At 57.2% G+C, this 230,686-nt stretch carries 196 protein-coding genes, 2 tRNA genes, 1 other RNA gene and 2 pseudogenes (2 of these 201 cut by a window edge); 73 read left to right on the top strand and 128 right to left on the bottom strand.

The genetic code is table 11. The features are described from left to right. The 15 genes from rpoC to coaD all read right to left on the bottom strand — a co-directional run. Nucleotides 1-928, bottom strand: the start of a protein-coding gene (gene rpoC, locus DWY76_RS01815; RefSeq protein WP_120079523.1) for a DNA-directed RNA polymerase subunit beta'. Its footprint begins 2,645 nt before the window's first position; 928 of the gene's 3,573 nt are visible here — the first part of the coding sequence; it begins with the start codon at nucleotides 926-928; its stop codon lies off the left edge, out of view. A gap of 128 nt (nucleotides 929-1,056) precedes the next feature. Next, entirely contained in the window at nucleotides 1,057-4,899 is a 3,843-nt protein-coding gene (locus tag DWY76_RS01810) for a DNA-directed RNA polymerase subunit beta (RefSeq protein WP_120079521.1), read from the bottom strand. A gap of 51 nt (nucleotides 4,900-4,950) precedes the next feature. Beyond that, nucleotides 4,951-5,169 carry a hypothetical protein gene (locus tag DWY76_RS13905; RefSeq protein ID WP_165852548.1) on the bottom strand — a complete coding sequence of 73 codons (219 nt, stop codon included), beginning with the start codon at nucleotides 5,167-5,169 and terminating at the stop codon, nucleotides 4,951-4,953. A 275-nt stretch (nucleotides 5,170-5,444) separates the two neighbouring features. After that, complete coding sequence (rpoD, locus tag DWY76_RS01805) at nucleotides 5,445-6,524, bottom strand: RNA polymerase sigma factor RpoD (protein ID WP_120079519.1); 1,080 nt, start codon at nucleotides 6,522-6,524, stop codon at nucleotides 5,445-5,447. Nucleotides 6,525-6,574: 50 nt separating this feature from the next. Continuing rightward, nucleotides 6,575-8,350 (bottom strand): DNA primase, encoded by a 1,776-nt coding sequence (dnaG, locus tag DWY76_RS01800; protein WP_005940187.1) that lies wholly within the window; start codon nucleotides 8,348-8,350, stop codon nucleotides 6,575-6,577. A gap of 25 nt (nucleotides 8,351-8,375) precedes the next feature. Then, nucleotides 8,376-9,374 (bottom strand): deoxyguanosinetriphosphate triphosphohydrolase, encoded by a 999-nt coding sequence (locus DWY76_RS01795; protein ID WP_097778128.1) that lies wholly within the window; start codon nucleotides 9,372-9,374, stop codon nucleotides 8,376-8,378. Nucleotides 9,375-9,542: 168 nt separating this feature from the next. Beyond that, nucleotides 9,543-10,163: a YigZ family protein gene (locus tag DWY76_RS01790; RefSeq protein WP_120019711.1), complete on the bottom strand. Its 621-nt coding sequence runs from the start codon at nucleotides 10,161-10,163 to the stop codon at nucleotides 9,543-9,545. 201 nt (nucleotides 10,164-10,364) lie between these two features. Beyond that, nucleotides 10,365-11,303 (bottom strand): CAP domain-containing protein, encoded by a 939-nt coding sequence (locus DWY76_RS01785; RefSeq protein ID WP_120079517.1) that lies wholly within the window; start codon nucleotides 11,301-11,303, stop codon nucleotides 10,365-10,367. 616 nt (nucleotides 11,304-11,919) lie between these two features. Next, a complete protein-coding gene (acrA, locus tag DWY76_RS01780; RefSeq protein ID WP_097774831.1) occupies nucleotides 11,920-13,014 on the bottom strand; it encodes an acryloyl-CoA reductase electron transfer subunit beta in 1,095 nt (364 codons plus the stop codon). Between the two features lie 21 nt (nucleotides 13,015-13,035). Beyond that, nucleotides 13,036-13,830 (bottom strand): acryloyl-CoA reductase electron transfer subunit gamma, encoded by a 795-nt coding sequence (gene acrB / locus DWY76_RS01775; protein ID WP_005940175.1) that lies wholly within the window; start codon nucleotides 13,828-13,830, stop codon nucleotides 13,036-13,038. 17 nt (nucleotides 13,831-13,847) lie between these two features. After that, nucleotides 13,848-15,023 (bottom strand): acyl-CoA dehydrogenase family protein, encoded by a 1,176-nt coding sequence (locus tag DWY76_RS01770; protein ID WP_005940174.1) that lies wholly within the window; start codon nucleotides 15,021-15,023, stop codon nucleotides 13,848-13,850. A 104-nt stretch (nucleotides 15,024-15,127) separates the two neighbouring features. Continuing rightward, nucleotides 15,128-16,000, bottom strand: a complete 873-nt coding sequence (locus tag DWY76_RS01765) for a 3-hydroxyacyl-CoA dehydrogenase NAD-binding domain-containing protein (protein WP_005940172.1) — start codon at nucleotides 15,998-16,000, stop codon at nucleotides 15,128-15,130. A 42-nt stretch (nucleotides 16,001-16,042) separates the two neighbouring features. Further along, nucleotides 16,043-16,828 carry an enoyl-CoA hydratase-related protein gene (locus DWY76_RS01760; RefSeq protein WP_097774828.1) on the bottom strand — a complete coding sequence of 262 codons (786 nt, stop codon included), beginning with the start codon at nucleotides 16,826-16,828 and terminating at the stop codon, nucleotides 16,043-16,045. A gap of 122 nt (nucleotides 16,829-16,950) precedes the next feature. Next, a complete protein-coding gene (locus DWY76_RS01755; protein ID WP_097774827.1) occupies nucleotides 16,951-18,168 on the bottom strand; it encodes an acetyl-CoA C-acetyltransferase in 1,218 nt (405 codons plus the stop codon). 79 nt (nucleotides 18,169-18,247) lie between these two features. After that, nucleotides 18,248-18,754 carry a pantetheine-phosphate adenylyltransferase gene (coaD, locus tag DWY76_RS01750; protein ID WP_044953444.1) on the bottom strand — a complete coding sequence of 169 codons (507 nt, stop codon included), beginning with the start codon at nucleotides 18,752-18,754 and terminating at the stop codon, nucleotides 18,248-18,250. Between the two features lie 513 nt (nucleotides 18,755-19,267). On the opposite strand from coaD, the gene DWY76_RS01745 reads away from it, so the two are divergent. Both DWY76_RS01745 and DWY76_RS01740 read left to right on the top strand, forming a co-directional pair. Continuing rightward, a complete protein-coding gene (locus DWY76_RS01745) occupies nucleotides 19,268-20,614 on the top strand; it encodes a butyryl-CoA:acetate CoA-transferase (RefSeq protein ID WP_097774826.1) in 1,347 nt (448 codons plus the stop codon). A gap of 48 nt (nucleotides 20,615-20,662) precedes the next feature. Next, the gene (locus tag DWY76_RS01740) at nucleotides 20,663-21,928 is read left to right on the top strand and encodes an AI-2E family transporter (protein ID WP_165852547.1); all 1,266 of its coding nucleotides are present in this window, start codon (nucleotides 20,663-20,665) and stop codon (nucleotides 21,926-21,928) included. Nucleotides 21,929-22,296: 368 nt separating this feature from the next. On the opposite strand, the gene glmS is transcribed toward DWY76_RS01740, so the two are convergent. The 25 genes from glmS to DWY76_RS01615 form a co-directional block, all read right to left on the bottom strand. Beyond that, nucleotides 22,297-24,117 (bottom strand): glutamine--fructose-6-phosphate transaminase (isomerizing), encoded by a 1,821-nt coding sequence (gene glmS, locus DWY76_RS01735; RefSeq protein ID WP_044953441.1) that lies wholly within the window; start codon nucleotides 24,115-24,117, stop codon nucleotides 22,297-22,299. A gap of 301 nt (nucleotides 24,118-24,418) precedes the next feature. Continuing rightward, nucleotides 24,419-24,976 (bottom strand): hypothetical protein, encoded by a 558-nt coding sequence (locus DWY76_RS01730; RefSeq protein WP_005940152.1) that lies wholly within the window; start codon nucleotides 24,974-24,976, stop codon nucleotides 24,419-24,421. Then, a complete protein-coding gene (locus tag DWY76_RS01725) occupies nucleotides 24,973-25,842 on the bottom strand; it encodes a DUF5685 family protein (RefSeq protein ID WP_044953440.1) in 870 nt (289 codons plus the stop codon). The genes DWY76_RS01730 and DWY76_RS01725 overlap by 4 nt, the downstream gene beginning before the upstream one ends. A gap of 270 nt (nucleotides 25,843-26,112) precedes the next feature. Next, on the bottom strand, nucleotides 26,113-27,318 hold the full coding sequence (locus tag DWY76_RS01720) for a class I SAM-dependent RNA methyltransferase (protein ID WP_005940143.1): 1,206 nt from the start codon (nucleotides 27,316-27,318) through the stop codon (nucleotides 26,113-26,115). A 105-nt stretch (nucleotides 27,319-27,423) separates the two neighbouring features. Beyond that, nucleotides 27,424-27,993 (bottom strand): S1 RNA-binding domain-containing protein, encoded by a 570-nt coding sequence (locus tag DWY76_RS01715; RefSeq protein ID WP_005940140.1) that lies wholly within the window; start codon nucleotides 27,991-27,993, stop codon nucleotides 27,424-27,426. A gap of 39 nt (nucleotides 27,994-28,032) precedes the next feature. Then, nucleotides 28,033-28,338: a septum formation initiator family protein gene (locus DWY76_RS01710; protein WP_005940137.1), complete on the bottom strand. Its 306-nt coding sequence runs from the start codon at nucleotides 28,336-28,338 to the stop codon at nucleotides 28,033-28,035. 30 nt (nucleotides 28,339-28,368) lie between these two features. Further along, nucleotides 28,369-28,809, bottom strand: coding sequence for a hypothetical protein (locus DWY76_RS01705; protein WP_120079515.1), 441 nt, complete (start codon nucleotides 28,807-28,809; stop codon nucleotides 28,369-28,371). Further along, nucleotides 28,806-29,090: a YabP/YqfC family sporulation protein gene (locus tag DWY76_RS01700; protein ID WP_005940132.1), complete on the bottom strand. Its 285-nt coding sequence runs from the start codon at nucleotides 29,088-29,090 to the stop codon at nucleotides 28,806-28,808. Before DWY76_RS01700 ends, DWY76_RS01705 begins: the two co-directional genes overlap by 4 nt. Nucleotides 29,091-29,138: 48 nt before the next feature. Continuing rightward, nucleotides 29,139-29,396, bottom strand: coding sequence for an RNA-binding S4 domain-containing protein (locus tag DWY76_RS01695; RefSeq protein WP_005940129.1), 258 nt, complete (start codon nucleotides 29,394-29,396; stop codon nucleotides 29,139-29,141). A gap of 70 nt (nucleotides 29,397-29,466) precedes the next feature. Then, nucleotides 29,467-29,736 (bottom strand): HU family DNA-binding protein, encoded by a 270-nt coding sequence (locus DWY76_RS01690; protein ID WP_005940126.1) that lies wholly within the window; start codon nucleotides 29,734-29,736, stop codon nucleotides 29,467-29,469. 54 nt (nucleotides 29,737-29,790) lie between these two features. Next, nucleotides 29,791-30,501: a MazG family protein gene (locus DWY76_RS01685; RefSeq protein WP_044953479.1), complete on the bottom strand. Its 711-nt coding sequence runs from the start codon at nucleotides 30,499-30,501 to the stop codon at nucleotides 29,791-29,793. Between the two features lie 161 nt (nucleotides 30,502-30,662). Beyond that, the gene (locus DWY76_RS01680; protein WP_005940120.1) at nucleotides 30,663-31,070 is read right to left on the bottom strand and encodes a zinc ribbon domain-containing protein; all 408 of its coding nucleotides are present in this window, start codon (nucleotides 31,068-31,070) and stop codon (nucleotides 30,663-30,665) included. Between the two features lie 169 nt (nucleotides 31,071-31,239). Beyond that, nucleotides 31,240-32,202 (bottom strand): nucleoside kinase, encoded by a 963-nt coding sequence (locus tag DWY76_RS01675; protein ID WP_097774819.1) that lies wholly within the window; start codon nucleotides 32,200-32,202, stop codon nucleotides 31,240-31,242. Beyond that, entirely contained in the window at nucleotides 32,168-33,637 is a 1,470-nt protein-coding gene (hemZ, locus tag DWY76_RS01670; protein WP_120079512.1) for a coproporphyrinogen dehydrogenase HemZ, read from the bottom strand. The genes DWY76_RS01675 and hemZ overlap by 35 nt, the downstream gene beginning before the upstream one ends. 12 nt (nucleotides 33,638-33,649) lie before the next feature. Then, the gene (locus tag DWY76_RS01665; protein WP_097774817.1) at nucleotides 33,650-34,267 is read right to left on the bottom strand and encodes an MBL fold metallo-hydrolase; all 618 of its coding nucleotides are present in this window, start codon (nucleotides 34,265-34,267) and stop codon (nucleotides 33,650-33,652) included. A 5-nt stretch (nucleotides 34,268-34,272) separates the two neighbouring features. Continuing rightward, entirely contained in the window at nucleotides 34,273-34,734 is a 462-nt protein-coding gene (gene dtd, locus DWY76_RS01660; protein ID WP_005940113.1) for a D-aminoacyl-tRNA deacylase, read from the bottom strand. Between the two features lie 3 nt (nucleotides 34,735-34,737). Continuing rightward, nucleotides 34,738-37,077: a bifunctional (p)ppGpp synthetase/guanosine-3',5'-bis(diphosphate) 3'-pyrophosphohydrolase gene (locus DWY76_RS01655; protein WP_120079510.1), complete on the bottom strand. Its 2,340-nt coding sequence runs from the start codon at nucleotides 37,075-37,077 to the stop codon at nucleotides 34,738-34,740. Nucleotide 37,078: 1 nt separating this feature from the next. Further along, nucleotides 37,079-39,211: a single-stranded-DNA-specific exonuclease RecJ gene (gene recJ / locus DWY76_RS01650; RefSeq protein ID WP_120079508.1), complete on the bottom strand. Its 2,133-nt coding sequence runs from the start codon at nucleotides 39,209-39,211 to the stop codon at nucleotides 37,079-37,081. Further along, nucleotides 39,208-40,536 (bottom strand): 5-bromo-4-chloroindolyl phosphate hydrolysis family protein, encoded by a 1,329-nt coding sequence (locus tag DWY76_RS01645; protein ID WP_243111885.1) that lies wholly within the window; start codon nucleotides 40,534-40,536, stop codon nucleotides 39,208-39,210. The genes recJ and DWY76_RS01645 overlap by 4 nt, the downstream gene beginning before the upstream one ends. A gap of 34 nt (nucleotides 40,537-40,570) precedes the next feature. Then, entirely contained in the window at nucleotides 40,571-42,166 is a 1,596-nt protein-coding gene (locus tag DWY76_RS01640) for an FAD-dependent oxidoreductase (protein WP_120079504.1), read from the bottom strand. A gap of 23 nt (nucleotides 42,167-42,189) precedes the next feature. After that, a complete protein-coding gene (locus tag DWY76_RS01635; RefSeq protein WP_120079502.1) occupies nucleotides 42,190-43,494 on the bottom strand; it encodes a CdaR family protein in 1,305 nt (434 codons plus the stop codon). After that, the gene (cdaA, locus tag DWY76_RS01630) at nucleotides 43,491-44,390 is read right to left on the bottom strand and encodes a diadenylate cyclase CdaA (RefSeq protein WP_005940107.1); all 900 of its coding nucleotides are present in this window, start codon (nucleotides 44,388-44,390) and stop codon (nucleotides 43,491-43,493) included. The genes DWY76_RS01635 and cdaA overlap by 4 nt, the downstream gene beginning before the upstream one ends. Nucleotides 44,391-44,406: 16 nt before the next feature. Continuing rightward, nucleotides 44,407-45,573: a 2-C-methyl-D-erythritol 2,4-cyclodiphosphate synthase gene (gene ispF, locus DWY76_RS01625; RefSeq protein WP_120079658.1), complete on the bottom strand. Its 1,167-nt coding sequence runs from the start codon at nucleotides 45,571-45,573 to the stop codon at nucleotides 44,407-44,409. 136 nt (nucleotides 45,574-45,709) lie between these two features. Further along, nucleotides 45,710-47,392: a phospho-sugar mutase gene (locus DWY76_RS01620; protein WP_005940102.1), complete on the bottom strand. Its 1,683-nt coding sequence runs from the start codon at nucleotides 47,390-47,392 to the stop codon at nucleotides 45,710-45,712. A gap of 122 nt (nucleotides 47,393-47,514) precedes the next feature. After that, nucleotides 47,515-47,871, bottom strand: coding sequence for a hypothetical protein (locus DWY76_RS01615; RefSeq protein ID WP_179860458.1), 357 nt, complete (start codon nucleotides 47,869-47,871; stop codon nucleotides 47,515-47,517). A gap of 160 nt (nucleotides 47,872-48,031) precedes the next feature. On the opposite strand from DWY76_RS01615, the gene DWY76_RS01610 reads away from it, so the two are divergent. Beyond that, nucleotides 48,032-49,570 carry a YifB family Mg chelatase-like AAA ATPase gene (locus tag DWY76_RS01610; RefSeq protein ID WP_120079500.1) on the top strand — a complete coding sequence of 513 codons (1,539 nt, stop codon included), beginning with the start codon at nucleotides 48,032-48,034 and terminating at the stop codon, nucleotides 49,568-49,570. Between the two features lie 148 nt (nucleotides 49,571-49,718). Here the strand turns inward: DWY76_RS01610 and DWY76_RS01605 are convergent, their stop codons facing one another. The 11 genes from DWY76_RS01605 to DWY76_RS01555 form a co-directional block, all read right to left on the bottom strand. Then, nucleotides 49,719-51,158: a TrkH family potassium uptake protein gene (locus tag DWY76_RS01605; RefSeq protein WP_120079498.1), complete on the bottom strand. Its 1,440-nt coding sequence runs from the start codon at nucleotides 51,156-51,158 to the stop codon at nucleotides 49,719-49,721. Nucleotides 51,159-51,170: 12 nt separating this feature from the next. After that, nucleotides 51,171-52,541 carry a Trk system potassium transporter TrkA gene (gene trkA, locus DWY76_RS01600; protein ID WP_005940088.1) on the bottom strand — a complete coding sequence of 457 codons (1,371 nt, stop codon included), beginning with the start codon at nucleotides 52,539-52,541 and terminating at the stop codon, nucleotides 51,171-51,173. Between the two features lie 168 nt (nucleotides 52,542-52,709). Further along, a complete protein-coding gene (locus DWY76_RS01595) occupies nucleotides 52,710-54,029 on the bottom strand; it encodes a thymidine phosphorylase (RefSeq protein WP_005940085.1) in 1,320 nt (439 codons plus the stop codon). Nucleotides 54,030-54,200: 171 nt separating this feature from the next. Continuing rightward, nucleotides 54,201-55,118, bottom strand: coding sequence for an ABC transporter permease (locus DWY76_RS01590; RefSeq protein WP_120079496.1), 918 nt, complete (start codon nucleotides 55,116-55,118; stop codon nucleotides 54,201-54,203). Between the two features lies 1 nt (nucleotide 55,119). After that, nucleotides 55,120-56,289, bottom strand: a complete 1,170-nt coding sequence (locus DWY76_RS01585) for an ABC transporter permease (RefSeq protein WP_005940077.1) — start codon at nucleotides 56,287-56,289, stop codon at nucleotides 55,120-55,122. A gap of 3 nt (nucleotides 56,290-56,292) precedes the next feature. Beyond that, nucleotides 56,293-57,807 carry an ABC transporter ATP-binding protein gene (locus DWY76_RS01580; RefSeq protein WP_097782087.1) on the bottom strand — a complete coding sequence of 505 codons (1,515 nt, stop codon included), beginning with the start codon at nucleotides 57,805-57,807 and terminating at the stop codon, nucleotides 56,293-56,295. A gap of 295 nt (nucleotides 57,808-58,102) precedes the next feature. Then, nucleotides 58,103-59,278 (bottom strand): BMP family ABC transporter substrate-binding protein, encoded by a 1,176-nt coding sequence (locus tag DWY76_RS01575; RefSeq protein ID WP_005940071.1) that lies wholly within the window; start codon nucleotides 59,276-59,278, stop codon nucleotides 58,103-58,105. Between the two features lie 284 nt (nucleotides 59,279-59,562). Continuing rightward, on the bottom strand, nucleotides 59,563-60,009 hold the full coding sequence (locus tag DWY76_RS01570; protein ID WP_005940064.1) for a cytidine deaminase: 447 nt from the start codon (nucleotides 60,007-60,009) through the stop codon (nucleotides 59,563-59,565). A gap of 91 nt (nucleotides 60,010-60,100) precedes the next feature. Then, a complete protein-coding gene (gene deoD, locus DWY76_RS01565) occupies nucleotides 60,101-60,820 on the bottom strand; it encodes a purine-nucleoside phosphorylase (protein ID WP_005940061.1) in 720 nt (239 codons plus the stop codon). Nucleotides 60,821-60,898: 78 nt separating this feature from the next. Continuing rightward, a complete protein-coding gene (locus DWY76_RS01560) occupies nucleotides 60,899-62,782 on the bottom strand; it encodes a M23 family metallopeptidase (RefSeq protein WP_243111883.1) in 1,884 nt (627 codons plus the stop codon). A gap of 174 nt (nucleotides 62,783-62,956) precedes the next feature. Continuing rightward, the gene (locus DWY76_RS01555) at nucleotides 62,957-63,883 is read right to left on the bottom strand and encodes an RluA family pseudouridine synthase (RefSeq protein ID WP_120079492.1); all 927 of its coding nucleotides are present in this window, start codon (nucleotides 63,881-63,883) and stop codon (nucleotides 62,957-62,959) included. Between the two features lie 109 nt (nucleotides 63,884-63,992). Here DWY76_RS01555 and rnpB point away from each other — a divergent pair. The 4 genes from rnpB (at nucleotide 63,993) to DWY76_RS01535 (ending at nucleotide 68,555) form a co-directional block, all read left to right on the top strand. Next, nucleotides 63,993-64,330, top strand: an RNA gene (rnpB, locus tag DWY76_RS01550) — RNase P RNA component class A. 216 nt (nucleotides 64,331-64,546) lie between these two features. After that, on the top strand, nucleotides 64,547-66,472 hold the full coding sequence (locus DWY76_RS01545; RefSeq protein WP_120079491.1) for an NAD(+) synthase: 1,926 nt from the start codon (nucleotides 64,547-64,549) through the stop codon (nucleotides 66,470-66,472). A gap of 3 nt (nucleotides 66,473-66,475) precedes the next feature. After that, a complete protein-coding gene (locus tag DWY76_RS01540) occupies nucleotides 66,476-66,829 on the top strand; it encodes a NusG domain II-containing protein (protein WP_005940047.1) in 354 nt (117 codons plus the stop codon). Between the two features lie 19 nt (nucleotides 66,830-66,848). After that, complete coding sequence (locus tag DWY76_RS01535) at nucleotides 66,849-68,555, top strand: LCP family protein (protein ID WP_120079489.1); 1,707 nt, start codon at nucleotides 66,849-66,851, stop codon at nucleotides 68,553-68,555. A 186-nt stretch (nucleotides 68,556-68,741) separates the two neighbouring features. On the opposite strand, the gene DWY76_RS01530 is transcribed toward DWY76_RS01535, so the two are convergent. Both DWY76_RS01530 and DWY76_RS13795 read right to left on the bottom strand, forming a co-directional pair. Then, nucleotides 68,742-69,920: a phosphopentomutase gene (locus DWY76_RS01530; RefSeq protein ID WP_097774800.1), complete on the bottom strand. Its 1,179-nt coding sequence runs from the start codon at nucleotides 69,918-69,920 to the stop codon at nucleotides 68,742-68,744. Nucleotides 69,921-69,974: 54 nt separating this feature from the next. Next, entirely contained in the window at nucleotides 69,975-70,379 is a 405-nt protein-coding gene (locus tag DWY76_RS13795) for a hypothetical protein (RefSeq protein WP_207665811.1), read from the bottom strand. On the opposite strand from DWY76_RS13795, the gene pyk reads away from it, so the two are divergent. Next, complete coding sequence (gene pyk / locus DWY76_RS01525) at nucleotides 70,360-72,114, top strand: pyruvate kinase (RefSeq protein ID WP_120079487.1); 1,755 nt, start codon at nucleotides 70,360-70,362, stop codon at nucleotides 72,112-72,114. The two genes, DWY76_RS13795 and pyk, sit on opposite strands and share 20 nt — an antisense overlap. Nucleotides 72,115-72,132: 18 nt before the next feature. After that, nucleotides 72,133-72,585 (top strand): S-ribosylhomocysteine lyase, encoded by a 453-nt coding sequence (locus DWY76_RS01520; protein WP_005940027.1) that lies wholly within the window; start codon nucleotides 72,133-72,135, stop codon nucleotides 72,583-72,585. A gap of 77 nt (nucleotides 72,586-72,662) precedes the next feature. On the opposite strand, the gene DWY76_RS01515 is transcribed toward DWY76_RS01520, so the two are convergent. From DWY76_RS01515 to DWY76_RS01455, 13 genes are all read right to left on the bottom strand, one after another. After that, a complete protein-coding gene (locus tag DWY76_RS01515; RefSeq protein ID WP_120079485.1) occupies nucleotides 72,663-73,439 on the bottom strand; it encodes a copper homeostasis protein CutC in 777 nt (258 codons plus the stop codon). Between the two features lie 138 nt (nucleotides 73,440-73,577). Continuing rightward, nucleotides 73,578-74,444 (bottom strand): HAD family hydrolase, encoded by an 867-nt coding sequence (locus DWY76_RS01510; RefSeq protein WP_223387859.1) that lies wholly within the window; start codon nucleotides 74,442-74,444, stop codon nucleotides 73,578-73,580. Further along, a complete protein-coding gene (locus tag DWY76_RS01505) occupies nucleotides 74,444-75,433 on the bottom strand; it encodes a LacI family DNA-binding transcriptional regulator (RefSeq protein WP_120079481.1) in 990 nt (329 codons plus the stop codon). The genes DWY76_RS01510 and DWY76_RS01505 overlap by 1 nt, the downstream gene beginning before the upstream one ends. A 182-nt stretch (nucleotides 75,434-75,615) precedes the next feature. Then, complete coding sequence (locus DWY76_RS01500) at nucleotides 75,616-76,416, bottom strand: hypothetical protein (protein ID WP_165852546.1); 801 nt, start codon at nucleotides 76,414-76,416, stop codon at nucleotides 75,616-75,618. 70 nt (nucleotides 76,417-76,486) lie between these two features. Then, nucleotides 76,487-77,521 (bottom strand): hypothetical protein, encoded by a 1,035-nt coding sequence (locus DWY76_RS01495; protein WP_120079477.1) that lies wholly within the window; start codon nucleotides 77,519-77,521, stop codon nucleotides 76,487-76,489. Between the two features lie 29 nt (nucleotides 77,522-77,550). Continuing rightward, nucleotides 77,551-79,722 (bottom strand): ATP-dependent zinc metalloprotease FtsH, encoded by a 2,172-nt coding sequence (ftsH, locus tag DWY76_RS01490; protein WP_120079475.1) that lies wholly within the window; start codon nucleotides 79,720-79,722, stop codon nucleotides 77,551-77,553. Between the two features lie 33 nt (nucleotides 79,723-79,755). Continuing rightward, nucleotides 79,756-80,304 (bottom strand): hypoxanthine phosphoribosyltransferase, encoded by a 549-nt coding sequence (gene hpt, locus DWY76_RS01485; protein WP_005940003.1) that lies wholly within the window; start codon nucleotides 80,302-80,304, stop codon nucleotides 79,756-79,758. Further along, nucleotides 80,301-81,758, bottom strand: coding sequence for a tRNA lysidine(34) synthetase TilS (gene tilS, locus DWY76_RS01480; RefSeq protein ID WP_120079473.1), 1,458 nt, complete (start codon nucleotides 81,756-81,758; stop codon nucleotides 80,301-80,303). Before tilS ends, hpt begins: the two co-directional genes overlap by 4 nt. After that, nucleotides 81,758-83,158, bottom strand: a complete 1,401-nt coding sequence (gene dnaB / locus DWY76_RS01475) for a replicative DNA helicase (protein WP_005939997.1) — start codon at nucleotides 83,156-83,158, stop codon at nucleotides 81,758-81,760. The genes tilS and dnaB overlap by 1 nt, the downstream gene beginning before the upstream one ends. An 80-nt stretch (nucleotides 83,159-83,238) precedes the next feature. Then, the gene (gene rplI, locus DWY76_RS01470; RefSeq protein ID WP_005939994.1) at nucleotides 83,239-83,694 is read right to left on the bottom strand and encodes a 50S ribosomal protein L9; all 456 of its coding nucleotides are present in this window, start codon (nucleotides 83,692-83,694) and stop codon (nucleotides 83,239-83,241) included. Between the two features lie 296 nt (nucleotides 83,695-83,990). Then, on the bottom strand, nucleotides 83,991-85,094 hold the full coding sequence (gene glf, locus DWY76_RS01465; protein WP_120079471.1) for a UDP-galactopyranose mutase: 1,104 nt from the start codon (nucleotides 85,092-85,094) through the stop codon (nucleotides 83,991-83,993). Nucleotides 85,095-85,117: 23 nt separating this feature from the next. Continuing rightward, entirely contained in the window at nucleotides 85,118-87,097 is a 1,980-nt protein-coding gene (locus tag DWY76_RS01460) for a DHH family phosphoesterase (RefSeq protein ID WP_243111881.1), read from the bottom strand. A gap of 46 nt (nucleotides 87,098-87,143) precedes the next feature. Then, nucleotides 87,144-88,970: a ribonuclease J gene (locus tag DWY76_RS01455; protein ID WP_120079469.1), complete on the bottom strand. Its 1,827-nt coding sequence runs from the start codon at nucleotides 88,968-88,970 to the stop codon at nucleotides 87,144-87,146. A 399-nt stretch (nucleotides 88,971-89,369) separates the two neighbouring features. On the opposite strand from DWY76_RS01455, the gene rnhA reads away from it, so the two are divergent. Both rnhA and DWY76_RS01445 read left to right on the top strand, forming a co-directional pair. After that, nucleotides 89,370-89,834, top strand: a complete 465-nt coding sequence (rnhA, locus tag DWY76_RS01450; protein WP_005939979.1) for a ribonuclease HI — start codon at nucleotides 89,370-89,372, stop codon at nucleotides 89,832-89,834. Continuing rightward, entirely contained in the window at nucleotides 89,831-90,361 is a 531-nt protein-coding gene (locus DWY76_RS01445; protein WP_097778181.1) for a hypothetical protein, read from the top strand. The genes rnhA and DWY76_RS01445 overlap by 4 nt, the downstream gene beginning before the upstream one ends. A 319-nt stretch (nucleotides 90,362-90,680) precedes the next feature. Here the strand turns inward: DWY76_RS01445 and mgsA are convergent, their stop codons facing one another. The 9 genes from mgsA to DWY76_RS01400 all read right to left on the bottom strand — a co-directional run bounded on the left by mgsA (nucleotide 90,681) and on the right by DWY76_RS01400 (nucleotide 99,953). Further along, nucleotides 90,681-91,085 carry a methylglyoxal synthase gene (gene mgsA, locus DWY76_RS01440; RefSeq protein WP_005939970.1) on the bottom strand — a complete coding sequence of 135 codons (405 nt, stop codon included), beginning with the start codon at nucleotides 91,083-91,085 and terminating at the stop codon, nucleotides 90,681-90,683. Between the two features lie 194 nt (nucleotides 91,086-91,279). After that, nucleotides 91,280-93,583: a penicillin-binding transpeptidase domain-containing protein gene (locus DWY76_RS01435; protein ID WP_120079467.1), complete on the bottom strand. Its 2,304-nt coding sequence runs from the start codon at nucleotides 93,581-93,583 to the stop codon at nucleotides 91,280-91,282. A gap of 19 nt (nucleotides 93,584-93,602) precedes the next feature. Then, nucleotides 93,603-94,136 (bottom strand): rod shape-determining protein MreD, encoded by a 534-nt coding sequence (mreD, locus tag DWY76_RS01430; protein WP_044953428.1) that lies wholly within the window; start codon nucleotides 94,134-94,136, stop codon nucleotides 93,603-93,605. Nucleotides 94,137-94,150: 14 nt separating this feature from the next. Next, a complete protein-coding gene (gene mreC / locus DWY76_RS01425) occupies nucleotides 94,151-94,981 on the bottom strand; it encodes a rod shape-determining protein MreC (RefSeq protein WP_101956484.1) in 831 nt (276 codons plus the stop codon). A gap of 144 nt (nucleotides 94,982-95,125) precedes the next feature. Next, entirely contained in the window at nucleotides 95,126-96,148 is a 1,023-nt protein-coding gene (locus tag DWY76_RS01420; RefSeq protein ID WP_005939954.1) for a rod shape-determining protein, read from the bottom strand. 160 nt (nucleotides 96,149-96,308) lie between these two features. Beyond that, nucleotides 96,309-96,863 carry a Maf family protein gene (locus tag DWY76_RS01415; RefSeq protein ID WP_243111880.1) on the bottom strand — a complete coding sequence of 185 codons (555 nt, stop codon included), beginning with the start codon at nucleotides 96,861-96,863 and terminating at the stop codon, nucleotides 96,309-96,311. 9 nt (nucleotides 96,864-96,872) lie between these two features. Beyond that, nucleotides 96,873-97,319, bottom strand: a complete 447-nt coding sequence (dut, locus tag DWY76_RS01410) for a dUTP diphosphatase (protein ID WP_005939948.1) — start codon at nucleotides 97,317-97,319, stop codon at nucleotides 96,873-96,875. Nucleotides 97,320-97,420: 101 nt separating this feature from the next. Continuing rightward, nucleotides 97,421-99,496 carry a U32 family peptidase gene (locus DWY76_RS01405; RefSeq protein ID WP_120079463.1) on the bottom strand — a complete coding sequence of 692 codons (2,076 nt, stop codon included), beginning with the start codon at nucleotides 99,494-99,496 and terminating at the stop codon, nucleotides 97,421-97,423. 25 nt (nucleotides 99,497-99,521) lie between these two features. Next, complete coding sequence (locus DWY76_RS01400) at nucleotides 99,522-99,953, bottom strand: cell division protein ZapA (RefSeq protein ID WP_120079461.1); 432 nt, start codon at nucleotides 99,951-99,953, stop codon at nucleotides 99,522-99,524. Between the two features lie 426 nt (nucleotides 99,954-100,379). On the opposite strand from DWY76_RS01400, the gene DWY76_RS01395 reads away from it, so the two are divergent. From DWY76_RS01395 to DWY76_RS01370, 6 genes are all read left to right on the top strand, one after another. Further along, a complete protein-coding gene (locus DWY76_RS01395) occupies nucleotides 100,380-102,785 on the top strand; it encodes a glycogen/starch/alpha-glucan phosphorylase (RefSeq protein WP_120079459.1) in 2,406 nt (801 codons plus the stop codon). Between the two features lie 75 nt (nucleotides 102,786-102,860). Next, the gene (locus DWY76_RS01390; protein WP_120079457.1) at nucleotides 102,861-104,717 is read left to right on the top strand and encodes a glycoside hydrolase family 13 protein; all 1,857 of its coding nucleotides are present in this window, start codon (nucleotides 102,861-102,863) and stop codon (nucleotides 104,715-104,717) included. A gap of 257 nt (nucleotides 104,718-104,974) precedes the next feature. Further along, nucleotides 104,975-105,424, top strand: a complete 450-nt coding sequence (locus DWY76_RS01385) for an NfeD family protein (protein WP_120079455.1) — start codon at nucleotides 104,975-104,977, stop codon at nucleotides 105,422-105,424. A 50-nt stretch (nucleotides 105,425-105,474) separates the two neighbouring features. Continuing rightward, a complete protein-coding gene (locus tag DWY76_RS01380; RefSeq protein WP_005939926.1) occupies nucleotides 105,475-106,380 on the top strand; it encodes an SPFH domain-containing protein in 906 nt (301 codons plus the stop codon). A gap of 76 nt (nucleotides 106,381-106,456) precedes the next feature. After that, a complete protein-coding gene (locus tag DWY76_RS01375; RefSeq protein ID WP_120079453.1) occupies nucleotides 106,457-106,936 on the top strand; it encodes a YhcH/YjgK/YiaL family protein in 480 nt (159 codons plus the stop codon). 19 nt (nucleotides 106,937-106,955) lie between these two features. Then, complete coding sequence (locus tag DWY76_RS01370; RefSeq protein WP_120079451.1) at nucleotides 106,956-107,195, top strand: hypothetical protein; 240 nt, start codon at nucleotides 106,956-106,958, stop codon at nucleotides 107,193-107,195. Nucleotides 107,196-107,254: 59 nt separating this feature from the next. Here DWY76_RS01370 and DWY76_RS13900 read toward each other — a convergent pair whose 3' ends face one another. The 6 genes from DWY76_RS13900 to dapF all read right to left on the bottom strand — a co-directional run bounded on the left by DWY76_RS13900 (nucleotide 107,255) and on the right by dapF (nucleotide 111,769). Next, nucleotides 107,255-107,413, bottom strand: a complete 159-nt coding sequence (locus tag DWY76_RS13900) for a hypothetical protein (protein WP_165852545.1) — start codon at nucleotides 107,411-107,413, stop codon at nucleotides 107,255-107,257. Nucleotide 107,414: 1 nt separating this feature from the next. Next, nucleotides 107,415-108,059 (bottom strand): ABC-2 transporter permease, encoded by a 645-nt coding sequence (locus DWY76_RS01365; protein WP_120079449.1) that lies wholly within the window; start codon nucleotides 108,057-108,059, stop codon nucleotides 107,415-107,417. Further along, complete coding sequence (locus DWY76_RS01360) at nucleotides 108,056-108,901, bottom strand: ABC transporter ATP-binding protein (RefSeq protein WP_120079447.1); 846 nt, start codon at nucleotides 108,899-108,901, stop codon at nucleotides 108,056-108,058. The genes DWY76_RS01365 and DWY76_RS01360 overlap by 4 nt, the downstream gene beginning before the upstream one ends. A 2-nt stretch (nucleotides 108,902-108,903) precedes the next feature. Next, nucleotides 108,904-109,275, bottom strand: a complete 372-nt coding sequence (locus DWY76_RS01355; RefSeq protein ID WP_005939906.1) for a GntR family transcriptional regulator — start codon at nucleotides 109,273-109,275, stop codon at nucleotides 108,904-108,906. Between the two features lie 284 nt (nucleotides 109,276-109,559). Continuing rightward, the gene (locus DWY76_RS01350) at nucleotides 109,560-110,747 is read right to left on the bottom strand and encodes an LL-diaminopimelate aminotransferase (RefSeq protein ID WP_120079445.1); all 1,188 of its coding nucleotides are present in this window, start codon (nucleotides 110,745-110,747) and stop codon (nucleotides 109,560-109,562) included. A gap of 182 nt (nucleotides 110,748-110,929) precedes the next feature. Then, nucleotides 110,930-111,769, bottom strand: coding sequence for a diaminopimelate epimerase (dapF, locus tag DWY76_RS01345; RefSeq protein WP_005939901.1), 840 nt, complete (start codon nucleotides 111,767-111,769; stop codon nucleotides 110,930-110,932). Nucleotides 111,770-112,068: 299 nt separating this feature from the next. Here dapF and acpP point away from each other — a divergent pair, with 299 nt between their 5' ends. From acpP to DWY76_RS13895, 3 genes are all read left to right on the top strand, one after another. Beyond that, nucleotides 112,069-112,305 (top strand): acyl carrier protein, encoded by a 237-nt coding sequence (gene acpP / locus DWY76_RS01340; protein WP_044953468.1) that lies wholly within the window; start codon nucleotides 112,069-112,071, stop codon nucleotides 112,303-112,305. 122 nt (nucleotides 112,306-112,427) lie between these two features. Then, the gene (proS, locus tag DWY76_RS01335; protein WP_120079443.1) at nucleotides 112,428-113,867 is read left to right on the top strand and encodes a proline--tRNA ligase; all 1,440 of its coding nucleotides are present in this window, start codon (nucleotides 112,428-112,430) and stop codon (nucleotides 113,865-113,867) included. A gap of 58 nt (nucleotides 113,868-113,925) precedes the next feature. Then, nucleotides 113,926-114,135 (top strand): hypothetical protein, encoded by a 210-nt coding sequence (locus tag DWY76_RS13895; RefSeq protein WP_165852544.1) that lies wholly within the window; start codon nucleotides 113,926-113,928, stop codon nucleotides 114,133-114,135. Nucleotides 114,136-114,245: 110 nt separating this feature from the next. On the opposite strand, the gene DWY76_RS01330 is transcribed toward DWY76_RS13895, so the two are convergent. The 3 genes from DWY76_RS01330 to DWY76_RS01320 form a co-directional block, all read right to left on the bottom strand. Continuing rightward, the gene (locus tag DWY76_RS01330; protein ID WP_097774777.1) at nucleotides 114,246-115,127 is read right to left on the bottom strand and encodes an aldose 1-epimerase family protein; all 882 of its coding nucleotides are present in this window, start codon (nucleotides 115,125-115,127) and stop codon (nucleotides 114,246-114,248) included. Between the two features lie 90 nt (nucleotides 115,128-115,217). Then, entirely contained in the window at nucleotides 115,218-116,366 is a 1,149-nt protein-coding gene (locus DWY76_RS01325) for a HAMP domain-containing sensor histidine kinase (RefSeq protein ID WP_005939889.1), read from the bottom strand. Continuing rightward, entirely contained in the window at nucleotides 116,363-117,040 is a 678-nt protein-coding gene (locus tag DWY76_RS01320; protein ID WP_044953424.1) for a response regulator transcription factor, read from the bottom strand. The genes DWY76_RS01325 and DWY76_RS01320 overlap by 4 nt, the downstream gene beginning before the upstream one ends. Nucleotides 117,041-117,191: 151 nt before the next feature. On the opposite strand from DWY76_RS01320, the gene DWY76_RS01315 reads away from it, so the two are divergent. The 4 genes from DWY76_RS01315 to DWY76_RS01300 all read left to right on the top strand — a co-directional run bounded on the left by DWY76_RS01315 (nucleotide 117,192) and on the right by DWY76_RS01300 (nucleotide 119,788). Then, complete coding sequence (locus tag DWY76_RS01315; protein WP_337678835.1) at nucleotides 117,192-117,335, top strand: CD1871A family CXXC motif-containing protein; 144 nt, start codon at nucleotides 117,192-117,194, stop codon at nucleotides 117,333-117,335. Then, on the top strand, nucleotides 117,328-118,218 hold the full coding sequence (locus DWY76_RS01310) for a 4Fe-4S binding protein (protein WP_005939881.1): 891 nt from the start codon (nucleotides 117,328-117,330) through the stop codon (nucleotides 118,216-118,218). Before DWY76_RS01315 ends, DWY76_RS01310 begins: the two co-directional genes overlap by 8 nt. A gap of 4 nt (nucleotides 118,219-118,222) precedes the next feature. Beyond that, nucleotides 118,223-119,104: a TlpA disulfide reductase family protein gene (locus DWY76_RS01305; RefSeq protein WP_005939879.1), complete on the top strand. Its 882-nt coding sequence runs from the start codon at nucleotides 118,223-118,225 to the stop codon at nucleotides 119,102-119,104. Between the two features lie 126 nt (nucleotides 119,105-119,230). After that, entirely contained in the window at nucleotides 119,231-119,788 is a 558-nt protein-coding gene (locus DWY76_RS01300; RefSeq protein ID WP_243111878.1) for a hypothetical protein, read from the top strand. A gap of 44 nt (nucleotides 119,789-119,832) precedes the next feature. Here the strand turns inward: DWY76_RS01300 and DWY76_RS01295 are convergent, their stop codons facing one another. The 5 genes from DWY76_RS01295 to DWY76_RS01275 form a co-directional block, all read right to left on the bottom strand. Then, complete coding sequence (locus DWY76_RS01295; RefSeq protein WP_120079441.1) at nucleotides 119,833-121,398, bottom strand: recombinase family protein; 1,566 nt, start codon at nucleotides 121,396-121,398, stop codon at nucleotides 119,833-119,835. 647 nt (nucleotides 121,399-122,045) lie between these two features. Further along, nucleotides 122,046-124,145 (bottom strand): PTS transporter subunit IIABC, encoded by a 2,100-nt coding sequence (locus DWY76_RS01290; RefSeq protein WP_120079439.1) that lies wholly within the window; start codon nucleotides 124,143-124,145, stop codon nucleotides 122,046-122,048. Nucleotides 124,146-124,233: 88 nt separating this feature from the next. Continuing rightward, nucleotides 124,234-125,082, bottom strand: coding sequence for a PRD domain-containing protein (locus DWY76_RS01285; protein WP_120079437.1), 849 nt, complete (start codon nucleotides 125,080-125,082; stop codon nucleotides 124,234-124,236). Between the two features lie 661 nt (nucleotides 125,083-125,743). Next, nucleotides 125,744-127,795: an FAD-binding protein gene (locus DWY76_RS01280; RefSeq protein ID WP_120079435.1), complete on the bottom strand. Its 2,052-nt coding sequence runs from the start codon at nucleotides 127,793-127,795 to the stop codon at nucleotides 125,744-125,746. A gap of 181 nt (nucleotides 127,796-127,976) precedes the next feature. Continuing rightward, nucleotides 127,977-128,795 carry a MerR family transcriptional regulator gene (locus DWY76_RS01275; protein WP_120079433.1) on the bottom strand — a complete coding sequence of 273 codons (819 nt, stop codon included), beginning with the start codon at nucleotides 128,793-128,795 and terminating at the stop codon, nucleotides 127,977-127,979. Between the two features lie 282 nt (nucleotides 128,796-129,077). Between DWY76_RS01275 and DWY76_RS01270 the strand changes: the two genes are divergently transcribed. The 3 genes from DWY76_RS01270 to DWY76_RS01260 all read left to right on the top strand — a co-directional run bounded on the left by DWY76_RS01270 (nucleotide 129,078) and on the right by DWY76_RS01260 (nucleotide 133,347). Next, complete coding sequence (locus DWY76_RS01270; protein ID WP_243111876.1) at nucleotides 129,078-131,198, top strand: peptidoglycan-binding protein; 2,121 nt, start codon at nucleotides 129,078-129,080, stop codon at nucleotides 131,196-131,198. Nucleotides 131,199-131,201: 3 nt separating this feature from the next. After that, the gene (locus DWY76_RS01265; RefSeq protein WP_097781966.1) at nucleotides 131,202-131,894 is read left to right on the top strand and encodes a peptidoglycan-binding domain-containing protein; all 693 of its coding nucleotides are present in this window, start codon (nucleotides 131,202-131,204) and stop codon (nucleotides 131,892-131,894) included. A gap of 289 nt (nucleotides 131,895-132,183) precedes the next feature. After that, the gene (locus DWY76_RS01260; protein WP_120079431.1) at nucleotides 132,184-133,347 is read left to right on the top strand and encodes an aminotransferase class I/II-fold pyridoxal phosphate-dependent enzyme; all 1,164 of its coding nucleotides are present in this window, start codon (nucleotides 132,184-132,186) and stop codon (nucleotides 133,345-133,347) included. Nucleotides 133,348-133,384: 37 nt separating this feature from the next. Here DWY76_RS01260 and DWY76_RS01255 read toward each other — a convergent pair whose 3' ends face one another. From DWY76_RS01255 to DWY76_RS01245, 3 genes are all read right to left on the bottom strand, one after another. Then, entirely contained in the window at nucleotides 133,385-134,347 is a 963-nt protein-coding gene (locus DWY76_RS01255; protein WP_120079429.1) for a D-2-hydroxyacid dehydrogenase, read from the bottom strand. 21 nt (nucleotides 134,348-134,368) lie between these two features. After that, on the bottom strand, nucleotides 134,369-135,007 hold the full coding sequence (locus tag DWY76_RS01250; protein ID WP_120079427.1) for a hypothetical protein: 639 nt from the start codon (nucleotides 135,005-135,007) through the stop codon (nucleotides 134,369-134,371). 87 nt (nucleotides 135,008-135,094) lie between these two features. Further along, entirely contained in the window at nucleotides 135,095-135,820 is a 726-nt protein-coding gene (locus tag DWY76_RS01245; protein WP_097781970.1) for an NAD-dependent protein deacylase, read from the bottom strand. 87 nt (nucleotides 135,821-135,907) lie between these two features. Here DWY76_RS01245 and DWY76_RS01240 point away from each other — a divergent pair, with 87 nt between their 5' ends. After that, nucleotides 135,908-136,381 (top strand): methylated-DNA--[protein]-cysteine S-methyltransferase, encoded by a 474-nt coding sequence (locus tag DWY76_RS01240; protein WP_097781971.1) that lies wholly within the window; start codon nucleotides 135,908-135,910, stop codon nucleotides 136,379-136,381. A gap of 198 nt (nucleotides 136,382-136,579) precedes the next feature. Here DWY76_RS01240 and DWY76_RS01235 read toward each other — a convergent pair whose 3' ends face one another. Beyond that, nucleotides 136,580-137,587, bottom strand: a complete 1,008-nt coding sequence (locus DWY76_RS01235; protein ID WP_120079425.1) for a GDSL-type esterase/lipase family protein — start codon at nucleotides 137,585-137,587, stop codon at nucleotides 136,580-136,582. A 345-nt stretch (nucleotides 137,588-137,932) separates the two neighbouring features. Here DWY76_RS01235 and DWY76_RS01230 point away from each other — a divergent pair, with 345 nt between their 5' ends. Together DWY76_RS01230 and DWY76_RS01225 are read left to right on the top strand one after the other, a co-directional pair. Then, the gene (locus tag DWY76_RS01230; protein WP_120079423.1) at nucleotides 137,933-139,156 is read left to right on the top strand and encodes a 6-phosphofructokinase; all 1,224 of its coding nucleotides are present in this window, start codon (nucleotides 137,933-137,935) and stop codon (nucleotides 139,154-139,156) included. Between the two features lie 83 nt (nucleotides 139,157-139,239). Next, nucleotides 139,240-140,472 (top strand): 6-phosphofructokinase, encoded by a 1,233-nt coding sequence (locus tag DWY76_RS01225; protein WP_044953421.1) that lies wholly within the window; start codon nucleotides 139,240-139,242, stop codon nucleotides 140,470-140,472. 99 nt (nucleotides 140,473-140,571) lie between these two features. Here DWY76_RS01225 and DWY76_RS14475 read toward each other — a convergent pair whose 3' ends face one another. The 6 genes from DWY76_RS14475 to DWY76_RS13790 all read right to left on the bottom strand — a co-directional run bounded on the left by DWY76_RS14475 (nucleotide 140,572) and on the right by DWY76_RS13790 (nucleotide 147,437). Further along, a complete protein-coding gene (locus DWY76_RS14475) occupies nucleotides 140,572-141,888 on the bottom strand; it encodes a 2-hydroxyacyl-CoA dehydratase (RefSeq protein WP_118528096.1) in 1,317 nt (438 codons plus the stop codon). A 50-nt stretch (nucleotides 141,889-141,938) separates the two neighbouring features. Continuing rightward, nucleotides 141,939-144,878, bottom strand: coding sequence for an acyl-CoA dehydratase activase (locus tag DWY76_RS01215; RefSeq protein ID WP_165852543.1), 2,940 nt, complete (start codon nucleotides 144,876-144,878; stop codon nucleotides 141,939-141,941). Nucleotides 144,879-145,230: 352 nt separating this feature from the next. After that, on the bottom strand, nucleotides 145,231-146,076 hold the full coding sequence (locus DWY76_RS01210; protein WP_097774765.1) for a HAMP domain-containing sensor histidine kinase: 846 nt from the start codon (nucleotides 146,074-146,076) through the stop codon (nucleotides 145,231-145,233). Between the two features lie 26 nt (nucleotides 146,077-146,102). After that, the gene (locus DWY76_RS01205; RefSeq protein ID WP_005939839.1) at nucleotides 146,103-146,840 is read right to left on the bottom strand and encodes a response regulator; all 738 of its coding nucleotides are present in this window, start codon (nucleotides 146,838-146,840) and stop codon (nucleotides 146,103-146,105) included. Next, a complete protein-coding gene (locus tag DWY76_RS01200; protein ID WP_101956483.1) occupies nucleotides 146,830-147,135 on the bottom strand; it encodes a hypothetical protein in 306 nt (101 codons plus the stop codon). The genes DWY76_RS01205 and DWY76_RS01200 overlap by 11 nt, the downstream gene beginning before the upstream one ends. Nucleotides 147,136-147,203: 68 nt before the next feature. Then, nucleotides 147,204-147,437, bottom strand: coding sequence for a hypothetical protein (locus tag DWY76_RS13790; protein WP_165852542.1), 234 nt, complete (start codon nucleotides 147,435-147,437; stop codon nucleotides 147,204-147,206). A gap of 217 nt (nucleotides 147,438-147,654) precedes the next feature. On the opposite strand from DWY76_RS13790, the gene DWY76_RS01195 reads away from it, so the two are divergent. Further along, the gene (locus tag DWY76_RS01195) at nucleotides 147,655-150,957 is read left to right on the top strand and encodes an ABC transporter ATP-binding protein/permease (RefSeq protein WP_097781976.1); all 3,303 of its coding nucleotides are present in this window, start codon (nucleotides 147,655-147,657) and stop codon (nucleotides 150,955-150,957) included. A gap of 68 nt (nucleotides 150,958-151,025) precedes the next feature. Here the strand turns inward: DWY76_RS01195 and DWY76_RS01190 are convergent, their stop codons facing one another. Beyond that, nucleotides 151,026-151,826: a YoaK family protein gene (locus tag DWY76_RS01190; RefSeq protein ID WP_120079419.1), complete on the bottom strand. Its 801-nt coding sequence runs from the start codon at nucleotides 151,824-151,826 to the stop codon at nucleotides 151,026-151,028. Nucleotides 151,827-152,012: 186 nt separating this feature from the next. On the opposite strand from DWY76_RS01190, the gene DWY76_RS01185 reads away from it, so the two are divergent. Next, nucleotides 152,013-152,840: an RNA methyltransferase gene (locus tag DWY76_RS01185; protein ID WP_120079417.1), complete on the top strand. Its 828-nt coding sequence runs from the start codon at nucleotides 152,013-152,015 to the stop codon at nucleotides 152,838-152,840. A gap of 399 nt (nucleotides 152,841-153,239) precedes the next feature. Beyond that, a tRNA-Ala gene (locus tag DWY76_RS01180) sits at nucleotides 153,240-153,312 on the top strand. A gap of 64 nt (nucleotides 153,313-153,376) precedes the next feature. Here DWY76_RS01180 and DWY76_RS01175 read toward each other — a convergent pair. From DWY76_RS01175 to fucO, 6 genes are all read right to left on the bottom strand, one after another. Beyond that, on the bottom strand, nucleotides 153,377-153,871 hold the full coding sequence (locus tag DWY76_RS01175; protein ID WP_243111874.1) for a helix-turn-helix domain containing protein: 495 nt from the start codon (nucleotides 153,869-153,871) through the stop codon (nucleotides 153,377-153,379). Between the two features lie 296 nt (nucleotides 153,872-154,167). Beyond that, nucleotides 154,168-154,485 (bottom strand): L-rhamnose mutarotase, encoded by a 318-nt coding sequence (locus DWY76_RS01170; protein WP_120079414.1) that lies wholly within the window; start codon nucleotides 154,483-154,485, stop codon nucleotides 154,168-154,170. 10 nt (nucleotides 154,486-154,495) lie between these two features. Then, nucleotides 154,496-155,323 carry a rhamnulose-1-phosphate aldolase gene (rhaD, locus tag DWY76_RS01165; protein ID WP_120079412.1) on the bottom strand — a complete coding sequence of 276 codons (828 nt, stop codon included), beginning with the start codon at nucleotides 155,321-155,323 and terminating at the stop codon, nucleotides 154,496-154,498. Nucleotides 155,324-155,359: 36 nt separating this feature from the next. Then, nucleotides 155,360-156,778, bottom strand: a complete 1,419-nt coding sequence (locus DWY76_RS01160; protein ID WP_120079410.1) for an arabinose isomerase — start codon at nucleotides 156,776-156,778, stop codon at nucleotides 155,360-155,362. A gap of 12 nt (nucleotides 156,779-156,790) precedes the next feature. Continuing rightward, nucleotides 156,791-158,098, bottom strand: coding sequence for a rhamnulokinase family protein (locus DWY76_RS01155; RefSeq protein ID WP_120079408.1), 1,308 nt, complete (start codon nucleotides 158,096-158,098; stop codon nucleotides 156,791-156,793). Between the two features lie 231 nt (nucleotides 158,099-158,329). Continuing rightward, the gene (gene fucO / locus DWY76_RS01150) at nucleotides 158,330-159,478 is read right to left on the bottom strand and encodes a lactaldehyde reductase (protein ID WP_120079406.1); all 1,149 of its coding nucleotides are present in this window, start codon (nucleotides 159,476-159,478) and stop codon (nucleotides 158,330-158,332) included. Between the two features lie 203 nt (nucleotides 159,479-159,681). Here fucO and DWY76_RS01145 point away from each other — a divergent pair, with 203 nt between their 5' ends. Beyond that, complete coding sequence (locus tag DWY76_RS01145) at nucleotides 159,682-160,563, top strand: AraC family transcriptional regulator (RefSeq protein WP_120079404.1); 882 nt, start codon at nucleotides 159,682-159,684, stop codon at nucleotides 160,561-160,563. On the opposite strand, the gene DWY76_RS01140 is transcribed toward DWY76_RS01145, so the two are convergent. The 7 genes from DWY76_RS01140 to DWY76_RS01110 form a co-directional block, all read right to left on the bottom strand. Then, the gene (locus DWY76_RS01140; RefSeq protein ID WP_165852541.1) at nucleotides 160,560-161,960 is read right to left on the bottom strand and encodes a rhamnogalacturonan acetylesterase; all 1,401 of its coding nucleotides are present in this window, start codon (nucleotides 161,958-161,960) and stop codon (nucleotides 160,560-160,562) included. The two genes, DWY76_RS01145 and DWY76_RS01140, sit on opposite strands and share 4 nt — an antisense overlap. A 23-nt stretch (nucleotides 161,961-161,983) precedes the next feature. After that, nucleotides 161,984-163,303: a glycosyl hydrolase family 28 protein gene (locus DWY76_RS01135; protein WP_120079400.1), complete on the bottom strand. Its 1,320-nt coding sequence runs from the start codon at nucleotides 163,301-163,303 to the stop codon at nucleotides 161,984-161,986. Nucleotides 163,304-163,369: 66 nt separating this feature from the next. Beyond that, nucleotides 163,370-165,451: a hypothetical protein gene (locus tag DWY76_RS01130; RefSeq protein ID WP_120079398.1), complete on the bottom strand. Its 2,082-nt coding sequence runs from the start codon at nucleotides 165,449-165,451 to the stop codon at nucleotides 163,370-163,372. Nucleotides 165,452-165,460: 9 nt separating this feature from the next. Then, nucleotides 165,461-166,831: an MATE family efflux transporter gene (locus DWY76_RS01125; RefSeq protein WP_120079396.1), complete on the bottom strand. Its 1,371-nt coding sequence runs from the start codon at nucleotides 166,829-166,831 to the stop codon at nucleotides 165,461-165,463. A gap of 126 nt (nucleotides 166,832-166,957) precedes the next feature. Further along, complete coding sequence (locus DWY76_RS01120; RefSeq protein WP_120079652.1) at nucleotides 166,958-168,679, bottom strand: substrate-binding domain-containing protein; 1,722 nt, start codon at nucleotides 168,677-168,679, stop codon at nucleotides 166,958-166,960. A 63-nt stretch (nucleotides 168,680-168,742) separates the two neighbouring features. Beyond that, the gene (locus DWY76_RS01115; RefSeq protein ID WP_120079394.1) at nucleotides 168,743-169,660 is read right to left on the bottom strand and encodes a carbohydrate ABC transporter permease; all 918 of its coding nucleotides are present in this window, start codon (nucleotides 169,658-169,660) and stop codon (nucleotides 168,743-168,745) included. A gap of 21 nt (nucleotides 169,661-169,681) precedes the next feature. Then, the gene (locus DWY76_RS01110; RefSeq protein WP_120079392.1) at nucleotides 169,682-170,635 is read right to left on the bottom strand and encodes an ABC transporter permease subunit; all 954 of its coding nucleotides are present in this window, start codon (nucleotides 170,633-170,635) and stop codon (nucleotides 169,682-169,684) included. A gap of 286 nt (nucleotides 170,636-170,921) precedes the next feature. Between DWY76_RS01110 and DWY76_RS01105 the strand changes: the two genes are divergently transcribed. After that, the gene (locus DWY76_RS01105) at nucleotides 170,922-172,037 is read left to right on the top strand and encodes a glycoside hydrolase family 88 protein (RefSeq protein WP_120079650.1); all 1,116 of its coding nucleotides are present in this window, start codon (nucleotides 170,922-170,924) and stop codon (nucleotides 172,035-172,037) included. A gap of 90 nt (nucleotides 172,038-172,127) precedes the next feature. Here the strand turns inward: DWY76_RS01105 and DWY76_RS01100 are convergent, their stop codons facing one another. Then, a complete protein-coding gene (locus DWY76_RS01100; protein WP_120079390.1) occupies nucleotides 172,128-173,903 on the bottom strand; it encodes a histidine kinase in 1,776 nt (591 codons plus the stop codon). 6 nt (nucleotides 173,904-173,909) lie between these two features. After that, nucleotides 173,910-175,424 (bottom strand): response regulator, encoded by a 1,515-nt coding sequence (locus DWY76_RS01095; protein ID WP_120079388.1) that lies wholly within the window; start codon nucleotides 175,422-175,424, stop codon nucleotides 173,910-173,912. A 180-nt stretch (nucleotides 175,425-175,604) separates the two neighbouring features. On the opposite strand from DWY76_RS01095, the gene DWY76_RS01090 reads away from it, so the two are divergent. Further along, nucleotides 175,605-177,134 carry a glycoside hydrolase family 28 protein gene (locus DWY76_RS01090; protein ID WP_120079386.1) on the top strand — a complete coding sequence of 510 codons (1,530 nt, stop codon included), beginning with the start codon at nucleotides 175,605-175,607 and terminating at the stop codon, nucleotides 177,132-177,134. Nucleotides 177,135-177,152: 18 nt separating this feature from the next. Beyond that, nucleotides 177,153-177,932, top strand: coding sequence for a hypothetical protein (locus DWY76_RS01085; protein ID WP_120079384.1), 780 nt, complete (start codon nucleotides 177,153-177,155; stop codon nucleotides 177,930-177,932). A gap of 158 nt (nucleotides 177,933-178,090) precedes the next feature. On the opposite strand, the pseudogene DWY76_RS01080 reads toward DWY76_RS01085, so the two are convergent. The 3 genes and pseudogenes from DWY76_RS01080 to DWY76_RS01070 all read right to left on the bottom strand — a co-directional run. Then, a pseudogene (locus DWY76_RS01080) lies at nucleotides 178,091-178,447 on the bottom strand (transposase); the annotation flags it as partial. Beyond that, on the bottom strand, nucleotides 178,419-178,946 hold the full coding sequence (locus DWY76_RS01075) for a hypothetical protein (RefSeq protein WP_133300773.1): 528 nt from the start codon (nucleotides 178,944-178,946) through the stop codon (nucleotides 178,419-178,421). The pseudogene DWY76_RS01080 and the gene DWY76_RS01075, both read right to left, overlap by 29 nt. Nucleotides 178,947-179,057: 111 nt before the next feature. Further along, a complete protein-coding gene (locus DWY76_RS01070; RefSeq protein ID WP_120079378.1) occupies nucleotides 179,058-179,486 on the bottom strand; it encodes a helix-turn-helix transcriptional regulator in 429 nt (142 codons plus the stop codon). A 136-nt stretch (nucleotides 179,487-179,622) separates the two neighbouring features. Here DWY76_RS01070 and DWY76_RS14295 point away from each other — a divergent pair, with 136 nt between their 5' ends. After that, nucleotides 179,623-179,817 (top strand): DUF3873 family protein, encoded by a 195-nt coding sequence (locus tag DWY76_RS14295; protein ID WP_044959886.1) that lies wholly within the window; start codon nucleotides 179,623-179,625, stop codon nucleotides 179,815-179,817. Between the two features lie 52 nt (nucleotides 179,818-179,869). On the opposite strand, the pseudogene DWY76_RS01060 reads toward DWY76_RS14295, so the two are convergent. The 7 genes and pseudogenes from DWY76_RS01060 to DWY76_RS01030 all read right to left on the bottom strand — a co-directional run. Continuing rightward, nucleotides 179,870-180,738 (bottom strand): annotated as a pseudogene (locus DWY76_RS01060) (relaxase); the annotation flags it as partial. 38 nt (nucleotides 180,739-180,776) lie between these two features. Further along, nucleotides 180,777-181,106 carry a hypothetical protein gene (locus DWY76_RS01055; RefSeq protein ID WP_097778305.1) on the bottom strand — a complete coding sequence of 110 codons (330 nt, stop codon included), beginning with the start codon at nucleotides 181,104-181,106 and terminating at the stop codon, nucleotides 180,777-180,779. 61 nt (nucleotides 181,107-181,167) lie between these two features. After that, on the bottom strand, nucleotides 181,168-182,103 hold the full coding sequence (locus DWY76_RS01050; RefSeq protein WP_120079376.1) for a hypothetical protein: 936 nt from the start codon (nucleotides 182,101-182,103) through the stop codon (nucleotides 181,168-181,170). Between the two features lie 21 nt (nucleotides 182,104-182,124). Beyond that, nucleotides 182,125-182,847, bottom strand: a complete 723-nt coding sequence (locus DWY76_RS01045; RefSeq protein ID WP_005921747.1) for an AAA family ATPase — start codon at nucleotides 182,845-182,847, stop codon at nucleotides 182,125-182,127. 33 nt (nucleotides 182,848-182,880) lie between these two features. Continuing rightward, a complete protein-coding gene (locus DWY76_RS01040) occupies nucleotides 182,881-183,240 on the bottom strand; it encodes a DUF2500 domain-containing protein (RefSeq protein ID WP_112144625.1) in 360 nt (119 codons plus the stop codon). Between the two features lies 1 nt (nucleotide 183,241). After that, nucleotides 183,242-183,589 carry a DUF6054 family protein gene (locus DWY76_RS01035; protein WP_097793435.1) on the bottom strand — a complete coding sequence of 116 codons (348 nt, stop codon included), beginning with the start codon at nucleotides 183,587-183,589 and terminating at the stop codon, nucleotides 183,242-183,244. A 173-nt stretch (nucleotides 183,590-183,762) separates the two neighbouring features. Beyond that, nucleotides 183,763-183,933, bottom strand: coding sequence for a transposon-transfer assisting family protein (locus tag DWY76_RS01030; protein WP_120079374.1), 171 nt, complete (start codon nucleotides 183,931-183,933; stop codon nucleotides 183,763-183,765). A gap of 465 nt (nucleotides 183,934-184,398) precedes the next feature. Between DWY76_RS01030 and DWY76_RS01020 the strand changes: the two genes are divergently transcribed. The 6 genes from DWY76_RS01020 to DWY76_RS00995 all read left to right on the top strand — a co-directional run bounded on the left by DWY76_RS01020 (nucleotide 184,399) and on the right by DWY76_RS00995 (nucleotide 197,405). Further along, entirely contained in the window at nucleotides 184,399-186,186 is a 1,788-nt protein-coding gene (locus DWY76_RS01020) for an extracellular solute-binding protein (protein WP_120079370.1), read from the top strand. Nucleotides 186,187-186,223: 37 nt separating this feature from the next. Further along, nucleotides 186,224-188,530, top strand: coding sequence for an ATP-binding protein (locus tag DWY76_RS01015; RefSeq protein WP_243111873.1), 2,307 nt, complete (start codon nucleotides 186,224-186,226; stop codon nucleotides 188,528-188,530). A 210-nt stretch (nucleotides 188,531-188,740) separates the two neighbouring features. Continuing rightward, a complete protein-coding gene (locus DWY76_RS01010; RefSeq protein ID WP_120079366.1) occupies nucleotides 188,741-189,568 on the top strand; it encodes a transporter substrate-binding domain-containing protein in 828 nt (275 codons plus the stop codon). Next, nucleotides 189,558-192,134 (top strand): response regulator, encoded by a 2,577-nt coding sequence (locus DWY76_RS01005; RefSeq protein ID WP_120079364.1) that lies wholly within the window; start codon nucleotides 189,558-189,560, stop codon nucleotides 192,132-192,134. The genes DWY76_RS01010 and DWY76_RS01005 overlap by 11 nt, the downstream gene beginning before the upstream one ends. 454 nt (nucleotides 192,135-192,588) lie before the next feature. Further along, nucleotides 192,589-194,451, top strand: a complete 1,863-nt coding sequence (locus DWY76_RS01000) for an ABC transporter substrate-binding protein (protein ID WP_120079362.1) — start codon at nucleotides 192,589-192,591, stop codon at nucleotides 194,449-194,451. 5 nt (nucleotides 194,452-194,456) lie between these two features. Then, nucleotides 194,457-197,405: a PAS domain-containing hybrid sensor histidine kinase/response regulator gene (locus DWY76_RS00995; RefSeq protein ID WP_120079360.1), complete on the top strand. Its 2,949-nt coding sequence runs from the start codon at nucleotides 194,457-194,459 to the stop codon at nucleotides 197,403-197,405. 209 nt (nucleotides 197,406-197,614) lie between these two features. Here DWY76_RS00995 and DWY76_RS00990 read toward each other — a convergent pair. The 3 genes from DWY76_RS00990 to nth form a co-directional block, all read right to left on the bottom strand. Next, nucleotides 197,615-197,690, bottom strand: a tRNA-Thr gene (locus DWY76_RS00990). 166 nt (nucleotides 197,691-197,856) lie between these two features. Continuing rightward, entirely contained in the window at nucleotides 197,857-198,096 is a 240-nt protein-coding gene (locus DWY76_RS00985) for a GlsB/YeaQ/YmgE family stress response membrane protein (RefSeq protein ID WP_005941717.1), read from the bottom strand. A gap of 20 nt (nucleotides 198,097-198,116) precedes the next feature. Then, entirely contained in the window at nucleotides 198,117-198,806 is a 690-nt protein-coding gene (gene nth / locus DWY76_RS00980; protein WP_044953658.1) for an endonuclease III, read from the bottom strand. Between the two features lie 183 nt (nucleotides 198,807-198,989). Here nth and DWY76_RS00975 point away from each other — a divergent pair, with 183 nt between their 5' ends. From DWY76_RS00975 to tig, 29 genes are all read left to right on the top strand, one after another. Beyond that, complete coding sequence (locus DWY76_RS00975) at nucleotides 198,990-200,264, top strand: replication-associated recombination protein A (protein ID WP_120079358.1); 1,275 nt, start codon at nucleotides 198,990-198,992, stop codon at nucleotides 200,262-200,264. Nucleotides 200,265-200,312: 48 nt separating this feature from the next. Beyond that, nucleotides 200,313-200,705 (top strand): transcriptional repressor, encoded by a 393-nt coding sequence (locus tag DWY76_RS00970; RefSeq protein ID WP_120079356.1) that lies wholly within the window; start codon nucleotides 200,313-200,315, stop codon nucleotides 200,703-200,705. Between the two features lie 134 nt (nucleotides 200,706-200,839). Beyond that, the gene (gene miaB / locus DWY76_RS00965) at nucleotides 200,840-202,219 is read left to right on the top strand and encodes a tRNA (N6-isopentenyl adenosine(37)-C2)-methylthiotransferase MiaB (RefSeq protein WP_120079354.1); all 1,380 of its coding nucleotides are present in this window, start codon (nucleotides 200,840-200,842) and stop codon (nucleotides 202,217-202,219) included. Between the two features lie 53 nt (nucleotides 202,220-202,272). Then, nucleotides 202,273-202,680: a YlbF family regulator gene (locus tag DWY76_RS00960; RefSeq protein ID WP_097775655.1), complete on the top strand. Its 408-nt coding sequence runs from the start codon at nucleotides 202,273-202,275 to the stop codon at nucleotides 202,678-202,680. A 112-nt stretch (nucleotides 202,681-202,792) separates the two neighbouring features. Further along, nucleotides 202,793-205,408, top strand: a complete 2,616-nt coding sequence (gene mutS, locus DWY76_RS00955; protein WP_120079352.1) for a DNA mismatch repair protein MutS — start codon at nucleotides 202,793-202,795, stop codon at nucleotides 205,406-205,408. A 43-nt stretch (nucleotides 205,409-205,451) separates the two neighbouring features. Then, nucleotides 205,452-207,593 carry a DNA mismatch repair endonuclease MutL gene (mutL, locus tag DWY76_RS00950; protein ID WP_120079350.1) on the top strand — a complete coding sequence of 714 codons (2,142 nt, stop codon included), beginning with the start codon at nucleotides 205,452-205,454 and terminating at the stop codon, nucleotides 207,591-207,593. Next, complete coding sequence (miaA, locus tag DWY76_RS00945) at nucleotides 207,577-208,521, top strand: tRNA (adenosine(37)-N6)-dimethylallyltransferase MiaA (protein ID WP_223387553.1); 945 nt, start codon at nucleotides 207,577-207,579, stop codon at nucleotides 208,519-208,521. Before mutL ends, miaA begins: the two co-directional genes overlap by 17 nt. Next, nucleotides 208,518-209,840: an HlyD family efflux transporter periplasmic adaptor subunit gene (locus tag DWY76_RS00940; RefSeq protein ID WP_120079348.1), complete on the top strand. Its 1,323-nt coding sequence runs from the start codon at nucleotides 208,518-208,520 to the stop codon at nucleotides 209,838-209,840. The genes miaA and DWY76_RS00940 overlap by 4 nt, the downstream gene beginning before the upstream one ends. 110 nt (nucleotides 209,841-209,950) lie before the next feature. Continuing rightward, on the top strand, nucleotides 209,951-210,415 hold the full coding sequence (locus tag DWY76_RS00935; RefSeq protein WP_044953672.1) for a cell division protein SepF: 465 nt from the start codon (nucleotides 209,951-209,953) through the stop codon (nucleotides 210,413-210,415). After that, entirely contained in the window at nucleotides 210,399-211,217 is an 819-nt protein-coding gene (locus DWY76_RS00930) for a S4 domain-containing protein (protein ID WP_120079346.1), read from the top strand. The genes DWY76_RS00935 and DWY76_RS00930 overlap by 17 nt, the downstream gene beginning before the upstream one ends. A 21-nt stretch (nucleotides 211,218-211,238) precedes the next feature. Then, nucleotides 211,239-212,072 (top strand): DivIVA domain-containing protein, encoded by an 834-nt coding sequence (locus DWY76_RS00925; RefSeq protein ID WP_223387554.1) that lies wholly within the window; start codon nucleotides 211,239-211,241, stop codon nucleotides 212,070-212,072. 39 nt (nucleotides 212,073-212,111) lie between these two features. Then, nucleotides 212,112-214,907, top strand: a complete 2,796-nt coding sequence (gene ileS, locus DWY76_RS00920; RefSeq protein ID WP_097777733.1) for an isoleucine--tRNA ligase — start codon at nucleotides 212,112-212,114, stop codon at nucleotides 214,905-214,907. Between the two features lie 90 nt (nucleotides 214,908-214,997). Next, nucleotides 214,998-215,483 carry a signal peptidase II gene (lspA, locus tag DWY76_RS00915; protein ID WP_097775649.1) on the top strand — a complete coding sequence of 162 codons (486 nt, stop codon included), beginning with the start codon at nucleotides 214,998-215,000 and terminating at the stop codon, nucleotides 215,481-215,483. Nucleotides 215,484-215,486: 3 nt separating this feature from the next. Beyond that, entirely contained in the window at nucleotides 215,487-216,419 is a 933-nt protein-coding gene (locus tag DWY76_RS00910; RefSeq protein ID WP_120079344.1) for an RluA family pseudouridine synthase, read from the top strand. Then, nucleotides 216,416-217,246: an HAD hydrolase family protein gene (locus DWY76_RS00905; protein ID WP_120079342.1), complete on the top strand. Its 831-nt coding sequence runs from the start codon at nucleotides 216,416-216,418 to the stop codon at nucleotides 217,244-217,246. Before DWY76_RS00910 ends, DWY76_RS00905 begins: the two co-directional genes overlap by 4 nt. A 66-nt stretch (nucleotides 217,247-217,312) precedes the next feature. After that, on the top strand, nucleotides 217,313-217,672 hold the full coding sequence (locus DWY76_RS00900; RefSeq protein ID WP_120079340.1) for a helix-hairpin-helix domain-containing protein: 360 nt from the start codon (nucleotides 217,313-217,315) through the stop codon (nucleotides 217,670-217,672). Between the two features lie 41 nt (nucleotides 217,673-217,713). Further along, on the top strand, nucleotides 217,714-220,101 hold the full coding sequence (gene ppk1, locus DWY76_RS00895) for a polyphosphate kinase 1 (RefSeq protein WP_243111872.1): 2,388 nt from the start codon (nucleotides 217,714-217,716) through the stop codon (nucleotides 220,099-220,101). 94 nt (nucleotides 220,102-220,195) lie between these two features. Further along, nucleotides 220,196-220,726 (top strand): M23 family metallopeptidase, encoded by a 531-nt coding sequence (locus DWY76_RS00890; RefSeq protein WP_120079336.1) that lies wholly within the window; start codon nucleotides 220,196-220,198, stop codon nucleotides 220,724-220,726. Continuing rightward, complete coding sequence (locus DWY76_RS00885) at nucleotides 220,723-221,208, top strand: peptidase (RefSeq protein ID WP_120079334.1); 486 nt, start codon at nucleotides 220,723-220,725, stop codon at nucleotides 221,206-221,208. Before DWY76_RS00890 ends, DWY76_RS00885 begins: the two co-directional genes overlap by 4 nt. Nucleotides 221,209-221,273: 65 nt before the next feature. Beyond that, entirely contained in the window at nucleotides 221,274-223,136 is a 1,863-nt protein-coding gene (locus DWY76_RS00880) for a TIGR03960 family B12-binding radical SAM protein (protein ID WP_120079332.1), read from the top strand. After that, nucleotides 223,111-223,755, top strand: coding sequence for a TIGR03936 family radical SAM-associated protein (locus DWY76_RS00875; protein WP_120079330.1), 645 nt, complete (start codon nucleotides 223,111-223,113; stop codon nucleotides 223,753-223,755). The genes DWY76_RS00880 and DWY76_RS00875 overlap by 26 nt, the downstream gene beginning before the upstream one ends. A 215-nt stretch (nucleotides 223,756-223,970) precedes the next feature. Then, nucleotides 223,971-224,312, top strand: coding sequence for a 50S ribosomal protein L19 (gene rplS / locus DWY76_RS00870; RefSeq protein ID WP_022257134.1), 342 nt, complete (start codon nucleotides 223,971-223,973; stop codon nucleotides 224,310-224,312). 170 nt (nucleotides 224,313-224,482) lie between these two features. Next, entirely contained in the window at nucleotides 224,483-225,031 is a 549-nt protein-coding gene (lepB, locus tag DWY76_RS00865; protein WP_120079328.1) for a signal peptidase I, read from the top strand. Beyond that, nucleotides 225,028-225,951, top strand: a complete 924-nt coding sequence (ylqF, locus tag DWY76_RS00860) for a ribosome biogenesis GTPase YlqF (protein ID WP_005941918.1) — start codon at nucleotides 225,028-225,030, stop codon at nucleotides 225,949-225,951. Before lepB ends, ylqF begins: the two co-directional genes overlap by 4 nt. After that, entirely contained in the window at nucleotides 225,948-226,595 is a 648-nt protein-coding gene (locus DWY76_RS00855) for a ribonuclease HII (protein ID WP_097777741.1), read from the top strand. The genes ylqF and DWY76_RS00855 overlap by 4 nt, the downstream gene beginning before the upstream one ends. Continuing rightward, nucleotides 226,592-226,954, top strand: coding sequence for a YraN family protein (locus DWY76_RS00850; RefSeq protein WP_120079326.1), 363 nt, complete (start codon nucleotides 226,592-226,594; stop codon nucleotides 226,952-226,954). Before DWY76_RS00855 ends, DWY76_RS00850 begins: the two co-directional genes overlap by 4 nt. Before the next feature lie 99 nt (nucleotides 226,955-227,053). Further along, entirely contained in the window at nucleotides 227,054-228,514 is a 1,461-nt protein-coding gene (thrC, locus tag DWY76_RS00845) for a threonine synthase (protein ID WP_120079324.1), read from the top strand. A 34-nt stretch (nucleotides 228,515-228,548) separates the two neighbouring features. Continuing rightward, nucleotides 228,549-229,232, top strand: coding sequence for a metallophosphoesterase (locus tag DWY76_RS00840; protein ID WP_005941928.1), 684 nt, complete (start codon nucleotides 228,549-228,551; stop codon nucleotides 229,230-229,232). A gap of 209 nt (nucleotides 229,233-229,441) precedes the next feature. Next, a protein-coding gene (gene tig / locus DWY76_RS00835) for a trigger factor (protein WP_118527348.1) crosses the window boundary here: on the top strand, nucleotides 229,442-230,686 show its 5' portion. It continues 72 nt past the right edge of the window; the window shows 1,245 of its 1,317 coding nt (coding positions 1-1,245); its start codon is at nucleotides 229,442-229,444; the stop codon falls past the right edge of the window.

Genomic DNA, 230,686 nt, shown 5'->3' with positions numbered 1-230,686 from the left:
GGTTGTTGGGGCCGGTGACCGGACGGCCGCGGCGGCCGTTGTCGATCAGGCTGTCCACTGCTTCCTGCAGCATACGCTTCTCGTTGCGCACGATGATGTCGGGAGCGCCCAGCTCCAGCAGACGGCGCAGACGGTTATTGCGGTTGATCACGCGGCGGTACAGGTCGTTCAGGTCGGAGGTGGCAAAACGGCCGCCGTCCAGCTGGACCATGGGGCGCAGGTCAGGCGGCAGAACAGGCAGCACATCCATGACCATCCATTCAGGACGGTTGCCGGAAATGCGGAATGCCTCAACTACTTCCAGACGCTTGAGGATGCGCACGCGCTTCTGGCCGGAGGACTTTTCCACCTCGGCAGTCAGCTCTTCACTCAGCTGATCCAGATCGATCTCCTTCAGCAGATCCTGAATGGCCTCAGCGCCCATAGCAGCCTCGAACTCATCACCGTAGTGGTCGCGCATCTCACGATACTCGCTCTCGGTGAGCAGCTGCTTCTTTTCCAGACGGGTAGCGCCCGGATCAGTGACGATATAGCTTGCAAAGTACAGCACCTTCTCCAGCAGGCGGGGGCTGATGTCCAGCATCAGGCCGATGCGGCTGGGGATGCCCTTGAAGTACCAGATGTGGCTGACGGGAGCGGCCAGCTCAATGTGGCCCATGCGCTCACGGCGGACCTTAGCCTTGGTCACTTCAACGCCGCAGCGGTCGCAGATCTTGCCCTTGTAGCGGATGCGCTTATACTTACCGCAGTGGCACTCCCAGTCCTTGGTAGGTCCAAAAATGCGCTCACAGTACAAGCCGTCGCGCTCCGGCTTCAGGGTACGGTAGTTGATGGTCTCAGGCTTTTTGACCTCGCCGTAGCTCCAGTTGCGGATCTGCTCCGGGGAGGCAAGGCCGATCTTGATGGAATCGAAAACGTTGTTTTCCATGAAACGAACCCTTTCTTAATCTCTAGTTGTCTCGATGATACAGGCGGCTTTCTTGTTCAGGCCACAGGCCCCTCTCCCCTGCCGCAGCACGCGGAACAGGGGGCTTGAGGCTTGTGTTCTTTGTCTGATCAGAAATCTACTTCGTCAGAAGAAGCGGGAGCTTCGGCACCGGAGTTATTGTCCTCCAGCACAGAAGGATCATCGAAACCGGCATCGGCATCCTTAATATTATAATCGTTGAGCAGTTCGCTCTCCTGCACGACGTTCTCAGTGCCGGCAACATCGCGCATATCAAAGCCGGTCTCTTCGTCGTCGAAGTTCTGACGCATGTCGATCTCGTTGCCGTCCTTGTCCTGAACAACAACGTCCAGACCCAGAGACTGCAGTTCCTTCAGCATAACGCGGAAGGACTCGGGGATGCCGGGCTGCGGGATCGGCTCACCCTTAACGATGGCCTCGTAGGTCTTCACACGGCCCTCCACGTCGTCGGACTTGACGGTCAGGATCTCCTGCAGAGTGTAAGCAGCGCCGTAAGCTTCCAGTGCCCAGACTTCCATTTCGCCAAAGCGCTGGCCGCCGAACTGGGCCTTGCCGCCCAGAGGCTGCTGAGTGACCAGAGAGTAGGGGCCGGTAGAACGTGCATGGATCTTATCATCGACCAGGTGATGCAGCTTCAGGTAGTACATATAACCGACGGTAACGCGGTTATCGAACTTTTCGCCGGTGCGGCCATCGTAAACGGTGGTCTTGCCATCGCGGTCCAGCTCGATCTTGGAGAAGTCGATGATGTGTCCCTTCTCACCCATGATCTTGGGGAGCTTCGTGGGATATGCAGGAGCATTCTCGCCATGCCACATCTCGCGGGCGGTATCAAAGGTATCGCCGATGTCGTTCTCACGAGCAGAGTCGAAGACGGGAGTCATGACCTTGATGCCGCATGCCTTAGCAGCGTAGCCCAGGTTGACTTCCAGCACCTGACCGATGTTCATACGGGAAGGCACGCCCAGAGGGTTCAGCACGATGTCCAGCGGGGTGCCGTCGGGCAGGTAGGGCATGTCCTCCTGCGGCAGAATGCGGGAAACGACACCCTTGTTGCCGTGACGGCCTGCCATCTTATCGCCAACGCTGATCTTGCGCTTCTGGGCAATATAGCAGCGGACGACCTCGCGCACGCCGGGCTGCAGTTCGTCGCTGTTCTCCGGGGTGAACACCTTGACATCCACAATGATGCCGTATGCACCATGGGGCACGCGCAGAGAAGTATCACGCACTTCGCGTGCCTTCTCGCCGAAGATGGCGCGCAGCAGGCGCTCTTCAGCGGTCAGCTCGGTCTCGCCCTTCGGGGTGACCTTACCGACCAGAATGTCGCCGCTCTTGACCTCGGCACCGATGCGGATGATGCCGCGCTCGTCCAGATCCTTCAGTGCATCCTCAGAAACGTTGGGGATATCACGGGTGATCTCTTCGGGTCCCAGCTTGGTGTCGCGGCTCTCGGTCTCGTACTCTTCAATATGAATGGAGGTGTACACGTCCTCGCGCACGATCTTCTCGTTCAGCAGAACGGCATCCTCGTAGTTGTAGCCTTCCCAGGTCATGAAGCCGATCAGAGCGTTCTTACCCAGAGAAATTTCGCCGTTGCGCATTGCAGGGCCGTCGGCCAGCACCTGACCGGCCTTGACGCTCTCGCCGACCTCCACGATGGGACGCTGGTTGATGCAGGTGCCTGCGTTGGAGCGTGCGAACTTGACCAGAGGATAATCCTCCAGCTCGCCCTTGTTGTTGCGCACAACAACATGGTCGGCATCCATCTTCTCAACGATACCGTCATTCTTTGCCAGAACAGCGGTGCCGGAGTCGGTAGCAGCCTTGTACTCCATACCGGTAGCAACGATGGGCTGCTGGGTGACCATCAGAGGCACTGCCTGACGCTGCATGTTGGAACCCATCAGAGCACGGTTACAGTCATCGTTCTCCAGGAAGGGGATGCAGGCGGTAGCAACAGAGACCATCATTCGCGGAGAAACGTCCATGTAATCGACTTTCTCTGCATCAATTTCAAGGATCTCGTCGCGGCGGCGGGCAGAAACGCGGGGACGGATGAAGTGCTTGCCCTCATCCAGCGGCTCGTTGGCCTGTGCCACAACGTACTCGTCCTCGACATCAGCGGTCATATACTCGACCTCGTCGGTGACGACCTGTTCCTTCAGGTTGCCGTTCTCGTCATAGATCTTCTTGACCTTGCGGTACGGAGCTTCCACGAAGCCGTACTCGTTGATCTTGGCGTAAGATGCCAGATAGGAGATCAGACCGATGTTGGGGCCTTCAGGAGTCTCGATGGGGCACATACGGCCGTAGTGGCTGTAGTGAACGTCGCGGACCTCGAAACCTGCGCGGTCACGGCTCAGACCGCCGGGGCCCAGAGCAGACAGACGGCGCTTGTGGGTCAGCTCAGCCAGCGGGTTGTTCTGATCCATGAACTGGGACAGCGGAGAAGAACCGAAGAACTCCTTGATGGCTGCCACCACCGGACGGATGTTGATGAGGGCCTGCGGGGTGATGACGCTCTGATCCTGGCTCTGCAGGGTCATGCGCTCACGGATGACGCGCTCCATGCGGGAGAAGCCGATGCGGAACTGGTTCTGCAGCAGCTCGCCCACGCTGCGGATGCGGCGGTTGCCCAGATGGTCGATATCATCGGTGGTGCCAATATTGTGGCCCAGACCGTTCAGGTAGTTGATGGAAGCCAGAATATCGGCGACCGTAACGGTGCGGCCGATCAGCTGGTCGTGGTTGCGGCGCAGCATCTCCTTCTGTTCTTCCACATCAGAGGTGGTGTCGAGGATCTTCTTGATCTCATCAAAGGAGCAGCGCTCGTTGATGCCGCACTCCTTCACGTCGAAGGAGAAGAAGCCCTGTGCATCCACACAGCCGTTGGTGATGACCTTGACCTTCCGGCTCTCTTCCTTCATGGGATCGTCGAGCTTCAGCACGACCAGATTCACACCGGCATTGTCAGCCTTCTCAGCCAGCTCGCGGGTGATCTTGGCACCAGCCTCGATCAGGATCTCGCCGGTCAGCGGAGCGACCACATTCTCAGCAGCCACCTGACCGGTGATGCGGCGTGCCAGAGACAGCTTCTTGTTCATCTTATAACGGCCGAAACGAGACAGATCGTAACGGCGCGGGTCGAAGAACAGCATGTTGATCTGGCTGGTAGCAGACTCCACCGTGGGAGGCTCGCCGGGGCGCAGCTTGCGGTAGACTTCCAGCAGGCCCTCTTCCTGATTCTTGGTGGTATCCTTTTCCAGAGTAGCGAGGATGCGCTCATCGTCGCCAAAGAAGTTCAGGATGTCCTCGTTGGTGGACAGGCCCAGTGCACGGCACAGCACGGTGACAGGCAGCTTGCGGTTCTTATCGATACGGACATAGAACACATCGGAAGCATCAGTCTCGTACTCCAGCCATGCACCGCGGTTGGGGTTCATGGTGGCGCTGTACAGGTCGTTGCCCACCTTATCCTTGGCATCGCCGTAGAACACGCCGGGAGAACGCACCAGCTGGCTGACGATAGCACGCTCTGCACCGTTGATCACAAAGGTGCCGGCATCGGTCATCAGCGGGAAATCGCCCATGAAGATCTCCTGATCCTTCACTTCGCCGGTCTCCTTGTTCAGCAGACGGGCGGTGACGCGCAGGGGTGCTGCATAGGTCACGTCGCGCTCCTTGCACTCCTTGATGCTGTACTTCGGCTCCTTATCCAGGCGGAAGTCCACAAAGCTCAGTGCCAGATTGCCGGTGTAGTCCTCAATGGTGCCGATATCGTGGAAGACCTCTTTCAGGCCCTCGTCCAGGAACCACTGATAAGAGTTCTTCTGGACCTCGATCAGGTTCGGCATACTGATGACTTCGTCGATGTGGGAGAAGCTCATGCGCTCGGTTTTGCCGAGCTTTACGGGCTTGACTTTCATCATAAAATCAACCACTCCTTACTTTTATACTCTACGGGATGTCGTATACACGGGTCAAATTTGAGCAGACACACATAATTCGACCCGCGTCGAAGGGAACCTTTCGGCGTTTTTCACAAACTTTTCGGTTTGACCCGTCCAGCCGCCGCCTGCGTATTCCCCTTTTTGGCGCACTAGTCCATTATGTGATACTAATGCAGTATACACCCTAAAAGCCTTGCTGTCAAGCCATTTTTCAGATTTTTGCCAAAACAAATTTATTTTTTCTTTCATTTTCGTACGCCCGGCAGCGTGTTGTATTTTGCTGTTTTAGGGCTTGATTTTTTTATTTTGCACGTTCCTGTTCATAATCCCCTTGTGCAATTTGTCTATCTTTGCCCTTGTGTTTTGTCGTATTACTTTTACAGTCGGATATGCCCGTTTTCCCTTGCGGCCCTTTTTTGTGAAAAAGCAGCTCAGAAAAGCTCGCAGGCTTTTCTGAGCTGCAAATATAAAAATAATGTTTCCTCTAATATTGCCAGAGCGCAAGCGGCGGCAATTATAATCGTTCACTCATCCAGATAATCCCGCAGACGCTTTGCACGGCTGGGATGCCGCAGCTTGCGCAGGGCCTTGGCTTCGATCTGCCGCACCCGCTCCCGGGTTACATTAAACTCTTTACCCAGCTCTTCCAGCGTGTGTGCCCGGCCATCCTCCAGCCCGAAGCGCAGTGCGATCACCCGCTCTTCCCTCGGTGTCAGGCTTTTGAGCACGCTGAACAGTTCCCGCCGCAGCAGCTGCCGCCCGGCTTCATCCACCGGGACACCTGCATCCTCGTCCTGAATAAAATCTTCAAGGTGGGCATCCTCTTCCTCGCCCACCGGCGTTTCCAAGCTGATGGGGTCCTGCGCCAGCTGCAGCAATTCCCGCACACGGTCCGGCTCCATGTCCAGCTGAACAGCGATCTCTTCCGCGGTAGGCTCCCGGCCATTTTTCCGCAGCAGGTCACCCGTCGTCTTTTTGACCCGGTTGATGCTCTCCACAAGGTGCACCGGGATGCGGATGGTCCTCCCCTGATCCGCAATGGCGCGGGTGATGGACTGACGGATCCACCACGTGGCATAGGTGGAAAATTTGAAGCCGCGCTCCGGTTCAAACTTTTCCGCCGCCTTCATCAGACCGAGATTGCCTTCCTGAATAAGATCCAGAAACGGCAGGCCCCGCCCTGCATAGCGCTTTGCCACCGACACCACCAGCCGCAGGTTCGCTTCGCTGAGCTTCCGCCGGGCATCCTCGTCCCCGGCCTGCGCGGCACGGGCAAGCTCCGTTTCCTGTTCTGCTGTCAGCAGCGGCACCCGGCCGATCTCCTTCAAATAGGCCTTTACCGGGTCGTCCAGCGCCACCCCCTCTGCCGAAAGCTCATGTTCCAGCCTGCCGATCTGCGTTTCATCCAACGCAGGCAGGTCCGCTTCCTCTTCGGTCAGGTGCACGCCGCGGTCCTCCAGTGCCGTATACAGCTCATCCAGCTGCGCCACATCGTAATCCTGTTCGTCCATGGCACGGCTGATCTGCTCCGGTGTCAGGGCATGGTGGCGTGCCCGCGCGGCCAGTGTTCTGGCCAATTCCTCCGTTTGCGACAATTTCTGCATGGTTCCTGCTCCTTTCCTCTCCTGCTCCAGCCGGAGGGGAAAGCGGGGGATCATTCTTCTACAGGCACATTTCCCTGCTTCTTTTCGCGCATCGACTGGAGGTAATCACTCAGTTCCTCATTGGACATATGCGCCGCCTTGCCTGCCATGGGCATCCCCCGGGCAATGCGGTCCAGATACAGCCGGATATCATCCGGCGTACAATTCACATCGCTGTATTGTGCCGCAAGATGGCTCAGTTCATTCAGCGCTTCTTCGCTTACAAAAGCGCGCAGCGTGGTCAGGCTGATCTCAATGCCCTCCTGTCGGCAGCGCAGCATGGCTTCAAACAGCTCCTTCTGCTGCGGCAACACGAACTGTTCTGCGGTCAGCTGCCCCTGCACCAGATCGATATAGTGCGGCTCCCGCAGCATGGCCGCCAGCAGCCGCTGCTGTGCGCTGGCAATGCCCAGCGCCTGACTGCCGCCCGCACTGTACGGCACGTTGATCTGATTCATCTCACCGGACTTGAGCGCCTGCTGCTTTTTCTCCCAGCGGTGCTTGCTGCCCGCCCTCTTCACGGCGGTCTCCAGCTGGGTCATGATAGCTGTTTTGGAGATGTTGGTCTCCTCAGCCAGACGCCCCGCATACACTTCCTGCTCGGTAGGGTTGGAGCGCTCTGCCAGCATATTCACAGCTTCCTTCACGTATTCCAGCCGCTGGGCATCCTGTGCCAGATCGTACTGGCTGCGCAGACGGCCCAGCCGGAAGTCCAGTGCATTGCCCACACCATCCAGCAGAGCCTTGAACCGCTCTGCGCCATACTTTTTGATGTACTCGTCCGGGTCCTTTGCACCGGGGATCTGCAGCACACCCACCTTTACCGGGCTGTTGCGGAACAGTTCCAGCGAGCGCAGCGTGGCCTTCTGGCCTGCTTCGTCCGAATCGTAGCTCAGGATCACCTCGTCAGCATACTCGCTGATGAGCCGCACCTGCTCCGGGGTCAGGGCCGTGCCGCAGGCGCACACTGCTGTGTCGATGCCTGCCTGATGCATACTGATCACGTCCATGTAGCCCTCGCACAGCACGAACCGGCGCACCGCGCTGCGCTTTGCGATCTGCAGCGCAAACACCGTCTCTGATTTGTGGTACACCAGCGTTTCCGGGCTGTTGACATATTTCGGTTTGGAATCGTCCAGCACGCGCCCACCAAACGCAATGATGTTGCCGCGCAGGTCAAAGATGGGGGTCATCACCCGCTTCCAGAACAGGCAGTAGATGCGGCCGGACGCACTGCGCTTGAACAGGCCGCTGGCATCCAGCTCCTGCTGATTGTAGCCCTTATCGCGCAGGAACTGATACAGCGCCTGTCCGTCGTTGGGCGCATAGCCCAGCCCGAACCGGACGATAGTCTTGTCGTCCAGACCGCGCCGCCGCCAGTAGGCACGGGCCTGCCGGGCTTCCTCCACGGTGGAGTTCAGGCAGGCGTGGAAAAACCGTGCCGCCTCCTTGTTCATGGAGAGGATGCGGCTGCGCATCCGGCCTGTTTTGTCGTCCTCCTGCGGCTCCGGCATACCGGCCCGCGCTGCCAGCAGCTTAACGGCCTCCGGGTAATCGATGCTGTTGATCTTTTTCGTAAAGGTAATGGCATCGCCGCCTGCGCCGCAGCCAAAGCAGTAAAAGCTCTGGGTGTCCGGGTAGACGTAGAATGAGGGCGTTTTTTCGCTGTGGAAGGGGCACAGGCCGCCATACAAACGTCCCTTGCGCTTGAGCTGCACATAGCTGCCCACCAGCTCCACAATGTCGGTGCGGCGGGTCAGTTCTTCAATGTATTCGTGTGGGATCATGGATCTTTCAAACGACCTTTCGGATTTATAGGACATGCCACTTCCGGGGCACAAACAATTCCTCAAAAGTGCGGATGGCAAATTCATCGCTCATGCCACTGATGTAATCAGTCACTGCACGTTCTCTGCCCTCCTGATAAGCCAGCTGGATGTAAAAATTGGACATCCGGTCCACATGGTTCAGGTAATAATCGTACAGTTCCCCGATCACCTTGTCCACCTTCTGCTCTTCCCGCTTGGCGGTCTTGTCCACGTACACGGTGGCGTACATGAAATCCCGCAGCGCAAGGAAGGCTTCGTTTTCCTCTGCGCCCACCTTCACATCCCCATCGCTGTTGGCAAGAATACTGTTGATCATGGTGGTGATGCGGGCAGATTTTGTCTGGCCCAGCACGGCGGTGCATTCTTTCGGCAGGGTGGCTGGGTCCAGCACACCGGCGCGCACCGCGTCCTCAATGTCATGGTTCACATAGGCGATCTGATCCGCCATGCGCACGATGCGCCCTTCCGGCGTTGCCGCCCAGGTGCCCTTTGTGTGGGTCACGATGCCGTTGCGCACCTCCCACGTCAGGTTCAGGCCCCGGCCGTCCTTTTCCAGCTTGTCCACCACACGCAGGCTCTGCATGTAGTGCTTGAAGCCGTCCGGGCACAGCTCATTCAGCGCGCGCTCCCCGGCATGGCCAAACGGCGTGTGGCCCAGATCATGGGCAAGGCTGATCGCTTCGGTCAGATCTTCGTTCAGCCGCAGGGCGCGGGCAATGGTCCGCGCGATCTGCGAGACCTCCAGCGTGTGGGTCAGTCGGGTGCGGTACAGGTCTCCCTCCGGCGAGAGGAACACCTGCGTCTTTTGTTTGAGCCGTCGGAACGCCTTGCAGTGCAGCACCCGGTCACGGTCACGCTGGAACACCGGCCGGATCGGGTCCTGCTCTTCCGGCAGCATGCGGCCGCGGCTCTGGTCGCTGAAGGTAGCCCACGGCGCGAAGGTCATATGTTCGATCTCTTCTGTGCGCTGACGTACATCCATACAAAGTCGCCCTCCCTTTTTGTCGCCATTCCCCCCTCTCTGTTTCGGCACAGCCGATCCCAATTGCTGCGTCTGCGGCAATTGTAGCACACCCGCTTTGTCGAAGGGGGAAAAAGCCTGTCGGTTCGCAAAATAATGCTTGCTTTTTTATTTTTGCCGCTGCTGGGTTCAGAACGGTGCGTAGAACGGGTCGGATACCGTCACCTGTGCGCTGCCGCGCGTCAGCTCCCGCAGCTGTTCCAGCAGCGGGCCTTCGGTGTGTTCCGGCATCTGCCAGCACAGGGTCACGCGATCCGTGAACTGCGGCGCGGCCTGTTTTGCTCCCGCCGCATCGATCAGCAGCGATGCACGCTCATAAAGGGAGTAATCCACCGTCACGCTCAGCTCCACCACGCTGCGCACCGTGACCACCTCGGCATTTTCCAGTGCACGGGCCGTAGCCGTGGTGTATGCACGCACCAAGCCGCCGGTGCCCAGCAGCACACCGCCAAAGTAACGGGTCACCACCACGATCAGATCCGTCAGGCCGCTGTGTTGCAGCACCTCCAGTGCTGGTGTGCCCGCCGTCTTGGCCGGTTCACCATCATCTGAATAGCGTTCCCGGTTGCCTTCCCGCAGGCGGTAGGCATACACATTGTGACGGGCGGTGCGGTTGGCCGCACGCACCTGTTCCAGAAATGCAACGGCAGCTTCCTCGCTGTCCGCAAATGACAGCGCCGCAATGAAGCGGCTCTTCTTTTCTTCGTATTCTCCTGTGGCCGTGCCATGGATGGTGCGGTAATCCTCCACTGTGGTTCCTCCTGCATGTTATTCAAATCAAGTATAACATAAATCGTCCGTTGTGCAACCACTGCCGCATACGTTTTTGTGTCAAGGCCAGCTCCCGGTACCGCTGCCCGCATGTTCTCTGCCAGAAAAAAGCGCAGCAAAAAATCGGCTGAGCCCTGCGGCCCAGCCGATTTTTCTGAAGAAAGCATATGATTACGATGATTACTTGGTAAAGAGCTGGATCCACTGATGGCCCCAAGTGCTGGAGCTGTTGTAGTAGTAGCCAACACCCATTGCACGAGCTTCGGGATCCAGAATGTTTGCGCGATGGCCTTCGGAGTTCATCCAGGCATTCACAACTTCTTCAGGAGAAACACTGCCCCATGCGGCATTCTCGCCAGCAGCGGCATCCGTCACGCCGTACTCGCTGAGAACAGTGTACCACTTGGTACCATTGGGACGAACGTGAGAATTGACGGTTGCGATCTCTTCGGCGCGCTGCTGAGCAGCTGCGGTGAGCTTTGCATCGCCCATGACCAGGGGCTGCAGGCCGTACTTTGCACGCTCGGCATTGACCAGATTCAGAACTTCCTGACGGTAGTTGCTGGCGTAAGAGTTTTCGGGGCAAGAGAAGATCAGCACCCAGTAGTTGTTGTAAACACCGCCTTCATAGTGGCCCACGCTCATGGTGGTCGCGTCTGCGTTCAGGATGCGCTCACGGGTAAAATCAATGTTCATCCACTGATCTACCGCTGCATCGGGGGTGGAAACGCCCGCCATGTAGTCCTCGCCAATCGACACATCTTCGATGCCATTCTCTGCGAAGATGGTAAAATCGCGCTGGCCATTGGGACGAACGTAGGAATAAGAAGAGGCCAGTTCCTTAGCGCGCTCCTGAGCGGCACTATTGTGGTTGCTGTCGCCCAGCTGAACGGGCTTCAGGCCAGCCTTTGCGCGCTCGTTGTTTACGCGGCGCAGGAACTCGTTCTGATAAGCTTCGTCCTGAAAGCTGATGTAGGAATTTTCTTCTTCGATGGAGGCAGAAACCGAAGCCTCAGCTGCGTTTGCAGTAACGGGCTTGAGAGATGCAGCACCAAAAACCACAGCCAGAGTCATAGCTGCTGCTGCGATATTCTTCAGGGTGCGCATCTCGAGTTTCATAAGACATCCTCCGCAAGCTTTTGTATATAAAAGCTTTTTTGCATTCATGTGAATGCGTATTGCAACACATTTGCAACTCTTCCGTTTCAATTGCGTTGCTATTGTGCAACAAGAGTATCACAATAGCATCTCATCGTCAAGGGGTTTCTGTCGATTTTTTGAGAGAAAATGCAAAAAAATCAAAATTTCCCGTTCCGAAAACGTTTCACAAGCGCAACAGGTTCATCCAAGATACCGTAAATTTGTTACGTCTGTGTTGCGCTTCACCGTTTTCAGGATTGTTTCGTCACACTTAACGTGTTGCATTTTATTTTTCTACACCTTTTCTGCAGCGCTTTTCATGCATTTTTCCGTATGTTTATTCGCTTATATGCATATTTCAAAGTGTAACAGACTTTTGTGTGCGCTTTTCCGTTCCACTCTCCTCCCATCCCGCAGCCCTTTTCTGGGCTGCAGCCGGCCTTTGGCTGTACTTTCTGCAACAAAAAACAGCACAGGCAGCCTTTTCAGGGCCATCTGTGCTGTGCCGTATTCCTTACATAAAAAGAAGAGCGGCTCCGAAGAGCCGCCCTCCCACAATTCAGGCTATGCTATAAAAAGATCTCGCGTCAGTCGATCACTGAGCAGCCTTTGCTGCCTCGATCTGCTTGATCAGCTCGGGCACGACCTTGAACAGATCGCCCACGATGCCGTAGTCAGCCACGCCGAAGATGGGAGCACCCTCGTTCTTGTTGACAGCGATGATGCACTCGGAGTCCTGCATACCAGCAGTGTGCTGGATAGCGCCGGAAATGCCCAGAGCAACATAGATCTTGGGGTGCACGGTCTTGCCGGTCTGGCCAACCTGATGGTCAGCAGTCATCCAGCCTGCATCGGTGACGGCACGGGAAGCACCCACAACGCCGCCGCCCAGAGCAGCTGCCAGCTGCTCAGCCAGCTCAATGCCCTTCTGGACATCCTTGCTGATGCCGCGGCCGACAGAGACGATCACGTCTGCGCCGATCAGATCGACCAGCTTCTCAGCGGCCTTCTCAACGCTCAGGACCTCGGTCTTGATGTCCTCAGCAGCCAGAGCGAATGCGGGCTTCACGATCTGGCAGGCATCAGCCTTGGCCTGATCGAAGGGAGCCTTCTTCATAACGCCGGGGCGGACGGTGGACATCTGCGGACGGAAGCGGGGGCAGATGATGGTAGCCATCAGATGGCCGCCGAATGCAGGACGGGTCATCTTCAGGTTGCGGTCTTCCATATCGAACTTCTGCTTGGACAGGTCGATGGTGGAGCTCTCCTTCAGGAAATCGATGTACTTTGCAGTGTCGATGTCCAGATGGGTAGCATCAGCGGTCAGGCCGGTGTGCAGACGAGCTGCGCAGCGGGGGCCCAGATCGCGGCCGATGTTGGTTGCACCGATCAGCAGGACTTCGGGCTTGTACTCGTTGACCATGTCGCACACGACCTTAGCGTATGCATCGGTGGTGTAATCCTTCAGCAGGGGGCTGTCGCAGACCATGACCTTATCGGCACCATAGCCGCCCAGCTCCTTGGCAATGCCTTCCACGTTGTCGCCCAGCAGCAGACCGGTGACCTCGCAGCCCAGCTCATCAGCCAGCTTGCGGGCCTCGCTCACCAGCTCGAAATCAGTGGGCATCAATGCGCCCTGGCGCTGCTCGCAGAAGACCCATACGCCCTTGTATTCGTTAAAATCAGCCATTGTAATCCTATGCTCCTTTCATCAGATCAGGTGCTTCTTGGCCAGGATACCAGCCAGCTGTGCGGCAGTATCGTCGCCCTTCAGCATGGTGCCTGCGCCCTTCTGCGGAGGAGTGAAGGACTTAAAGACGTTCGTCGGAGAACCCTTCAGACCGATGGTATCAACCTCGATCAGCGGATCGTCCTTCAGTGCGTTGTAATCAAACACTTCCATCGGCTTGTCGTAGCAGGTGAAGATGCCGTTCACGCTCATGTAACGGGGCTGGTTCAGCTCCTTGATGCAGGTCAGCAGGCAGGGAGTCTGCACCTTGACCATCATGTAGCCGTCTTCCAGCATACGCTTCACGGTCAGAGTGTTGCCATCCTTCTGGATGTCTGCCACGTAGGTGACCTGAGGCAGATGCAGCTTTTCAGCGATCTGCGGGCCGACCTGTGCGGTATCGCCATCGATTGCCTGACGGCCGCAGAACACAACGTCCTCGGGGCCAACGCCGATCTTGTTGACAGCAGCAGCCAGGATCTGGCTGGTTGCAAAGGTATCGGAGCCGCCGAACTCACGGCCGGAGACCAGAACAGCCTTATCAGCGCCGCGGGCCAGCAGCTCACGCAGCATGCCTTCTGCCGGCGGGGGACCCATGGTAACAACAACGACTTCGCAGCCGGTAGCGTCCTTGAGCTTCAGAGCAGCCTCCAGAGCGTTCAGGTCATCAGGGTTGGTGATGGTAGCCATCGAAGCACGGTCCAGAGTGCCATCGGGCTTGACGGACACCTTGCCGGAGGTATCAGGAACCTGCTTTACACAAACAATTGCTTTCATTGTAACTCTTGCCTCCCTTACTTCAGCAGCGCGCCGGAAATGACCATCATCTGCACTTCGCTGGTGCCCTCGTAGATCTCAGTGATCTTGGCATCACGCATCATGCGCTCGATGGGATAGTCACGGGTGTAGCCGTAACCGCCGAACAGCTGCAGGCAGCGGCGGGTCACATCGCTTGCGGTGCGGGCTGCGATCAGCTTTGCCTGAGCAGCCTCGACGCTGTAACGAACCTTCTTGCCGTCCATTGCTTCCTGCTTCTTCAGAGCAGCAGCGTAGACCAGATACTTTGCAGCCTCAACGCGTGCCTTCATCTCAGCCAGCTCGAACTGGGTGTTCTGGAATGCGGAAATGCTGCGGCCGAACTGCTTGCGCTCCTTGACGTAAGCAACGGTCTCTTCCAGAGCGCCCTCGGCAATGCCCAGAGCCTGAGATGCGATACCGATACGGCCGCCGTCCAGAGTAGCCATAGCCAGCTGGAAGCCGCGGCCACGCACACCCAGCATACGGTCAGCAGGGATGCGGCAGTCCTCAAAGATCAGCTCGCAGGTGGAAGAACCGCGGATGCCCATCTTGTCCTCAGCCTTACCGACGGAGAAGCCCGGGTCGGTGCGCTCCACGATAAAGGCGGAGCACTGCTTGGTGGGACGGCCCTTCTTGTCGGGCACGATATCGGTGACAGCAATAACGATAAAGACGTTTGCGTAGCCGGCGTTGGTGATGAAGATCTTGGAACCGTTCAGAATCCAATCACCGGTCTCGGGGTCCTGCTTTGCAAAGGTCTGCTGACCCTGTGCATCGGTGCCGGCACCCGGCTCAGTCAGGCCGAAAGCACCCAGCCACTCACCGCTGCACAGCTTGGGCAGATACTTTGCCTTCTGCTCGGGAGTACCATTTTCATAAATAGGAGCAGCACACAGGCTGGTGTGAGCAGAGACGATGACACCGGTGGTGCCGCAGACCTTGCTCAGCTCTTCCACTGCCATGACGTAGGACAGCACATCGCCGCCTGCACCGCCGACCTCAGTCGGGAAATAAATGCCCATCATGCCGAGCTTGCCCATCTTTTCGACGGTCTCTTTGGGGAAGTACTCTTCCGCATCAACCTTCTTTGCCAGGGGCTTGACTTCGTTCTCAGCAAACTCGCGGTACATTTTCTGTACCATCTGCTGCTGCTTGGACAGAGTAAAATCCATCGCTATATCCTCCTAACGGGTCTTTTTCATTTACCGGAATTGCCCGGTGCAAACAAATTCCTCCCGGCCGCGTTTCCACGGTCGGGAGAAACGTTTATCAGAATTTACAGCTGGTCAACAGGGGTCTTGGTGCGGTCTGCGTTGTAAACGTAGAAGCCCTTGCCGCTCTTGCAGCCCAGGTTGCCGCCACGGACCATCTTACGGATCAGCGGGCAGGCACGATACTTGCTGTCGCCGGTCTCCTTGTACAGCACATCCATGATGGCCAGGCAGATATCCAGGCCGATGAAGTCGCCCAGCTCCAGGGGACCCATGGGGTGGTTGGCACCCAGCTTCATAGCGGTGTCGATGCCGGCGATATCGGAAACGCCTTCCATCTTGATGAAAGCAGCTTCGTTGATCATGGGGATCAGGATGCGGTTGACGACGAAGCCTGCAGCCTCATTGACCTGAACCGGCTGCTTGCCGATGGCAACAGAGATCTCCTTGATCTTCTCAACGGTCTCAGCGGGAGTGTTGCAGCCTGCGATGACCTCGATCAGCTTCATGCGGTCTGCGGGGTTAAAGAAGTGCATGCCGACCAGCGGACGGCTAACGCCCTTGCCAATCTCGGTGATGGACAGAGAAGAAGTGTTGGAAGCGAAGATGCACTCGGGCTTGCAGATCTTATCCAGTTCGCCGAAGGTGGTCTGCTTGACCTTCATATCCTCAAAAGCAGCCTCAACGACCAGATCGCAGTCAGCGCACAGGTCTTCCTTCAGGCCCGGGGTGATGGCAGCAACGATAGCGTCTGCCTTTTCCTGCGTCATCTTTCCCTTGGCAACCAGCTTCTCGTAGCCCTTCTTGATCTTTGCCAGACCATTCTCGGCCCACTCCTGCTTGATGTCGCACAGAGCAACGGTGTTGCCCTCAACCTGTGCAAATGCCTTTGCGATGCCCTGGCCCATGGTGCCAGCGCCGATAACACCGATCTTCATAGGAAACCTCTCCTTTAATATCAAAAATTATGTAGTAATGGATTAGTTGTTGGTGAACACTGCCTTGGGCTTCGGCTTCTCACGGCTCAGGAAGCAGGCCATGCCTTCCTTCTGGTCGTGGGTCTCGAAGCAGCTGCCGAACAGCTTTTCCTCGACCTCAACAGCCTTCTCGATGGGCAGGCTGATGCCGCCGTTGATTGCCTTCTTGCAGTTGCGTACAGCGATGGGTGCATTCTTTGCGATCTTGCCGGCCAGCTTCAGCACGTTCTCCATCAGTTCAGCCTGAGGATACACAGCGTTCACCAGACCAATGCGCAGAGCCTCGTCCGCCTTGATGTTCAGTGCAGAGTAGACCAGCTGCTTTGCCATACCCATGCCGACCAGACGTGCCAGACGCTGGGTGCCGCCGAAGCCCGGGGTGATGCCCAGACCCACTTCCGGCTGGCCGAACACAGCGTTGTCAGAGCAGATGCGGATGTCGCAGCTCATAGCCAGCTCGTTGCCGCCGCCCAGTGCAAAGCCGTTCACGGCTGCAATAACGGGGATGGGGAAGCTCTCGATCATCAGGAACACATCATTGCCCAGCTTGCCGAAGGCCTCGCCCTCTGCCTTGGTCATGGTGCTCATGGAACCGATATCTGCACCTGCCACGAAGCTCTTGTCGCCTTCGCCGGTCAGAACGATGCAGCGGACAGTCTCCTGATCCACAGCCTCAAAAGCTGCCTTCAGGTCTGCCAGAACTTCGGGATTCAGGGCATTCAGTGCCTTGGGGCGGTCGATGGTAATGATCTCAACTGCACCCTGCACCTCGGTTTTTACAAATGCCATTGTGAAAACCTCCTATTCAAATCTTATCAATTATCACAAACAGCCCCCGGACGGAGGAAAGGCTCTCCGGTTCCCTTCCCCGTCCGGGTCTGTCATTCAGTCAGGATTCCAAGAGGTGGAACTTAGTCCATCTCAACGATGGTAGCGCAGCCCATGCCGCCGCCGATGCACAGGGTAGCCAGACCCTTGTGAGCACCGCGATGCTTCATAGCATACAGCAGGGTGACCAGGATACGAGCGCCGGAAGCGCCGACCGGGTGGCCCAGAGCAATTGCGCCGCCGTTGACGTTCACCTTGCTCATATCAAAGTTCAGAGCCTGGCTGACAGCCACAGACTGAGCAGCAAATGCCTCGTTGGCCTCGATCAGATCCATGTCAGCAACGCTCATGCCGGTCTTAGCCATGACCTTCTTGGTAGCAGCGATGGGGCCCAGACCCATGACTTCCGGCTCAACGCCAGCCAAAGCACCTGCGACCCAGGTAGCCAGAGGCTTCACGCCCAGCTCCTTAGCCTTCTCCTCGCTCATGATGACCAGAGCAGCAGCGCCGTCATTGATGGCGGAAGAGTTGCCGGCGGTCACGATGCCGTCCTTGGTGAAAGCGGGCTTCAGCTTTGCCAGCACTTCAGGAGCGCTCAGACGGGGGCCTTCATCAGTATCGAACACGGTGTCGCCCTTCTTGCCCTTGATCACAACGGGAACGATCTCGTCCTTGAAAGCGCCGTCCTTGATGGCCTTGTCAGCCTTCAGCTGGCTGTTGTATGAGAACTCGTCCAGCATCTCACGGGTGATGGGGCTGTAGCCGTACTTCTTCTGATAGGTCTCGTTGGTGCAGACGTTCTCAGCGGTCATGCCCATGTGCTTGTTGAAGCCGCAGGCATCCCACAGAGCATCGTTGACCATGGTATCCACGATCTCGCTCTTGCCCATAGGAGCGCCCATGCGGTAGCCGTAACGAGCCTTCTGCAGTGCGAAGGGAGCCATGTCCATGTTCTCCATGCCGCCTGCGACCACGATATCAGCATCGCCAGCCTCGATCATCTGAGCAGCCATATTGACGCAGTTCAGACCGGAGCCGCACACCACGTTGACAGTGACAGCCGGGGTCTCGATGGGCAGGCCAGCCTTCAGAGCAGCCTGACGAGCGACGTTCTGGCCCAGACCGGCCTGAATGACGCAGCCCATGTAGACATGATCGACCTGCTCGGGAGCGACGTTTGCACGGTTCAGAGCTTCCTTGATGACGATGGAGCCCAGCTCAACTGCGGGAACGTTTGCCAGAGTGCCGCCGAACTTGCCAATAGCGGTACGGCATGCAGATGCGATAACGATCTTTTTCATGTGAATAGCCTCCTGAATTGTGTATGTGTTACTTTTCGTAAGCCATTTTTATCAAAACGCCCGTAAGCGCTTTTACAAATTAGGTCTCGGGGTCTTTTTTCTGCCGGATCAGCGCATACTTTTCGTTGACCGCCTTTTCCACATTGGGTGTGACGAACTTACCGATGTCGCTGCCGTAGTAAGCTGCCTCTTTTACAATGGTGGAAGAAAGGTAGCTCCACTTGATGCTCGTTGCCAGAAACATGGTCTCGATGCCGGGCATCAGTGCGTGATTGGTCTGCGCAAGCTGGATCTCGTTTTCAAAATCCGTCACCGCCCGCAGGCCCCGCACCATCACCGAAGCGTGCCGTTTCTTGGCGAACTCCACGGTCAGGCCGTCGAAGCTCTCCACCGAAACATTCTGGATGCCTTTGCAGCACTCCTTTAGAAGCTCCACGCGTTCCTCCACGGTGAACAGCGGATTCTTTGCGCTGTTGTTGAGCACCGCCACGATCAGATGATCGTTAATCTTTGCTGCGCGCTTGATGATATCGAGATGCCCTTTTGTGACCGGATCGAACGAACCGGGATAAACTGCTGTTGCCATCGTCTGGTGTCCTCCTTGAGCGCTGTGAAAAGCGCGTTTTGGTTCTGCCATGATAGCACTTTCCAGTCTTGGGTGCAAGATTTTTGTGCAAGCTGTACGTTTTATCGTTAAAATTTAAACAATCAATGTCATGCTGCATCGCAGCTGCTTGCTACGCTATAAGTAAACCATATCGTCAAAATTTTATCAAGTCCTTTTGCAAAGATTTTGGTTTTTCAGCACCAAACAATCGTCCAAAAACTCCGCGAATTTTGTCCATATTGCCAGTCGGTCAAAATTTTCTCGATAAACTATTGATTCTACACATTGTTAATGTTATAACTAAGTTGTGCAGATCTGCTGCCCTGTCCGACAGCTGCCTTCTGCTGGTTATCAGGATATCATCCGCCTGTGTCAGAGCTGTGTTCAAATTGCCAACAGGTGGTAAACATCCTGCAAAGATTTGTCCGTGCAGGAAGAGTAAATGATAAATTTACAATTCCTTTATGTTATTATAGGAGAGGATGGTTTATAATGGATTTTACGGAACTGTATGCTCAGAAGAAAATGACCGCCGCTCAGGCTGCCGCACTGGTCAAAAGCGGTGACTGGGTGGATTACGGCTGGGCTGTGAACACCCCTGTGGCGGTGGATGCCGAGATTGCAAAGCGTCTGCCTGAGCTGGAAGGTGTCAACTTCCGCGGCGGCATCCTGATGTGGGTGCCCGCGATCTTCCAGATCGACGATCCCGCTGCACACATGACATGGAACAGCTGGCATATGGGCGGCATTGAGCGCAAGGCCATTGCACAGGGCTTCTCCTTCTACTCCCCCATCCGTTATTCCGAGCTGCCCCGCTACTACCGCGAAAGCCCGGATCCGCTGGATGTGGCGGTGTTCCAGGTGACCCCCATGGACGAGCACGGCTACTTCAACTTCGGCCCCAGTGCATCTCATCTGGGTGCTGTGTGCGAAAAAGCCAAGAAGATCATCGTTGAGGTCAACAAGAACATGCCCCGCTGCCTTGGCGGCATGGAGAACTGCATCCACATTTCTCAGGTCACCGGCATCGTGGAAGGCGAGAACCCGCCCATCGGCCAGATGGCCGCTCCCGGTGCTGCTACCGAAGTGGATCTGAAGGTTGCCAACCTGATCGTTCCGCAGATCCCCAACGGTGCCTGCCTGCAGCTGGGCATCGGCGGTATGCCCAATGCCATCGGCAGCCTGATCGCACAGAGCGATTTGAAGGATCTGGGCGTGCACACCGAAATGTATGTGGATGCCTTTGTGGATATCGCCAAGGCCGGCAAGATCACCGGTGCATGCAAGCAGCTGGACAAGGGCCGTCAGGTCTACGCCTTCGGTGCCGGCACCCAGAAAATGTACGATTACCTGAACGATAATCCGGAGTGCATGTCTGCACCCGTGGACTACACCAACGATATCCGCAGCATCTCCGCACTGGATAACTTTATTTCCATCAACAACGCTGTGGACATCGACCTGTTCGGTCAGGTGAACGCCGAGACTGCAGGCCTCAAGCACATCTCCGGTGCCGGCGGTCAGCTGGACTTCGTTCTGGGCGCATACCTTTCCAAGGGCGGCAAGAGCTTTATCTGCCTGTCCTCTACCTTCTTTAATAAGAAGACCGGCCAGCTGGAGAGCCGCATCCGTCCCACTCTGGAAAACGGCAGCATCGTCACCGATACCCGTGCCAACATCCACTACCTGTGCACCGAGTACGGCTGCGTGAACCTGAAGGGCCTGACCACCTGGGAAAAGGCTGAAGCTCTGATCAGCGTAGCACATCCCGACTTCCGTGAAGACCTGATCAAGGAAGCCGAAAAAATGCACATCTGGCGCAGGAGCAACAAAATCTGATAAGTGCCGCGGGGATTCCTGCTGTCCGCGGCTGAAATGGAGTCTATCATGATGGACAAAAAGCCGCACATCAAGCCCTATCTCTACGGGATGTTGGCAGGATTTGGAGCGATCTCCCTGAGCATCATCTTCTTTTTCCTGATCTACCGCTTCGATGGTTTTGGTGATGCCATCTCCACGCTGACCGGCATTCTGATGCCATTCATCTACGGTGCCGTCATCGCCTACCTGCTCAAACCTGTATGCAACACCATCGAGAGCTTTCTGCGCCGGTTCATCCCGGAAAAGATGCATGGTCTGGTCAATGTGCTGTCCGTTACGCTGACCATCCTGTTCGGCCTGCTCCTCATCTACGCTTTGTGCATGATGATCATTCCGCAGCTCATTACCAGCGTGACCACCCTGTACTACACTGCGCAGCGCAACCTTGCAAAGTTCGTGCAGTGGGCGAATCATGTGGAGTTCATTGAGAACAACCAGCAGATCATGGACATGCTCAACTCTGCTTATGCCACTATCAGCACCAATATCGACGATCTGATCAAGACCCGGCTCCTGCCCTCCATGCAGAACATCGTCAGCGGTGCCGCAGTGGGTGTGCTGAACGTAGTGACCATGGCCAAGAACCTGATCATCGGCATCATCGTGGCCGTGTATATGCTGGCCAGCCGCAAGCGCTTTGTACAGCAGGCCAAGCTGGTGCTCTACAGCATCTTCAAGCCCCGCTGGGCAGAGCTGATCAAGGAAGAAGTGAAGTACGCCGATAAGATGTTCGGCGGCTTCATCAACGGCAAGATCATGGATTCCGCCATCATCGGCGTGCTGTGCTATATCGGCTGCCTGATCTTCAAGTTCCCCAGTGCCCTTCTGGTTTCCGTGATCATCGGCGTGACCAATGTGATCCCCTTCTTCGGCCCGTTCATCGGTGCCGTGCCCGCCACCCTGCTGATCCTCATTCAGAACCCCATCAAGGCGCTGTGGTTCGTCCTGTTCGTTCTGGTGCTGCAGCAGCTGGACGGAAACGTGATCGGCCCCAAGATCCTGGGCAACACCACCGGTCTTTCCAGTTTCTGGGTACTGTTCGCCATCCTGCTGTTCGGCGGTCTGTGGGGTTTTGTGGGCATGATCGTGGGTGTGCCGCTGTTTGCAGTCATCTATGATGTGATCAAAAAGCTGGTCATCCACGGCCTGAAGCACAACAAGGAGATCGACCTGCTGCAGACTTACCACGACAGCTTCGGTGACCCGGAGGACGATGTTCCGGTAGAAACGTCTGCATCGGAAGCACCTCCTGCCGAAACAAATAATCTATAAATCACAATGCCCCGGCATTCCATGTGATACGCTACCCCTAGAGTAAACAGAGACAAAAACTCTGCGTACTCTGGGGGTATTTTCATGTCAAGAAAGAGCGCTCACTCTTCACGATTGACTGCTGCAACAGCCGCCGTTGCCAGCACCGTCTGTTCATCCAGATTCCGATGCAGGCTCATGTCGGTGCCATGAACCGAGCTGCCTGATACCGATTTTGCACAAAAAATTCGCCGTCTCCTTGTGGAAACGGCGAACAAAAACCTTATATTATTTTTTTCTACTTGACAGAATGCACTTCAGTGATTCAGCGCAGGTCCTGTTTTTTTATTTCTGTTTCGTGCAGGGCTTTCTGGCTGCGTTTTATGCCATCACTCCACGGTCACGCTCTTGGCCAGATTACGCGGCTTATCCACGTCACAGCCGCGCAGAACAGCCATATAATAGGCAAACAGCTGCAGCGGCACAATGAGCTGCAGCGGCATCAGAATGTCCTCATACTCATCCAGCCGGATCACGGCATCTGCCACGCCTTCCGGCACCACAGCATCCTTTGTGGTAAACAGCAGCACCCTTGCTCCGCGGCTGCGGGTCTCCTTGGCATTGGAAATGGTCTTTTCGTACACCTGTTTCTGGGTGGCCAGTGCGATCACCGGCACGCCATCGGTGATCAGGCTGATGGTACCATGTTTCAGTTCACCGGCTGCATAGGCATCCGAGTGCACATAGCTGATCTCCTTGAGTTTCAGGCTGCCCTCCAGCGAGAGCGCATAGTCGAACCCGCGTCCAATGAAGAAGCAGCTCTGGGTGTTCACATAGCGGCTGGCAAGGTACTTGATCTGCTCACAATCTGCAAGGCGCGGCTTGATGACCTCCGGTGCGCGCAGCAGCTGGGCCGTAAAGCGGCGGGTCTCTGCCTCGCTCAGCCGTCCGCGCGCGTAGGCCAGCCGCAGTGCAAACAGATACAGCACGCACATCTGCACCATATACGCCTTGGTGGATGCTACCGCGATCTCCGGCCCGGCGTAGGTGTACATTACATAATCTGCGGCACGTGCAATGGAGCTGCCAACCACATTCACGATGGCCAGCACCGGCACGCCGCGGCTCTTGGCCAGCTTGAGCGCTGCCAACGTGTCGCTGGTCTCGCCGGACTGGCTGATGATGATGACCAGATCGTTCTTTTCCAGAATGGGGTCCCGGTAACGGAACTCGCTGGCAATGTCCACCTCGGCGGGCACACGGGCCAACGTTTCGATGGCAGATTTGCCCACCATACCGGCATGCATAGCCGTACCGCAGCCCACCAGATGCACCCGGCCAATACCGCGCAGCACTTCATCGGTCAGCTCCGGGATGCGCAGCACCGGCAGTCCGTCCTCTACACGGGGGCTGACCGTGGCCATAATGGCCGCAGGCTGCTCGTTGATCTCCTTGAGCATAAAGTGGGGATAGCCGCCCTTTTCGGCAGCTTCCATATCCCAGTCCACCGTCAGCTGCTGGCGCTCCACCGGCTCACCAAATTCGTTGTAGAAGCGGATGCCCTCTGTGGTGCAGACGGCCATATCCCCTTCTTCCAGCACGCTGTATTTCCGGGTATACTTGAGCAGTGCCGGAATATCCGAAGCCACAAAGTTTTCGCCCTCGCCCCAGCCGACGATCAGCGGGCTTTCCCGCTTGACTGCAAAAATGGTGTCCGGGTAATCCCGGAACAGCACGGCCAGCGCATAGCTGCCGCGCACCTTGGCAAGCGCCTGCTGCAATGCACGCAGCGGGTCACCGGTATAGCAGCTGTCGATCAACTTTACCAGCACTTCGGTGTCCGTCTCACTCTGGAAGGTATAGCCTTTTGCGGCCAAGCGCTCCTTGAGCAGGCCGTAATTTTCAATGATGCCATTGTGCACAATGCTCACACGCGGGGTCGAATGCGGGTGGCTGTTCACATCGCTGGGCTCGCCATGGGTGGCCCAGCGGGTGTGGCCGATGCCGCAGAAGCTTTGTGCCAGCTGCTGCGCCGCCAGCTTTTCCCGCAGGGCGGTGAGCCGTCCTTTGCTTTTTACCACGCGGATGCCGCCGTCCAGCGCAAGCGCCACACCGGCGGAGTCGTACCCGCGATACTCCAGCTTTTCCAGACCATCCAGCAGCACGTCCTGCGCACTGCGCTTACCGACATAACCAACAATGCCACACATACAAAATACCTCCATACCGACCGTTCCCGCGCAAAAAGGCGCAGTGATATCCAGTCAGCTTCCTAGTACAGTTTATGTTCTTGTATGGCTTTCTTTGAAGGGATCTGTTGCGGTATTGCTGCCGTTTTTTGCCCTTCTCTGCGGCTGGTCTAGCCCTCAGCCGGAGAAACATCCGCCGAATCTTTCGATGATTCCTCTCCTCGTCACCCTCGCGGCTGTCACCCGCGTGGCCCGGCGCTTTGCGTTACCTGTGTGCTGCGCTCTCCCCTTTCTGATGCCCCATTATAGCACAAAGGCTGGCTCAGCGCCAGCCCAAAGTTTTATGAAGTTTCGGCCGCCAGACCAGCCGGTACATCATGAGCATGTTATGCAATGCCCGGTCGTACAGCACAAAGGCAACATTGCCCATGACCAGCGTTGCCAGCGAGACAGCCAGCGCGGTGGTGCGCAGCTCCTGCGAAATGCTGCCCGCCGGCACCAGCAGAAATACCAGCCCGTACATGGCCAGCACTGTGCCGTTGCACAGCAGCAGCTTGCAGACAATGCGCAGAACCGCAGGGCGGATGCGCTCAAACTTCGGCTTTGCCAGCGGGTAATACCCCAGCAAAAATACAAAGATCAGCGCTACTTCCTTATCCGGCACGAACAGCAGTGCCAGCAGGCTGACTGCCGCATAGGCCGTCAAAGCCAGCTGCATCCCGCACTCCACGCAGACTGTTGCAACAAGAAAGCCCGCCACTGCAGGCGCAATGAACATGGCAATGGGGATCACAGCTCCCAGCAGCATCAGTGCGACGCACAGCGCCGCCACAATGCCGCAGTAAGCCATGGCCCAGCTTTTTTGATGGTTTTGTTTCATGGGATCTCCCAGTTTTCGCGCTCAGCACCGGCTTCCAGCGGTTCCACCGCATGGTGCAGACCAAGCAGCATGATGTTATCCAGCAGGCCGCGGTTCAATTTGATGTCCAGCATACTGTATACGCGGATCAGATCGTTGGCGGCAGCCAGTGCCTGACGGCGGGCATTCTCCACCGCCGCAGCCTGTCCCCGCAGGTCGTTGACTACGAACACGTTGTAGCGGCCGCTGCTCTTGTCCATCTCAAAGCGCTCAGCCTTATCCAGCAGGTAAAAAATGCGGCCGATGCTGCTGCCGATGTAGCGCATGCTCTTGCGCTGGCTGGGGTCGTCGGTGGCAAGGGTGGAATACAGTGCACCGTAAATGTTGCTCATGGGTTCAGCGGCAAGAGAGTAGTTCTTGGCGCTCAGATTCATCTGCACCACGGCCTGATCCCGCTCCTGCACGAACAGCCGTTCCAGCGCCGGGTTCTCCTGCACGGCACGCTCATAGGCGCGGCGCAGCAGCAGACGGTCCACCGCACGGCGCAGGCGCTTGAGCGGCCGCAGCTCGCTGTATTTGCGGTCCTGCAGGTTGTGCCAGCCCAGCAGCACCTCCACCTGTGCGGCCAGCCGGATGCCCTGGGTCTGGCACATGAGCCTGCGCCAGGCCAGTGTGCCCGGGACCCGCTTGCGCTGGCAAGTGGCCTGCCGCCCGGCCAGACTGTCCGAAAGGATGGCAAACAGCACGCCGTTGCTCCGCAGCAGATGGCAGGAATATAATCCGTACGCCTCGTACAGCTGACGTCGCACCCCGCGCAGATAGCGCAGGTAGATATTGTAATCCCGGATGGTGAGCTCCGGCAGATATGGCCGCATCCTACCCTTCATACGCACCTTTTCCTCCTCGGAAGAACCGCAGAATAATAAGGTAAGTATAATCCATTTTCAGCCCGGGTTCAACCATCCTTTGTAAAAAGAGCATGAATTTGTCTCATCTTTGCCGCACATGGCACGGAACACAGCGTAAAACTTCCTGTATTTGCGTTCATTTCCATCTCCTGCCAATTCAGGTCCCGCTTTGTTTTTTTCCGGTAATTACCGGCTGCAATGTAAAAAGCCGCACTGGACAGCTCCGGTGCGGCAGGTAACATTTTTCAATTACTTCTTGTTAAAGCGGTTCGGTGCAGTGCGCTTGCCGTCAAAGCCGGACTTCGGCATCGGCTTTGCAGTGTGCTCAAACTTGGGCGCGCTGTAGTACATATACAGCTGGCAGGGGATCATGCCGTTGTACATCTTGCGGCGCTTGTTGGCACGCTTGCCGTAGTGGGTCTCAAAATCCATATCGGCAGTGATCGCATACACGCCTGCACAGGGGTGTGCTTCCATCTGCCGGCCCAGCGTGCGGGCCAGCTTTGCAGCACCTTCAATGGTGCTCATGCGCTCGCCATACGGGGGATTCGTCAGCACGATGGCCTCCTGCTTCGCGGCAAAGTCGGCCACATCAGCCACTTCAAAGTGGCAGCGCTTTTCCACACCGGCCAGCTTTGCATTGGCGTTGGCCAGAGCCACAGCGGCAGGGTCGATATCATAGCCAAAGGCTTCAAAGCCCACATCCAGCTTGGCCTCGGCCAGTGCCTTCTGACGCTGCTCTGCCCAGATGGCTGCCGGCACAAAGCCATAGCGCTCGGCGGCAAAGCGGCGCTTCAGGCCGGGGGCAATGTTCATAGCTTTCTGAGCAGCTTCGATCAGCAGCGTGCCGCTGCCGCAGAAGGGGTCCTCCACCAGACTGTCGCGGCGCACACGGCCAAGGTCTGCAATGGTAGCCGCCAAAGTCTCGCGGATGGGTGCCTCCATGGCGTTGCGGCGGTAGCCGCGCTTGTGCAGGCCATCGCCGGTGGTGTCCAGCATGATCTCACACTGATCCTTGCGCAGCATGAAGCGGATCTTGTACTCCGCGCCGGTCTCCGGCAGCACAGAGGTGTGGTGCTTTGCCATCAGGCGCTTGACCACAGCTTTTTTGATGATGCTCTGGCAGGCAGGCACACTGGACAGCTGGCTGTTCAGCGAAGAGCCGGTGACTGGAAAGGCTGCGTCTGCGGGCAGCAGCTCCTCCCACGGGATATCGTACACGCCGTCGAACAGGTCATCAAAGGTGGCGGCCCTGTAGCGGGCCAGCAGCAGCATCACGCGCTCCACCGTGCGCAGATTGAGGTTTGCAGCAGCGATCATCTCTGCGCCGCCGGCAAAGCTCAGACGGCCATCGTCCACGCGGATATTCTCTGCGCCGATGCGGGTCAGCTCAAATTTTGCAGTGGATTCACACCCAAAAAAGCAGGGCGCGATCAGTTCAAATTTTGCAGGCATTGTGGTTCCTTTCTTTTATTACGGAAAAAACAGACCTGCCCGATCAAATGAGACAGGTCTGTTTCCGTTATTTTGATCAGGCTTGAAAAGCGCAGGCCTTTCCGCTCAGCGGCGGCCACCGCGGCCGCGAGGCGCATAACCACCGCCGCGGCGGTTATTGGTCTCGTGATCAAGATCGGCCATCTTCTCTTCGCTCTGGCTCTTGAAGCGGCTCATCATGTCCTCAAAACTCATGTTATCGGAACGGACGGGAGCCTTGGGCTGCCATACACGGGGTGCGCTGTCGCGGGCAGGGCCTCTGCCGCCCTCACGCGGGGGGCGGCCAGCGCCGCCGCGGCCTGCACCAAAATGACCACCCTCGCGGGGGCCGCCCGGACGGGGACCACCAGAGCGCGGACCGCCTGCAGGGCCTCTGCCCTCACGCGCCGGGCGCGGAGGCGGCGGCAGCAGGCGCTTGATGGACAGCGCGATCTTGCCATCCGGTGCAATGTTGATCACCTGCACCTTGACGATATCACCATCGTGCAGAACAGCTGCAATGTCCTGCACGAACTCGTTGGACACCTCGGAAATATGGACCATGCCTACACGGCCCTCCGGCAGTGCGACAAAAGCGCCAAACGGCTTTACACCGGTGACGCGGCCCTCGAATACGTTCCCTACCTCAATTGCCAAAACTCAATACTCCTTGTTTTCCATAGAATGGGCAGCAATTCAGCTGCCGGTCACATCCACAAAGATGCGCTCGTTGGGTGCAGCGTAATTGTAAGAATCCCGCGCGACCCACTCGGTGATCTGGTCTGCATCGCCGCTGAGAATGCGCTGCATCTCCTCGTTTTCAGTCTTTTGCTGGGCGATCTGCTCGTTCAGCGTGTCCAGCTCCGCACGTTTGGAGCTGATGGTGACCTGATTGGAAATGTATGCTGCCAGCATACTCAGCAGCAGCAGGACAAAAAACACCCGTACAAGCGTTTTAACGACCACTTTCTTCTTGCGTTTTCTGCGGTCCGGTGCTGCCATGATCTCTTCTGCCCCCGTTGCATTTGACTCTTACTTTAACACATATGAATTATACATCATGCGGCGCTGGTTTGGCAAGTTCTTTTTGCGCTTTTTTGCAGTTCTTTTTGCGCTGCGGCGTAGTTTGCGCACCTTTCTCCGCCGGGCGCGCCGCCGCTCTGCCGGCCGGAGCACCCGGCGCTGTAAAACGCCTCCCGCTGCACGCAGCGGTGCACCCAGCACAAAGGCTGCTGCACCGGCACCGGCAAAGGCTGCCGCAGCCATGTACCAGCGCAGAACACCGGCACTGCTCTGCCCTGCTGCGTAGCTCTGCACAGCAGCCAGCACAGCACCCATCCACACCAGATCCGGCACAAAAGCTGCACGCCCTCTGGCCGGGAATACAGCCCGCAGTGCGCCGATACTGGCTCCCAGCACCGTGCAGGCAGCGATCTCCTGCCCAAGGGCTGCAGGCGGCAGTACCGGGATCATCGCAGCAGGCGGCGCAGGAAACCGCCCGCCGGTGCGCTGGCCGTATATTCCAGCGTGTCGATGCGGCCGGTGAACTTCGCCTCCCCGGTCTCCAGATCCAGCGCCGCCATGTTCAGCTGCGCCCCGGTCAGGTGCAGCGTGCCCTTGCCCGTTTCCATGGCAGCGCTGTCGGCATTGCAGTGCAGTACCTTCTGCACACCGGTCACCGTCAGGCGGGCGCGGCTTTCCAAGATCAGATCGTGCGGCGCGGGCTGCGGATCTCTGGGTGTTTTTTCCGGCATGGTTCGTCTCCCCTTTTCTGGTGCATCCTATGCACCGGACCGGGGCTTTTATGCCTGCTCGCCCTCTGCAATGATCTCGTACATCTCGCGGGCCACATCCTTGGTGCGCGGCTCCACATCCGAGAGCACCTTTACCTTGATGGGCCGGTTGCCGAAGGTCACCTCGATGATGTCGCCCGCCTTGACGGCCTGACTGGCCTTGGCGATCTTGCCGTTGATGAGGATGCGGCCTGCATCGGCCACCTCGTTTGCCACGGTGCGGCGCTTGATCAGACGCGAAACTTTCAAATATTTATCCAGACGCATGGTTCTTCCTCCTGTCACAAAAAAAGCCGCCGCACCCTCTTGCAGGCAGCGGCGGCAAAGCAGATACAGCTTACAGGGTGTCCTTCAGGGACTTGCCGGGCTTGAACACGATGCTGCGGGAAGCGGCAATGGTGATCGGCTCACGGGTGCGGGGGTTGATGCCCTGACGCTCGGCGCGCTCACGCATCTCAAAGGTGCCAAAACCGGAAATGGTGATCTTTTCGCCCTCAGACATGGCCTTGCTCAGTGCTTCAAACACAGCATTGACAGCCTGCTCAGCGCTCTTCTTGCTCATCTCAGTGTTCGCAGCAACCTGTGCGATCAGATCGGTCTTCGTCATAAAAATACCCTCCAGATTTGTTACTTGGTGTTCTTTTTTCTCTATCGGAGCAGGTCACTCGACCTGAGTACCGCTTTGTTCTTTCTGCGCCAGCAGTTCTGCACAATAGCGCTTGGATGCAAAGGTCAGCGCTTCCTCCGCGTCCACACCAGCCAGCCGCATGGCATTGGCCGCAGCAAACAGCAGTTCTCCCGCCGCCTGTGCGTCCTGTTCCCGGTTCCAGCCGTCCAGCGCTGCCTGCAAAGCCTGCCGTGCCGTTTCCGGCGCAGACTGCTCTGCCCCGCAGCGGTCGGCACGCTTCTGCAGCTTCTGGGCACGCATCAAAGCAGGCAGCGTAACCGGCACTGTGCCCAGCTCATCAGCCAGAGTGGTGCGGCCCTTTTCCTTATTTTTGAGCGCATCCCAGCCGTTTATACCCGCATTTTGTGCCGCCGAGGACGCAAAGATGTTCGGATGCCGGAACACCAGCTTCTCGCACACCTCACGGCAGACATCCTCAAAAGTAAAGCGCCCGCGCTCTTCTTCGATCACCGCGTGGAACGCCACCTGCATCAGCACATCGCCCAGCTCTTCCTGCATCAACTGCGGATCGTCAGCATCAATGGCCTCCAGCGCTTCGCAGGTCTCTTCCAGAAAGTTCTTCCGGATGGAAGCATGGGTCTGTACCTTATCCCACGGACAGCCGTTCTCCGGGTCCCGCAGGATACGCAGAATTTCCAGCAGCTGCTCTGCCGTATAGGGTGCCTTTGGCTGCCAGTCCAGCACAGCGCTCACCTGCCTTGTAAAAGATACTGTATATTGTATCGCATCTCATGCAGTTTTGCAAGACAAAGTGCGCAAATTTCCCGCATTTCGCCTGCATTTTCCGCTCGCAAAAACAGGACGGTGCCCTGTGGGGAGCGCCGCCCTGTTGCTGAACCGTTTTATTACAGCTGTGCACCGCACTTGTTGCAGAACAGTGCATCGTCCGAGACGGGAGCACCGCACTGCGGGCAGGCTTTGTGCTCTTCCGGTTGGTCAGCAGGAACTTCCTCGTGCACCACATATTCCACCTCGGCAGCTTCCGCCGGGGTCAGGGATGCTTTCAGACGGGCGATCTCCTGCTCGATGTTATCGATCATCTCGATATACTTATCCACCAGCGGCTGGTTTTCTTCCTTGCCCTTGGCCAGACTGTACACCAGTGCGCCCAACTGGCGCTGTGCCTTGAGCAGCTTGCCCTGCTCATTTACGATCAAAGCCTGAGTCTTGCCCTTTTCGGCCAGGTCCAGCGCAGCGTTCTTGCCTTTTTCGGCATATTCCAGACCCATTTCCTTGATCTTGTTGAAATCCATAAAAGACACCTCTCTTACTATCGGCCTGTTTATCGTTGGCCATGTGCGGATGTTATCTCCATTATAGCGCACAGGCCGCTCGTTTGCAATGAACGGACCGCATTTTTTACAGTTTGGTGCCGGTTTGGAAACAATTTTTTCGCATTCGGCCTAAATTCACACGATAATTTCACACATCGGCATTCTGTGCCCTGCGGTCGGCTGCGCCGCCATAGAATTCCCGCAGCATGCTGTCCTCCGGCAGCAGCTCCAGCTCCAGCGGTGCCACATGCTCAAAGCGGCGGGCTGTCTCGTCCCACAGCTCGGCATTGTGGCCTTCCAGCGTGAACTGACGGCGCACCACGCCCAGCAGCTTGGAGATCAGGCCCAGCTCGTAGGTAAAGGAGGTATCCAGCAAAAAGTCTGCCGTGGTTTTGAAGCCCTTGATATACCGCGTCTCACCGTCCAGCACGCGGTCCCACATGGCAAGGGTCTTTTCCGGGCTGCGGCCGCGCGCTGCAGCGTCCCGCAGGGTGCGGCGGCACAGGCGGATATCCTGCGTGTTGATGACGCGGCGGCCATCGATGCAGTATTCCTCCCGCAGGCCTGCATAGATGCGGTAGATGTCGTCGCCCTTTACAAGGCCGGTCAGCTCCGGGTTCAGCGCATGGATGCCCTCCACGATGCATACACCGCCCTGCAGGTCGATGGGCTCCACCTCTGCCGAGCGCTTTTCGGCAGAGAAATCGTAGATGGGCAGCACGGTCTTGCCCGTCTCGCTCAGCTCCCGCAGGCACTGCTTGATGAGCGGCAGATCCAGCGTATCGGGGTTCTCGTAGTCCAGCGTGCCGTCCGGCAGGCGCGGATAGAACTCTGCGCCTTTGAAGAAATTATCCAGACTGACCACCTGCGCCGGGGTCCCGCGCTTTTGCAGAGCCTTTGCAACGCAGTGGGCGCTGGTGGTCTTGCCGCTGGCCGACGGGCCGGTGAGCATGACGATCTTTGCGCCGGAAAGCTGCACTTTCTGGGCGGCGTAATCTATCCTTTGGGCATAGCTCTGCTCACTCAGGTCGGCAAGTGCCTGCGGGCTGCGGGCTGCCACATTGTACAGATCGATCTCAACCAGACGTTTGGGTACCCAAATCGTGATCATAAAAATCAGCCACTCCTTTTTTGCGTTCCAGCACCTCCGCAAAACGCTGGATATATTCGTTCGGATACTTAAAATTGAAAATGCGCTGCATCCGTTTTCCGCCGTCGGCCACCAGCTTGGTGCTGCCGCCTGCACCGGCGGAGAGGATGGTCTGGACTTCCTCCATGATATAGATGTTGTAATATCCCTCGTGGCCCGGCTTGCACCAGCCCACGTTTTCCAGGTTCTGCAGAGTATTCTTCTGGCGGTAGAGGTAGTAGGGCCGGTAACCCGCCTCGGCCAGCAGATTGCACTTTTCCAGCATGGCGGCGACGTCGGCGTAGTCGTTCTCCTTCTGGTCCTCAATGACGATGCGGGAAGCGCGCTTGAGGGTGAGGGTGTGCACGGTGATGTTCTCCGGGTCCAGCGCGATGGCCTGCCGCAGGCTGCGCTCAAAACTTTCCACCGTGTCGCCGGGCAGGCCGGCGATCAGGTCCATGTTGATATCATCATGACCGGCCTTGCGCGCTTCGGCATAGCAGTCCAGAATGTCCTGCGCCGAGTGCTTGCGCCCAATGCCCGCCAGCACCTCGTCCGAGAAGGTCTGCGGGTTGATGGAGATGCGGGTAGCGCCGTATTCCTTGATGACCGCCAGCTTTTCGGCATCCGTGCAGTCCGGACGGCCTGCCTCCACCGTATATTCCACGACCTTCGAGAGGTCAAAATTCGCCCGGACCGTGCCCATCAGCTGCCGCAGCTGGTCGGCAGACAGGCTGGTGGGCGTGCCGCCGCCAATGTAGATGCTGCAAAGGGTAAGCCCCGCCTTGTCAGCCTGAATGCGGATCTCTTCCACCTCTCGGCACAGACAGTCCACATAAGGCTGCACCATCTTGCGGTCGCGATCCAGATTGCAGCTGACAAAGCTGCAGTAGCTGCACCGGGACGGGCAGAACGGGATGCCGATGTACAGGCTGTAGGTCCCGGGTTCATTGCCCACTTTCAAAATCGGCTCCTGCAGGTCGGCAATGGCCTTGGCCATCTGGTATTTCTGCTGGGAGCAGTCGAACCGGTCAAGGAAGAAGCGGTCGATCTCCGCTTCCGTCCAGCCTGCGGCGCGCTTGTCGTGGATGAGCCGCACCGGGCGCACACCGGTCATTTTACCCCATGGCGGGCGGATGCCGGTCCAATCCCGCAGCAGATCATAGGTCAGGCTGGCAAGGCTGAATTCCGGGGTCTCGCCGCCCTGTTCCACAGGCGCGGGCAGCGGTGCGTGTCGTTCAGCACTTCTGCCGTCCTGACGCACCAGTGCATGCAGGCCGTCCGGCGTTTTTTCTGCCCAGACGCAGTCCTCGGCGTTCTCCGGCGGGGTGAGGGTGAGCGGTGCCATGGGGTAAAACAAACGCACCAGATGCTCCACTTCGTAGCCGGAAGGCAGGCCGGTAATATAAATCTTCATGTTGTTCACTCTTTAAAATAAATCATTGTTGCCGCGCACAGCGCTGCGGATGAAATAATTGTTGTCCAGTTCGTCGCCAAAGGTGGAGAACTCGCCATGGCCGGGCAGCACCTGCGTGCCGCGCGGGATGGGCAGCTTTGCCAGCTTACGCAGACTCTCGGCCATCTGTGCACTGCTGCCGCCCTCCAGATCGGTACGGCCGATGCTGCCTGCAAACAGGGTATCGCCGCAGAAGAGATACTCGCCGCACAGCAGCACCACGCCGCCGGGCGTATGGCCGGGCGTGTGCCAGACCGTGAACTGCAGCTCGTCTACCGAGACAGTCTCCCCTTCTGCGTAGCCGCAGTCCGCTGCGCTCAGCGGATACATGCGGTCGCCTGCAAGGTCGGCAGCCTCACAGTAGAGCTTTGCGTTCCACTCGGTACGCAAGGCTTCGGCGCTGCCCACATGGTCGTAGTGGCCGTGGGTGCACAGGATGGTGGTGAGCTGCGCATTGTTTTCCTTTAAAATTTTATCGTAGGTCTGCGCATCTGCCGCCGGATCAATGACCACGGCATGGCCTGCGTCGGAAATGAGCAGGAAGGTATTGGTATACAGCGGCGCAGCGCCCGGAATATGAAAAGCCTGCATGGCGGTCACTCCTTTTTCTTCCACTCGTCGGTATCGATGATAATGGTGCAGGGTCCTTCGTTCACAAGAGCCACCTGCATGTCCGCGCCAAACTCGCCGTGCTGAACATCCTTCAGGCCCTGTTTGTTCATCTCTGCAAGGAACAGCTCGTAAGCATCCACGGAGAGCGGCGGCTTTGCGGCCTTGATAAAGCTGGGCCGGTAGCCTTTTTTCGTGTCGCCGTAAAGGGTGAACTGGCTCACCACCAGAGCCGAATAGCCAAGGTCCTTTGCGCTGAGATTCAGCTTGCCCTCTGCGTCCGGGAAGATGCGCAGGCCTGCGCATTTATCGGCAAGCTTGGGCACGATGTCCAGACTGTCGGTATCCCTGACACCCAGCAGGATCATAAGGCCCGGCCCGATGGCCCGCGGCTCACCGCCGTTTACCCGCACACTGGCGGAAGACACCGCCTGAATGACTGCACGCATGTTTTAGCTCCTTGTCACCTTGAGCACGTCCTTCACCTTGGAAAGTCTTGCGACCACACGGTTGAGGTGCTCGGTATTGTTGATGCCGATGGTCAGGCTGACCATGGCGCAGTTGTTTTCCACCTGACGGGCGTTCACCGCATAGATGGGCACCCGGATATCCGCCAGCGCAGCCAGCACATCCTGCAGCAGCTCGTTGCGGTTCAGCGCGATGATCTCAATGCCGGCCTTATAGCTGTCCCTGACGCTGTCGGCCCAGTACGCCTTGACCCAGCGGGGGGCGTTGGTGGGATCCTTCATGCTGGAAATGGCGTTCACGCAGCTCTGCTTGTGGATGGAAACGCCAAAGCCGCGGGTGATAAAGCCCACGATGGGGTCGCCCGGCAGCGGGCTGCAGCACTTGGCAAACTTGATGGGGGTGTTATCGAAGCCTTCCACCACCACGCCGTCGGTAGCGTGCACACGGCTCAGGTCCACCTTGGGCAGGTCTTCCCCGGCCTTTTCCTCCGAAGCTTTCAGCTTCTGCCACTCCTCCTTGAGCTTGGGCAGGCAGTTGGCAATGGTCATGCCGCCGTAGCCGATGGCGGCATAAAGCTCCTCGGCATTGTTCTGGCGCAGGCGGCGGGAACAGCTGTTGATAAAATCGTCCAGCTGGTCGTCCGGAATGATGATCATTTCCCTGCGCAGCTCACGGGCCAGCGCATCACGTCCCTGCGTGATATTTTCCTCGCGGCGCATCTTTTTGAACCAGTTTCGGATCTTACTCTTCGCTTCGCTGGTGCGCACGATCTTGAGCCAGTCGCGGCTGGGGCCTTTGTCCGCCGGGCCAAGGATCACTTCGATGATCTCGCCGGTGGAAACGATGTGGTCGATGGGCACCATGCGGTTGTTCACCTTGCAGCCCACCATGCGGTTGCCCACCGCCGAATGGATCGCATAGGCAAAATCGATGCAGGTAGCGCCGGTGGGCAGGTTGATGACATCGCCCTTGGGGGTAAAGGCAAACACTTCCTCCGGCAGCAGGTCGCTCTTGAGGTCGTGCAGCAGATTGCCGGAATCCTCGCTGACGCGCTGGTTTTCCAACAGCTGGCTCACCCATGCCAGACGTTCGTCCAGCTTGTCGTGGCCATCCAGACCTTCTTTATACTTCCAGTGAGCCGCAACGCCGTACTCGGCCTGCTCGTCCATCTTGCGGGTGCGGATCTGCACCTCAAAGGGGATGCCCTCGTGGCCGATGACGGTGGTGTGCAGGCTCTGGTAGCCATTGGGCTTGGGAGTGGAGATATAGTCCTTGAAGCGGTTGGGCAGCGGATGGTACATATCGTGGATGAGGCCCAGAGTGCTGTAGCACTCGGCCAGCGTATCCAGAATGACACGCACCGCATAGATATCGTAGATCTCATCAAAGGACTTGTTCTGCATGATGGTCTTGCGATAGATGCCGTAAATGCTCTTGACGCGGCGCTTGATGGTAGCGCCCTCAATGCCGCTTTCGGCCAGCCGCCGCTCGATCACACCGGACACCTTTGCAAGGAACTCCTCGCCTGCACGCTCACTGAGCATCCGGCTGATCTCCTCGTAGCCCACAGGGTCAAGGTAATGCAGGCTGCGGTCTTCCAGCTCTTCCTTCACGTTCAGGATGCCCAGACGGTTGGCGATGGGGGCATACACCTCCATGGTCTCGCGGGCTTTATCGCGGCGCTTCTGTTCCGGCCATGCATCACCGGTGCGCATGTTGTGCAGCCGGTCGCACAGCTTAATGATCATCACGCGCACATCGCGGCTCATGGCCAGCAGCATCTTGCGCAGGTTTTCAGCCTGCAGTTCCTCAATGTTAGAGAACTGGATCTTGGTCAGCTTGGTCACGCCGTCCACCAGCAGGGCAACTTCCTCGCCAAAGGCGGCTTTCAGGTCGTCCAGTGTAGTGGGAGTGTCCTCCACCACATCGTGCAGCAGGGCCGCAGCAATGCTCTCGGAGTCCATGCCAAGATCCAGCACCAGTCGTGCCACAGCCAGCGGATGGCAGATATACGGCTCGCCGCTGCGGCGGCACACCCCCTTGTGGGCAGTGTTGGCAAGGTTATATGCCTTTTCGATCATCTCCATATTGTAGGAGCGGCCACTGGCCTTGATGGCCTCGCACAGCTTTTCCCAGGTAACGATCTCCGGCCGCACCTCCGAAGGCAGCGCGCCTTCCGGGGCATCGGCCAGCTGTGCTGTTGCAGAAACGGTAGCCGTTTCCTGCACCGGTACCGGCTGATGCAGGTGGGTCTTTGCGGAGTAGAGATCCTCTTCCCGCACCGGCTTCGGTGCCGGGACAGCAGTTTTCTTTCCCTCTGGCATGTTACATTCCCTCCAAACATTTCAGGACCGGGGCATCCGCAAGGTTCTTTTTGCTCTGCGCAGGCACAAGCTCCAGATATTTTGCCCCACCCTTTTCCACCGTGGCGATCAGTCCCACCTGTTCCAAGGCCGTCACTGCCACCAGTGTTTTGCCTGTATTTTCCTCGCCCAGTTTTGCGCACAGCGGCTGCAGATCTTCTGCGTGCCAGCGGCGCGCCTGCAGCTCACGGTACACTGTGACGATATCACTGCGCTCAGGCGTAATAAGCTTTTTCTGTTCCTCAGTCAGGGGTGTGCCGCGGCGCAGCGCCACCACAAAAGCAGCCTGCTCCGCAAGCTTTGTGCCCAGCCCTGCCGGATGCAGGTCCAGAATGCGGCCCGAAAGCTGTGCGCCCCGGGGCGAATCGTAGACCGAAAGGTTCAGCGCAGCATCCACCACATCGCCCATGGCATAGGGCAGCTGTTCCGGCGGCATACCGAACCACACGGCATACACGCTGGCATTGCCCTGCCGCAGGCGCAGGCGGCTGTGCCTGCCCTCCGATACCGGGTATACCCCATCCAGCACGGCGTTCTGCAAAAGGAACACCGGGGTCGGGTTCTCGGCCCCATAGGGAGCCAGCTGGTCGAGCTTCCGCACACTTTCCACGGTCACACGGTCCAGATGGATGGGCAGGTCGCACTCCAGCGGGGTGGTATGCAGCACCGGGCATTCCCGTGCTGCCCAGTCGTTCAGGCGGCGGCGCAGAGCGGGCAGATTTTCTTCCCGCACCGAAAGGCCCGCAGCCATGGCATGGCCGCCGTAGCGGATGAGCAGATCTGCGCAGGCACCAATGCAGGCATGCAAATTGAAGCCCTGCACGCTGCGTCCGCTGCCCTTGCATTCGCCGTGCTCGTCGATCGTCACCACGATCACAGGCCGGCCGGTGCGTTCCACCAGCCGGGATGCCACGATGCCAATGACACCGGGGTGCCAATCGCGGCCCCACAGCAGCATCACGCGGTCTTCCAGCCGCTCCGGTTCCTGTTCCAGCAGTTCCTGCGCGGCCTTGAAGATCTGCAGCTCTGTCTCCTGACGCTTTGTATTGATCTCGTTCAGTTTATGGGCCAGCTCTGCGGCGCGGTCCGGGTCCTCACACATCACCAGCTGCAAAGCCGTAACAGCGTTGTCCATGCGGCCAGCCGCATTGATGCGGGGCGCAATGGCGTAGCTGACATTTTCTGCGGTGACCGGTTTGCCCGCAAGGCCCACCTCTTCCAGCAACGCTTCCAGACCCGGACGGTCCGTGTTCTGCAGCTGGCGCAAGCCCGCCTTGACAAGGGTGCGGTTTTCGCCGGTAAGCGGCATCACGTCCGCCACAGTACCCACAGCGGCAAGGTCGCCGCAGTAGTCCAGCATTTCTTCCGGCGGGCAGCCATCCAGTGCGGCACACAGCTTGAACGCCACGCCCGCACCGCACAGGCCCTTGAAGGGACTGGTGTCGTCCTCACGACGGGGGTCTACCACGGCAATGGCCTTGGGCAGAGTTTCCGGCGGCAGATGATGGTCGGTAATGATCAGGTCAATGCCCAGTTCAGCGGCATAATCGGCTTCTTCCACAGCAGAAATGCCGTTATCCACCGTCACGATCAGCTTGCAGCCCTTATCGTGGATGGAACGGATGGCATTGCGCGAAAGGCCGTAGCCGTCGCCCTCGCGGCTGGGCAGCATACATTTTACGGTAGCCCCCATGCCCTTGAGATGCTGGTACAGCAGGGCCGTGGCCGTCACGCCGTCCACGTCATAATCGCCGAACACCACAATGGTCTCGCCCTCGTCAATGGCCCGCCAGATGCGCTCGCAGGCCTTGTCCATATCGGTGAGCAGCGAAGGGTCGCTCAATTCTTCCTCACCGGCAAGCAGGGTCAGTGCTTCGGTAGGGTCGGTAATGCCGCGGGCCGTCAGCACGCCTGCCAACAGGGCATTTTCCTTCTGCTGGGCGGCAAGGGCGGCCGCATATTTTTGCTCGCTCCACGGCTCGTCGTTCTGTGCGTTATATTCCAGTTCTTCGGTGGCCTGCTCCGCAATCGCCTGCGTCAGCTCCCGCAGCGCGGCACGGTCCAGCGGCTTCAGATTCCATGCACGGTAGGTCATTCAAAATTTCCTCCCGTCAGGCCGTCGTTGGCCAGCATTCCCTGCAGGGCAGCGATCTCAGAAGAGACATCCATCGCTACATCCGAGAGCAGCGTATCATACAGGGTGTCGTAGGCCTGATTCAGCGTGTGAAGGATGCCCGCGATATCGCGGCGGATGGTCTCGGCGTTTTCGCCCTGCTGGCCCTGCACATCGTTGTAGGTGTGCAGCAGCTTGAGGGTGGTGGGGATATAGTATTCCGCAAAGCGGCGGGCCTTGGGCAGGCTTTCCGGGTGTGCTTCCAGCCAGTCACAGATGGCAGTGGTGGTGGTCTGCATATGGTCCAGCTCTTCGCGGCCCTGCGCATCCTGCATCAGCTGTTTTTCCTGCTGCAGCACGGCGGCAAAGCGGCGGGTCGTTTCCAGATTGAGCGGCACATCGTCTGTTTTTTCTGCCGCCGGTTCCGGCTGCGGCGGTGCCTTGGAGACTGCGGCAGCTTCCTGCGCGGCACGGTAATCCTCAGCAGTCAGGTAAAGCTTTTCCGCTTTTTCGTCCACCCATGCACTCAGCCAGCCATTGCGGATGAATCTGCGCACCCGCTTGAGGGCACGGGCCTTTTTCTCATCCACGGCTTCCAGCGGCAGGCCCTTTTTGCAGTCAAAGCCTTCTGCTGCCTCGGCCAGACGGAGTAGCGTCTTGCTGGCCTTCAGGCGGGATGCACCGGCAGTGATCATCCACACGAACACGGCGGTGACAGCCGCAAAGCACCAGCCGGTGATCCGCACCGCCCCCAGCGCAAAGCTGCCCATGGCTGCAGCATTTTCAGCCATAAAGCTGTCCTGCAGAAGAGCCTGCAGAACAGCCGCATTGGGCGTAAACAGGCCCGCCGCACCCAGACAGGAAACCGCCGTGATGCCAAAGATCACCGTAAACGTGATGCCGACTGCCAGCAATGCGCAGCCTGCGCTGTAGCGCTTTTTGGCACTGGCGCGGATCTCGTCTGCCGGGGTCGTCTCTGCCTTGCCGAACATCTGCCGGAACCAGCCGGAAACACCTGCGGCCTGCGCGTTGATACAGTCCTCATTCGAGCCCTGTTTTTTCGTATTCTGCGCATTCTGACGGCTGCGATAGTATTCCTCCCGGCTGCTGCGGAACGCCTTTGCCGCTTCGCCAAGGCCAAAGTTTGCAGCATTCACCGCCGCACGGCCCACACCATAGGCGCGGTCGCCAATGTCCTCCCCTTTGCCCTCAAAGCCATGGGCAAAGGCATCCGACACGGTATCGCCAAAGGCGCGCAGCTGGTTTTCCAGCTCCTGCTGCACCTGACGGCCCTCATTCTCTCTCATTGTATCGTTTTCACGATCGTTCATCAAATTCTTCTCACCCTTCTGCCGGTGCATACCGGCTGATGATGGCGCGGGCCACCCGCAGGCCATCCACGGCGGCGCTCATGATGCCGCCCGCATATCCGGCACCCTCGCCGCAGGGATACAGACCTGCCAGCTGGGTGCATTCAAAATTTTCTTCCCGCTTCAGCCGCACCGGGCTGCTGGTGCGGGTCTCAAGACCCGTAAGGATCGCTTCCGGCGCGGTATAACCCGCAATTTTGCGCTCGTAGGCGCGCAGGCCCGCCCGCAGTGTTTCGGCCAGCTCCTGCGGCAGCAGTGCGCCGAGGTCTGCCGCAGCAACGCCGCGGTCATAGGTAGGCTGCACGCGTCCAATGTTCAGCTGGCCGCGCCCTTCCAGAAAGCTCTGGATGTTCTCTGCCGGAGCGGCATACTCCCCTGCACTGCGCCCAGCGGCGTAGGCTCTGGCTTCCAGCTCCCGCTGGAACGCGATGGCCCGGTGCGGATCGTCTGCAAAATCCTTGCCGCCCACGCTCACCACCACGGCCGCGTTGGCATTTTTGCCATTGCGGGCGTGGAAGCTCATGCCGTTGGTCACTACACGGCCTTCCTCGCTGGCCGATGCCACCACCTGCCCGCCGGGGCACATGCAGAAGGTGTAAACGCACCGCTCCCCCACATGCTGGGAGAGCTGATACTCGCCCCGCGGCAGAGCCGGATGCCCGGCAGCCTCGTGATATAAGCTCTTTTCGATCTCACTCTGCAGATGCTCGGCGCGGAAGCCCACGCTGAACGGCTTGCATTCCAGCTGCAGGCCGCCGTCCATCAGCATCCCGAAGGTATCGCGGGCCGAGTGGCCCACCGCGAACACCAAAGCTTCGCAGGCAAAGGTGCCATTTGTGGTAAAAACGCCGGTGAGCCGACCATTTTTCTGTTCAAAGCCGGTCAGGGCCGTGTTGAAATGCACCTCACCGCCCAGAGCTTCGATCTCCTTGCGGATAGAGGTGATCACACCGCGCAGCAGGTCGGTGCCCACATGGGGCTTCTGCTTCCAGGCGATCTCCTCCGGCGCACCGTGCTGCAGGAACACCTCGGTAACAAAGCCGCACAGCTCATCGCCGATGCGGGTGGTCAGCTTGCCGTCCGAAAAGGTACCGGCACCGCCCTCGCCAAATTGAATGTTCGCATTCACATCCAGTTCGCCGGTAGCAGAAAAATGTTCCACCGCCTTTACGCGCTCGTCCAGCGCCGGGCCGCGCTCCAGCACAATGGGCTGATAGCCCTGCCGGGCCAGCAGCAGCGCTGCAAACAGGCCCGCCGGGCCAAGGCCGCACACCACAGGCCGATGTGCCAGTGGCTGGATGCCATTCTGCACCGAAAAATCCACCTTCTGCTGCAGAGAAGCATCACCACAGCGGGCTGCAAAAGCCGCTTCCTCGGCAGGTTCTTTCAGGGTGACAGCCACGGTATACACCAGCTTGGGCTGGCCGTGGCGGGCATCCACCGAGAGCTTTGCCACGCCCAGATGCTGCACCTTTCCGCGCGGGATGCGGGCAGCGTGCAGGGCTTTTTCAAATGCCTGCGGCTCTCCGGCAGAGAGCGGCAGACGGATGTTGCGAACCAGAATCATGTTATCGTGTGTTCCTTTTTGTTTCAGTTGCTTTCGATGCGGCACTGCAGCACATAGCTGCCCAGTGCAAAGATCTTGCCGTTGGAGGGCACATACAGGCGGCAGGCAATGTTCTGCTCGCCGGTCGCCACCGAGAAATCCTCGGCATCGATCTCAATGACCACCTGCTCCGGGGTCAGCGTTTCGATCGCGCCCTTGGGGCCGCAGAGCGTTACATTCATCAGGCGTTCGGTCTGCACCGCCAGCTGGTAGGTAGAGGGCAGATTGACCACCTGCACGCAGGTATTGGGCAGGTTCATGGTCTTGGTTCCCAGATTGGAGCAGTCAAAGCTGACCGTTATGGTGGAAATGTTATCCAGCAGATAGATGTCTGCGGGCAGGTCGATGGGCAGCTCATAGCTCTTGTTCAGTGCAAAGGTGGAAAGGTCGATATTGCCGATGGGCAGCGTGGACAGCATATCGATCTTATCTGCCGGACCTGCCACCTTGAGCTGCTTGCGGCTGAGTGCATATACCAGCATCGAATCATCAAAATCACGCGGAGCATTGATGAAATTCACGTCCACCGGCAGCGTTGCCATCTTGTACACCTGCAAGGTCACATCCACGCTGTTCTCTTCCAGCTCCGTGTACTCAAACTTGACTTCCTTGCCGCCGGAGGTATAGAAGCGCAGCGGCGTGTTCAGCGTGATGGACTCGGTCAGTTCGCCGCTGTAGGTCACCTCTGCAGTGCAGGTAGCAACTTTATTCAGCTCACTGCTGGGGCCGGAAAGGGTGATATTCTCCTTGGAAACATCCGTACTATAAAGGATATAACCGTCCGCGATGGTCAGGTAGTTGGTGGTAATGGTAACGGGCAGGGTTTTTTCCTCCACCACGTCAAACACCACATCCACCGTGTTGTCATTGCCTTCCATGGTCACGGTCACACCGTTCAGCAGGCCGTTGGCACCGCGTACCAGCAGGCGCAGGGTCTTTTCGCCGCTGTCGCGTACGCTGGAAAAATCCGGGTAGACCACAAAGTCGGAAGCCGTCAGCCCGCCGATGGTGTAGCCGTCGCCGGAGATTTTCAGGTTCACGGTCTTATCCTCGGCGCTGACGATGCTCAGGCCCCGGGAGGTGTAAGCAGCGGAATCGTAGGTATAATCCACCGGCACATTGTAGATGGTGTTGCTGGTGCCGGGCTGCACGATGATGGTGACCACCATCCATGCAACGATGGCGCCCAGCACCGAAAGTGCCAGCCGGATGCGGCGGTCGTCCAGAATGTTTTTCTTATGGGCGACCGCAGGCTTTGCGCCATTTTTCTTGTTGGGTTCGTTGTTCATTGCGCATCGTCCTCCTTCTGGCTGACCCATTTCCACAGACGGTCCAGCTGACCGCGCCAGCCGCTGACCGTCGTCTTTTCGGTGGTGGTCTCCTTAGGGATCATCTCATCCACCAGACGGGTATACAGGGTCTGGCGGTCAAAATGGCGGATCAGCACGCCGTTCTTTGCCATGGAGATGATGCCGGTCTCCTCGCTGACCACGATGGCAATTGCATCGGAATTTTCGGCAATGCCAAGGCAGGCACGGTGACGGGTGCCCATATCCTTGCCAAGATCCAGATTGTTGGAAAGCGGCAGCACACAGCCCGCGGCTTTGATGCGGCCATTCTCAATGATGGCAGCACCATCGTGCAGGGGCGTGCCCTCGTAGAAAATGGTGCCCAGCACTTCCAGATTGACCGCACTGTTCACCGGCGTGCCGGTGCGCACGATCTCCGAAAGGTTCGTGTGGCGTTCCAGCACGATCAGTGCACCGGTCTTGGTCTCAGAAAAGCGCTCTGCCGCATCGCAGATGGCAATGATGGCGCTGCGCCATGCACCTTTTAGGCTTGGATCGTTGTAGCGGCCTTTGACATTGAACAGCTTGGCGGCCCACTGGTCGGTCTGGCCCATGCGCTCCAGCGCACGGCGGATCTCCGGCTGGAACAGCACCACCAGCGTCAGCAGGCCCACCTGCAGCAGTGAGTTCAGCAGCCATGTGACGGTACGCATGTTCAGCGTTTCTGCCACCAGATAGACGGCCATCACCAGAAGCGCACCCTTGAACAGCTGGCCGGCGCGGGTGCGGTTGACAATGCCCAGCAGCTGGTAAATCAGGAAGGAAATGATGATGATATCCAGCAAATCGACCAGTTTGAAGGTCTGGAAATTTGCAATGATCGCGTTCAGAGTCATTGGTACACGCTCCCGTTTACAGTGTTTCGATCAGGGCAACAGCGTGGGCGGCAATACCCAGCCCCTCACCGGTAAAGCCCAGATGTTCCTCGGTAGTGGCCTTTACGCTCACAGCGTCCACCGGCAGGCCGAAGGCATCGGCCAGATTCTGGCGCATGGCCGGAATGTACGGCGCAAGCTTGGGCCGCTGACACAACAGCGTCGCGTCGATATTTTCAATGCGGAAGCCGTGCTCCTTTAAAATTTCGGCCACACGGCGGGCCAGCTTCAGGCTGTCGGCACCGGAGTAGGCCGGGTCATTGTCCGGGAAATGCTGGCCGATATCCCCCAGCGCAGCGGCACCCAGCACAGCATCCATCACCGCATGGGCCAGCACATCTGCATCCGAGTGGCCCAGCAGGCCTTTTTCAAAAGGCACTTCCACGCCGCCCAGGATCAACTTGCGGCCTTCCACCAGACGGTGCACGTCATAACCATGTCCAATGCGCATTTTGTGTTCCTCTTTCTGTTCCGGGCGGGGCAAGTCCTCGCGGGTCGTGATCTTATAATTGGCGTAATCGCCCTGCGTCAGCTGCACGGCGCGGCCGGTCAGCTCGAACAGGCTGCAGTCGTCGGTGACAAGGCGGGCTTTTTCGGCATCCAGCTCTTCCAGCGCAGCAAGGTACTCTGCGCGGTCAAAGCACTGAGGGGTCTGCACCGCATACAGGGTGCTGCGGTCGGGCGTTGTGTACACAAGGCAGGCATCCGGCACAATCTTTCCGTTGCCGCGCGCTGCAGCCTTGATGGTATCCTTTACCGGTACGGCAGGTGCAGCTGCGCCGCACCGGGCCGCTGCTTCCAGCGCTGCTGTGATGACGGCCTGACTGACGAAGGGTCTTGCCGCGTCGTGCACTGCCACAAGCTCCCCTGCTGCCGCCAGCACGCCGTTTTTTGCGCTCTCGGCGCGGGTGGTGCCGCCCGTTACGATCTGCACAGGCTTTGTGCAGTCTGCTGCCTGCTGCTCCACAAAGGCGCGGTTCTTACCGGCCACCAGCACGATCTCCGTGACAAGCGGATCCTGTTCAAACGCGCGGATGCTGCGGTGCAGCACGGTCTCGCCGCCCAGATCAAAGCTGAGCTTGTCAAAGCCCATGCGTGTGGAAGACCCCGCCGCCACCAGTACCGCGGATACTCTCTTTTCCAATTTCTTCACCTGCCCGATTCCTATAGTAAGCCATATTTTATTATAGCGTATAACTTCCCAAACTGCAACCAATATTCTACAGCAAAAATGCCCCTCTGCACACAGCAGAGGGGCACAAACTTGTTCTTGATGGAGTTTACTTCAGGATCGGCTCGATGGCAGCAGCCAGAGCATCCTTCTGTGCCTGTGCTTCAGCCAGATCCTTGCCCAGAGTGGTGAAGTAGGTCTTGATCTTCGGCTCAGTGCCGGAGGGACGCACCACAACGGTCGCACCGTTTTCCAGACTGTAGATCAGCACGTTTGCAGCGGGCAGGCCGGTCTCCTCGGGCTTCTTGTAGTCGGTCACCTTGACCACCTTGTGGCCAGCCAGCTCGGCGGGCGGGTTATCACGCAGCTTCTGCATGATGGAAGCCATCTTCTCCATGCCGGTCAGGCCGGGGAACTCGAAGCTGTCCACCTTGTTCAGGTAGCGGCCATACTGTTTATAGATCTCTTCCAGACGCTGCTTGATGGAGGAACCGATGCTGCGGTAGTAAGCGGCCATTTCGCAGATCAGCATGGAACCGATGACGGCATCCTTATCACGCACATAGGGGCCGGCCAGATAGCCGTAGCTTTCCTCAAAGCCAAAGATGAAGCGGTCCACCTCACCGGCAGCTTCCAGATTTGCGATCTGGTCGCCGATCCACTTGAAGCCGGTCAGCACGCTGCGCATTTCCACGCCGTAGTGTGCGGCAATGGCATCGGCCAGAGGAGTGGATACGATGGACTTGACGGCCACCGGGTTTTTGGGCATGGTGCCCTTCTCGATGCGGCCTGCGCAGATGTAATCCAGCAGCAGAGCGCCCATCTCGTTGCCGGATACCAGCTCATAGCTGCCATCCGGACACTTCATGGCAATGCCCACGCGGTCGGCATCGGGGTCGGTGGCCAGCATCAGATCGGCACCAGTCTTGGTTGCCAGCTCCAGACCCAGCTTCAGAGCCTCGAAAATTTCGGGGTTCGGGTAGGAGCAGGTGGTAAAGTAGCCGTTGGGGTACTCCTGCTCGGGCACGATGGTGATATCGGTGATGCCCATATCGTTCAGCACATGAGTGACAGGCACCAGACCGGAACCATTCAGCGGGCTGTACACCAGCTTCAGGCCGGCAGTCTTGCACAGGCCCGGGCGCACCTGACGGGCCTCGATGGCATCATACAGTGCCTTCTTGCAGTCGTCGCCCACAAAGCGGATCAGGCCCTGCTCCACGCCCTCGGCAAAGGAGATGTACTTTGCACCGGTCAGCACATCCGTCTTCTGGATCTCATCGTACACGATGGCAGCAGCATCATCGGTCATCTGGCAGCCATCCGGGCCATAGGCCTTGTAGCCGTTGTACTTGGCCGGGTTGTGAGAAGCCGTGACCATGATACCAGCATTGCACTGGTAGTAACGGGTAGCAAAGCTCAGTGCAGGCACAGGCATCAGAGCATCGTAAATGCGCACCTTGATACCGTTTGCCGCCAGAACGCCTGCGGCGGTCTTGGCAAAGATATCGCTCTTCAGGCGGCTGTCGTAGCTGATAGCCACAGTCTGGCTGCCGCCCTGAGTCTTGACCCAGTTTGCCAGACCCTGCGTGGCCTGACGCACAACATAGATATTCATACGGTTGGTGCCAGCGCCCAGAACGCCGCGCAGACCAGCGGTGCCAAACTTCAAAGCCACAGCAAAGCGGTCCTTGATCTCGTCATCATTTCCCTCGATCTTGGCCAGCTCCGGCTTCAGATCAGCGTCTTCCAGCTCTGCAGCCATCCAGCGCTTATATTCATCCAAATACATCTTGCACACCTTACCTTTTGTAAATTTTTCCGCAAAAAAGAACAGGTTTGGTTAAACCTACTTATAATATAAACTCTCCGCATCCATGTGTCAATTGCGTAATCTGCAACAAGATTTGCAGTTCAAAACCGGCATATGGCACAAAATTCCAAGTTTTTCCCGGTAAAGTCGGGAACTATCCCGGCCTCGCCTGCATTTTCCAGCAGTTCATAACTCTGGCCTGCATCGTCCAGAACGTCCAGCCACTGCTCCAAACCGATGCTGTTTTCACACAGGTAGCGCAGCAGCTGCATTGCCCGGGCAAAACTGTCCTGCAGCAGCACCGCGCTGCGGCGCACCCGGCCATCCTGCTCCTGCCGCAGCTCCATTACAACGCCCTGCGCAGCGGCGGCACCGCAATATACAAGGGTGTGGGCATGCTGCAGCCCTTCCAGTTCTGAATATGTACGGATATAGCGGCAGTATTCTTTGCTCATCATGGAAAACTCTCTCCTCTCTATCGCATTGACATCTTTCCTGCCCTTTACTATAATGAATTCAGAAGTATTTTTGTGTCGAAGTATGACATAATCATCCAATATTTTCCACTTTTGCCAATTCTTTTCCGTCATATCATCCGCTGGGATAAGGGAGAACAACATGTATTCTGTTACCAGAAGCTTTGGTCTGAACGGCCTGAGCGGCTTTGCCGTGGCAGTGGAGGCCGACATTTCCGGCGGTCTGCCCGCCTTTTCCATCGTGGGCCTGCCGGATTCCGCTGTGCGTGAAAGCGCCGACCGTGTGCGCGCCGCCATCAAAAATCTGGGCTTCAAGTTCCCGGACCGGCGCATTACCATCAATCTTGCCCCGGCGGATGTGCGCAAGACCGGCCCGGTGTACGACCTGCCGCTTCTGCTGGCAGTGCTCACTGCCAGCGGCCAGCTGGAGGATGTGCCTGCCGACGCGGCATTTCTGGGCGAACTGGCACTGGACGGCACCCTGCGGCCGGTTTCCGGCGTGCTGCCCATGGCGCTGGCTGCAGCAGAAAATGGCATCCACGCCCTGTATGTACCTGCCGAGAATGCCGCCGAAGCAGCCGAGGCCTGTGCCGACAGCATGGCCGTCTACCCCGCCCACACGGCACGCGAAGTTGTAGATGCCCTGCGCGGCATCTCCCCGCTTGCCCCGGCGGCTGTTGTTCCCTTTGACCCTGCAGACGCATGGGCACAGGTTCCGGATTTTGCGGACGTACTGGGCCAGTCACTGGCGCGGCGGGCTATGGTCATTGCTGCCGCAGGCGGACACAATGTTTTGCTCATTGGCGCACCCGGCACCGGCAAATCCATGCTGGCAAAGCGTCTGCCCGGCATCCTGCCGCCGCTCACCCGTGAGGAAGCCGTGGAGACCACTAAAATTTATTCCATTGCAGGGCAGCTGCCGCAGGGCCGGGGCCTGATCTCTGCACGGCCTTTCCGCAGTCCGCACCACTCGGCCAGTGCCGCGGCTCTGGCTGGCGGCGGCGCACAGTTCCGGCCCGGCGAGTGCAGCCTTGCCAACTGCGGTGTGCTGTTTTTAGACGAATTGCCGGAGTTCTCCCGCGAGAGTCTGGAAGTGCTGCGCCAGCCGCTGGAGGACGGCCAGATCACCGTGAGCCGAGCGGCAGGCAGTGCCACCTATCCCAGCCGCTTCCAGCTGGTAGCCGCCATGAACCCCTGTAAGTGCGGCTACTACGGCCACCCCACCCGGCAGTGCACCTGCTCACCCAGTGCCGTGCGGCAGTACCGCAGCCGTGTGTCCGGCCCGCTGCTGGATCGTATCGACCTGTGCGTGGAGATGGACCCCATCGCCTTTGACGAGCTGCACGCCGTCGTCCCTTCCGAGAGCAGCGCCGATCTGCGCAAACAGGTGCTTGCCGCCCGGGCCATTCAGGCAAAGCGCTATGCCGCCCCGGGTTTTGAGGGTGTGCTCTGCAACGCCCAGCTCACCGCCGGGCAGGTGCGGCGCGTCTGCCGCATGACCCCCGCCGCCGAGCGGCTGCTGCGTGCCTCCTACGACGCTTTGGGCCTTTCCGCCCGCGCCCATGACCGCATCCTTCGGGTGGCCCGCACGGTGGCCGATCTGGCAGGCAAACAGCTGCTGGATGAGGACTGTGTGCTGGAAGCCCTGCAGTACCGGGCACAGGAAAAAGTGGAAGTATAAAAGCTTCTTCGTCTTTGCTTCGCAGATCCGCCCTCCCCGAAAAGGGAAGGGTTTGTGCAGCTTACCGTTACGCGCAAAAAAGCCATCTGTATCTTTCCAAATGCTCAATACGAGCAGAAGATCACAGATGGCTTTTTATAATTGCTTTTTAGAATCTGCGCCATGTATCCGGCAGGAACAGCACCAGCATCGGGAAGATTTCCAGACGGCCGGCCAGCATGTCAAAGATCATCACCAGCTTTGCGGGGTTCGTAAAGCTGCCAAAGTTCATCATGGGGCCTACCTGCGCAAGGCCCGGGCCGATGTTGTTCAAAGTAGCTGCAATGGCTGTGAAGTTCGTCACCATATCAAAGCCATCCAGACTGATGAGCAGGAAGGATACCACGAAGATGAAGAAATACGCGCCCATAAACACATTGGTGGTGCGGATGGTCTCGTGGTTGAGCAGCTTGCCGTCCATGCGGACGGGGGCCACCACCTGCGGGTGCAGTGCCTGCTTGAGCTCCTTGCCCAAGGTCTTGCCCAGAATGAGGAGGCGGCTCACCTTGATGCCGCCGCCGGTGCTGCCTGCGCAGGCACCAATGAACATGAGCACTACCAGAATTTCTTTGGAGAGAGTGGGCCACAGGTCAAAATCACAGCTGGAAAAACCGGTAGTGGTGATGATGGAACCCACCTGAAAGGCTGCTTGACGCACCGCTTCGCCAAAGCTGTTATAAAGGCTGTAGATATTGGCCGTGATAATGCCAATTGCCACCAGAATAATGGCGAAGTAGCCGCGCACTTCCTCGCTGATGGCGCGGTTGAATTTGCGCAGCAGCAGCAGGAAGTAGGCATTGAAGTTGACACCAAACAGGATCATGAAGATGGTCACGACCCACTGGATGTAGGGAGAAAAGCTGGTAAAGCTGTCGTTCTTGAAGCCGAAGCCGCCGGTGCCCGCCGTGCCGAAGGCCGTGAGCATGGACTCAAACAGCGGCATGCCGCCCAGCAGCAGGAATACCACCTCCAGCACGGTGAGTGCAAAATAGATGCCGTACAGGATCTTTGCGGTAGACTGCACCTTGGGCACCAGCTTATCCACCTGAGGGCCGGGGCTTTCTGCCTTCATCAGGTTGACGTGGGAGCCGCCGGTCAGGGGCAGCAGCGAGAGCAGGAACACCAGAACGCCCATGCCGCCGATCCAGTGGGTGAAGCTGCGCCAGAACAGGATGCCCTTGGGCAGATCCTCCACCCCGGGCAGGATGCTGGCACCGGTGGTGGTAAAGCCGGACACCGTCTCAAACAGGGCATCCACCGGGTTCGGGATGCAGCCCGCCACCACAAACGGAACGGCGCCCACGATGGAAATGACGATCCAGCTCAGCGAGGTAGCAGCAAAGCCCTCCCGCATATAGAACATCTTGCTTTTAGGCTTGATGCCGCGCAGGGCGTAGCCGATGGCGGCGCTGACTGCCGCCGTGATCAGAAACACGCCCAGCACGAACCATTCGCCGTAGATCCAGCTGGCCGCTGCGGGCAGCAGCAGCAGCGCACCCTCGATCAGCATGACATAGCCCAGCAGACGGAAAACGATCGCATAATTCATAGTCTGCCTCCGTCAACCCTCTGCGCCCTTGTCCAGAATATCGCGCAGGTCATGCAGACCATGCTCCAGCGTGACCACGATCACGTTGTCGCCCACCTGGATCTGGTCGCCGCCGCGCGGGATCAGGATCTGATGGCCGCGGGTGATGCAGCACAGCAGCAGATTCTTTTTCAGGTGCAGCTGGCTCAGGGGGACACCGGTGGCAGCGCTCTTCTCGTGGACGGTAAATTCCAGCGCTTCCACGCGGTCGTCCAGAATGCGGTACAGCGTCTTGATGTTGCTGCCCGCTTCGTTCTGCAGTGCACGCACATACTGCACGATGTAATCGCAGGTCATGTACTTGGGGTAGACCACGCTGCCCAGATCCAGACCGGCCAGAATATCATCAAATTCCAGACGGTTGACTTTGGTGACCAGCTTGCCCTTGGAGTGCTTTTTGGCAAACAGGGTCAGCAGCACATTCTCCTCGTCGATGTTGGTCAGGGCCACAAAAGCCTCGGTGGACTCCATGCCCTCCGAGAGTAGGAATTCGCGGTTGGAGCCGTCCTCGTTCAGGATCTGTGCGCCGGGCAGCTGCTCGGCCAGCTCCATGCAGCGGGCAGGGTCGCGCTCCACGATGCGCACACGCACGTGGTTTTCCAGCAGCTCCTGGCTCAGATAGAAGGCGATGGCACCGCCGCCCACGATGAAGGCATTGCGCACCGGGCGCACCGGCAGGTGGATGCGCTGGAAGAACTCGTGGGCCTTATCCTGTGTTGCAAGGAAGGTGACCTGATCGCCGTTCTGCAGTACAAAGTTACCGTTCGGGATGATCACGCCGCCGCTGCGCTCCACTGCACACACCAGAATGTCGCTCTTCAGGCGGGTGGGGATCTCGCGGATGGCCACGCCATCCAGCCCCTGCTCTGCAGTGAGTGCAAACTTGATCAGCCGCACACGGCCGTCTGCAAAGGTGTCGATCTTGCTTGCACCCGGGAAGCGCAGCAGATGGGAGATCTCCTTTGCTGCAGCCATTTCCGGATTGATGATGGCCGAAATGCCGATCTGCTTTTTGATAAAGTCCAGCTCATGACTGTAGGACGGGTTGCGCACACGGGCAATTGCATGGCAGTGGCCCGCCTTTTTGGCAAACATGCAGCACAGCAGGTTCAGCTCATCCGAACCGGTCACGGCAATGAACACATCCGCGTCTTCAATGCCGGCCTCTGCCAGCGTGGTGATCGAGGAACCGTTGCCCACGATGCCCAGCACATCGTAGCTTTCAGTCAGGTGCTCCACACGCGCTTTGTTGGTATCCACAATGGTCACATTATGGTCTTCCTCACTGAGCTGCCGCGCCAGCGCAGTACCAACCTTGCCGCCGCCCACCAGAATGATCTTCATAACAAGTCCTTTCTCTTTCCGCGTCCCTTCTGCCGGGACAGCACAAATCCATCATAGTATACCATATCTCCTGCCAAAGTTCCACTGTTTTCCACATTATGCAACAAAAACCTGCCAAATGACGCAAAAAAGCCCCGGGAGATACCGTCCCGGAAGCTTTTATTTCATTTAATAGCGCGCCACGCCGTCCTTCGTTACAAGGGCATACACCAGCGGGGCTTCCTCCGGCTTCTCAGGGCCGTATCCAAGGCCGCTGCGGTACTCGGCGGCGGCAGCTTCAAACTTATCGGCTGCGCCGTAGAAGGTAGCCAGACTCTCGCCCTTCTTTACGTAGTCGCCGCGCTTTTTATGCAGGGTGATGCCGGCGGCAAAATCCAGCGGGTCGCCCTTTTTCTGTCGGCCCGCACCCAGCAGTACGCTGGCAGAGCCGATCTTCTCGGCGTCGTTCGCCACAATGTAACCGTCCTGCTCTGCCAGCAGCTCAAAGCTTGCCGCGGGCTGCTCAAACAGGCTGTAATCGTCCAGCACGCGGGTATCGCCGCCCTGCGCCGCAAACATCTCCTTGCACTTAGCAAAGGCAGACCCATCGGCAATCGCCGCCTCGGCCATGGCGCGGCACTCGGCAGGAGTGCCCTTATCGGCCAGCACCAGCATGTTCGCCGCCAGCTGCAGGCAGACCTCGGTCAGGTCGGCGGGGCCATGGCCCTTGAGCACATCCATGCTTTCCATGACTTCCAGACTGTTGCCAATGTTATGGCCCAGCGGGGTGTCCATATCGGTGATCATGGCAGCCACCCGGCGGCCGTGATGGGTGCCAATGGATACCATCAGCTTGGCCAGCTCAATGCTCTGGTCTACCGTTTTCATAAAAGCTCCGGTGCCGGTGGTCACATCCAGCAGGATGGCATCCGAGCCGGAAGCCAGTTTCTTGGACATGATGCTGGATGCGATGAGTGGGATGCAGCTGACGGTCGCGGTCACATCCCGCAGGGCGTACATCTTTTTGTCGGCAATGGCAATGCCCTCGCTCTGGCCAATGACCGACAGGCCGATCCTGTTCACCTGCGCAAAGAACTCCTCCTGTGAGAGGGCGGTTCTGGTGCCGGGCACGCTCTCCATCTTATCGATGGTGCCTCCGGTATGGCCAAGGCCCCGGCCGCTCATCTTGGCGATCTTCACGCCGCAGGCCGCCACGATGGGGGCAATGACCAGCGTGGTCTTGTCGCCCACGCCGCCGGTGGAGTGCTTGTCCACCTTGATGCCCGGAATGGGCGAAAGATCCACCATCACACCGCTGTGAGCCATCACATCGGTCAGCTCTGCGGTTTCTTCATCGGTCATGCCGCGCAGATAGACAGCCATCATCCATGCAGCCATCTGGTAATCAGTCACTTCTCCGCTGACATAGCCATTGACGATCTGCTCCAGCTCCTCACGGCTGTGCGTACCGCCATCACGCTTTTTTGCAATCAGATCATAAACGCGCATCGTATCACGCTCCTCGTTTTTTCAATAGTACGACATTATAAGATATAGTATAGCAAAATTCCAAACAAAAGCAAGTATCATTCTGTAAACTTTGCCCAATTTCAAACCAAAAAGGGCGCAGCCGCCCGGAAAAGCAGCTGCGCCCTTGTTTTGGGAACACAAATCGTCGTTTTAGCGGGATCCCTTGTCGTAGGGGATGCCCTCTGCCTTGGGTGCCATGCTGTTCTTGGAGGTAAACGCAAGAATGATCATGGACGCCACGAACGGCATCATGTTGTAGATGTTGCTGGACCAGTGCAGCTGTGCCAGGAAGGTGGAGTCTGCAATGTTTGCCAGACTCTTGAACACAGCAAAGAACATGGCTGCGCCAAAGATGTTGAAGGGCTTCCACTGGCCAAAGATCATAACAGCCATGGCAAGGAAGCCTGCGCCGGCCACGCCCACCTCAAAGTTCCAGGTCTGCACCGGGGGCACAATGTAGGCCATGCCGCCGATCGCGCCCAGTGCACCGGAAATGACAACACCGGCATAGCGCATCTTGTAGACATTGATGCCCACAGAGTCCGCTGCCTGCGGATGCTCGCCGCAGGCACGCAGGCGCAGGCCAAAGCGGGTCTTGTACAGCACCACATAGCTGATGATCAGCAGAATGATGCCCAGCGGCACAAAAATGCTCAGCTCCAGCCCGCCGATGCTGAACAGGAAGGGCCTGTTGGTGTAGTTCAGCTTTGCACTGCCGCTATCGCTGAAATTCTTGGCAATGACCACCGCAATAGCAGTGGCCAGCAGGTTCAGGGCCGTGCCGCCGATGGTCTGATCTGCCTTCAGGTTGATGGAGGCAAAGGCCAGCAGCAGGCTGTACACCATACCGGCCAGTGCCGCCACCAGAACAGAGATCAGCACCACGAGGAAGACCGGCATTTCGGCAGGCAACATGGTCAGGGTGAGAACACCCGCCACACCGCCAATGACCATGATGCCTTCCAGTGCGATGTTGATGATGCCGGAGTGCTCACTGAACATACCGCCCAGTGCCACCAGCATCAGAACGATGCCATACAGCAGCGTATATTTGATCAGAAGCAGCATATCACTTGCCCTCCTTTTCGGTTGCAGATTTTGCAGGAGCAGCAGGCTCTGCGTTCACATTGGTTTTATCGGCATTCTTGAACAGCAGTGCGTGGATCTTGCCGCGGAACAGCATGGAGAATGCACACAGGTAGATGATGATACCACTGATCAGATCCGAGATCTCAGTGGGGTAATACTTGGTGGAAAGGAAGGAGCCGCCCACCGAGATATGGGAAATGAAGATTGCCGAGAAAATGGTGCCAATGGGGTTGGAGCTTGCCAGCAGTGCAACGGAAATGCCGTTGAAGCCCATTGTCGGCAGGCTGGTGGAGTTCAGCGGGTTCCACTGGGACACATTGGACAGATAGTACAGGCCCGCACCAAAACCGGCCAGCGCACCGGCAATGGCCATGGAGAGGATGATGTTCTTCTTCTCGTTGATGCCGGCGTAGCGGGCAGCGCTCTTGTTCAGGCCGACTGCCTTGAGCTCGTAGCCGAAGGTGGTCTTGTTCAGCACCACCCAGATCAGAACTGCCACTGCTGCCGCCAGGAAGATGGCAATGGTGGTGCTGTTGGTCTGGAACAGCTTGTTCAGGCCGAAATCCGGGATGATGGACTGAGCGTAATCGGCGTTCTTGCTGATGTTGATGGTACGGGTGTTGCGCACATCGTACATGGGGCCGGTGCCGTTCTGGTAAATGAGCTCATTGACCAGATACAGGCCGATCCAGTTGAACATGATGGAGGTAATGACCTCGTTGATGTTGAAGTAGGCCTTGAAGAAGCCGGGGATCGCACCCCAGATGCCGCCCAGAATGGTGGCTGCAATCAGACAGACGAACCACGGCAGCTTGAGCATGATGGCGCAGTACAGAGCGCCGTAAGCGCCCAGCGTGTACTGACCCGCCGCACCGATGTTGAACAGGCCGGTCTTGAAGGCAAACGCCACAGACAGACCGGTCATAATGAGGGGAGCCGCATTTGCCAGCTCCTTGCCGACACCGTAGGGTGCGTCATGGAAGCCGCCCTTCAGGATGCGCACAAAGCCGTCGCCCCATGCGTGAGCCGGGTTGATGGCCAGCAGCACCAGAAAACCAACCACAAGGCCGATCAGGATGCACAGCAGAGCAGCCAGCACACTGGTGATGGAGCTGTTCAGACTGCTGTGGGAAAGTTTTTTCTTGTTCATGTGTTATTTGCTCTCCTTTCCCTGCTTGCGTGCGCCTGCCATATACAGGCCCAGCTCCTGCACGGTGGTGGTCTTGGGGTCAAATTCGCCCACGACCTCGCCCTCGTACATCACAAGGATGCGGTCGGACAGGTTCATCACCTCGTCCAGCTCCAGGCTGACCAGCAGCACGGCCGTACCCTTATCGCGCTCGGCCACGATCTGACGGTGGATGTATTCAATTGCACCAACGTCCAGACCGCGAGTGGGCTGGACTGCCACCAAGAGCTTCGGGTCCTTATCGATCTCACGGGCAATGATGGCCTTTTGCTGGTTACCGCCGGACATGCTGCGCACGGTGGTCAGGCTGCCCTGACCGCTGCGCACATCGTACTGGGCAATGAGCTTATCGGAATATTCGCGCACCTTATCGCTGCGGATAAAGCCGCCCTTCTGGAACTCGGGCTGCCAGTAGCGCTGCAGCACCATGTTGTTTTCCAGACTGTAGTCCAGCACAAGGCCGTGCTTGTGGCGGTCCTCCGGGATGTGGCTCATGCCGTCCTTGGAGCGCTGACGGATGGACTCGTTGGTGATGTCCTTGCCGTCCAGTGTGATCTTGCCGCTGCTGATCTTTTCCAGACCGGTCAGGCCGTAGACGAACTCGGTCTGACCGTTGCCCTCGATACCGGCAAGACAGACGATCTCACCGGCGTGCACCTGAAAAGAGACATCCCGGACTGCGTCCTTCTTGTGCTGGGCGCTGTGCATGGTAACGTTTTCCACATCCAGCACCACCCTGCCGGGGTCTGCGGGCTTTTTGTCCACCTGCAGCTGCACATCACGGCCAACCATCATGCGGGAAAGCTCTTCCTTGGTGGTGTCCTTGATGTCCACGGTGCCCATATACTTGCCCTTGCGCAGAACAGTGCAGCGGTCTGCCACCGCCATGATCTCGTTGAGCTTGTGGGTAATGAACAGGATGGACTTGCCCTCCTTCTTGAACCCGCGCATGATCTCCATCAGTTCGTCGATCTCCTGCGGGGTCAGCACTGCGGTAGGCTCGTCGAAGATCAGGATCTCGTTGTCGCGGTACAGCATCTTCAGGATCTCAACACGCTGCTGCATACCAACAGAGATATCGCTGATCAGTGCATCCGGGTCCACGCGCAGGCCGTACTTTTCGCTCAGGGCCATCACCTTTTTGCGTGCCTCGGCCTTCTGCAAAAAGCCCATCTTGTTGGGTTCCACCCCCAGAATGATGTTGTCCAGCACGCTGAAGCATTCCACCAGCTTGAAGTGCTGGTGCACCATGCCAATGCCCAGTGCGTTTGCATCATTGGGGTTGCGGATGACAACCTCCTTGCCGTTTTTGCGGATCTGACCAGCTTCCGGCTGGTACAGGCCAAACAGCACGCTCATCAGCGTACTTTTGCCGGCGCCGTTCTCGCCCAGCAGGGCATGTACCTCGCCTTTGCGCAGCTGCAGGGTGATATCGTCGTTTGCCTTGATTCCAGGGAACTCCTTGGTAATGTGGAGCATTTCGATCACAAAATCCTCTGCCAATCTGCTCACTCTCCTTTCGTGTCGTTTCGACACCGATACTTCTTTAAGTTCCATTATACCTGATTTGCGGCAATTTGCACATGTCTTTTTTGCTTTTTGGCAGAAAGCACAGATAATAGTATTACTTTTGTACTCTTTTCACGAAGAGTACGCTGCATTTTTCCCGCATTACGCCAATAGAAGACAGAAAAAAGCGGGACACCCCGTTACAGGATGCCCCGCTTTGAAAAGAACTATCGATCGTCCGCAGGCAGGCCTGCCGGACAACAGCTTACTGGATGTAGTTGACGGTGGTGAACTCGCTGACGGTGGGCTTGGTAGCGTCGTCGGAGCTGTTATCAACAGTGATCTCGCCGCTCTTGATCTTGCCCTTGACTTCCTCGTACTCGTCGGTGGTGAAGGACTCGAAGTTCCAGCTGTCTGCATCGGTGGGCAGGCCGATATAATCGCCGTCCTCCAGACCGAAGTTGCCATTGGAACCTGCGATGTCGTCCCAGCTGCCGGCATCGATATCAGCCAGAGCAGTGTTGACAGCCTCGGACAGGCCCTTCATAGCAGAGGTGATGAACGGGTTATAAGCGTAGGTACCATCTGCAACGCCGTTTGCACCGATGTAGTTCTGGTCAACGTCAACGCCGATGACGTAGCCATTGTTCTTCAGAGCAGCCTCAACAGCGGAGGTGTAGATGCCGCCGCCGCAGGCAAAGACGACCTGAGTGCCGTTGGAGTACCAGCCCTCCATACGGGAGGTGATGTTTGCATCGCCGTAGAACTGGCCGCCATAGAAGTAGTTGATCTCGATGTTCTGACCCAGCTCAGCAGCAGCAGCGTCAGCGCCCTGCACGAAGCCGTAGCCGTAACGGATAACAGCGGGAACAGCCATGCCGCCCAGGAAGCCCAGCTTGGTCTTGCCGTCCTTTGCGATGGCGTAGCCTGCCAGATAGCCTGCCTGCTCCTCCTTGAAGGTGATGCAGTAGCAGTTAGCAGGGATAGCGTCGGTGCCGATATCGCCCTGCGTCACATCGATGGCGATGAACTTGACATCGGGATACTGGTCAGCAGCCCATGCCAGAGAAGCGCCGTACAGGTAGCCGACGCAGACGATCACATCAGCGCCGTCGTTGACAGCCTGACGGATCATGGTCTCGCGGTCCTCATCGGAAGCGTCAGCCTCGGGAATGTAGTACTGGCAGTCATCGCCCATGTAGCCGGAAACAGCAGTCCAGCATGCCTGGTTGAAGCTCTCATCATCGATCGTGCCGGTATCGCAGGTCAGAGCGACCTTGACGATCTTCTCACCGCCCTCAGCAGCAGAGGAAGCAGTAGAAGCAGCAGCGGAAGAAGCGGTGCTGGTAGAAGAAGCGGAAGAACCGCCGCAAGCGGTCAGAGCAGCGGCAGCGGCAGCGGCACCAGCCACAGCCAGGAAATTACGACGAGAAATCATCATAATCAAACTCTCCTTTTATTTTTAATAAAATTGCGTCAAACAAATAAAATGCGCAGAACTGCACATTTACTGGCTCAAGTATAACGGCAAGCCGTGTCAGATGCAAGCAAATTCCGATTACAAAATCTTTACAATAATTTTGTAAGTTTTTATCAAAAGTAGTATTTATGCACAAATTTGCCGTAGTTCCGGCCATTTTCCGTGCACCCCCTGTGTTTTGCCTCACAATGCACGTATTGCCGTCACTTTATTGTCCTGCAGTGCACCTCTGCGTTTTTATCCCGTCACTTCACGGCACGGTTGCCCGCCACATTGGAGGGGCCAAAGCCGAAGGGCAGCAGTTCGTCCATGCTGCGCTCGATAAAGTCTTCCGGTGTCTTTGCCATGATAACGTTCAGTTCCGGCCCGCCGAATTCAAACAGAGCCTGGCGGCACACCCCGCAGGGAGAAGTGATCTGCTCGTTCACCTCGCCGCGGCGGCTGCCCACCACAGCAATGTCTGTGAACTCGGTCACACCCTCGGCCACCGCCTTGAACAGAGCCGTGCGCTCTGCACAGCTGGTGGGGGTAAAGGCAGCGTTCTCCACGTTGCAGCCGGTAAAAATGCGGCCATCCTTGGCGCGCAGGGCAGCGCCCACCATAAAATCGCTGTAGGGCACATAGGCTTTTTCCCGTGCAGCCAGTGCCATGCGGATGAGCTCCTTCTTTTCTTCCAGGGTCAGGTTTGTCATATCCGTCACTCCTTTTTTTGGTTTTCAGGGGTCGAAAACAGCGCGGCAAGCCCTTTTGCAGGCAAACCGCGCTGAAATGCGTTTTTAACGCTTAGTATTCTGCACCCAGTGCTACCTTCATCATATCGGTAAAGCTCTTCTGGCGCTGTTCTGCCGTGGTGATTTCCGGCGAAACAAAGCTGTCGGAAATGGTCAGCAGGCAGGCAGCGTTCTTGCCCAGCACCTGTGCATTGGCAAACAGGGCAAAGCTCTCCATCTCCACGCACAGGCAGCCGCGCTCGTCGCGCAGCTTTTCCCAGTAGGTGGGCTTTGCATCGGAGGGCTGACGGTAGAACACATCCGAAGAGTGGATGTTGCCCTCAATGAGGGGGATACCCTGCTTGGCGGCAGATGCGCGCAGCTTGTCGTTCAGGCTCTGGCTGGGCAGCGTGATGTCCCCTTCAAAGCCGCTCTGCACACGGGCATAGTTGCTCTCGCTCACAGCACCGGCGGCCAGCACCACGTCAAACAGCTTGGCCTTGTCGGTATAGCTGCCGGCAGAGCCGATGCGGATGATGTTCTCTACATCGTAGAACTTGAACAGCTCATAGGAATAAATGCCGATGGAAGGCATACCCATGCCGCTGCCCATCACGCTGATGGGCCGGCCCTCGTAGGTGCCGGTAAAGCCCAGCATCCCGCGCACGCCGGTCACCTGACGGACATCCTTGAGGAAGGTGTCCGCAATGAATTTTGCACGCAGAGGATCGCCCGGCATCAGGACGGTCTTTGCAAAATCGCCTTTTTCAGCACTGATGTGAGGGGTAGACATAAGATCATCTCTCCTTTTCTGTTACATAATACAGCAGATGGGCCTTTTCCGGAGAAAAAGCCCTCTGCAAACTTACCTTTACCTATACTTTCTGCGGTTGAACACATTCTGCGGCGCGATGTAGCTGCCGTTGCGGCGGATCTCAAAGTGGCAGTGGTTGCCGCTGGAGCGTCCGGTGCTGCCCACATAGCCGATCAGCTGGCCCTGCTTGACCGTCTGACCAGAGTGCACCGCCAGCGACAGACAGTGCGCATACACCGTGGTGTAGCCGCTGCCGTGGCTGATGATGACGGAGTAGCCATAACCCGTACCGGCACCGGCCTTGTTGTAGCCGGCCTTGGTCACGGTGCCGCCCGCCGATGCGTAGATGGGCGTACCGGCAGCCGCACAGATATCCACACCCTTGTGGCTGCCGCCGTACCAGCGCGAGCAGTTCCGGTAGCCGGGCACCGGCCAGATGAACTGACCGCTGCCGGTGATGTAGCTGGTGCTGCTGGTCACCTTTTTGGTGCCCTTCACGATTTTTTCGGTGACAGGCTCCTGCACCACTTCCGTGCTCAGGATCTTCTGGGAAAGCTGGATGCCATCGGTGTTATAAACACGCTGCGCCGTGATCTGACGCAGGCCGTTCACACCGTTCTGCACCGTTTTCTTGGTACCCACCGTGTATTCGTTGGAGGTGGTGGTCTCGGTGGTATAGGGGATCTCCTCCTGCCAGGTCTCCACCTTGGTGATGCGCACTTCCAGCGTAGCTTCCTGCTTGGTCACGATCAGCTCATCACCGGCCTGAATGTTAGATTTCTCGTTCAGGGGCGCGCCCTTGAAATTGGTATTCAGTTCGCACAGCTCACGGAAGGTGAGGTCGTTTTTCTGGGCGATGCTCCATAGCGTGTCGCCTGCGCCCACTGTGTAGATCTTTTCCTGCTGCTGCACACCGGAAAGTTCCTTTTCCACATCCGCTTCGTCCTGAAAGCTGTCGTTGAAGTAGATGCCGTTTTCCAGCGTGACTTCCTTGTTGAAGCCCACGGTCACGTTGGCGTTCTCAGGGTCCTCATAGGGTTCCAGCAGGCTGCTCAGGTAGCTCTGCAGGCTGACACCATCGCTGCACACTGCGGTCAGCTCGCCATCCAGATACAGGGCCGTGCCCTCGCTGATCTCGTCGCTGGCGCTCTTCAGGATCGCGTCCGCCATCTCGTTTTCATCCATGGTCTTGTGGGCCACGGTAACGGTGTAGGTAGGCTCCACGGTCCACTTTGCATGGTCGGTGTCTGCGTAGTTGATACGCTCCTGCACCGCCTCACGGGCCGAGTTGAACACATCCTCATTGGCCACATAGCCGACGGTCTGGCCGTTCACCTGCACCTCCAGCGCATAAGGCTGGCGGACGGTATGGTTGAACACGGTCACCATAACGGCCAGTGCGCACACCGGCAGCACATACATGGCCATGCGCGGCAGTGTTTTCAGGTTGCGGCGCACGCCGCTGGCCAGATAATGTACGCTGGCTTTGCAGGCTGCGGCAAAGCCTTTTTCTTTCCGCACCTGTTGGGCGTGCACCAGCAGCGAACCGCAGCCCCGGAAGAACAGCCAGATCGGGCCGAACAGGTCCCGGAACATCTGCGCTGCCCCCGGGAACGCCATTGCCGCAGCATTTGCCAGCAGTGTCGTAAATGCCTGACACAGCCACAGCCAGCCGCTGCGCAGGCCGCGCCCAACGCGGACGAATCCATACTCTGTAGAATAGCCCAGTGCATACAGCGTCTCCCCGATGACTGGCACGGCAGAATTCTGGGCAAGCTTTCTGCCAAAATCATTCACATGATTCTGGGTTTTACGGCGCAGCCGGTGCCGGTGCAAAAGCCCCATGCATTGCAGCTGTGCCCAAAGGGAGCGCAGCCTCTGGCCGCGTTTCGGTTTTACCGGTGAAGCGGGCTGCTGCTCCTTTGTCTTGTCTTCGATCAAAAGGTTTTTCTCCTTCCTTGCCGCCAATGCACACACGGTGCCGGGATAAGACGGCGGCGGTCTTGGGCGCACATGCCCTTTCCAGCAGGCTCATGCACACAACATTCTTATTTTATTATACACCCTGCCGTCTTTGAAACAAGCATTGTCACAAAATTTGGGCGGTTCTTTCACTTACTTTTCACCAAAAAGCTGTTTCATATCCTGCGGCAGCGGGCTTTCCGCCGCAGCAGTTTTCCAGTTATTTCCATTCGCCGGGCATTCCACCCGGATTCCGCCCTCCACCGGGGTGTACACCGGCACCCGGAAGCTCTGCCTTGCACAGTGCAGCGCCTGCCGCCCAATGCACTCCCGGCTCCCGCCGTAAAGGTCATCCCCAGCCAGCGGGTGGCCGATGGACGCAAAATGCACCCGGATCTGATGGGTGCGGCCCGTTACCGGCACACAGGCTGCAAGGCTCAGGCCGTTTTCTGCTTCTAATATGGTATACTCGGTGCGGCTTGGCTTGCCGTCCGGGGTCACGCAGCGGCCAATGATGCTCTCCGCCTGGCGGCCAATGGGCGCGTCGATCACGCCCGGACCCAGCGGCAGCTCTCCCTCCACAACGGCATAGTAGAGTTTTTCCACATTCCGGGCCAGCAGCGGCGCAGCATAGGCGTGCTTTGCAGCCAGAACAAGGCCGCTGGTGTCCTTATCGATGCGGTTCACCGGGCGGAACACCGGGCTGATGCCCTGCTGCGCAGCCCATGCCGCATACCCGTTGGCAAGGGTATCGTAGGGGTAGTTCAGGGTGGGGTGCACGGCCAGATGCGGCGGCTTTTCCAGCACCACTGCAAAGGCATCCTCATAGACCACGTTTACCGGGATCTCCGGCTGCGGGGCCACGCCTTCCCCTTCCGGCGGCAGCTCAAAGCTGACCGTCTGCCCCGGGTACACCCTGCGGTTGGCAAGGACAGGATCTCCATCCGAAAAAAAGCCGCTGCCCCGGAACTTGACTGCACGGGCAAGGTCGGTAGAAACGGCACACTGGCGCAGAAAATTGCGCAGAAGCACTCCGTTTTGGGTCTGCGGCGTATCGGGCACCGTAAAAAACAGCCGCATATGCACCCACCTCCTGCGCAAAAAAACATAAAAATATATAAGATATTATATCAAAAAAGGCTTCTACTTGCAAATCCTGCTTTTTTATGGTATCATGAGGAGCGGAAAACGAGTGGAACATACGGCGGCGGGGCGGCTTTGACCGCTCTGAGGAAAGTCCGGGCCTCACAGAGCACGGTAACTGCTAACGGCAGCCGAGGGTGACCTTAGGGAAAGTGCAACAGAAAACAAACCGCCGCAGCAATGCGGTAAGGATGAAACGGCGAGGTAAGAGCTCACCAGCGCATGGGTGACCATGCGGCTTTGTAAACCCTACCGGAAGCAACGCCTATATGGGACGTACAGCGCTGCTCGCGTGTCCCGAAGGCGGCACGAACCTGTCAGCAATGGCAGGTCTAGACAGATCGTCGTTTAATACAGAACCCGGCTTACGGTCTATCTCGTTTTCCATTTTTCAGTCTTTGATTCCCGCACATTTTTGTGTGGGATTTTTTATTTTTTGTCTTGCCCGCTTTCTCCGTCGGGCAGTGCGAGATGGAGAGAGCGCGGCTGTTTTGTTTTTGTCATTGTTCTTTTACTTCCCGTTTGGGTCTGTTTGTGGTATACTATGTGCACTGCAGGAAATTGCAGTCAACTAAGAAAGACAGGATGTGAAATCCTCCGATGAAAGATGGTTTTTTGAAAGCAGCCGCCCTTTCTCCCGCACTGCGGGTGGCCGACTGCGCCTATAATGTCCGGCAGATCACGGATGCTTTGCACAAAGCCGCAGCCCGCGGCGTAAAGCTGGCCGTGTTCCCCGAGTTCTGCCTGACCGGCTATACCTGCGGCGACCTGTTTCTGCAGCGCACGCTGCAGACCGGTGCACTGGATGCCCTGAGCACCCTGCTTGATGAAACAAAAGCACTGGACGTTGTCACGCTGGTGGGCCTGCCGCTGCTGGTGCACGGCAAGCTGTACAACTGCGCCGCCGTGCTATGCCATGGCCGCATTCTGGGGCTTGTGCCCAAGACCTATCTACCCAACTACGGCGAGTTCTACGAAAAGCGCCAGTTCACCCCGGGCAGCACCGAAGTGGAGCTGGTGGAGGTGTGTGGTCAGCAGGTGCCCTTTGGCACTTCCCTGCTGTTCCGCTGCCGCCAGATGCCCAGCTTTGTGCTGGGCGTGGAGATCTGCGAGGATCTGTGGAGCGCCCTGCCGCCCTCCACCTTCCACGCGCTGGCCGGTGCGACCGTGATCGCAAATCTTTCCGCCAGCGATGAGACCGTCGGCAAGGCCGAGTACCGCCGGGCGCTGGTGTCCAACCAGTCTGCCCGCCTGCTGTGCGGCTACCTGTATGCTTCCGCCGGGCACGGTGAGAGCACGCAGGACATGGTGTTCGCCGGCCACGACCTGATCGCCGAGAACGGCACTATTCTGGCGGAGAACGCTCCCTTTGACGGCGGCTGTGCCGAGACCGAGATCGACTGCCAGCGCATGGAAGCCGAGCGTGCCCGCAACACCAGTTTTGAGCTGAGCGGCGAGGGCTATCAGACCGTGGAGTTCGATCTGGAACCGGCAGAGACCACGCTGACCCGCTGGATCGATCCCGCGCCCTTTGTGCCCGGCGACCCCAAGCGCCGCGCCGAACGCTGTGAGCTGATTCTGAAAATGCAGGCCGACGGCCTTGCAAAGCGGCTGGAACACGCCCACGCAAAGACCGCCGTTATCGGCATTTCCGGCGGCTTGGACAGCTGTCTTGCGCTGCTGGTGGCCGTGCGTGCCATGAAGCAGCTGGGCCGCCCCGCCCGGGATGTGCTGGCTGTGACCATGCCCTGCTTTGGCACCACGAAGCGTACCCGCAGCAATGCAGAGATCCTGTGCGATGAGCTGCAAGTCTCCTTTAAAGAGATCGATATCGCCAACACCGTGCACAGCCATTTTGCAGACATCGGTCAGGACGAGAGCGTGCTGGATGTCACCTTTGAAAACGGTCAGGCCCGCGTGCGCACGCTGGAGCTGATGGATACCGCCAACCGCACCGGAGGCCTTGTAGTGGGCACCGGCGACCTTTCGGAGCTGGCGCTGGGCTGGGCCACCTACAACGGCGACCACATGAGCATGTACGGTGTGAACGCCGGTGTGCCCAAAACGCTGGTGCGCCACCTTGTGCGCTACGAAGCCGACATTGCCGCCACCGATGCTCTGCGCACGGTGCTGCTGGATATTCTGGATACGCCCGTCTCCCCGGAGCTGCTGCCTGCCAAGGACGGCGAGATCGCGCAGAAGACCGAGGACCTTGTGGGACCCTACGAGCTGCACGATTTCTACCTGTATCAGGTGCTGCGCTTCGGCTTTGGCCCGGCCAAGATCTTCCGGCTGGCAAAGACTGCATTCGCAGGCCGGCCGGAGTACCCGGACAGCGTGCTGTACAAGTGGCTGCGCAACTTCTACTGGCGGTTCTTTGCCCAACAGTTCAAGCGCAGCTGCCTGCCCGACGGCCCCAAGGTGGGCAGCGTGACCCTTTCGCCCCGCGGCGACTGGCGGATGCCCAGCGATGCCTGTGCCGCACTGTGGCTGGCCGAGCTGGAACAATTGCAGATCAAGGATTAACGCATGAAAAACAAAAAGCTGCTTACCAATCTTCTGTTTGCCGTGGTCATTCTGGCCATTGCCGCTGTGCTGCTGGTGGTGCGCCGCGTGCACGCTTCCGGCTCCGGGCTACGGGCCGAGCTGATCTACGGCGACAACAACACCACCATGAACCTGCCGCTGGACGTGGATGAGACCTATGATGTGGACACCGGTTACTATACCGTCCACATTCAGATCAAGGACGGTGCAGCCCGGTTCGTGGATTCGCCCTGCCCGGATCACATCTGTGAAGGCTTTGGCTGGCTTTCCAACGAAGATCAGACCGCCACCTGCCTTCCGGCCCGTGCAGTGCTGACCATTGTACCTGTTTCCTGACAAAAAGGAGTGGTTTTGAATGATGGATGAAAACGATCGTTCCCACGAAGATTACCGTTCTCTGCGGCACATCAGCCGCAAGGAAGGCTCTGAGGATACTGCGCCCATCGAGGTAGACAGCTCGGCGTTTTTTTCCGAGCTGCCGCCGGAACAGCCCAGCACACCGCCTCCGGCCCAGCCTCCCCAGAAGCCGCCGCGCAGCGGCCACAACACACCCGTACCGCCCAAGGCCCAGCCGCCCATGGATGGAGCCGTGGCAGTACCTTCCAAGTGGGGGAAAATTTTGCTGATCTTACAAGGTATTTTAAGCATTCTGGCACTGGTGCAGCTGTGGCGCACCCAGATGCTGCCGGTGCTGTATCTGGTCATTCTGGCCGCGCTGCTGGCGCTTTTGTGGCTGCTGGTAAAGCACTGTCAGGAGTACAATGTTCCCGGCAAGGTGGCCCGGGTATTTTCGGTGTTCCTGTGCGCTGCCATGGCACTGGGCTGCTTCTGGGCCCAGCAGGGCCTTTCTGCCCTGGGCAGCATGACCTCTGGCCTGCTCACCGGTGCCGAGGCCAACAAGATCACCAAGGAGCCGTTTGTGATCTACCTCAGCGGCGTGGACACCCGCGGCGAGTTGACCGAAAATGCCCGCAGCGACGTGAATATCCTTGCTGCCGTGAACCCTGTCACCAAGAGGGTGGCCCTGATCAACACCCCGCGCGACTACTACGTAGACCTTGCCGGCACTGACAGCAAGGATAAGCTGACTCACGCCGGTCTGTACGGCGTGGAAACCAGCATGGCCACACTGGGCAATCTGTACGGCGTCAATGTGGACCATTACATCCGCATCAACTTTGCGGGCTTCATCAGCATCATCGATGCGCTGGGCGGCGTGGATGTCTACTCCGATCAGGCGTTCACTTCTGTTGGCAGCCCCGGCTACTATGACCCCACCACCTTTGTGGAGGGCTGGAACCATCTGGACGGCAAGGCCGCTCTGGCCTTTGCCCGTGAGCGTCACGCCTTTGCATCCGGCGATATCCAGCGCGGCATCAACCAGATGAAGGTGATCGATGCCATGCTGAACAAGATCAAGTCCCCTGCCCTGCTGATGGGCTTTTCCAAGATCATGGATGCCGCAGCCGACTGCTTCGTCACCAGCTTTTCACAGGATCAGATCAGTGCGCTGGTGCGGATGCAGCTGAGCGACTTTGCCGAGTGGGATATTGAAAGCTATACCGTCACCGGCACAAGCTCCAGCAGCACCAAGTGCTACTCTGCCAAGGGACAGAAGCTCTACGTCATGAAACCGGATGATGCTTCTGTGAGCAAGGCTAGGGAAATGATCGCGTCCGTGCTGGGCGGTGAGGGCACCGTTGCCGACACCACCCAGAAGCCGGAAAAGACCGATGTGTTCACCCCCACCACCGACCCGAACGCCGCTGTTTCGGAGGTGCCTGCGGAGAGCGTTCCCGAGGAAGTGCCCGCCGACAGCCTGCCGGAAGAGACCGTCCCGGCTGACCAGCCTGCAGAGCAGCCTGCCGACACCCAGCCGCAGGAGCCGGAAGCTCCCGCCGAGGGCGAGACCGGCAGCGGTGATACGGCCGGAGAAGCACCGTCCATCTCCCTGCCCACACAGGAAGAGGTGGAACAGGCTGCATCGTCCATCTACAATGCGGCTTCCTCCATCTGGGGTGCCATTCAGGATGCTGCTTCGCAGCAGAACGACGCGGCCTGACGATTTGAAATATCCTCTGCGCAAGCTCCGGACTCTATAGCGGAAATATTATTTTATTTGCAAAACAGGAAACGACTGCGGTCATTTCCTGTTTTGCTTTTTCACCAGAAAGTCCGTGCCGATAAACTGCATAAAAATGCCGCCTGCATCTTGAACCAATGCAGGCGGCTTTCTCATTCAAAATAATTATGCCTTGATCTCGTTCCAGACGCTCTTGCCGTCCAGAGAGGAAGCATCCACATCAAGATACTCGCAGATGGTCTGGGCGATGGTGCCAAAGCACAGACGGGTGCCAAGGTCAACGCCAGGCTTCACGCCCTTGCCGCAGATCAGGTACGGCACATACTCGCGGGTGTGGTCGGTGGTCTTGGTATAGGACGGGTCGCAGCCATGGTCAGCGGTGACCATGAGGAGATCGCCCTCCCGCATTCCGGGGATGAAGTCGGCCACGAACTTGTCAAACTCGGTGGCAGCGGCGGCATAGCCTGCTACATCGCGGCGATGGCCGTAGAGCATATCGAAGTCCACCAGATTCACAAAGGCAAGGCCCTCAAAGTCGCGGGTCTGCAGGGCCTTGGTAAAGGCGATGCCATTGGTGTTGCCAGTGGTTTTGATCTTCTCGGTCACACCCTCACCGTCGAAGATGTCAAAGATCTTACCAACAGCGATCACATCCCTGCCAGCGTCCTTCAGCAGATCCAGCATGGTGGCGCGGGGCGGCTTGAGGCTCAGGTCGTGGCGGTTGGTGGTGCGGTAGAAGGTATCCGCAGTGTGGCCCAGGAAGGGGCGTGCGATCACGCGGCCCACGCCGTACTCGCCCTTGAGCATCTCGCGGGCGATCTCGCAGTAGCGGTACAGCTCATGCACCGGCACCAGCTCTTCGTTGGCGGCCACCTGAAATACGCTGTCGGCACTGGTGTAGACGATAAGGGCGTTTTCTTTCATGGCCTGCTCGCCGTAATCCTTCAGCACCTGCGTACCGGAATAGGGCTTGTTGCACAGCACCTTGTGGCCGGTCTTTTCCTCAAACTCGTGAATCAGCTCATCCGGGAAGCCGTTCGGGAAGGTGGGCAGCGGTTTGGGGCTTACCACACCGGCGATCTCCCAGTGACCAATGGTGGTATCCTTGCCCATGCTCTGCTCCTGCAGGCGGGCAAAGGAGCCGATGGGCGCTGCGGTCTTTTCGCCTGCGGTCACGCCATCAATGTTGAACATGCCCATCTTTTGCAGGTTGGGGCAGTTGAAGTTGGGATGTTTTGCAATGGCACCCAGGGTGTTGGTGCCCTCATCGCCAAAGGCGGCGGCATCCGGCTCTGCGCCAATGCCAAAGCTGTCGAGGACGATCAGAAAAACACGCTTTTCCATATCGTTTTTTCTCCATTTCTTCCGGGGACCTGCCCCGGATAAGTGATACTATCTTTACTTATCATTATAAGCAAATCCTGTGCCGGATGCAAGCGTTTTTGCTGTGCTGCAAATATCCGTCATTTTCACCAAAATGTTCGTCATTTCGTTCACAATCCGACGAAGCGTTTTGGCGTTTTTATTCGTTGCTGCGTTATTTCGTGTCAAAGGCATCTTAGCTGCAAAAAAAATTGCAGCGCAGCTTGATTTTTTTCTTGCCCTATTGTATCCAAGCGGATATAATAGTAAGTGGAAAAAGTTTTGAACAGCAGAACTTTTCTGCTTTTGTACCACAGCATGGGATTTTTTCCCGTTGGTCGCGTGCAGCTGCCTGTATGACAGCGGACAGCCTGCCGCAAAATAGAGAATGTGAAGTTGTAGTTGGAGGTAGTAAAAGTATATGAGAAAAACAAAGATCATCTGCACTCTGGGCCCGTCCACCGATCAGGAAGGCGTTCTGCGCGAGCTGGTCGCCAACGGCATGAACGTTGCCCGTTTTAATTTTTCCCACGGCTCTCACGAGGAGCATCTGGGCCGCTTTGAAAAGCTGAAGGCCATCCGTGAAGAGCTGGGCAAGCCGGTCGCCGCCCTGCTGGACACCAAAGGCCCCGAGATCCGCCTGAAGGACTTCAAGAACGGCACTGAAATGCTGGAAGCCGGCCAGACCTTCACCCTGACCACCCGCGAGGTGGAAGGCACCAAGGAGATCTGCTCCATCACCTATAAGGACCTGCCGCAGGACGTGCAGCCCGGCGGCACCATCATGCTGGACGACGGCCTGATCAAGCTGCAGATCGTCACCGTGAACGACACCGACATCGTGTGCAAGGTGCTGAACAACGGCAAGATCAAGAACAAGAAGGGTGTCAATGTGCCCGGCGTGCATCTGTCCATGCCGTATATGAGCCAGCGCGACCGCGACGATATCATCTTTGGCGCACAGCAGGGCTTTGACTTCATCGCTGCTTCCTTCGTGCGCACCGCGCAGGATGTGTACGATATCCGTAACCTGCTCAACGAATATGATTCCGATATCCGCATCATCGCCAAGATCGAGAACCGTGAGGGCGTGAACAACATCGACAGCATTCTGGCTGCAGCCGATGCTGTCATGGTGGCCCGCGGCGATCTGGGCGTTGAGATTGACTTTACCGAGCTGCCCGGCATCCAGAAGAACATCATCGAGCGCTCCTTCTCCTTTGGCAAGCCCATCGTCACCGCTACCCAGATGCTGGACAGCATGATCGTGAACCCCCGTCCCACCCGCGCCGAGATCTCTGACGTGGCAAATGCCATCTACGACGGCACCTCTGCCATCATGCTTTCCGGCGAGACTGCTGCCGGTGCTTACCCCGTGGAGGCCCTCAAGACCATGTCTGCCATTGCTGAGCGCACCGAGCAGGAGAATCACTCCCGCTTTGCGCCCCTCGCCGAGAACACCGGCAAGATCAGCGTGAGCGATGCAACTGCACATGCTGCCTGCCTGACCGCCAAGGACGTGAATGCTGCCGCCATCGTCACCGTGTCCGAGTCCGGCAACACCGCCCGTCTGCTGAGCAAGTACCGCCCGGAGCAGCCCATCATCGCCTGCGTGATGAAGGAGCAGGTGCAGCGTCAGCTGGCCCTGAGCTGGGGCATCACCCCGCTGATGATGCCTCTGGCACACAGCACTGATGAGCTGATCGAGATGTCCACCTCTCTGGCCAAGGAGAACGGCTACCTGCACAACGGTGAGCTGGCCGTTGTGACCGCAGGCGTGCCTGTGGGCGTGTCCGGCACCACCAACATGATCAAGATCCACATGGTAGGCAACTGTCTGGCTACCGGTGTGGGCGTTGGCCGCGAGAATGCCGACGTAACCAGCGCCACCGGCAAGGCCTGCGTCTGCCGCACTCTGGAAGAGGTGCGTGCAAAGTTCAAGCCCGGCATGGTTCTGGTGGTGCCCTCCACCAGCAACGAAATGCTGAGTTACGTGCGTGATGCCGCCGCTCTGGTGGTGGAAGAGCCGGGCCTGAACAGCCATGCCGCCATTGCCGGCAAGGCCCTGCTCAAGCCTACCGTTGTGGGTGCCGCCGGTGCTACCAGCCACATCCGTGACGGCCTGATGATCGCTGTGGACTGCGCGCACGGCAGCGTGCAGCGCCTGCAGGCATAAGCCAAAGGAGAAAAACTCATGGAACGCATTGCAAGCTTCTGTGTTGACCATACCAAACTGGACCGCGGCATGTATCTGAGCCGTCAGGACGGCGATGTTCTCACATGGGACATCCGCATGAAAAGGCCCAATCACGGCGATTACCTGTCCACCGGTGCCGCCCATACGCTGGAGCATCTGTTTGCCACCTATGCACGTAACAGCGCCTTTCAGGACAGCGTGATCTACGTTGGCCCCATGGGCTGCCGCACCGGCTTCTATCTGCTCACCCGCGGCCTGACTCCCGCCGAGGCACTGGAGCTGACGGTGGAATCCTTCCGCTTCATGGCTGGCTTTGAGGGCGCTGTGCCCGGGGCCAGCGAAGTGGAGTGCGGCAACTACCGCGATATGGATCTGCCCGCCGCCAAGGCCGAGGCCGCTGCCATGCTGCCGGTGCTGGAAGCACTGACCGGCGACGAGCTGCATTACTAAGCTATCTTCACCCTTCAAATTCATCATCATAAAAAAGCGCTCTCCCACCGGGTTTCCGTTGGGAGAGCGCTTTCGTTTTAGTTGTTCTTGATCGCATCCAGTGCCTGCCGTGCAGCACGGATGTTTTCTTCATCCGTCTGCCATACCTCAAACTCTGAAAAGCCCGGCAGCCCCATGGGCACACCCTCGCGGCGGAAGGTCATGCGGCTTTGCAGCACCTGCTTGCCGGAAAGGTGGAACGCATGTGCCCCGGTCTGTGCGGCAAGTGCCGGGATGTTTTGTGCCGTGACACCGGCACCTACCAGAATTTCCACGCTGTCCCCTGCCCGCTCCACCAGTCGGCCGAGAAGCTCCGCTCCCTCTGGGGCACTCGCCGCCTGCCCGCTGGTGAGGATGGTACAAAGGCCCATGCTCCGGACCGTTTCCAGTGCCGCAAAGGGGTCGGCGCTGACATCAAAGGCACGGTGCAGGGTACACGCCACCGGACGGCCTGCCTTTTCCGCTGCCCTGCGCGCCGCCGCATAAATGGGCCGCATGGCCTCCGCATCCAGCTGCCCTTCCGGGGTCAGCACACCGGTCACGATACCATCCGCCCCGGCCTCCACCAGCTCTGCGGCCAGCTGTTCCATCTGGGCAAGCTCGTAGCTGTCGTAACAGAAATCTCCGAACCGGGGCCGCAGCAGAGCGCGCACCGGCAGGCCGGTCTCCGCCTTGACCTGATGCACCAGCGCAAGGCTGGGCGTTGTACCGCCCACGATCAGGTCGGCACACAGTTCCAGCCTGCTGGCACCGCCGCGCTTTGCTGCCAGTGCACTGGCAGTGCTGTCCACACATACTTCCAGAACAGAACGCATTTCAATTCCTCCCTTTTTGCCGGGCTTTGAACCCGGCATTCTGGTTTATTCTACCACGTTTTTCCGTTTTATAAAACCCTGTGGCAGCAAAAAAGCTGCGGCCCGGGTCTTATCCCTGCCGCAGCCTTTGTTGTTTTTTCAGATCAGACCCAGCGCCTTGAACTCCTTTGCAATGCCGTCCTCGTATACCGAGGGAGCAATGCGGTCGCACCGCTTTTTCAGGTTTTCGGAGCCATTGGCCATACACACACTGATGCCCGCCACATCGGTCATCTGCAGGTCATTATCGCTGTCACCAAAGCCGATGGTATCCGCCAGCGTGCAGCCCAGATGATCACAGATGGCCTTGATTCCGGTGCCCTTATCAAATTTGCGGTTGATGAGCTCACCATTCACAAAGCCATCGGTCAGGCTGTCCAGCTTGCTCTCGCAGAACACGAACTGGTCGGCATAGAGCTGCTTTGCCTCGGCAAGGTCGCTCTCGTGGTCGGCAATGAACACGATCTTATACAGCGGTTCCCCTTTGTAATCGGAAAGCGGCAGGATGGACATGCCCTCTTCCATGGCTTTGCGCCAGCGCTCTGCTTCGCTGTTCAGCGGTGCATCGTTCTTTTTGTGGATAAACTTCCACCTCTCAGCCATTTTGCTTCCGCCAAAGGTGGCATCCCGGGCTTCCAGCGTGCACTCCACGCCATTGCGTTCCAGCGCCGCGCGCACGCCTTCAGCCTGCTGCGGCTCCATGGGGATATCCACCAGAGTCTTGCCATCGCACAACACATAGCCGCCGGCGCTGCACACTGCGCCCGCAAAGCAGTCGTGCCGCAGCAGCGGTTCGGTCATGCGGTGGTTGCGGCCGGTGCACAAAAACAGCTTGTGTCCGTTTGCTCTGGCGCGATCCAGTGCAGCCAGAGTGCTTTCCGGGATGAGCATATCACCCGGCGGCAGCAGCGTGCCGTCAATATCCAGAAAAATCAGCTTACGACCCATACTTTTATCCTTTATCATCAAAGGGAGCCTCGCTCCATGATCTGATAGCCCAGCGTCACCTGACGCACAGGCCCGCTGCTCCCATTTTCTTCCAGCATCTGCAGCAGGATCCGGGCAGCCTCCTGCCCCACCTGCTTCTGGTAAAAGCGCACCGTGGCCAGCCCCGGTTCCATCATGCTGCCAGCCCAGCTGTCGCCAACGCCTGCAAGACCCACATCCTGCCCCACATGCCGTCCTGCTTCCCGCAGGGCACGCATGGCACCAAAGGCCACCGTGTCAGTCACGCAGACCACACCGTCCAGATCCGGGCAGCGCACCAGCAGTTCCTGCATACAGCGCTGGCCCTCCTCCATGGTAAAGGCGTTGCAGCAGATGCGGGGCATCTGTTCGCCGTTCAGTCCGGCAGCGTTCAGCGCATCCTGCACGCCCTCACGGCGCTGCACGCCGGTGGCATCGTCCCGCTCTGTACCGCCAATATAAACGATCCTTTTGCGGCCATGGTCCAGCATCCGCTGGGCAAGTTCCCGGGCTGCAGTGCGGTCGTCGTTGTACACGCAGGCCACATCCTGAAAACGCTGGCCTGTTACCACCACCGGCACACGGCAGTTTTTCAGCGCCTGCGCCAGCTGAGGAGTATAATAGCTGCCCAGCAGGATGATGCCCGCCACGTGGTTGCGCTGCATGGCAGTCAGATAGCCCAATTCCCGCTGAGCGTCCAGCTCGGTGTTTCCCAGCAGCATCAGATAGCTCTTTGCATCCAGCTCACTGGCAATGCCTGCCGTGATCTGCCCCACCGACTGGGAGCCGATGCTGGGAGCGATCACCCCAACCTGATTCACTTTTCCGGTGCGCAGAGTCTGGGCGGCGGTATCCGGGCGGTAGCCGGTCTTTTCCACTACCTCGTGGATGACAGCCCTCTTCTGTTCGCTCAGGGGGCCTCCGTTCAGGTAGCGGCTGACCGCCGCACTGGATACACCCGCCATTTTTGCAATATCACTGATGGTCATTTGCAGTACTTCTCTCTTTTGGGATGCATTGTTATGTGTAAACGTTTTCATGCTTATTATAAACCGCTTTCATCCATCCCGCAAGATGCGCTTTTCCCGGTTTATTCCGAACGCATTTTTGTTTTTCTGGCAACTGTGTACAAAAGACGGCTTTTTTCTGAGAAGCAGGGCATTACAGGCGGTCAGGCTGCGCCCATGCTCCATGCACGCACGGCAAGCCCCAGCAGCAGGACCACCAGCAGAACGATAAACACGGTTTTATTGCCAGTTCTTCTCTGTTTCTTTTTGCGGCCTGCCGTGCTGCGGCTTTTGGCCGAGCTGCTGCGCGCTGTGGTGCTTCTGCTGCCGGAGGAACGGCTGCCGGCCGTTTTGCGGCTCTGGGCGCTGCGGTTCTGGCCCTGCTTTGTGCTCTGGCGGGCTGGCTCGTGCGCAGCCGTTTTTTCTTCCGGCGCACGGCTGGATGCGATCGGCTCCTTTGCGCCGCAGCGTGCCAGATAATTTTCTGCATCGCGGTAATAGCGGGCAAGCTCATTCTCGCGGAAAGCCGTGCCCACATAGCCGTCTTCCAAGCTCTCCACCGCCTCGTTGAACAGGATCGCCGCCTGAGCGGCATCGGTGTGATCGGTGGCGTGGGCGGCTTCGTTGCGGGCGGTGCGCACAGCATTGCAGGCGCGGCGGGCCGCACCCGGATTGCTGGTATTGCCCAGCAGGTCCAGCGGTTTGGCGGCATCCTTTTCCGGGTCCAGCAGAACCCGCATACAAATGGTGGTATCCAGCTGCTGCCAGCTGTTTTTGCCGGAAAGATCCGGCATACGGTCGTAGTAGTCCGGGCTTTCCTGCTGGCGCTGTGCAACGTGATCCAGCAGTGCACCCAAGCTGTGCGCACCGGGTTTGTGCTCCCAGTGCCAGCGCAGCAGGCGGCGGCTGATCTCATCGCAGGCAGTCTTGATCTCAAAGGCAGCCTGTAAGGCTTCTTCCGGCATAATGGTTCTCCCTTCTTCTGGCATACAAAAAAGCGGAGAAGGCATACCGCCCTCTCCGCTGCTGTTTGTGTTACAGCACGAACTGGTAATACACGAAGCCGCACAGTGCCACTGCTGCACAGACAATGGCAGTGATGGGCGGCACCCAGCGGATCAGCGCTTCGGCCACGCTGTCGCGCTCGTCCTCGTATTCTTCCTCGCCGTCATAGGCAGGCTCCGGCTGCTGAGATATCGGCTGTGCACGGCGGGCTGCAGCAGGCATCACACGGGTGCCTTCGTCTGCAGCTGCATGGGATGCCCTGCCCGGGAACTGTGCCCGCATTCCGGCATCCATCACACGGGTCTGCTCTGCAGCAGGTTCTTCCGGCTGTGGTTCTGCTTCACGGCACGGTGCACCCATGATCCGGGTCGGCTCCTCCTGCACGGGCGCTGCGCCCATAATGCGGGTAGGCTCTTCGGCCTGCGGGGCAAGAGGCGTTTCCAGTTCCGGCTCGGTCTGGGCAGGCTGTTCCGGCTGCAGCAGGGTGTTCAGCGCGTTCTGCAGCAGGATGCGGTCGCAGCCGCACTCCGAGCAGTACACGGTATCCTCCTCCTTCGGGTGGAAGGCACCGCAGGCGCAGTACCAGCCATTTTCAAACACCTGCGGCTGATACTTCAGCTCCTGGCGGTTCATGCGGGTCTCCAGCGCCTTTTCCAGCTCAGTAGACAGGCGCTTGGGGGCAGGCAGGCGCACGCGCTTGATGCCGTCCAGATGCACCACCCGCTTGCCGTTGTACACGTTGCACAGCGAAACATCCACGCTGGTGATGGCCTTTGCGGTAACGAACACCGCATCGTCCATGCCAAACAGTTCGCCGGGCTTTACTTCCAAGTCACGGTACTCGAACCGGTCCTCGCACAGGATCACGCCGTCCACGCCCTTGCACTTGAAGTGGATCTCCAGCGCGGTCAGGGTCACCTTGGAAATATTCTTGAAGGTCAGGCAGACCGCGTGCTCCCCGCTGACATCACCCTTGAGCAGCTCCACGCAGACGAACTGCACCGGGCTGCCGGGGGTGTAATAGTTTGCGCGGGTCCGTGCGACCGGGTTAAAATTTTCCTCCACGACACTCGCTCCTTTCCATTGGGATCAAATCAGTTCTGCGGATCCTGTGCATCCGGCGTTTCCGGTGCAGCGGTCTCCGGCAGCGGCTGGGCCGTTTCGGCCTGTTCGGCAGGCTCAGCGGTCTCTGCAGGTTCAGCAGTTTCGGCCTGCTGAGCGGTCTCTGCAGGGGCAGCCTGCACGGTCTGAGCAGGCTGTTCCGGCTTCGGCTCATCGCCTTCACGCGGGGGCAGTGTGCCGCCCGCCATAATGGTGTTGAACTCCTGCTCGTTGAGCTTCTCGCGTTCCATCAGGGCCTGTGCCAGCGCGTGCAGCTGATCGATGTGCTCGGTCAGGGTGCGGCGGCAGGTCTCGTAGGCTTCATCAATGATATCCCGCATCTCGCCGTCGATCTCGGCAGCGGTGGTCTCGCTGTAGCCCTTGCCCTGACCCAGATCGCGGCCCAGGAAGGTTTCCTCCTGCGAGGTACCGTACACCACAGGGCCAAGCCGCTCCGAGAAGCCGTACTTGGTGATCATCTGGCGGGCAATGTTGGTGGCCTGCTGCAGATCATTGGAAGCACCGGTGGAGATATCCTCCAGGATCAGCTGTTCGGCCACGCGGCCGCCCAGACTGGAAACGATATCCTCGAACATTTCGCCCTTTGTCACGTAGCTGCGGTCTTTCTCGGGCAGGTACATGGTGTAGCCGCCAGCCTGACCACGCGGGATAATGGTGATCTCGTGCACACGGGGGTGATGCTTGCAGTAGAAGCCCGCCACAGCGTGGCCTGCCTCGTGGTAAGCAGTCAGCTTCTTTTCCTCCGGGGTCACAACGCGGCTCTTCTTCTCCGGGCCAGCCATCACCTTCATGGAAGCTTCCTCGATATCCTCCATGGTAATGGCCTTGCGGTTGCGGCGTGCAGCCAGCAGGGCCGCTTCGTTGACAAGGTTCTCAAGGTCTGCGCCCGCAAAGCCTGCGGTGCGCTGTGCAATGACCCTGAGAGAGACATCCGGGGCCAGCGGCTTCTTTTTGGTGTGGACCTTGAGGATTTCCTCACGGCCCTTGACATCCGGCAAGCCCACATAGACCTGACGGTCAAAGCGGCCCGGACGCAGCAGGGCCTTATCCAGAATGTCGGCACGGTTGGTGGCCGCCATGACGATGATGCCGTCGTTGGCCTCAAAGCCGTCCATTTCCACCAGCAGCTGGTTCAGGGTCTGCTCGCGTTCATCGTGGCCGCCGCCCAGACCGGCACCGCGCTGACGGCCCACAGCATCGATCTCATCAATGAAGATGATGCAGGGCATGGACTTCTTTGCCTTATCGAACAGGTCACGCACGCGGGATGCACCCACGCCGACGTACATTTCCACAAAGTCAGAGCCGGAAATGGAATAGAAAGGCACACCGGCCTCGCCTGCGCAGGCGCGGGCCAGCAGGGTCTTGCCGGTGCCCGGAGGGCCTACCAGCAGCACGCCGTGGGGAATGCGTGCGCCCAGAGTGTTGAACTTCTCCGGGCTTTTCAGGAACTCCACGACCTCTTTCAGCTCTTCCTTTTCCTCGTCCTCACCGGCAACATCGGCAAAGGTGGCTGTCTTTTGGTTCTCGTGCTCGTCCTTCACCTTGGCTTTGCCAACGTTCATGATCCCGCCGCCGCCAGCACCGCCGCGCATCATGGAGAACAGCAGGAAGCCGGTGCAGCCCAGCATTGCCAGATAGAACAGGATCTCCATCCATGGGATGTTTTCCTTGACAGGGGTATAATCGTACACCATGGGAGCATCCGGGTTTGCGGCATCGTAGGCGGCAATGTAGTCGCCCACATACTTGACGAACATGGATGCATAGGGCAGCTTGTAGCGCACAGTCACAGTGCCGTCGCTGTTCTTCTGCGCAGCAGTATCCTCATCCGAGGAGGACAGCATACCGCTCAGCAGTCCGCCGGTGGCCTGCGTGGTGCTCTGGGACGTGGTATCGGGCAGGGGCAGGTTATTTTTGCCGCCTTCCTTGAGGTTCATGGTGATGACACCGGTGTTCAGGTCCAGCGAGAACTGCGTGACCTGCAGGCTTTCAAAATAATGCACTACCGTGGAATATTCCATGGATGAGCTGCTGGCAGAGCCGGTGCCGCCCAGCACCGACCAGACCATCAGCACCGCCGCCAGCGCCAGAGCAAGGATCAGCGGATTGAAACGGGGTCTTTTGGATTGCAAAAAAATCAACTCCAGTTCTTGGATGAATTATAGTGTGAGAAATCACTTCTCGTAGACTTCAGGCTTGAGCACACCCACATAAGGCAGGTTGCGGTATTTTTCATCGTAGTCCAGACCGTAGCCCACCACGAACTCGTCCGGCACCTGGAAGCCCTCGTAGTCAGGCTGGATATCGGCCTTGCGGCGGCTGGGCTTGTCCAGAATAGTGCAGATCTTTACCGAGTTGGGGTTGCGCATCTTGAGCATGGGCACCAGATTTGAGAGGGTGACGCCGGTATCCAGAATATCCTCCACGATCAGCACATCCTTGCCGGACAGATCACCGTCCAGATCCTTGATGATCTTTACAAGGCCGCTGGTAACAGTGTTGCTGCCACCGTAGCTGGACACCACCATAAAATCGATGCTGCAGGGAATGCTCACCGCACGCATCAGGTCGGCCATAAACACCACCGAGCCCTTGAGGATGGACACCAGAACAAGGTTCTTGCCCTCGTAATCCTTGCTGATCTGGGCACCCAGCTCAGCAACCTTTGCCTTTAACTCTTCTTCACTGACCAGAACAGTCTTGATATCATCATGCATACTCATGTTATTTCCTCCCTATGTTCCATTTCCATCTGCAGCACCTGCGCAGTGTCTGCATCCGGGGCAAGGCCCTCGGCAAAGCCCGCACCGCAGACCCACAGTACTTCGCTGCCCGCCGCCAGCAGCGGCAGCTGATCGCGCTGGCTGGCTGGGATGCCCGTTTCGTTCATCCACTTGCGCAGCCGGTTGTGTACACTTCGCCCCGCCGGGCGGTAGACATCTCCCGGCTGGCGGGTGCGCAGGACAAGACCAGCATACAACGTAGTTATTCTAGCATAATCCGCCTGATTTTTTAAGTCTTTTTTATGAACGACTTGTATTTTTTCTTCAAAATCAGCCGTAAAAAGCCCTGCAGTCACCTTCCAGCCGCCCGCAAGGCAGTATTCTGCCTGTTTTTCCGGCTGAAAGGGCTGGCTTTCCGGCCGTTTGTCTTCCTGCTGCCGGGGCCGTTCCGGCACAATCTCCTGCCAGAAGCATCCGTCTTTGGCACAAAAGCGCACCCGGTCAGTCAGCTGTACCGCACCGCTGCCGCGCCGCACAAGGCCGCACAGCAGCTGCACATATTTTTCCTCTGCGTCACGCACGGGAGCCGTCAGCGAATGCATGGCCGCTTCCAGAACAGGCGCATCCGCAGCGGAAAGCGGGCCCAGCCGCCACATCGTGCAGGCTTCCGGGCTTTTGATGGCAGCCTGTGCCGCATCCAGACGTGCAGCGGAAAGCAGCTCTTCGGCCTTCCGGGCAAAATAGGCATCCGCGCGGGCTGCCTTCTCGCAGAAGCGGGCAAGGTTTTCCGCCGCTGCGCCGTTGGTGCTTTGCAGCGCAGGCAGCGCCGCACGGCGCACCCGGTTGCGGGCATAGGCATCGGTCGCGTTCGTCTCATCTGTGACCCATGCCTGCCCGGCTGCGCGGCAGAAACTTTCGGTATCCTGCCGGGTAAGGGCCAGCAATGGCCGCAGGTAGCACCCGCGCTTTGGCCGGATGCCTGCCGCACCGTGCAGCCCCGTGCCCCGGGCCAGCCGCAGCAGCAGGGTCTCAGCCTGATCATTTGCAGTATGGGCCGTTGCAACGACATCTATCCCCTCCCCGCACAAACGCGCAAAGCAGGCATAGCGCAGGCGGCGCGCCCAGTCCTCCCCGGCATGTTCCGACGGCAGGCCCACTTCGTCGGCCATCTCTGCAGCATGGAACACCCGCAGCGGCACACCCAGCCGGGCGCATTCCGCCCGCACAAAGGCTTCGTCCCGGTCGGCGGTCTTGCCGCGCAGGCCGTGGTTCACATGGCAGGCCGAAAGCGCAAACCCGAACTCCGGCTGCAGGGCCAGCAGGATGCGCAGCAGTGCCATGCTGTCTGCCCCGCCGGACACTGCCGCGGCCAAGCGCAGCGGCTCGCCCGGACAAAGCAGCTTTTCTCGCAGAACAAACATGCGCACATGCGCCAGAATTTTTTCATTGTTCATCAGCGTTTAAAGTCCACATCCATAAAGCGGGTGTGGGCACCATCCCAGCCCAGCGGCACCGTGCTGGTCTCGCCGTGACGGTTCTTCGCCACGATGCACTCTGCCGTATCGGCATCCACCTCAGCGCCGTCCGGGTTCTGGCTGGCATAGTAGGAATCGCGGTACAGGAACAGAACGCAGTCGGCATCCTGCTCGATAGAACCAGAATCGCGCAGGTCGGAAAGCTGGGGCCGGTGGCTGGAATTGTTGCCCTGCTTTTCCACCGCACGGGACAGCTGAGAAAGTGCGATGATGGGCACATTCATTTCCTTTGCCATGATCTTGAGGTTTCGGGTGATGGAGCTGATCTCCTGCACGCGGTTCTCGCTGCGCTGGCCGGTGGTCATCAGCTGCAGATAGTCGATGACGATGAGGCCCACATTCGGGCGGGTGGGATCCTGATTCACCCGGCGGATCTTCGCCTTCATTTCGGTGATGGTGATGCCGGAGGTATCGTCCATATAGATGGGTGCATCGTGCAGCTTTTCGGTGGCAAGGGCCAGATATTCCCAGTCCTCGGCGCGCAGGGCACCGGTGCGGAATGCCTGACTGTCGATGCCGGCCTCAGCAGAAAGGATGCGGTTGGTAAGCTGTTCCTTGGTCATTTCCAAGCTGAAAATGGCCACCGGCACCTTCTGCTGCATGGCCACGCGGGTGGCGATGTTCAGCGCAAAGCTGGTCTTGCCCATACCGGGGCGGGCCGCAAGGATGATGAGATCGCCGCGGCCAAGGCCGGTGAGCACCGTATCCAGCAGGCGGAAGCCTGTGGGGATGCCCTTGTATTTGTCCGCATCCGGGCCGCTGATCTTCTGCAGGTTGGTCAGGGTCTCCACCATGCTGGAGGAAAGCGGTGTCAGTGCGCTGGAATCGCGGCCGGAGCGGATCTCATAAATGCGTTGCTCCGCGTTTTCCAGCAGCAGGTCGGCATCCGGCTCATCTCCGGCATCCTGCAGGATGTCCTTTGCAACGCCCATCAGCTGGCGCACCAGATACTTTTCCTGCACGATCTGGGCATAGGCCTTCACATTGGAGATGCTGGGCACCGTCTCGGCAAGGCCGGTCAGGTACACCTTTGCTTCGTCGGCACTGGGGAACACGCCGTCCGAGATAACAGCGTCCAGCAACGTCACAAAGTCGATGGTCTGGTCGGCGGTGAACAGGCGCAGCATTTCGGAGTAGATCTGCGCATTCTGCCGGGTGTAGAACATCTCCGGCCGGATGATCTCCACCAAGTCGGTGAGCGTTTCCGGTTTGAGCAGCACCGCACCCAGCACGCTCTGCTCTGCCTGCATGTTGTAGGGCAGGTTGATGCCCACGCTTTCCAGATTCAGTTCATTGGAATAATGTCGTTCGTTCGGCATGGTAGTTTATCCTTTTGCATCATTTCGCTGAAAAGCCAAAAAGCGCCCCCTGCTGTGAGGGGGCGCAGATGGCAGAAAAATCAGGCCTGTTCCACTTCCACCATAATTTTGAAAGAAGCGACCACACCAACGTGCAGACGGACCTTGCCGTTGAACACACCGGCATCCTTGATGTCCTTGGTCTCCAGCTCGATCTTCTTCTTATCGATGGGTGCGCCTGCCAGCTGAGCCAAAGCATCGGCAACTTCCTTGCCGGTGACTTTGCCGTGCAGACGGCCGGATGCACCGCCCTTGGCCTTGATGGTCACGGTCTTGCCCTCGATCTTTGCGGCCAGATCCTTGGCAGCAGCTACGGTCTCAGCCTCGTGGAAATCGGCAGCAGCTTCCTTGCTGCGGGCAACGTTCACAGCGCTGGCATCTGCCACAGCGGCCAGCTTGCGCGGGAACAGATAGTTGCGGGCGTAGCCGTCGGAGACCTCGTGGATCTCGTCCTTCTTGCCAATGCCCTTGATATCCTGCTTGAGAATCACTTTCATGATGTTATCCCTCACTTCTCACCGGAAAACCGGTGCAGTTGTTGTGTTTATAGTATAGCGCATTTGTCGCTTTTGAGCAAGAGGAAGCGCGCATTGCAGCATTATCCTCAAGTGAACTCCCCCAGTCCGCTTCGCAGACAGCCCCCTCTGAGATGGGGCCTTTGGCAAAACCGAAGGCTTGTCCTTTTCGCCAGAGGCTCCTTCTTTGAGACAGACTCCCCCGGCCGGGGGAGGTGGCACAAAGTGCCAGAAGGGGAACAGCTGGCATCACGCAAGTGATGACTGAAGGAGTTTTCTTATTTCAGTTCCTTTGCAGCCACGTCCAGAGCCACCTCAATGACCTTGTCCATGTCATAGTACTTATACTCGCCCAGACGGCCGCCGAAGATCACGTCCGGCTCCGCATCGGCCAGCTTCTTGTACTCGGCATACAGGGCACCGTTCTTCTCGTCATTGACGGGGTAGTACGGCTCGTCGCCCTTCTTCCACTCAGCGCTGTACTCGCGGCTGATGACCGTTTTGGGCTGGGTGCCGAACTCAAAGTGCTTGTGCTCGATGATGCGGGTGTAGGGAGTTTCCGCATCGGTATAGTTGACCACTGCGTTGCCCTGATAGTTGTCGGTGTCCAGCACCTCGGTCTCAAAGCGGACGCTGCGGTACTGCAGAGCACCCAGCTTGTAGCCAAAGTAGGCATCCACCGGGCCGGTGTAGACCACCTTCTCGGCCAGAGCGTTCAGATTTTCGCGGTCGGCCAGATAGTCCACATTCAGCCGCACCTCGGTGCCGTCCAGCATCTTTTCCACCATGGCGGTGTAGCCGCCATTGGGAATGCCCTGATACAGTGCGTTGAAATAGTTGTCGTCGTAGGTGAAGCGCACCGGCAGACGCTTGATGATGAAGGCCGGCAGTTCGGTGCAAGGGCGGCCCCACTGCTTGCCAGTGTAGCCCTTGATAAGCTTTTCGTAGATATCGGTGCCCACAAGGCTGATGGCCTGCTCTTCCAGATTCTGCGGGTCGGTGATGCCTGCTTCCTTCTTTTGCTCTTCGATCTTGGCCTTGGCTTCGGCAGGGGTAACAACGCCCCACATCTTATTAAAGGTGTTCATATTGAAGGGCAGGTTGTAGATCTCGCCGTGGTAGTTTGCCACCGGGCTGTTGGTGTAGCGGTTGAACTCTGCAAACTGGTTCACATACTGCCACACAGCCTTGTTGTTGGTGTGGAAGATATGTGCACCGTAGCGGTGGACGTTGATTCCCTCCACCGGCTCCGTGTAGATATTGCCTGCAATGTGGCTGCGCTTATCGATCACAAGGCACTTCTTGCCTGCCTTTTTTGCTTCCTGTGCAAAGACCGCGCCGTAAAGGCCGGCACCAACGATCAGGTAATCGTACTGTTTCATGGGTGTGATCCTCTCTGTTCCGTTTATTTTCCTTCTACATCGCCCTTTTTTTGCGATGCATAGTATTTGTCGATGGCACCTTCGATGCGGGCACGGGCTGCTTCCGGCGTGATATGCTTGAGCTGTGCTGCTGCCATGGTCTGGTGGCCGCCGCCGCCCAAAGATTCCATGATCACCTGCACGTTCACGGCACCCAGACTGCGGGCCGAGATGTTCACGCCTGTGCCCACCTGCACTGCCACAAAGCTGGCATCCACGCCCTGAATGGTCAGCAGGTCGTTTGCCGCCTGTGCAATGGCCACGCGGGCCTCCGGTGCCACCTCGCCGCTGACGGAGATCGCGCAATTTTTGTACATGCGTGCTTTTTCCACCAGATCTGCCTTGGCATTGTACTCCACCATGGTCACATCGAACAGCTGGCGCACCCGCTCCGTCTCCGCGCCATAGCGGCGCAGCGCAGCGGCAGCTTCAAAGGTACGCACACCGGTGTGCAGGGTAAAATCGCGGGTATCCAGCATGATGCCGGACAAAAGGCCTTCGGCCTCCACACGGTTGGGCTTGTCGTCGCGCTCGCCCACGTACTGCAAAAGCTCCGTGACCAGCTCACTGGCCGAGGAAGAATACGGCTCATGGCAGACCAACGCCGGGTTCTCGATGTAGCCCACGCCCTTGCGGTGGTGGTCGATCACGGCTACCTTGCCGCATTTTTCCAGAATATCCTTGCTTTCCACAAGGCCCACCTGATATGTATCCACCACGATGCACAAAGTGCGCTTGGAGATGATAGGCAGTGCGTCCTTCGGGTCGATAAAGTCGTCCTTCTGGCCTGCACGGCACAATGCATCGATCAGGCTGCCCGCAAGGGTAGCGTCACGCCGCACCGCGATCACCGCCGGGACATCGCATATTTTGCAGATGCGCAGCACGCCCTCGGCGGAGCCGATGGCATCCAGATCGCTCATGCGGTGGCCCATAATGACTACATGATCTGCTTCCTTGATCAGCTTCACCAGCTGATCGGCCACGATGCGGCTGCGCACCTTGCTGCGCTTTTCCACACCGTGGCTCACGCCGCCGTAGAACGTAAAGCCGTCCGGTGTCATTTCAGCGGCCTGATCGCCGCCGCGGCCCTGCGCCATATCCAGCGCCTGCACGGCCATATCCTGGGCTTCCCGCAGGGTCTTGGCCCCGCGGCCAATGCCGATGGACAGCGAAAGGTTCACGCTGGGATCCAGCGCACGGATCTTATCCAGCACATCGTAGCCGCGGTTTGCGAACTGCTCCATCTGGCGCTCTTCCACCACAGCGATATAGCGGCCGCTGGCCACACGGCGCAAAAAGCCGCTGCCCCGGCCGATCATATCCTCCAGCGTGCGGTTGATGCCTTCCAGCAGGCGGGCACGCTCGCTGTCCAGCATGTCACCGAACACATCGTCGTAGCCGTCCACCAGAAACACCAGATAGCCCGGACGGCTGGCTTTGTATTCCGCCTCCACCTTGCGCAGGGCGGTCTCCTCGTTCAGCACCAGCAGGGTCATGCTCTCCGCATCGCCGGGCACCGTGGAGCTGTGTACGCTCCACATGCCGTCCGCGAGGGTCAGCAGCTGGCCCTCCTGCTTGCGGCACTGCTGCAGATCAAGGCCGGGCAGCACCTTCTGCACGCGGTTCACCAGCGCATCCTGCCCGTTCAACAGGCGGGTGCGGAACTGTGCATTGTACCACAGCACCGTCTCACCGGAAAGCAGCGCGGCCGGCTGAGAGAGCGGTTCCAGACTGAACTGCAGCTTGGAGCCTTCAAAGCTGCCGCCGCACATCCACCGGGCCACCCACTTGCGCAGCTGGCAGCGGAACAGCACCACCACAACGCCCCATAGCACCACCAGTGCCAGCAGCGCCAGCCATGCCGTGGGCCGCTGGATCAGCAGCACCAGCACCAGCAGGCCGCACAGCACGGCCAGACTGGCGGTGAGCATCTCCAATGTCCATCTTGGTTTTTGTTTCATCAAATCTCCTGCCTTCCGCCGCATTGTTTGCGGCAGCGTGCCCGGATCAGACCTCCATCAGGATGGGAAGGATCATCGGGCTGCGCTTGGTGCGCCGATAGATATAGCTGCTCAGTGCCTCGCGCACGCGGGTCTTGACGCTGTTCCAGTCGCGCACATGTTCATCCACGCAGCGGTCCAGCGCATTTTCCACGATGCTCTGTGCACCGTCCATCAGGCTCTCGTTCTCACGCACATACACAAAGCCGCGGCTCACAAGGTCCGGGCCGGCCAGCACCTTGCCGGTCTTGCTGTCCACGGTGGCCACAATGATGACCAGACCGTCCTCGGACAGGTGCTTGCGGTCGCGCAGGACCACATTGCCCACGTCGCCCACGCCAAGGCCGTCCACCATCACTGCACCGGCGGTGACAGGCTCACCCAGCTTTATCTCGTCCTGGCTGAGAATGACGTTGGAGCCGTTCTCCGCAATGAGGATGTTGCTGGTAGGGATGCCAAGGCTTGCGGCGGTGAGGGCATGCTTTTTGAGCTGCTTGTACTCGCCGTGCACCGGCAGGAAATACTTGGGCTTCGTCAGGGTGAGCATGAGCTTCTGCTCTTCCTGACAGGCGTGGCCGGAAACATGCACATCGTACATGCTCTCGTAAATGACCTCTGCACCCAGCAGCAGCAGACCGTTGACGATCTTGGTCACGCTCTTCTCGTTGCCGGGAATGGGATTTGCCGAAATGATAATGAAGTCGCCGGGGCCCACGCGCACCTGACGGTGGCTGCAGGATGCCATGCGGGAAAGGGCACTCAAGGGTTCGCCCTGGCTGCCGGTGGTAATGAGCACTACCTGCTCCGGAGGATACTGGTTCAGCTCATCCACGCTGATGAGGGTGCCCTCCGGGATGTGCATATAGCCCAGCTCCTGCGCCATGGCGGTGTTGTTCACCATGCTGCGGCCGCTGAATGCCACCTTGCGGCCATCCTCCACGGCCAGATCGATGATCTGCTGCACGCGGTAGATGTTGGAAGCAAAGGTGGCAATGATGATCCGCTTGTTGCGGGCACGGGCGAACAGATTGCGCACGCCTGCAGCCACCTTCTGCTCGGTGGCGGTAAAGCCCGGACGCTCGGAGTTGGTGGAATCGCTCAGCAGGGCCAGCACGCCGCGCTGACCGTACTCGGCCAGCGTGGACAGGTCGGTGACGCCGCAGGCCAGCGGAGTGTAATCGATCTTGAAGTCGCCGGTCTGGATGATGGTGCCAGCCGGGCTGTCGATGGCAAAGGCCACCGCATCCGGGATAGAGTGGTTCACATGGATGGGCTCAATGGTAAAGCAGCCCAGCTTGATCTTCTGTCTGGGGGTGATCTCCACGAACTTGGTCTTGCCTGCCAGACCGAACTCCTCCAGCTTGTTGCGGATCAGGCCGCAGGTCAGGCGGGTGCCATAGATGGGCAGGTCAAGTTTCTGCAGCAGATACGGGATGCTGCCGATGTGGTCTTCGTGGCCGTGGGTGATGAGCAGGCCCTTGATCTTATCCTTGTTCTGCACCACAAAGGTGAAGTCCGGGATGACCATGTCCACGCCGTACATGTCGCTGTCCGGGAACACAAGGCCGCAGTCCACGATGATCATGTCGCCGTTGCACTCGTACACGGTCATGTTCTTGCCCACTTCGCCCAGACCGCCCAGCGGGTAGATGTGGATAGGCACAGCGGCCTCTCTGGGCTGCTGCGGGCGGCGGGGCCGACGGTTATAATAAGGGCGGCGGGTGGTGCGGGGGCGCTTTTCGCCCGTCTGCGCGGCGGGTGCGCCGGTGCTCTGAGCAGCAGCTGTTGCCTTGCTGCGTGCGGAATTATTGGTATTTTCTTTCGACTGTGCCATTCTGACCTCCAAAATAATTACAGCGCAGGCCGTCCCCGCTTGTGGGAACAGCCGCGCTGTGCATGGGAAGCACCTTGAAAAATCGCATCGGCTTCCGTTGGATGCACCGTATAGAATTTATTTCTCAGCGTGTTTTTTGCAAACCGCTGCCTGTTCCGTAAGAGGTTTTGTGCCAGATAGGTCCATCTGCTCGATGCGACCGTGGCTTTTCTGTTGGAACGCCCGGGCACACGCCTGCGGTGCGCCCCTATACGCATTTTGTTAGGATAAGTATAGTATTTCCCGGCGTTTTTGTCAATTCCAAGGTTTGGCAGCTCCGGCACGGAATATACATTCGCACTTGACAGAAGCCGGAAAATAGCGCTAAATAGAAGCAACTCATTTTAGAAGGAGAACCGCATGAAGCAGGTCGAAGTGTACACCGACGGCGCATGCAGCGGCAATCCCGGCCCGGGCGGCTGGGGTGCCGTGCTGCGCTACCGTTTTAACGGCAAAGTTTACGAAAAAGAGCTGAGCGGCGGCGACGACAGCACCACCAACAACCGCATGGAGCTGACAGCCTTTATCGAAGCACTGCGCCAGCTCAAGGAGCCGTGCGAGGTACGGCTGTGCTCCGACAGCCAGTATGTCATCAACGGGCTTCAGAAGGGCTGGGCCAAAAACTGGCAGCGCCGGGGCTGGAAAAAAGCAGATGGCTCCCCTGCCCTGAACCCGGACCTCTGGGCACAGGCACTGGAGCAGGAAGCCCGGCACAAGATCACCTATGTCTGGGTCAAGGGCCACGCAGGCCACCCGGAGAACGAACGCTGCGACCAGCTGGCCGTGGCCCAAAGCAAAGCACATGGCGGGAGGCAGGGAACATGAGCGACACATTTTTGCCCGGCAGTGGGTTCGACACCTACGAGAGTCAGGATAAGGTTCTGGTGCAGATGGACGGCAGCAGAGAATGCGCCGTAGCTGTGCGCATTTTACAGCAGCAGGGCTTTGCCGTGGCGGGCGCTGCCGTGCGGCTGGCAGCAGAACAGACCGCCGATGCGGAAAGCGCCAAAAAGGCAGCAGAGGCCCTTGGCATCGAGTGCATCGTGCTGAACGCCGAAGCACTGGCCGGGCAGGACGCAGACGTTCTGGGCGAAGGCGGCACGCCGCTGTTTGCCGCCCTGCTGACGGCTGCAGACAAGCTTGGGATGCAATATGTGGCAACCACTCACCGTGCCCGGGTGGAGACCGGTGCAGACGGCGTGCACACCGTCTGCCCGCCCGCAGGCACCGGCAGTGATGACAGCACGATTCTTGCAGCTCTGCCGCAGGAAACGCTGGCACGGCTGATCTTGCCGCTGGGCGATTTTGCCCCGGAGGATGTGGCGGAAATGGCCGAGGATTTTAAAGTTTAACCGTACGTTTCAAATGGCCTCCGTTGCACTCTGGCCATATTCAGCGGAAACATTATTTTTATATTAGAATTCCGGAAAATCTGCAGATTTTCCGGAATTCTTTTTTTCACAGGCAAGGCCGCTGCGGCACACGGCATCTGCTGTTTTTGCTTCCTGCGGAAACAGCCGCACGGCGGCAGAAATGCATTCTACGGTTCGGACCCCATTCCCGTGAAAATGAAAATCGGGAACATCCGCAGATGCTCCCGATTTTCGCATTATCAATATAGTTTCCGCTGAATATGGCACAGCACACGCGGAGCCATTCCAAATCGTTTTGTCAGTTCTGGGGATGCACGATATCGCGCCAATCCAGATCGCCGCGCTCCAAGCCATGGATGAGCACTTCTGCAGTGGCAATGTTGGTGGCCATGGGGATGTTGTGCACATCGCACAGGCGCAGCAGCGTCATTTCGTTGGGTTCGCTGGGCTTTGCGTTGATGGGATCACGGAAGAACAGCAACAGGTCGATCTCATTGCAGGCGATGCGGGATGCGATCTGCTGGTCGCCGCCCTGCACACCGGCCAGAAAGCGCTGCACCTGTAAGCCGGTAGCTTCTGCGATCAGTTTACCGGTGGTACCGGTCGCTACCAGTTTATGCTGGCTCAGGATGCGGCAGTACGCCGTACAAAACTGAACCATCAGCTCCTTTTTGGAGTCATGCGCAATGAGTGCAATCGTCATCCGTTACCCTCTCCTCTTCCTAAACGATTGGAACGCTTTTGTAAAAAAGTCCTTTGCCTGAAATGATATCACAAAATCCAATCTTTTACAACTGTTTTTTATACAGAATATTCAATTTTGTTTTCTTTTCAGGGATGTTTCCATTCAAAACCCCGCTGCAGTGCCCTTTCCCGTGTCGGTTTTGTCTCCCGTTTTCAGTTCTCCGGCGCAATGGCATCGGGGTTCTGCTCGGTGTCTGCGGCGGGCTGCTGCTCGTCCTGCACGGCAGGCTGGGCTTCCCCTTCTGCTGCCGTTTCCGGCGCAGTGGTGTCTGCGGCGGGTGTCATCTGTGCAGGCTGGGCTGCGGCATTGCCAGTGGTCTGGCCTGCAGCGGCCTGTGCTGGGTCAGTGGTCTGCGCCTGATCTTCCTGCTGGGCCTGCTCGGCTTCCTTTTCCGCTTCGGCCTGCTGGGCAAGGCTGCCATCCTTCAGGGCAAAATAGGCATTTGCAATGTCCACCACCAGATCACCGGTACGGGCACCATAGCCTCCGTACTCAATGCTAATGCCAATGGCGATCTGCGGATCATCCGCCGGGAGGTAAGCCACCATCATGGCGTTCAGATAGTGCTTACCGGGCGCATAGGTCTCACTGCGCTGAGGTGTACCGGTCTTGCAGGCGATCGGCACCGGATAGCTGGAAATTTTGCCGCTGATGGTGCTGGGCACCTGCTTCATGCCCTGCCGCACCAGCTCAAAGGTGTTGCCGGTGCCTTCGATCACATCCATGACCTCGGGCTTGGTCTCGCTGAGCACCTCGCCGGTGTTGGTGTCCAGAATGGCCTTGACGAAATGGGTGCGGTAACGGGTACCGTTGTTGGCCAGCGTTGCCGCGTAGGTAGCCAGCTGGATGGGCGAGACCACCGTGTTGCCCTGACCGATGGCGGCCTGCACATCCAGCGATGCCGTATAGTTGGAGTCGCTCTTGGTGGTCAGACGGCCCACGGCCTCGCTCACCTCCACACCGGTGCGCTGGCCAAGACCCAGCTTGTAGGCATAGGCATCGTACACATCGCTGGTCAGGCGGCGGCCAACATCATAGAAGAAGATGTTGCAGCTCCACTTGATGGCCGTTACCACATCGATGTTGCCGCTGTGGCCATGGCGGGTACAGCGGGGGTGGTAATCCTTGAAGTAGTTGTACACGCCGTTGCAGTAAACGGTAGAATACTGGTTGATGAGGCCGCTGTCCAGTGCAGCCACCGCCACGGCGGGCTTGAAGGTAGAACCCGGCGTATACAGGCCCTGCAATGCGCGGTTGAACAGCGGCAGGCTCGGGTCGGAGCTGTACTCGCTATAGTTGGCGGCATACAGGTTCTGGTCATAGCTGGGATAGTTGGAAGCAGCCAGCACACTGCCGTCCTTCACGTCCAGCACCACCACCGCACCGGCGGCAGCTTTCATGGTGCCGGTATTGTACACGCGGTTGATCATATCAATGTTGTCCGCCAGTGCCTTGTCCACGGCACGCTGGAAGTTGCTGTCAATGGTCAGCTGCACGGTATGGCCCGGCTCCGGCACAGTGGTGAGCTTTGTATCCACGATCACGCCGTCCGAATTGCGGGTGATGGTCTTCACGCCGTCCTTGCCGCGCAGCTCGTCCTCATAAACGGATTCCAGACCGGAAATGCCCAGAACATCGTTCATGTTATAGCCTTTTTCCCGCAGCGGATAGGTCACCTGACCGTTGGAATCGGTCACCTTCCACTTTTCCGCCGTGATCTTGCCCACACGGCCCAGCACCGCCGGGATGATATCGCTCTGGTCGTAGCTGCGGGCGCTGGTCTCCACGATCTCCACACCCGGCAGCTGCAGGCTGTGTTCCTTGATGGTGGCCACCGCGAGGGTGCTCACGTTCTCCGCCATGACAAAATTGTTCACATTGGAGAACGCCTGCCGGTCCATCTCGTAGTGGATGCCGGCCAGCACACGCTGCCATTCCGGCGAAAAATCCTGCAGATCGTTCTTTTCCACCAGCATTTCCATTACATCGTTGGCGGTGGCGTACTGCTGCAGACCAAGCGTTTCCTTCATGTCTGCCAGCTGCTTCTGGTCGCTGGTGGACGTGTCATCGTCCGTAAAGGCGTAATTGCCTGCTGCGTCCGCCTGACCGATCAGCAGCGTATCATTCCAGCTCTCGCCATTCGCACGCAGCAGCTCCACGATCTGCTGCAGCATGGTGTCCAGATCCCGGTCGCCCATCAGCAGTTTGTTGAGGACCACATTGTAGCTGGTGGTTGTGGTGGCAATGCGCCGCCCGGCGCTGTCCACGATATCGCCGCGGGCCGCCGTGACCGTAAAGTTATAGTCGGTGGTGTTGGTGGCCTTGGCCTTGAAGTCGTCGCCGTTGACCAGCTGCAGAAAGATCAGCCGCATCACGTACAGGCCCATGATAACACATGCCACTGCAATGAGCAGGATCATCCGGCGCACAACGTTTTTTCGTTCGTTTTGGTTCATCCGCGTTTCCTCCGGCGGTTCAGACTACGCCGTTGTCGATTTTGAATGCGCTGTAAATGTGCCGCACCAGACTGAACAGCATCAGCGACGGCACCAGCGTCATCATGGCCGAAGGCAGCACAAAGGTCAGCCAGCGGCTCAGCGCCCAGCTGTAGCCGGGCATGTAGTAGAAGAACAGCCAGTCCAGCGAGAGCACCACAAGGGCCGTGCCGGTGCTGATGAGCGCAAAGTTCCATGTGCTGCCCTGCAGATACACCTGAACCAGCACCGAAAGCGCAAAGCAGAGCAACAGCAGTTCCAGCGCCAGCATACCCACGGTGCGCCCGGCGGTGTAGTCCCACAAAAGGCCGCTCACGGCACCAAACAGCGCACCTGCAAACTCGCCTTCATACACGGCCACAGCCAGACACAGCGGCAGAATGAACAGCGGCTTTGCCTGCCCCAGCTGGAGCAGGCCGGGGGTCGTCTGCAGTGCCGCGCACACAAACAGTGCCACCGCGTAGCAGACCCATTTCAGGATCTGGCTGCGGCTGCGCATGCGGCGTGATTCCATACAAATGCGCCCCCTTAATAGTCGGTAATAACGAATACGTGCTTGACCGTGCGCGGGTCTGCACCCGGGCGCACCACTGCAATGGAAGATTTGCCGCTGACTTCCGGCTCCACCTTCTGCACGGTTCCCACCAGCAGATCCGGCGGGAACACTCCGCCAAGACCGGTGGTGATCACCTGATCGCCCATCTTCGTCTCAGTGGCGCGTTCCAGATTGGTCAGCACGCACAGGCCGTCACCGGCATAATCGGTGCTGCCATTGATAATGCCATTTTCCCGCGTGCGGGATACCACGCCCGCAGCGCTGAAGCTGGGGTGCAGAATGGTCATCACCTTGCAGCTGGTGGTGTCGGCTTCCACCACCATGCCGATCAGATAGCCCTTATCGCTGATCACGGCATCGTTCACGGCTGCGCCGTTCACCGTGCCGCAGTCCAGCGTAAAGCCTCCGAACTCATCCAGCGGGTCGCGGCCGATCACAAAGGCAGAAATATAGCTTGCTTCGGTGTTGGAATCCTGAATGCGGGCCAGCGCCTTGTAGGCTTCGTTCTCCGCCTTGATGCGGTCATAGTCCACGATCTGCTGGCGCAGCTCAGCATTCTCCGCTTCCAGCTGTTCGTTCTGTTCCATGACCTCATCGATGCTGGTGTATTTTTCCCACACCGAGCCAATGCCGCCGCTCAGTGCCGATGTGACCTTCTGGAGCGGCATCAGCACCACGCCCAGCAGTTCCTGCGGGGCAGCAGTCAGTCGTCCGTTGGCACCGGCATAGGCCATAATGCCCACCAGAAACACCGCCACGGCTACCAGTATCTTAAATTTCCATGTGTCAAAAAAGTCCTTCAAGGGAGTACCCTCCTGTTTCGGGTGGATGCCATAAGAAAAGCGCGGACAGCCCTGCCATCCGCGCAAGAGACATTGTTTGCAGCGGAAATCAGCGCAGACGCTGCGCAAAAGAGCCTTTTTCCGCAAGTGTGGGCCTTGCCCGTGTTACATGTGGCCGCCGTCGGTGTCCAGCACGTCATGCAGGACATCCACATGATCCAGCACCGCACCGGCACCCTTGGCCACGCAGTCCAGCGGGTCTTCCGCAATGTGTACGTCGATGCCGGTCTCGCTTTGGATCAGCTGATCCAGACCGCGCAGCAGTGCGCCGCCGCCGGTCAGGGTGATGCCGCGGTCGATGATATCCGCACTCAGCTCCGGCGGGGTGCGCTCCAGCGTTTCCTTGATGGCGCTGGTGATCTTGACCAGGCATTCCAGCAGAGCTTCGCGCACATCCTCAGAGTGGACGACGATGTTCTTGGGCAGGCCGTCCACGAGGTTACGGCCCTTGATCTCCATGGTCATTTCGGGGTCCAGCGCATAGGCGGAGCCGATCTCGATCTTGATCTGCTCTGCGGTGCGCTCACCGATCAGCAGGTTGTACTTGCGCTTGATGAAAGCGATGATGGCCTGATCGAACATATCACCTGCCATGCGCACGCTGCGGGAGGCCACGATGCCGCCCAGAGAGATCACAGCGATCTCAGCCGTGCCGCCGCCGATATCCACGATCATGCTGCCGGTAGGCTCGCTGATGGGCAGGCCCGCACCGATGGCTGCTGCCATGGGTTCCTCAATGACGGACACCTGACGGGCACCGGCCTTCAGGGTAGCTTCGCGCACAGCGCGGCGCTCCACCTCGGTAACGCCGGACGGGATGCAGATGACCACGCGGGGGCGGGAGAACATGCTGTTGCCGCATGCCTTCTTGAGGAAATTTTCCAGCATGTTGGTGGTGATGTCAAAGTCAGCAATCACGCCATCCTTCAGCGGACGCACAGCCACGATGCTGCCGGGGGTACGGCCAATGACAGCCTTTGCCTCGGCACCCACACAGCGCACCTCGTCGGTCTTGGTATCCACAGCCACGACCGAAGGCTCCCGCATGATGATGCCCTTGCCCTTCATATATACCAGAGTATTTGCGGTACCCAGATCGATACCTACATCTTTAGAAAACAGGCCCATTGTAAAAATTCTCCTTATGCTTCCCATTTTATCTATAGCGCCAGAACATCCGGCAGCCCTTTTGTGCCGCCTTTGCGCAGAATAACACAGTTCTATTATAGCCGCAAGGCAATGATTTCTCAAGCGTTTGCGCAAGTTTTCTTCGTTTTTTCCAGTTTTATCACACAAAATGTGCCAGCAGCTGTACGGTGCGGCTCACCGGCAGACCCATGATGGTGTAGTAGTCGCCCTCAATACGGTCCAGCCAGAGGGCCGCCCGTCCCTGAATGGCATAGGCACCGGCTTTATCGTAGGGTTCGGCGGTGGAAGCGTAGAAGTCGATCTCCTCTTCACCCAGCGGGAAGAAGGTAACGCGGCAGCTGTCCACAAAGCTTTCAGTGCGCGCACCGTCCGAGATGCACACGCCGGTGTGCACCTCGTGGGTGGCACCGGAAAGGGCGCGCAGCATCCGCTTTGCGTCCTCTTTGCTGTGGGGCTTGCCGAACACCTCGCCATTCACATCCACCACCGTATCACAGCCGATGACCACAGCGCCCGGGTGCTGGACCGAAACGGCAAGGCACTTGCCCCGGGCCAGCTGTTCCACCAGATGGGCAGGCGTAGCGGCCTGCACCGCACTTTCGTCAAAGTCACTGACGCAGACGGTGAAATTGGTGGTATATAAGGAGAGCAGCTCCCGCCTGCGCGGGCTGCCGGAAGCTAAGATCAGGTTCATGATTCCATCTCACTTTCCGGTAGAGCCAAAGCCGCCCTCGCCGCGCTGGGTATCGCCCAGCTCTTCGGCAGGCACAAAGGCAGCGGTGTACACCGGTGCGATGCACAGCTGGGCCACACGCTCACCGGGCTGAATGGTGTAGGCTTCCCTGCCCAGATTGACCATGGGCACCTTCAGCTCGCCGCGGTAATCGCTGTCCACCACGCCCACGCCGTTGGCCATGCACAGGCCGTGCTTGATGGAAAGGCCGCTGCGGGCGTACACCAGTGCCACGCTGTGGGGGCCGGGCAGCTCGATGGCAAGGCCGGTGGGCACCAGTGCCCGCTCCATGGGGGCAAGGGTGAGCGGCGCGTCCAGTACGGCGCACAGGTCGGCTGCAGCAGAGCCGGGGGTTGCGTAAGAGGGCACCTTGGCACGGGTGTCCAATACCTTATATTTTACTGTGATGGGTTCCATAGTATACCTCGTTTTGATTTTATAGCAACTCCTTCAGTCTCGCATACGCTCGCCATCTCCCTCAGGGAGGTGGCATTGCGTCAGCAATGACGGAAGGAGTTTCAGTTCGTACCTTTAAAATACAACCCACGGGTAAAATCACCTTCAAAGGGTGCATGGGTGCGGATCATCTCCAGAATTTTGGCCGCTTCCTCCCGGCTTTCCAGCGTGAAGTAAGCCACACCGTAGTCCACCGTCAAAGCGCCCGGCTTATCCCCCATATAAATAGGTACAGGGTTATAGATGGTGCGCACACCGAGGCCGCACCGCACTGGGAACTTCTTGGCCTTGCGGTCGGTCAGCACGCCGGTCTTGTCGCAGTGGGCGCAGTCGTGGATGTTCTGCAGCGGGCAGGCACGGGTGATCATCAGCGGCATATGGCCGTACACCAGCACGCCGGTGGGCACCGGCCTGCCGTTATGGGTGGGCGCAATGGTGCTGATGTCGCTGTCCTTCACCTCGGGCAGGATGAGCATGGAGCCAAGGCCGTTGTCCGCGTAGAACTGCGCGGCCAGCTGGTTCGTGATGTTCAGGCCAAAGCTGCCGCTCATGGGCAGGCCCCGACACAGGCGCAGGTGGGCGATATTGCTCACCTCATAGCCTGCAAAACCGGCGTCCTGCGTGGCCGCGATGCGGCGGGCGGTATCCTCTTCCAGCTTGCCAAACATGACCCGGGGCAGCTCCAAAAGGGTCTTTGCCCGCCATTCCCGGGGCACGCGGTCGGCCTGCGCAATGGGCAGGATGAAATACTCGATGCCGTCAAGCGCCCGCTCCGGCACCTGCTCCCAGCTCTCAAACCGGGCACGCAGGGTACGGTGGGGCGGCAGAGTGCGCAGCGGCAGGGCAGGCACATGCTCCTCGGTGGTGGGCCACGGGCGCAGCACTTCCCGCTTTTTGAGCAGGGCATCCAGCGCTTCGCGGCGCAGCTCGTTCACCGCACCGCCCGGGATAAACCACGGCCCGCCGTCCATTTCCACGGTAATATCCTGATCTTCCACCGCAAAAGGCGTGCCGCCGGTCTTGGCAAGGCTGCGGTGCAGGCTTTCGGTGGGATCAGTACGAGCAGGCTGCGGCTCTGCATCCCCATAAGCAAAGGCCCTGCTGCCGTCTGCATCGGTGACAGTGAGCTTTTCGCCACCCTCTTCAATTTCCAGCTTCATCTTTACCGGCACGCGGCTGCGCTCACGGCGGTAAAGCTCCCGCAGCATGGGCAGGGTCTTTTTGGTCTGCTCTGCGTCTGCTTCACTGCGCACGCCGAACATGGTGCCGTCGATCTTTCCATCCAGATAGCCGGAGGTGAAGCCGGAACGGCTGAAAGCATTCTTCAACAGATCGCGGTCGTAGGCGCGGCCCTCGCGGCCTGCAAGACAGGCGCTGACTGCCGCCGCCACATACTCCGGCGTGCGCAGACGGCCCTCGATTTTTGCCGATGCCACGCCAAGCGCCTGCAGCTTGTCCAGCTTATCAATGACCGAATTATCCTTTAAGGACAGGTGGTGCAGACGGCCCGGCTTGCCCTCCGGCAGGGCATTTGCCTCAAACGGCAGGCGGCACGGGCCGGCACAGGAACCGCGGTTGCCGCTGCGTCCGCCCAGAAAGGCCGACATGTAGCACTGGCCGCTGACGCACATGCACAGCGCGCCGTGCACGAAGCACTCGGTCTCGATGTCGCAGTGCTTTGTGATATGCTCCACCTCGGGCATGCTCAGCTCACGGGCCAGCACCACGCGGGTGAAGCCCAGCTCCTTGAGCTCCAGTGCACCCTGCAGGCTGTGCACGCTCATCTGGGTGGAGCCGTGGCGCGGCAGCTGCGGTGCAATTTTACCGATCAGCGTTGCCACTGCCAGATCCTGACAGATGACCGCATCGGCACCGCTGGCTGCAACGGCACGGATGGCCTGTTCCAGCGCGGGCAGCTCGCCGCCATAGACGGTGGTGTTCAGCGCCACATGCACAGCCACGCCCCGCGCATGGCAGAAGGCGACCGCATCTTTCAGCGTATCCGCGTTAAAATTGTTGGCACTGGTGCGGGCATTGAAACCCGAAAAGCCCAGATACACTGCGTCGGCACCGCTGAATACAGCGGCACGCAGCATTTCTTCGTTGCCCACCGGGGCAAGGATCTCGATCTTTGACATACTTCTCCTTTATCCTGTAAACGGCTTATTCCGCCTTGTCCGCTTCGCCCTCGGCAGCAGACTGCTGTACCGCCTGCTGGGCGCGCTCCTCGCGCCGGGCTTCCTTATTGCGCATTTTTTCCAGCTGTTCGCGCAGGGCGGCAGCTTCCCGCCGCAGCACCTCATTCTCTGCTTTGACCTTATCTTCCGCCAGCTTTGCGCGGGTAGCATCCGCAATGTAATCCTGGATCTGGCTGCGCATATTCTCAGCACTGCCGGTGCTCTTGCGGTATTCGTCCAGATAATCCATGGCGCAGAACACCGCCGCCTTCGTCACCGAAAGATTCGCATTATCGTCCAAAAGCTTGGTGATGTCTTCATCCAGCTTTTTCGCCAGCGACAAAATATATTTTTCCGGGTCCGTCGTAGCAATGGCATACGGCGTACCTGCAATGTTCACCCGTACCTTGTTGACCATATCTGTTTCCCCTTTTTATCCTTTTCTGCCCGCAGCGGGCAGTGATCTTCCGATTTTTGCCGGGAAACGGCATCGTTCCCGGTACCGTTTTGGTGTCTTGTCACCCGCCGGGCGAGTTACCCGGCACATTTCTCCCGGAGTTTGTCCCCGAAAATGTTTCGGAACACAGCTTTCTTTCCCTATTATAATATAAATAAGCATCAAGAAAAAGTGTATTTTTTGAAATTTTGGCATATTTATCAGAAAGTTCAATAAAAAAAAGTCAGTTACGGAAAAAATCCCCTGATTCCTTGCATTTGTCATTCTGCCATATTATAATATCTTTGTTATGTTGGCGGCAGAGCAAGTGAGGGAAAGTGCCTGCAGGCGCCAATTATTTCAATTATTTTAGCAAAGCTGAAAACTTATGCGGATAGGAGTACCTTTATGACATCGAAAGAATTCGGTAAACTTCTTCAGGACAAGCTCACCAGCGAGTACGGCGTGGAGCTGAGCGTTGCTTCCAACCAGCAGATCTACCGTTCTCTGGCTCTGATCTGCCGCCAGATGATGAGTGAGAACCACAAGAAGTTCCAGTCCAAGGCCATTGGCACCGGCACCAAGCAGGTGTATTACCTGTGCATGGAGTTCCTGATGGGCCGCAGCCTGAAGACCAGCCTGCTGAACCTGGGTCTGGACGAGGTGGCAAAAAAGGCCCTGTCCGACGCTGATATCAGCATTGACAGCATCTTTGAGGAAGAGCCGGATGCAGGTCTGGGCAACGGCGGTCTGGGCCGTCTGGCTGCCTGCTATCTGGACGGCATGGCCACCACCGGCATCTGCGGCACCGGCTACTCCATCCTGTACGAGTACGGCATCTTCAAGCAGAAGATCGTGGACGGCTGGCAGCAGGAGCGTGCCGACAACTGGCTGCCCGGCGGTCAGGTCTGGCTGAAGAGCCACCCCGATCAGGCTGTGGAAGTGCGCTTTGACGGCGAGATCCACGAGAACTGGGACAACGGCTTCCACTATATCCAGCACACCAACTACAACAGCGTCATGGCTGTTCCCTCTGATATGTATGTGCAGGGCTACGACGGCAAGGGCGTTGCAAAGCTGCGCCTGTGGCAGGCAAAGGCCCCGGACTTTGATATGTCCAGCTTCTCTCTTGGCAACTACAACACTGCAATGAGCAAGAACGCCAATGCAGAGCTGATCTCCAAGGTGCTGTACCCCAACGATAACCATGTTGAGGGCAAGATCCTGCGCCTGCGCCAGCAGTACTTCCTGTCTGCCGCATCCATCGGCGATATCGTCCAGAACCACCTGTCCAGCTATGCGACCCTCGAGAATCTGCCCGACAAGGTGGCCATCCAGCTGAACGACACCCACCCCACCCTCGCCATCCCCGAGATGATGCGCATTCTGCTGGATGAGTGCGGCTTTGGCTGGGACAAGGCATTCGACATCTGCCAGAAGGTCTTCTCCTACACCAACCACACCGTCATGGCTGAGGCTCTGGAAAAGTGGAACGTGGATATCTTCAAGATGACCCTGCCCCGCATCTACCAGATCGTGGTGGAGATGGACCGCCGCGCCCGCGCAGAGCTGGAGAAGGTCTTCCCCGGCGACAAGGGCAAGATCGACTATATGGCACTGATCGGCGACAATCAGGTGCGCATGGCAAACATCTGCGCCTACACCGCCAACAGCATCAACGGCGTGTCCAAGCTGCACAGCCAGATCATCAAGGACAGCGTCTTCCACGATTACTACCTGTTCAAGCCGCAGGCCTTCAAGAACGTGACCAATGGCATCGCTTACCGCCGCTGGCTGCTGGCCTCTAACCCCGGCCTGTGCAAGCTGCTGGACGAGACCATCGGCGACGGCTACAAGCATGATGCTTCCGATCTGTCCAAGCTGAACAAGTTCGAGAACGACAAGACCATTCTCAAGCGCCTGAACGAGATCAAGCTGGAGAACAAGACCAACTTTGCCAACTATCTGGCAAAGAGCACCGGTCAGATCATCGACCCGAACTCTATCTTTGACTGTCAGGTCAAGCGTATGCACGAGTATAAGCGCCAGCACCTGAACGCGCTGAACATTGCTGCCCAGTACCTGTACCTGAAGGAGAACCCCAACGCCGACTTCATCCCCAAGACTTATATCTTCGGTGCAAAGGCTGCTCCCGGCTACTACATGGCAAAGCAGATGATCCGCATGATCTGCAAGCTGGGCGACCTCATTAACAACGACCCCGCTGTGCGCGACAAGCTGCGCGTGGTCTATCTGGAAGAGTACTGCGTCTCTCTGAGCGAGCACCTGATGCCCGCCGCCGAGGTCTCTGAGCAGATCTCTCTGGCCGGCACCGAGGCTTCCGGTACCGGTAACATGAAGTTCATGCTGAACGGCGCCATCACTCTGGGCACTCTGGACGGCGCAAACGTGGAGATCGCAGACGCTGCCGGCAAGGAGAACGAGCTGATCTTCGGTATGCTGACCCCCGAGGTGAACAACCTCAAGCAGGTGGGCTACCATCCCAACGCTTTCATCATGGGCGACGATGTTGCCAACAACGCTCTGAACTTCCTGGAGCGCGGCTGGAACGGCGAGAACTTCCACGAGGTGACCGAGAACCTGCGCAGCAGCGACCCGTATATGGTCATGGCCGACTTCAAGGATTACCGCCGCGCACAGGCCGACCTGCAGAAGCTGTATGCCGACCGCGAGAAGTGGGCACACATGAGCCTGAAGAACATTGCCAACAGCGGCATCTTCAGCGCCGACCGCTCTGTGCTGGATTACGCACACGACATCTGGTACGCTTCCCCGGTGCCCATGGGCAAGTAATTTTCCCTTAAAAAATCCATCTGCCCCGGCGGCGTTTGGCCCGCCGGGGCTTTTTTGAGAAAGGACGACCCTGCTTTGTCTTGTCTGTTCAATAGCTACGACCCCTATTTTAAGCAGCCCTTTGGCGCACTGCGGGCCGGTCAGACCGTACGTTTGACCCTGTGCATCCCGGAAGAGCTGGGCTATGTCGATCCTCATCTGGTGCTCCAGAAAGAGGGAAAATATGACGTGCCGGTGCACTACCGCATGAAGTTCGACGGCCAGACCCCCCAGCAGAACCACTTTTCCGTGGAGCTGCCGCTGAATGACCCGGGCCTGTACTTCTACTACTTCGACCTCTACACCGACTTCCGCCGCATCTACCGCGGGCCGGACAACTGCGGCGTTGTCAGCTGGCAGGAAGGCGAAAAGTGGCAGATCACCGTCTACGATGCCGGTTTCCAGACCCCGGAGTGCATCAAGGGCAAGGTGTTCTATCAGATCTTCCCGGACCGGTTCTGCGAGGGCATTGAGAACAAGCCCATGCCTTTCCCGGACCGGCTGTATCAGGCCGACAAACACGCCGAACCCTTCTGGCAGCCCAACGAGACCGGCGGCCACCTGAACGAGGACTATTTCGGCGGCGACTTGGAAGGCATCCGCATCAAGCTGCCCTATCTGCGGGAGATGGGGGTGGACTACCTTTACCTCAACCCCATCTTTGAGGCGCACTCCAACCACCGCTACAACACCGCCGACTATCTCAACGTAGACCCGCTGCTGGGCACCAACGAGGAGTTCGAGGTGCTCTGCCGCGAGGCCGCCAAGTACGGCATTGGCATCGTGCTGGACGGTGTGTTCAGCCACACCGGTTCCGACAGCCGCTATTTCAACCGCGAAGGCCGCTATGGTGACGGCGGCGCTTACCGCGACCCCAACTCCCCCTACCGCAGCTGGTACGATTTTGACCCCAAGTATAAGGGCGGCTACCGCAGCTGGTGGGGCTTCGAGACCCTGCCCGAGGTGAACGAAGAGAACCCCTCCTATGTGGAGTTCATCACCGGCGAGGGCGGTGTCATTGACACATGGCTGCGGCGCGGTGCCGCAGGCTTCCGTCTGGATGTGGCCGACGAGCTGCCGGACGACTTTATTGAAAAGATCCGCGCCGCTGTCAAGCGGGTCAGCCCGGAGAAGTTCCTGCTGGGCGAGGTGTGGGAGGACGCCACCACCAAATACGGCTTTGGCCAGCGCCGCACCTATCTGCTGGGCAAGGGGCTGGACAGCGTGATGAATTACCCCTTCAAGAACGCTGTGCTGGACTTTGTAAAGGGTAAGCCCGCCGAGCAGGCCATGGGCGAAATTCTGTCCATCTGTGAGCACTACCCCGCCCCTGCCATGGACACTGCGCTGAACTTTCTCTCCACCCACGACACCGAACGCGCCCTCACCGTCATTGCGGACGAGCCCGCCAACGGCCGTGGCCGCGAGTGGCAGAGCGGCCGCTGTGTGGTCGGCGAAGCCTACGAGGAAGGGATGCTGCGCCTGCGCATGGCCTATGCCATCATCTACACGCTGCCCGGCGTGCCCTGTCTGTACTACGGTGATGAGATCGGGATGCAGGGCTACCGCGACCCCTTCAACCGTGCCTTCTTCTGCTGGGACAGCCACGAAAAGCGCCTGAAGCCGGTGCTTGCCCAGCTGGCGCAGCTGCGCCACACCTGCGAGGCCTTCCGCACCGGTGAGCTGCGGGTGCTGCGGGCGCAGGACGGCATCCTGCACTACCAGCGCGTAGGCGAAGCGGAAACCGCCGAGGTCATCGTGAACCGCTCGGAGCACATCATCGTGGAGCCGCTGGCTTCCGGCAAGCACACGGAGGTGAACCCCATGGGCTTTACCATCGTGGTGGAGGAGAACGGGCATAACCCGAACCACAGCTATTACGATATCAAGTAAAAACGATTTGAATGCCCGCCGCGTTCGCTCTGGGCACATTCAGAGGAAATTTTATCTTTTATTTTCGCAACAACGGGCAGCCTGCGGGCCGCCCGTTGTTGCATTTTCACGCAAAGGGCCGTATCCGCAAACTACATCTTGCACTGCTTTTCATTTATTTTGTTCTTTATTTCGTTTTCTGCGCAACGTTCCAGTAAAAAACGCTTGACCTTCCACCCGGGGGATACTCTATAATAGGGGCATAAGGAGGGAGAACCATGAATCCTGTTCCATTTCTCTGGCTGGCTGCCGTGGTGGGCTTTTTGCTGTTGGAGGCTTCCACCTTCAGCATGACCTCCGTCTGGTTCGCCGTCGGCGCAGCTGCCGCCCTGCTCACCTGCCTGTTCACGGATTCGTTCCGGGCGCAGGCTCTGGTGTTCATCGTGGTAAGCATTCTGTGCCTGCTGGCGTTCCGGCCGCTGGCTGCAAAGCTGCGCCAGAAAATCACCCCCACCAATGGCGACCGAAACCTTGGCCGGGAGGCCACCGTGCTGACCACCGTCACCGCCGACCTGCCGGGCCGTGTGCGACTGGACGGCGTGGACTGGAATGCCCGCTGCGCCACTCCCGGCGACATTCTCACCCCCGGGCAGCGCTGCCGTGTGACCGAACTGCACAGCACCCTGCTCATCGTGGAGCCCGTATTGACCGAAAGCCGCAGAGCGTGATCTGCGTTCTGCGCTGAAACGTTGCACCCATCTGAAAAAGGAGAACCACTATGGTCATGTTTTTTCTGATCCTCGCGCTGGTCTTTGTCGTCCTGCTGGTGATCATCACCAATATCGTCATCGTGCCCCAGTCCAAGGTGTATGTCGTTGAGCGGCTGGGCAGCTACTCCGACACATGGTCGGCAGGCCTGCACATTAAGATTCCCTTCATCGAGCGCATCGCCAAAAAGGTGAGCCTGAAGGAGCAGGTGGCAGACTTTCCCCCTCAGCCGGTCATCACCCGCGATAACGTTACCATGCAGATCGATACTGTGGTGTTCTTTCAGGTGATGGATGCCAAGCTCTACACCTACGGTGTCAACCAGCCCATTGCGGCAATCGAAAGCCTGTCTGCCACCACCCTGCGCAACATCATCGGCGAAATGGAGCTGGACCACACCCTGACCAGCCGCGACGTCATCAACGGCAAGATCACCGCCATCCTGGACGAAGCCACCGACAAGTGGGGCATCAAGGTGAACCGCGTGGAGGTGAAGAACATCATCCCGCCGCGTGAAATTCAGGAAGCCATGGAGAAACAGATGAAGGCTGAGCGCGAGAAGCGCGCCGTCATCCTGAAAGCCGACGGTGAAAAGCAGGCCGCCATTACCGCCGCTGAGGGCGAAAAGGAAGCCGCCATCCTGCGCGCGGATGCTGTGAAGCAGCAGCGCATTCTGGAAGCCGAGGGCGAAGCACAGGCCATTCTGGCCGTGCAGAAGGCCAACGCCGACGCCATCCGCCTGTTGAACGAAGCCATGCCCAGCGATAAGGTTCTGGCCATCCGCAGTCTGGAAGCTCTGGCCAAGGTGGCCAACGGCAAGGCAACCAAGATCATCATTCCTTCGGAGCTTCAGAATCTGGGCGGCGTGGTGCCCAGCATCAAAGAGCTGATGACCGACCCGAAGGACGCAGAATAAAATTAAAAATTCCGGTTCACCGTCTGTGCTATATGCAGGCGGTGAACCTTGTTTTGCACGATAAAGGAGTTCTTCTATGATCTACGATACCCTGAACAACCTGCCCAACTATCTGGGCGTGAGCGACAACCTCGACACCGTCATCGAGTATATCATGGCGCGGGACATCACCACCCTGCCCGCCGGACGCACCCGCATCGACGGCGAAAAGGCTGTGGTCACTGTGAGCACCGTCACACCGCTGACTTCCGATAAAGCGCTGTTCCAGCGCCACGACAGCCACATCACGCTGGAGACCGATCTGGACGGCAGCGAGCTGTTTGAGGTGAGCCTTGCAGAGCTGACCCCGACAAAGCCCACCGACGAATCCACCGACACCACCGTGGGTACCGCAGGCACCAGCATTGCCGGAATGCTGTGCGAGGGGCGGTTTGCCCTGTATCTGGCCGGAGAGCCCTATAAATCCGGCCTGAAGGCGCAGGGCTGCGGCAAACTGAGGAAAGCCGTGTTCAGCATCGAGCTGGACCCGGACGAAGAGGACGAGACCGAGGAATAAGCCGAGAGAGGGCATTTATATGGGATTTTTTGCTGTACTGGCTGCAAGCCTGTTTGCCGTGTTCCTCTTTACCGTGTTCGGCGGCTATTCGCTGCTGCTCTGGTGCCAGCAGTCCCTGCTGATGGTGGTTCCGCCTGCGGTGGTGCTGGCTGTTCTGGTGTGGACGTTCCTGAAAATGGACGACAAAATCACCGCCCTGCAAAAGCAGGTGGAGGAACTGGAAGCCGCACAGAAAAACGCCGAAGAGTCCGAGAAATAAATACAGCGACGCCCCTGCAGAAAAAGCTTTTCCTGCAGGGGCGTCGCTCTTTTTACACCTTACTTTTTATCCTGTGGGTCATCCAATCCTTTGAACATCACCATGCCCAGAATTGCAAAGCTGGCGCCCAGCACAAAACCCACTGTCCCCATCGACACGCTGAACAAAACGCCCATAGCAACACCGAACAGGATACCCGCGATCTGACTTTTCTTCATTTTACTGCTCTGCCTTTCCGTACCATGCAACAGACAGCCGCCACGAGAGAGCATACAGCGCCAGAGCCGCCACCGCAATACCCAGCAGCCCCAGCGACGAGATGCTCTGCGGAAGAAGGTTTCTCACAAGACCGTCCTCGTTTGCGGCCACGGAAAAGCCCATTAGGGCCGCGAGCGCACCAACTATGAAATAGAGCACAACCTTTGCCTTTTCGTAGCCGAAACGGTAGCTCAGCGGCAGCAGGATGGTGCTGCTGAGCAGGGTGGTCACGCCCACCTGCACCAGCGTGGAAACCACAAGCGCATGGTCCACAGCTGTCCAGTGCAGGCTTACCACGCCAAGGGCTGCGGCGGCAAAAGCCTCTGCCAGCACCAGCCCGCACAGACCAACAATGTATTTACACCCCACCAGCTGCTCTTTTGTGGCCGGAAGCGCGGCACTGTATTCGTTGAATTTGCTGGTCTGGTCGTATGCCAGCAGTGTCATGGGCATCATACCCAGCAAAAAGCCCGCATAGACAATGAAGAAATTGGCCCCGTTCATCATCGAGATCACACCCACACCCATCATGACTACAGTCACCACAATGACCGTTTTTGCGTAATACCATGCCTGATATGCATCCTTTAATAGCAAGCCTTTCATGCAGCGCACTCCCCTTTCACCATCAGTACAAACAATTCCTCAATGCTTACCGGGGCAAGCTCTGCTCCGGCGGGCATTGCGTCCCGGCGCACAAGCGCCTCGACTCCGTAGGGGGTGACCCGCTTGCCGTACACCTGTGCATCCAACGCCGCCAGCTGCGCCGCCGTGCCATGCCACAAGGCGTATTCCTCCCGCAAGGCATCCTTTTCCTCACAGAGCAGCAGCCTGCCCTTGTGCAGGAAGGCGATGGTATCGCACAGCTTTTCCAAGTCGCTGACGATGTGGGAGGAGATAAGGATGGAGTGGTTTTCGTCCCGGGCAAAGTCCAGCAGCAGGTCGATCACCTCGTCCCGCACCACCGGGTCCAGCCCGTTGGTGGCTTCGTCCAACAGCAGCAGCTTCGGGTGGTGCGCCAGCGCCACGGCGATGCACAGCTTCATCTTCATGCCGGTAGAGTAGTCGTTATACTTTTTCTTTTCCGGCAGCTCAAATTTTTGGCAAAATTCTGTGTAGGCAGCGGCATCCCAATTGTGGTAGATGCCCGCCATCACCTTGCCTGCCTGCTCTGCGTTCAGGCACAGGGGGATGCCCTCGCTGCCCAGCACCACACCGATTTCTTCCTTGGTGTGTACAAGATCGGTGCGGTTGTCCCTGCCCAAAATGGTCACGGTACCGCCGTCCCTCTGCAGTATGTCCAGAATCAATTTGATGGTGGTGCTTTTGCCTGCGCCGTTTTCACCGATCAGGCCGCAGATGGTGCCGCCGGGCAGTGTCAGATCCAGCGGTCCGAGGGTAAAGTCCTTATAGTGCTTTGTAAGTCCCCGCAGTTCCAGTGCGTTCATGTTCAGCCCTCCCACAGCAGTTCCAGCATCTCCCGCAGCTCTTCCCTGCTCAGCCCGCAGGATGCGGACAGCTTCACAGCTTCGGTAAGGTGCGCTTCAATTTTTTTCAGGTTCTCTTCCCGCAGCAGCTCGGTGTTTTTAGGGGCTACAAAAAAGCCCTTTGCCGGTACTGCGTAAAGGAAGCCCTCTTTTTCCAGTTCATCGTAGGCGCGCTTAGTGGTAATGACGCTGATGCGCAGATCCCGTGCCAGCCCCCGGATGGAGGGCATGGCCTCGTCCGGCTGCAAAGCCCCGCTGATGATCTGCTGCTTGATCTGGTTGTAGATCTGGTCATAGATAGGCGCGCCGCTTTTGTTGTTGATAAACAGTTCCATCGGCTGCTCCTTTGGCTCTTATGTTTTATCTGTATATGCACAGTATATACAGTAGATACACAGTTGTCAAGGGGTACGGGAAAAGTTGAGCAAACAAAAAAGCTCCGCTGCACAGTTTGTGCAACAGAGCTTTTGAGAACTCCTTCCGTCACGGCTTACGCCGTGCCACCTCCCTCATAGAGGGAGGCTTTTTTTCGCAGCGGGTAGTTTTCCGGGCCGCACCTGAAGGCTCCCTCTCAGAGGGAGCTGGCATCGCGCAGCGATGACTGAGGGAGTTTTCCTTTTTACAGTGCCTTGATGGCGGTCTTAATGCGCTCGGCGGCCATCTTGGTCTTTTCGGCATCACCGAAAGCGGTCAGGCGGAAGTAGCCCTCGCCGCACTCGCCGAAGCCCACGCCCGGAGTACCGACCACGCCGCAGTTTTCCAGCAGCCAGTCGAAGAACTCCCAGCTCTTCATGTTACCGGGGCAGCGCAGCCAGATGTAGGGGCTGTTCTTGCCGCCGCAGTACCACACGCCGCACTCATCCAGTGCGTCCGCGATAACCTTGGCATTCTTGCGGTAGTAGTCCAAATTCTGCTGGATCTCGGCCATGCCGCTCTCGGTGAACACCGCAGCGGCGGCGCGCTGCACCACGTAAGGCACACCGTTGAACTTGGTGGTCTGGCGGCGCAGCCACAGCTTATTGATGTTCATTCCCTCGCGCTCCAGCTCCTTGGGCACCACAGTGTAGCCGCAGCGGGTGCCGGTGAAGCCTGCGATCTTGGAGAAGGAGCAAATTTCAATGGCACACTCCCGTGCACCCTCGATCTCGAAGATGCTGTGGGCGAGGTTCTCGTCGGAGATGAAGCACTCGTATGCAGCATCGTACAGGATGATGGCATCGTTCTTACGGGCGTAGTCCACCCATGCCTTGAGCTGGTCGCGGGTGTAGGCGGCACCGGTGGGGTTATTGGGGCTGCAGATATAGATGATGTCAGCCTTCACATTCTCATCCGGCATTCCCAGGAAGCCGTTCTCCTGACCGGTGCGGCTGTAGATGATCTTGCGGCCATCGGTCACGTTATCGTCCACGTAGGTGGGATAAACGGGGTCCGGCACCAGCACGGTGTTGTCCACATCGAACAGGCCCAGTACGTTGGCCAGATCGCTCTTTGCACCATCAGAGATGAAAATTTCATCCTCTGCCAGCTGGGTGCCGCGGCCTGCGTAGTAGCCCTGAATGGCCTGCTTGAGGAAGGGGTAGCCCTGCTCCGGGCCATAGCCGTGGAAGCCTTCCTTGGTGCCCATCTCATCGGCTGCATCGTGCATGGCCTTGACCACACACTTTGCCAGCGGCTGGGTCACATCGCCAATGCCCAGACGGATGATCTCCTTCTCCGGGTGTGCCTCCTGATAAGCGGCCACCTTGTGGGCAATGTCCACAAACAGGTAGCTTGCCTTCAGCTCGTTATAGTGTTTGTTCATCTTCATAGTACTTTCCCTCGCTTCTGTTTTGGTATGACCCTCTCAGTCATCTCGCGTCCGCTCGATGCCAGCTCCCCCGAGTGGGGGAGCTTTTTTGTTGTGAAGAAAAACTTTTCCTCTTGATGTGGAAAAGCTCGCCCTTCGGGAGAGCTGTCGCCGTCAGGCGACTGAGAGGGTTTTCGTTTTCCTTACACTTCTGTCGTGCCTTCGCACACGGTCTCGGCGGCGCCGGTCATCAGCAGCTGTCTGCCGGGCAATACCCGGATGGTCAGCACACCGCCGCGCAGCTGCACATGGATGTCCTCGCCTGCCGGGCAGATGCCAAGCTCGGTCAGGGCCGCCACGGTGGCGCAGGTGCCAGTGCCGCAGGCCCATGTCTCGCCGCTGCCGCGCTCCCACACCCGCATCTTCAGGTGGGTGGCATCCACCACCTGCACGAACTCGGTGTTGATGCGCTCCGGGAAGTTTGCGTGGTGCTCAAAGGCCGGACCGATCTCTTCCAGCTTCAGGCTGTCCACATCCTCCACCACAGTCACACAGTGGGGGTTGCCCACACTGATGCAGGTCACATGCCACGTTTTGCCGTCCACGGTCAGTTCTTTGTCCACAAGCGGTTCTTCGCCCATGTTCACAGCAGGCAGGCTGGCAGGCATGGCACTGTAAGCGCCCATCTCCACCTGCCACAGGCCCGCACCCTTGTGGGTGACGGTCTTCAGGCCGCTGAGGGTATCAATGGCAAGCGTTTCCTTTGCAATGCCGTGGGTGTACAGCCATTCAGCCACACAGCGGATGCCGTTGCCGCACATCCTGCCCTCACTGCCATCGGCGTTGAAGATGCGCATCATGCCGTCCGCACCCGCCGTCTGCGCAGCGCAGATGCAGATGATGCCGTCCGCACCAATGGAAAAATGCCGCCGGGACAATTTTTCGGAAAGGGCTGCAATGTTCTCCGGCACACCGCTTTTGCGGCAGTCCAGATAGATATAATCGTTAGCGCAGCCCTGCATTTTGGTAAATGAAAGCTTCATGCTCAAAACTCCTTCATGGGACTTGTGGTCAGTCCCTATAAACTCGCTACTCTATAATGATAAGAAACCGGGGCGCTCCTGTCAAGCGAAAATGCACCTTTCCGGCAATTTTTCGCAAAGGAATCTGTCAGAATGGAAAACAGGGCTTGACAATACGCATGGCATGGGATATAAAAAAAGAGAGAGTTTTGTACAGTCCGGGGCCGCGCAGCATCTGCGGGTGCATCCGTCACGGCAGCCGCACGCACGGCACCGGTGTACAGGACAGGCAAAACAACTGCAAAAAGGAGACCACAGGAATGGATACTTTTGAAAAAATCCGTGCATTGCTGGCGGAGCAGCTGGATGTTGACCCGGCAAAGATCACGATGGACAGTGACATCATGAGCGATTTTGAGGCCGACAGTCTGGATATCGTGGATATGGTGATGACGCTGGAGGATGAGTTTGGCATTGAGGTGCCGGACGATGCCATCGAGTCCCTGCGCACCGTGGGCGATGTGGTAAACTTTGTGGACAGCCACGCGCAGAACTGATTCAGTCAAAAAGCCCTGCCTTCTGGTGCGGCACCCGGCCGCACTGCATGGACGGGGCTTTTAATATGGTTCGTGCGGAACGCAAGCCGTTTGGCGCACGGCCTTAGGAGGAAAAAGCAAAAATGGCAAAAGATTCAAAGAAGCTCGTACAGGCGATCACCAGCCAGGAAGAGAACTTCGCACAGTGGTACACCGATATCTGCGTGAAGGCAGAGCTGGTGGAGTACTCCAGCGTGAAGGGTTTCATCATCCTGCGCCCCTACGGTCAGGCCATCTGGGAGCTGATCCAGAAGGACATGGATGCCCGGTTCAAGGCCACCGGCCATGAGAACGTGGCAATGCCCGTGCTGATCCCGGAAAGCCTGCTGCAGAAGGAAGGCGAACTGGTCAATGGCTTCGCGCCGGAGGTGGCGTGGGTCACGATGGGCGGTTCCGACAAGCTGGAAGAGCGTCTGGCCGTGCGTCCCACCAGTGAGACCATGTTCTGCGACCACTGGTCCCGCGTGCTGCACAGCTACCGTGAGCTTCCCATGAAGTACAACCAGTGGTGCAGCGTTATCCGCTGGGAAAAGACCACCCGCCCCTTCCTGCGCAGCCGCGAGTTCTGGTGGCAGGAAGGCCACACCATCCACGAGACTGCCGCCGAGGCTGAGGCTGAGACCCAGCAGCAGCTGAACTGCTACGCAGATGTCTGCGAGCAGGATCTGGCCATCCCCGTGGTGAAGGGCCGCAAGACCGACAAGGAAAAGTTTGCCGGTGCCGAGGCCACCTATACCATCGAGGCCATGATGAAGGACGGCAAGGCCCTGCAGAGCGGCACCAGCCACTACTTTGGCGATAAGTTCAGCAAGGCTTATGACGTGACCTTTACCGGCCGCGACAACCAGCTGCATCATCCGTTCCAGACCAGCTGGGGCGTTTCCACCCGTCTGGTGGGCGCTATCATCATGACCCACGGCGACGACGACGGCCTGATCCTGCCCCCGGCAGTGGCCCCCATTCAGGTGGTCGTAGTGCCCATCGCAGCCCACAAGCCCGGCGTTTCCGAGAAGGCTGCCGAGCTGGCCGAGAAGATCAGCAAGTATGCCCGCGTGAAGCTGGACGACAGCGACAATGCACCCGGCTGGAAGTTCTCCCAGTGGGAGATGAAGGGCGTGCCTCTGCGTCTGGAGATCGGCCCCAAGGATCTGGAAAAGAACCAGTGCGTGCTGGTGCGCCGCGATACCCGCGAAAAAGTCTTCGTCTCTCTGGACGAGCTGGAGACTGCGATCCCCGCACAGCTGGAGGCTCTGCGCAAAGATCTGTACGAGCGTGCTCTTGCCAACCGCGAGAAGCGCACCTGGGCTGCCACCACCATGGACGAGGTGAAGGAGCTGGCCAAGGCAAACACCGGCTACATCAAGACCATGTGGTGCGGCGACCTTGCCTGCGAAATGAAGATGAAGGAAGAAGTCGGTCTGTCCAGCCGCTGCATGCCGTTTGAGCAGGAACACCTGAGCGATGTATGCCCCTGCTGCGGCAAGCCCGCCAAGACCATGGTCTACTGGGGCGTGGCGTACTAAGCTTTCCTTTTACTGACAATACAAGAAAAAACGGAACACTTCGGTGCTCCGTTTTTTCTTGTATTTTGACAATTTTTGTGTTATTATGAATTTGTCGCTTTCAGGCGGCAAGGCACTGCATACAACGGCAGGCGGTTCGGCCCCACTTCCGAAAGGAGGTGAAGCTCATGCCAATTACTTTGACATTCCATATCTTTGGATTGGTATTTACTATCAAGGTAAAAAGCGAGAACCGCCACCCTGGCCGGTGACGGTTCTTAGTTTTTAAGACTGTTCATCAAAAAGGCTGACCGCTTGTCGCAGTGCCTTTTCTGTTTACAGTATACTCATTTTCAAAGGTTCTGTCAAGTGCACGCAGCTTCGTTTCTGCGTGCTTTTTTATCGTTCAAACGTGGTGCTCAGGGTGGTCTCCCAGCTTTCACCCGGGGCAAGGCAGGCGGCAGCGGCACGCTGGCTCCACTGCTGCGGGTCAGTCTCGGCGGCGGGCAGACTGTGCCACGGCTCAATGCACACAAACCGCACCGGCTTTGCAGGGGCCGACCAGATGAGCGCGTAGGGGTAGCCTTCCACATTGCAGGTGATCTTGCGGCCGGTGCCCTTCTCATAGATGCCAATGGTCTTGGTGCGCAGGCCCGCCATGCAGAAGCTGTCGTTTGCGAACAGATCATCCGTCAGCTGGATGGCCTGCTGGTTCTTCCACTGATAGTAGCACTTGCCAGACAGCAGGCCGTTCGGACGGGCATCCAGAATGACCGGGCTTTCCGGCTGGTCGAACCGGAACTCGTAATCCGTGGTGGTGTGCTGTGCATCAAAGGGGATGTTGAACGCCGGGTGATAGCCGATGCCAAAGCGCAGCTCTTCGGTGCCGGGGTTGCGCACCGTCAGCGTATGGTGCACGGTCTTGCCGTCCAGACGGAAGGTGCTGGTGAGCACAAAATCGAAGGGGAAGCGTTCGGCTTTGATGGCATCATCCGAGCGCAGCTCCAACTGGATGGTATCGCCCTCGGCCTTGAGCAGGGTGTGCTCCATGTCGCGGGCAAAACCGTGCTGACCGCCCTTGTACGTTTTGCCGTCCACCTCAAAGGTACCGCCGGGCAGCTTGCCCGTCCACGGGAACAGAATGGGAGCGTGGCGCTTCCACACAGCCGGGTCGGCCTGCCAGAGCAGCTCTTCCCCCGCCGCATTTTTCAGGCTGACTGCTTCGGCACCGTGGGTGTCCACGGTCAAGGTCAAAAATTCGTTGTGAATGGTTGCCTGCATTTTCAGTATCTCCTTTGTCCTTCTTATTTTCCGGGGTCTTCTGCTTCCAGTATACTCCCCCGTGTGCCAAAAATAAAGTCCCGCCCAGTTTCAGCAGAGCTGTGCCAGCGGCAGGGTGACTGCAAAGGTAGTGCCGTTTTCGCTGCTGCGTTCCACGGTCACACTGCCGCCATGCAGCACGGCGATCTCCCGCACAAGGGCAAGGCCAAGCCCAACGCCGCCCATCTCCCGGCTGCGGGACTTATCCACCCGGAAAAAGGGCTGGAAGATGCTCTCCCGGCAGTCTGCGGGGATACCCGGGCCGGTATCTGCAACGCGCAGTACAGCGGTCTGCTTTTCCTGTTGCAGGGTGACGCGCACCGCACCGCCGGGGCGGTTATACTTGATGCCGTTTTCCACCAGATTGAACACCAGCCGGTAGATCAGCGCATCGCTGCCCACCATGCCAAGTTCCTCGCAGTCCTGCTGCAAAGAGATATTGTTTTTCTGGGCAAGGGGGGTCAGGTCGGTCAGGATCTCCTCCACCAGCGGCGCAAGGGCGATCTGGTCGGTGCGGGAGACTGATTGCAGATTGCTCATCTCTAATAAAGTGCGCACAAGAGCGGTCAGGCGGTCCAGCTGCTCCCGCAGAGAGCGGATCAGCCCGGCAGTTTCGGCGTCCATGGCCGGGTGCTCCTCTGCAAACAGTTCCAGCTTCGTCTGCAAAATAGCCAGCGGGGTGCGCAGCTCGTGGGCGGCATTGCCCGCAAACTGCCGCTGCAACTCAAAGGACTGCGCCAGACCATCCAGCATCCGGTTCACCGACCGGCTCAACTGCCCGAATTCCTGCACAGTGTTTTCGTCCAGACGGGTGGTGGCGATGCTGTCCTGATCGACCTGCTGCGCCTGCTGCGCAAGCTGCTGTAACGGTTTCAGCGCTCTGCCGCTGACAAAATAAGCAATGGCAGCGCTGACGATGGTGACCACGACGGTGATGCACCAGCCCTTGCGGCCAAAGACCACCTTTGCATCGTAGACTTCCTGCGAAAAATGCGCCAGCAGACTGGACATTTCCTCCTGCGGGATCTCGATGGTCAACGGATCCGCACTGCCGGGCTGGTACTGCATCATAAAGCCGTTGAGGGCATCCATGCCGGTAACGCCGGTGCGGTATAAAAGCAGGTTCATGCACACGCAGGCGCAGGCGATGAGCAGCGCGGTCAGCAGGGTGATGCGCCATTGCAGGGACAAATGTTTCATTGTACCTCGCCTCCGATCTCGTAGCCTTCCCCGATGCGGTTGCGGATGGGGTCGTAGCCCAGCGCCGCCCGCAGCTTTTTGCGCAGGGCAGAGATATGCACCCGGATGGAGTTGCTGAAGCTGTCTACACTGCCATCCCAGACGTGCTCGATGAGTTCTTCCTGACTGACCGGGCGTCCCTGATGCAGCAGCAGATATTCCAGTACGCCGCTCTCCTTCCGCGTCAAAGCAAGGGTCTGACCGTCCACAGCAGCAACGCGGCTACGGGTGTTGAAGCTCAGCCGTCCGCAGCACAGACAGACGTCTTGCTGAATAAATTTGCGCCGGGTCAGGCTGCGCACCCGGGCTTCCAGCTCTGCAAGGTGAAAGGGCTTGGAAAGGTAATCGTTCGCCCCGGCATCCAGCCCCTCCACTTTATCTGCGATTTCACTGCGTGCCGACAAGATCAGCACACAGGTCTCAAGGTCGTGCCGGCGCAGGGTGCGCAGCACCTGCATTCCGTCCACCTTGGGCAGGTTGAGGTCCAGCAGTACAAGGTCGTACCGCTCTGCTGCCAGTGCCTCCAGCGCGGCCTCGCCGTCTGCACAGGCATCCACCTCGTACCCGGACAGCCGCAGCTTTCGGGCAATATCCTCCCGCAGGGAGTGCTCGTCCTCTACCACCAAAAGGCGCATCTTTGTTTTCCACCTTTCCCATAAAAATTGCGTTTTTTCTTCATTATAACAGATTATAGCAGACGGTGTTAAGATTCGTGTTAAGATTTTCTTAGCAGAGATTTTATCACGCATGGTGTATACTGATGCCATCAAACAACAGGAGGCTATGATGTTCATGACAAAAAAACAGGCGCAGCTGCTTTTGCTTGCCGCCGGGGTTCTGATGCTGCTGTTCGGCTTATGGCGGGGCGAGGCAGACACCGTATTTTCAAAAGCCATCCGGCTGTGTATGGAGTGTGTGGGCATTGGATAAGAAAAAGAAAAAGCTTTCTCCCCTTGCCCGCTTCCGGGGCTTTATACAAGCCGGGGCTACCCTGCTGACCAATCTCCACCTACCCAATTTTGCAAAAGGAGCGCTGTATCAGGGCGGCGGAAAATACGTCTGCGTGCCGGGGCTGAACTGCTATTCCTGCCCGGGCGCGGCCGGTGCCTGTCCGGTGGGAGCATTCCAGGCGGTGGTGGGCTCTTCCAAGTTCCGCTTTTCCTACTACATTACCGGCATCCTCATCCTCTTTGGGGTGCTGCTGGGGCGGTTCATCTGCGGTTTCCTCTGCCCATTCGGGTGGTTTCAGGAGCTTTTGCACAAGATCCCATCCCCCAAGCTTTCCACCAAAAAGCTGAAGCCGCTGCGCTATTTAAAGTATGCGGTGCTGCTGGTCATGGTGGTGTTGCTGCCTTTGCTGGCGGTCAATGAGCTGGGCATGGGCGACCCCTTCTTCTGCAAGTATCTCTGCCCGCAGGGCGTGCTGGAGGGTGCCATTCCCCTCTCCCTGACCAATGCGGGCATCCGCGCTGCGCTGGGCAAGCTGTTCACATGGAAGGCCTGCATCCTGCTGGCGGTCATCGTGGGCAGCGTGGTGTTCTACCGCCCCTTCTGCAAGTGGCTGTGCCCGCTGGGCGCGTTCTATGCGCTGCTGAACAAGGTCTCGCTGTTCCAGATGCGCGTAGACACCCACAAATGCGTCTCCTGCGGAGCCTGTGCAAAGGCTTGCAAGATGGACGTAGACATTACCAAGACCCCCAACCACGCCGAATGCATCCGCTGCGGGATGTGCATGAAAGCCTGTCCCACGGACGCCATTCAGTACAAGTTCGGGCTGGGGGACCAATCAAATACCGAAACAACAAAGGAGTAAAGCCATGAAGATCCATCGTATTGCCGCACTTTTTCTCAGCCTTGTGCTGGCTTTCAGCCTTGCCGCCTGCGGGCAGGGCGCATCTTCTGCATCTTCTGCATCCTCTTCTGCCGCTTCCTCTGCGGCAGCAGAAAGCAAAACCGAGGAGCAGCTGCTGGCCGAGGAAAACGAGATCCTTTCTGCAAACGATGCTCTGTGGGAGAAAGTGTTCTCATCCATGGACAAAAACGTGACCGAAACCACGATCAGCGCCAACTACGGCGATTTTCTGCTCAGCGCTGTGGAAAAGGCCAAAGATCAGTTCTCGGACGAGGAGTACAAGACCCTGACCGCAGATGCCGAAAAGATTCGTGCCATCGAGGAGCAGATCGCCGCTCTTGCCCCCGCAGAGGATGCCGCTTCCAGTGCCGCCGCACAGGGCACCGCCTTCCCCAAGTTTGAGGGCAGCGATTTAGAGGGCAACCCGGTGGACAACAGCCTGTTTGCGGGCAACGCCTTTACGGTGGTGAATTTCTGGTTCAACGGCTGCAAGCCCTGCGTGGAGGAGTTGGACGACCTGAACGCCCTGAACGAGAAGGTCAAGGCACAGGGCGGTGAGGTCATCGGCATCAACACCGAGACGCTGGACGGCAACCAGCAGGGCATTGATGCCGCCAAAAAACTGCTGGAGACAACGGGCGCAAGCTACCGCAACATCTACTTTGCCTCCGGCAGTGAGGCCGGCAAGTTTGCACTGAACATCATGGCCTTCCCCACCACTTACGTTTTTGACCGGGACGGCAACGTTGTGGGGCAGCCCCTGCTTGGCGGCATCGACAAGGAAGAAAACCTTGCCGCTCTACAAAAAAATATCGACGCCGCCCTTGCCAAGGACAGCGCCAAATAAACCTTTCTCCCCTGCCGCCTTCGGGCGGCTTTTTTATTTGCGGTGTGCATTGCCATGCACGCCCGGGTGCCGGACGGAATACGCTGGGGCAGAAGCATACTTTTACCAGCAAAGGAGCGTATCTCCATGAAAAACACCGGCATTCTACGCATTCAGGCTTTCGGTGCCCGTCAGTCCTCGCCCATCGAGGGTGTTCTCGTCACCGTGTCCGGCAACGGCTTTACCGCTCAGCGTATCACCGACGAGACCGGCACCGCTGGCGACCTCTCCATTGAAGCCCCCTCCTGTGCGCTGTCCCTGCAGGAGAACAACACCATCCGGCCCTATGCCGTTGTGGACCTGACTGCCGCAAAGGCAGGCTTCCGCACCGTGCGCATTCAGGGTGTGCAGATCTTTGCCGGGCAGGTCACACTGGCCCAGCCAGAGATGATCCCCGAGACCGAAGAGGATCGCGACGTGGTAAACCCGCCCATAGTCATCCCGGAGCATTCACTGTTCACCGGCGATGGCGGCAGCGGCCCGGACCCCATGGAGAACTGCGTGCCCCGGGTGCTGGACAGAGTCATCATTCCCAAAAACATCACGGTGCATCTGGGCAAGCCTGCAGCCTCCGCACGGAACGTGACCGTCTCCTTCCGGGATTATATTGCCAATGTGGCGTCCAGCGAAGTCTACCCTACCTGAGCTGACGAAAATAACCCAACGGGGCCATTAAACTGCTCTACCACTTAGAAATTCCATTCAATCGTGATTTTTTGCTCTCCAGTGAGTGGGTCTTTCGTTCCGACAACGACACGATGAACCAGCAGTACAGCAAGTTCACGGGTCAGATGGGAAACCTGTGCCAGTTCCCGCACACGCTGCATCTGCGTCTGAACCACGCTGGTTTCTTCCTGCTGTTGTTCCAATTCCGCTTCCAAAATATTGATTCGCGTTTCTGCGTTTTTTACATCTTCCAGAAAAGTCTGGTTCATTTCAGAAAACTGGACGGTATCAATCAGACCAGACACCTTATCCAGATACAGTTCCTGCATAGCCTTGCGCCGCCGGTCCACTTCGCTTTTCAACCGTTTCAGCTCGTCTCGCTTTGCATACTCTCGCTGCTGGATTGGGTCATCCTGTTCTGGAAGGGTAACTTTTTCAGGGTCAAAATAATCTGCCACATACGCCCGGATACGTTCCAGCACAGCATTCTCCAATGCGTTCATATCTGTACAGGTCTTGTTGCCACACACTTCCGGTGCGCGCTGATGCATCCGGCAGCGAACATAGCGTCTTTGAGTCCCATCCGCCTTTGGCTGACGGCCAGTTTGTTCCATGTAGCTGCCACAGCATCCGCAAACCACTTTTTTCGCCAGCGGATGAATCGTTCCTTTTCCACCACTCCGGGTACGTTCTTTCAGCATCATCTGAACTGTTTCAAACGTCCCCCGGTCAATGATGGCTTCATGGGTGTTTTCTACAACGATCCACTGCGACTGGGGAAGCCAAATCGTCTTTTCGGACTTATAACTCACCTTTTTATGCCGTCCCTGCACCATATCTCCGACATAAAGCTGATTGTGCAGCATCTGGTATACCGTGGGGCTACTCCAAAGGTCTGCATTGGGATTTTTCGCTGCAATATGGTAATGGATGCCATGCTGCTGTTTATAAGCAGTTGGGCTTGGAACTTTCTCATCATTCAGAATCCGCGCAATCTTATGCGCACCGATTCCACTAAGAGCCATAGAGAAAATCCGCCTTACCACTTCGGCAGCTTCCGGATCGATGATAAGTTTTCCTTTTGCATTCGGGTCTTTGCAATACCCATACCGCGCAAAAGAGCCGATGAACAAACCCTCTTTCCTCTTGTGGTCAAGCACCGAGCGGACATTGGCAGACAAGTCTTCCAGATACCACTCGTTGATCAGGCCATTGATCTGACGAGATTTTTTATTCGCAGTATCGTTTGTGTCCACATGGTCAACGACAGCAATGAACCGAATGCCCCACTCAATAAACTTTCCGTGCAGGTATTTTTCCACGAGTTCCATATCGCGGGTAAAACGGGATTGCGTCTTGGCCAGCACCACATCGAATTTATGTTCGCTTGCGGCTTGTATCATCGAATTGAAAGCCGGACGATTCCGATCGATGCCGGAATAATCCTCATCCGAATAAATCTGGTAAATATCAAATCCTTTCTCAATGGCGTACTGGATCAGCATCGATTTCTGGTTCTGAATACTTTCCGATTCGCCAATTTTATATTCATCTTCTTTGCTCAGGCGGCAATAAATTGCCGCTTTCATGATTTGCACCTTTCTTTTTGTGCACAATCGTCCATGCGCAACATACCGCATTCTCCCCTCAAATTCAAGGATGCCAAATCAGGCGCAGGATTTTGAAGGAGCGGTATCGGACAGCTCATCGACGATATATCGTTCAAATTCCTTTTGAAAATGTTCTTTGCGCTGTTCGTTGTTGTCCGAACAAAATTTTTCGTGCAGAATAAAAGGAGTTTTTTCCATCGAATCCCCCTTTTCGGTTCACTTGATTGTGATATGTGTCACTTCAGTCTATTTCCAGTCGGCGAAATTCAGAACTTTTCAACCAGTCAATATGGCTTATAAACTAAAAAAGCCTCTGAGGACGACTCCCAAATGGGAAGAGTCCTCGGAGGTATTCGTTTAGCGGGTGTTCTGCTGTCTGCGAGCGTCCTTCTGCACAGCTTTCTGTCCGCATCAAAGATATTTTCGGATGGTCGGAACAAGGATATTCCGATTGATTAACTTTGCGATACTGTTCATGTTGTAGTTGGTTCATTGCAGTTTCAGCTTACAACAAAAAATGAGATAGGCAACCCCTTTTGGGGGAAGTCTATCTCATTTTTTTGTTGGGGCTATTTTGCAACAGCCCCCCTTTATAACAACCCTGCCTTACAGTTTGGGAGAAACGCTTAGTGCTTCAGTTCCAGCAGCGCATCGCCCTGCTTTACGGTGCCACTGGCTTTAGCCGCGACAGCGGCATAGTCATCAGTATTGCAGACAATGAGCGGTGTGGTGACGGGATAGCCCTCGGCCTTGATGGCCTCGATGTCAAAGCGGATCAGCGGCTGGCCCTTGCGCACCTTGTCGCCCTCATTGACGAGGTAGGTGAAGTGCTTTCCGCCCAGCTTGACCGTATCGATGCCGATGTGCATCAGCAGTTCGGCACCGTCAGCCGTGGTCATGCCCACGGCATGGTGGGTCTCAAAGGTGGAGGAGATCTCACCGTCAGCAGGTGCCACCAGTTCACCATCGGTGGGCTCAATGGCAATGCCGTCCCCCAGTGCACCGCTGGCAAAGGCTTCATCCTTCACATCGGCCAGCGGCACTACAGTGCCGTTCAGGCAGGCAGACAGCACGGTATCCTTTGCTGCGGGGGCCGCCGGGGCGGGTGTTGCGGTCGCCGCCGGGGTCTTAGGTGCATTTTCCAGATAATCTTCCAGCTTTGCCTTGATGACGGCCACCTTGGGGCCGTATACCACCTGCACACCGTTGCCCTTGCAGATCACGCCGGAGGCACCGGAGGCTTTGAGCACATCCTGCCGGACCAGCGCAGCGTCCTTGACGGTGCAGCGCAGGCGGGTGGCGCAGCAGTCCACGTCGGACAGATTAGCGGCGCCGCCCAGACCTTCTACGATCAGGGCGCTGACCGGGTCATCCCCTGCGGGGGCGGTGCTGCCGGAAGCGGCGCTGCGGGCGTTCACGTCCGCACGGGTGTACAGCTTGACCTCCTCCGCATCGTCGCGGCCCGGGGTCTTGTAGTCAAACTTGGAGATCATGAAGCGGAAGATCAGGTAGTACAGCACAAAATACACCGCACCCACAACGACCACCCAGATCCAGTGGGTCTTGGCGTTGCCCTGCATCACGCCGAACAGCACCAGATCGATCAGACCGCCGGAGAAGGTCATGCCCACGCCCACATTCAGAATGTGCATCAGCATGAAGGACAGACCGGCCAGCACGCAGTGCACGGCGTACATGGGCAGAGCCACAAAGATAAAGGTAAATTCCAGCGGCTCGGTGATGCCGGTGAGGAAAGCCGTCAACGCAGCAGACAGCAGCAGGCCGCCTGCCGCCTTTTTCTTTTCCGGCTTGGCGCACTGGTACATCGCCAGCGCCGCGCCGGGCAGACCGAACATCATAAAGGGGAACTTACCGGCCATGAAACGGGTAGCGCTGACCGAGAACACAGTGGTGGACTTGGAAGCCAGCTCGGCAAAGAAGATGTTCTGTGCGCCGGTCACGGTGACGCCATCGATGATGGCGGTGCCGCCCACAGCGGTCTGCCAGAACGGCATATAGAACACATGATGCAGTCCAAAGGGGATCAGCGCACGCTCCAGCAGGCCGTAAATAAAGGTGCCTGCGTAGCCGGAAGCCAGCACCAGTGCACCCAGCGCGGCAATACCGCTCTGCACCACCGGCCAGATATAGAACATGGCAATGCCGACCACCAGATACACGATGGAGCTGATGATGGGCACAAAGCGGGTGCCGCCGAAGAAGGCCAGCACCTGCGGCAGCTCGATCTTATAGAACTTGTTGTGCAGCGCTGCCACGCCCAGACCGACCACGATGCCGCCGAACACACCCATTTGCAGGGTTGTGATACCCAACATGGTGGTGGTGGAGTTGGCAGGCATCGCTTCTACGCCGCCTGCCGCATTGATCATTGCCTGAATGGCTGTATTCATAATGATATAAGCCACTGCACCGGACAGGGCGGCCACCTCTTTTTCCTTGCGGGCCATGCCGATGGCCACGCCCATGGCGAACAACAGCGCCAGATTGTTGAACACGGCGCTGCCGGTCTGGCTCATCACGTCCAGAATGGTGTAGATCAGGGTACCGGGGTGGATGACGCTGTTCAGGCCATAGGCCGCCAGCATGGTTTCGTTGGTGAACGAGCTGCCGATACCCAGCAGCAGGCCCGCTACGGGCAGCAGTGCAATGGGCAGCATAAAGCTGCGTCCCACGCGCTGCAGCACGCCAAAGATCTTGTCTTTCATCTTCAATTCTCCTTTTTCCAAATTTGTATCCAGCAAATATATCCACACAGGAAAGACCTGTGGAGAATCAAAGGTGGAGCAAGAAAGCTTACTTCCCCATCCGAATCCGTTTCAGATGGATTGTAAGGAACACCAGTTCCTCGTCCGAAAGCTCCTTGTGCCAGGTGTTGCGGACATACTCCGCAATGCAGCAAGCGCATTTGTAGTGCTCGCTGCAATTGCGGGCAATCAGGGCGCGGAACACTTCGTCGTGGGTATCGCTTTCCTGCTCCTGTTTTCCTTGAAATACGCGTTGCGCAAAAAAGCGCAAATGTACTGTAAAGCGGCTGAAATCCAGTGCATCCCGGTCAAAATGGCAGTTGTAAAAGTATTCCACTACCTGCACGCAGCCATCCACAAAGCGAGTGACATCGTTCACCACGCTCATGGTGGTGTTGAGCTCTGCGTTGACGATGTGCAGCGCAATGAAGCCACCCTCGTCGTCCGAAAGGTCTGCATGGCAGCGTTGGCGGATGGTGGCAAGGCACTCCATACCAAGGCGATACTCTTCCGGGTAGAATTCCCGAATGGGAGCCATCAGCGGGTTGGAAAAGCGAATTCCCTGCTCGCTGCGCTGGATGGCAAAACTGATGTGGTCGGCCAGCGTGATGAGCAGGCTTTCGTTCAGCGGGTAGTTCACCCGGCTGCGGATCATTGCCACCAGCTCATCGGTGAGCAGCAGATGCTCATACGGGATCTGTTCCAGAAGTTCCACCAACTTCTGCTGCACGGCAGGGCTGGTCATGCGGTAGCTGCGCTCCACAGTTTCAGCCTCAATTTTATAGCCCGGCTTAACGCCAAAGCCCAGACCGCGTCCGGTGACGATCAGCTCACAGCCCGTGGGGTCCACCACGCGCAGAATATTGTTGTTGATCGGTTTTTTGACGGTATATTGCATTGTTTCTCCTCCTCAAGTTGAAAAAGGCAATAAAAAAAGACCATCCTCGACACAGCAAACATACCGAAGGCTGAAACACGCTTTCGGCTTGTGCTATGCAGAGTTGGTCTAGCCCGCCAAACGGTAACAATCCAACGACGCTGCTCACGTACAATTTTCTTTTTTGTAAGGCACGAACAAATTAAGCACTTGAATGGAAATTTATTCTATACTTGATTACAATACCATATTCTTTGCGGAGTGTCAAGATGGGAACGGGTTTCTTTTTCACTTTATCAATTTTGCCCAAACTCAGGTGATTTTCTACAGCAAATCGACAAGTAAGAATATTCCTTTTTGCTTTATATGTGCAGTTGTTTTCAATCGAGATCATTGCGGAGAAAGCTGTGCTCCATCTCGTAACTCATCGCCTTCACAAAAGACGGTCAAGAATTGCTGCCCTATATACAAAAAAGCCGCCGAGGACATCTTCCCAAAATGGGAAGAGTCCTCGGCGGTATTCGCTTATCAGGTGTGCTGCAGTCTGAGAACGTCCTTCTGTACAGCTTTCTATCCGCATCAACGATATTTTCGGAGGGGCGGTACAAAAATATTCAGATTGATCAGCTTTGCGATAAAGGGATGCTATTTTGCAACAGCCCCAAAATCAGCTTTTTCTTAATTACAGCTGGCCCATAGCATGCTTTGCGGCCAGCATGCCGAAGGTATAGCAGCGGCCCAGGGACAGGCCGGTCTGGTGGAACGGATAGTCCGCGCCGCCGTAGAACACGCCGCCCACGTTGCCCACGCAGTACAGGCCCTCGATGACGTTACCGTCAGCGTCCAGAGCCTGGCCGTTGGCGTTGGTGTTCACGCCGCTGTCGATGGAGGACACGCGGATGTGCTTGCGCACGCCCCAGAAGGGAGCCTTCTCGATCTTGTGCATGTAGGCGCTCTTCTTGCCGAAGTCCGCATCGGTCCCCTGATCGCACAGCTCGTTGTAGCGGTCAATGGTCTTTTGCAGCTCATCGGCGGGCACGTCCAGCAGAGCAGCCAGCTCCTCGATGGTGTCGGCCTTATAGGTGTCGATCAGGTTGGTGAACACGCCCTGCGGGTTCTCCACGGCACCGGGGATGTACTTGGTCATCACCTGCTCCGGCACGGGGCTGTTGGCGTAGTTCATGTAGTCGCTGTCGTAGACCTGGCAGTACCAGCCCAGAGAGCCGTCCGGGTGGTTGGCATCCACGTTGGCACCGTTGTAGCGGGGCAGATACTTGGTGATGTTGCCCATGTAGACAAAGCCGGTGTCCTCGTTGCAGAAGCGCTTGCCCTCCATGTTGACGTACAGGAACGGCTCCTCGTACATCAGGCCGGAGTCGAAGTCGTGCATCATCTTGGTGTGGCCCAGGTTCTCCATCTTGGCGCCTGCGTCGATGGCCATGATGTGGCCGTCGCCGGTCTTCTGGTACTGCTTCTTGTCGTAGCCGTCCACGTCCGGGCACCAGCGCTTGACCATGGCCTCGTTGTTCATGTAGTCGCCGGTGGCCAGGATGACGCCCTTGGAAGCGTTGAACTGGATGTACTTGCCGTTTTCGTCCTTTGCGATGACGCCGGTCACCTTGCCGTTCTCATGCACCAGCTTGACGGCGGGGGTGTTGAAGAAGGCCTCCAGATTGGAGTTCTTGGCCTGCACGTTCTCCAGCACAGTGGCCAGCACGTCGCCCACGTTCTTGGGCTTGGGGCCGATCCACGGAGCAAAGAAGTAGCAGTGCTCATCGCCGAAGTCGTAGGTGTCCATGCGGTCCTTCCACACGCCGGTCAGATCCTGGCTGGTGCACATGTAGGCAAAGATCTCCTTCTCGTCGTTGTGCAGCAGGCTGGAGGGATCCTTCACGCTGTCCACAAGGCTGCCGTCGCCGTACTCGGTCTGGTCGGTCAGACCGGCGCGGTTCAGATACCACATCAGGGCCTCTTCGGAGTTCTCGACGTAGGCGTTCAGCAGGCTGGTGTCGGCGCGCCAGTCGCACAGGCCGTTGGTCATGTGCACCCACATCTTCTTGCCGGCCTCGGTGGACTTGGACTTGATGATGGCGGAGCCGCAGTTGCCCTGGCTCACCACGATGCTCTGCTTCTGCAGCAGGGCCACATGGCCGCCCAGCTCGGCTGCCCAGCCTGCTGCGGGCACACCGGCTGCACCGGCACCCACAACGACCACGTCAAAGTCCTTGGTCTCGTCCGGGGTGATGTCGCCCAGCTCCACCACAGAGGACTCCACTTCCTCGGTGGTCAGTCCTTCGGGCACCACGGTCTCGGCCTTGCTGGCCTCGGTGGGGGCCACGGCCACGCCCTTGGCCTGGTTGATGCAGCTCTCGGCAGCCTTCTTGATGGCACCGGAGGTGATGGTGGCACCGGAATGGCCGTCCACCTCGCTGGACTGTGCGTCCAGGATCTTCTTCACCATCTCGTCGGCGATGTCGGCACCGTAGCCCTTGGTCTCGTTTGCCACGTCGATCTGCACGTCGGTGATGGCATCGGCGCTGAAGGTCATGGTCACGGTAACCGGGGTGGTGGTGTTGATGCCGGTGGCGGTGGCGCTGTAGGTACCTGCGGTATAGGTACCGGCAGCAGTGCTGCCAGAAGCTGCGCTGTTGCCGCAGCCGGCCAGCAGGCCTGCGGCAGCTGCACCCAAGGTAGCAGTGCGCAGGAAGTTGCGGCGGGAAATCTTTTCGCTCATAATCGTTCTCCTTGCCTTTTCTTTTTTCTTCGTGTGATCCGTGTTTGGCAGCAAAGTCCGCAGACTTTGTTACTGGATAAACAAAGCTTACACGTTAGAGCAGCGCGAAGGTCAAGGGTTATTTTGACAAAAATATCACAAGAATTTGTCTGATATAACAAATTCTCGTGATATTGCAATTTTATGTATATATTTTTGTCCGCGTCAGATGGTAATTCACGATGCTCCCATCGGGCTGCTCCCGGCTAGCAGCGATGCTGCTGAAGGTCTCGCCCACCGCACGGAACCCGCGCTGCACGATCTCCGCATGCAGGTCGTCCAGTGAGTCCCACCCAAAGGACCCGCGATAATCCTTTTTCCAAATGGTAGTCAGATAGTCTCCGCCGCACACCACCTCCACATGCTTTGTGCGCTTCAGCCCCAGCCTGCGAGCGGCATCGGCCTCAATCATAAGGCCGTAGTCGTACTCGTTGCGTCCCACCCGAAACTGCTCCATCACCCGCCGGGGCAGGCGGCTCACCCAGCGGGTCGCAGGCATACATTCCAGCCATTCAGCCTTTTCCTGCTGCAATTCTTTATCCCGGTCTGCTGCTTCTTCCTGTGAGAAGGTCAGTCGCCACATTTCCGGGAAATTCTGCACCCAGATGCGCCCGGCATTCTGTTCCAGTGTGCGGTACTGCTCCCGCTTGTGTTCCAAAAAACGGATGGCCAGTTCGTCCAGCACCTGCCTGCGCCGCAGCTGGGCGATCTGATGGTTGAACATGGCATCGCTCTGCTCCACCGTGGGTGCGCCGATCAGCTCCCGACATTCTTCCAGCGAGAGCTCTGCCGCCCGCAGTTCCCTGCACAGGTTGAACCGCCGGGTATCAGTGACTGTATAGTAACGGTAGCCGGTATCCTCGTTGACCTCGGGGTGGATCAGGCCCATTTTTTCATAGTAGCGCAAAGTATGGGTTGTGACACCAAGTAGAGATGCCATCTCACTGATGGTATAGCGCATAACAGTAAGCTCCCTTCCGGGCAGCAGAACCTTAGAGCTGCTCGAATGTTATTTTTCTATCCATCCTTATTATATCGTATCCGCGCACCGTTTCAAGTAAAAAAACTTTGCCGTTCTCCGCCGGAAAATACCGGGCAGCAAAAACAGGGCGTTGACTTGGATGCCGTGACCGGCAGAGAGTAGGACTGAGTTTTAACAGAATGAATCCAACATCTTAAACCTGCTGCATAAACAAAAATCCGCCTATTATAAGTATGACTTATTCAGTACAAAAATCAGTTCTTGAACGTTCCAAATTGGCATATTTTAGACGATTATACGATTATTTTTTCGGTTTGGTTATTTTATTCCCCGTGGCCGGAGCAGGCCCTGCGGGCCAACATCCACTGTCAGATCTCGCTGGCACTCAACCGCATCTACACCGAGTGGTACCCCAGCAAGGGCTACACCTTCAACATCACCAACTCCACCAGCTACGACCAGTACTATGTGCATGGCCGCACCGTGTTCGATGTGATGGTGCGCATCACCAACGACATCTTCAACACCTATATCCGCAAGACCGGCACCGTAAACCCCTACTACTCTGAATACTGCGACGGTAAATCTGTCACCTGCCCGGGTCTCAAGCAGTGGGGCACCGTGACGCTGGCCAATCAGGGCCGTAACGCCTTGCAGATCCTGAAGTATTACTACGGCAACGACATCGAGATCATCCGCACCTCGAACATCCAGTCCATCCCCCAGAGCTACCCCGGTTCGCCCATCCGGCAGGGCGACAGCGGCACAGCGGTGTTCACCCTGCAGCGCCAGCTGAACCGCATCACCAAGGACTATCCCTTCCTCGGCCTGCTGACTGTGGACGGCGTGTTCGGGGCCAAGATGGCCGCCACGGTCAGGGCGTTCCAGAAGCAGTTCAACCTGACCGCCGACGGCGTAGTCGGACGACAGGCATGGTACAAGATCAGCTATATCTATGTGTCGGTCAAGGATCTTGCGGAGCTGACCAGCGAGGGCGAGGTGTCCAGCGGCACTCTCTCGGACGGCACATGGGGCGGCACCGTACTGCGCACCGGCTCCACCGGCAGCGCCGTGGAACAGCTGCAGTTCTGGCTGAATACGCTGGCACAGTATGAGTCTTCCATCCCATCGTTAACAGTGGACGGCGTTTACGGCACTGGAACGGCCAACACGGTGCGGGCCTTCCAGCGCAAATACGGCCTGACCGTGGACGGCGTGGTGGGCCGTGACACATGGACCGAGCTGTACGACCAGTTCCGCAGCATCCAGTCCGACAACGGCACCCCCAATGCCTACCCCGGCACCGCCCTGCGGGAGGGTGCAAGCGGACAGAATGTGCGGCTGGTGCAGTTCTGGCTCAAGATCGCGCGCACGGTGTACTCGAACCTGAACAACATCACGGTGGACGGCAAGTTCGGCAGTGCCACCACAGCGGCAGTCAAGCGGTTCCAGAACTACTTTGGCCTGACCAGCGACGGTGTGGTGGGCCGCACGACATGGAACAAGCTATACGAGGTGTACAACGACATCGCCAACAAGCTGCTGTCGTCCAGCCTGCGCCCCGGCGAGTACCCGGGCGTGCTGCGCAAGGGCTCTTCCGGCACAGCGGTGCGGGAGCTGCAGTTCTACCTCTACCTCATGAGCGCCTACGAGAGCAGCATCCCGGCCATTGGCATCGACGGACAGTTCGGTGCTTCCACCGAAGCTGCCGTGCGGGCCTACCAGCGCTTTGCGAGGCTGACTGTAGATGGCATCGTGGGACGTACCACATGGAACAGCCTGTACGACAAGGCGTCCACTCTGCGGACATCCGGGCCGGTGGTCACCCTGAAACGCCTGCCCTACCCCGGCACCCCGCTCACAGTGGGGTCTTCCGGCAGTGCAGTGCTCTACTACAGCCTGCTTTTGCAGCGCATTGCCTACTACTTTACCAGCGTGGAGAACCCGCCCCTCTCCGACCAGTACACCGACGAGACTGCCGCCGCCACCCGCAGCGCACAGGAGCTGCTGGGCCTGCCCGAGACCGGCATTGCGGATGCCGACACATGGACAGCTGTGGAAGCGCTGAGCCTGCAGCTCGCCGCCGAAATGCCCAACCCCGACCGCAGCATCGGGCATGGCCCGGTCTACCCGGGCCGGGCCATCGGCGCGGGCAGCGTGGGGCCGGACGTGGCGCAGGTGGAGACATGGCTGAACGGGCGTTCCTGCCTGTACTGCACCGAGGGCTATGTGACCGAGAACCGCTGCTTCGGCCCGGAAGAGACTGCCGCCGTCCGGCTGGCACAACAGCGGGCCGGGCTGCTGGTGACCGGCACCGTGGACCGCGGAACATGGGCCGCGCTGCAGGCCCAGAGCTGCCCACACTGCAGCAAGGAGGAATGAGCGATGGCACGACTTCTGATCTACGATGCCTACGAGAACAAGGTATACACCTATGCAAACCTGAACGAGAACGACCCCATGCCCTACAGCACCGGCACCACCCTGCGGGTGCGGGAATTCCGGGGCAAATCCGCCAGCCCCACCCTGTGGACCACCATTGCGGCCATGGAAGCGTGGAACCTGACCCGCCGCAAGTACGGCAAGGGCATCCCGGTGGGATATGCCTTCCGCCGCATCTGGGAGGGCGGCCACGGCACCCGCAGCCAGCACTACGCGGGCGTATCCTTTGACGTGGGCCAAAGCCTGACCCGGACCGCCCGCACGGCCATCTACAACGCAGCCCGGGGCACCGGGGCATGGGGCTATGTGGAGCCGCTGAGCCAGACCCCCACATGGGTGCACATGGACCGCCGCTACGGCACGCCCGCCTGCAGCGGCACCACAGCAGGCTACCCCACCCTGAGGCGGGGAAGCCGCGGCTGCTATGTGATGATTCTGCAGGACGCGCTTTCCACGCTGGGCTACCAGACCGGGAGCCGCATCGACGGCATCTTTGGTGCCCGGACGGAGGAAGCGCTGAAAGGCTTCCAGCGGCGCACGAGCCTGCGTGTGGACGGTGTGTGCGGCTGCAACAGCTGGAAAAAGATCAGCACCGCCGTCATCGGCGTGGGACGGACAAAAACGACGATTGATTGATAAACCCTCTCAGTCTCGCTTCGCTCGCCAGCTCCCCCGAAAGGGGGAGCTCTTTTGCATCTGATGGTTTGCACTCATAAAGCTCGCCCTTCGGGAGAGCTGGCACGGCGTCAGCCGTGACTGAGAGGGTTTTCTTCCCGTGAAACATCCTTCGCTTCCCATCACCGAAAGTTGAAACTTTCTCCCGCATCTGCCCTTTTCGTTGCGCGGTTTAGAAAAACGTGCTAAAATAGCTCTATTATTAAAATGGTTCATGTTGAAAACAAGAGGATTTGAGGGGTATTGTATCATGGAATTTTCCAAACGACTGGACTTGTTCGGCGACGAGATCTTCGCCGCACTGAACGAACGCAAGGTAGCTCTGGAAGCTCAGGGCCGCACCATTTATAATCTGAGCGTCGGCACGCCGGACTTTGCGCCCGCCGAGCACATCCGCAAGGCCATGATGGATGCCGCTGCCGACCCGCAGAACTGGAAGTACAGCCTGCGCGACCTGCCTGAGCTGCTGGATGCCGTGTGCGGCTACTACAAGCGCCGCTTCGGCGTAGAGATCGCGCCGGATCAGGTGGCCAGCTGTGCGGGCAGTCAGGAGGGCGTGGGCCACATTGGTATGGTGCTGTGCGACGAGGGCGACACCGTGCTGCTGCCCACTCCCTGCTACCCGGTGTTCATCGCGGGCAGTCTGCTGGGCGGCGCAAAGCCGTGGTATTACCCGCTGACCAAGGAGCACGGCTTCCTGCCTTATGTGAAGGACATCCCGGAGGATGTGGCCCGCAAGGCAAAGTATATGATCGTCTCCCTGCCCGCAAACCCGGTGGGCAGCGTCGGCTCCCCGGAGCTGTACGCCGAACTGGTGGCCTTTGCCAAAAAGTATGACATTCTCATCATCCACGACAACGCCTACAGCGACATTATCTTTGACGGGGCCGTGGGCAACAGCTTCTTCAATACGCCGGGTGCCATGGATGTGGGCGTGGAGTTCTTCAGCCTTTCCAAAAGCTTCAACGTCACCGGTGCCCGCATCAGCTTTCTTGTAGGCCGGAGGGACGTGGTAGCTGCCTTCAAGAAACTGCGCGGCCAGATCGATTTCGGCATGTTCCTGCCGGTGCAGAAAGCGGCCATCGCCGCCCTGACCGGCCCGCTGGACATGGTAAAAACGCAGTGCGGCCTGTACCAGCAGCGCCGCGACGCTCTGTGCGGCGGCCTGCGTTCCATTGGCTGGAATGTGCCGGACAGTCACGGCAGCATGTTCGTGTGGGCACCCATCCCGGCAAAGTACGCAAAGAGCATGGACTTCTGTCTTGACCTTGTGGAAAAGAGCGGTGTGCTGTGCACGCCGGGTTCCAGCTTTGGCCCGCTGGGCGAAGGCTACGTGCGCTTTGCCCTCACCCTGCCGCCGGAGCGCATTGCCGAGGCGGTGCAGTCCATCAAGGCAAGCGGTATCCTGAACTAAAAAAAACGGGAACGTCCATGCGGCGTTCCCGTTATTTTTATGCGTTCACAATATTCTCTCCCGCGCCATCCAGCCATGTGCGCAGGTTGTTGGCAGTAATATCCATCAGCCGCTGCAGGGCTTCGTTGGTGGCCCACGCGATGTGCGGTGTCAGCAGGGCATTCGGCAGGCCGCGCAAAGGGCTTGCCTGCGGCAGCGGTTCAGTGCCAAAGGCATCGGCACCGTAAAAGCCAAGCTTCCCGTTTTTCAGCGCATCGGCCACGGCCTGCTCGTCCACCAGCGCACCGCGGGCGGTGTTCAGCAAGATCATGCCGGGCTTTGCCTTGGCAAGGGTGGCCGCGTTGATCAGCCCCCGTGTTGCAGGTGTTGCCGGGCAGTGCAGGCTGAGCACATCGCTGTGGGCAAGCAGGGTGTCAAGATCCACGAACTCCACACCGTCGGCTTCGTACTCCGGCCGAACGGTGCGGGTGCACACCAACACCTCCACGCCAAAGGCCTTGGCAATGCGGGCGGTCTGTCGGCCAATGCTGCCGTAGCCATAGATGCCAAAGGTCTTGCCCAGCAGTTCCACCTGCGGCAGCAGACCGTAGGCCGCAGGCTCCTCGGTGCGCCAATGGCCGTCCTGCACAAGGCGATGGTAACGGTCGGCGCACTGGCAGATGGCCAGCAGCAGGCTGAAGGTCATCTGTGCCACACTGTAAGTAGAATAGCCCGGCACGTTGGCTACCGGCACGCCATGGCGGCGGCAGGCCTTCAGATCAAGGTTATCCGTGCCGGTGGCAATGATGCCCACCCACCTGAGCTTCGGGCACTGGGCCAGAACGGCTTCGTCGATGCGGCACTTATTCAGGAACACGATCTCCGCATCCCCGATGCGCGGCACCACCTCTTCCTGCGCGGTGCGCCCATAGCGGGTGATGTCCGGCACAAGCGCCTTCACACCCGACCAGTCCAGATCTCCCTGCTGTATGGCATAATCTTCCAGAACAACTGCTTTCATTTCAACTTCCTCACTTTCACATCATACGGGATACAGTGCCAGCACCGTGCCCTGCGGGCTTTCGCGGCTTTCCAGCGCGGCATAGCCTCGAGCCAGCAGGATGGCAATGTGCACCCGGTCGGCCAGCGGGAGCCATACCGGCGGCACATTCTGCGCAAGGCACCCGGCCTGCAGCAGAAAACACGGTGCCAGACTGTCCAGCGGGCGGATAGCCCGCAAAGCAAACCCCTGACGCAGATACAGCGGGATCAGCTCTTCTGCCGCACATTCCACCACGGCCCACCGTGCCCGCTGCCGGGCAAGAAACTCCTGCCGGGCAGCAGCCGCAGCCAGCAGCGGTGCAAGGGTCTCGGCGGCATGGCCGTCCGGCCCGGCTGCCGGGGTCAAAAAATATCCGCCTGACGTGCGGTTCCAGCCCAGAAAGCGGCGCAGCGCAGCCGCCGCTGCCACATCGGCATCCATGGGCAGCAGGATGCACCCGGCTCCCGGCACACCGCGTGTACTGTACACGCCCCACACCTCGCCTACCGTCAGCATCCGCATCACCTCGCTGCGCGGACGGTACACACTGCTCACTTCGCTCTGCGCCAGCCGGCAGAATTCCTCCGCCGAAAGCCGCCTTACCTGCCGCGTGCGCGGCGGCTCACAAACCTGGATCATTTGGTTTCCCCCATTCTTTTTCAGTATGCATCCAGCATACCGGACCGGGGGCGAGAATCGGCGCGAAACAGGGCCGCTCTTTTTGTTTTACAGATCCAGCGTTACATCCTCGCTCAGCACCTGACCAATGGGCTTTGCAATGCACAGGTCGGCTTCCGCATCTGCCCCGGTGGGCTGCATATTGATGACCACCAGATGGTCGCCCCGGAAGTACCGGATCAGTCCTGCCGCCGGGTACACCACAAGGCTTGTGCCGCCGATGATCAGGGTATCCGCATGGCGGATGGCGTTCACCGCGCCGGACAGCACCTCCTCGTCCAGCCCTTCTTCATACAGCACCACATCCGGCTTGACGATGCCGCCGCACTCGATGCAGCGGGGCACGCCGGTGCTGTTGGCAATGAAATCCACATCGTAGAACTTACCGCAGCGGGTGCAGTAGTTGCGCAGGGTGCTGCCATGCAGCTCGTACACCGTGCGGCTGCCCGCCGCCTGATGCAGGCCGTCGATGTTCTGGGTGACGACCGCTTTCAGCCTGCCCTCCCGTTCCAGCTTTGCCAGCCGCAGGTGGGCCGCGTTGGGCTTTGCCCCCTTCACGATGAGCTTATCGCGGTAAAAACGGTAAAACTCCTCCGGGTTCTCCTCCCAGAAGGTATGGCTCAGGATCGTTTCCGGCGGGTAGGCGTACTTCTGATGATAAAGTCCGTCCACACTGCGGAAGTCCGGGATACCGCTCTCGGTGGAAACGCCCGCCCCGCCAAAGAACACGATGCTGCTGCTTTTGGCAATGATCTCTTCCAATGCCTGTACCATAACAAAAAACGCCCCTTTCGCCGGATGTACATTTGTGTTAAGATAGTTTCAGTATAACACAAACTCACAGGAAAGGAAGCGCAACTTTTGAACGTCTGGTATGTGAACAGCATTCTGGGAACCTTCCGGCTGGAAGAGGAAAACGATGCTATCTGCGGGCTGACCCTCTGCCCGGACGGCGTACCGGAACTGGAACCGCTGCCCCGCAAGGTGTGCGAGACACCGCTTTTACAGGAAGCCGAGGAGCAGCTGAACGAATATTTTGCCGGGGCGCGCAGGGAATTCGATCTGCCGCTGGCCCCAAAGGGCACCCCCTTCCAGAAGGCCGTCTGGGCCGAGATGAATAAGATCCCCTACGGTGAGACCCGCACCTACGGCCAACTGGCCGCCGCTGTTGGCAAGCCCAAGGCCAGCCGTGCCGTGGGCGGTGCCTGCCACTGCAACCCCATCGCCATCCTTCAGCCCTGCCACCGGGTGGTGGGCAGCACCGGCAAGCTCACCGGCTACGCCTATGGCGTGGAGATGAAGCAATATTTGCTGGAGTTGGAACAGCAGGAGTAATTTTATGATCGGAATGCCCTCCGCGTTCGCTCTGGGCATTTTCAGCGGAAAATTTATTTTATATTTGTGTTTCAGAAAAGCCTGCGGGCTTTTCTGAAACACTTTTTCACCGTAGGGTCGCTGTGGGAAACTGCATCATACACAAAAGAGCCATTGCACATCCATTTTGTGCAACGGCTCTTTATTTTTCACTCCGTTTTACTGTGCACTGTAAATGCTGCCCATCGTCCAGGAATTATCCGCGCTGTACTTGGCGTGGTTTCGCAGGTAGGTGACCCATGCGCCGTAGCCGTTGCCGGCAGAGAGATGCACGCCATCCGGCGCTGCAAGCATCTCCTTCAGGTTGCCCTCGCCGTCGGCAAGGGTCTCCCACAGGTCAAGGTAAACGCATCCCTTGCTGGCGGCCAGCTGAGCCAGCTGCTCGTTCACACCGCGCAGCACATCCGATGCAAGGCCGGGCTTTTCAGCAGCTGCCGAGGGTCGCACCGGCGGGATAGACTGCACGTAGATCACGCAGTCCTCGCCCAAAGCCTCGCGCAGCAGATCCAGCATCTGGCCATAGTAGGCAAGGAAGCGGTCCGAAGCGCCCAGCGTGGTGAGGGTGTTAGTGCCCAGCAGGATATACAGCTTCTTGGGCCGGGCAGCGGCCAGCACATCCAGCGCTACCTCCTGCCCGCGGGTGGGGCTTTTGACTGCGCTGCGGTTCACAATGGCATCCGGGCCAACGCCTGTATAGCCGCAGATGAGTGCCCCGTCCAGATTGATCTGGTAATCCGAGAAGCCCACGGTCAGACTGTCGCCCAGAAAGGCTGCGTCCGCAAAGTAGCTCAAGTCCACCTGCCCGCAGCTGGGCTGGCGGATGACGCTGGCATCATAGGCTTTGACGGTGTAGGCTCCAGCACTCTGCTTTGCAGGGCCAAAGTTCTCCAGTGTGACGGCCTGCCCACCGGTGCTGCCATCCTGTGCAGCACTGCTGCTATCCGCTTCGCCCTGCATGGGCAGCGGTGCCAGAATGTTCTCGGCAATGCCGCTGGCGTTGGTGGACGGGGTATCGTCCGCGCCCTCTGCGCCCTTTTCCAGAATGGCCGTGATGGCATAGGATACCAGCAAAATGGCGACCACTGCGCCCAGAAAGCGCAGCTTGCCGCTGACTGTACCGCGCCGTGCCCGGCGCGGCGCAGAATGATACTCGTGTGAAATGCCCATGGTTTTTCCAGCTTTCTCCATTTTTCCCGCACAGAAGGGGGTTTTATCCGCCCGGGGCTGTGCGTTTTTTATTTTATCATAATTTTTTTGCCTGTGCAACCAATTAGGTCTTGCATACAACAGGCAAAACAGGTACAATAAGGATGTGGTAATTTTGCACATTTTACAAAAAGGGTGTGCACATGCCACAGACTTTTTTGTATCACTTGCAGCATCCGGTTTGTTTGCCGCACGGTCTGCGGGCAGTGCAGGGCCTTTAGACCAAACCCCACTCTGGCGGCGCGGAAGCCGGAACCTGCAGCGATGTACAAATGATAAGAATGAAATTTGCAAAAGGAGGTACTCATGGCCAAGAATGTGATCATTGGTCAGAGCGGCGGCCCTACCGCCGTGATCAACTCCAGTCTGGCAGGCGTGTACAAAGCCGCCTGCAGCCTGGGTGCAGACAAGGTGTACGGCATGAAATACGGCATCGAAGGTCTGCTCAAGGAAGAAATGCTGGAGCTGAACGTCCTGCTGGACGACCGCATGAGCATTGAACTGCTCAAGCGCACGCCTTCCAGCTACCTTGGCAGCTGCCGTTACAAGCTGCCGGACCCGGATGTGGACTCCGCACCCTTCATCAAACTGTTCACCCTGTTTGACAAGTACGACATCTGCGCGGTGTTCTACATTGGCGGTAACGACTCCATGGACACCATCGCAAAGCTTTCCCGCTACGGTGAGCGCGTGGGCAGCAGCGTGCGGTTCATCGGTGTGCCCAAAACCATCGACAACGACCTGTGCCTGACCGACCACACCCCCGGCTACGGCTCTGCCGCCAAGTACATTGCCACTATTTTAAAGGAAGTCATCCGGGATTCCTCCGTGTATGACATCCGCAGCGTGACCGTGGCCGAGATCATGGGCCGACATGCGGGCTGGCTTGCCGGTGCGGCCTGCCTTGCGGGCGGCGACGACTGCGAAGGCCCGGATCTGATCCTGCTGCCGGAGGTGCCCTTCGATCAGGACAAGTTCCTTGCCAAGGTGGACGAGCTGCAGCGCCGCAAGTCCAATGTGATCATTGCGGCCAGCGAGGGCGTAAAGACCGCCGACGGCACCTATCTGTGCGATCTGGTGTCCACCGCAGGCCAGCTGGATGCCTTTGGCCACAAGGCCGTGCTCAGCGGCACCAGCCGTTATCTCTCCGACCTCATCCACGACAAGCTGAACTGCAAGAGCCGTGCCATCGAGTTTTCCACCCTGCAGCGCTGCGCCAGCCATCTGGCCAGCCGCACGGATGTGAACGAAGCCTACGCTGTGGGCGGTGCCGCAGCCGCAGCCGCCTTTGCGGGCGAGACCGGTCGCATGATCGCGCTCAAGCGCATTTCCGCTTATCCCTACCAGTGCATCACCGAGTCGGTGGATGTGCAGCAGGTGGCAAACCTTGAAAAGAAGGTGCCGCTGGACTGGATCAGCCCCGATGGGATGCAGGTGACTGCTGCCTTTGAGGAGTATGCCCGTCCGCTGATCCTGGACGAGGTGACCCCCGTTTACGTCAACGGCACCCCGCGCCATATCCGCCTGTAACCCCTTTTCCCGCGTCTGTTTTCGTGCATCCTGCACGTAATATTATATTGCCGAAACAGAAAAACAAAAAAGGAGAAATCATCATGGGAAAAAATGCAATCGTTGGTCAGTCTGGCGGTCCTACTTCCGTCATCAATGCAAGCCTTGCGGGTGTCTTTGAGAGCTGCAAGAGCCGCGGCGCAGAGATCGTCTACGGCATGTGCAATGGCGTTGCCGGTCTGCTGGAGGAGCGGGTGGTGGATCTTTCCACCGTGCTGACGGACGATCTGGACATCGAGCTGCTCAAGCGCACCCCGTCCAGCTTCCTCGGCAGCTGCCGCTACAAGCTGCCGGACTGGCATGAGGACGAGACCGTCTACAAAAAGCTGTTCGCCATTCTGGAAAAGCTGAACATCGGCTACTTCTTCTACATCGGCGGCAACGACTCCATGGACACCATCGGCAAGCTGGCTGAGTACGGCGAGCGCATCCAGAGCGACATCCGCTTTATGGGCGTGCCCAAGACCATCGACAACGACCTGATGGTCACCGACCACACCCCCGGCTACGGCTCTGCTGCCAAGTACATTGGCGTGGTGATGAAGGAGATCATCCGCGATGCCACCGTGTACGGCACCAAGTACGTCACCGTGGTGGAGATTATGGGCCGCAACGCCGGCTGGCTGACCGCTGCCGCCGCTCTGGCAAAGAGTGACGACTGCGAGGGTGTGGACATGATCTGCCTGCCCGAAGTGCCCTTCAATGTGGAACACTTTATTGAAAAGGTGCGCGTGATGCAGGAGAAGAAGCCCAGCATCGTGATCGCCGTTTCCGAAGGCGTGAAGCTGGAAGATGGCCGCTACGTCTGTGAGCTGGCCGACGATGTGCACGCAGTGGACGCCTTTGGCCACAAGGCCCTGACCGGTACCGCACGGTATCTGGCAAATGTGGTGGCCCGCAATCTGGACACCAAGACCCGCTGCATCGAGCTTTCCACCCTGCAGCGCTGCGCAGGCCATCTGACCAGCCGCACCGACATCACCGAAGCCTATCAGGTGGGCGGTGCTGCCGCCAAGGCGGCCTTTGAGGGCGTTACCGGCCAGATGGTGGCCCTGAAGCGCATCTCCAACAGCCCGTACCAGTGCACCACCGAGCTGCACCCCATCAGCGAGGTTGCAAATCTCGAAAAGAAGGTGCCGCTGAGCTGGATGAACGCCAACCACACCCAGATGACCGATGAGTTCCTGGCTTATGCCCGCCCGCTGATCCAGGCCGAGCTGACCCCGCTGTACATTGCCGGTCTGCCCCACCACATCTACATGAAGAATCAGAAGTGATCTCTCCTGCATTGATTTTTCTCAAGGCATAATGAAAGCCCGTCCGAGTTTTACGCCCGGACGGGCTTTTTGCATTTCGGTATTTTCCGCTTTAGAACATCAGACCGCTGCGCCGACTTTGGGCGCGCCGCCTGCGATCTCCTCTGCCGTCAGAGGCTTTGCCTCCACCGGGGCATTCAGGCGCTCTTTGGCCACTGCCAGCATCAGCTTGATGCGGTTCTCCTGATTGACCTTGGTGGCGCTGGGGTCGTAATCGATGGGGGTGATGTTGGCACTGGGGTACAGGGCGCGGATCTTGTTCACCATGCCCTTGCCCACGATGTGGTTGGGCAGGCAGCCGAAGGGCTGGGCACACACGATGTTGCCGTAGCCGCCCTGCACCAGCTCGATCATCTCGGCAGTCAGCAGCCAGCCCTCGCCCATCTTGGCACCCAGCGAAATGATGCCCTTGGGCTTTTCCACCAGCTCCTTGAAGGGACCGGGGGCGTAGAAGCCTGCGTCGGCCTCAGCCTTGAGCATGGCGCGCTCGATGCTGTCCAGCCAGTTCAGGAACTGGTCAATGCCGATCTTCACCGCCAGCTTGCCGCCGTACAGGACGTGGTCCTCGCCCATGTTGAAGGCACAGTACTGCACAAAGCCCATCAGGCCCGGGAAGTTCACCTCGCAGTCCTGACTTTCAAGGAACTTCTGCAGGTCGTTGTTGCCCAGCGGGCTGTACTTGACGTAAATTTCGCCAACCACGCCCACCTTGACCTTGGGCACCCGGGTAACGGGGATGGCAGCAAAGTCCTTTGCGATGAGGGGGAAGGTGTGCTTCATCTCCTTGGAGGTGTAGCCCTTGCCCGCCAGCAGCACGCGGCCCAAGCGTTCCACCCACAGGTCTACCATCTTATCGGCAGCCCCCTTCTCGTTCTCGTAAGGTGCCACCTGATTGCGCAAAGCGCACAGCATATCGCCGTAGAAGATGCAGGCCAGCGCACGGCGGGCCAGCGGCAGGGTCATCTGGAAGCCGCTGTCCTTTTCCAGACCCGAGAAGTTCAGGCTGGCCACCGGAATCTGCGGATAGCCCGCCTTGACCAGTGCCTTGCGCAGCAGATGAATGTAGTTGGACGCACGGCAGCCACCGCCGGTCTGAGTGATGAGCAGCGCAGTATGCTCCAGATCGTACTTGCCGCTGTTCAGCGCGTCCAGGAACTGACCGATGACCAGCAGAGCCGGGTAGCAGGTGTCGTTGTGGACGTATTTCAGGCCCAGCTGTGCCACGGCACTGCCGCAGTTGCCCAGAATTTCGCACTTGTAGCCGTCGTAACGCAGAGCGTACTCCAGCAGGCGGAACTGGGTAATGGCCATGTTGGGGATGAGGATGGTGTGGGTCTTCTTCATCTCCGGAGTAAATTTGGGATAATTGTATTCCATAGGTTCCTCCTATGTTGCTTTCTTAAAAAGCTTTTTGCTCTATCTCTATTTTATTCTGCCTTTTCTGCAGCTACCTCGTCCCGCTCATCCAGAGCGGCAAACAGGCTGCGCAGACGGATGTTCACGGCACCCAGATTGGTGATCTCGTCGATCTTGAGCTGGGTGTAGAGCTTGCCGCCCTCCTGCAGGATCTCGCGGGTCTCGTCGGTGGTGATGGCATCCACGCCACAGCCGAAGGACACCAGCTGCACCAGATCCATATCCTTCTGGGTGGTGCAGTACTTGGCGGCGGCATACAGGCGGCTGTGGTAGGTCCACTGGTTCAGTACGCTGGTAGGGAACTTCTGCACCCGGTTGGAAATGCTGTCCTCGGTAACAACGGCAGCACCGTGGCGGGTGATGAGGCGGTCGATGCCGTGGTTCACCTCGGGGTCCACATGGTAGGGGCGGCCTGCCAGCACGATGATGCGCTTGCCCTGACGGCGGGCTTCATCGATGATCTCGCTGCCCTTCACGCGGATCTTTGCCATGTGGGACTCGTATTCCGCATAGGCGGCATCTGCTGCGGCCTGCACCTCTTTTTCAGAGATGCCGCCGAAGTACTTGGGCAGGATGTTCTTTGCCATCTTGTGCACAAAGTCCTTAGGGCGGTGGATGCCCACATAGTCATAGATGAACTTGGTGCCCTCCAGCTCCGGGCAGTTGCCTGCCAGAACCTCGGGGTAGTAGGCCACCACCGGGCAGTTATAGTGGTTGTCGCCCAGTCCCTCGTCCACATTGTAGGTCAGGCAGGGGTAGAAAATAGCGTCCAGCTGCATCTGGCTCAGGGCCTTGATGTGGCCGTGGCTCAGCTTTGCCGGGAAGCAGGCGGTATCGCTGGGGATAGTAGCCTGACCAGCGAGGTACAGGCCGCGGCTGGACACCGGGCTGGTGTGCACGGCAAAGCCAAGCTTTGTCCAGAAGGCCCACCAGAAGGGCAGCAGCTCGTAGAAGCCCAGACACAGCGGGATGCCGATGGAGCCGCGGCTGCCGGGCACCGGCTTATACTCGGCCAGCAGCTGCTGCTTGTAGGCGTAGAGGTTCAGGCTGTCGTCGGCGCTCTTGCCGGTCACGGGCTTATCGCAGCGGTTGCCGGAGATGTACTTGCGGCCATCCGCAAAGGTGTTGACGGTAAGCTGGCAGTGGTTGCCGCAGCCGCCGCACTTGACGCTGACCACCTTCTGTGCAAAGGCTTCCAGCTCCTGCTCGTTCATCATGGCAGAAGCAGTCTTGTGGGCCTTCTGGCTCTGGCGCAGGCCGAACAGAGCCGCACCGTAAGCGCCCATCAAGCCGGCAATGTCCGGGCGGATGACCTCCACGCCCATCTCCTTTTCAAAGGCGCGCAGCACGGCTTCATTATAGAAGGTACCGCCCTGCACCACGATCTTGCGGCCCAGCTCTTCCGGGCTGGAAGCGCGGATGACCTTGTACAGTGCGTTCTTGACCACGCTGATGGACAGACCAGCCGAGATGTTCTCGATGCTGGCGCCGTCCTTCTGGGCCTGCTTGACCGAGCTGTTCATGAACACGGTGCAGCGGCTGCCCAGATCCACCGGGCGGTCTGCAAACAGGCCAAGGCTTGCAAATTTCTTCACGTCATAGCCCAGTGCCTGTGCAAAGGTCTGCAAAAAGCTGCCACAGCCGGAGGAACATGCTTCGTTCAGGAAGATGTTGCTGATGGCACCATCTTCGATCTTGAAGCACTTCATGTCCTGACCGCCGATGTCGATGATGAAATCCACATCCGGCATAAAGTATTTTGCAGCGGTAAGGTGCGCCACCGTTTCCACCAGACCGTAATCGCAGCGGAAGGCGTTCTTCACCAGCTCTTCGCCGTAGCCGGTGGTGGTCACGCTGGCCACCTGCAGGCCCGGGTGCTCCTTGTAAATTTTGAGCAGCTGCTCCCGGATGAGGGGCAGCGGGTTGCCGAGGTTCGGCTGATAGTTGGTGTAAAGGATCTGGCTCTTCTCGTCCACCACCACCAGCTTGACGGTGGTGGAGCCGGAGTCGATGCCGATATGCACCGGGCCGCACTGCGCGCTGAACGGCACACGCGGCACACTGTGGGACATGTGGCGGGCATGGAAGGCCTCATACTCCTCCTTGCTGGCGAACAGCGGCGGCTCGCTGGCGTAGGTGGCAGTGGCAGCATACTGGTCCAGCGCATCGGCCACCTCGGACAGAACGAAAGCCTTGTCGGCATAGAGGGCAGCGCCCAGTGCCACATACAGCAGGCTGTTCTCCGGGCAGGTGCCGGTCACGTTCAGCGCTTCGTCAAAGCTCTTGCGCAGCACGCTGCTGAAGGTGAGCGGGCCGCCCAGATACAGGATATTGCCCTTGATGGGACGGCCCTGTGCAAGGCCTGCAATGGTCTGGTTGACCACAGCCTTATAAATGCTGGCAGCAATGTCCTCGGTGCGGGCACCCTGATTGATCAGGGGCTGCACGTCGCTCTTGGCAAACACGCCGCAGCGGGACGCAATGGTGTAGGTGCGCTGTGCGTTCTCTGCTGCCTTGTTCATCTCGTCGGCACCCATTTTCAGCAGGGTGGCCATCTGGTCGATGAAGGCACCGGTGCCGCCGGCACAGCTGCCGTTCATGCGCACCTCGGTACCGTTGGTCAGAAACAGGATCTTGGCATCCTCACCGCCCAGCTCGATCACGCAGTCGGTGGCAGGCACAAAGCGCTTGACCGCTACGCGGGTGGAAAACACCTCCTGCACAAAGGGCACGCCGCAGCTGTCGGCCAAACCCATGCCCGCCGAACCGGAAATGCTCAGCAACGCCTTCTGACCGTGCAACTGCTCGGCATCGATGCGGCGCAGCAGCTCCTGCGCCTTTTCCAGAATATGGCTGTAATGCCGTTCGTATGTAGAATACAGCAGCGCATCATGTTCATCCAGCACCACACACTTGATGGTGGTACTGCCGATGTCAAGACCTACTCTCACGTTGTTTTTCCTCCTAAGGACAAATGCCGGAGGCAAAGCCCCCGGTGGACGGCAAGATCAATTTCTTTGCCAAAAATTAGTTTGTTAACGAATCATTTTGTCAATTCGCATACAAATGTATTATAATCCAATTTTGCGGCACAATCAATCAGCGTCCCTTATTTTACACAGAAAAAATAGTATTTTCCGCTCAAAAAGTTAAACATTTTGTGAACTTGTCGCTTTTTATGCGGCTGCACCGGTGTCTCGGCAAAGTTTTTTAACCTTTGCCAACAAAAAAGGACTGCCGCACAGGAGCATCTCCCCCGCAGCAGTCCTTATTCATTATTATAATGCAATCATGCAGCATGCATCACAGCTCGTCCGGGTCGCCGCGCTCCGGCATGGTACGCAGCTCCCGCACCAGCATATTGCGCAGCTGGTACTGATGCTGCTGTGCCTGTGCCGTATCGCCGCCCGTATGCAGCTCTACCGTCGGCTCCGTTATGCGGTCGGTGCACAGCGGAATGGTCACCACTGCCTGTGTGCCCTTTTCCGGTGCGCGCTCCACCCGCAGGCCCCAGCCCATACGGCGGCAGCACTCGCGGCAGAGCAGCAGGCCCAGCTTTGCGCCGCCCAGAAAGCAGCGCCGGTTCTCCAGCCATGCATCCTCGCCTGCTTCCGGCAGGCCGCAGCCATTATCCATCACCGTCAGCTGCCAGAAGCTTTCGCTGCGGCGCAGCATCAGCCGCACTTTGCCGCCCGCACTGCAGGCCCGCAAGGCATTCGAAAGCAGATGCAGGCACAGCAGTTCTGCATCATTGCGGTCCGCCATGACCCGGCAGGCTGTCCAGCCGCCATAGTCCAGCGTCAGTTCCACCCCAAGCTGCGCCTGCACCATATCGGCCTGTGCGGCGACCTGCTGCAGCAGCTGGCACAGGTCCAGCGGATAGAGCCGCGGGTCTTCCTCGGTGCGCAGAAAATCCAGCAGCGACATCACTTCGTTCACAGTGCGGTCCAGCCTTGCCGACGCAGCGCTGATATCGTTCACCGCCTGCCGGGTCTGCTGGTCGGCACCCACATGCGCAAGGTGCTGGTCCAGATATTCGCAATTGCGTCCGATCAGGCCCAGTGCATGGAAGCATGCCTGTTCCACATCCTTCTGCGGGATCGCCTGCGCGGTCAGTGCACCCGCCTCGTTCTGCCGCATCTGCTCCATACCCTTGCGCCTCCTGTGTTTTATGCTCAGTCGTCCTTCTGACGCTGAAGATAATTCTTGACAGTGTAGATCAGTTTACCAGTGGTAGGTTTCTCGTCCGCAAATCCGCTTTCGTCCTTGAAGCGCAGCCACTTGGCCGAGGGCTTTGCTTCCAGCTGGTCGATCATACGCCGGATGCCGCTGTCCACAGCAGAGACCGACACATCGTACTGCTCGCTCACCGCCTGCAGGATCTCCTTGCGGATGGCCAGCTTCTGGCTGGTGCCGTACACCACGCCCACCGCACAGGAAAGATAGTTGCAGTTCACGTCCGGCAGCTGGATGCCCCAGCCCTCATACAGTTCCTGACACTTGCGTTCCATGCGCTGGCTCTGCCGTCCCGGCAGGCGGTACAGCTCCCACAGCAGGTTCTTCAGTTCGGCATGGCCCACATAGCAGAATCCATCGCCCGATTCCAGACAAATGGCACTCGTATTCTGCCGCCTGCCCTCATCAAACAGAACAACATTCGGTTTGGGATCCATGCTGCGGATATTCATTAAAAACTCCAGCCCGCTCATATCTTCCAGCTGGCTGCAGAGGATCACAACATCAAACTGACGGCCCTGACGCAGCTGTTCCAGCAGACGGCCGCCGTTCTGGAAGCAGGTGCACTCCAACGCAGGGCTTTGCTCCTGCAGGTAGTTCTTTTCCACCCGCAGCTCCTTGCGGTCGTAGCTTCCAAGGGCGATCTGCAGCGTTTTTGCTGTGTGCTCACTCTCCACGCAACGCGCCGCCTTTCTGCCTGAGCTGTTCTGTATCGGTCAGTTCTTCTACCACATCCTGCCAGATCTCCGGCTGGACGCCATTCTCACACAGATAGCGCAGGATCCGGTAGCAGAACTCTGGTGCAGCTGCAATGTAGCAGCTTTGCATGTACTGCCGGTTCCCGGTACGGCAAAGCGTCAGGCAGCAGCCGTTTTCGTTGCCTGTATCCATTGAGTATACCAGCGTATATGCTTTCTGCAACCCGTCGATTGCCGAAAACTGACGGATCATAGGTGAAAATGTACGTTCCATAATTTTTCCTCCCTTGCTACAAGGTCCTGCGACGTTTTCAAGGCATTCCTTGTTTTTCTTATCTTATTTTAAAGAGCAGAGAGGGCTGGTTCAATCCCGAAAAAGCGTCTAAAAATGTCAAAATCACATTCGTTGCGTTTTTTTGTCGTGTTTTTCTGTTCTGCGACGCATTTTATTTTGTGCTTACGGTTCATCGCAGATTTTTTGCGTCGTATTGGCAGTATAATTCTGCTTTCACGATGCTTTTCTGTTTTATCAGGATCTTCCGCTATTAAAATAGCACGACGGCGACGCAAATTCAACCTCCACGTCAATTTTTCCTTTATTTTCCTGTTTTTCTGCTTTAAAAGCCAAAAATACCGGTCCGGTCAAAATTTACGTTGAAATATACACAGTTTTTTCATATTGTTTCGGTAAAATAGAAGTGTATAACGCCTTGCTGCGGGTCCTGTATCCGGGCAGTTTATTATAATGTACAGCGGCAGCGTTCCTGCGAGGATGCGCCGGAAAGGCTCACACATGCTCCAACTCAACCACATCAAGAAAGAATACAAAACCGGCGATCTGGTGCAGAAAGCACTGGATGATGTCAGCCTGAACCTGCGGGACAACGAATTCGTCGCCATTCTCGGCCCCAGCGGTTCCGGTAAGACCACCTTGCTGAACGTCATTGGCGGTCTGGACCGCTACGACAGCGGTGATCTGATCATCAACGGCATCTCCACCAAAAAATATACCGACCGCGACTGGGACTCTTACCGCAACCACACCATTGGCTTTGTGTTCCAGAGCTATAACCTCATCCCGCACCAGACAGTGCTTTCCAATGTGGAGCTGGCGCTGACCATCTCTGGCATTTCCGGTGCCGAGCGCCGCAGCCGGGCCACCAAGGCGCTGGAGCAGGTAGGTCTGGGCGACCAGCTGCACAAGCACCCCAGCGAAATGTCCGGCGGCCAGATGCAGCGTGTGGCCATTGCCCGCGCACTGGTCAACAACCCCGACATCCTGCTGGCCGACGAGCCGACCGGCGCACTGGACAGCGACACCAGCATTCAGGTGATGGAGCTGCTGAAGGAGGTGGCCAAAGACCGCCTTGTGGTCATGGTCACCCATAACCCGGAGCTTGCAGAGCAGTATGCTACCCGCATCGTCCGCCTGCGGGACGGCGTGATCCAATCGGACACCGCACCGTTTGCGCCGGATGATTCCGCTCAGGTGCCGCCGGTGCACAAAAATCTGGGCCATTCTTCCATGTCGCCGCTCACCGCTCTCGCGCTGAGCTTCAACAATCTGCTCACCAAAAAGACCCGCACCCTGCTCACCGCATTTGCGGGTTCCATCGGCATCATCGGCATTGCGCTCATTCTTTCGCTCTCGGCCGGTGTGAGCAATTATATCCAGGAGATGGAACGTTCCACCCTTTCGGAATATCCGCTGCAGATCTCGACCACCGGCGTAGACCTTGCCGCCCTGCTGGACCCGGGAAGCTACACCAACGCCGTTGCCAACAACACCAATGTGGGCGCCACCAGCGCTTCTTCCACCCCGGAGGGCATGGTCACGGTGCGTGAACTGCTGAGCCAGCTGACCGAGGATAATTCCTCCGTCAATGACCTTGCCTCCCTGAAAAAATATCTGGACAGCGACGAGTGCACCATCTCGGAGGATGCTGCTTCCATCGAGTATTCCTACGGCATCGCACCGCTGATCTACCGCCAGAACAAGGACGGCACCGTGCGCCAGATCTTCCCGGACAGCAGCCTTTCTGCGCTGAACAACACCACCTCTGCCGCCGGCATCGTCTCTTCCATGACCAACCAGAGCGTGTTTACCGAGATGGCCGAAGAGCCTTCGCTGTACGAAGATCAGTACGATGTCAAGGCAGGCCGCTGGCCGGAAAGCTACAACGAGGCCGTTCTTGTGCTGAATTCGGATGGCAGCATCAGCGATTACGCTCTTTATATTCTGGGCATTGAGGACGACAGCGTGATGATGCGTTTTCTGCAGGAGTACGCAAAAAACAAGAACACACAGGCTCCCACCGGCTACGGCACCTACCCCTACGATACCTTTGTGGGCCTGAAATATAAGATCGTTACCAGCTCGGACTATTACGTTTATGACGAAGAACGCCAGATCTGGCGCAACCGCTCCGACGATGAAGCGTATGTGGAGCAGCTTGTGGAAAACAGTCCGGATCTGACCATCGTGGGCGTGGTGCAGCCCCGCGCAGATGCCAGCTCCACCATTCTGCCCATAGGCGTTGCCTATACCCATGCACTCACCTACTACGCCATCGACCATGCAGCCGAAAGTGAAGTGGTAAAGCAGCAGCTTGCCGACCCGGAAGTGAACGTGCTGACCGGCGAGCGCTTTGATGCCGACCAGCGCGAACCCGATCTTGACATTTCTTCCCTGTTCTCGGTGGATACCGATATGCTGAAGGATGCCTTCCAGTTCGATGCAAGCAAGCTGCAGTTCGACCTGAGCGGTGCATTTGATCTGCAGGATGGCAGCTTTGACTTTTCCTCCATCCTTGATCCGTCCGCATTCCAGCTGGATCTGAGCGATCTGGACCTGAGCGACATCGACATGAGCGATGTGGAGCTTCCGGACATGGACGCGCTGGATCTGAGCCAGTTGTTTGCCGATATGGACCTGTCCGTCTCGGAGGATGCGCTGCAGAGCCTGATGAAGAAGATCATGAATGGCTATAAGCGCTATATCATCGGCAACGGCATCTTGAATCTGGATAAGATTGGTTTCTCTTCCTATATGGAGAGCGACCAGTTCAAGCAGCTTCTGTCCGAATCCATGGGCGACCTGCTGGACACCACCGGCCTGCAGGAGCAGTTCACCGCTTCGCTGCAGCAGAACCTGCAGGGCATCATGACGAACTATCTGCAAAGCTACTCGGAACAGCTGAGCCAGAAGCTGGGCGAAGCTCTGCAGACCAAACTCACCGCTGCCATTCAGACCCAGATGAGCACCGTGATGCAGCAGCTGATGACCCAGCTGACCACTCAGTTCAGCCAGCAGATCCAGTCCGCCATCCAGAACAACATCGCTCAGCTCAGCAGTCAGGTGGAAGATGCCCTGAAGATCGACCCCACTGTGTTCCAGAGTGCCGTGCAGGTGAACATGAGCACCGACGACCTTGTGGATCTGGTCAAGATGAACCTGCAGTCCAGCACCACCTCCTACAGCAGTGTTCTTGGTGCACTGGGCTATTCGGATTATGCCAAGCCCGGCAGCATCTGGATCTACCCCAAGAGCTTTGAGGCCAAGAACCGTATCGTGGACAGCCTGAACGCCTACAACGCCGCCATGCGTGCGCAGGGCGAAGAGGACAAGGTGATCGTATTCTCGGATACGGTCGGCACCCTGATGAGCGCCGTGACCAAGATCGTGGATATGGTCAGCAATGTGCTGGTGGCCTTTGTTGCCATCTCGCTGGCGGTTTCTTCCATCATGATCGGTGTCATCACCTATATCAGCGTGCTGGAACGCCGCAAGGAGATCGGTATTCTGCGTGCCATCGGTGCATCCAAGCACAATGTCTCCGAGGTGTTCAATGCCGAAACCTTCATTATCGGAATGTGCTCCGGCGTGATCGGCGTGGGCCTGTGCCTGCTGCTGCTGATCCCCGGCAACATGCTCATCCACTCCATTGCAGGAACCACCAGCGTCACCGCTGTGCTGCCGCCCAAGGCTGCACTGGTCCTGATCGTTCTGGCTACCCTGCTCACGATCCTTGGCGGTCTGATTCCCGCCCGCAGCGCAGCCAAGTGCAACCCCGTCACCGCCCTGCGTTCTGAGTAATTTCCTTTCTCGACAAGCAAAAGGAGTCGCTGCATCACGCAGCGGCTCCTTTTTTGATGTCCGGTGCTTTATCTCAATTTCTCGTGTAATTCCTCATGCAGTTCCTCGCGCTCTTCCTTCAGTTCCTGCTTGAGAGTCCGGTCGATCTCCCGTGTCTCCTGCCGGATCTCAGCCAGATCCTTTTCGATCGCAGGGTTTTCTTCGATTTCTTCCCGAATGAACATGAGCGCAAAGCTTACCAGCAGCAGCCCGCAGGAGATCCAGATGGTCTTTCCTGCCAGCCGCGCTGCGCCCATGCTTCCAATACCGGCACCCACCGCGAACAACAGAATGATGCCAAAATAACGCATCATCCGATCCTTAACTTTCGGTTCATGGGTCTTGCTCCAGATGCAGAATGCTTCCACACCGCTGCGCAGGTCACCAATGCACATGGTGCTGGCAAATGCATAGCCGTTCACCTTGCGGAACGCCTGCACCTGCATTGCGCAGGAGAAGGAAACGATGGCGTTTGCCAGCAGATTCTGCTCCTGCGGTAAAAAACCTACAATGAACAGCAGAAGCACTTCGCCCAGCACCACCAGCTGCCGCCAGTGAAGCCGCTGCATGTTGCAAAAGCTCTCCCGCATCTTTTCTGCCACCAGTACGCCCAGCGCAAAAGCACACAGAGGAACCAGATAGTGCAGCACCCGATCCCACTGACCATCCATGATGTTGGAACTCAGCAGCACGATGTTGCCGGTCTGTGCATTTGCAAACACCTTACCGCGGAACAGATACGTATAGGCATCCTGCAGCCCGCCCGAAAGCGAAAGGAACACCGCCGTCAGGAAGGACTCTGACATCTGCCCATGATGTTTTGTTTTCATATTACCTTTTCACCTCTTTTCGTACCCTATTATAATATATTTTTACAGCTTGGTCCATATCAGTTTTACATATCCGGCATGTGTATCCTTGCGCTCTGCCAGCGCCAAAAATACGGCCCGCACTTTGCATTCCCTCACAGGTTGTGTTAGAATAAGAAAAAAGCTTTTCCAAAGGAGAACTTCCTTATGCCGAATATTGTCGAGATCACAGACCTTTCCGCACCGGAGCTGGCTGTCTATGCCCGCCTGACGCAGGCGCAGCTGCGCAATCGTCTGGAACCGGAAAAAGGCATCTTTATTGCCGAAAGCCCCAAGGTGATTGCCCGCGCGCTGGATGCCGGATACACACCGCTCTCCCTGCTCATGGAGCGTAAACAGATCACCGGCCCGGCTGCCGATCTCCTGACCCGTTGCGGGGATGCCCCGGTGTACACAGCCGACCGCGAGACCCTTGCCAGCCTGACCGGCTTCGAGCTGACCCGCGGCGTGCTGTGCGCCTTCCGCCGCCCGCTGCCGCGCAGCGTGGAAGAGGTCTGCCGCAATGCCCGCCGGGTGGCCGTTCTGGAGGGCATTGTGGACTCCACCAATGTGGGAGCGATCTTCCGCAGCGCCGCTGCACTGAACATGGATGCCGTGCTCGTTACTCCTTCCTGCTGCGACCCGCTGTGCCGCCGTGCCGTGCGTGTGAGCATGGGCACCGTGTTTCAGGTGCCCTGGGCGCAGATCGGCACCTGCCCTGCCGACTGGCCGGAAAACGGAATTGCTCAACTGCACGGCCTTGGCTTCAAGACTGCTGCCATGGCTCTGAGCGACCGCTCCGTAAGCATTGACGACAGCGCTCTTTCCGCCGAGCCGAAGCTCGCCATCGTGCTGGGCACAGAGGGTGACGGCCTTGCCCACAGCACCATTGCCGCCTGTGACTACACCGTAAAAATCCCTATGTCCCACGGCGTGGATTCCCTGAACGTTGCCGCTGCCAGCGCTGTTGCTTTCTGGCAGCTAGGCAACCGCTGAGCGATGCTTTCTGGCCCTGCCCAAAATACTTGACAAATTTCCCGAACAGAGTTACACTTACAGGGTCATCACATGGGCCTATAGCTCAGTTGGGAGTGCAAGCGTATCGCTTTTGTGCCCCACAGAGTTGTGGGCATTCAAATGGGGAGTATGTCGGTTGGTCGCCCAACCGAGTCACGCCCCTAAATATGGGCCTATAGCTCAGCTGGGAGTGCAAGCGTATCGCTTTTGTGCCCCACAGAGTTGTGGGCATTCAAATGGGGAGTATGTCGGTTGGTCGCCCAACCGCGTCACGCCCCTAAATATGGGCCTATAGCTCAGCTGGGAGCCCATGCGGTCCTTAAACAATCTGGAGTTATATACCACGCGCCCCCAAGCGGTTTTTGGGGGCTTAAATATGGGCTCGTAGCTCAGTTGGGAGAGCGTTCGGTTCGCATCCGAAAGGTCGAGGGTTCGACTCCCTTCGAGTCCATAAAACGCCGTATCGTGTTGAACGATACGGCGTTTCTTTTTGCCGTTCTTTGCAAAATCGTGCATCATTCGTCTTGACAGCGCAAAGTGACGTGTGCCGAACTTTTCGGCATAATGTTCATAGCTTCACCAGAAGTTTTGTCAAAAACGACGATTCCCCCATTCGGAGTACCCAGCCCCCTAACGGGTGCTTGTTTAAGGTCCGTTTTCCGCCCACTCGGAGTACGCACCGAGAGCGAATGACTCTTAAATTCTTCAAACTCCTCCAGCGGAACATTGAGGATCTCCATTTGTGACAGATAAAGCTGCCGCTTCAAAGTTGCTACTTCCAGCTTCAACCGTTCCTCTTTCGTCTGCGGCTTGTAATCTTTCTTGTGCCGTCCTCGCCGGTCTTTCAACCCCTCTTCTCCATCCTTTTTGTACTTCTGCACCCATGTGTAGATCTGCTGATAACCGACTTTGTGTTTCTGCGCAATCCCGGTGTAGTTGTAGCCATTCTCAATGCACTCATGAACGGGCGCGATTCGTTCCTCGTAAGTTGTATCTCTTCCTTTGGTCATACGGCTGCCTCCTGTGTGACATTTCAGTTCCTTATGACTATTATACAACTTTATCCAGTCTTGAAGTCGCTTTTTGTTCCCGATTTTGTACTTTTTACAGATAGCCCGAAGCGAACCTGCACCGCTCAGATAATCTGCTACTGCCTGATATTTCAATTCTGCTGGATAGCTTTTATTCTTCCTTGACATGAAAATACCCCCAAAGTATTCAGAGTTTTGTTTTTACTCTGTCTACTCTAGGGGTAGCATATCAGTTGGATGGCTCTTGACATGTTTCTTTTATAAAAGGCTGCCGCTCAGTTCAGCCGGAACACCTGCTCCAGCTTTGGCTGTGCGCCGGTCACAGGGTCCATTTCCAGTTCCAAAATGTCCTTCATGAACTCGTTCCAGCGGTCAACGACCGGGCTTTCGGCCTGCATTTTCTCGGCGTAGGCAACGCCCTTTTCGCACTCATAGTAGCCAAACAGTTCATCGTTGCAGTAAAAGATGCTGTAATTGCAGATGCCGGCATCTTTCAATACTTGCACCATTTCCGGCCAGATCTCTGTGTGACGCTTCTGGTATTCGGCCTTGCAACCGGGCTTGATGCGGCCTTTCCATGCCATGTGCTCCATGTTCTGCTCCTTAGTTGAGGAACTTCTCGTTCAGGGTCACGCCAAAGTCGCGGGCAATGGCGCGCAGGTCGTCGTCGGTGATGGTCTGCCGGATGATGCCGCCGCCCATGGAGAGCACCTTGACGTAAATTTCGGCGCTCTTCTCAATGGTGTGGGCAAGGCCAAAGGTGATGTCAAAGTCCGGGCCGGAGGCAAACAGACCGTGCTGTGCCCAGATGGCAGCCTGATAGGTTTTCATCAGCTCACTGGTGGCCATGGCAATATCTGCACCGCCGGGCACCATCCACGGGCAGACGCCAACGCCCTCCGGGAACACCACCGGGCACTCGGTGGCGCTCTGCCACAACGCACGGGTGAAGTCCCGGTCGGTCAGGGGTAGGATGTAGGTCAGGGCAATCACGTTGGTGGCGTGGCAGTGGTAGATGACACGGTTTGCGCCATTGGTGGCGGCCTTGCGGACACTGTGATTCATAAAGTGGCTGGGGAACTCACTGGTGGGCTTTGCGCCGCCCTCCAAGCCCCAGACAATGCGCCAGCTGTCGCCCTTGTCGTTGATCTCCACAATGCCGATGCTGTGAACAGAGTCCGGCTCTACGTTGCGGAAGAACTTGCCCGAGCCGGTGGTGATGAAATACTCCCCGGCCAGATTATCGGCCTGCACCCCCATGTTCACCCACTCCCGGGGCTGTGCGTTGAAGAAGGGACGGCACTGCGCCACTTCCTCCTCCTTCATGCGGTAGGTCAGGTTGCCGCCGTTGCGCTCGTGCCAGCCCTGCAGCCAGCCATCGTTGCACATCCGCATAAAGCCTTTTACGATCTCAATATCCAGAATACCCATGATAAATACCTCTCTTTTTCGCTTGTTTCAGTTGTTTTATCGCGTAATGATGTCCACAGGAACATCGAAGATTTTTGCTACTTTCAGAATGGTGTCGATGTGACGGCCGGTAGCCGCAGCCATGTGGTGGGTGGGGCCAGCCTCGCTCCAGCGGTTGCAGAACTCCCGTGCGCCGCAGGTAAAGCGGGTGCGCATATTGGTGTCGCCAAAGGTGAAGATGGGGCCGGGTTCGTTGACGCCCTCAGCCACCACGAACTTGAAGTGACCGTCCTTGTCCTGCGTGATGCCCAGATAGGTCACAGGGCCAAGGTGGGGGTAGAACTGGGTCAGGTAGCCGCCGCCGGTCTTGCCGTGGAACACGGGCACGATCTTCATGGTGGGCTTCTTCTCGGAAATGTCGGCATCGCCGGAACCGGAGTGGCCGATGATGCAGATATCCTCGTCAAAGTCGATGGAGTACATCTCGCTCAGCTGGCCGCAGCCTGCAATGGTCTTGAGGATGCTCATGGCCATGGAAACCTTGATATCGCCTTCCACGGCGCAGGCCACGCCCTGCTTGATGAGCATGGAGAACGCCGGAATCAGCATGCTGTCCAGCACACCGGCCTTGCCCTGTGCAAAACCATCGTAGTGGGATGCGATGAACGCGATCTTCTCATCCTTGACCCACTGTTCAAAGGCCACGACATACTTCGCCATGTCCCAGACCTTTTCAATGGTGCCGCCGCCCTCGATATCGAAGGTGTCCAGAATATCCTGTGCCTTGGTGCGGATGGCAGCTTCATCGGTGATGTTGTCGGCGATGGCCCACATCTTCTCCCAGTCGAACTGCTTGGTGTAGAGGAACATCCGGTTGTACAGGTTGGTTTCGTCGATGTACAAGTCCATCATGCCGGGGTACGGACGGCCGATCTGCGCCAGATTGGTGTCGCGGAAGCGGCGGCGCACCTGTGCGGCACGGCACCAGTCCTCGATCTCGGCCTGCACCTGCGGGTCGCCGCCCTCGACAACACCGGTGATGACAGCGTGACGCTTGCCAGCGCGCTCCAAGTCGGCCACCATCTCGCCCACGGCACCGCAGGCGTACAGTTCGCCCAGCCAGGTGGGGGTGTCGGTATTGGCGTAGTCCGGGGCTTTCTTCTTCTGGACATTCACCAGTACCACGGGTACGTTCAGGTCGCGCACGGCAGGCAGCATATTGTAAGAGGTGGCGTAGGTCAGCAGCTGCAAAATGACCAGATCCACATCTGCGGCGCGGAACTTGTCGCCCGCTGCCATAGAAAGTTCCTTGGTGGTGACGATGCCGCCGTCCACGATTTCCACGGTGTTGGGGATGGTCTTTTTAAAGTCGGCGTACTGCTGCTCAAATTCGGGCACAAGGGTCGGGAACTGGGGCAGATACGCACCCAGAGCAATGGCAAACACGCCAACACGGGCTTTGGTTTCAACGAGCATAGGAAATCCTCCTTATTGAATGTTCATCTGGATCTTCAAATTGCCGATGGCGGTTGCCTCGATGGGCAGCGCCACCACCTGTTTTCCGGTATAATGGGCGGTCAGCTCGTTCAGGGTGGCGTTCTTTGCGCCACCGCCTGCGATGTACAGCTTATCCCAGTGCTGCTCGGTCACAGCTTCCATCTCACGATAGGCTTCGCCGTAGCAGTACGCCAGCGAATGATAGATGCTGTTGATAAGGTCGGCATCCGTGGCAGGGGCTTCGCCGGTCTCGGCAAGGGCGGCTCTGATCTCTGCGCGCATATCCTGCGGGGCGGAGAAGCGGGCCGCATTCACATCAAAAATGCGGGTGTAGGTGCTGGTCTTGGCCAGCTCCACCATCTCGGCAAAGGAGATGCCCAGCTGTTTTTGCACACACTGGATGATCCACAGACCCATGATGTTTTTCAGGTAGCGGATGTACCCTACGCCGCCCTCGTTGGTAAAGTTGGCGCGGCGGCTCTCCGGGCTGGTGATGGGCTTTGCCAGCTTGACCCCCAGCAGACTCCATGTACCGGAGGAAAGGAACGGCGCATCCCCCTGTTCCATGGGGATGCCCTCCACCGCGCTGGCGGTGTCGTGGGTGGCGCACAGCACTACCTTGGTCTGCCCGCCCACCTCGGCGGCAATGTCGGGCAGCAGCGCACCCAGAACCGTGCCGGGTGCGGTCAGCTTGGGGAACATCGTTTCCGGCAAGCCCAGCGCCTGCAAGATCTCCGGGTCGTACTCCCCGGTCTGGGCGTTTACGAGCCCGGTGGAGGTGGCGTTGGTGTACTCCCGCGCCTTTACGCCGCACAGCTTCCACAGCAGGTATTCCGGGATCATTAAAAAGTCCTCGGCCTGCGCCAGCCGCCCGGCTTTTTTGTCGGCATACAGCTGATAAATGCTGTTGAAGGGCTGGAACTGGATGCCGGTGCACTGGTAGAGCTGCGCAAAGGGCAGAATGCTGTGGACTTCGGGGATTGCTGCATGCGTCCGGTCGTCCCGGTAGGCGTAGACAGGGTAGAGGGGCTTGTCATTCTTTAAAAGCACATAGTCCACCGCCCATGTATCAATGGAAAGGCTCTCAATTTCCGGGTGCCTTGCAAAGGCTTCCCGGATGCCCTGCTTCACATTGGTAAACAGACTGTCGATGTCCCATTCCAGATGACCGTCTACCCGCTGGACGCTGTTCGGGAACCGGTACACTTCTTCGGTGCAGAGAACGCCGTTCTCCATCCATCCGACAATGTGCCGCCCGCTGGATGCACCAATGTCGATAGCAAGATAGTTCTTTTGCATAATGCGCCTCCTGTGTGGATTCTTTGACCTAAGTATACGGGTTCTTCCGCCGTGATTCCATCGGCAAAGGTGACGCATTTTTTGTGAAAAGTCCACTCTCCCATTTTGAAAATCGTCCAACATAAGCAAAAAAGCCGGAACGCTCCGTATGGAAGGAGCATTCCAGCCTTTTTGCATGATGAGGTAATGAAGAAGAAACGGGGAATTTAAGCAAAGCGGTGATGTAGAAGCTTACAGCTGGCTCTTATACAGCTCAACGATCTCTTCCACGCTGGTGTCGCGGGGATTACCGGGGCGGCAAGCGTCTGCAAAGGCAGATTCAGCGAGGAACTGGATGTCCTCTTCCTTCAGGATACCCTTCAGATTGGTGGGGATGCCAACGTCAGCAGACAGCTGCTTGACAGCGGCGATGGTAGCATCAGCGGCCTGTGCGTCGTTCATCTCGTCGATGCTCTTCACGCCCATGGCCTTGCCGACAGCACGGTAACGCTCGCCAGCGATGGTCTTGTTGTACTCCAGACCAACCGGCAGTAGGATGGCGCAGGCCACACCGTGCGGGGTGTCGTACAGAGCGGACAGGCCGTGTGCCATGGAGTGAACAATGCCCAGACCCACGTTGGAGAAGCCCATACCGGCAATGTACTCGCCCAGAGCCATACCCTCACGGCCCTCCGGGGTATTCTGGACAGCACCGCGCAGATTCTCGCTGATCAGCTTAATAGCTTCCAGATGGAACATATCGGAAATGGTGCAGTGGCCCTTGGTGATGTAGCCCTCAATGGCGTGGGTCAGAGCGTCCATGCCGGTGGCAGCAGTCAGGCCCTTGGGCATGGAAGCCATCATATCGGGGTCAACGACTGCAATTTCCGGAATGTCATTGGTATCGACGCAGACGAACTTGCGCTTCTTTTCCACATCGGTGATGACGTAGTTGATGGTAACTTCAGCAGCGGTGCCGGCAGTGGTGGGCACGGCAATGGTGAACACGGCGTGCTTCTTGGTGGGAGCCACACCCTCCAGAGAGCGGACATCGGCGAATTCGGGGTTATTGATGATAATGCCGATGGCCTTTGCGGTATCCATGGAGGAGCCGCCGCCGATGGTCACGATGCAGTCAGCTTCTGCGGCCTTGAACGCAGCCACGCCGTCCTGCACATTAGCGATGGTGGGATTGGGCTTGATCTCGCTGTACACGCTGTAAGCAAAACCGGCAGCATCCAGCAGGTCGGTGACCTTCTTGGTGACACCGAACTTGATCAGGTCGGGGTCAGAGCAGACGAAAGCCTTCTTGTAGCCGCGGGCGGTCAGCTCGGGAACGATGTTCTCGATAGCGCCGTGACCGTGGTAGGAGATGGTATTCAGAACAATACGATCGGCCATAATACAAAACCTCCAAATTGACACTTCTCTTTTGCTGCAATCGCTCAGATTGGCAGAAAGATAACAAACTTTCCTTTCATTAGTATACTGATTGCTTTTATAAAATTCTATCCGAAAAAGTCCCCTATTTTTTGTGAAAAGTCTACTCTTGCTCTAAAAAGGCGTGTGCGCTATACTAAAATCAGAAAGAGAGGAATCGGAAAATGCTGACTTATAACATGGATGTGACCCCGGAAAGCGTATGGAAACGCACAACACCCAGCGAAGCCGAGCTGACACAACCCTATTACTGCACCGAAGCAGGTGTGTTCTACGCTCAGCAGCATTTTTCCACCGCCCGCACCGATAAGGAAAGCTACATTCTGTTTTATACCCTGCGCGGAGCAGGACTGATCGAGCAGGATGGAATCCATGTCACGCTCAGCACCGGGCAAGCATTGCTCCTCAACTGCCGCACCCCGCAGAGCTACTGCACCGCACCGGGGCAAAGCTGCTGGCACCATTATTGGGTTCATCTGGACGGTGCAGGGGTCGCCGCCATGGAGCCGCTGCTGTTTCCGGGCAAAAAACTGACCCCGGTGCAGATCACCGGGGTCAAGATGCAGGAATTTTTTGAAACGATTTTAGCGCAGATGGAGCGCAGCACCGTGGACAGCATGGTGCAGACCGGGTTGGCTCTCCATGAAATGCTTGCCCTGTGCGCACAGAGCATTCTTGCCGAAGCCGAAGCCACCAGCGCACGGCAGGTGATCTTGCATGCTGTGGAAACCCTGCGTAAAAATTACCAGAAGGAGCTTTCCCTTGCCGACCTGCTGGCGGATGCCCACATGAGCAAGAGTTATTTTCTGCGGCTGTTCCGGCGTTATATGGGCACAACGCCTTACAACTACCTCGTCAACTTCCGCATCACACAGGCAAAGGAGTTGCTTGTTCTCACCGACCACAGCGTCAGCGAGATCGCACAAGAAGTTGGTTTTGGCGATGCCAGCAATTTTTCTACCCGGTTTGTAAAGGCGACCGGACAAAGCCCCCTACAATATCGCAAGAGCGCGCTGAAAAGTGCCGGAAATCCAGAACAGGATTAAACGCTCTGCCCACAGGCACTCTGTACCGCTGCCAGCAGCCGTGCCAGCGCATCGCCGCCGTCTTTTTCGGCCTGATGGTCTTGTGCGGCGGTTTCTTCTTCTGTGCCGTTGGGGTCTTTTACTCCGGCCAGACGCGCAGGCTTTTCCAACAGCAGCGCGGCTTCCGGTTTCCACGGCTCACTGGATGCCGACACTGTCTGAATCAACGGCAGATAATCCGGGAAAGCCTCCCCCAGCGAACGTAGTTCATCTGCTGCATACCCGGCAGCACGGACAGCACCATAATCGTTGGTGTGCGTCCAATCGCCCTGATGATAGTAGATTTTGGAAGCATCCCGCCCCAGCCGGATGATCTCATCCATGGCTGCCTGATGCAGATCCAGCACAGGCACGTTTAACTCTTTGCCCAGTGCGATACACGCCTGTGCGTGGTCGTGCAGGAGATCGTTATAAGTAAGTTTTCCGTTTTGCTCTGTCCATACATTGCGCGCGATCGGCGTTGCAAGAATGGGCAGGGCTTTTTTTGCGCGAATTTCCGCAATGAACCGGCGCAGATTTTCCGGGTAGCCGTTGTATGCCTGTAAATGCGGATGCTTCTGGTCGTTGTGTCCGAACTGGATCACCACAAAATCGCCGGGTCTCAGCTGCTTCTGAATAAGGTCAAAATGCCCCTCGTTACGGAATGTTTCGGTAGAACGTCCGTTGTGTGCGTGGTTGCAGACCGTAACACTGCCGTCCAGATACAAGTCCAGAGCCTGTCCCCAGCCTCCATAACACGCTGCCGGGTGGTAGGGGTATTCTGCACCGTAGTCCGCCATCGTGGAATCTCCGGCAAGGTAGATCGTGGGGACTTCGATGGGGGTGATGGAAACAAAGTCCAGTGCCGGGCAATGGCCAACGACTGCAATGTCCAGCGTATTTTTCTCAAAAGCCGCTGTTTTTCCATTGGGAATGATGGGCGAAGCATTGACAGAAAAACAGATGGACAAAACTGCGCCCTGCCGCACAGAGCCTTTCCACGCAAGGCACCGGCACCCGTGGAAAATCAGAAGCTGTTCTTCCTCCGCACGGGCGGTCAGAGTAAGTTTCACGCGATAATTTCCGGCGTGAGGGACAGCCGCTTTGAAGCAGAGCGGAACGAACCGCTGCGGCGGTTGGACTGCGCCATCCTTTTCCCACAAAGTCTGCACCAGTGCATCGGAATCCAGAAAGCAGCCGTTCTCGTCCTGCTGGATTTGTGTGATCGGTTCCGATGCGTACCAATAAGGTACATTGAATCCACTGTTCAGTTCAAAGATATTCAAACTCGGCTGTGCGTTGTGGGCAGCTTCGTCCACGAAGCCAAAAGGCTGGCTTGGGCTATAAAACGGGATGGAATCCTGTGTGCTCTTTTCCAAAGAAATTGTAAGTGTTTCTGATTTCATTGTGCTTTCTCAATGGTATGTGATACAGGTAGAATGTAATTGATATCCGGTGCGGTATCCAGAGCGGAAATAGTACAGTTTTCGCAGATCATACCTTCCACTGCGGCAGGGTCAAAGGAATTTTCTGCTGTACGAATTTTCAGATCCCGGAACGTGAAGTCCGACAGCCGATACTGTATCGGTTCCGGTTTTACATTGAAATATTCGCGGCAGTCACAGCGGCAATCCTCCACCGTAATATGGTCTGCATAAGAAAGCGGAATGTCTTTGCGGTCTTCCAAATCGTAGAACTGTGTCCATGGGTTGATATTGACAAAGCTGTCCACGACCGCATCCACCTGCTGCATCGTGATATACTCGTAGTGCTGCGGGGTATCCGGACGCATTTTCAGCCAGAGCAGATTGCAGGCATGGTCTACTTTCAGGCGGCGAATCAGGATATTGCGGTCGTGCATGGACTCCGAGCCGCAGGTCAGACAGCCGTGGCAGAAACCGTAGTGGCAGTCCTCCACCAGAATCCGCTCGTTGGTACCATTTTCAGGTGCGGTATCTGCCCACGGGCCCTTACCGCCTTTCAGCACAACGGAATCATCGTTCACTTCCAGATAGCAGTTTTTGACCAGCACATTCGTGCAGACATCAATGTCGATGGCATCGGTACTGGGAGCAGGAACAGGATGGGCCGGAGAGAAAATGCGGCAGTTCAGGTATTTCACATGGTCGCAGCGGTACAGATGACTTGTCCAGAAGTGTGAATTTTGCAGGGTGATGTTGGCAAACGTCACATTCTTGCTGTTGGAGATGAACACCAGCCGCGGACGCTGCTCATCCTTGTTCGTGCATTTGGGGTTCCACTTGCGGCGCAGCCAGAACGCCCGCCAAGAGCGCATACCGTTGCCGTCGATTGTGCCGGGGCCGCTGATGGTAAAGCCATCCACGCCGTCGGCATTGATGAGGGCCGAGAAGTAGATGCAGTTCTGCCCTTCCATGCGTGTTTCGCAGAGGTCATAATCTGCAATGTTATCACTGCCCATCAAGGTGCCGCCCTGTGCCACATACAGATTCACGCCCTGTTTGAAGTGCAGCGCACCCGTGTGGTAGATGCCAGCCGGGACGACCAGCACGCCGCCGCCCTCTTTGGCGGCAAGATCGATCACAGACTGCATTTCTTTCGTATGCAGCTGACCATCCGGCAGGATGCCGTAGTCTGTCAGCAGGTAAGGCTTTCCCAGCGAGGAAAGTTCCGGGGCTGTTGTATCATAGAACCAATCATCAATGGGCGTTCCATCCGGAAAAAACTCAAGTTTATGCTTCATGGCCAATTCCTCATTCCAAACGTGTTGTTGTGCCGCCGGGGAAACAGGTATAAATATTTTTCAAACTCATACAGAAACCTCCTGCAAACCATACGGAACTGCGCGCTTGCCATAGCGGTTCGCCAGACTACCGGTCACGACCAGCTTGAACGCATTGCAGCCCGGATGGAGCAGTCCTTTCAAATCAAATCGATGCTTGTTCCAGAACGAAACACCGGCAAGCTTCCCATTGACCCAAAGTTCTGCCATTTCCTCGGCGTCAATTTCCAGCAGCGGATAATCTGCGTTTGCCTGTTCTGAGCTGCATTCCATCTCAGCGTTGTAGGTCTTTTTGACCTGAATGCCATCGACTTTTTTCAGCGTGAACTCCGGCAGCGGCAGTTGCAGCGGTTTCGGCTGTTCCGGCAGCGCGGCAAAGTCTGCCGCCTCACAGGTGAACAGCAGCAGACTGCTACGGCTGGGCAGGTTCAGTTCAAAATTCTGTGCCTGCGCACGGGCTGCTTTTCCGCTCCACAGGTCATACTGCCCCACCTTTTTTGTGGTGGGCAAGGTGATGATGGTATGGAGGTCGGTGTTGCCCTCGTTCACAAGGAACCAGCACTCGCTGCCTGCCCGCAGGAAATGCGCACTGCGCAGCTTCGGTACTGCCGGGCTGCACTGGAGGTCCGCAAGCTGCGAAAGATCGTTCGGGAGAGCGAGTGCATTGGGGAACCGCTGTTCCGGGTCGATGACGGCCGAGAACTCCATGCCACGGCAGAGCAGCTTTCCATCCTGCACGTTGCATTCGTTCCAGACGCTTTCTGGCAAATACTGAAAACCGACCTGCTGCTCATAGAGCGAGCGGACGGCTTCCGGTTCCAGCGCACGATTGCGGCACAGCACTGCCACTGGCAGGATGGCCGTTGTGTCGGTCATCAGGCAGGACAGCCGCCGCATATAGGTAGACCACAGCTTATAATGCTTCCACCAGTTGCTGTTGGGGCCAACATCTGGCGGACGTTCATCCTTTCGCTTGCCGACAATGCTGTAATAGAACGCGTGAGGAATGAACAGGTTGACGCCGCGTACGGCCAGCCAGTCCGTGTACCACTTGATGTCCCCGCCGGAAAGCTGCCATGGATTATTATCCTTATTGCAGGCTCCAAAGCACTCGTTGGAGTTGCGGCGGCGGTGCATCAGGCGGGCAGCATCCGCGCTGCACTTGCCAAGCGTGGAATCCAACCCCACAAGGCAGTCTTTTTCCGGTGCAATCCAGCGCAGGCACAAATCCTGACCGGGGATGCCGAAATATTTCTCTACCTCGATATCATCACTCTGGTGAGGGTGTCCCATCAGGCAGATGCTGTGCTGTTCGCACCAGCCGGAAAGTGCCGCATAGTAAACGCCGCCTTCCCGGTCAAGGATCATCTGATTGTAAAGCTGCGTATCCGCATTTTCGGTTTTCTCAAACAGTGCGGTCAGATTTTCCAGCTTACCGCCAGCTTCGGTGAACAGCTGGGCAAATCCCTTCGTCCAAGGGAACATCTTCTCCACGTTCCGTCCCAGAATGCTGGGTTCATCGGTGAAGAAGCCAATGATGGTATTGCCGAAGTATTCTTTCAGTTCGCGGTAATAGGCATCGTGGGTCAGGCCGATGAATCGCTGCACGACCTCCGGGTTCAGAATATCCGCACTTTCCGGGGCGTTCGGCTCGCCGTCATCTTCGCCCCAGTGGATGCCGCGGATGGTGCCGCCGCTCCTGCGTACCACCAAAACTCCCTTCGGAGTCTCCGCGAGGACTTCATCTCCCGGCTGGCTCTTGCTCACCAGTGTGATGCCCTGACTGACTAAATCGGGACGGCCGGCCGTGACCATGCCGTTTGCAGAACCGGAGGGGTACATTCCCTCATCGTACAGAACCACGGTCATGTTCAGCGCAGCGGCTTCCTTGACCGCCGTGCGGATGTAGGAAAAGTATTCTTTGGAAAGGTAGCGGATGCGTTTTGCAAGGCCGATGCGTGGATGCAGCACCACGCCGGAAACGCCGTGCGCATTAAAATCGTTCAGCTGGCGGCGAATCTCATCATGGGTCAGATTGCCGTTCAAAAACCAGAACGGAATGGGGGTAAACTCCCGCGAGGGCTTGGAAAGCAGTGTCAGTAACTCCATACGAACCTCCTATGGTTCATTTTTTGCAAGGGCACGAAGTTCGGCCCATCGTTTTGTACGAAAATAGAACAGCATCAGGATCATCCCTGAAAGAAAGCTCAGCGGCACGCTGGCCATTGCATAGCCGCCATAGCCGATCTGTGAAAGCAGGTATGCGACCGGTATCCGCACACCCCACAGAATGAAAAGATTTACGGTGGTCGGATACTTGATCTCGCCAATGCCGTTGGAAAAGCACATGATGACGTTCATCACCGCATACATCCATGTAAATGGAAGCACGATATGAATATAGCGCATTGCAAAGTCAAGAACGGCGGCATCCCGGGTAAAGAGTGCAAGAAGCGGGTTGCAGAAAATCGTAACGAGGATTCCGGCAGAGAACGTGATCGTTCCGGCACACAACGGAATCAGCCATGCACCACGGCACAGACGGCGATGATTTTCTGCGCCAAGGTTTTGACCGGAGAACACCGTCATGGTTGAGGAAAGCGAAGTAATTGCAATGTTTGCAATGCTGGTGATCTTTCCGGCCACCGAACACCCGGCAACAAAGGTGGAACCCTGAAGGTTAAACAAAACCTGCAAAATCAGGTGCCCGGTGGAATAGAGCGCCGTGTTCATTCCGAGCGGCAGGCCGATCTTTATCATTTTCCGCAGGGTCGTTTTATCAAACTGACGGGGCAGAAGTGGAAATTCCAGTTCCGGGGCATAGCGGCGGATGTACCAGATGCTGCACAGCCACGAAAGCACCTGCGCAGCCACAGTCGCCCATGCCACGCCATAGACGCCCATCCCCAGCTTTGCCACAAAAAACAGATCCAGCACAATGTTGACCACACAGGATACCAGCAGGAGCATCAGCGAGGAACTGCTGTTGCCCAGCCCCCGCAGGATCCCCGCATTGAAATTGTAGCCCATATTGCCAAGAATGCCGACCGTAATGATCCGCAGATACTGCACTGCGTAGGGCAGAGCATCCGGCGGAACCTGCATCAGCTTCAGGAGAAGCGGCCCCAATACAAGCCCCAGAGCCGTAAGCGGAACTGCCGCCGCATAGAGAAAGAATACTGCTGCCCTGAGCAGTTTTTTCAGTGTGGCCTGATCGGATGCTCCGCAGGCCTGCGAAACAAGGATGGAAATGCCGGAGCCAATGCCAAGAAAGATACACAAAAGAATTTCCAGCGGCTGTGAGCTGGTGGAAACTGCCGCCAGCGCCGCCGAATCACAGTAATTGCCGATGACCAGCGTATCCACCGTGCTGTACATCTGCTGGAGAATGCTGCCGGCGCAAATCGGCAGCGCAAAACGCAGGGTGCAGCCAAGGATCGAGCCATGCGTCATATCAGTCTGACGCGCAGATGCTTTATTCTGTATCATAAATTTGCTTTGTAAAAGAAGAAGCCGTGTCCCGCAAAAGACTGCGGAACACGGCTTCTGTGTTATCAGCTCTCAACTCCGTCGGCGGGGGATCATGCAGACCGGAGTTTGCGTCCGCTATGATTTTTACAGAGAATCGCGGATCTGCTTTGCATTTTCGAGGTCAGCCAGACGCCATTCCATGATACTGTTGGCATCCAGACCGTTGCAGTCAGCAACCATCTGATCCCACAGTGTATCGAACTCGCTGTCGGAAGATGAGTAGACCATCTTCCAGCTTGCAGTGGTGACCTTGTCCTTGATTGCATCGATCATCAGCTGCATATTGTCGTCCGGCAGGCTGGTAAAGCTGAACACATCCTGCAGGGGGCTTTCGCCAGAGTAATCATCGCCCAGCCATTCCTTCCAGTTCTCGTGGCCGGTGGTTGCACGCCACTGGTCGAACACCTTGGAAGAAGTGCCGATCTCGCTGAACTCGGTCCAGCCCAGAATGGAAGCGGTGCGGTAGCCGCCCTTGCCGTCGCCGAAACGGGTCAGGGTTCCGTTGCGGGCCAGGAACGGAGAGTTCCACATTTCCAGAGTCTCGCCGTTGGACAGGGTGAATCCAGAGGAATCGTTGTGGCCGTCCTCAAACCACTTGGTACCGGCCTCGGTCAGGTAAGCGTTACCCTGATCATCGCTGTACCAGAACTCTCCGTCCGGACCCTGAATGATGTTCAGGTATGCTTCGGGATCTGCCAGCATATCCAGATAAGCAAGGCACGCTTCCACATTCTTGGTGTTTGCGTTGATGCCGATCAGGTAGCGGCTGTCGCCGTAGGTGGTGACCGGTGCATAGAAGACCTTTGTGCCGGGGATGTGATATTCCAGATAGGTGGGTGCCCAGCCCGGCAGGTAGCCGGAGGGGATCTGGGCGTAGCCGCCGTCCACCTTGACCTTCTGGGTGGGACGGTCATTGTTGATGCTGTCCGGGTCCATCAGGCCGCGGCGGTAGACCTTGTTATACCATTTCAGGCCCTTGTAATACAAGCTATCCTTATCCAGAATGGAGTGGTACTCGCCGTTATACATATCGGCTTCCAGCAGGTAGGGCAGCTGATGCTCGAAGTAGCCCTGCCAGCGGTACCACAGGACCATGCAGGCCCAGAAGCTGGAGTCAGAACCGTTGTTCAGGATGGTGCCGAAGCAGGGAGTGCCGTCCTCTGCGGTGGGTCGAGCTTTCTGCATCTGCTCCATAACGTCGATCAGGTCGTCAAAGTCCTTGATCTCCGGTGCACCGATCTCTTCATAGGTGTCCCAGCGCAGGCGCAGGGCGTTGCGCTCAGTAGAGTTAATCCAGCTGTACTTGACGTAGGTGTCGCCGCACTCGCAGGGGATGCCGTACAGGCCGCCGGTGCCGGCGCTCTTGAACTTGCGGGCAAAGTTCAGGGACTTCTCGATCTTCTCAGAGCTGTTGACATGGGGCATCTGATCCAGATAATCGTCCAGATTCAGCAGCATACCGCCCTGCACCATGATGTCCAGACTCTGTTCGGGGATGAACATCACATCCGGCAGGTCGCCGCTGGCAAGGATGGCGTTGGTCTTTTCATCCGAGTAAGCCCAGATGTCCAGATTGAAGCCACGGGAAGCGAAATACTCGCCCTTGAAGCCGCCAACCAGACCGCTGGATACGTTTGCATCACGGGGATAGAAAGTAATGGTCTGCGGGCCGCTGGAAGCGGAACCGGAGGTATTTCCTGCGCTGCCAGAAGTCGTGCTGGAAGAGCCGCCGCAGGCGGTCAGGGCAGCTGCCGAACCCGCAATGGCGCAGGTTTTGAGGAAATTACGACGCGAAATCTTTTTCATAAGAGGTTCTCCTTTTCTTGTATTTTTATAAGAAATTGTTTTTTCAATTCATCTGGAACTGCTTTAGCCCTTGACGGCACCGACCATCAGGCCCTTGACGTAGAACTTCTGCACAAAGGGGTAGACGCACAGGATGGGGATGACGACCACAGCGGTCAGGGTCAGACGGATGCCGGTGGGGGTAATGGTCGCAAAGGGGTTCTCGCCGGAGATCTGCTCCGCCGCAGCGGTGACCTGCTGCAGCAGCTCATACAGCAGATACTGCAGCGTGTAAAGCTTGGTATTGGTGATATACAGCTTGGTGGTGAAGAAGTCGTTCCACTGGTTCACGGCGGTGAACAGAGAGATTGTTGCAAGGATAGGAGTCTGAAGCGGCATCACGATCTTGAAGAAACGGGTCATGTAACCGGCACCATCCAGATACGCAGATTCTTCCAGCTCCGGGCTCATGGCTTCGATGTTGGTCTTGACCAGAACCATGTTGTACACGGACAGGCAGGACGGAATGACGTAGACCCAGAAGCTGTTGACAAGGCCCAGCATACGGTTGTTCAGGTAGACCGGGATCATACCGGCGGAGAAATACATCGTAACGACCGTAAAACGGTACCAGAACTTGCGTTTCCACATGTTCTCCTTGGTGAAGAAGTACGCCATGTAGCTGGTAAGCACCAGACTGATGGCGGTGGTCAGCACCGTGCGAGCGACCGAGATAAAGGCTGCATTGCCCAGATTCTGGATTTTGAAGATTTCAATGTAGTTGTCAAAGTTGATGCCTCTGGGCAGCAGGATGATCTGGTTCAGGTCTACGGCCTTCTGCTCGCTGATCGTGCAGATCATCAGATAATAGAACGGATACACGCAGATCAATGTGATGATAGTGAACACAATGAGGCCGATGATGTTGTAAATTTTATCTTCGGTGCTCATCTTGATGCGGCGTTTGGGGGGCTGCTTGATTTTTTGCCGGGTGGCTGTCATAGCAATCAATTCTCCTTTCGATCAGAACACGCTGGTGCCGCGGATCTTCTTCGAGGCAGTGTTGGCAAAGGTGAACAGGATCAGTGCAATAACCGATTTCATCACGCCCACGGCGACCGAGAAGGAGATCTGACCGCTGCCGATACCCAGATTGTAAACGTACAGGTCCAGAACTTCAATATGTTCCTTGTTCAGTGCGTTGCAGAAGGCCAGGTACTGGTCGATGCCGGAGTTCAGGAAGTTGCCGATGCTCATGATCAGCAGCACGAAGAAGGTGGGCATCAGCAGAGGGATCGTGATGTGCAGGATGCGCTGCCAGCGGCTTGCGCCGTCGATCATGGCGGCCTCGTTCACTTCCTGATCCAGACCGGTGATGGCTGCAAAGTAAATGATAGCATTCCAGCCGAGGTTTTTCCATGTGTAAAGCAGTGCCTGAATGAGCCAGACGTGCTTATCGGTGGTAAGGATGTTCACGGTCATTTCTGCGCCGAACTTGCTCATCAGGGAGTTAACCAGACCAGAGGAGCCAAACAGGCTGGACATCAGGGAGAACATGATGACCCAGCTGATGAAGTGCGGCAGCGTGGTAAGGGTCTGCACACATTTCTGGAAGCGGGTGCTCTTGATCTCGCTCAGGAAGATGGCAAACAGCATAGGCAGCGGCATGAGCAGGTAGTTGATGCACTGGATGCCTAGCGTGTTGCGCAGCACCCGGAACAGATTCTCGCGCATGATGGGGTTGCCAAACAGGTTGGTGAAATTCTGGAAGCCTACAAACTTGCAGTTTGCCAGCGACATGCCAGGCTTGTACTGAAAGAATGCGTAGACCCAGCCCCACAGGGGCATATAGTGGAATACGAACACGAGTGCGAGACACGGGAGGATGAGCAGGAACAACTTGAAACTTTCGATGCGCTTCTGGCGCGAACCGGCCGTTTCCAGCAGTTTGCCTGCAGCGGCTTTGCTGGACGACATTGAGGCGTCAACTCCTTTTCAGATTTGTGAATCGTGTGTGAACGATTTGTTGTGTTTCGAGTATAATCGAGCTTTCCGCCGTTGTATATAACAAAAATTTCAGCTTGTGTAAAAAATAACGGTTTGTGCAAACATGCAAAAAATACCATTTTTCAACAACAGAAAATTATGATACAAGCCATAATTTTTACAATTTACATTTTTCAAACTGCCCGTTACAATGAAGAAAAAGATGCAAAGCCGCTCTGCAAAGGGGCGCTTTCAGATTCAGGAGGAAGAACCTATCATGCTGACAAAATCCACAGATCCTGCGGTGCGTCCCAGCACTCCGCTCGCCTACGCGCAGAGCGCCTGCGACACCATGATACGCCGTTACGCTGCCGCCGATCTTCCGCCGAAAGGACATTTCCACTACCATCAGGGTGTGTTCCTCTCCGGCGTATACAAAACTTACCAGCTCTGCGGCAACGAAGCCTATTTCTCTTATATGAAAGACTGGATCGATTCCGTATTCACCGAGGATGGCCGCATCAAAAACGACTACAAGCACGGCGATCTGGACGACATTCAGCCCGGCATCCTGCTGTTCCCCCTGCTGGAAAAGACCGGCGATGAAAAATACCGCAAGTGCATCGAGTTTGTTGCCAAACAGTTGCCGGATGTCCCGCTGTGCAAGTGCGGCGGCCTGTACCATAAAGTCAGCCTGACCGGCCAGATGTGGCTGGACGGCCTGTACATGGCAGGGCCTTTTGCCGCTGAGTACGCCCGGAAGTTCAACCACCCGGAGTGGCTGGATTTTATGGTAAAAGAGATCTTCCTGATGCGCGACCACACCCGCGTTCCGGAAACCGGACTGTGGCGTCACGCATGGGACGAGACTAAAACGGCGGACTGGTGTGACCCCGAAACGGGTCTTGCACCGGAATACTGGGGCCGCAGCCTTGGCTGGGTGCCGGTGGCCGTGATGGATGTTCTGGATCAGATGAAGCCGGAGGACGCACATTATGACAAACTCCGTGCTCTGGTCAAAGACCTGCTGACTTCCCTGCTGAAATACCAATCCGCAGATGGTCGGTGGTATCAGGTGATCGACAAGGCAGACCAGCCGGGCAACTGGCCGGAAAATTCCTGCACCTGTCTGTTTGTCGCTGCACTCAGCAAAGCAGTGCGGCAGAAGATCCTTCCCGAGAGCGCATTGGACGCAGCTAAAAAGGGCTACGAAGGCGTGATCCGCTCCCTGAACTGGGAAGGCAATGATTTGCTGATCGGCAAGGTTTGTGTCGGAACGGGCGTTGGCAGTTATGACTTCTACTGCGGCCGCCCCTGCTCCACCAACGATCTGCACGGTGTTGGAGCGTTCCTGCTGATGTGTACTGAACTGCACTCGGTACTTGCATCTTAAAAGCACCCACAAGCCTGCTTATCTTATTCTTCTCCTAACGAACAAAATGGAGCTGTACGGTTTTGTTCATCCGTACAGCTCCATTTTGGTTTATTCGGCATTTTCTTCGGGTTTCTTTCGCAGAACGCATAGTTCAGCGATCAGACCGCCGGTCGGGTTCTTCCGTATCACCAGACCGCACTTGGGGCCATAGTATAGTTGTATCCGCTGGTGCAGATTTTTCAGACCATAGCTTTCCTGCTCGGTGGCGATCGGCTCCTGCAAATGGGCATTCAATGCCTGCAAAGCATCTTCTTCCATGCCAAAGCCGTTGTCCTCTACTGTCAGAACGTAAGTATCCTCATCCCGGATATAACCACGGAATTGCAGGATATTGTCCTGCCGGGAGGGGTCAAAGCCATGAGCAAAGTAGTTTTCGATCAACGGCTGCAACACATTGCGGATGATACCGTATTGCAGGACTTCCTTATCAATGTCATATAAAATCTGCATGGCATCATTGTGGCGGGCACGGTAGATTGCAAGATACCGCTGACTGAACGCCAATTCCTGCTGCAATGGAATAAAGGTCTGCGCACCGATGAAGCCGCGGAAAACGGATGCGGTCTGCGCGATCAGTTCTGCCGTTTCATCATCCCCGTTTTCGTAGCAGCGGGCACGGAACACATCCAGCGAATTGTAGAGAAAGTGCGGATTGAATTTCGCCTGAAGCTCCTGCATCTCCGCTTCTTTGTGTTTCAGCTGGTAGTAATATGCCTTGTCGATGTTCTCTTTCAGGCTTTCGGCCATTTTATTGATGGAATGGGCAATGTCGGCAAATGCAGCCTGATAAAAGTTTCCTCCGATGCGGTAATCCAGCTGGTTCTGGCCCAGCGCATCCAGTCCATCCCGGATGCGGCGCGCCTCACGTTGAATCGTTCGCATGACCAGACAAAGCACAAGGATACTCAGCGCAGAGAGCTGCAAAATCGCCGTCAGAAGTTGCGGCGTGCTGGCGTTCGATTTCAAAAACAGTTCTTTCCAGTCGATCGTGTAGTAAACCGTGCCGCCACGTGTGGTGAATGGATCGACCATGGCATACCATTTTCCGGTATCTGTCTGGAATACGCCGCTGCCGGCCTGAAATATTTCCTCTGGAAGTTCGATGTGTTCCTCGCCCGAATGGTACAAAAGCCGCCCTTCGTTGCTGATGATCTCAAATTGCAGACTTTCCAGAGGCAGGTTTTCTTCCGCAAACTGCTGGATCTGGCTGATTCCATAGCCAAACAACAGAACACCCTTTGTGAGAGCAGGAGTGCCGCCCGCGACCGCAATCGTATTTCGGAGCTGTGAGCGTTCACTTTCAATTTCTCCGTAGATCTCCATCAGGTTGTTTTTCTGCTGCATCTGTTCCATGTATGGAAAATCATCAGGCAGGGCCTCCATGATCCCGACCCCGGTTCCGGTTTGGGAGGCGGCATAATAGATGTAATTGACCTTTCGCACCGATGAATAGGCCGCGATCCATTGGATGCGGTCATCACGCACGACAATCTGTGCCAGCACATTGGAGATGTCATGCAGTTCCACCGGAGTCAGTCCATCATCATCCGGGACAGCAAAATAATCACGTAGCAAGAGATAGGAGGTTGTCCTGTTTTCAAAAATCGGAAGATACGACTCCCAGAACTGCTCCGTCAGGTTCTGGTACGCATTGCCGACCTGCGTAAGCCGGATGTTGACATCTGCCAGAATCTCAGACTTCTTCTGCTCATAAGAAAGAGCGCAGACAAAAAGGCTTGTCAATATCAGAATGATCCAATAGAATGCTCCAATCAGCAAAAAGATATTCCAACGCCGACGGATCGGCTTCGTTGTCTTATCCATCCGGCCTTACCCCTCGTTCATGTGCAGCCCCATCCGATAGCGGGACGGTGATATTCCCTTGTTTTCACGGAAGCACTTCACATAGTAGCTTGCCGAAGCAAAGCCGACTTCTTCCGCAATGTCCTTGATTTTTCGGTTGGGGTTGCGCAGCAGGATGATGGACTGGTTGATACGGCACTGCATCAAATAATCATTGAAAAATGTTCCCGTTTCCTTTTTGAACAAATGGCCGAGATAGGCAGGGTTCATGCCGTTCTTCGCACAAAAGTCCTTGATGGAAATGCCCGCGCCCTCCATCACGCTGTCATGTATATAGTGCAAAGCGACCTGAACGATGGGGCTGAGTTCGGCAAGGCATTTCATAAATGCCTGCCGCCCGGTCACGAGCATATCTTCCACCGCACGGGCAAAGTCGCTCTCCGAGTGCTGTTTTTCCGGTGTCCATGTGGGAACGCGGAGAACTTCTCGTAGATTTTCCTGTGCCGGGAACTCACTCATCAGAACGCGCAGACAGCCTTTGTGCAGCCTTGACAGCGATTTCAATGGGGCATCTTTTCCATCCTGCTGGTACAGCTTGGTGGCAAGGTGGCGATAACCGGTGTCCCGGATGTTCTGGTCCGGCAGATAATACAGGATGCGCACTTCCTCCGCCAACAGGTCGGCATCAATGCCGAGCGTGTCGGTTTCCTCTTTCAGCAGCACCGGGCTGTCCGAAAGATCATTCATGTCGATGGTGTCGCAGGCGTTCAGGTAGCTCATGTGGAGCAGATCGGTTTCCTTGACAGATGTGCCAATGGCAACACGAACTGCATCCACTGCATTGCTTTCCTGCGCCGCATGAGAAATTTCATCCGAAATATTCTCTCTGGAAAGATCGCGCCCGCCGAGAATCATGACCCAGCGGCCTTTTTCGTCCCAAAAGCCGTTTACTTCATAGCTGGCAGACAACTGTTCCCGACAGGCCGCCCGGAACGCCGCAAGGGAAGATTTTCCGCGCCGCACAGCACACACTACGCAATACTCCGGCTGATACAGATTGATGCCCAGCACGGCGGCGCGCTCGCCCAATTCTTCGCTGCCGATGGAGCCCGATACCCACCGGTTCAGCGTGTTTTCCCGCAGAAGATCCCGGCTGTTTTTGCGGCGGTTGTAGATATTGTCCAATGCTTTCTGGATAGTCTGCTCCATCTCCACATCGGCGACCGGCTTGAGCAGATAGTTCTCAACGCCAAGCTGGATGGCACGGTGGGCGTACTCAAACTCGCCGTACGCAGTCAGCAGGATACAGTGCGTATCCGGGTACAGACTGCGCACCTTTTCGATCAGTTCCAGACCATCCATGCGGGGCATCCGAATATCTGTTACCAGCAGGTCAATGCGCTGCTGCTCAAAATACTCCAATGCCGCCTGTCCGTCCGATGCAGTCAGGAGCTTGTCCACACCAAGTTCCTGCCAACCGATCCGAACCTTCATCACTTCCAGAATTTTCTCCTCGTCATCTACAAGTAACACAGTGTACATGACAATATCCTCCTATTTTCCATTTACCTGTTTTGAGGATACCAAAATTGAACAGATTCCGTCAAGGGTTTCATCTGTTGTATTCTACAGTTCTTGATATGTTCTGAAATATTTTATATGTACTTCCCACGAAATCAACGATAGAATATATTTAGAAGTACTGGAATTGAAGGAGTTTTTATGTTGGAACACTATTTTTCGCAGAACGGTCTGACCGCCTGCTATACCGATACCGCTATCACCCTGTTCTGGGACAAGCCCGCTGCCGCTGGTGCAGTGGAAACCTATACCATTCTGCGGAATGACACCGTAGCCGACACAACCACCAAGACCCATTTTACGCTGGAGCATCTCCTCCCGGAAACGGAGTACACCCTGTTCGTCCAGTGGCGGGGCGGCGGAATCGGTGAACTGACCGTCCGCACTACGCCCACGAAACATTGGCTGGATGTGGCCGCTGCGCCTTACAATGCAGTGGGTGACGGTAAAACCATGAACACCGCTGCATTGCAGAAAGCCATTGACGACTGCACGGAAAATGAGTGCGTTTTCTTTCCGGCAGGTATATACTTGACCGGTGCCTTGCGGCTGCACAGCAACATGGAATTGTATCTAGAAGAAGGGGCTGTCTTGCAGGGCACTGCCGACCCGGAGGACTATCTGCCGCGCATTCCCAGCCGCTTTGAGGGCACCGAGATGGAATGTTACAGCAGTCTGCTGAACCTTGGCACGCTGGACCACGCCGCCGGGCCGAACTGTGAAAACGTCATCCTGCGCGGCAAAGGCACCATTGCATCCGGCGGCAAGCTGCTGGCCAGCCGCATCATTGAAAGTGAGCGCGAGCGGCTGAAAGAGTATCTCGCCCAGAACGCAGACCTCGTATCCACCTGCGAAAACGCCGATACCATTCCGGGGCGCGTCCGCCCTCGCCTCGTCAATATGAGCAACTGCCGGAACATCTGGATGCAAGGGCTAACCTTTGCCAACGGTGCCAGCTGGAACCTGCACATGATCTACTCCGACCAGATCGTGACCGACCACTGTACCATCAAATCGGATGGTGTGTGGAACGGCGATGGCTGGGACCCAGATTCCTCCACGAACTGCACGCTTTTTGCCTGTGAGTTCTGCACCGGCGACGATGCGGTGGCTATCAAATCTGGCAAAAATCCGGAGGGCAATGTCATCAACCGCCCGACCAAGCACATCCGGGTGTTCGACTGCCACAGCGGCTTCGGCCACGGCATCTGCATCGGCAGCGAGATGAGCGGCGGCGTGGAGGATGTGAAGATCTGGGACTGCAACATGTCTGTATCCACCTCCGGGCTGGAGATCAAGGCCACGAAAAAGCGTGGCGGCTATGTCCGGGATGTGGAGGTGCGGGACTGCACCCTTTCTCATGTGATGGTGCATTCGGTGGGCTACAACGATGACGGCATCGGCTCCGCTGTGCCGCCCATTTTGGAAAATTTCCGTTATGAGCGGGTCACCCTGCTGGGCCGGTACATCGACCACGACCATCTGTGGCATTCCTGCCCGGCCATTGAGCTGTGCGGCTTTGATGTGCCGGGGTACGAAGTGAAGAACGTCCGGTTCAAGGATGTGGTGTTGGAGGACAACAACGGCCCTGCCCAGAGCATCCAGATGCAGAATTGCCAGAACGTCAGCCTTGAAAATATCACCGTGCAGGCCGGCACACAGCCGGAATAAAAGAAAGGAGCAGTTCGTATGAGCATTTTTCAGCAGAATTATGATAAACCGGGGCCGGGCGTAGAACGCGACACGCCACGCAAAACAGGTCTTGCCCGCATCGTTGAAGTCCTGAGCCGCGATTTCTTTTCGTTCTGGAAAGCAAGTCTCCTGCTCTTGCTCAGCTGCATCCCGCTTGTCTTAGGTGTGCATATTACACTGCTCAACTCGAATGCCGTTCTGATGCTCCTTGCCTCGGCACTGGGCGGAATGATCGCCGGCCCGCAGCTGTGCGGTATTGCAGATACCATTCTGCGCAGCCTGCGGGAGGAAGCCGGATTCTGGTGGCACACCTATTCGCAGGCATGGAAACGCAATGTGCGCTTCTGTCTGCTGCCCGGCGCGGTTATGGGCATCTTGGTCGGAATGCAGTTCTTTGTCCTGTGCAATCTTGGCAAACTTACCGTGACCGCAGGACTAGCCGTTACACTGATTCTGGGAATCCTTCTTTCGGTCAGCATTTTCCTGCTGGTCTGGATGCAGGCCGCTGTGATGAACCTCTCCTTCGGAAACATGATTCGCAACGCGGTGCTGCTCATTCTGATCAGCCCTGTTCGCGCAGTCGGAGCAGTGGCTGTCCAGATTCTGTACTGGGGTGCGATCTGGCTGTGGTCGCCGGTATCGCTGGTCATTTTTGCCCTGACCGGTGCATGGCTTCCGTTCCTGCTTAGCGTTTTTCTTTTGTATAAGCCGTTGGAACAGAACTTTGAATTGGAAAAGAATATTTCCACTCTCCAAGCGGAAAAGTATGCGGACTGAAAGGACGCATTGTTGCAAACCTGCTAACGAGTGTCAATAGCCTGAACAAAAAATCATCAAAAATTTATTGCCGGGTGCAGTTGAGCATCCGGCAACTTTAATAAGCCGACAACACAGCTTGTCGGCTGAAAATCATCGTAATGGTTCATCAGAAACCATCAACAGGCATCAGGAGATGGCTGGGAACGCAGAAATTCAGTAACACGAGCGTAATAGACTCGCAGGAACTTCGCACTTCCTGCGACGGTATAAACGTAATAATGCTTTCCTTCGGAACGCTTTTTGTCCATAAAGCAGTAAACAGCATTTTCCGGGTTTGAGCGTGTTAAAATAATATTCGATACAATAAAAATAGTTCGCCTCAGATGCGGTGAGCCTCGTTTAGAAACGTGGCGTGACTTGGATTCAAATGCACCAGACTGGAACGGCGGTGCGTCAATACCAGCAAAGGCTACCAACGCTTTCTTGTTTTTGAACCGCCGAACATCACCAATTTCGACCATAAGAGCAGGCCCGGTCTGGGTCGTTCAAAACTTGCATGAGGTGAGAAGCGGCTTCTGCAAGGGAATCGTACTTCATCTGTTCAGGAACTGGCGTTTCCAGAAGAGAAACGCCCCACGCCTGCATACAGTCCGCAAGTTCTTTCTGTGCCTGCAATGCTGCCGCCTTACGCACATCCGGGGTGGTTTCTGTATCCAGAACGTAGGCTGTGGAGTATTTTCCGTTGCGATCTTCCGTCAACTGCACCATGGAGTAGTGCTCATTCCAAAAGCGGCAGAAGCGAACCCTGCCGCCGATATTCTCCATGTCATGGCACAGTTCTTCTTCGCTGCTCCATTGTGGTGTCTCGGACAAAATGCAATTCAGTTCCGAAAGAGCCAGCCGTTCTTCCGCCGATAGCTCTCCATGCAGGCATTCACGTTTTAGATTATTCTGCCAATACGGGCTCAACTTTCCATTCCGGGCATCTTCCATTGCTTCTTCGATATTGGGTAGCATTGTCATGTCGTTCACCTCAAATACTCGCCATCAGTGTTGTATACACGCTTATGGTGTTGATCATAGACTATTTGAGGGCAAAAAGAAAGAGCGTCAGCACGTTTGCTGCGCTCCTTGATATAGGTGTTATTTTATGATATAGGGGATATTATCGGTGTATGCGTTCAGGATGTCAATGGCGGCTTTCTTCTGCCCCGGCGTAAGTCGGCTCAGCTTTCTGCTCAGTTCATCATCTGCCACATGGGAAGCAGATGCAACCGAATCCCGGATCAGCACATCGGCAGATACGTCCAGCACCTCGACGATTCGGATAAAGGTTTCCAGTTTAGGGATTTTTACTCCGCGCTCTAAATCCCCAACATAATTTGCTGACAAATCGACCCGTTCTGCAAACTGTTCAATCGTCCAGCCTTTTTCCTTGCGCTGCTCTCGTATTCGTTGACCCAAAAGCGTATTCATAGCGACCTCACATTCTAATTGTGTTTGTTGCACACCAATAGCATACCTGTCGCAATTTTTGTTATACGCAATCCATTTGTGTTTATTCAACGCCATTCGGGTAATTTCAAGGTGGAAAATTTTTGTGCGTATCTTTGGTCAAAAAAGCAATGGTCTTTGGGGACGGTACATGGTACAATAGCAAACGTCGTGCCCCTTGGCACATGAACGAAGGTAAAAGGAGCTGCTGAACGTGGATACGATCTATCTGCTGCCCGGTGAGGAACGCTGCGTTGATTTTCGAGATGCTAATGGAGTCCCGAAGGTACACTACACTTACTGTTCCATCCGTGGCAAACTTTTCAACTGCACCTGCTGCACAAAGGACGAAGCCCAGCGGCTGTGTGAAGATTGGCTTATAAAACAGGACCGCTGCTATATAAACTAAAAAAGCCGCCGAGGACGCTTCCCAAGTAGGAAAGCTCCTCGGCGGTATTCGTTTAGCGGGTCTGCGTTTTTTCGGTGGTGTCCTTTTCCTCTGCAAAAAAGCGTTCTACGTTTTTCTGCGCACGAACCAGTTCTTGCATCTCGTTCCGTGCCTTGCGGTAGTCCGGGTAGGCTGCTTTCTTCTTAGTCAGCAGTTCTGCGAACTCTGCGTCCAACTCCTTGACCTTCGGCAGCTTTTGCAGCCCGACCTCGTCAAAGGCAGCTTTCGCTGCCTTGTGCAGGGTGATTTCTTCCCGGTGGGCTTCCAAAAACTTTTTACTGTACCCTGACTTGCGGTAGGCATCATAGACCGGACGGGTCTTGGCATAGTTGATAATGTGGGTTTTCAGGACGGCGATTTCTGTCAACCTCGCTTCTGCTGCCTTGATGGAATCGCCCATGGCATGGTAGCGTTCGGTTGCCGCTGCTGCACGTTCCCGCAGTTCCTCTGCGTTACCGATTTTCTGCTCCTGCAAAAACAGCAGCGTCTTGGACATCTCTTTCAGGTTGAACTTGGTCGCCCACTTTTTGTAACCGACACTTTTGCCCTCTGCCATTTTTCCCTGAATGTCCACCAGCAATTGGAAGGGCTGCTCCTGCGGCGGCTTCTTCTGGTACGGCTGGTGCTTTGCCTTTCCGTCCAGCGCTGCCTTGATCTCGTCCTCACTGTACCCGCTGCCCAGCGTTCGGAACCGAATAAAGCGTTTCTGCCCCTTGCCCTTCACTGCCGTATGCTTGCCACGCTTGACTTCAAAACCCTGCTGCTCCAGCATTTGCAAAAATGTTTTGTAATCCTCCGGCTTTTCCGCAAGGATTGTGTCGATGATTCCGCACAGGCGGTCACGGTTACTTTCCTTGGGTGGATATTCAAAACTCTCTTCTCAGCTTCAGCTTTCATAGCTGCCCGCAAGGAACTTACATTTATTCGACTCGAATGTTTACCGGATTCAGTGTAAGGTTGCCTCCGCCCGCCACCTTATACCATTTGCCCCTTTCGAGTTTGATTCTTTCCGTTACGCCCTGTGTAATATATCCGATTCTGTATTTTTCTCCAGTCTCTACATCGGTAAAGACCACCTCAGTATCACAATCACCGCTCACTTTTACAGTTCCCCAAAGTGGCTGTATTTGTTCTGTCTTTATGGTGCCTTCATCGTTTGAAAGGGTGAAAGTATGGCTTCTCTGAATATTGATATAAATCGCCACCAGAAAAACCGTTGCCAGACATAAAGCAAACCTTCTTGTTTTCATCGAAACACCTCCTGCAAATTCGGTTTTATCGAATCATATCACATAAGCGGACTCTTCAAACTTACAGTTCGGTTTCCACCGCAAGCTGCTCCTGCTTTTCTTTTTCGTCAGCGATTTGGACATCAACATCTTCGCGCATCTTTTTCAGAAGTGCAAGGACTCGCTTGATTTGATCCTTGGTGTTTTCCACTCTGCTCTGTGCCTGGTTGATGTGATCCAGAACTGCCCAGTCTGCAAAGAGGCCATCAAAGAAGAAATCCGCAAATTTCAGAAAGCTGTCTACTGTAATCTGAAGGTCGGCGGTGATTTCAACATCGGAAAGTTCAGTTTTGAACCGCCGCAGTTCCACTTGAAGCTGTTCGATTTGTTCCTGAGCATCGTCCAGTTCTTCATACTTGGCAAGATCGGCCATCAAACCGCCGCCCATTACGTCCCATGTACTCCAGCCCTCGGCATTGTCGAGGGTTTCCAGAACTTCATTGACCGTATGCAGGGCGGTCTTTCCGGCGTTGATGGCTTCCAGCAGCTCCCGCTTTTGGACTTTCAGTGCGGCAATGCGGCTTTCGCTTTCCACAATCTGCCGTGCGGCAGGGTGGGCAGATGCTTTGATGCTTTTGATTTTTTCGGAAAGAGCAGCTTGATACTGCCTTTCGCAATCGGACAGCCGTGCTAGTCTATTTTGAATCTGCTCCAAGTCGGCATCAACGGAAGAAAGATCATGGAGAGCCACATCGTACTTGACACGGGCTGCATAGGCTTCCTGCCGTTCCTTGTCCATCTTCTCATCCATCTTTCCGATTACCTGATAGAAAAATGCGGCAAGGCTGTGTCCCTCCAGACGGTCCACGTCAGCCTGCTCTGCCAGCTTGGATTTTTCCAGCTTTTTCAGGCGGTCAGCAAGCGTATCTCTCTGGGCGGTCAGTTCTTTCTGTTTTGCTTCGCAGCTTTTCTTTTCAGCGACCTGCTGCCAAAGCTCTTTCAACGTAGAATCACTCATATGGAATGTCCTTTCCCGGCATTACGTTTCTTCGTTCAGAAGCTGGTTCAAAAAATGCTGCCGATTATTTACAAATGTTTTGGTGATAACGTAGCTGTCCGTATCTTCATACTGACAAGGATGAATCGTGCCATTGTCGAAGCTAAAAATCTCAGCATCAGGCATTCCGAGGAGAATGGGTGAATGTGATACGATAATGAATTGCGCCCCTTCTTGGGCACACCGATAAATGTTGATCAGTAACGTGAGCTGCCGCTGCGGGGATAAAGCGGCTTCCGGCTCGTCAAAAATATAGACTCCATCTGCACCCATGTAGTCCTGCGCAATGGCGAGGAAACTTTCACCGTGTGATTTTTGGTGATAGCCTTTGGAGGGATGATCGTCATCGGAATAGTCGATTTCCTTGGTGGCTACATTATAGAAACTCTCTGCTCGGAGAAAATACCCGAACTTTGGTCTGCGATACCCCTTGGAAATCGTCATAGCCTCACATAGTTCCGAATGGGAGTTGTATGTGGAAAATGAATAGTTCTTCGTTCCACCCTCTGCGTTGAAGCCGTAAGCAACAGCGATTGCTTCCAGAAGCGTAGATTTTCCACTTCCATTTTCGCCAACAAAGAACGTAATGGGCTTATGGAATGTAAAAGTGTCGATTCCACTGATGGCAGGAATCTGACGAACATAATTGTATGGGCGAACTCTGTTCCAGTCGATGGTCAGCCCTTGGATAAACAGATCGTTCATGCAGCACTCCATACTATATAATGTAAGAAACACTTAGTTCCGCTCAAACCCAAGATAGCGGGTGCCCTGAAAACTCAGCTTTCCAATGTCGCCCTCCACAAGCATTCCGTAGTCCGAACCACTTACGGTAAGCTCCATGCGATCGCCGCTCTCTACCTGAAAGGTCACATAATAGGTCGTGAACGTATGCGCCATCGTATTGTCTGTATGGTGGCGAGAAACTTCCGTGCGCTTTGCCACAACCGTTGCCGGAACGGTCAGCCGCGGCGAATGGTTGTTTTTATTCCATGTGCTGATATTTCCGATGATGGTGTATAGGATCATGCCCAAAACCACAAGGAACAGGATGGGAAACAGAATGCTGAACAGCAGATCAATTCCAGCGTAAAACATCTTATTCCTCCAAAATTTCTTCCAGCAGGTCCTTTACATCGTCCAGAAAAGATTCTTCTCCGAGGGTGTTCACCTTGAAGAACACCGCTTGACTGCCTCCTGCAGTGATGGCAGACAGCCGGATCGGACTGTCCGCATTCTGGAACATGGTCAGTGTCAGACTCAGGCGGTTGCCGCCCATCATGCTGTACCGTTCAAACACACGGACACTGCACCGGGCATCGCCCTCTTTGAAATCACTGCCTGCCTCTAAATCTGCCGACCAACTGCTGTCTGGGATTTCTTGTTCCAGCTTCCGAAGCAGCTTGTCAAAGTTTTTGTTTCGGATGGTCTTTTCAAAGATTGCCATAATGGTTCCTCCGTTCTGACAATTAAAAATCGGTCCCTTATTTTTGATACGAGCAGAGCCACAGGAAAATTGCGGAGAAATCGCTTGAAGAGAGGAATTTTGTCTGATTTGATTATAGCATATCTTTTGGAAGAACAAAATACTTTATGTACGCCGCCCGTAGGCGGCAAAGATCAGTCCAGGGGAAATTCCAGTTCGACAAACTCTGCATCGGTCAGCAGTTTCAGCTTTTCGATAACCCCCTCCGACAGCTTTCGCAGGGCAGGTTCGTCGGGCATCAGATAGCACTGCATCAGCCGCAGTTCGTGGATAAGCCCCATCCGGGTGCCGGTGTTGTAGAACATGGAGATAATGCTCAGTCATCTCGGTGTCGGCATGGCCTACATTGCCTCCATGGGCTGGATCTTGTTTATGCAGAGAAAGGGCCTTTGGCAGCAGCTGATCCACGCAGCCGCCGGATGTGAAAAGCTCTTCTTCACACTGGGTGGTTTAGTGTTGATGATGAGCCTGCACATTTTTTCCATTCATGCTAACCATCTACGATTATTTCCTCAATAGGTCGTTTTGCATTTTATGCCATGCAAAAGGCAGAATCAGATATAAAAAGTTCTTTCGTATGTAAAAGCCTTCAAAAACAACTTGAAACACTTTTGTTGCAATGGTACAATAATAATGTTATTTTATGGAAGCTCGGCGCAAAGCCCATGCGGACAGGCCGCGGGTGTGTGGATTCCTGTGGGATGTGTAAGAATAGCTAGGGCAGCACTGCGCTACTGCACTTTCCGATAATGTGAGGAAGGTATATTTATATGATGAAAAAGATCTCCCGCCGCTCTTTTTTGCAGGTCTGCGGCATTACGGCAGCCACGGCGGCGTTGACTGCCTGCGGCGGCGGTAAGACCGAAACGGCGAAAAAAGACGATGCGCACGAAGCCATCACCTTTATGGCACCTTATAAGGAGATAGAAGCCTTTATTGAGCAGGTACACAGCGTTTACCCGGAAGTGAACATCGAGGTCGTGCCCTACAGCGGCGATAACACCACCACCTGTTTGCAGAATATGTTTGCGGCAGGCGACCTGCCGGACGTCTGCACCTTGACCTACTACGACCCCCGGATCGATCTGGTCTCCGACAAACTGCTGGACCTTTCCGGCTACGATTTTACGGATAACTATGTGGAGTCCCGTCTGCAGGACGTGTTCGACAACGGTGCCATCTACCTGCTGCCCTCGACCTACAACTGCTACGGCATCACCTACAACAAGACCCTGCTGAAAAAATACGGCTGGGAGCTGCCCAATTCTTTCGCTGAGCTGGAAGAACTGGCGGAAAAGGCCAAGGAAGCCGGGGTCAATCTCTGTCTGCCGCAGATCCAGTATCCGGGCTACGGCTTCCAGTATCTGTGCAACATTGCGGACGCCGATTTCCTCGGCACACTGGACGGCAGGCTGTGGCAGCGGGATTATCTGTCCGGTAAGGCGAATGTCAGCAATACCCCCGGCATGATGCAGGCGATGGCCTATGTCCAGAAGTGGAAGGACATCGGGATGCTGAACGACACCGGCGACGCTCTTGACGACAATGTGACCCGGCAGAGGATGACCGAGGGCAACACCCTGTTTCTGATGGGCGGCACCAACGGCATCGTGGAGGCAGACGGCAACGCCGATAAATACGGGCTGATGCCGTTTCTCTCGGAGGACGGCACCCAGAACGTTTTTGTGCTGAATGTGAACCGCTTCTACGGTCTGAATAAAAAGCTGGAGCAGAACCCCCAGAAGCTGGAAGATGCGCTCAAGGTGATGCGTGTGCTTTCCACCGTTGCAGGCACCAGCGCTCTGCAGCCCGCAACGGCGCTGAAAAGCAGCCTGCTGCCCTTCAAGGACGCAAAAGCGGACGGCACCTACTATGCCGACATCGCCGATGCCCTGAATGCAGGCAACACCGCGCCCTTTATCTATTCCGGCTGGGAAAACACCATCGTGACCACTGGCCTTAAAATGCTGGACTTCATGAAGGGCAATGCCACCATGGAGGATGTGATCCGTCAGCTGGACGAGGATCAGGATAGTGTGGTGAACAACACCCCGGATACCATCACTACCGTTACGGAGGAGCTTTCGCAGGAGGACTGCGCCATGCTGGTGGGCCGCTGCTTTGCACAGGCTACCGGCAGCGACCTTGCGCTGGTGTCGCTGAGCACATGGATTCCCGGCAACCCCACCGATCAGAACCATCACGGCGTAGCTGCCAAGCTGTACGCCAAGGGCATTACGGATTACGACCTTTCGGTGATCCTGCCCACCGGCTGGAACCGCACCATCCAGACCGTTACCCTGACCGGGCAGCAGATCAACGACCTGCTGGCCACGGGCTACGATGCCTACGGCAACGGCAAGGGATACCCCTATGTGCTGGTAAGCCCGGTGCAGCCGGATGCGGGCAAGACCTATCAGGTTGCCATCTGCGGTGTGAGCGACCAGTTGGCTGCGGAGACCACGGTCACAGACAGCGGCGTGGTGGGCATGGATGCTGCAAAAGCCTTCTTTGGTGCATACACCACCATCAGCCGGGCAGATACCGCATGGAGCTAGGGTGCGTCTGAAACAGAACAGACAGGAGATACCAGATGTGAACAACAAACTATATATAAAGCTGCTTTGGGGCACCGGCTTTGTCATTGTTGCGGTCATCCTGACCCTTTTTATCATGAGCCAGACCTACATCCAGAACCTTGTCTACCATGAGCGGCTGAACCAGATGGAAGAGGTCACCCACCAGATGTTCCGCAGTCTGGAGGATGTGATCGACACCCATTGGAGCGAGGTGAATGTACAATGCAATTATTTGTACTGCACTCCGTTAAAGACCGATACCGAGTTCTATCGCTATCTGAAAAAGCTGTCGGAGCTTTCCAATTACCATGAAAGACAGATCGAACTGATTGCCGTGGACTCTGCCGGACATTACTATACCGAGAATGGCGGCATGGGGCTGCTAAGGGAAATGAACTATCTGGCAGACTCTCCGCAGTGGGTCAGCTACGTTTCCAACTCGCTGACCGTGGACGACTCCCGGATGGTGTTTCTGGAAAAGCTCTCCACCCCCATCACACTGCAAAGCGGAGAAAAAGAGATCACCCTGTGCTACTTTGGTATTTCGCAAAGCATGACCCAGCTGAACGATTATTTCCGCTGTGATGCCTACGAAAATAACAACAGTGTCTATGTGCTGGACGACAACGGTTTCAAGCTGTTCAACGCCAATGATACCGAGCTGCTGAAGGGGCATAACGTATACACCGTGCTCTCCCGGATGTCCTATCTGCACGGTTCTTCCTTTGCGGAGGCAAAGGAGCGGCTTGACCGCACAGGCTCCTGCTATTCCAACGCCGTGCTGGACGGGACCGAGTATTTCTACGCCCTGAAGCAGATGGAAAACGCCCAGTGGACACTGGCGTTCCTTGTTCCGGCAAAATATGTGGCCGTGAATACGCAGAAGCTGGTCAGCATCGTCATGATCATCATCATCGTCATTGCGATGGTGTTCTCGGTCATAACAGTTTTTGTCGGCTGGTCTCTCCTGCGGCAAAAGCAGCAGCAGGAGCTGCAGGCAGAAAAAGAAGCGAACCTCCGTCTGGAGCAATACAACATCCATCTGACGCAGGTAAACGATGAGCTGCGGCAGGCACAGGACATTGCCGCAGAGGCGTTACAGTCCGCCGAGCGCGCCAGCAAGGCTAAGACGGACTTCCTTGCCAACATGAGCCACGATATCCGCACCCCCATGAACGCCATCATCGGCATAACTACGCTGATGAAAAACGAGCTGCACCAGCCGGAAAAGCTGGCCGAACATCTGGACAAGCTGGAAAATTCCGGCCAGCTGCTTCTGGGCATCATAAACGATATTCTGGACATGAGCCGCATCGAGAGCGGCAAGACCACCCTGAATGTGGAAAAAATGAATCTGCCCCAGCAGATCAGCCAGCTGGACAGCATCATCCGCCAGCAGGCAGGCCAGCGCCGCCAGACCTTTACGGTAAACACCCATCTGCAGCACGAAAACGTGCTGGCAGACCCCAACCGTCTGAATCGGGTGCTGATGAATATTCTCTCCAACGCAGTCAAGTATACGCCCACCGGCGGGCATATCCGGTTTGAGGTGGACGAGCTGCCCCGAAACGAGCACTACGCCCGATACCGCTTTGTGGTGCAGGATGACGGCATCGGCATGAGCAAGGCCTACCAGAAGACTCTTTTTGACCCCTTTACCCGGGAGGAGCGCTCCGGCACCAACAAGGTGCAGGGCACCGGCCTTGGTATGGCCATCACCAAGAACATTGTTGACCTGATGGGCGGCTCTATCAATGTGGAGAGTACCACCGGCAAGGGCACTCGCTTTGAGGTGGTGCTGGAATTTCTCGTTGATGCCGAAGCAGATACGGTGCCAGAGGCACAGATGCTCCCGGAGGAAGAGGAAGAAACTTCTCCTCTGTCCGGCATGAAGTTCCTCTGCGCCGAGGATAACGCCATCAACGCCGAAATTCTGGAAATGCTGCTGGAAGCCAATGGCGCAAGCTGCACCATCTGCTCCAACGGTCAGGAAATCGTGGATGCCTTTGCCAGCGTAAAGCCCGGCGAGTACGACATGATCCTGATGGATGTGCAGATGCCTGTGATGGACGGCTTGGAAGCCACCCGCCGCATCCGCAGCGGTGAAAACCCGCTGGGCAGGATCATTCCCATCCTTGCCATGACCGCCAATGCCTTCCTTGAGGATATGCAGAAGAGCAGGGAAGCCGGCATGGACGAGCACCTGTCCAAACCTGTGGATATTGCTGCGCTGGAGCAGACGGTAAAACGCTTCCGTGTTATCCCCCCGAAAATAAATAGCGGACAAGCGCGTTTCCGCAGAGAAAGCACACAAGCGATGTAAATGATGCAGGAGAAGCTTAGAACGTGAATACACTTTCCGAGATCGAGGAATATTACAAAGCGCGTGAGCAGCAGCTGTTGGAAAAACTTCATCAACAGGAAGCCGCTTCTGCTGCAATGCCTGACGGATATCCAAGCTGCCCTGAAAGAAGAATTACAGCAGCACAACTGAGCTGCGGATGCAATCAAAACAGGAGTATAAAAAGCCCGAATGAAACACAGAATCTCACGCCGTGCATTCCTGAACGGATGCACGCTGCTGGCGGCAGCTGCTGCCGTAAGCAGTCTGACTTCCTGCGGAGAAGAGGAAGCGAAAGACAGCGGTCTTGCACAAATCGTTGTGGGAAGCGACAGCTATCCACCTTATATCTATCTGAATAATGACGGTGTTCCCACCGGGATCGATGTGGAGATCGCCACCGAGGCGTTCCGCCGTATGGGGTATGCTGCCCGGTTTGAAACGATCAACTGGGAGCAGAAAACAAATCTTGTGGAAAGCGGCGCCATCGACTGCATCTGGGGCTGCTTTTCCATGGATGGACGCGAAGAGGTATACCGCTGGGCGGGGCCTTACATGGTGAGCCGTCAGGTGGTTGCGGTGGATGCCCACAGCAGCATCCGATCCCTCAGCGACCTTGCCGGCAAGACCGTCGCCGTGCAGAGCACCGGCAAGCCGGAGGAGATCTTTCTCAGCGGCTCCGACCCGCGCATCCCGCAGACGGTGGAGGTGCTCAGCATCGAAAACCGCAGTGTGCAGTACGCAATGCTGGCCTGCGGCTATGTGGACGGCATCGCCGCCCACGAGACAGGCATCCTGCAATATATGAAGGACAATGCCATAGACTTCCGCATTTTGGAGGAACCGCTGCTGGTCACCGGGCTGGGCATCGCCTTTGCCAAGAACGACACCCGCGGGCTGGACAGCCAGCTGACCGATACCCTTGCGCAGATGCGCACGGATGGCACGCTGGAGCAGATCGTTGGCCGATACCTTGAAAATGCTTCGCAGTATCTGGAGGTGGACACCATTGGCGCGTAAAAACAGAACCACCCCGGATAAAAGGATATGGACAGCCTATCTGATCATCGGCGTGCTCTTGATGGCCGGTGTTGCTTTTTTCTCCAGCTGGCGGGCAATGCGCACAGCAGAGGAACGCTTTTGCCAGACCCTTGAGTTTGTCAAATCCCAGTCCACCAGCTTTGAAAAGCACAACGATACCATCACGGCAAAGGCACTCCGCCGCACGGCGGTCGCAGTCCATCAGCTGGCAGAGAATCCTGCGCTTGACCTCTCCGACCCGCAGTGCCTGAACAGGCAGACAGAAAAGCTCTGGCTCACCGGCATTTCGGTTCTGGGACCGGATGGCACGCTCCGGTGCGAGTCCACGACCAACGGCATCGGCTATGACCGGTTTGGCGACCAGCTGAAAAATGACGCTGTTCTGGACGTTTTATCTTACCCGCGAAAGACCTATGTGAAGCGCGTCCTGCTGGAAGATGGCTCTGCTGTGGATGTTGCGGCGCACCGGGCAGAAAGCACAGAGCTGCTCCTGCTTGCCTACCGGTACACCCCGGCGGAATTTGTGGAGGAAACGGCGCTGTCCATCCAGAGCATACTGGATGGCTACCCGGCAGAAACCAGCGGCACGCTGTTCATCGTGCAGAACAATCAGGTCGTTGCCGCAAACCGCCCGGAGCTGATTGGGCAGGATGTTGCAGGCAGTCCGCTGGCGCAGGGGATCCGCAAAGCCGGGGCCGCAGAGAAGCTGACCCATACCCGGGACTGGAACGGCTCCGGCTGCTATTTCGGGATGTTCTGCCATGGCAGATCCTTCGATCTCTATGCGTACACGGATGAAAAAATAATCTTCCGGGAGGCGCTTTTGCTGATCCTGACGGTTCTGGTCGGCTACATCCTGCTTGTAATGATCCTTCAGCTGCTGCGCCGCCGCTCCGTGCAGGAGATGGAGCTGCAGAAAAAAGAGCAGGAGAGGAAGTATCAGACCCAGCTGGAGGAACAGAACCGCAAGCTGGAGATCGCGCTTCAGCACGAGGGGGCGGCAAACCGCGCCAAGCGGGAGTTCCTGTTCAATATGAGCCACGATATCCGCACCCCCATGAACGCCATCATCGGCTTCACTTCGCTGGCTGCGACCCATATCGACAATAGGGAACAGGTGCTGGACTACCTCAAAAAGATCTCCACCTCCAGCCAGCATCTGCTTTCCCTCATCAATGATGTGCTGGATATGAGCCGCATCGAGAGCGGAAAGGTAAAGATTGAGGAAAAAACGGTGCATCTGCCGGACCTCGTCCACGATGTGCGCTCCATCATTCAGCCCAATGTTTCGGCAAAGCGGCTGTCGCTTTTTATTGATACCATGGATGTGGAGAACGAGGATATCATCACCGACCCGCTGCGGCTGAACCAGATCCTGCTGAACATTTTGTCCAATGCCATCAAGTTCACTCCCACAGGTGGCATGATCAGCATTCGCATTGCTGAGAAAAACGGTGCGCCTGCGGGCCGGGCCTGCTATGAGTTCCGCATCAAGGACAACGGCATCGGCATGAGTGAGGAATTCCAGAAGCACATCTTTGAGGAGTTCGCCCGTGAGGAAAACTCCACCGTCAGCGGCATTCAGGGTACCGGCCTCGGCATGTCCATCACCAAGAACATTGTGGACCTGATGGGCGGCACCATCGCCATTGAGAGCGAGCCGGGCAAGGGCAGCGAGTTCATCGTGAATCTCTGCTTTGCGCTCAGCGGACAAAAGGTGGAGCTCAGGCAGCTCCCGCAGCTGGAAGGGCTGCGGGCACTGGTGGCGGACGACGATACCGACACCTGCCTGAGCGTCAGCACCATGCTGTCCAAGATCGGGATGCGGCCGGAGTGGACGATCTCCGGCAGGGAAGCGGTGATCCGCACCCGGTATGCCATGGAGCAGGGGGATGAATTCAGCGTTTACATCATCGACTGGCTGATCCCCGATATGAACGGCATCGAGATCGTGCGGCAGATCCGCAAGGTGATCGGAAAAAGCTGCCCCATCATCATCCTGACCGCCTACGACTGGGCCGATATTGAAGAGGAAGCCCGCGCTGCCGGTGTTACCGCCTTCTGCGAAAAGCCGCTGTTCCTCTCGGAGCTGCGCAGAGTGCTGGCAGAGCCGTTCGGTGCAGAGCCTGCCTGCAGGCCGGTGCAGCTGAACGCGGAGGCCTTCAAAGGGAAAAAGATCCTGCTGGTGGAGGACAACGAGCTGAACCGTGAGATCGCAGTGGAGATCCTGAAGGAAGCGGGCTTTGAGGTGGAATCTGCCGAGGATGGCGAGATCGCCGTCCGGAAGATGAAGCAGGCGGCAGACGGACAGTATGACCTGATCCTCATGGACATCCAGATGCCCAACATGGACGGCTACGAGGCAACGCGGCAGATTCGTGCGCTGCCGGATGCCGCAAAGGCTGGCATCCCCATCTTTGCAATGACGGCAAATGCCTTTGAGGAAGACCGTCAGAACGCACTGAAGGCCGGTATGAACGGCCATATTGCAAAGCCGCTGGATATTCCGCACCTGCTGCAGGTCCTTGCAGATGTACTGAAATAAACAGCGCCCAAAAGCAAAAGCACCCACAGCAAGCGCCACAGAGGTTTTGAATCTCCGGTGAGCAAATTGCTGCGGGTGCTTTATTTCTTATGCCTGAACGGCAGTTTCTGTGATGGTTGGTGTAGCAATTTAACTGTACCACAGAACGGCTCATTCGTCTTTTTTCACTTTGTGACACATCTATTGTAATCCTACACAGCTTTTATGGTTCAATATATGAAATTTTATTGAAAATTTTTCATGGTAGTGGTAAAATATTTTTATGTCTCTTTCATTCTGTGCCCCTTCGCGGTAGAGGGAGAGCGCAAAACAGAAAAGACGCAAAAATTGCGGCATCCTTTCCGTGGGTGGGTTTTACAGCGCACACTCTTGCGGGCGGTGATGTATGATCAGTAAGCCAAAGCAGCCAACCGCAAAACGATGGCTGCCCAAGAAGTGTGAGGAGAAGGATCGGATGAAAACAAAAACATTGCGCCGCCTATTTTCCATGCTTGCGGCACTGGTGATGGGGCTATCCCTGCTCACCGGATGCAGCGAAAAAAATGCGGAACGAACACAGGAGCAGGAAGACGCTCAGACTATTCAGGTGTATCTGTGGAGCACCAGCCTGTACGAAAACTATGCCCCCTATGTCCAGTCCCAGCTGCCGGACGTGAACATTGAGTTCATCGTCGGCAACAACGATCTGGATTTTTACAAGTTTTTGCAGCAGAACGGCGGTCTGCCGGATATCATCACCTGCTGCCGCTTCTCGCTGCACGATGCGGCACCGTTGAAGGACAGCCTGATGAACCTTGCCATGACCAATGAGGCGGGCGCTGTGTACAACACCTACCTCAACAGCTTCAAAAACGAGGATGGCAGCGTGAACTGGCTGCCGGTCTGCGCGGATGCTCACGGCTTTGTGGTCAACCGTAGCCTTTTTGAGCAGTACGATATTCCCCTGCCCACCGATTACGCAAGCTTTGTAGCGGCCTGTCAGGCTTTTGAAAAGGTAGGCATCCGCGGCTTTACCTCCGATTATACCTACGACTACACCTGCATGGAAACCCTGCAGGGGCTTTCCGCTGCCGAGCTTACCACCACCGCGGGGCGCAAGTGGCGCACTACCTACAGCGACCCCGCCAGCACCGCGCGGGTGGGTCTGGACGACACCGTATGGCCGGGGGCGTTTGAGCGGATGGAGCAGTTCATTCAGGATACCCACCTTACAGCAGATGATCTTGCATTGAATTACGACGATGTGACCGGAATGTTCCGGAACGGAGAAGTTGCCATGTACTTTGGCAGCTCTGCCGGCGTGAAGATGTTTCAGGATGAGGGCATCGACACGGTCTTTCTGCCCTTCTTCAGCCAGAACGGCGAACCGTGGATCATGACCACCCCCTATTTCCAAGTTGCCCTGAACCGGGATCTGGAGCAGGACACCGCGCGCCGCGAAAAAGCCATGAAGGTGCTGAACGTCATGCTCTCCGAACAGGCGCAGAACCGCATCGTCTCGGAGGGGCAGGACGTACTGAGCTACAGCCAGAACGTTCCCCTGCGCCTGACCGAGTATCTGAAGGACGTCCGCAGCGTGGTGGAAGAAAACCACATGTATATCCGCATCGCCTCCAACGATTTCTTTGCCGTTTCCAAGGATGTGGTCTCCAAAATGATCGCAGGCGAGCTTACCGCTGAGCAGGCGTATCAGGCCTTCAATGCCCAGCTCCTTGCCGATGAGGAGCCTGCCGACAACGAGACCGTGCTGACCTCCGGGAAGGCCTATTCCAACGTATTCCACGCAAACGGCGGCAGCGCTGCCTTCTCCGTTATGGCAAACACGCTGCGCGGCGTGTATGGCACCGATGTGCTGCTTGCCACCGCAAACAGCTTTACCGGCAGTGTGCTGCAGGCGGATTATAACCAGAAAATGGCAGCTTCCATGATCATGCCAAACGTTCTGATGTCCCGCCAGCGCACCATGACCGGTGCGGAGCTGAAAGAGACCGTCCACGCCTTTGTGGAAGGCTGCGAGGGCGGGTTTGTGCCCTTCAACCGCGGTTCTCTGCCAGTGGTCAGCGGCATTGCTGTGGAGGTAAAAGAGAATAACGGCAGCTATACCCTGACCGGCATCACCCGGAACGGGCAGCCGCTGGGAGATAACGACACCGTTACCGTGACCTGCCTTGCAACGGAAAAGCAGATGGAAGCGCTGCTTGCGAGCGATAGCGGCACGTCTGCTGGCGAAGATACGTGGGTAAAAAACACATGGCGCGATTATATCTCCGGCGGCGCAGCGCTTGCAGAGCCGGAAAACTACATGACACTGAGGTGAGCGGAATGGCAGACGAAAAGCACGAATCCAAACGCAGCTGCTATTCCCGGCACAAGTGGCTGCCTGCCGCCGCTGCCATCCTTCTTTTGGTCTTTCTGGCAGCCGGTTTCAGCTTCCGGTACATCTCGTTTATGTCGCAGACCATCTATCAGGAAAGCACCTCGCATCTGGAAGAGGTGCTGTATAAATCCAATAGTATGCTGAAAGAGATGGTGCGCAGAAACCTGACCTATCTGCATCTGTGCAACGGCTTTCTGAAAAACACCTCGAATGAGGATGAAATTCAGGCCTATATCGAGGAAGCACAGCAGGCAGCCGGATTTGTTGACTTCTACTTTCTTTCCTATGACGGCAACTACACGACCGTGACCGGGGGAACCGGCTACCTTGGCCTGCAGACCAATCTGGACGAAAAGCTCTCCGATGGCGAGGATATCGTCGTGAATACGGCGCTGCCCGGCAAAGCCCCGATGCTTGCGTTCATCTGCCCCGAAACGCAGGGCAGCTACCGGGGCTTTGCCTATGACGCTGTTGCCATCACCTATTATAATGATGCTGTGCTGAGATTGCTGGACAGCTCTGCTTTTCAGGGCAATGCCAGCAACTATGTGATCTACCCGGATGGGCGGGTGGTGATTGACAATTCCGTAAACCGCAAGGAAATCATTTACAACTTCATTGCGATGCTGCGCGACCATTCCGACCTTTCCGAGGAACAGATTCTTGCCCTTTCGGATGATTTTGCGCAGGGCCGCAGCGGAAACCTGCGGGTCAAACTGGGCGACACCAGTTATTATCTGGTCTACGAGGATACCGCGGTCCAGAACTGGACGATGGTGGGGCTTGTGCCGGTCAGCATTGTCAATGCCAGTCTGGATAAGCTGTGGTTCCACACGGTGCAGATCGTGGCGGGCATCGCCTTTGGCCTTGCTGTGCTGATCATCCTGCTGATCCTGCGCAGAAGCCATACGACCCTGCGCCGGAAGGACACTGAGATCCTGTACCGGGACGAGCTGTTCCAAAAGCTTTCGCTGAACGTGGACGACGTTTTCCTGATGCTGGACGCAAAGACCTCCAAGGTGGATTATGTCAGCCCCAACGTCGAACGGCTGCTGGGCATCCCGTGGAAAGAAGTGCGGCAGGATGCCCGTGCTCTGGCAGCGCTGCACCCGAAAGATGACCCGGATCGCGACAAGAACTTTCTGGAAGGACTGCTCAGCGGGCAGCAACGCGAATGGGATTTCGAGTTTGAGCATCGGGAGACCAAAGAGCGGCGCTGGTTCCATAACATCGCCATGGGCAGCGAGGTAGAGGGCAGGACCAAGTATATCCTTGTCTTGTCCGACCGCACCGCCGACAGGCAGGTGAATCAGGCACTTTCGGATGCCGTTGCAGCGGCCGAGACTGCCAACCGCGCCAAAAGCACCTTCCTTTCCAATATGTCCCACGACATCCGCACCCCCATGAACGCCATCATCGGCTTTACCACGCTGGCACTCAGCAACATTGACGATAGAAACCGGGTGAAGGATTATCTTGCCAAGACCCTCGCTTCCAGCAATCATCTACTTTCCCTCATCAACGATGTGCTGGATATGAGCCGCATCGAAAGCGGAAAGATCCATCTGGAAGAAGTGGAAATCAACCTTTCGGATGTGCTGCACGACCTGAAAACCATCGTCAGCGGGCAGATCTACGCAAAGCAGCTGGAGCTTTATATGGATGCCATGGATGTGACCGATGAGGACGTCTACTGCGATAAGACCCGGCTGAATCAGGTACTGCTGAACCTGCTGTCCAACGCCATCAAGTTCACCCCGGCGGGCGGCACGGTCTCAGTGCGGGTGCGGCAGCTTGCCGGAACGGTGCGCGGCTGCGGGCAGTATGAGTTCCGCGTCAAGGACAACGGCATCGGCATGAGCCAAGAGTTCGCCAAAAAGATTTTTGAGCCGTTTGAGCGGGAGCGCACCTCCACGGTAAGCCGGATCCAGGGCACCGGCCTTGGCATGGCTATTACCAAAAACATCGTGGATATGATGGGCGGTACCATCGAGGTGCAGACGGCGCAGGGCAAGGGCAGCGAGTTTATCATTCGTGTGCCCATGCGTGCGCAGGCAGAGCACCGTCCGGTGGAAAAGATCACCGAACTGGAAGGCCTGAAGGCACTGGTGGTGGATGACGATTTCAACACCTGCGACAGCGTGACAAAGATGCTGGTCAAGGTGGGCATGCGTGCCGAGTGGACCCTTTCCGGCAAGGAAGCGGTGCTGCGTGCACGGCAGTCCATCGAGATGAGCGACGCTTACCATGCCTATATCATCGACTGGCGCTTGCCGGATATGAACGGCATCGAGGTCACCCGCCAGATCCGCAGCCTGAACGATGATACGCCCATCATCATCCTGACCGCCTACGACTGGTCCGACATTGAGGTGGAGGCAAAGGCTGCCGGTGTGACCGCCTTCTGCTCCAAGCCCATGTTCATGTCCGACCTGCGTGAGACCCTGATGGACGCCATCGGCCAGACACAGACGGATGCGGCGCAGGAGCTTCTGCCGAAAAAGAGCACCAACTTCAAGGGCAGGCACATCCTGCTGGTAGAGGACAACGAGCTGAACCGTGAGATCGCGCAGGAGATCCTGCGGGAGTACGGCTTCCGGGTCGATACGGCGGAAAACGGTGCCGTGGCGGTGGAAAAGGTAAGCACTGCCTCACCGGGCAGCTATGATCTGGTGCTGATGGATGTGCAGATGCCGGTGATGGACGGCTATACCGCCACCCGGCAGATCCGCGCACTGGCCGACCCTGCACTGGCAAAGATCCCGATCCTTGCCATGACTGCCAACGCATTCGATGAAGACCGCCGCAATGCCTTGGAAAGCGGCATGACCGGCTTTTTGTCCAAACCCATCGTGATCGGCGACCTTGTGCAGGAGCTGCGCAAGATCCTGTGACCAACTCATCATTGACAAACCTACATTGTGAACTCAAGGAGCCTGTCCAAAAAAGCATAAAAATGCGTATAACGCCCTATGAAATGGTGCCACAGGGCGTTTTATTTTGTCTTGTTTTGTGGGCGATGTTGCGGTTTTGCGAAAACTTGCGAGACTAAATAAAAAAATCCTACGAAATTACGATTCTAAACGTAAATTCGTAGGATTTTTGGAGCTACTGACCTGATTCGAACAGGCGACCTGCTCATTACGAGTGAGCTGCTCTACCAGCTGAGCCACAGTAGCAGATAAAATTTTCTTGCATGTTCTGCAACGAGAAATATTCTATCATACTTCCTGTGCGCTGTCAAGATTTGATTTTGCGGCAGAACAGGTGCAAATAGTCTGTGACACAAAAATATAACTGCTCTCCGAGAAAAAACTCGAAGAGCAGCCTTGCACACAAGAAAAATCAGTTGAACAGCTTACGGCCGATCCAGATGCAGATGCAGGCACCCACAACGGAAACGAGGATCTCACCCACGATGCCGGTAGCGCTCAGACCGATCAGGCCGAACACGATGCTGCCTACAAAACCGCCCAGAATGCCCAGCACGATATTGCGCACGGTGGAAGTTTCGCTGCCCATAATGCGGCCGGCGATGTAACCAGCCAGAGCGCCGATCAGCAGACTGAAAATAAAACCAAACATAATATTCTACCTCCTGAGTTTTAAAGCTCTGCGCTTTGCCCGGCGGTTTCCCGGGCAAAGCGGCAAATATCCTTCAAACAACATTTTTCGCATTCTGGTTTGCGCGCATTGCACACTGCCCGACCATGCATCACAAAGCGGTGGCACAGGTCGCTGCCTTCTTCCGGAGGAACGATCTTCCACAGGGCCATTTCCACCTTCTGCGGTTCCTTGATGCCGTCCACAAGGCCGATCTTGTTGCAGAGCCGGATGCAGTGGGTGTCTGTTACGATAGCAGGCTTGCCAAACACATCGCCCATGATAAGGTTTGCGCTCTTGCGGCCTACGCCGGGCAGGGCAAGCAGCTCTTCAAAGGTGGTGGGCACCTGACAACCGTATTTATCGCGCAGCACCCGCATACAGGCGGAGATATCCCGCGCTTTGGAGTGTCCCAACCCGCAGGGCTTGACGATGGCTTCAATGTCTTCGGGTTCCGCAGCAGCCAGCGCAGCAACATTGGGATATTTGGCAAACAGGTCTTCCACCACAATGTTCACGCGGGCATCGGTGCACTGGGCTGCCAGACGCACGCTGACCAGAAGTTGCCAGGCGTGGTCATAATCCAATGTACAGCCGGCATCTGGGTATTCTTTTTTTAACCGGTCAATCACTTCCAGCGCCAGCGCCTTTTTTGCAGTAAGGTCTTCTGGTGCTTTTTTGCGAACAGGCATTTCATCCACTCCCATCGACAAAAGCTGATACGATAATACCATGTTTTGCGTTTTTTGTAAACTGCGGGTAAAAATTATCTGAGAATGATTTTCAGATAAAACCTTGCTCTTACTGCCAAAATGCGATATACTATAGAAAAATGCTGGGGGAATCGCGCCTCGGTACGGGAGGAGGAAAACACGATGAACGAACCACTGGCACAGCGTCTGCGGCCCAAAACACTGGCAGATGTCTGCGGTCAGCAGCATCTGTTGGCACCGGGCAGGGTGTTCCGCCGTACCATCGAGAGCGGACACATCCCGAACATGATCTTCTACGGCCCGTCCGGTACCGGAAAAACGACGGTGGCACGCATCATTGCAGAAAACAGCGGTATGACGCTGCATAAGCTCAATGGCACTTCCTGCGGCACCGGGGACATCAAGGCGGTGCTCAAGGATATCGGCACGCTGGCAGGTGCGGGAGGCATCCTGCTGTATCTGGACGAGATCCAGTACCTGAACAAAAAACAGCAGCAGAGCCTGCTGGAATGCATTGAGGACGGCTCGGTGACGCTCATTGCATCCACCACCGAAAATCCATACTTCTACATTTATAATGCGCTGCTGTCCCGCTGTACGGTGTTTGAGTTCAAATCACTTTCGGCAGCGGATGTGGAGCGTGGGGTGCACAATGCACTGAAAAAGCTTTCGGAAGGGGAGAGCACAAAGGTCTGCATGGACGAGAATGCCTGTGCCTACCTTGCCGAGAGCGCAGGCGGCGACCTGCGCAAGGCGCTGGGCTGTCTTGATTTTGCGGTGACGGCAGCTCCCATTGAGGATGGGGAAAAGCACATTACGCTGGAAATGATCCAGCAGGTCACCCGCCGCACTGCCATGCGGTATGACCGGGAGGGCGATGACCACTACGACATCGTGTCAGCCTACCAGAAGTCCATGCGCGGCTCCGACCCGGATGCGGCGCTGCATTATCTGGCCCGTCTGCTGGAAGCAGGAGATCTGCCCTCGGCCTGCCGTCGCCTGATGGTATGTGCCTGCGAGGATGTGGGCCTTGCCTATCCACAGATCATCCCCATTGTGAAGGCGGCAATTGATGCCGCCAACATGGTGGGCCTGCCGGAAGCACGGCTCCCGCTGGCAGATGCCGTCATTCTGGTGGCCACCAGTCCTAAGTCCAACAGTGCCTATGATGCCATCAACGCGGCCATTGCGGATGTGCAGGCGGGCCGCACCGGGCCGATCCCGCGCCAACTGCAGAACAAGCACTACGACGGTGAGGATGCGCTGGTAAAGGGACAGAATTACAAATACGCCCATGATTACGCCCACCACTGGGTGGAGCAGCAGTACCTGCCAGATGCCATCAAGGACGTAAAATATTATACCTTTGGCGATAACAAAAATGAGCAGGCGGCCCGTGCCTACTGGGCAAAGATCAAGGGCGAAGAGAACGTCTGAGCCACGCCTTACACCCAAAGCCCAAAAACAAAGAAAAAGGAGAACGATATGCGATATTCCAAACAGCGTGAGCTGGTCATGCAGACGGTACAGAACCTGTGCGATCACCCCACCGCCGAGGAAATTTATGATGCTGCGGTCAAGGAATGCCCGGGCCTGAGCCTTGGCACCGTATACCGTAACCTGAATAGTCTGGTGGATGCGGGCCGGGTGCGCCGGGTGTCCATTCCAGGCAAGGCTGACCGCTTTGACCACACGCTGCCCTGGCACAGCCATCTGTACTGCACCGTGTGCGGCAGCGTGACCGATGCCGAGGTGGACGAAAATCAGGTAATGAAACTGGTGAAAAACCAGAAGGGCTATGTGCAGGACTGCGCTGTTGTGCTGATCGGCGTATGCGAGGCCTGCTGCGAGAAGCAGGCGCAGGAAAACGCCCACTGAACCATAAAATTTGCACGGAACCTCTTGCCCGGAGCGTATAAACAGGGTATACTATAGAGAAGGCTCTTTTCAGAAAGTGCAAGTAGATTTTCGCCGCACAGGGCACTTCGGCCCGGCGGAGAAGGATGGTTTGATTGGAATACATTAGTTTTGAACATAATAACATTGCCGCTGAGCTGGTAAAGCAGTTCTATGATACGCCGCCGCTGGCCTTTGTGCACAGCTATGGCTGTCAGCAGAACGTGAACGACGGCGAGCGGATCAAGGGCGTGCTGATGGACATCGGCTATGGCCTGTGCGATAAGCCCGAGGATGCAGACCTGATCCTCTTCAACACCTGCGCCGTGCGTGAGCATGCCGAGCAGCGTGTGTTCGGCAACGTAGGTGCCCTGAAGGGACTCAAGGAAAAAAAGCATGACCTCATCATCGGCCTGTGCGGCTGCATGGCGAACCAGAAGCATGTGGTGGAAAAGCTGCGTAAGAGTTACCCCTATGTAGACCTTGTGTTTGGCGTGGACGGAATCGATACCCTGCCGCAGCTCATTGCCCAGAAGCTGCAGAAGCATAAGCGTGTGCTGATGGAGCCCGCCCAGCGCCCGGTCATCGTGGAGAATATCCCCATCCGGCGTGAGAGCGAGTTCCGCGCATGGCTGCCCATCATGTACGGCTGCGACAACTTCTGTACCTACTGCATCGTGCCCTATGTGCGCGGTCGCGAAAAGAGCCGCAAGCCCGGCGATATCCTTGCCGAGTTCCGCGGTCTTGTGGAGGCAGGCTATAAGGAGATCACATTGCTGGGACAGAACGTCAACAGCTACGGCAAGGGTCTGGAAGAAAAGGTGGACTTTTCCGATCTGCTCAACCTGCTGTGCACGGTGCCCGGCGATTATCACATCCGCTTTATGACCAGCCACCCCAAGGATGCCAGCCACAAGCTGATCGACACCATTGCCGCCCAGCCGAAGCTGTGCAAGCACCTGCACCTGCCGGTGCAGTGCGGCTCCGATGAACTGCTGAAGAAGATGAACCGCCACTACACGGTGGAGCAGTACATGGAGCTGATCGAATACGCCCGCAAAACGGTGCCCGGCATCACCTTTTCCAGCGACATCATCGTTGGCTTCCCCGGCGAGACCGAAGCGGACTTTGTAAAGACGCTGGAACTGGTGCAGAAGGTGGGCTATATGCAGCTGTTCACCTTTATCTATTCCAAGCGCACCGGCACCAAGGCTGCCGAAATGCCGGACCCCACCCCTCGCAAGGAAAAGACCGACCGCATGACCCGCCTGCTCAAGGTTCAGGACGAGATCGCCATGGCACTGGTCAAGGCGCAGGTTGGTCAGACTGTGAAGGTACTGGTAGAGGGCTTTGGCCGCAATGAGGGCACCCTCTCCGGCCGTCTGGACAACAACCTGACGGTGGAGTTCACGGCAGACGCTTCCCTGATGGGCAGCTATGCCAACGTACATCTCACGGGCGCACGGGCGACTGTGCTGCTGGGTGAGCTTGCCTGAGTGATTCCGGGGCAGTGCCCCTGAACGTATAAAATAAGAAGGAGACCATTCAAATGGATTGCATTGATCTTTTCAAGCGCGCAGCCGTTGCGCTGCAGACCGATAGCCGCTACCTCGTTCTGGATCAGACCCGCAAGGCAAACGATAAGGACGAAGAGCTGCAGAACCTGATCGGCGAGTTCAACCTCGCCCGCATGGATCTGAACAATGAGATCGGCAAGAGCGAGCGCAACGATGCCCGCATCGCCGAACTGAACGAAAAGGTGAACAGCCTGTACGGCCAGATCATGGGCAACGAGGGCATGGTGGCTTACAACGAGGCCAAGCGTGACTGCGAGAACCTTGTGAACTATATCGATGCCATCATCAACACTGCCATGAATGGCGGCGACCCCATGACGGTACAGGAGCCTTCTGCTTCCTGCACCGGCAGCTGCTCCACCTGCGGCGGCTGCCACTAAAACCGGCAAAAACAAAACGCGGCTGTGCAAAACAGACCGCGTTTTGTTTGCAAAAGCGGTTACAAGCCGCAAACTTGTGCACAGAACCATAGAACGGGAGAGAGGGTAAACCATGGCAGAGCTGTCGCCCATGATGCAGCAATATCTTGAGATCAAAAAACAACATAAGGACGAAATTCTGTTTTACCGCATCGGCGATTTTTATGAGATGTTCTTTGACGATGCCCTGACGGCATCCAAGGAACTGGACCTGACCCTGACCGGCAAGCAGTGCGGCATGGAAGAGCGAGCACCCATGTGCGGCGTGCCCTTCCACAGCTACGAGGGATATGTGGCGCGGCTGATCGCCAAGGGCTACAAAGTAGCCATCTGTGAGCAGGTGGAAGACCCGGCCAAGGCCAAGGGCCTTGTCAAGCGGGACATCATCCGCGTGGTCACACCCGGCACGGTCATTGAGAGCAGTATGCTGCAGGATGACCGCAATAACTACATTGCCAGTATCTTCCTCAAAGGAAAGAAAGCAGGTTTGTGCTTTGCGGATGTCTCTACCGGTACGGCCCATATCACAGAGCTGAATGCAGACAAGATCGCCCCGGCGGTCATTACGGAGCTGTGCCGCTACCATCCCAGCGAAGTGCTGATGAATCCGGGTCTGCTGGACTGCCGCGAGGTGACGGCGTACATCAAAAAGAATATGACTTGTTCGGTGGAGCTGATCGAAGAGGAGCGCTATGCACCGGGCCTTGTGGCGGCATCGCTGGAAAACCAGTTTGGCCGCGACTGGGCGCAGACCACCGGCATTGCAGCGGACGGCCTTGTGCGCTTTGCCATGGCGGCACTGCTGGAATATCTGCACGATACCCAGATCAAGGGCGTGGAACGTCTGAAAACGGTCATAACCTATAATAAGGCCCAGTTCATGCGTCTTTCGCCCGTGACCCGCGCCAATCTGGAGCTGACCGAGACGCTGCGCGGCCGCGAAAAGCGGGGCACGCTGCTCTGGGTGCTGGATAAGACCAGTACATCCATGGGCAAGCGTATGCTGCGCAGCTGGATCGAGCAGCCGCTTATTTCCAGTGCACTCATCAACCACCGCCTGAACGCTGTGGAGAGCCTTGTCAAGCAGACCATGGCCCGCGGCGACCTGACCGAAGAGCTGGGTTACATTGCGGATATGGAACGCCTGATGACCCGCACGGTTTACGGCTCTGCCACACCCAAGGAGATCTATACGCTGGCCCAGACCTGCGACCGGCTGCCCGGCCTGCGCAGGCTGGCTGAGGCCTGCGGCTGCCCGGAGCTTGCTGAACTGGCAGTACAGATCGATCCGTTGGAGGACATCAAGGCCCGTATTTATGCGGCGGTGGACCCGGAAGCGCCCTCTACCCTCAAGGATGGCGGTGTCATTGCCAAAGGCTACCATGCCGAGGTGGACGAGCTGCGTTCCATCCGCGACAATACCAAGGGCGTTCTGGCGCAGCTGGAAGCCCGCCTGCGGCAGGAGACCGGCATCCCCAAGCTGAAGATCGGCTATAACCATGTGTTTGGCTACTTCATCGAGGTAAGCAACTCCTATAAGAACATGGTGCCGGAGACCTACATCCGCAAGCAGACCCTGACTTCCGGCGAACGCTACATCACGCAGGAACTGAAAGAGCTGGAAAGCAAGATCTTAGGTGCCCACGAACGGCTCATCACGCTGGAGCACCGCCTGTTCAGCGAACTGCTGGAAAGCATCAGCGCTCAGCTGGACCGCATCCAGCGCACGGCCAATGCGGTGGCCCAGCTGGATGTGCTCACGGCGCTGGCGCAGGTGGCAGCGGAAAACAACTACTGCCGTCCCATCGTGGACGACAGTGACGAGCTGACCATCACCGAGGGCCGTCACCCTGTGGTGGAGCAGATGCTGAAAGGCAGCCTGTTTGTGCCCAATGATACCACCCTGAACTGTGGTGCAGACCGCTGCCTGATCATCACCGGCCCCAACATGGCAGGTAAATCCACGTACATGCGCCAGAATGCACTGATCGCGCTGATGGCGCAGATCGGCTCCTTTGTACCGGCTTCCAGCTGCCATGTGGGTGTGGTGGATGCCATTTTCACTCGCATCGGTGCGTCGGACGACCTGTCTGCCGGTCAGTCCACCTTTATGGTGGAGATGACCGAGGTAGCGGAGATCCTGAAAAATGCCACCGCCAAAAGCCTTGTGGTGCTGGACGAGATCGGCCGCGGCACTTCCACCTTTGACGGTATGAGCATTGCCCGCGCCGTAGTGGAGCACATTGCAGACCCCGCCAAGGGCCTTGGCTGCAAGACTCTGTTTGCCACCCACTACCACGAGCTGACCGAGCTGGAAGGCGGCGTGGACGGCGTAAAAAACTACAATATTGCAGTAAAAAAACGCGGCGAGGACATCACCTTCCTGCGCCGCATTGTGCGCGGCCCGGCGGATGACAGCTACGGCATCGAGGTGGCAAAGCTGGCAGGCCTGCCCGGCAGTGTGACCCGCCGCGCCCATGAGGTGCTGCGCGCGCTGGAAGCAACTGCACCTAAAAATAAAGTAGAGCAGATGGATTTTGATGCCCTGCAGGAGTATAACTCTCCGGCTGTGCCCAGCGAGATGATGGACAAGCTGGAAGCTCTGGATGTGGAAACACTCACCCCCATTGAGGCGTTGAACTTCCTCTACGAGCTGAAAAAGACCCTGAAGGGCAGCCTGAACAGATGAAACTGCTCTACCTGACCCAGACCATACAAGGAGGGAAAACACCATGGCAGTGATCCATGTTCTGGATAAGCACACAGCCGAGCTGATCGCAGCCGGTGAGGTGGTCGAGCGTCCGGCATCCGTTGTTAAGGAGCTGCTGGAAAACTCCATTGATGCCGGTGCCACGCAGGTGACCGTCAGCATTGAATCCGGCGGCGTCAAGCTGATCGAGATCAGCGATAACGGCACCGGCATCGAGGCAGAATATATCTCCACGGCGTTTATCCGCCACGCCACCAGCAAAATTGAAACACCGGACGATCTGACCAACATCCATACGCTTGGCTTCCGCGGTGAAGCACTGGCATCCATTGCCAGCGTGGCCCGTGTAGAGCTGACCACCCGAACCGAGGTGGACGAGTTTGCCACAGTCTACCGCATTGAGGGCGGGGAAGAGGTCTCCCGTGAGCCGGGTGCCAGAGCTGTGGGCACTACCATCCGGGTAAAGGATCTGTTTTACAACACGCCTGCCCGCATGAAGTTCCTCAAAAAGGACTCCTCCGAGGGCACCTTTGTGTCGGATACAGTTACCCATGTAGCGCTCAGCCACCCGGAAGTCAGCGTCAAGTTCATCCGTGAGGGCAAGCTGCAGTATGTCACGCCCGGCGACGGCCAGCTGCGCGGTGCAGCCTATGCGGTGCTGGGCCGGGAGTTCAGCCGGGACCTCATTGAGCTGAAAAATCAGGAGGGCGTGTACCGCATCACCGGTCTGGTCACCCCGCCCAAAAGCTGCCGCGCCAGCCGAAGTATGCAGCATTTTTACATCAATGGCCGCTATGTGCGCAACCGCACCATGATGGCCGGTATGGAGATGGCGTTCAAGGGTACCATGATGCAGGGCAAGTTCCCGGGCGGCATTCTGCTGCTGGAAATGCCGGCCGACCTTGTGGATGTCAATGTGCATCCGGCCAAGATCGAAGCCCGCTTTGCCCGCGAAAATGATGTTTTTGATGTGGTGTATCATGCCGTCAAGCTGGCATTGGCTCAGCCCGGCACTGGTGAACGGCTTTTTACCTTTGAAGCAGACAAAGAAGAAGAAAAAGCTGAAAATTCAAAAAAAGACACTGATATAATCAAAAATGATGTAAAGAACAATAACTTTACAGGGCTTTCCGCGATCATTCGGGGGCAGGCAGACCCGGGCGTTCTGCCACAGCAGCACTGGGAACCGGCAAAACCCGCTGCAGCACCACAGCAGCCTGCCCCGTCTGCTGCAATGCAAATACCGACAGCACCCAGTGTGCCGCGCTGGAAAGGCAGTGCTCAGAACGAAGATATGCTGGATCCGTTCGTGACCCTTCACAGCCCGAAGCTGGAAACGACAAAGGCACCAGAGCCGTTCCGTGCGGCGGCAAGTGAAACGCAGCTGGATGTGGAACCGGAATTTGGTGAGACAAAACTGCATTCACCTCGGGACCATATGGCAGCGTGGAACCCTGCACAGGAAGCGCCAAAGGAAGAACCTGAGAGTGCACCCTGTGCAGAAACAGAACCGGATGCGCCGGAAGCGGCAGAACAGGAAACTGTACTGGCCGAGCCGGAGCAGATGAACTTTGATCCGACGGCGGATCAGCCGGAACCGCTGCGCTATGTGGGCGAGGTGTTCAGAACATATATCCTTGCAGAACGCGGCGACGAGCTGTGCCTGATCGATAAACACGCTGCCCACGAGCGCCAGCTGTACGAAAAACTAGCCGCGAACTATGGCAATGTGCCCAGCCAGATGCTGCTGGAGCCTGCTGCCATCGACCTTGCTGCGGAGGAAAAGCAGGCCCTGCTGGATAACATTCCTCTGCTGGAAAATGCGGGCCTTGAGATCGCGGACTTTGGTGGCAATACCGTGGTGCTGCGCGCGGTGCCTGCAGATGTGGAGCCGCAGAATGCCGAAAGCCTGCTGGTGGAGATCGCAAATAAGCTGCTCAAGGGCGGCCATGATGCGCTGAACGAGCACACCGAGTGGGTGCTGCATTCTATCTCCTGCCGTGCAGCCATCAAGGCGGGGGACAAGTCCTCGCCGCAGGAACTGCTGGCGCTGGCCGAAAAGATCCTTTCCGGCGAGGTGCCGCCGTTCTGCCCGCATGGCCGCCCCTGCGTACTCAAATTGACCCGGAAGGAGCTGGAAAAGCAGTTTGGACGCATCGTATAAACATCCCGTGGTGGCCGTCGTCGGCCCTACCGCAACCGGAAAGACGGCGTTGGGCGTAGAGCTTGCAAAACATTTTTCCGGCGAGGTCATCAGCTGTGATTCCATGCAGATCTATAAAGGTCTGGACATAGGCACGGCAAAGGTGACACCGGAGGAGACCTGCGGTATCCCGCATCACGGCGTGGATATCCTTACGCCGGACAAGGCTTTCAGCGTGGCAGACTTTACCGCCATGGCCGGAAAGCTGGAAGAAGAGATCTCTGCCCGGAAGAAGCTGCCCATCCTTGTGGGCGGCACAGGGCTGTATGTTCAGAGCTTTCTGTATGGGGTGCGCTTTACAGAGGAAAAAGCACCTGCCGGTCTGCGAGAGCAGCTGGCGGCGGAACTGGCTGCAAAGGGCGGTGCTGCCATGTACGAAGAACTGAAGCAGGCCGACCCGGAAGCTGCTGCGGCTATCCACCCGAACAATCAGGTGCGGGTGCTGCGCGCACTCGAGCATTATCGTGCCACCGGCAAAAAGCTGAGCGAACAGAAGGCGGAGTCTCTCCCGCCGGAGCGGCCCTACCGCAGCCTGATCCTCGGTCTGGATTTCCCAGAGCGCGCGGTACTTTACCGCCGCATTGACCTGCGTGTGGACAAAATGCTGGAAGCGGGCCTTATAAAGGAAGCGGAGCATGTCTGGCAGAACCGGGAAAGCTTCCGCACGGCAGCGCAGGCCATCGGATACAAGGAGTTCTTTCCGTATTTTGAGCAGACGGCTCCATTGGAAGCCTGCACGGAAAAGCTCAAGCAGGCGTCCCGCAACTATGCCAAGCGCCAGTTGACCTGGTTCCGCCATATGGACGGTGTGGTTTGGCTGGATGCCGGTGCACCGGATGCAGTGCAGACTGCCATCCGCAAAACTAGCGAATTTTTAGCGAAAGGATGATCGATATGCCGGATGAGACCCAGAAGGAACGCCATGCGCCGCATGTGCTTGCCACTCTGGCAGGCGTGCTGATCGCGTTTCTGCTGCTGGCAGCAATTTATGTGGTGTATCAGGCCGCACATATCCTGTTTCCGCAGAATGTTTATGAGACTGCGCTGCCTGCGGTCATTTCGGATACGGTGGAAGCCGACGGAGTTCTGCTGTTCGACGAAAGCTATGTGGCAGGCAGCGGAAACCTTGGATATCTTGCTGCCGACGGCGAGCGCGTTTCAGCGGGCACCGCAGTGGCAGAGGTGTACAGCAACGCTTCGCAGGCTTCGCTGCGCCTGCAGCTGAACCAGCTGAATGATCAGATCGACCTGCTGCAGAAATCGCAGAACACTTCTGCGCTGCAGCTGGATACCCTTTTAAAAGAACGTTCTTCTGCGCTGTATGATCTGCTGGATACGCTGGACGACAGCGATTATGAAGCGGTGGATGATGATGCCAATGCCTACCTGCTGGCCCAGAACAAGCTCTGGGTGGTAACGGGCGAAGCTGCAAACTTTACCGATCAGATCACTGCGCTGGTCCAGCAGTCCCAGAGCGTGCAGGCGCAGCTGGGCAGCCCGGTGCAGATCACTGCACCGCAGACCGGCTATTTTGTGCGCTCTTCCAGCAGCGGACGGCTCAATGCCAGTGCCGATGATATCCTTGCACTGAACGCACAGGAGCTGCAGGGCTATCTGCAGTCCGACCCAGTGCTGGCACTGGACGGCTGCGCCGGTAAGATCGTGGCAGGGTTCACATGGCGCTATGTGGGCGTGTGCACTGCAAAGCAGGGCGAAAAGCTGCTGGGTCAGAACGGCAAGCCACTGAGCACAGCGGTGGAGATCAGCTTCCCGGGTCAGGTGGAGAACAGCCTCAAGGCCACCGTCACCGAGGTGGAGATTGATCAGGACAGCGGCCTTGCCCGCTTTGTGCTTGCCTGCAACTCCATCAACGGCGATGTGCTTTGCCTGAACCGGGCTGCAGCACGCATCTCGGTAGGAGAGCGCAGCGGCCTGCGGGTGCCTGCTGCGGCTGTGCACTATTTAAAAGAGGATGGCACCGAGGCACAAACGCAGGGCGAAAACTACATTCCCGGTGTGTACGTGAAACTTGGCAACATTGCCCGCTTCTGCCCGATCGACCCGGTGGACGCAGACCATCCCCTCATCACGGACGGCGATTACATCCTTGTTCTGCCCGAAGGGACCGAGGACTCGGTCAGCAAGGTGAGGCTTTATGACGAAATAATCGTTTCCGGACAAAATTTGTATGATGGAAAGCTTTTGTAGTTATTGACATCTGAGGCAAAAAATCCGATAATAGATAAAGCTATTATTTGCATCTATTTGCAAAGAACGCCAGGCAGCGCCATGCTGCCCGAATGAAAGGAGCAGATTGTATGTCTTTGCTTGACAGCATTAAGAAAGGTCTGTTTGACCAGGAAGACGATTACGAGGATCAGTACATTGACGATGGCCCCCAGATGGTAAACAATAACAATGGCATCGGCCTTGGTGCTGACGACGAAAATGAAGAGCCTGTTGAGGGTGCCAAGAAGAACGGCAAGGTGGTCAACATCAATGCCACCACTCAGCTCAAGGTCGTTCTGGTCAAGCCTGAGCGTTTTGAGGATGCCAGTACCATTGCTGACCACCTGAACAACAAGCGCACCGTGGTGCTCAATCTGGAGTCCACCAACAAGGAAGTGTCCCGCCGTCTGGTGGACTTCCTGTCCGGTGTTGCATATGCAAACAATGGCCAGATCAAGCGCGTGGCCAACAGCACCTTCATCATCACTCCGTACAACGTGGATATCATGGGTGATCTGCTGGACGAGCTGGAGAACAATGGCGCGTTCTATTGATCCGCAGCCCAAGGCGGCGCGCGGGTTCATCCCTGCGCGTACCGATGAAGAACGCTATCTCATGCGCCATATCGAGGACTTGGCCCACACGGCCTTTTCCCGGGACATTGCGCGGTATTCGGCTTTCCTGAGTGACCGCGAGCAGGACTTGGCCCGCGCGGCACTGGGCCGTGCCGGTGTGCAGGAGGGCTTCCGGTTTGAGGGCGGCTGGCTGAATGCGGAGCGCAGGGTGCTCTGTATCGAGCCGGAGTACAGCTGCGGCGAAGCACCCATCTGCTGTGTGCGGTTGCAATGCTGTGCACAGGCGGGGGCTGCGCTGCCCGCCCACAAGGATTATCTGGGCAGTCTGATGGGCCTTGAGCTGCGGCGCGAGGCGCTGGGAGATATCGTTCTGCCGGAGGATCAACCGGGCACAGCTTATGTGTTTGCGCTGGAACCGGCAGCACAGCTGATCTGCCGGGAACTGTTTCAGGCTGGACACACGGAGCTGACCACGGAACTGCTGACGCTGGATGAGGTGCCGCAGTTTCCGCAGGCGGAGCGTGAGATGCACAGTGCAACGGTATCGTCCCTGCGGCTGGACGCTGTGCTGGCAGCTATGCTGCACTGCAGCCGAGGACAGGCTTCGGAACTGATCGAGGCGGGCAGGGTGGAGATCAACCACCTGCCGGCGGATAAACCTCATGCGCAGGTATATGAGGGCGATGTGTTCACGGTGCGCGGCAAGGGCCGCTTCAACCTGACTGCACTGCCCGGTAAAAGCAGAAAAGATCGGTCAATCATCGAATTTTTTCAATATTAAAAGCAACGGGAGGAAATGACTATGCTGACTCCGCAGGATGTCCGTTCTGTGCAATTTGAGAAAAACCTCCGCGGCTACCGCACAGAGGACGTAGACCGTTTTCTGGATAAGGTGGAAGAACAGCTGCGGGACGACGATGCGCAGGCGGAACAGCTTCGCAAGCAGATTGCGGACCTGACTGCTGAAAACCAGAAGCTGCACGATGAACTGAAGAGCTTTGAGGCAGATGGTGAAATGCTCAAGAGCGCGCTGATCAATGCACAGCGCATGGGCGAAAATGTCATCCGCGAAGCAAACCAGAAAGCAGAAGAGATCATCCATCGTGCAAATCTGCGCGGTGATGATATCATCCGCGATGCCAACGAACTGCTGCAGAAGGCAAACGACCGTGCAGACGAGATCGAGAACGAAGCAAACGAGAAGCGCCTTGCAGAGGAGCGCGAGTATGACCGCGTGCGTCTGGAAGTGACCCGCTTCAAGTCTGACGTGCTCAACCTGTACCGCAGCCATGTGGAGTCGCTGAGCCGTCTGCCGGAGTTCCAGAAGGAAACGGCTGCACAGGATGCCGAACAGGCAGAGCCTGCTGCAGAGGAAAGTGAGCCTGCCGCTGCAGCCCAGCCGCAGGCAGCGGACGTGCAGGAGCCGGAAGCAGAGCCTGCACAGCCCGCACAGGAAGATGCAGAACCTGCTGCCGTTGTTGAAAATGACGACGACAAGGCAGCTGACAGCAGCGAGGATTTCTGGGCAAAGGATGAGAGCCAGCTCAAGCTGGACCCGCCGCCCGCGCCTCCTGCTGATTTTAAGCCGGACGAGCCGGACTACGATGCTTTTCAGGGTGTCAAGTTCAGCGAGTAAGGCAACCCCATAAGGAAATATAGAGGAGAGTGTAAACCATTGGCTAAGAACAAATCGCAGTACGATAGTACTCTGAACCTGCCCAAGACCCTGTTTGAAATGCGTGCCGGCCTGCCCAAGAAGGAGCCGGTCATGCTGAAGGATTGGGACGACAACGACCTGTACAATCAGCTCATGAAGCACAACGAGGGCAAGCCGCAGTTCATCCTGCACGACGGCCCTCCGTACGCAAACGGTAATATCCACATGGGTACTGCCCTGAACAAGATCATCAAGGATATCATTATCCGCGATAAGAACATGGAGGGTTTCCAGGCTCCCTATGTGCCCGGCTTTGATACCCACGGCCTGCCAATCGAGCTGAAGGCTCTGTCCTCCGTCGGTGATAAGAAGAAGGACATTTCCAAGCTGGAACTGCGCCAGATCTGCGAAAAGTTTGCTACCGAGCACATCGATATCATGAGCGACCAGTTCAAGCGTCTGGGCGTTATCGGCGATTTCGAGCATCCGTATCTGACCCTGAAGCCTGAGTTCGAGGCACGCCAGATCGAGATTTTTGGCGAGATGGCAAAGAAGGGCTACATCTACAAGGGTCTGAAGCCCGTGTACTGGTGCCCGGACTGCCGCACGGCTCTGGCAGAGGCCGAGATCGAGTACGGCGAGGACGACTGCGATTCCATCTTCGTGCGTTTCCACGTCTCTCAGGACCCCAACGGTGTGCTGGCAAAGCACGGCATCCCGATGGACAAGACCTACTTCGTCATCTGGACCACCACCACTTGGACTCTGCCCGCTAACGAGGCGATCTGCCTGAACGGCCAGTTCGAGTACTCCTTCGTCAAGATCGGCGATGAGTTCCACATCATGGCCACCGAACTGGTCAAGAGCGTCATGGATGCCTGCCACATCGAGAACTACGAGATCGTGGGCGAGCCGGTCCCCGGTACCGAGTTCGAGCTGATGCGCTACAACCACGTCTACCTGCCCAAGGAGGGCTGGGTCATTCTGGGCGATCACGTCACGCTGGAAAGCGGTTCCGGCTGTGTCCATACCGCAGGCGGCCACGGCGTGGACGACTTCAACGTCTGCCAGAAGTATCCGCAGGTGCCCATCACCGTCCCCGTGGACGATGGCGGCTATCTGACCGAGCTGGCCGGTAAGTATGCAGGTCAGCGCGTGTGGGCTGCCAACAAGACCATTCTGGCCGATTTGACCGAGTCCGGTGCTGTCATGGGTCAGGTGCACATCAAGCATCAGTACCCGCACTGCTGGCGCTGCCATCACCCCATCATCTTCCGTGCAACGGAACAGTGGTTCTGCTCCATCGCAAAGTTCCGCGAGGATGTCTACAAGGCCATCGACACCGTTACCTGGATGCCGGATTGGGGCCATGACCGCATGAAGGGCATGGTGCGCGACCGCAACGACTGGTGCATCAGCCGCCAGCGCACCTGGGGCGTGCCCATTCCCGCATTCTACTGCAAGAAGTGCGGCACCTACCACATCACCGATGCCACCATCAAGGCTGTCAGCGACCTGTTCCGCAAGGAAGGTTCCGATGCATGGTATAAGTACGAAGCCGAGCAGATCATCCCCGCAGGCGAAGTGTGCGAAAAGTGCGGTGCTTCCGAGTGGACCAAGGACACCGACATCATGGACGTCTGGTTCGACTCCGGCTCCACCCACGCCGCTGTGCTGGAGGAGCGCCCCGAGCTGCGCTTCCCGGCTGATATGTATATGGAAGGCGGCGACCAGTTCCGCGGCTGGTTCCAGTCCAGCCTGCTGACCAGCGTTGCAAGCAAGGGCTGCGCACCCTATAAGTCTGTTCTGTGCCACGGCTGGGTCGTGGATGAGCAGGGCAAGCAGATGCACAAGAGCGCCGGCAACGGCGTGGAGCCCAGCGAGATCATCAAGGACTACGGCGCTGATATCATCCGTCTGTGGGTGGCTTCTTCCGACTACACCGTGGATGTGCGTGCCGGCAAGAACATCTTCAAGCAGCTGAGCGAGGCTTACCGCAAGATCCGCAACACCGCCCGCTTCATTCTGGGCAATCTGGACGGCTTTGATCCCAACACCGACTGTGTGGCTGACGATCAGCTGCAGGAGATCGACCGCTGGGCACTGGCTGCTCTGGATGACCTGATGGTCAACACCAGCGCAGGCTACGCTGTGTATGACTTCAACAAGGTCTATCATGCAGTGTACAACTTCTGCGTTGTTGCAATGTCCAACTTCTATCTGGATGTGACCAAGGATCGCCTGTACTGCACCAACGGCGCAGGCCGCAAGGCTGCTCAGACCACCATGTACAAGATCCTTGTGGCTCTGGACAAGATCATTGCTCCTATCCTGTGCTTCACCAGTCAGGAGATCTGGGACTTCATGCCTAAGACTGAGGGCATGAACCAGTACGTTGTCTTTGAGGAGATGCCCAAGGCTGGCCAGTATGCCGCCGATGAGGCCTTCAAGGCAAAGTGGGCTCAGTTGATCGCCGTCCGTGATGAGGTGAAGAAGGTTCTGGAGCAGGCCCGTGCCGAAAAGGTCATCGGTGCTTCTCTGGAGGCTGCCGTCACCCTGTACTGCAATGATACTGTGTACAGCCTGCTCAACAGCATCCCCATGGACGAGCTGGCCGACCTGATGATCGTCTCTCAGGTAGAGCTGGTCAAGGGCGAAGGCGGCGCTGCAAGTGCTGTTGAAGGCCTGGGCGTTGCTGCTGCACATGCCACCGGCGAAAAGTGCGAGCGCTGCTGGAAGTATTCTTCTTCCATCGGCAGCCATGCCGCACATCCCACCCTGTGCGCACGCTGCGCCAGCGTTGTGGAAGCCTAAGCGTTCCGCATAAAACAATGTTTTAAAGGGCGGCGCTCCCTTATACCGGGGAGCGCCGTTTTTTATACTGAATGATTTTGGGAGTATCCTATGGCATTTGTTGTTTTTAATCTGCTCGCGGCTGCGGCACTCATTGGCATCGATCAGGCCATCAAGCTGTGGGCCACAAATGTGCTGCAGCCGGTGGGAGCCATGCCGCTGATCCCCCATGTGGTGGAGCTGCGGTTCGTGCTCAACCCGGGCATGGCGTTCAGCCTGCTCAGCGGCAAGCAGCTGTTCCTCATCATCGCTACCAGCATAGCGCTGATCTTTGTGGCCTACGGGCTGTTCTTCCGCAGCCGCGGCAGATACCTGCAGCAGGCCGCACTGCTGCTGATCCTTGCCGGCGGCATCGGCAACCTGATCGACCGTGTGCTCAACGGCGAGGTGGTGGACTACATCAATCTGCTGTTCATGCAGTTTGCGGTGTTCAATTTTGCGGATATCTGCGTGTGTGTGGGCGTGGGCCTCTGGGTGCTGGTAATTTTTCTGGAAGAGCTGCACGCTGAGAACGGGCAGTCCCCGAAGGAGCAGTGAGCCATGGAACAGCGTGAATTTGTGGTGGAGCAGGAGACGGCAGGCCAGCGCATCGACCGCTTTCTGAGCGGCGAGGACACCGGCCTTTCCCGGTCTGCTCTGCAGGCGCTGGTGGCCGACGGTCATGTGTTGTGCAACGGCAGGCTGGTTGCCAAAAGCCTGAAGCTCAAGGCGGGCGACACCATCGTTTTGGAAATTCCGGACGCAAAGCCCATTGAGGCCGTGCCGCAGGACATCCCGCTGGAAATCGTCTATGAGGACGAGCATCTGCTGGTGGTCAACAAGCCCAAAGGCATGGTAGTGCACCCGGCTCCCGGCAACCCGGACGGCACGCTGGTGAACGCGCTGCTGTGGCACTGCAAGGGAAGCCTGTCCGGTATCGGCGGCGAGATTCGCCCCGGCATCGTGCACCGCATCGATAAGGACACCAGCGGACTGCTGGTGGTGGCAAAGGACGATGCAACGCACATCGGCCTTTCCCAGCAGATGGCGGTGCACAGTGTGGAGCGCGCGTATCGCACCATCGTGTACGGCGGCTTTGCACAAGATGAGGGCTTTGTGGAAAGCAATCTGGGCCGCAGCAAGACCGACCGCAAAAAGATGGCGGTCTACCCGGCCAGTGAGCCGCATACCAAATATGCCTATACCGGCTATCAGGTGCTGGAACGGTTGAACAACTTTACCATGCTGGAATGCCGCCTGAAGACCGGCCGCACCCATCAGATCCGCGCGCACATGGCATCCATCCAGCACCCGGTGGCGGGCGACCCGGTGTATGGCCCGCACAATTGCATCACCAGCCTGCACGGCCAGTGCCTGCACGCAAAAACGCTTGGCTTTGTGCACCCGATCACCGGCGAACATCTGCGGTTCGATTCGGAATTGCCGGAATACTTCACTCATTTTCTTGCAACGCTCAGGAGGGGAACGGTATGAACCATCTTTCTTCAACGCTCGTACTGTGTGATCTGGACCATCTGCTTTTGGGTGCCGACGGCAACCTGACGCAGGTGGTGCGGGATGTGCTGCAGCTGTTCGTCCGCCGCGGCGGACGTTTTACGGTGTTTTCCCAGCGCACGCCGCGGGCAGTGCGGTCCATTCTGGGCAGTGTGCGGCTCAGCGCTCCTGCGCTGGTGTGCGGCGGTGCCATGGCCTACCATTTTTCCGATGGCACCCGCCATCCGCTGTGCACCTTTGCCGGGCAGGATGCCGACCTGTTCGCCCGCCTGCCGGTGGCAGAGGGCGTGGGCATTGCCCTGCAGATGACCGACGGTACTACCCGCGTGCTGCGCATGAGCGAGGCATTGGAGCGTCATCTGCGGCAGGAATGGACCCCTTATCTGCTGGCAAACGCGGCAGACATCAAGGGGGAAGAAGTGCTGCGGGTGCTGCTGTATCAGGACAGCAAGGCAGTGCCCATGATCTCGCTGCTGGAAAAATCTCTGGGCGACCGCACAGCGGTGCTGCTGGGCGAGCGTGCCGCAGCGGATACGCTGATCCTGACCCCCAGAACCGTCTCTGGCCGTGAAATGCTGGATGCCGTGTGTATGCCGGTGGGCATCGACCCGGAAGATGTGCTGGTACTTGCCGGAGGGCTGCCTATGCTGGACATGGTGCGCGCTTCCAGCCAGAGCACCGCAGCTGCGGATGCCCCGGCTGAGCTGCGTCTTGCTGCCCAAAAGGTCACTTTGACCGATGCTGCGGCAGGTTCTGCAGTGGAAGTGCTGTACCGTATGGTGCGGGATGCTGAAAATTTGGCGTAAAATTTGTGCAAGACTTCTGCAAATTCTTTCGCAGAAGCCTTTCTTTTTGGAGGAAAGTCAGGTACAATGAGAGAAACGCATCTTCTGGCCCTGCAAAAGAAGGAAAAACTCTTTCTTGCGCTGTCGCTGGCGGCGGTGGTTTTGTGCACAGTGCTGGCCTTTGGCTTTGCCGTGCCGCTGCAGGCTGCCGAACCGCAGGTCCTGCCGGATACGACCGGGCTGGAACAGTATGTGCTGGTGGATCTGAACACTGCTGATCTCTCTGCGCTGTGCACACTGCCGGGCGTAGGGGAAAAGCGCGCACAGACGATTCTGGATTACCGGACGCAGAATGGCCCGTTTGAACGGGTAGAAGATGCAGCCAATGTTCCGGGCCTGACACAGACCATTGTGGATTCCTGGGCAGGAATGGCAACCGTGAGCTGAGCCGCAGCCGGCGGCCCGGCGCAGCAAAAAGGGGAATGATTATGAGTGACGATACCATTTTTATCAACCGGGAACTGAGCTGGCTGGATTTCAACCGGCGCGTTCTTGCGCTGGGCAAAGATAAAAATGTTCCGCTTGCAGAGCGGGTCAAATTTCTTGCGATCTACGGCTCCAATCTGGACGAGTTTTTTATGGTGCGCGTGGGTTCTCTGCAGGAGCGCGCCAATCTGGAACAGGAACAGGGCAAAAAGGTCAAGAGGGAAAACAAGACCAACATGTCCGCGGCGGAACAGCTGACTGCCATCATGCCCAAAACGGCACAGCTGCAGGAGGAGTGCGATAAATACTACGCAAAGGCGCTGGAAGCACTGGCGGAGTGCGGCTGGCGCAAGGTGGATCTTGACCACTTGTCCAAGGAGGACGAGCACTTCTGGAAGAAGTACTTCCAAACGGAGCTGTTCCCCATCCTCAGCCCGCAGATCGTGGATAACCGCCATCCGTTCCCATTCCTGCGCAATAAGGAGATTTACCTTGGCGTTCTGCTCAAGGAAAAACACCCGGCAGGGCAGAGCCTTGGCATCATTCCCATTTCCAGCCAGATGGAACGGATGCACGTTGTAAAAAAAGACGGCGAAACGCAGTTTGCACTTACCGAAGAGCTGGTGCTGCACTTTGCGGCCAGCATCTTTGGCAAAGAGACGATTCAGGAAAAATGTCTCTTCCGTGTTACCCGCAATGCGGATATCGACGTAAAAGAGGGCATGATGGATCATGATATCGACTACCGCGAGATCATGACCGAGTTGCTCAAGCGCCGCCGCAAGCTGGCTGCGGTGCGTCTGCAGATCACGCCTGCCCCGGCCCCGGAGGTAGAACGCCTGCTGTGCAACCGTCTGCTGCTCACCCATAAACGGGTGTTCGAGCAGAAAAGCCCGCTGGATCTGAGCTTTTTCTACAAGCTCACCGGCCGCATGGAAGCGGAGGGGCTGCCGGAACTGTTCTACCCGGCTGCACGGCCCATGCTGCCGCCGCCGGACTACGACCTTGCCGCTGAGGTGCAGAAGCACGATGTGCTGCTCAGCTACCCGTACCAGTCCATCCGGCCCTTCATTGCCATGCTCAAAAAGGCTGCCCATGATCCTGAGGTCATTTCCATCAAAATGACACTGTACCGTATGGCGCGGGAGTCCCAGATCGTGCAGGCGCTGATGGAAGCCGCTGAGAACGGCAAAGAGGTGGTGGCGCTGGTGGAGCTGCGCGCCCGCTTTGACGAGCAGAACAATATCGACTGGTCGAAGCAGCTGGAAAGCGCAGGCTGTACGGTCATTTATGGCTTTGATGATTACAAAGTGCACTCCAAGCTGACCCTTATCACCAAAAAGAGCAAAGAGGGCTACTCTTATATCACCCAGATCGGCACCGGCAACTACAACGAAAAGACCAGTGAGCTTTACACGGACTATTCCTTCATTACGGCAGACCATGGCATTGGCGAGGAAGCTTCCAATGTGTTCCAGAACCTTGCCGTGCAGAAGCTGACTGAGGAGAGCGACCGGATGCTGGTAGCACCGCTGCGCTTCAAGAGCGTATTGCTGGAAGAGATGGATCGTGTCATTGCCGCCGCCCACATGGGCCGTCCGGCATCCATAATCCTGAAAAACAATTCCATCAGCGACCGGGACATCATCCTCAAGCTGCAGGAAGCCAGCTGTGCCGGTGTGCGCATTGATATGATCGTGCGCGGCATCTGCTGCGTGCGCGCCGGCGTGCCCGGCAAGACGGAGAACCTGCATATCCGCAGCCTTGTGGGTCGTTATCTGGAGCATGGCCGCATTTACAGCTTCTTCGATGGTGCACATACCCGCATCTATATTGCATCCGGCGATTTCCTCACCCGCAACACCGAGTGCCGCGTGGAGGTGGGCGTGCGCGTGGAAGATCCCGTGCTGGTGCGGAAGCTTACCGACATTCTGCAGCTGCAGCTGCGGGATAACGTCAATGCCCGCGAGATGCGCCCGGACGGCAGCTACCAGAAGGTAAAGCCCGCTGAGGGCGAAGCACTGGTGAACGGCCAGATGGGCATGTATGAGCTGTTGAAAAATGACTGGACGCAGCCGGAGCCTTGGAGGCTTTCTGCCGCTGTGCAGGAAAAACAGCCTGAACCTTCTGCCGAAGCAGCAAAGCCAGAACCTGCGAAAACGGAAGCGGCTCCCGCTGCAAAACAGGCAGAAGCTTCTCACCCGGAATCTGCTGCGGCACCGGAAAGCGGCGACCGTTTTGACCAGCTGGAACAGATGGTCAATCATAAAAAGCGTACAGAGCCGCAGCCTGCCCCTGCAGCCAAGCCGATAAAGCCGGTGGTGGTGGAGACACCCGCCCCCAGAAGCCGCCTGAAACGGATTTTGGATTTTTTCAAGTTACGCAGATAATATTTGCAAGACCCGACAGAGCAAACCCTCTGCCGGGTCTTTTTGCGTGTTTGCCTGCATAAATAAAAAGCAAACGGAAGGCGGGAGGCAGAAGGTGCGGGCAAAGCGATGGGGACGAGCCGGGCACGGCAGGGAGCAGCCCAGATGGAGGGTGATTTTTCTGGCAGTTTTAGCCGGACTGCTGGTGTGCTTGGTGCTTCCGGTGCGGGCGCAGAAAAAAACGGGGAAGCTCTGTTTCCCGCTGGACACCACACAGTACCGTGTTTCGGACGGATACGGCTGGCGGCAGGATCCTTTTACCGGGGAAAGGACGTTCCATAAGGGCATTGATCTTGCCTGTGCAGAGGGAACAGAAGTGCTTGCTGCGGAAGGCGGTGCGGTGGTGCAGGCATACCGCAGCACAAGCTATGGCACCTGTCTGCGTGTTCTCCATACAGATGGCAGCGAGTCACTTTACGCCCATTTGCAGTACGCCTATGTCCGCCCGGGCGAGGTGGTGGAAGCAGGGCAGCTGCTGGGCGCAGCAGGGCGCAGCGGGCGCGCTACGGGAGCACACCTGCATTTTGAACTGTACCGGAAGGGAACAGCCTGTGACCCGGCGGATGCGCTGGGCCTTTCCTCATGAAGCTGCATGATTCCCGGCAGCTGGGGCCGCTGGTGTTCCGCGACCCGCTGCTTTTGTGTAGCGCACTGTATTTTCTGCTCTACTTTGATGCAAGCGGCTTTCTGCGGCTGGGGCTGCTGGCGGCGTTCCTGCACGAGTGCGGGCACATTCTGGTGTATTGTGTGTTTCTGCACCGCTTTCCGGTCATTGAGGTGACCATGACTGGCTTTTGTATGCGGATGGACGCTCCGGCCCGGGGCCTTTCACCGGGGCGGCTCTTCTGGCTGGCTGCTGCAGGCCCGGCGGTCAATTTCATGCTGGCAGGCATCTGGGCACTGCGGCTGGAACAGGAACTGACCATCCGCGGCAGTGCCTTCTGGGCGGCAAATCTGCTGACCGGGGGATTCAATCTGTTGCCCGTTCCACCGCTGGATGGGGCGCAGCTGGCATCCTGCCTGTGCGAAATGCGGCATGCAGGCAAAAAGTTTAAGGGAAATGATTGAAAAAACAGCTCATTTCGGGTACAATAAAATGACGTGTAAAAATGGACTGTTTATTGGAGGACTCGATGTTTGATCCAAAACTGAAAGAAGCACTGGGACGGGTACAGAAGCCTGGTCGTTATACCGGCGGAGAACCCGGCAGTGTATATAAGGACAAAGAAAAAGTGGATGTCCGCTTTGCGTTCTGCTTTCCGGACACCTATGAGGTAGGTATGTCCTTCCTCGGCGAAAAGATCCTGTATGAGCTGCTCAACAGCCACGAAAACTGGTGGTGCGAGCGTGCTTTTATGCCGTGGCTGGATATGAAGGCCGAGATGGAGCGTCTTGGTCTGCCGCTCTACACCATGGAGAGCAAGGATCCGCTCACCGCTTTTGATGCAGTGGGCTTCACCCTGCAGTACGAGCTTTCCTATACCAATATTCTGGCTATGCTGGATCTGGCGGGCATCCCGTTCTATTCCAAGGATCGCGATGAAAGCTGGCCGCTGATCGTGGCGGGTGGCCCCTGCGCCTGCAACGCGGAACCCATTGCGGACTTTTTTGATGTGGTCCAGCTGGGTGAGGGCGAAAACCAGCTGCCCGGCATCTGCGCCGAGATCGAAAAGGCCAAGAAGGAGGGCGGCGTTTCCAAAAAGGAACTGCTGCTGCGCATTGCAAAGATCCCCGGCGTCTATATCCCGGCGTTCTACGATGTGGAGTATTACGAAGATGGCCGGGTCAAGGCCATCAACCCCAATGAGCCGGGCATCCCGGCGCGCATCACCAAGGCGATCATCAAGGACCTGAACGAGTTTGCCCCGCCCACGAATTTCGTGGTGCCCATGGTGGGTGCCATTCAGGACCGCGCCAGCATCGAGGTGCTGCGCGGCTGTGTGCGTGGCTGCCGTTTCTGTCAGGCGGGCTTTCTGTACCGCCCCATGCGCCAGCGTGACGCGGGCCTTCTGAACAGGGCGGCGCAGGAGCTGTGCGCCAACACCGGCTATGAGGAGCTGAGCCTTTCCAGCCTGTCTACCTCTGACCACGGCCAGCTGGAAGAGCTGCTGGACGATCTGAACGAGTGGGCACCCAAGGAGCATGTGAGTCTGTCGCTGCCTTCGCTGCGCGTGGACAACTTTTCCCAGAGCCTCATTGAAAAGACCACCAAGGTGCGCAAGAGCGGCCTGACCTTCGCCGCCGAAGCCGGCACCCAGCGCCTGCGCAACGTCATCAACAAGAATGTCACATGGGATGAGATCGAAAAGACCTGCACCATTGCATTCAACGCGGGCTATACCTCGGTCAAGCTCTACTTCATGATGGGCCTGCCCACCGAGACCATGGAGGACATTGAGGGCATCGCAGAGACGGCGCAGAAGGTGGTAGACCTCTATTATTCGCTGCCCAAGCGCGGCAAGGGCAAGGGTGTACAGGTGACCATCAGCTGTGCCTGCTTTGTGCCCAAGCCCCATACGCCGTTTGAGTTCGTGCCCATGGACACTGAAGAAATGCTGCGCGCCAAGCAGAAGCACCTGCTGGAAAGTGTGCGCAGCCGCAAGATCAAGGTCAACTACCACGACAGCACCACCAGCTTTCTGGAGGGCGTGTTTGCCAAGGGCGACCGCCGCCTTGCCCCGGTCATTGTGGAAGCCTACAAGCGCGGCTGCTACTTCGACGGCTGGGAGGAGTGCTTCAAGTACGACACATGGCTGCAGACCTTTGCTGATCTGGGCATCGACCCGGCATTTTACTGTCAGCGCCCCATTGGTCTGGACGAAGTGACGCCCTGGTCCCACATGGATTACGGCGTCACCCACGAATATCTGGTACGGGAGTACAAAAAAGCCCTTGCCGCCCAGACTACCCAGCCCTGCAACCGTGCCTGCCACGGCTGCGGTGCAAATCACCTGTTAGGAGGTCCCTGCTTTGATTACAGTAAGAATCTCGTTTGAGAAAAAGAATGAGGCCTCCTACATCTCCCTGCTGGACCTGCAGCGGGTGATGCAGCGGGTGCTCAAGCGCAGCGGCCTGCCGGTGTGGCATACGCTGGGCTTCAACCCCCATATCTACATGACCTTTGCCTGCCCGCTTTCTCTGGGGCAGGAGAGCGAGTGCGAGTGCGTGGACGTCAAGACCGAAGCGGAAGCCCCGGATTTTGAGCAGTGGAAAGCGGCCCTCAATGCCATCATGCCCGCAGGCATCGTGATCACGCACGTTGGCCCGGTGCAGATGAAGGCGGACCTCATTGCCTACGCATGCTATCGCATCACCTACCCGGCGGCAGCGGCTGCGGCGCTGGATCAGTACAACGCGCTGGAAAGCGCCCCGGTGGAAAAGCACGGCAAAAAGGGCAACAAGGTCATTGAGCTGAAGGAACATCTGCCCAAGGTGGAGTACACCACGGAGGGGGACAGCCTGCACATTGATCTGTGCCTGCCCGCTGCGCAGGAACTGAACCTGAACCCCTCGCTGCTGACCGGCTTTCTGGAAGAAAAATTCGGCCTGCCTGCCGTCAGCGCCAACATCCTGCGCAAAAAGTTTTTGACGGCAGATAAGCAGCTGTTTGTCTGATCGGAGCGTGAAAGACCGTCTGTTGGGCAAAACAGAAAATTTTTGCATTTGTTTTGGTCAGAACGCTTGCATTTACGCAGGTTTTGTGATATCCTATTTAGGCGTTAGTGTCCGCTGAGACCACAGCGGGGTTAATGACAATATCATTAAACGGGCGGTCCTCTGACGGCAAAGTGCCGTGTATGAACGTCTAAAAACAAATGGAGGATTCAAAAATGGACGCACTGAAGATTATTTCTGAAGGCAGCATCAAGGCTGAAAAGCCCCAGTTCAACGTTGGCGATACCGTCCGCGTTGATGTTCGTATCAAGGAAGGCGACCGTGAGCGCATTCAGGCCTTTGAGGGCACTGTGATCGCAAAGAAGCACGGCGGCGTTGCTGAGACCTTCACCGTTCGCCGCGTTGCTTACGGTGTTGGCATCGAGCGTGTCTTCCCCATCAACAGCCCCTTCGTTGAGAAGGTCACCGTTGTCCGCAAGGGCAAGGTCCGCCGCGCAAAGCTGTTCTACCTGCGTGGTCGTACGGGCAAGGCTGCCAAGGTCAAGAGCGATATTTGATCATCCCCGATTTGAAACGGGAGAAAAGGGACAACCTTGTTGTCCCTTTTTTCTTTATCAAAATTTCGGAAAAAATGCGGCTTTTTGCAGGCACCGTTCTTGCGAAGAGCCTGTCGGCTGCGGTATAATCGGGTCAGCAGTGTAAAACCAGAAGGTGAGGTGTACCGGATATGGAAAAACAGGAACAGGCAAAGCCCGTGCGTGGGCAGAACCTGCTGGAATGGTACGAGGCATTGATCTCGGCAGCGCTGGTGCTGGTGCTGATCTTTTCGTTTTTCTTCCGCATCATTCAGGTGGACGGCAGCTCCATGGTGCCCACACTGGTGAACGGTGATAAGCTCATCGTGTGGGGAGCAGGCTATACACCGCAGCGTGGTGACGTGGTCATTGTGGACAGTTATACCTCCTACGGTAAACCGCTGGTCAAGCGTGTCATCGCCAAAGGCGGCGATACGGTCTCCATCGATTATGCGACCGGCACCGTGGCAGTGAACGGTGAGGTCTTGCAGGAGGACTACATTGCAGAGCCAACCTATCTTGGCTACGATGTACAGTTCCCGTACACAGTGCCGGAGGGCACGGTGTTCGTGATGGGTGATAACCGCAACCAGTCGCTGGACAGCCGCTCCACCTATGTGGGCTGCATTGACGAACGGGACATTCTGGGCAGGGTGCTTTTGTGCTTTATGCCCTTTACAGATTTTGGGGTGGTAAAATGAACGAAATGGATACCCGCTTTGCAAACCAGTACAATATTCAGTGGTTCCCGGGCCACATGACCAAGACTCTGCGCATGATGGAGCAGGAGATCCAGCACGTGGATGCCAGCCTTGTGCTGCTGGATGCCCGCATCCCGCTTTCCAGCCTGAACCCGGAGATCGAGCGCATCACGGCCCGCAAGCCGAAACTATACGCGCTGAACAAGGCTGATCTGGCAGACCCGGCTGTAACGGAAGAATGGATCAAGTATTTCCGTGCGGCAGATGCCGGCTGTGTGGCCATCAGCGCCAAGCAGAAGGGCGGTGCCAATGCGGTAAAGGCTGCCATTGAAAAAGAACTGGCGGGCCTGCTGGAACGCCGCCAGAACCGCGGCATGGGCGGTGCCAAAACACAGGTGATGCTGTGCGGCATCCCCAATGTGGGCAAATCCACTTTCATCAACACCTTTGCAGGCTCTGCCCGCGCCAAGGCGGCAGACCGCCCGGGCGTAACCAAGGGCAAACAGTGGGTCAGCACCGACAAATTTGATTTGCTGGATATGCCCGGCGTACTGTGGAAGAAGTTCGACTCCAAGACCATTGCGTCCAATCTGGCCTTTATCGGCTCCATCAAGGATGATATTCTGGATGTGGAAGAGCTGGCCATGAACCTGCTGGACGAAGTGCGCCGCAACTACCCCGACCTTGTGGCCCAGCGCTACAAGCTGGATGCCGAAACGCTGGCCCTGCCGCCCTACGAGCTGATGGAAGCCATCGGCCGCAAGCGCGGTCTGCTGGTGCGCGGCGGCGAGGTGAACACCGAGCGCTGCGCCATTATGCTGGTGGACGAGTTCCGCGCCTGCAAGTGGGGCCGCATCTCGCTGGAGCGTCCGCCGCAGCGGGATGATCTGGCTGATTTTGCCGAGGAGGATGACGAATGAAGCGCCGTTCCGACGAGGAAATCTCGGCTCCGCTGTATGAATACGATGCCGCTGTACGCAGTCAGTATGGCTGCTTTGCAGGCGTGGACGAAGCCGGACGCGGCCCTCTGTGTGGCCCGGTGTGCGTAGCGGCCTGTATTCTGGACCCGGAGAATCCGGTCTTTGGCATCAACGACTCCAAAAAGCTTACCGAGAAAAAGCGGGAAGCTCTGTTTGATGAGATCATTGAAAAGGCGTTGGCCTACAAAATTGTTTTTGTGGGGCCGGAGATCATTGACCGGGACAACATCCTCAACGCCACCATGGGCGGCATGAAGCAGGCTGTGGAAGAGCTGGACATCGTGCCGAACCTTGTTCTCGTGGATGGGAACCGCACCCCGGCAGGGCTGCTGGTCCCGGCACAGCCGGTGGTCAAGGGCGATGCCACCAGTGCCAGCATCGGCGCAGCATCCGTCCTTGCCAAGGTCAGCCGTGACCGCTATATGCTGGAACTGGACAGACAGTATCCGCAGTATCAGCTGGCAAAGCACAAGGGCTACCCGACCAAGCTCCACTATGAGCTGATCGCCCAGTACGGCATCCAGCCGTTCTACCGCCGCAGCTTCCTCAAAAAGCAGGGCTACTGGCCGGAGAACGGAAAGTGAACCGCGCCGAGACAGGGCGCAGGGGAGAAGCAGCTGCGGCCCGCTGGTATCAGAAGCAGGGCTGCAGGCTGCTGGCACACAACTTCCACACCCGGATGGGGGAGCTGGATGTTGTGGTGCAGGAGCCGGATGGGACCATTGTCATCTGTGAGGTCAAGACCCGTGCGGAAGGCTCTCTGGCCAGCCCGGCAGAAGCGGTGGACCGGCCCAAACAGCGCCGCCTGATCCGTGCAGCACAGTGTTATCTGCAGCAGAACGGCCTGAGCGATGCGCCGGTGCGATTTGACGTGGCAGAAGTGTTCCCTCTTGACAGCGGGCGCTGGATGGTACATATTATAAGGGGCGCTTTTCTCACGTAAAGCAACGGCCCCGGTGGGAAAATGTACAGGCAGAGGGCTTCTCTGCCACAGCAGAAGAGCGTGCTTTGCACGTTCTACGGCGAAAAAGGAGCGACAACAATGCAGTTTTTTAGTACCAGAGACCAAAACCGCAAAGTGACTTCCTCGGAAGCAATCGCACAGGGCCTGTCCAACGAGGGCGGTCTGTTTGTACCGGAAAGCTTTCCGCAGGTGGATGTGAAGGCACTGTGCGAGCTGGACTACCCGGCCATGGCAGCTGCCGTCATCAAAGAATATCTGACCGACTACTCGCAGGATTTCCTGACCGAAGCTGCCCACAAGACCTACGGAGAGGCCTTTGGCGGCAAGGCAGGCTATCTTGCCCCGGTGGAAGGGGACACCTATGCCTTAGAGCTGTGGCATGGTCCTACCTGTGCATTCAAGGATTATGCTCTGCAGCTGATGCCGAAGCTTCTGGTGGAAGCCAAAAAGAATCTGGGCCGCACGGAAAAGACCCTGATCCTTGTGGCGACCAGCGGCGATACCGGCAAGGCAGCTCTGGACGGCTACCATGATATCCCGGGCGTGGAGATCGCAGTGTTCTATCCCACGGGCGGCACCAGCGAGATCCAGCGCCTGCAGATGGCAACGCAGGAGGGTGCCAACGTGGCAGTGTACGCTGTGCGCGGCAACTTTGATGATGCACAGACCGGTGTGAAGAAGGTCTTTGGTGACACTGCCATTGCAGCAGAGCTTGCCAAGCGGAACATCCGCCTGTCCAGCGCCAACTCCATCAACTGGGGCCGTCTGGTGCCGCAGATCGTCTATTACTTTGCCGCCTATGCCCAGCTGCTCAAGGCGGGCAGGATCACCTTCGGCGATGAAGTGGACTTCTGCGTACCCACCGGCAACTTCGGCGACATTCTGGCAGGCTACTATGCAAAGTGCATGGGCCTGCCCGTGGGCAAGCTGGTCTGCGCTTCCAACGAGAACAACGTGCTGACCGATTTCCTCACCACCGGCACCTACGCCGCAAAGCGGGAGTTCTTCAAGACCACCTCGCCCAGCATGGACATTCTCGTGTCCTCGAACCTCGAGCGCCTTCTGTGCCATGTCACCGGCAGTGATGCCGAGGTGGCGGGCCTGATGAAGAGCCTTGCCGAGACTGGCAGCTATACTGTGCGTCCGGAGACGCTGGCTGCCATTCAGGAGAACTTCTCCTGCGGCTGGAGCAGTGAGGAAGAAGTGGCAGGGGAGATCCGTGTCCGCTACGAGAAGGACAATTACCTGTGTGATACCCACACCGCTGTTGCGTTCCATGTGGCAGCGCAGAAAAAGCGCGAGGGCGTGCCCATGGTGGTGCTGTCCACCGCGTCTCCCTTCAAGTTCCCGCGCAGTGTGCTGGAAGCACTGGGCCGCACCGCCCCGGAAAATGATTTTGAAGCAATGCAGCAGCTGGAAGCAGCTACCGCGCATACCGCACCGGCAAGCCTTGCCGCGCTGCGCCAGAAGCCGGAGCGCTTTAACACCGTGATCGATCCTGCGCAGATCGCCGAGGTGGCGCTGGGCTATCAGGAATAACACATCCTGCTGCATTTAGAACAGGAGAAAAAACATGGCACTTTTTGTGCTTGGCGATACCCACCTTTCTCTGGGCGCTTCCAAGCCGATGGATATTTTTCCCGGCTGGAATGATTATGTGGAGCGCCTTGAGAAAAACTGGCGCAAGCTCATCAAACCAGAGGATACCATTGTATTGGCGGGCGATATCAGCTGGGCCATGCGCCTGACCGATACCCGTAAGGATTTTGAATTTCTGCAGAGCCTGCCCGGGCAGAAGATCATCATGAAGGGCAACCACGATTACTGGTGGTCTACCGTGAACAAGATGAATGCCTACCTCAAAGCAGAAGGCTTTGATACCCTGCACATTCTGCACAACAACTCCTACAGTGTAGAGGGGTATGCACTGTGCGGTACCCGCGGCTGGCTGTTTGATGCAGGCGAGGCCCACGACGAAAAGGTGATGAACCGCGAGATCGGACGGCTGCGCATGAGTCTGGATGCCGCCGAACCCGGTCTGGAAAAGCTGGTGTTCCTGCACTATCCGCCGGTGTATACCGGCACCAGTGCGCCGGAGATCGTGGCCACCTTAAAGGAATACAGCATCAGGACCTGCTACTATGGCCATCTGCACGGCAATGCCATCCGCTATGCGGTGCAGGGTGATGTGGATGGCATCCACTACAAGCTGGTCAGTGCCGATGGGCTGCGTTTTTGCCCGTACCGCATCAATTGAACCGTTAAAACCAATAAAAATTAACAATTTGGGCTGGCAATTGTGTCAGGAGCGTGCTATAATAGTTTTTGACGCGATTGTTGCACCCAATTGAGCGCGCGCGTCCCCGCATATTGCAAAAGCAAGTTCATCCAGGACGCAGTGCGCGGTTGCAAAGGGCAAAAACTTCCTGCCCTGCGCAATAGAATTTTTGAGTGGAGGAAAAACAAATGAATTTCATCAAGTGTGAAAAGCTCGAGAAGAGCATGGCAGAACTGCAGTTCTCCATCGACGCAGAGGCTTTCAAGAAGGCTGTTGCCGATGTTTTCAAGAAGGAAGGCAAGAAGTACGCTGTTCCCGGCTTCCGTAAGGGCAAGGCTCCCCGCGCTCTGATCGAGAAGATGTACGGCGCTGATGTCTTTACCTATGATGCCATCAATGAGCTGTTCCCCGAGGCTTTCGAGGCTGCTGTTAAGGAAGCTGGCGTTGAGCCGGTCGGTCGTCCGGAGGTCACTGTTGACTCTGCTGATGAGACCAACGGTGTCACCCTGACCGTCAAGGTCGCTGTCAAGCCCGAAGTCAAAGTTGGCAGCTACAATGGTCTGACAGTTGAAAAGACTGTCCATACTGTTTCTGACGAGGCTGTTGAAGCTGAGCTGAAGCGTGTGCAGGAGCGCAATGCCCGTGAGCTGACCCGTGAGGGCGCTGCTGAGAACGGCGACATCGCTGATATCGACTTCGAGGGCTTCGTCGATGGCGTGGCTTTCGAGGGCGGCAAGGCTGAGCACTACAGCCTGACTCTGGGCAGCGGCAGCTTCATCCCCGGCTTTGAGGATCAGATCGTGGGCCACTCCGCTGGCGAAGAGTTCGACGTGAACGTTACCTTCCCCACCGAGTATCAGGCTGCCGAACTGGCTGGCAAGGCTGCTGTGTTCAAGATCAAGCTGCACGAAGTGAAGTACAAGGAGCTGCCTGCTCTGGATGACGAGCTGGCTAAGGATTGCTCTGAGTACGACACTCTGGACGAGTTCAAGGCTTCCATCCGCAAGAACAATCAGGAGCAGCTGGACAAGCAGGACGATCTGGCTGTTGAGAACGCTCTGGTGGATCAGGTCATCGAGAGCATGGAGGGTGAGATCCCCCAGGCAATGTATGATGCCCGCATGGACGAGATGGTCAACGACTTTGCATTCCGCGTGGAGCAGCAGGGCCTGCGCCTCGAGGACTACCTGAAGTATATGGGCCAGACTATGGAGCAGTTCCGCGCTTCCTTCATGCCGCAGGCTGAGAAGCAGGTCAAGATCCGTCTGGCTCTGGAGGCTGTTGCTGCTGCTGAGAACATCGAGGCTTCCGAGGAGGAAGTTTCCGCTGAGATCAAGCGCATTGCTGACCAGTACAAGATGGAAGAGGACAAGGTTCGTGAGCTGGTCAATGTTGACGACCTGAAGAAGGATCTGGCCATCAACAAGGCCATC

The sequence above is a fragment of the Faecalibacterium sp. AF27-11BH genome, assembly GCF_003603005.1.
GTDB classification, from domain to species: Bacteria; Bacillota; Clostridia; order Oscillospirales; family Ruminococcaceae; genus Faecalibacterium; species Faecalibacterium taiwanense.
The sequence above is the reverse complement of the archived record's forward strand: the minus strand, read 5'-3'. Positions and strand labels throughout refer to the sequence as shown.

Excerpts from the sequence above, each read along its gene's own strand:
- DWY76_RS01290 (WP_120079439.1), bottom strand. The coding sequence starts at position 124,145 with ATGAAAGACAAGATCTTTGGCGTGCTGCAGCGCGTGGGACGCAGCTTT.
- DWY76_RS01255 (WP_120079429.1), bottom strand. The coding sequence starts at position 134,347 with ATGAAAGCAGTTGTTCTGGAAGATTATGCCATACAGCAGGGAGATCTG.
- DWY76_RS01555 (WP_120079492.1), bottom strand. The coding sequence starts at position 63,883 with ATGCGGCTGTTTTTTACGGTGCCCGATACGCCGCAGACCCAAAACGGA.
- DWY76_RS01100 (WP_120079390.1), bottom strand. The coding sequence starts at position 173,903 with ATGGATAAGACAACGAAGCCGATCCGTCGGCGTTGGAATATCTTTTTG.
- tilS (WP_120079473.1), bottom strand. The coding sequence starts at position 81,758 with ATGAACAATGAAAAAATTCTGGCGCATGTGCGCATGTTTGTTCTGCGA.
- DWY76_RS00925 (WP_223387554.1), top strand. The coding sequence starts at position 211,239 with ATGCTGACTCCGCAGGATGTCCGTTCTGTGCAATTTGAGAAAAACCTC.
- DWY76_RS01585 (WP_005940077.1), bottom strand. The coding sequence starts at position 56,289 with ATGAACAAGAAAAAACTTTCCCACAGCAGTCTGAACAGCTCCATCACC.
- DWY76_RS01105 (WP_120079650.1), top strand. The coding sequence starts at position 170,922 with ATGCTGACAAAATCCACAGATCCTGCGGTGCGTCCCAGCACTCCGCTC.
- rplS (WP_022257134.1), top strand. The coding sequence starts at position 223,971 with ATGGACGCACTGAAGATTATTTCTGAAGGCAGCATCAAGGCTGAAAAG.
- DWY76_RS01695 (WP_005940129.1), bottom strand. The coding sequence starts at position 29,396 with ATGCGTCTGGATAAATATTTGAAAGTTTCGCGTCTGATCAAGCGCCGC.
- rplI (WP_005939994.1), bottom strand. The coding sequence starts at position 83,694 with ATGAAAGTGATTCTCAAGCAGGATATCAAGGGCATTGGCAAGAAGGAC.
- DWY76_RS01085 (WP_120079384.1), top strand. The coding sequence starts at position 177,153 with ATGAGCATTTTTCAGCAGAATTATGATAAACCGGGGCCGGGCGTAGAA.
- DWY76_RS01055 (WP_097778305.1), bottom strand. The coding sequence starts at position 181,106 with ATGAAAACAAGAAGGTTTGCTTTATGTCTGGCAACGGTTTTTCTGGTG.
- dnaG (WP_005940187.1), bottom strand. The coding sequence starts at position 8,350 with ATGATCCCACACGAATACATTGAAGAACTGACCCGCCGCACCGACATT.
- mutL (WP_120079350.1), top strand. The coding sequence starts at position 205,452 with ATGGCAGTGATCCATGTTCTGGATAAGCACACAGCCGAGCTGATCGCA.
- DWY76_RS01455 (WP_120079469.1), bottom strand. The coding sequence starts at position 88,970 with ATGGCACAGTCGAAAGAAAATACCAATAATTCCGCACGCAGCAAGGCA.
- glf (WP_120079471.1), bottom strand. The coding sequence starts at position 85,094 with ATGAAACAGTACGATTACCTGATCGTTGGTGCCGGCCTTTACGGCGCG.
- DWY76_RS01280 (WP_120079435.1), bottom strand. The coding sequence starts at position 127,795 with ATGAGCGAAAAGATTTCCCGCCGCAACTTCCTGCGCACTGCTACCTTG.
- DWY76_RS01095 (WP_120079388.1), bottom strand. The coding sequence starts at position 175,424 with ATGTACACTGTGTTACTTGTAGATGACGAGGAGAAAATTCTGGAAGTG.
- DWY76_RS01595 (WP_005940085.1), bottom strand. The coding sequence starts at position 54,029 with ATGCGCGTTTATGATCTGATTGCAAAAAAGCGTGATGGCGGTACGCAC.
- DWY76_RS01745 (WP_097774826.1), top strand. The coding sequence starts at position 19,268 with ATGGATTTTACGGAACTGTATGCTCAGAAGAAAATGACCGCCGCTCAG.
- recJ (WP_120079508.1), bottom strand. The coding sequence starts at position 39,211 with ATGACCTACCGTGCATGGAATCTGAAGCCGCTGGACCGTGCCGCGCTG.
- dapF (WP_005939901.1), bottom strand. The coding sequence starts at position 111,769 with ATGAAGCTTTCATTTACCAAAATGCAGGGCTGCGCTAACGATTATATC.
- DWY76_RS00900 (WP_120079340.1), top strand. The coding sequence starts at position 217,313 with ATGAGAGAAACGCATCTTCTGGCCCTGCAAAAGAAGGAAAAACTCTTT.
- DWY76_RS01500 (WP_165852546.1), bottom strand. The coding sequence starts at position 76,416 with ATGCCGGAAGAAGCCTTACAGGCTGCCTTTGAGATCAAGACTGCCTGC.
- DWY76_RS01580 (WP_097782087.1), bottom strand. The coding sequence starts at position 57,807 with ATGCTCCACATTACCAAGGAGTTCCCTGGAATCAAGGCAAACGACGAT.
- DWY76_RS01370 (WP_120079451.1), top strand. The coding sequence starts at position 106,956 with ATGGGATTTTTTGCTGTACTGGCTGCAAGCCTGTTTGCCGTGTTCCTC.
- DWY76_RS01730 (WP_005940152.1), bottom strand. The coding sequence starts at position 24,976 with ATGAAACAAAACCATCAAAAAAGCTGGGCCATGGCTTACTGCGGCATT.
- DWY76_RS00970 (WP_120079356.1), top strand. The coding sequence starts at position 200,313 with ATGCGATATTCCAAACAGCGTGAGCTGGTCATGCAGACGGTACAGAAC.
- DWY76_RS01540 (WP_005940047.1), top strand. The coding sequence starts at position 66,476 with ATGAAAAACAAAAAGCTGCTTACCAATCTTCTGTTTGCCGTGGTCATT.
- DWY76_RS01590 (WP_120079496.1), bottom strand. The coding sequence starts at position 55,118 with ATGCTGCTTCTGATCAAATATACGCTGCTGTATGGCATCGTTCTGATG.
- DWY76_RS01125 (WP_120079396.1), bottom strand. The coding sequence starts at position 166,831 with ATGATACAGAATAAAGCATCTGCGCGTCAGACTGATATGACGCATGGC.
- DWY76_RS01070 (WP_120079378.1), bottom strand. The coding sequence starts at position 179,486 with ATGGCGTTGAATAAACACAAATGGATTGCGTATAACAAAAATTGCGAC.
- DWY76_RS01700 (WP_005940132.1), bottom strand. The coding sequence starts at position 29,090 with ATGCCGGAAAAAACACCCAGAGATCCGCAGCCCGCGCCGCACGATCTG.
- DWY76_RS01725 (WP_044953440.1), bottom strand. The coding sequence starts at position 25,842 with ATGAAGGGTAGGATGCGGCCATATCTGCCGGAGCTCACCATCCGGGAT.
- DWY76_RS01225 (WP_044953421.1), top strand. The coding sequence starts at position 139,240 with ATGGGAAAAAATGCAATCGTTGGTCAGTCTGGCGGTCCTACTTCCGTC.
- ppk1 (WP_243111872.1), top strand. The coding sequence starts at position 217,714 with ATGAGTGACGATACCATTTTTATCAACCGGGAACTGAGCTGGCTGGAT.
- DWY76_RS01385 (WP_120079455.1), top strand. The coding sequence starts at position 104,975 with ATGAATCCTGTTCCATTTCTCTGGCTGGCTGCCGTGGTGGGCTTTTTG.
- DWY76_RS00930 (WP_120079346.1), top strand. The coding sequence starts at position 210,399 with ATGGCGCGTTCTATTGATCCGCAGCCCAAGGCGGCGCGCGGGTTCATC.
- thrC (WP_120079324.1), top strand. The coding sequence starts at position 227,054 with ATGCAGTTTTTTAGTACCAGAGACCAAAACCGCAAAGTGACTTCCTCG.
- DWY76_RS00960 (WP_097775655.1), top strand. The coding sequence starts at position 202,273 with ATGGATTGCATTGATCTTTTCAAGCGCGCAGCCGTTGCGCTGCAGACC.
- deoD (WP_005940061.1), bottom strand. The coding sequence starts at position 60,820 with ATGTCTACCCCTCACATCAGTGCTGAAAAAGGCGATTTTGCAAAGACC.
- DWY76_RS01765 (WP_005940172.1), bottom strand. The coding sequence starts at position 16,000 with ATGAAGATCGGTGTTATCGGCGCTGGCACCATGGGCCAGGGCATCGCA.
- DWY76_RS01020 (WP_120079370.1), top strand. The coding sequence starts at position 184,399 with ATGATGAAAAAGATCTCCCGCCGCTCTTTTTTGCAGGTCTGCGGCATT.
- DWY76_RS01120 (WP_120079652.1), bottom strand. The coding sequence starts at position 168,679 with ATGAAAAAGATTTCGCGTCGTAATTTCCTCAAAACCTGCGCCATTGCG.
- DWY76_RS01690 (WP_005940126.1), bottom strand. The coding sequence starts at position 29,736 with ATGACGAAGACCGATCTGATCGCACAGGTTGCTGCGAACACTGAGATG.
- DWY76_RS01185 (WP_120079417.1), top strand. The coding sequence starts at position 152,013 with ATGCCGAATATTGTCGAGATCACAGACCTTTCCGCACCGGAGCTGGCT.
- DWY76_RS01405 (WP_120079463.1), bottom strand. The coding sequence starts at position 99,496 with ATGTCAAAGATCGAGATCCTTGCCCCGGTGGGCAACGAAGAAATGCTG.
- dnaB (WP_005939997.1), bottom strand. The coding sequence starts at position 83,158 with ATGCCGAACGAACGACATTATTCCAATGAACTGAATCTGGAAAGCGTG.
- DWY76_RS01605 (WP_120079498.1), bottom strand. The coding sequence starts at position 51,158 with ATGAATTATGCGATCGTTTTCCGTCTGCTGGGCTATGTCATGCTGATC.
- acpP (WP_044953468.1), top strand. The coding sequence starts at position 112,069 with ATGGATACTTTTGAAAAAATCCGTGCATTGCTGGCGGAGCAGCTGGAT.
- DWY76_RS01275 (WP_120079433.1), bottom strand. The coding sequence starts at position 128,795 with ATGCGCTATACCATCAGTGAGATGGCATCTCTACTTGGTGTCACAACC.
- DWY76_RS01265 (WP_097781966.1), top strand. The coding sequence starts at position 131,202 with ATGGCACGACTTCTGATCTACGATGCCTACGAGAACAAGGTATACACC.
- nth (WP_044953658.1), bottom strand. The coding sequence starts at position 198,806 with ATGCCTGTTCGCAAAAAAGCACCAGAAGACCTTACTGCAAAAAAGGCG.
- DWY76_RS01705 (WP_120079515.1), bottom strand. The coding sequence starts at position 28,809 with ATGATCCCGGTACTGCCGCCTGCAGCCCTTGGGCAGGAGATCGCTGCC.
- DWY76_RS01000 (WP_120079362.1), top strand. The coding sequence starts at position 192,589 with ATGAAAACAAAAACATTGCGCCGCCTATTTTCCATGCTTGCGGCACTG.
- DWY76_RS01305 (WP_005939879.1), top strand. The coding sequence starts at position 118,223 with ATGAAGATCCATCGTATTGCCGCACTTTTTCTCAGCCTTGTGCTGGCT.
- DWY76_RS01615 (WP_179860458.1), bottom strand. The coding sequence starts at position 47,871 with ATGATGAGCAAAGAATACTGCCGCTATATCCGTACATATTCAGAACTG.
- DWY76_RS01350 (WP_120079445.1), bottom strand. The coding sequence starts at position 110,747 with ATGAAGATGAACAAACACTATAACGAGCTGAAGGCAAGCTACCTGTTT.
- DWY76_RS01155 (WP_120079408.1), bottom strand. The coding sequence starts at position 158,098 with ATGCAAAAGAACTATCTTGCTATCGACATTGGTGCATCCAGCGGGCGG.
- DWY76_RS01040 (WP_112144625.1), bottom strand. The coding sequence starts at position 183,240 with ATGTTTTACGCTGGAATTGATCTGCTGTTCAGCATTCTGTTTCCCATC.
- DWY76_RS01530 (WP_097774800.1), bottom strand. The coding sequence starts at position 69,920 with ATGGAAAAGCGTGTTTTTCTGATCGTCCTCGACAGCTTTGGCATTGGC.
- DWY76_RS01535 (WP_120079489.1), top strand. The coding sequence starts at position 66,849 with ATGATGGATGAAAACGATCGTTCCCACGAAGATTACCGTTCTCTGCGG.
- DWY76_RS01415 (WP_243111880.1), bottom strand. The coding sequence starts at position 96,863 with ATGAACCTGATCTTAGCTTCCGGCAGCCCGCGCAGGCGGGAGCTGCTC.
- DWY76_RS01325 (WP_005939889.1), bottom strand. The coding sequence starts at position 116,366 with ATGAAACATTTGTCCCTGCAATGGCGCATCACCCTGCTGACCGCGCTG.
- hpt (WP_005940003.1), bottom strand. The coding sequence starts at position 80,304 with ATGAGTATGCATGATGATATCAAGACTGTTCTGGTCAGTGAAGAAGAG.
- DWY76_RS00910 (WP_120079344.1), top strand. The coding sequence starts at position 215,487 with ATGGAACAGCGTGAATTTGTGGTGGAGCAGGAGACGGCAGGCCAGCGC.
- DWY76_RS01365 (WP_120079449.1), bottom strand. The coding sequence starts at position 108,059 with ATGAAAGGCTTGCTATTAAAGGATGCATATCAGGCATGGTATTACGCA.
- DWY76_RS01395 (WP_120079459.1), top strand. The coding sequence starts at position 100,380 with ATGACATCGAAAGAATTCGGTAAACTTCTTCAGGACAAGCTCACCAGC.
- acrB (WP_005940175.1), bottom strand. The coding sequence starts at position 13,830 with ATGAAAGCAATTGTTTGTGTAAAGCAGGTTCCTGATACCTCCGGCAAG.
- DWY76_RS01295 (WP_120079441.1), bottom strand. The coding sequence starts at position 121,398 with ATGAAAGCGGCAATTTATTGCCGCCTGAGCAAAGAAGATGAATATAAA.
- DWY76_RS01195 (WP_097781976.1), top strand. The coding sequence starts at position 147,655 with ATGCTCCAACTCAACCACATCAAGAAAGAATACAAAACCGGCGATCTG.
- DWY76_RS01620 (WP_005940102.1), bottom strand. The coding sequence starts at position 47,392 with ATGTATTTGGATGAATATAAGCGCTGGATGGCTGCAGAGCTGGAAGAC.
- DWY76_RS01505 (WP_120079481.1), bottom strand. The coding sequence starts at position 75,433 with ATGACCATCAGTGATATTGCAAAAATGGCGGGTGTATCCAGTGCGGCG.
- DWY76_RS01145 (WP_120079404.1), top strand. The coding sequence starts at position 159,682 with ATGCTGACTTATAACATGGATGTGACCCCGGAAAGCGTATGGAAACGC.
- DWY76_RS00935 (WP_044953672.1), top strand. The coding sequence starts at position 209,951 with ATGTCTTTGCTTGACAGCATTAAGAAAGGTCTGTTTGACCAGGAAGAC.
- DWY76_RS01810 (WP_120079521.1), bottom strand. The coding sequence starts at position 4,899 with ATGATGAAAGTCAAGCCCGTAAAGCTCGGCAAAACCGAGCGCATGAGC.
- DWY76_RS01710 (WP_005940137.1), bottom strand. The coding sequence starts at position 28,338 with ATGGCAGCACCGGACCGCAGAAAACGCAAGAAGAAAGTGGTCGTTAAA.
- DWY76_RS00975 (WP_120079358.1), top strand. The coding sequence starts at position 198,990 with ATGAACGAACCACTGGCACAGCGTCTGCGGCCCAAAACACTGGCAGAT.
- DWY76_RS00855 (WP_097777741.1), top strand. The coding sequence starts at position 225,948 with ATGAAGCGCCGTTCCGACGAGGAAATCTCGGCTCCGCTGTATGAATAC.
- DWY76_RS01200 (WP_101956483.1), bottom strand. The coding sequence starts at position 147,135 with ATGGAACGTACATTTTCACCTATGATCCGTCAGTTTTCGGCAATCGAC.
- DWY76_RS14475 (WP_118528096.1), bottom strand. The coding sequence starts at position 141,888 with ATGGAATACAATTATCCCAAATTTACTCCGGAGATGAAGAAGACCCAC.
- rpoD (WP_120079519.1), bottom strand. The coding sequence starts at position 6,524 with ATGCAGAAATTGTCGCAAACGGAGGAATTGGCCAGAACACTGGCCGCG.
- mutS (WP_120079352.1), top strand. The coding sequence starts at position 202,793 with ATGGCAGAGCTGTCGCCCATGATGCAGCAATATCTTGAGATCAAAAAA.
- DWY76_RS01655 (WP_120079510.1), bottom strand. The coding sequence starts at position 37,077 with ATGCCAGAGGGAAAGAAAACTGCTGTCCCGGCACCGAAGCCGGTGCGG.
- lspA (WP_097775649.1), top strand. The coding sequence starts at position 214,998 with ATGGCATTTGTTGTTTTTAATCTGCTCGCGGCTGCGGCACTCATTGGC.
- DWY76_RS00840 (WP_005941928.1), top strand. The coding sequence starts at position 228,549 with ATGGCACTTTTTGTGCTTGGCGATACCCACCTTTCTCTGGGCGCTTCC.
- DWY76_RS01645 (WP_243111885.1), bottom strand. The coding sequence starts at position 40,536 with ATGAGAGAGAATGAGGGCCGTCAGGTGCAGCAGGAGCTGGAAAACCAG.
- DWY76_RS01520 (WP_005940027.1), top strand. The coding sequence starts at position 72,133 with ATGGAACGCATTGCAAGCTTCTGTGTTGACCATACCAAACTGGACCGC.
- DWY76_RS01515 (WP_120079485.1), bottom strand. The coding sequence starts at position 73,439 with ATGCGTTCTGTTCTGGAAGTATGTGTGGACAGCACTGCCAGTGCACTG.
- DWY76_RS00995 (WP_120079360.1), top strand. The coding sequence starts at position 194,457 with ATGGCAGACGAAAAGCACGAATCCAAACGCAGCTGCTATTCCCGGCAC.
- DWY76_RS00885 (WP_120079334.1), top strand. The coding sequence starts at position 220,723 with ATGAAGCTGCATGATTCCCGGCAGCTGGGGCCGCTGGTGTTCCGCGAC.
- DWY76_RS01760 (WP_097774828.1), bottom strand. The coding sequence starts at position 16,828 with ATGGCATTTGTAAAAACCGAGGTGCAGGGTGCAGTTGAGATCATTACC.
- DWY76_RS01575 (WP_005940071.1), bottom strand. The coding sequence starts at position 59,278 with ATGATGATTTCTCGTCGTAATTTCCTGGCTGTGGCTGGTGCCGCTGCC.
- DWY76_RS01315 (WP_337678835.1), top strand. The coding sequence starts at position 117,192 with ATGTTCATGACAAAAAAACAGGCGCAGCTGCTTTTGCTTGCCGCCGGG.
- DWY76_RS01785 (WP_120079517.1), bottom strand. The coding sequence starts at position 11,303 with ATGAAACTCGAGATGCGCACCCTGAAGAATATCGCAGCAGCAGCTATG.
- DWY76_RS01170 (WP_120079414.1), bottom strand. The coding sequence starts at position 154,485 with ATGGAGCACATGGCATGGAAAGGCCGCATCAAGCCCGGTTGCAAGGCC.
- DWY76_RS01680 (WP_005940120.1), bottom strand. The coding sequence starts at position 31,070 with ATGGATTTCAACAAGATCAAGGAAATGGGTCTGGAATATGCCGAAAAA.
- DWY76_RS01640 (WP_120079504.1), bottom strand. The coding sequence starts at position 42,166 with ATGATTCTGGTTCGCAACATCCGTCTGCCGCTCTCTGCCGGAGAGCCG.
- DWY76_RS01130 (WP_120079398.1), bottom strand. The coding sequence starts at position 165,451 with ATGGAGTTACTGACACTGCTTTCCAAGCCCTCGCGGGAGTTTACCCCC.
- DWY76_RS01235 (WP_120079425.1), bottom strand. The coding sequence starts at position 137,587 with ATGGGCATTTCACACGAGTATCATTCTGCGCCGCGCCGGGCACGGCGC.
- DWY76_RS01090 (WP_120079386.1), top strand. The coding sequence starts at position 175,605 with ATGTTGGAACACTATTTTTCGCAGAACGGTCTGACCGCCTGCTATACC.
- DWY76_RS01320 (WP_044953424.1), bottom strand. The coding sequence starts at position 117,040 with ATGCGCCTTTTGGTGGTAGAGGACGAGCACTCCCTGCGGGAGGATATT.
- DWY76_RS01285 (WP_120079437.1), bottom strand. The coding sequence starts at position 125,082 with ATGCAATATACCGTCAAAAAACCGATCAACAACAATATTCTGCGCGTG.
- DWY76_RS01380 (WP_005939926.1), top strand. The coding sequence starts at position 105,475 with ATGGTCATGTTTTTTCTGATCCTCGCGCTGGTCTTTGTCGTCCTGCTG.
- DWY76_RS01045 (WP_005921747.1), bottom strand. The coding sequence starts at position 182,847 with ATGAACGATCTGTTTATCCAAGGGCTGACCATCGACTGGAACAGAGTT.
- DWY76_RS01770 (WP_005940174.1), bottom strand. The coding sequence starts at position 15,023 with ATGGATTTTACTCTGTCCAAGCAGCAGCAGATGGTACAGAAAATGTAC.
- DWY76_RS01545 (WP_120079491.1), top strand. The coding sequence starts at position 64,547 with ATGAAAGATGGTTTTTTGAAAGCAGCCGCCCTTTCTCCCGCACTGCGG.
- DWY76_RS00985 (WP_005941717.1), bottom strand. The coding sequence starts at position 198,096 with ATGTTTGGTTTTATTTTCAGTCTGCTGATCGGCGCTCTGGCTGGTTAC.
- lepB (WP_120079328.1), top strand. The coding sequence starts at position 224,483 with ATGGAAAAACAGGAACAGGCAAAGCCCGTGCGTGGGCAGAACCTGCTG.
- rhaD (WP_120079412.1), bottom strand. The coding sequence starts at position 155,323 with ATGGGTATTCTGGATATTGAGATCGTAAAAGGCTTTATGCGGATGTGC.
- DWY76_RS01360 (WP_120079447.1), bottom strand. The coding sequence starts at position 108,901 with ATGAACGCACTGGAACTGCGGGGACTTACAAAGCACTATAAGGACTTT.
- mreD (WP_044953428.1), bottom strand. The coding sequence starts at position 94,136 with ATGGAATCACGCCGCATGCGCAGCCGCAGCCAGATCCTGAAATGGGTC.
- DWY76_RS01375 (WP_120079453.1), top strand. The coding sequence starts at position 106,457 with ATGATCTACGATACCCTGAACAACCTGCCCAACTATCTGGGCGTGAGC.
- acrA (WP_097774831.1), bottom strand. The coding sequence starts at position 13,014 with ATGGCTGATTTTAACGAATACAAGGGCGTATGGGTCTTCTGCGAGCAG.
- DWY76_RS01050 (WP_120079376.1), bottom strand. The coding sequence starts at position 182,103 with ATGAGTGATTCTACGTTGAAAGAGCTTTGGCAGCAGGTCGCTGAAAAG.
- DWY76_RS01190 (WP_120079419.1), bottom strand. The coding sequence starts at position 151,826 with ATGAAAACAAAACATCATGGGCAGATGTCAGAGTCCTTCCTGACGGCG.
- pyk (WP_120079487.1), top strand. The coding sequence starts at position 70,360 with ATGAGAAAAACAAAGATCATCTGCACTCTGGGCCCGTCCACCGATCAG.
- DWY76_RS01420 (WP_005939954.1), bottom strand. The coding sequence starts at position 96,148 with ATGGGCCTGTTTTCTAAAGATGTAGGTATCGATCTGGGTACCGCAAAT.
- DWY76_RS01330 (WP_097774777.1), bottom strand. The coding sequence starts at position 115,127 with ATGCAGGCAACCATTCACAACGAATTTTTGACCTTGACCGTGGACACC.
- DWY76_RS01675 (WP_097774819.1), bottom strand. The coding sequence starts at position 32,202 with ATGATCACGATTTGGGTACCCAAACGTCTGGTTGAGATCGATCTGTAC.
- cdaA (WP_005940107.1), bottom strand. The coding sequence starts at position 44,390 with ATGACTCTGAACGCGATCATTGCAAATTTCCAGACCTTCAAACTGGTC.
- DWY76_RS01115 (WP_120079394.1), bottom strand. The coding sequence starts at position 169,660 with ATGACAGCCACCCGGCAAAAAATCAAGCAGCCCCCCAAACGCCGCATC.
- coaD (WP_044953444.1), bottom strand. The coding sequence starts at position 18,754 with ATGGCAACAGCAGTTTATCCCGGTTCGTTCGATCCGGTCACAAAAGGG.
- DWY76_RS01250 (WP_120079427.1), bottom strand. The coding sequence starts at position 135,007 with ATGATCCAGGTTTGTGAGCCGCCGCGCACGCGGCAGGTAAGGCGGCTT.
- DWY76_RS01160 (WP_120079410.1), bottom strand. The coding sequence starts at position 156,778 with ATGCTCGTTGAAACCAAAGCCCGTGTTGGCGTGTTTGCCATTGCTCTG.
- DWY76_RS01665 (WP_097774817.1), bottom strand. The coding sequence starts at position 34,267 with ATGCAGGCTTTTCATATTCCGGGCGCTGCGCCGCTGTATACCAATACC.
- proS (WP_120079443.1), top strand. The coding sequence starts at position 112,428 with ATGGCAAAAGATTCAAAGAAGCTCGTACAGGCGATCACCAGCCAGGAA.
- DWY76_RS01035 (WP_097793435.1), bottom strand. The coding sequence starts at position 183,589 with ATGGCAATCTTTGAAAAGACCATCCGAAACAAAAACTTTGACAAGCTG.
- DWY76_RS01135 (WP_120079400.1), bottom strand. The coding sequence starts at position 163,303 with ATGAAGCATAAACTTGAGTTTTTTCCGGATGGAACGCCCATTGATGAT.
- DWY76_RS01635 (WP_120079502.1), bottom strand. The coding sequence starts at position 43,494 with ATGAACAACGAACCCAACAAGAAAAATGGCGCAAAGCCTGCGGTCGCC.
- DWY76_RS01355 (WP_005939906.1), bottom strand. The coding sequence starts at position 109,275 with ATGGAACTGTTTATCAACAACAAAAGCGGCGCGCCTATCTATGACCAG.
- fucO (WP_120079406.1), bottom strand. The coding sequence starts at position 159,478 with ATGGCCGATCGTATTGTTCTGAATACCATCTCCTACCACGGTCACGGC.
- DWY76_RS01510 (WP_223387859.1), bottom strand. The coding sequence starts at position 74,444 with ATGATAAAGGATAAAAGTATGGGTCGTAAGCTGATTTTTCTGGATATT.
- DWY76_RS01435 (WP_120079467.1), bottom strand. The coding sequence starts at position 93,583 with ATGAACCAAAACGAACGAAAAAACGTTGTGCGCCGGATGATCCTGCTC.
- DWY76_RS00880 (WP_120079332.1), top strand. The coding sequence starts at position 221,274 with ATGTTTGATCCAAAACTGAAAGAAGCACTGGGACGGGTACAGAAGCCT.
- trkA (WP_005940088.1), bottom strand. The coding sequence starts at position 52,541 with ATGAAGATCATTCTGGTGGGCGGCGGCAAGGTTGGTACTGCGCTGGCG.
- hemZ (WP_120079512.1), bottom strand. The coding sequence starts at position 33,637 with ATGAAGATTTATATTACCGGCCTGCCTTCCGGCTACGAAGTGGAGCAT.
- DWY76_RS01230 (WP_120079423.1), top strand. The coding sequence starts at position 137,933 with ATGGCCAAGAATGTGATCATTGGTCAGAGCGGCGGCCCTACCGCCGTG.
- DWY76_RS01720 (WP_005940143.1), bottom strand. The coding sequence starts at position 27,318 with ATGCCTGCAAAATTTGAACTGATCGCGCCCTGCTTTTTTGGGTGTGAA.
- DWY76_RS01610 (WP_120079500.1), top strand. The coding sequence starts at position 48,032 with ATGTATTCTGTTACCAGAAGCTTTGGTCTGAACGGCCTGAGCGGCTTT.
- ylqF (WP_005941918.1), top strand. The coding sequence starts at position 225,028 with ATGAACGAAATGGATACCCGCTTTGCAAACCAGTACAATATTCAGTGG.
- glmS (WP_044953441.1), bottom strand. The coding sequence starts at position 24,117 with ATGTGTGGCATTGTTGGTTATGTCGGTAAGCGCAGTGCGCAGGACGTG.
- DWY76_RS00940 (WP_120079348.1), top strand. The coding sequence starts at position 208,518 with ATGATCGATATGCCGGATGAGACCCAGAAGGAACGCCATGCGCCGCAT.
- DWY76_RS01300 (WP_243111878.1), top strand. The coding sequence starts at position 119,231 with ATGAAAAACACCGGCATTCTACGCATTCAGGCTTTCGGTGCCCGTCAG.
- DWY76_RS13905 (WP_165852548.1), bottom strand. The coding sequence starts at position 5,169 with ATGAAAGAAAAAATAAATTTGTTTTGGCAAAAATCTGAAAAATGGCTT.
- DWY76_RS01110 (WP_120079392.1), bottom strand. The coding sequence starts at position 170,635 with ATGTCGTCCAGCAAAGCCGCTGCAGGCAAACTGCTGGAAACGGCCGGT.
- dut (WP_005939948.1), bottom strand. The coding sequence starts at position 97,319 with ATGGAACCCATCACAGTAAAATATAAGGTATTGGACACCCGTGCCAAG.
- DWY76_RS01460 (WP_243111881.1), bottom strand. The coding sequence starts at position 87,097 with ATGAAACAAAAACCAAGATGGACATTGGAGATGCTCACCGCCAGTCTG.
- DWY76_RS01795 (WP_097778128.1), bottom strand. The coding sequence starts at position 9,374 with ATGGATGTACGTCAGCGCACAGAAGAGATCGAACATATGACCTTCGCG.
- DWY76_RS01445 (WP_097778181.1), top strand. The coding sequence starts at position 89,831 with ATGAGCGACACATTTTTGCCCGGCAGTGGGTTCGACACCTACGAGAGT.
- DWY76_RS01030 (WP_120079374.1), bottom strand. The coding sequence starts at position 183,933 with ATGTTCTACAACACCGGCACCCGGATGGGGCTTATCCACGAACTGCGG.
- DWY76_RS01400 (WP_120079461.1), bottom strand. The coding sequence starts at position 99,953 with ATGGTCAACAAGGTACGGGTGAACATTGCAGGTACGCCGTATGCCATT.
- mgsA (WP_005939970.1), bottom strand. The coding sequence starts at position 91,085 with ATGACGATTGCACTCATTGCGCATGACTCCAAAAAGGAGCTGATGGTT.
- DWY76_RS01570 (WP_005940064.1), bottom strand. The coding sequence starts at position 60,009 with ATGACAAACCTGACCCTGGAAGAAAAGAAGGAGCTCATCCGCATGGCA.
- DWY76_RS13900 (WP_165852545.1), bottom strand. The coding sequence starts at position 107,413 with ATGAAGAAAAGTCAGATCGCGGGTATCCTGTTCGGTGTTGCTATGGGC.
- DWY76_RS01210 (WP_097774765.1), bottom strand. The coding sequence starts at position 146,076 with ATGGAGCAGATGCGGCAGAACGAGGCGGGTGCACTGACCGCGCAGGCG.
- DWY76_RS01260 (WP_120079431.1), top strand. The coding sequence starts at position 132,184 with ATGGAATTTTCCAAACGACTGGACTTGTTCGGCGACGAGATCTTCGCC.
- rnhA (WP_005939979.1), top strand. The coding sequence starts at position 89,370 with ATGAAGCAGGTCGAAGTGTACACCGACGGCGCATGCAGCGGCAATCCC.
- DWY76_RS01755 (WP_097774827.1), bottom strand. The coding sequence starts at position 18,168 with ATGAAAAAGATCGTTATCGCATCTGCATGCCGTACCGCTATTGGCAAG.
- DWY76_RS01010 (WP_120079366.1), top strand. The coding sequence starts at position 188,741 with ATGAAACACAGAATCTCACGCCGTGCATTCCTGAACGGATGCACGCTG.
- DWY76_RS00905 (WP_120079342.1), top strand. The coding sequence starts at position 216,416 with ATGAACCATCTTTCTTCAACGCTCGTACTGTGTGATCTGGACCATCTG.
- DWY76_RS01245 (WP_097781970.1), bottom strand. The coding sequence starts at position 135,820 with ATGGTACAGGCATTGGAAGAGATCATTGCCAAAAGCAGCAGCATCGTG.
- DWY76_RS01740 (WP_165852547.1), top strand. The coding sequence starts at position 20,663 with ATGATGGACAAAAAGCCGCACATCAAGCCCTATCTCTACGGGATGTTG.
- DWY76_RS13795 (WP_207665811.1), bottom strand. The coding sequence starts at position 70,379 with ATGATCTTTGTTTTTCTCATATACTTTTACTACCTCCAACTACAACTT.
- dtd (WP_005940113.1), bottom strand. The coding sequence starts at position 34,734 with ATGCGTGCAGTCATTCAGGCGGTGTCTTCCGCCAGTGTGCGGGTAAAC.
- DWY76_RS01175 (WP_243111874.1), bottom strand. The coding sequence starts at position 153,871 with ATGACCAAAGGAAGAGATACAACTTACGAGGAACGAATCGCGCCCGTT.